At 45.7% G+C, this 172873-nt stretch carries 133 protein-coding genes and 1 tRNA gene; 63 read left to right on the forward strand and 71 right to left on the reverse strand.

The window, feature by feature from the left end; all coding sequences use genetic code 11:
* Positions 1 to 364 precede the first annotated feature (364 nt).
* The 9 genes from L0659_RS24245 to L0659_RS24285 all read right to left on the reverse strand — a co-directional run bounded on the left by L0659_RS24245 (position 365) and on the right by L0659_RS24285 (position 19335).
* A complete protein-coding gene (locus tag L0659_RS24245) occupies positions 365 to 1231 on the reverse strand; it encodes a hydroxypyruvate isomerase family protein (protein ID WP_235129176.1) in 867 nt (288 codons plus the stop codon).
* A 26-nt stretch (positions 1232 to 1257) separates the two neighbouring features.
* Positions 1258 to 2151, reverse strand: coding sequence for a hydroxypyruvate isomerase family protein (locus L0659_RS24250; RefSeq protein WP_235129177.1), 894 nt, complete (start codon positions 2149 to 2151; stop codon positions 1258 to 1260).
* Positions 2152 to 2259: 108 nt separating this feature from the next.
* Positions 2260 to 4956, reverse strand: a complete 2697-nt coding sequence (locus tag L0659_RS24255; protein ID WP_235129178.1) for a c-type cytochrome — start codon at positions 4954 to 4956, stop codon at positions 2260 to 2262.
* 274 nt (positions 4957 to 5230) lie between these two features.
* Complete coding sequence (locus tag L0659_RS24260) at positions 5231 to 6739, reverse strand: RagB/SusD family nutrient uptake outer membrane protein (protein ID WP_235129179.1); 1509 nt, start codon at positions 6737 to 6739, stop codon at positions 5231 to 5233.
* A gap of 37 nt (positions 6740 to 6776) precedes the next feature.
* Positions 6777 to 9980 carry a TonB-dependent receptor gene (locus L0659_RS24265; RefSeq protein ID WP_235129181.1) on the reverse strand — a complete coding sequence of 1068 codons (3204 nt, stop codon included), beginning with the start codon at positions 9978 to 9980 and terminating at the stop codon, positions 6777 to 6779.
* A 349-nt stretch (positions 9981 to 10329) separates the two neighbouring features.
* Entirely contained in the window at positions 10330 to 11757 is a 1428-nt protein-coding gene (locus tag L0659_RS24270; protein ID WP_235129183.1) for a DUF1501 domain-containing protein, read from the reverse strand.
* A 175-nt stretch (positions 11758 to 11932) separates the two neighbouring features.
* Entirely contained in the window at positions 11933 to 14299 is a 2367-nt protein-coding gene (locus L0659_RS24275) for a DUF1549 domain-containing protein (protein WP_235129185.1), read from the reverse strand.
* A gap of 282 nt (positions 14300 to 14581) precedes the next feature.
* Positions 14582 to 16090 (reverse strand): RagB/SusD family nutrient uptake outer membrane protein, encoded by a 1509-nt coding sequence (locus tag L0659_RS24280; RefSeq protein ID WP_235129186.1) that lies wholly within the window; start codon positions 16088 to 16090, stop codon positions 14582 to 14584.
* An 11-nt stretch (positions 16091 to 16101) separates the two neighbouring features.
* On the reverse strand, positions 16102 to 19335 hold the full coding sequence (locus L0659_RS24285; RefSeq protein ID WP_310590716.1) for a TonB-dependent receptor: 3234 nt from the start codon (positions 19333 to 19335) through the stop codon (positions 16102 to 16104).
* A gap of 361 nt (positions 19336 to 19696) precedes the next feature.
* Between L0659_RS24285 and L0659_RS24290 the strand changes: the two genes are divergently transcribed.
* Complete coding sequence (locus tag L0659_RS24290; RefSeq protein WP_235129187.1) at positions 19697 to 21610, forward strand: gliding motility-associated C-terminal domain-containing protein; 1914 nt, start codon at positions 19697 to 19699, stop codon at positions 21608 to 21610.
* Positions 21611 to 21655: 45 nt separating this feature from the next.
* Here L0659_RS24290 and L0659_RS24295 read toward each other — a convergent pair whose 3' ends face one another.
* Both L0659_RS24295 and L0659_RS24300 read right to left on the reverse strand, forming a co-directional pair.
* Positions 21656 to 22084, reverse strand: coding sequence for a helix-turn-helix transcriptional regulator (locus L0659_RS24295; protein WP_235129188.1), 429 nt, complete (start codon positions 22082 to 22084; stop codon positions 21656 to 21658).
* A 236-nt stretch (positions 22085 to 22320) separates the two neighbouring features.
* Positions 22321 to 23136 (reverse strand): 2,3,4,5-tetrahydropyridine-2,6-dicarboxylate N-succinyltransferase, encoded by an 816-nt coding sequence (locus L0659_RS24300; protein WP_235129189.1) that lies wholly within the window; start codon positions 23134 to 23136, stop codon positions 22321 to 22323.
* A 423-nt stretch (positions 23137 to 23559) separates the two neighbouring features.
* Between L0659_RS24300 and gap the strand changes: the two genes are divergently transcribed.
* Entirely contained in the window at positions 23560 to 24573 is a 1014-nt protein-coding gene (gap, locus tag L0659_RS24305; protein ID WP_235129190.1) for a type I glyceraldehyde-3-phosphate dehydrogenase, read from the forward strand.
* 59 nt (positions 24574 to 24632) lie between these two features.
* Here the strand turns inward: gap and trmB are convergent, their stop codons facing one another.
* The 7 genes from trmB to L0659_RS24340 all read right to left on the reverse strand — a co-directional run bounded on the left by trmB (position 24633) and on the right by L0659_RS24340 (position 33902).
* A complete protein-coding gene (trmB, locus tag L0659_RS24310) occupies positions 24633 to 25292 on the reverse strand; it encodes a tRNA (guanosine(46)-N7)-methyltransferase TrmB (protein WP_235129191.1) in 660 nt (219 codons plus the stop codon).
* 14 nt (positions 25293 to 25306) lie between these two features.
* The gene (locus tag L0659_RS24315; RefSeq protein ID WP_235129193.1) at positions 25307 to 26608 is read right to left on the reverse strand and encodes a folylpolyglutamate synthase/dihydrofolate synthase family protein; all 1302 of its coding nucleotides are present in this window, start codon (positions 26606 to 26608) and stop codon (positions 25307 to 25309) included.
* An 8-nt stretch (positions 26609 to 26616) separates the two neighbouring features.
* Entirely contained in the window at positions 26617 to 27543 is a 927-nt protein-coding gene (locus L0659_RS24320; protein ID WP_235129194.1) for a hypothetical protein, read from the reverse strand.
* A 103-nt stretch (positions 27544 to 27646) separates the two neighbouring features.
* Positions 27647 to 28738 (reverse strand): SPOR domain-containing protein, encoded by a 1092-nt coding sequence (locus L0659_RS24325; RefSeq protein ID WP_235129196.1) that lies wholly within the window; start codon positions 28736 to 28738, stop codon positions 27647 to 27649.
* A gap of 28 nt (positions 28739 to 28766) precedes the next feature.
* Entirely contained in the window at positions 28767 to 30437 is a 1671-nt protein-coding gene (locus L0659_RS24330) for a TonB-dependent receptor (protein ID WP_235129197.1), read from the reverse strand.
* 43 nt (positions 30438 to 30480) lie between these two features.
* Positions 30481 to 33492 carry a tetratricopeptide repeat protein gene (locus L0659_RS24335; protein WP_235129199.1) on the reverse strand — a complete coding sequence of 1004 codons (3012 nt, stop codon included), beginning with the start codon at positions 33490 to 33492 and terminating at the stop codon, positions 30481 to 30483.
* 158 nt (positions 33493 to 33650) lie between these two features.
* The gene (locus L0659_RS24340) at positions 33651 to 33902 is read right to left on the reverse strand and encodes a hypothetical protein (protein ID WP_235129200.1); all 252 of its coding nucleotides are present in this window, start codon (positions 33900 to 33902) and stop codon (positions 33651 to 33653) included.
* Between the two features lie 63 nt (positions 33903 to 33965).
* On the opposite strand from L0659_RS24340, the gene L0659_RS24345 reads away from it, so the two are divergent.
* Positions 33966 to 34958 carry a lipopolysaccharide assembly protein LapB gene (locus L0659_RS24345; RefSeq protein WP_235129202.1) on the forward strand — a complete coding sequence of 331 codons (993 nt, stop codon included), beginning with the start codon at positions 33966 to 33968 and terminating at the stop codon, positions 34956 to 34958.
* Here L0659_RS24345 and menD read toward each other — a convergent pair whose 3' ends face one another.
* From menD to L0659_RS24375, 6 genes are all read right to left on the reverse strand, one after another.
* Positions 34959 to 36698: a 2-succinyl-5-enolpyruvyl-6-hydroxy-3-cyclohexene-1-carboxylic-acid synthase gene (menD, locus tag L0659_RS24350; protein WP_235129204.1), complete on the reverse strand. Its 1740-nt coding sequence runs from the start codon at positions 36696 to 36698 to the stop codon at positions 34959 to 34961. It lies immediately after the preceding gene.
* A 63-nt stretch (positions 36699 to 36761) separates the two neighbouring features.
* Positions 36762 to 37625: an RNA polymerase sigma factor RpoD/SigA gene (locus tag L0659_RS24355; protein ID WP_015810559.1), complete on the reverse strand. Its 864-nt coding sequence runs from the start codon at positions 37623 to 37625 to the stop codon at positions 36762 to 36764.
* A gap of 64 nt (positions 37626 to 37689) precedes the next feature.
* A complete protein-coding gene (pnp, locus tag L0659_RS24360) occupies positions 37690 to 39828 on the reverse strand; it encodes a polyribonucleotide nucleotidyltransferase (protein ID WP_235129205.1) in 2139 nt (712 codons plus the stop codon).
* A gap of 110 nt (positions 39829 to 39938) precedes the next feature.
* Entirely contained in the window at positions 39939 to 40214 is a 276-nt protein-coding gene (rpsO, locus tag L0659_RS24365; protein ID WP_234613511.1) for a 30S ribosomal protein S15, read from the reverse strand.
* Between the two features lie 103 nt (positions 40215 to 40317).
* Complete coding sequence (locus L0659_RS24370; protein WP_235129206.1) at positions 40318 to 41817, reverse strand: LptF/LptG family permease; 1500 nt, start codon at positions 41815 to 41817, stop codon at positions 40318 to 40320.
* On the reverse strand, positions 41817 to 42209 hold the full coding sequence (locus L0659_RS24375) for an START-like domain-containing protein (RefSeq protein ID WP_235129207.1): 393 nt from the start codon (positions 42207 to 42209) through the stop codon (positions 41817 to 41819). Before L0659_RS24375 ends, L0659_RS24370 begins: the two co-directional genes overlap by 1 nt.
* A 202-nt stretch (positions 42210 to 42411) precedes the next feature.
* Here L0659_RS24375 and L0659_RS24380 point away from each other — a divergent pair.
* From L0659_RS24380 to L0659_RS24400, 5 genes are all read left to right on the forward strand, one after another.
* Positions 42412 to 42485 (forward strand) — tRNA-Met (locus L0659_RS24380).
* A gap of 132 nt (positions 42486 to 42617) precedes the next feature.
* A complete protein-coding gene (locus L0659_RS24385; protein ID WP_235129208.1) occupies positions 42618 to 44396 on the forward strand; it encodes an ABC transporter ATP-binding protein in 1779 nt (592 codons plus the stop codon).
* Positions 44397 to 44501: 105 nt separating this feature from the next.
* Positions 44502 to 45203, forward strand: a complete 702-nt coding sequence (locus L0659_RS24390) for a 2OG-Fe(II) oxygenase (RefSeq protein WP_235129209.1) — start codon at positions 44502 to 44504, stop codon at positions 45201 to 45203.
* A 5-nt stretch (positions 45204 to 45208) separates the two neighbouring features.
* Positions 45209 to 45484 (forward strand): Ada metal-binding domain-containing protein, encoded by a 276-nt coding sequence (locus L0659_RS24395; protein ID WP_235129210.1) that lies wholly within the window; start codon positions 45209 to 45211, stop codon positions 45482 to 45484.
* Between the two features lie 265 nt (positions 45485 to 45749).
* Complete coding sequence (locus L0659_RS24400; RefSeq protein ID WP_235129211.1) at positions 45750 to 46940, forward strand: ankyrin repeat domain-containing protein; 1191 nt, start codon at positions 45750 to 45752, stop codon at positions 46938 to 46940.
* A 72-nt stretch (positions 46941 to 47012) separates the two neighbouring features.
* On the opposite strand, the gene L0659_RS24405 is transcribed toward L0659_RS24400, so the two are convergent.
* The 3 genes from L0659_RS24405 to L0659_RS24415 are packed head-to-tail and all read right to left on the reverse strand — an operon-like array spanning position 47013 to position 49622.
* On the reverse strand, positions 47013 to 47924 hold the full coding sequence (locus tag L0659_RS24405) for a DNA-3-methyladenine glycosylase (protein ID WP_235129212.1): 912 nt from the start codon (positions 47922 to 47924) through the stop codon (positions 47013 to 47015).
* Positions 47925 to 47981: 57 nt separating this feature from the next.
* Entirely contained in the window at positions 47982 to 49001 is a 1020-nt protein-coding gene (gene holA, locus L0659_RS24410; RefSeq protein ID WP_235129214.1) for a DNA polymerase III subunit delta, read from the reverse strand.
* A gap of 24 nt (positions 49002 to 49025) precedes the next feature.
* Positions 49026 to 49622, reverse strand: a complete 597-nt coding sequence (locus L0659_RS24415) for an ACP phosphodiesterase (protein ID WP_235129215.1) — start codon at positions 49620 to 49622, stop codon at positions 49026 to 49028.
* A 97-nt stretch (positions 49623 to 49719) separates the two neighbouring features.
* Here L0659_RS24415 and L0659_RS24420 point away from each other — a divergent pair, with 97 nt between their 5' ends.
* Positions 49720 to 50235, forward strand: coding sequence for a peptidylprolyl isomerase (locus L0659_RS24420; RefSeq protein WP_235129216.1), 516 nt, complete (start codon positions 49720 to 49722; stop codon positions 50233 to 50235).
* Between the two features lie 58 nt (positions 50236 to 50293).
* Here L0659_RS24420 and L0659_RS24425 read toward each other — a convergent pair whose 3' ends face one another.
* Positions 50294 to 50773 carry a dCMP deaminase family protein gene (locus L0659_RS24425; protein WP_235129217.1) on the reverse strand — a complete coding sequence of 160 codons (480 nt, stop codon included), beginning with the start codon at positions 50771 to 50773 and terminating at the stop codon, positions 50294 to 50296.
* 69 nt (positions 50774 to 50842) lie between these two features.
* Here L0659_RS24425 and L0659_RS24430 point away from each other — a divergent pair, with 69 nt between their 5' ends.
* Positions 50843 to 51925: a hypothetical protein gene (locus L0659_RS24430; protein WP_235129218.1), complete on the forward strand. Its 1083-nt coding sequence runs from the start codon at positions 50843 to 50845 to the stop codon at positions 51923 to 51925.
* Positions 51926 to 51929: 4 nt separating this feature from the next.
* Here the strand turns inward: L0659_RS24430 and L0659_RS24435 are convergent, their stop codons facing one another.
* Genes L0659_RS24435 through L0659_RS24445 form a run of 3 tightly spaced genes read right to left on the reverse strand, consistent with a single transcriptional unit; the run spans position 51930 to position 55930 of the window.
* Entirely contained in the window at positions 51930 to 53711 is a 1782-nt protein-coding gene (locus L0659_RS24435; protein ID WP_235129219.1) for a ComEC/Rec2 family competence protein, read from the reverse strand.
* A 1-nt stretch (position 53712) separates the two neighbouring features.
* The gene (locus L0659_RS24440) at positions 53713 to 55002 is read right to left on the reverse strand and encodes a M43 family zinc metalloprotease (protein WP_235129220.1); all 1290 of its coding nucleotides are present in this window, start codon (positions 55000 to 55002) and stop codon (positions 53713 to 53715) included.
* Positions 54983 to 55930 (reverse strand): PhoH family protein, encoded by a 948-nt coding sequence (locus tag L0659_RS24445; protein ID WP_233798401.1) that lies wholly within the window; start codon positions 55928 to 55930, stop codon positions 54983 to 54985. The genes L0659_RS24440 and L0659_RS24445 overlap by 20 nt, the downstream gene beginning before the upstream one ends.
* A 246-nt stretch (positions 55931 to 56176) precedes the next feature.
* Between L0659_RS24445 and dnaB the strand changes: the two genes are divergently transcribed.
* The gene (gene dnaB / locus L0659_RS24450) at positions 56177 to 57790 is read left to right on the forward strand and encodes a replicative DNA helicase (RefSeq protein ID WP_235129222.1); all 1614 of its coding nucleotides are present in this window, start codon (positions 56177 to 56179) and stop codon (positions 57788 to 57790) included.
* Positions 57791 to 57932: 142 nt separating this feature from the next.
* On the opposite strand, the gene rlmD is transcribed toward dnaB, so the two are convergent.
* Positions 57933 to 59342 carry a 23S rRNA (uracil(1939)-C(5))-methyltransferase RlmD gene (gene rlmD, locus L0659_RS24455; RefSeq protein WP_235129223.1) on the reverse strand — a complete coding sequence of 470 codons (1410 nt, stop codon included), beginning with the start codon at positions 59340 to 59342 and terminating at the stop codon, positions 57933 to 57935.
* A gap of 62 nt (positions 59343 to 59404) precedes the next feature.
* Here rlmD and L0659_RS24460 point away from each other — a divergent pair, with 62 nt between their 5' ends.
* The 4 genes from L0659_RS24460 (at position 59405) to L0659_RS24475 (ending at position 64963) form a co-directional block, all read left to right on the forward strand.
* Positions 59405 to 61609, forward strand: coding sequence for a gliding motility-associated C-terminal domain-containing protein (locus L0659_RS24460; protein ID WP_235129225.1), 2205 nt, complete (start codon positions 59405 to 59407; stop codon positions 61607 to 61609).
* Positions 61610 to 62054: 445 nt separating this feature from the next.
* Positions 62055 to 62483, forward strand: a complete 429-nt coding sequence (locus L0659_RS24465; protein WP_235129227.1) for an Rrf2 family transcriptional regulator — start codon at positions 62055 to 62057, stop codon at positions 62481 to 62483.
* Positions 62484 to 62553: 70 nt separating this feature from the next.
* Positions 62554 to 63207 carry an NAD(P)-dependent oxidoreductase gene (locus L0659_RS24470; protein WP_235129228.1) on the forward strand — a complete coding sequence of 218 codons (654 nt, stop codon included), beginning with the start codon at positions 62554 to 62556 and terminating at the stop codon, positions 63205 to 63207.
* A gap of 433 nt (positions 63208 to 63640) precedes the next feature.
* Positions 63641 to 64963, forward strand: a complete 1323-nt coding sequence (locus tag L0659_RS24475) for a porin (protein WP_235129230.1) — start codon at positions 63641 to 63643, stop codon at positions 64961 to 64963.
* Here the strand turns inward: L0659_RS24475 and L0659_RS24480 are convergent.
* Positions 64960 to 65415, reverse strand: coding sequence for an SRPBCC family protein (locus L0659_RS24480; protein WP_235129231.1), 456 nt, complete (start codon positions 65413 to 65415; stop codon positions 64960 to 64962). The genes L0659_RS24475 and L0659_RS24480 overlap by 4 nt on opposite strands.
* Before the next feature lie 110 nt (positions 65416 to 65525).
* Between L0659_RS24480 and L0659_RS24485 the strand changes: the two genes are divergently transcribed.
* The gene (locus tag L0659_RS24485) at positions 65526 to 65972 is read left to right on the forward strand and encodes an SRPBCC domain-containing protein (RefSeq protein ID WP_235129232.1); all 447 of its coding nucleotides are present in this window, start codon (positions 65526 to 65528) and stop codon (positions 65970 to 65972) included.
* A 54-nt stretch (positions 65973 to 66026) separates the two neighbouring features.
* On the opposite strand, the gene L0659_RS24490 is transcribed toward L0659_RS24485, so the two are convergent.
* Positions 66027 to 68144, reverse strand: a complete 2118-nt coding sequence (locus L0659_RS24490) for a Tex family protein (protein ID WP_235129233.1) — start codon at positions 68142 to 68144, stop codon at positions 66027 to 66029.
* 109 nt (positions 68145 to 68253) lie between these two features.
* Here L0659_RS24490 and L0659_RS24495 point away from each other — a divergent pair, with 109 nt between their 5' ends.
* The gene (locus L0659_RS24495) at positions 68254 to 69081 is read left to right on the forward strand and encodes a ThuA domain-containing protein (protein WP_235129234.1); all 828 of its coding nucleotides are present in this window, start codon (positions 68254 to 68256) and stop codon (positions 69079 to 69081) included.
* 69 nt (positions 69082 to 69150) lie between these two features.
* Here L0659_RS24495 and L0659_RS24500 read toward each other — a convergent pair whose 3' ends face one another.
* Both L0659_RS24500 and L0659_RS24505 read right to left on the reverse strand, forming a co-directional pair.
* A complete protein-coding gene (locus L0659_RS24500) occupies positions 69151 to 69393 on the reverse strand; it encodes a hypothetical protein (protein ID WP_235129235.1) in 243 nt (80 codons plus the stop codon).
* A 57-nt stretch (positions 69394 to 69450) separates the two neighbouring features.
* Positions 69451 to 70674 carry an RsmB/NOP family class I SAM-dependent RNA methyltransferase gene (locus tag L0659_RS24505; protein WP_235129236.1) on the reverse strand — a complete coding sequence of 408 codons (1224 nt, stop codon included), beginning with the start codon at positions 70672 to 70674 and terminating at the stop codon, positions 69451 to 69453.
* A 106-nt stretch (positions 70675 to 70780) separates the two neighbouring features.
* Between L0659_RS24505 and L0659_RS24510 the strand changes: the two genes are divergently transcribed.
* Both L0659_RS24510 and L0659_RS24515 read left to right on the forward strand, forming a co-directional pair.
* A complete protein-coding gene (locus L0659_RS24510) occupies positions 70781 to 72019 on the forward strand; it encodes a sodium:proton antiporter (RefSeq protein WP_235129237.1) in 1239 nt (412 codons plus the stop codon).
* 36 nt (positions 72020 to 72055) lie between these two features.
* Positions 72056 to 72520, forward strand: coding sequence for an SRPBCC domain-containing protein (locus tag L0659_RS24515; protein WP_235129239.1), 465 nt, complete (start codon positions 72056 to 72058; stop codon positions 72518 to 72520).
* On the opposite strand, the gene L0659_RS24520 is transcribed toward L0659_RS24515, so the two are convergent.
* Complete coding sequence (locus L0659_RS24520) at positions 72517 to 73743, reverse strand: GAF domain-containing sensor histidine kinase (RefSeq protein ID WP_235129240.1); 1227 nt, start codon at positions 73741 to 73743, stop codon at positions 72517 to 72519. The two genes, L0659_RS24515 and L0659_RS24520, sit on opposite strands and share 4 nt — an antisense overlap.
* Positions 73744 to 74231: 488 nt before the next feature.
* On the opposite strand from L0659_RS24520, the gene L0659_RS24525 reads away from it, so the two are divergent.
* From L0659_RS24525 to L0659_RS24545, 5 genes are all read left to right on the forward strand, one after another.
* A complete protein-coding gene (locus tag L0659_RS24525; protein WP_235129241.1) occupies positions 74232 to 74669 on the forward strand; it encodes a DUF2147 domain-containing protein in 438 nt (145 codons plus the stop codon).
* A gap of 137 nt (positions 74670 to 74806) precedes the next feature.
* Positions 74807 to 75820 carry an LLM class flavin-dependent oxidoreductase gene (locus L0659_RS24530; protein WP_235129242.1) on the forward strand — a complete coding sequence of 338 codons (1014 nt, stop codon included), beginning with the start codon at positions 74807 to 74809 and terminating at the stop codon, positions 75818 to 75820.
* Positions 75821 to 75856: 36 nt separating this feature from the next.
* Entirely contained in the window at positions 75857 to 76804 is a 948-nt protein-coding gene (locus L0659_RS24535) for a YafY family protein (protein WP_235129243.1), read from the forward strand.
* A 3-nt stretch (positions 76805 to 76807) separates the two neighbouring features.
* The gene (locus L0659_RS24540) at positions 76808 to 77338 is read left to right on the forward strand and encodes an NADPH-dependent FMN reductase (RefSeq protein ID WP_235129244.1); all 531 of its coding nucleotides are present in this window, start codon (positions 76808 to 76810) and stop codon (positions 77336 to 77338) included.
* Positions 77339 to 77477: 139 nt separating this feature from the next.
* On the forward strand, positions 77478 to 78764 hold the full coding sequence (locus tag L0659_RS24545) for an O-acetylhomoserine aminocarboxypropyltransferase/cysteine synthase family protein (RefSeq protein ID WP_235129245.1): 1287 nt from the start codon (positions 77478 to 77480) through the stop codon (positions 78762 to 78764).
* A gap of 298 nt (positions 78765 to 79062) precedes the next feature.
* On the opposite strand, the gene L0659_RS24550 is transcribed toward L0659_RS24545, so the two are convergent.
* Entirely contained in the window at positions 79063 to 81207 is a 2145-nt protein-coding gene (locus L0659_RS24550; protein ID WP_235129246.1) for a S9 family peptidase, read from the reverse strand.
* Between the two features lie 247 nt (positions 81208 to 81454).
* On the opposite strand from L0659_RS24550, the gene polA reads away from it, so the two are divergent.
* From polA to L0659_RS24625, 15 genes are all read left to right on the forward strand, one after another.
* Positions 81455 to 84322: a DNA polymerase I gene (gene polA, locus L0659_RS24555; protein WP_235129248.1), complete on the forward strand. Its 2868-nt coding sequence runs from the start codon at positions 81455 to 81457 to the stop codon at positions 84320 to 84322.
* A 418-nt stretch (positions 84323 to 84740) separates the two neighbouring features.
* Positions 84741 to 88070, forward strand: a complete 3330-nt coding sequence (locus L0659_RS24560; RefSeq protein ID WP_235129250.1) for a SusC/RagA family TonB-linked outer membrane protein — start codon at positions 84741 to 84743, stop codon at positions 88068 to 88070.
* 21 nt (positions 88071 to 88091) lie between these two features.
* Positions 88092 to 89567 (forward strand): SusD/RagB family nutrient-binding outer membrane lipoprotein, encoded by a 1476-nt coding sequence (locus L0659_RS24565; RefSeq protein WP_235129251.1) that lies wholly within the window; start codon positions 88092 to 88094, stop codon positions 89565 to 89567.
* 122 nt (positions 89568 to 89689) lie between these two features.
* Positions 89690 to 89953, forward strand: coding sequence for a response regulator transcription factor (locus tag L0659_RS24570; RefSeq protein WP_235129252.1), 264 nt, complete (start codon positions 89690 to 89692; stop codon positions 89951 to 89953).
* 76 nt (positions 89954 to 90029) lie between these two features.
* Complete coding sequence (locus L0659_RS24575; protein WP_235129253.1) at positions 90030 to 90662, forward strand: hypothetical protein; 633 nt, start codon at positions 90030 to 90032, stop codon at positions 90660 to 90662.
* Positions 90663 to 90827: 165 nt separating this feature from the next.
* Entirely contained in the window at positions 90828 to 92555 is a 1728-nt protein-coding gene (locus tag L0659_RS24580; protein ID WP_235129254.1) for a family 16 glycoside hydrolase, read from the forward strand.
* Between the two features lie 22 nt (positions 92556 to 92577).
* On the forward strand, positions 92578 to 94569 hold the full coding sequence (locus L0659_RS24585; protein WP_235129255.1) for a plastocyanin/azurin family copper-binding protein: 1992 nt from the start codon (positions 92578 to 92580) through the stop codon (positions 94567 to 94569).
* 189 nt (positions 94570 to 94758) lie between these two features.
* Positions 94759 to 95373: an RNA polymerase sigma factor gene (locus tag L0659_RS24590; protein ID WP_235129256.1), complete on the forward strand. Its 615-nt coding sequence runs from the start codon at positions 94759 to 94761 to the stop codon at positions 95371 to 95373.
* Between the two features lie 117 nt (positions 95374 to 95490).
* Positions 95491 to 96594: a FecR family protein gene (locus tag L0659_RS24595; protein WP_235129257.1), complete on the forward strand. Its 1104-nt coding sequence runs from the start codon at positions 95491 to 95493 to the stop codon at positions 96592 to 96594.
* A gap of 96 nt (positions 96595 to 96690) precedes the next feature.
* The gene (locus tag L0659_RS24600; protein ID WP_235129259.1) at positions 96691 to 100149 is read left to right on the forward strand and encodes a SusC/RagA family TonB-linked outer membrane protein; all 3459 of its coding nucleotides are present in this window, start codon (positions 96691 to 96693) and stop codon (positions 100147 to 100149) included.
* 84 nt (positions 100150 to 100233) lie between these two features.
* Entirely contained in the window at positions 100234 to 101760 is a 1527-nt protein-coding gene (locus L0659_RS24605) for a SusD/RagB family nutrient-binding outer membrane lipoprotein (RefSeq protein WP_235129260.1), read from the forward strand.
* A gap of 26 nt (positions 101761 to 101786) precedes the next feature.
* Complete coding sequence (locus L0659_RS24610) at positions 101787 to 102719, forward strand: RraA family protein (protein WP_235129261.1); 933 nt, start codon at positions 101787 to 101789, stop codon at positions 102717 to 102719.
* A gap of 31 nt (positions 102720 to 102750) precedes the next feature.
* Complete coding sequence (locus L0659_RS24615) at positions 102751 to 104235, forward strand: mandelate racemase/muconate lactonizing enzyme family protein (protein ID WP_235129263.1); 1485 nt, start codon at positions 102751 to 102753, stop codon at positions 104233 to 104235.
* 115 nt (positions 104236 to 104350) lie between these two features.
* Positions 104351 to 106624, forward strand: a complete 2274-nt coding sequence (locus tag L0659_RS24620; RefSeq protein ID WP_235129264.1) for a cation:proton antiporter — start codon at positions 104351 to 104353, stop codon at positions 106622 to 106624.
* 39 nt (positions 106625 to 106663) lie between these two features.
* Entirely contained in the window at positions 106664 to 109909 is a 3246-nt protein-coding gene (locus tag L0659_RS24625; protein WP_235129266.1) for a cyclic nucleotide-binding domain-containing protein, read from the forward strand.
* Here the strand turns inward: L0659_RS24625 and L0659_RS24630 are convergent.
* The 6 genes from L0659_RS24630 to L0659_RS24655 all read right to left on the reverse strand — a co-directional run bounded on the left by L0659_RS24630 (position 109904) and on the right by L0659_RS24655 (position 115195).
* Positions 109904 to 110473 (reverse strand): HD domain-containing protein, encoded by a 570-nt coding sequence (locus L0659_RS24630; protein WP_235129267.1) that lies wholly within the window; start codon positions 110471 to 110473, stop codon positions 109904 to 109906. The genes L0659_RS24625 and L0659_RS24630 overlap by 6 nt on opposite strands.
* 2 nt (positions 110474 to 110475) lie before the next feature.
* A complete protein-coding gene (locus L0659_RS24635) occupies positions 110476 to 111522 on the reverse strand; it encodes an adenylate/guanylate cyclase domain-containing response regulator (protein WP_235129268.1) in 1047 nt (348 codons plus the stop codon).
* Positions 111519 to 111893 (reverse strand): response regulator, encoded by a 375-nt coding sequence (locus tag L0659_RS24640; protein WP_235129269.1) that lies wholly within the window; start codon positions 111891 to 111893, stop codon positions 111519 to 111521. Before L0659_RS24640 ends, L0659_RS24635 begins: the two co-directional genes overlap by 4 nt.
* Positions 111894 to 111919: 26 nt before the next feature.
* Complete coding sequence (locus tag L0659_RS24645; protein ID WP_235129270.1) at positions 111920 to 113284, reverse strand: ATP-binding protein; 1365 nt, start codon at positions 113282 to 113284, stop codon at positions 111920 to 111922.
* 76 nt (positions 113285 to 113360) lie between these two features.
* Positions 113361 to 114206, reverse strand: coding sequence for an oxidoreductase (locus L0659_RS24650; protein ID WP_235129271.1), 846 nt, complete (start codon positions 114204 to 114206; stop codon positions 113361 to 113363).
* Positions 114207 to 114292: 86 nt separating this feature from the next.
* Positions 114293 to 115195 carry an AraC family transcriptional regulator gene (locus L0659_RS24655; RefSeq protein WP_235129272.1) on the reverse strand — a complete coding sequence of 301 codons (903 nt, stop codon included), beginning with the start codon at positions 115193 to 115195 and terminating at the stop codon, positions 114293 to 114295.
* A 93-nt stretch (positions 115196 to 115288) separates the two neighbouring features.
* Here L0659_RS24655 and L0659_RS24660 point away from each other — a divergent pair, with 93 nt between their 5' ends.
* Positions 115289 to 117838 carry a glycosyl hydrolase family 95 catalytic domain-containing protein gene (locus L0659_RS24660; protein WP_235129273.1) on the forward strand — a complete coding sequence of 850 codons (2550 nt, stop codon included), beginning with the start codon at positions 115289 to 115291 and terminating at the stop codon, positions 117836 to 117838.
* 56 nt (positions 117839 to 117894) lie between these two features.
* Here the strand turns inward: L0659_RS24660 and L0659_RS24665 are convergent, their stop codons facing one another.
* Positions 117895 to 118554, reverse strand: coding sequence for a metal-dependent hydrolase (locus tag L0659_RS24665; RefSeq protein ID WP_235129274.1), 660 nt, complete (start codon positions 118552 to 118554; stop codon positions 117895 to 117897).
* A gap of 53 nt (positions 118555 to 118607) precedes the next feature.
* Complete coding sequence (locus tag L0659_RS24670; RefSeq protein ID WP_235129276.1) at positions 118608 to 118760, reverse strand: hypothetical protein; 153 nt, start codon at positions 118758 to 118760, stop codon at positions 118608 to 118610.
* Between the two features lie 262 nt (positions 118761 to 119022).
* On the opposite strand from L0659_RS24670, the gene L0659_RS24675 reads away from it, so the two are divergent.
* The 5 genes from L0659_RS24675 to L0659_RS24695 all read left to right on the forward strand — a co-directional run bounded on the left by L0659_RS24675 (position 119023) and on the right by L0659_RS24695 (position 124737).
* Positions 119023 to 121455, forward strand: coding sequence for an ABC transporter permease (locus tag L0659_RS24675; RefSeq protein WP_235129277.1), 2433 nt, complete (start codon positions 119023 to 119025; stop codon positions 121453 to 121455).
* 203 nt (positions 121456 to 121658) lie between these two features.
* On the forward strand, positions 121659 to 122183 hold the full coding sequence (locus L0659_RS24680; protein WP_235129329.1) for an RNA polymerase sigma factor: 525 nt from the start codon (positions 121659 to 121661) through the stop codon (positions 122181 to 122183).
* On the forward strand, positions 122170 to 123009 hold the full coding sequence (locus L0659_RS24685; protein WP_235129279.1) for a zf-HC2 domain-containing protein: 840 nt from the start codon (positions 122170 to 122172) through the stop codon (positions 123007 to 123009). Before L0659_RS24680 ends, L0659_RS24685 begins: the two co-directional genes overlap by 14 nt.
* Positions 123010 to 123034: 25 nt before the next feature.
* A complete protein-coding gene (locus L0659_RS24690; RefSeq protein WP_235129281.1) occupies positions 123035 to 123898 on the forward strand; it encodes a hypothetical protein in 864 nt (287 codons plus the stop codon).
* 5 nt (positions 123899 to 123903) lie between these two features.
* Positions 123904 to 124737 carry a DUF4097 family beta strand repeat-containing protein gene (locus L0659_RS24695; RefSeq protein WP_235129283.1) on the forward strand — a complete coding sequence of 278 codons (834 nt, stop codon included), beginning with the start codon at positions 123904 to 123906 and terminating at the stop codon, positions 124735 to 124737.
* Positions 124738 to 124840: 103 nt separating this feature from the next.
* Here L0659_RS24695 and L0659_RS24700 read toward each other — a convergent pair whose 3' ends face one another.
* The 15 genes from L0659_RS24700 to hisS all read right to left on the reverse strand — a co-directional run bounded on the left by L0659_RS24700 (position 124841) and on the right by hisS (position 144793).
* The gene (locus L0659_RS24700; protein WP_235129285.1) at positions 124841 to 125275 is read right to left on the reverse strand and encodes a MarR family winged helix-turn-helix transcriptional regulator; all 435 of its coding nucleotides are present in this window, start codon (positions 125273 to 125275) and stop codon (positions 124841 to 124843) included.
* A 255-nt stretch (positions 125276 to 125530) separates the two neighbouring features.
* Complete coding sequence (locus L0659_RS24705) at positions 125531 to 127378, reverse strand: chloride channel protein (protein WP_235129286.1); 1848 nt, start codon at positions 127376 to 127378, stop codon at positions 125531 to 125533.
* 84 nt (positions 127379 to 127462) lie between these two features.
* On the reverse strand, positions 127463 to 128227 hold the full coding sequence (locus L0659_RS24710; protein WP_235129288.1) for a hypothetical protein: 765 nt from the start codon (positions 128225 to 128227) through the stop codon (positions 127463 to 127465).
* A 146-nt stretch (positions 128228 to 128373) separates the two neighbouring features.
* The gene (locus tag L0659_RS24715) at positions 128374 to 130290 is read right to left on the reverse strand and encodes a response regulator (RefSeq protein WP_235129289.1); all 1917 of its coding nucleotides are present in this window, start codon (positions 130288 to 130290) and stop codon (positions 128374 to 128376) included.
* An 11-nt stretch (positions 130291 to 130301) separates the two neighbouring features.
* Complete coding sequence (locus tag L0659_RS24720; RefSeq protein ID WP_235129290.1) at positions 130302 to 130883, reverse strand: chemotaxis protein CheB; 582 nt, start codon at positions 130881 to 130883, stop codon at positions 130302 to 130304.
* Positions 130880 to 131695, reverse strand: coding sequence for a protein-glutamate O-methyltransferase CheR (locus tag L0659_RS24725; protein WP_235129291.1), 816 nt, complete (start codon positions 131693 to 131695; stop codon positions 130880 to 130882). Before L0659_RS24725 ends, L0659_RS24720 begins: the two co-directional genes overlap by 4 nt.
* Before the next feature lie 3 nt (positions 131696 to 131698).
* On the reverse strand, positions 131699 to 135124 hold the full coding sequence (locus tag L0659_RS24730; RefSeq protein ID WP_235129292.1) for a response regulator: 3426 nt from the start codon (positions 135122 to 135124) through the stop codon (positions 131699 to 131701).
* A gap of 155 nt (positions 135125 to 135279) precedes the next feature.
* Positions 135280 to 138606 carry a UvrD-helicase domain-containing protein gene (locus L0659_RS26440; protein ID WP_235129293.1) on the reverse strand — a complete coding sequence of 1109 codons (3327 nt, stop codon included), beginning with the start codon at positions 138604 to 138606 and terminating at the stop codon, positions 135280 to 135282.
* Position 138607: 1 nt separating this feature from the next.
* Positions 138608 to 139129 carry a hypothetical protein gene (locus tag L0659_RS24740; protein WP_235129294.1) on the reverse strand — a complete coding sequence of 174 codons (522 nt, stop codon included), beginning with the start codon at positions 139127 to 139129 and terminating at the stop codon, positions 138608 to 138610.
* A 52-nt stretch (positions 139130 to 139181) separates the two neighbouring features.
* The gene (gene hisC / locus L0659_RS24745) at positions 139182 to 140255 is read right to left on the reverse strand and encodes a histidinol-phosphate transaminase (RefSeq protein ID WP_235129295.1); all 1074 of its coding nucleotides are present in this window, start codon (positions 140253 to 140255) and stop codon (positions 139182 to 139184) included.
* A gap of 27 nt (positions 140256 to 140282) precedes the next feature.
* Positions 140283 to 140741: an RES family NAD+ phosphorylase gene (locus L0659_RS24750; protein WP_235129296.1), complete on the reverse strand. Its 459-nt coding sequence runs from the start codon at positions 140739 to 140741 to the stop codon at positions 140283 to 140285.
* Positions 140741 to 141169 carry an antitoxin Xre/MbcA/ParS toxin-binding domain-containing protein gene (locus L0659_RS24755; RefSeq protein WP_235129297.1) on the reverse strand — a complete coding sequence of 143 codons (429 nt, stop codon included), beginning with the start codon at positions 141167 to 141169 and terminating at the stop codon, positions 140741 to 140743. Before L0659_RS24755 ends, L0659_RS24750 begins: the two co-directional genes overlap by 1 nt.
* Before the next feature lie 69 nt (positions 141170 to 141238).
* Positions 141239 to 142507, reverse strand: coding sequence for a histidinol dehydrogenase (gene hisD, locus L0659_RS24760; RefSeq protein WP_235129298.1), 1269 nt, complete (start codon positions 142505 to 142507; stop codon positions 141239 to 141241).
* A gap of 4 nt (positions 142508 to 142511) precedes the next feature.
* Positions 142512 to 143375: an ATP phosphoribosyltransferase gene (gene hisG / locus L0659_RS24765; protein ID WP_235129299.1), complete on the reverse strand. Its 864-nt coding sequence runs from the start codon at positions 143373 to 143375 to the stop codon at positions 142512 to 142514.
* A gap of 47 nt (positions 143376 to 143422) precedes the next feature.
* Positions 143423 to 144793: a histidine--tRNA ligase gene (gene hisS / locus L0659_RS24770; protein ID WP_235129300.1), complete on the reverse strand. Its 1371-nt coding sequence runs from the start codon at positions 144791 to 144793 to the stop codon at positions 143423 to 143425.
* A gap of 230 nt (positions 144794 to 145023) precedes the next feature.
* On the opposite strand from hisS, the gene L0659_RS24775 reads away from it, so the two are divergent.
* Entirely contained in the window at positions 145024 to 145176 is a 153-nt protein-coding gene (locus L0659_RS24775; RefSeq protein WP_169719995.1) for a hypothetical protein, read from the forward strand.
* Between the two features lie 34 nt (positions 145177 to 145210).
* Here L0659_RS24775 and L0659_RS24780 read toward each other — a convergent pair whose 3' ends face one another.
* Positions 145211 to 145585, reverse strand: coding sequence for a hypothetical protein (locus tag L0659_RS24780; protein ID WP_235129301.1), 375 nt, complete (start codon positions 145583 to 145585; stop codon positions 145211 to 145213).
* Between the two features lie 58 nt (positions 145586 to 145643).
* On the opposite strand from L0659_RS24780, the gene L0659_RS24785 reads away from it, so the two are divergent.
* Positions 145644 to 146417 carry a class I SAM-dependent methyltransferase gene (locus L0659_RS24785; protein WP_235129302.1) on the forward strand — a complete coding sequence of 258 codons (774 nt, stop codon included), beginning with the start codon at positions 145644 to 145646 and terminating at the stop codon, positions 146415 to 146417.
* Between the two features lie 73 nt (positions 146418 to 146490).
* Here L0659_RS24785 and L0659_RS24790 read toward each other — a convergent pair whose 3' ends face one another.
* The 5 genes from L0659_RS24790 to L0659_RS24810 form a co-directional block, all read right to left on the reverse strand.
* The gene (locus L0659_RS24790) at positions 146491 to 147501 is read right to left on the reverse strand and encodes a glycosyltransferase family 2 protein (protein WP_235129303.1); all 1011 of its coding nucleotides are present in this window, start codon (positions 147499 to 147501) and stop codon (positions 146491 to 146493) included.
* Positions 147502 to 147568: 67 nt separating this feature from the next.
* Positions 147569 to 148864, reverse strand: coding sequence for a glutamate-1-semialdehyde 2,1-aminomutase (gene hemL, locus L0659_RS24795; RefSeq protein WP_235129304.1), 1296 nt, complete (start codon positions 148862 to 148864; stop codon positions 147569 to 147571).
* Positions 148865 to 148882: 18 nt separating this feature from the next.
* On the reverse strand, positions 148883 to 150595 hold the full coding sequence (locus tag L0659_RS24800) for an ABC transporter substrate-binding protein (RefSeq protein WP_235129305.1): 1713 nt from the start codon (positions 150593 to 150595) through the stop codon (positions 148883 to 148885).
* Positions 150596 to 150716: 121 nt separating this feature from the next.
* Complete coding sequence (gene yidC / locus L0659_RS24805) at positions 150717 to 152543, reverse strand: membrane protein insertase YidC (RefSeq protein WP_235129306.1); 1827 nt, start codon at positions 152541 to 152543, stop codon at positions 150717 to 150719.
* Positions 152544 to 152627: 84 nt separating this feature from the next.
* Positions 152628 to 154292, reverse strand: a complete 1665-nt coding sequence (locus L0659_RS24810) for a CTP synthase (protein WP_235129307.1) — start codon at positions 154290 to 154292, stop codon at positions 152628 to 152630.
* Between the two features lie 282 nt (positions 154293 to 154574).
* Between L0659_RS24810 and L0659_RS24815 the strand changes: the two genes are divergently transcribed.
* Positions 154575 to 155477, forward strand: a complete 903-nt coding sequence (locus L0659_RS24815) for a PIG-L deacetylase family protein (RefSeq protein WP_235129308.1) — start codon at positions 154575 to 154577, stop codon at positions 155475 to 155477.
* 130 nt (positions 155478 to 155607) lie between these two features.
* On the opposite strand, the gene nspC is transcribed toward L0659_RS24815, so the two are convergent.
* Positions 155608 to 156765 carry a carboxynorspermidine decarboxylase gene (nspC, locus tag L0659_RS24820; RefSeq protein ID WP_235129309.1) on the reverse strand — a complete coding sequence of 386 codons (1158 nt, stop codon included), beginning with the start codon at positions 156763 to 156765 and terminating at the stop codon, positions 155608 to 155610.
* A gap of 121 nt (positions 156766 to 156886) precedes the next feature.
* Here nspC and L0659_RS24825 point away from each other — a divergent pair, with 121 nt between their 5' ends.
* The 3 genes from L0659_RS24825 (at position 156887) to L0659_RS24835 (ending at position 159098) form a co-directional block, all read left to right on the forward strand.
* Positions 156887 to 157474: a PolC-type DNA polymerase III gene (locus tag L0659_RS24825; protein WP_235129310.1), complete on the forward strand. Its 588-nt coding sequence runs from the start codon at positions 156887 to 156889 to the stop codon at positions 157472 to 157474.
* The gene (locus L0659_RS24830) at positions 157471 to 158352 is read left to right on the forward strand and encodes a bestrophin family protein (protein ID WP_235129311.1); all 882 of its coding nucleotides are present in this window, start codon (positions 157471 to 157473) and stop codon (positions 158350 to 158352) included. Before L0659_RS24825 ends, L0659_RS24830 begins: the two co-directional genes overlap by 4 nt.
* 329 nt (positions 158353 to 158681) lie before the next feature.
* Positions 158682 to 159098, forward strand: coding sequence for a hypothetical protein (locus tag L0659_RS24835; protein WP_235129312.1), 417 nt, complete (start codon positions 158682 to 158684; stop codon positions 159096 to 159098).
* A gap of 52 nt (positions 159099 to 159150) precedes the next feature.
* Here the strand turns inward: L0659_RS24835 and L0659_RS24840 are convergent, their stop codons facing one another.
* Positions 159151 to 159771, reverse strand: coding sequence for a DUF6134 family protein (locus L0659_RS24840; protein ID WP_235129313.1), 621 nt, complete (start codon positions 159769 to 159771; stop codon positions 159151 to 159153).
* Positions 159772 to 160014: 243 nt separating this feature from the next.
* Positions 160015 to 161523 carry a serine hydrolase gene (locus L0659_RS24845; RefSeq protein ID WP_235129314.1) on the reverse strand — a complete coding sequence of 503 codons (1509 nt, stop codon included), beginning with the start codon at positions 161521 to 161523 and terminating at the stop codon, positions 160015 to 160017.
* Between the two features lie 309 nt (positions 161524 to 161832).
* On the opposite strand from L0659_RS24845, the gene L0659_RS24850 reads away from it, so the two are divergent.
* Positions 161833 to 162996 carry an MFS transporter gene (locus L0659_RS24850; RefSeq protein WP_235129315.1) on the forward strand — a complete coding sequence of 388 codons (1164 nt, stop codon included), beginning with the start codon at positions 161833 to 161835 and terminating at the stop codon, positions 162994 to 162996.
* 130 nt (positions 162997 to 163126) lie between these two features.
* Here the strand turns inward: L0659_RS24850 and L0659_RS24855 are convergent, their stop codons facing one another.
* Entirely contained in the window at positions 163127 to 164047 is a 921-nt protein-coding gene (locus tag L0659_RS24855; protein WP_235129316.1) for a sugar phosphate isomerase/epimerase, read from the reverse strand.
* A gap of 182 nt (positions 164048 to 164229) precedes the next feature.
* On the opposite strand from L0659_RS24855, the gene L0659_RS24860 reads away from it, so the two are divergent.
* From L0659_RS24860 to L0659_RS24910, 11 genes are all read left to right on the forward strand, one after another.
* A complete protein-coding gene (locus tag L0659_RS24860; protein WP_235129317.1) occupies positions 164230 to 164919 on the forward strand; it encodes a hypothetical protein in 690 nt (229 codons plus the stop codon).
* 19 nt (positions 164920 to 164938) lie between these two features.
* Positions 164939 to 165949, forward strand: a complete 1011-nt coding sequence (locus tag L0659_RS24865) for a hypothetical protein (protein ID WP_235129318.1) — start codon at positions 164939 to 164941, stop codon at positions 165947 to 165949.
* A gap of 48 nt (positions 165950 to 165997) precedes the next feature.
* The gene (locus L0659_RS24870; RefSeq protein WP_235129319.1) at positions 165998 to 167023 is read left to right on the forward strand and encodes a hypothetical protein; all 1026 of its coding nucleotides are present in this window, start codon (positions 165998 to 166000) and stop codon (positions 167021 to 167023) included.
* 99 nt (positions 167024 to 167122) lie between these two features.
* Positions 167123 to 167623 carry a hypothetical protein gene (locus L0659_RS24875; protein ID WP_235129320.1) on the forward strand — a complete coding sequence of 167 codons (501 nt, stop codon included), beginning with the start codon at positions 167123 to 167125 and terminating at the stop codon, positions 167621 to 167623.
* Positions 167605 to 168267: a hypothetical protein gene (locus L0659_RS24880; RefSeq protein WP_235129321.1), complete on the forward strand. Its 663-nt coding sequence runs from the start codon at positions 167605 to 167607 to the stop codon at positions 168265 to 168267. The genes L0659_RS24875 and L0659_RS24880 overlap by 19 nt, the downstream gene beginning before the upstream one ends.
* Positions 168268 to 168318: 51 nt before the next feature.
* Positions 168319 to 168600 (forward strand): DUF6364 family protein, encoded by a 282-nt coding sequence (locus L0659_RS24885; protein WP_235129322.1) that lies wholly within the window; start codon positions 168319 to 168321, stop codon positions 168598 to 168600.
* Positions 168597 to 169046 (forward strand): PIN domain-containing protein, encoded by a 450-nt coding sequence (locus tag L0659_RS24890; RefSeq protein WP_235129323.1) that lies wholly within the window; start codon positions 168597 to 168599, stop codon positions 169044 to 169046. The genes L0659_RS24885 and L0659_RS24890 overlap by 4 nt, the downstream gene beginning before the upstream one ends.
* Before the next feature lie 3 nt (positions 169047 to 169049).
* The gene (locus L0659_RS24895; protein WP_235129324.1) at positions 169050 to 170546 is read left to right on the forward strand and encodes an Eco57I restriction-modification methylase domain-containing protein; all 1497 of its coding nucleotides are present in this window, start codon (positions 169050 to 169052) and stop codon (positions 170544 to 170546) included.
* Positions 170547 to 170643: 97 nt separating this feature from the next.
* Entirely contained in the window at positions 170644 to 171231 is a 588-nt protein-coding gene (locus L0659_RS24900; protein WP_235129325.1) for a TetR/AcrR family transcriptional regulator, read from the forward strand.
* Between the two features lie 34 nt (positions 171232 to 171265).
* Positions 171266 to 171505: a hypothetical protein gene (locus L0659_RS24905; protein ID WP_235129326.1), complete on the forward strand. Its 240-nt coding sequence runs from the start codon at positions 171266 to 171268 to the stop codon at positions 171503 to 171505.
* Between the two features lie 16 nt (positions 171506 to 171521).
* Positions 171522 to 172784 carry an MFS transporter gene (locus tag L0659_RS24910; protein ID WP_235129327.1) on the forward strand — a complete coding sequence of 421 codons (1263 nt, stop codon included), beginning with the start codon at positions 171522 to 171524 and terminating at the stop codon, positions 172782 to 172784.
* Positions 172785 to 172873: the final 89 nt, after the last annotated feature.

A 172873-nucleotide genomic window follows, 5' to 3' on the forward strand; every position in this document is an offset into this window, starting at 1 on the left:
AACGGACCGATGTTAAAAAAGTGGAGACCCTCAAAAAGAAAGGTAAATGGAATATTACAAAATCGACTCGTTTACAAAATGGTGTAAATCTTAATTAAATCTGTAAGGTAAAATCAGCGTAATGCAAATGTATCTGAATTTATAATGGGCATTGACTCGATTAGGATTTAGTATTCCGGTATAAGATGCAGGATTAAACCTTACACTCAATTCTAAACGCCATTGGATTTGCATTATGATTTGCTATCCGACTGATATTGAGTTTAAAACAGATGATTTCAGACGATAAGGAAATGTCCGGACATTTTGATTTATTGAAGCAAAAGCGAGATTGTGTTCGAACAATCTCGCTTTCGATAATGTATTACGCAATGTCGCAGATCTGCACGCATTGTTTTAGCGAAGCCAGCGGTTCGCGTTTCGGAATAAATTCCTGGGCGACGAAACCTTTGAAGCCGGTGTCCACAATGGCTTTCATGATGGCCGGGTAATATAGTTCTTGTCCTTCGTCAATCTCATTTCTGCCAGGAACTCCGCCAGTGTGATAATGTCCTATGTATTTGTGATATTTTTTGATCGTTGCAATGACGTCACCTTCCATGATGGACATGTGATATATGTCATAAAGCAACTTAAAGTTTTCAGAACCAACCATTTCGCATAATCCGGCTCCCCAGGATGTGTGATCGCACATGTAATCCTTGTGGTTGACCTTGCTGTTCAGCAATTCCATGATCATAGTAACGCCGTGCTTTTCGGCTGATGGCATTAATCTTCTCAACCCGATCGCGCAGTTGCGCATGCCGTCGATATCCGACATGCCGCGCCGGTTACCTGAAAAGCAAATGACTGTGGAGTATCCGGCTTCCTTTAATTTAGGAAACAAATCTTCATAGCTTTTTACGAGTTCGTCGTGTAATTCAAGATCATTGAAACCTTTTTCAATTCCCATCCCGGCGCCATTAGGCAAGGCGCAAGTCAGGCCATATTTTTTGAGCGTCGGCCAATCCTCCGGTCCGAGAAGTTCGATGGACGTAATCCCCATTTCCTTACATTCCTTTGCGAAAGTATCCAGCGGGATTTTTCCATAACACCATTTACAAACGGAATGCTTAATCTTTCCATTCAATTTTGAACCCAGGACTCTTTCATTCGCAGCAAAAACTTCGGATAGCGAAAGCACGCCGGTGCCTGCGGCTAAACTTTTTAATACAGATCGTCTTGTGGACATATAAATAAGTATTTTTAAAATGAATATCAGGCGATGTCACAAATGGTTACACCCTGTTTCAAAGAAGCAATGTCATCTTTGCGGCTTGGTATAAACTCCTGACCCACAAAGCCTTTGTAACCCGTTTCTACGATTGCCTTCATAATCGTCGGGTAATATAATTCCTGTGTCTCGTCAATTTCGTTGCGTCCAGGCACGCCGCCCGTGTGGTAATGCGCAATGTATTTATGGTATTTTTTGATTGTCGCAATTACGTCACCTTCCTGAATTTGCATGTGGTAAATGTCGTAAAGAAGCTTGAATTTTTCAGAACCTACCATGTCGCAAAGGGCTGCCCCCCACTCCGTCCGGTCGCACTGGTAATCCCTGTGGTTCACTTTGCTATTAAGCAATTCCATGACCAACGTAACATTATGCTTTTCCGCCGTCGGAATCAATTTTTTGAGCCCGATTGCACAGTTGCGCAGTCCGTCTGCGTCGGACATGCCGCGGCGGTTTCCGGAAAAACAAATGATTTTATCGTAACCTGCCTCCCGGACTTTTGGGATCACGTCTTCAAAACCTTTGATCAATTCTTCGTGGTTGGCGGGATCATTGAACCCTTTTTCGATATTTCTGGTAAGACCTTCGCCCCAGGGCAATGCACAAGTCAGGCCGTGCTTTTTAATGATTGGCCATTCGGCAGGCCCCAAAAGCTCAATGGATGTGATGCCGATTTTCTTACAATCCTGCGCGAATGTTTCCAGCGGGATCTTTCCGTAACACCATTTACAAACCGAGTGATTGATCTTACCATTCAGTTTCGGGCCGAGGGCTTTTTCCGATGCGGCGAATGCTTCCGCCAATGACACCGGCAAAGTCATCAATCCCGCGCTGGCGGCAATATTTTTTAAAACAGAACGTCTTTCGATACGTTTCATTTGCATTCAGAAAATTGTGGAACTGTATAAAAAAAGTAGTGGCGCAGGGATTCCCTGCACCACTATATTAAGCTTAATAAAACATAATCTACTCAAAAAACCGATGATCTATTTCCCGCTTTTCGGAGCGGAAGCTTCGCTATAAATCGGGTTGTTTTTGTTACCGCCTGACATCAGGTAAGCAACCAGATCTCTCAGTTCATTCGGATTCAGACCATTGATAAGGCCTGGAAGCATCACAGAAACGGTTGACATTTTTGTTGAACCGACTTCTTTTTTGCTGAGTTTCCGGATCGTTTTCGAGTCAAACGGATTTTGAGCGATGTAATAAAAGTTTGCATCTTCATTGATCTGACGACCTACGATAGACTCGCCATTTTTCATCGTATATGCAATCGATCCGAATTGGTCAGAAATCGTTTTATTAGGATCAATGATGGATTCCAGCATGTCTTTGGCTGAAAAACGTGTTCCCAATTGTGTCAAATCTGGGCCTACGTCATTGCCTTCGCCTTGAATGACGTGACAACGGTTGCAAAGCACAGCAGAGAAAATCATTTTTCCTTTCTCAAAATCCCTGTTAGCAAGGCTGTCCTGAACAAGCGTAACCGCTTCATCCAATTTCCATCCGCGTCCAGGTCCTTTTGGCGAATACATTTTTACCAGGTCGTTACCGGTTCCGGTAAGAAGTTCAGCACCAGATAGTTTGTTATAGTAAGCAACCTTATCCTTCGGAACGTTCTTCAAAGCCAGCTGGCGCGCTTTATCAATAAATCCAATGTAGCTGCGGCCGCCCTGATAACTGAATGCTTTGTGAAACCATTTGAAATATTGCTCGCTTAATGCAGGGGTCCAGCCCGTTTTCGCGCTGCTTAGCATAATGGCATAGAATGACTGTTGCTGAGGTGGCATCTTTTCCAAAAGACCAGCCAAATCAAGACCATATTGTGGGTTTCTTAAAATAAGGTCAGCAGAAGCCGTGACCATTTCGTTGTCTTTGTCATCAAATTTTTCATTCTTCGCAATCAGCGCAAGCGTTTTTTCAACCACTTTCGGTGCTTCCAGCGTGATGAGAATTTTGCTTAAAAACCGGTTTTGCAAAGCGCTCGGCGACGGATATTTTGGATTCAAGTAAGCGATTATTGCTTGCTTGGTTTCAGCATCCGGTTGGCCTGTGCGATAAATAGTCAACTCAACAGCACGCAGAAGTGCTTGTTTTTGTAGATCATTCAGCTTCGCATAATCGATTTTTGTTAAACCTTTCAGAATAGGCCCTCCTACTTTGGTAGAATCTCCTTCCCGCGCTAATGCAATGGACGCATAGATCAATGTCTGCGGATCTTTTTCAGCATATACTTTGCTTTCCCATTCTGCAACAGGCTGATGCTCAATAGCTAAGCGAGCTGCGAAGCGTAGGAAACGATCCGGGCTTTTCAGATATGGCCAGGCAGTTTCTACTGCTTTCGGATCTTTAACCGCATGGAATTTTTCAAGATCTGTACGTTGTTTGTGTTCTGTTGTCAGTACGGGCTTTACAGTGTTTGCGCCGGCAGGAATGTTCTTGTAATCCCCATAATACACGCGGTAAAGATCCGATTCCAGACGGCGGCCGCCTGTCAGGAAATACAATGCACCGTCGGGACCAATCGCTCCGTCAGTCAGAGGAAGTGGTGCGCCGGAAAGGAATTCTTCGTGATCTGCTGAGTAAGTAGAGCCGTTAGGTTTCAAATGCAACCCGTGAACGATACCAAAACTCCAGTCAAATGCAAGCAGCGTATTTTTGTATTTCGCAGGAAATCTTGCGTCGCTCAGGTAAATCAAGTTCGTAGGCGATCCCTGGCCAATGTTCATAATGGGCGAAAGGAAATCGGCAAATGCAGGAGACGTGTTAGCCGAGCCGGTCCTCCATCCATAATCACCACCGCTGGTTGCATGACAAACACGGGTCGGGCGATACCAAGGCGTACCGAAATCCCATTCCATGTCCGAGTCATAAATGAAAAGGTCACCCGCTTCGTTGAATGCAATATCGTACGAGTTACGGTAACCGGCACTTACCAGCTCCCAAGATTTTCCATCGGGATCCGTCTTCGCGATCCAGCCGCCTGGCGCATGTCTGTCCGCTGCGTGTCCGCGAGGGTCTTTGATGAATGGAAATAAATTATCGTTTTTCCAGTTCGGCATCAGACGGTAGCTGTCCATTTTCGGAAGATCGGTGAAATTACCAGCAACTACATAAAGCGATTTTTTGTCCGGCGAAAGCACAATGCTGTGCGGCCCGTGCTCGCCTTCGCCCTGCAATGGTTTGATCAATGTGATTTTGTCATACTGATCATTACCGTCTGTATCCTGCAACCGGTAAAAACCGCTGCCTTTCGGGAATTTGGTACTTTCGCGGTTATTGATCATGACATAAAGACTATTAAACGCATAAAGCAAACCATGCGCATAACCCATCGCTACCTTCGCAGTATCGCCTTCCACTTTCAACGCTTCTACGGTTGGTTTCTCCGTAGAGCCGATTGGAGGCAGCACAAGACGGAACAAACCGCCATACTGATCAGATGTGATCATCCGTCCTTTGTCATCAAATGTCATTGAAACCCACGAGCCATTTTTTTCCTCGGAAGGACTATATAAATGTTCTGCCTTGAAGCCTTCGGGCAGCTTGATTTTGTCCACCTTGGAACCAGGCGGACGGTGTTTGGCAGTTCGGTTACTGAGCATAACCCCGCAGAAAACGCCCACTGCAAGCAGCACGGCGAATGTCATAGGAAGTTTAGACCATTGTTTTTTAGTGTACATTTTACAGCTAAGAGTTAAGTAAATATGAAAAAAGCATTCGTTCAGGGTGAAATTGGAATGTAACGATCTTAATTAAAGCAAATTAAAACTTTAAATAATCTGGTAGATACAATATTAAGAGGAAACGGCATTTTGACTATCCTGTTCTGTCGGGAAAAGTCAATGAGTCAGTCTTAAACTAAAATGAGTGAATGACTGAAACATTGAATCCATATTCAACATTCACTCATTCACTCATTCAGTCATTGACTCATTCACTCATTCCAAATTCTTTCTAAAAATGCGGCGTCAAAGCTGCTTCTACTGCTGGCAAGCCGTAGTAGTCGTCCAGAACGGTGAATGCGTTTGGTGGAGGAACGGCTCCTTTTGGGAAGTAGTAAGCTTGTGGATTGGCTTTTACTTTTGCCCCGTAAGCGCCTATGATTTCCTTTACGCGACCGGTGCGGGTCAGGTCAAACCACCGTTTGTTTTCGAATGCAAGCTCAACACGTCTTTCCTTGAAAATCGCTTCGCGCATGGTTGCTTGTGCCGTTGCTGCTGATGCCGCAAGACCAGCACGCGTGCGAACCTGGTTCAGGTAAGTGGCGGCTTCGGCTGGTTTTCCTAATTCGTTAAGCGTTTCTGCCATGAAGAGCAGCACTTCCGAGTAACGGTAAACCGGCCAGTTCTGACCTGTGTTGTTGTGCAGTGAATGCGGCTTTGCGTATTTTTTGATATAAGGGTAAACCTTATTTTCCGCTAGACTTCCGCTCAATGTTACATAACCGATGGAAATGTCTTTCCGCTTGTCTCCTGTTTCATAAGCCGCAATCAGATCTGGCGTTGGAATGTTGTTACTTTCCTGAGATGTGGCTTGCGGATTAGAAGTGCCGGTCAGCGGTGCAATCTCCGTAGCCGAAATGGGCGAAGGAATAAAACGGTAGATCTGGTTACCATTATACCCAGCCGATCCTTCCATATACTGGATCTCGAACACAGATTCTGCATTATTCTTGTTGGCAGTTGTGGTGGAGAACGCGTTGGTATAGTCCGGCATCAGAGAATAGCCATCGTTTGTGATCACATCTTTCAACACCGGTTCCGCCAAAGCCCATTTTTTCTGGGTAATGTAAAGGTTAGCGAGCAGTGTTTTCGCGGCACCTGAAGTAGCACGGCCTGCTTCCTGTTTTGCTTTGTTTAACAGCAGCGTACCCGCTTCTTTCGCATCCTTTTCAATCTGTGCGTAAAGCTCTTCGGTGCTGGCTAGTGGCGATGCAGCATCTTCACGTCCGATTACGGGAACAAGGTGAAGAGGCACTTTTCCGAAAAGACGAACGAGATCAAAGTAAGCGAATGCTCTCAGGAACAGCGCCTGACCTTTAAGATTGTTCTTTGGGATTTCGGCAAAATCCACACCGTCAATCAGCGCGAGAATCTGGTTTGCTCTTGCAATGATCTGATAGTTCAGACGATACTGAACCAATACATTATCGTTCGCAGTAACTCCCGCTGCTGTCGGAACTGCGAAGTCTGCAACGTTTTCCGTCGCATCTACCGCACCATAGAGGGTATTTCTTGCATAATATGTATTATCCGAGTGCATTTCTTCCAACACCCAGGCCCGTTCGTTGTACATCTGGCGGAATGGAACATAGGCAGCGTTGACAGCCTGCTGAAAATCTGATTCCGTTTTAAAAAATATTCCGTAACTGAGCGCCGTTTCCGGGATAACTGTTAAGAATTCTTCGCGGCATCCTGCTAATGCAAATGTGAGGAGCCAGGTCGCTATATATCGTTTTTTCATCTTCTGATAATTAATAATGAATTAAATGTTGGCTGGCTTAGAAGTTCATATTCACACCCAATGTCCATGTACGTGGCACAGGATAGTTGGAGAAATCTACACCTTGGCTAAGGTTACCACCATTACCGTTACCATCACCTTGTGCACTGGTTTCAGGGTTAGGTCCGCCCCAGTATTTCGTGAAAACATACACCTGCTGGATTGAACCGTAAACGCGGGCATTCTTGAAGAACTTATTCACTTTACCAATGTTGTAGCCGATTGTAATGTTCTTGATTGTGAAATAAGAAGCATCTGCTACGAAGTGCGAACTGTTCCAGTCACGCTCAATACCCGTGAAATTCCCGCCATTGTTAGTTGCACCATACATTCCGTTGCCCTCGCTAATCACCGTAGTAGCAACACCGATTCCATCAACTGTTGTGTTTTTAACGCGGAAACGGTCTTTCACGCCAGCAACCATATTGAACACGCCGTCGAGGTTGGCCGTGCTGTAAAGGTGACGCACCCAAAGTTCGTTACCAAAAGAGCCGGATCCTGCAATAGAGAAATCCCAGTTTCCGTATTTCAGGTCGTTAACCATTCCGTAAGTGAATTTCGGGAATGGATTACCAATAATGGTACGGTCATCGGCATCGCCACCGTATGTAATGGTTCCATCACCATTCACATCTTTTAATTTAATAGTTCCAATGGCCGAGCGTCCCGGAATGATCGGTGAGTTAGCCAAATCTTCGGCGCTCGTGTAAAATCCTTCCTTCACCATTCCATAGAACTGACCGAATGGCTGACCAACCTGCGTAATGTGGAAGGATCCGTAAACACGGTCAATGCCTGGTGCAAGTTCCACCACCTTATTTCTGTTAAAAGAAATGTTTGCGTTGGTTGTCCATTTTAATTTTCCGTCAAGATTTCTTGTTGTTACAGAGAATTCATGACCCCATAATTTGATCGCCCCGATGTTGTCATTGTAGAACGAGAAACCGGCTTCCTGAGGAACCTGTACTGCATAAAGTAAATTGGTGGTCCGCTTGGTATAGTAGTCATAAATAAACTGGATTCGGTCATTGAATAAGCCTAAATCAAGTCCGATGTCAAATTGTTTAGTCGTTTCCCAACCTAAGTTTCTGTTCGCCAAGGATGTTACAACAGCACCTGTGGCTACATTATTTCCGAAAACGGCATTGGTTGTGTTGTTGACAAGCGCATATTGTGTGTAATTACCAATGTTGTTGTTACCAATCACACCAAAACTACCACGAACCTTCGCGAAAGAAACCTGACTCACGTTTTTAAGGAATTCTTCGTCTGAAATCACCCAACCCGCAGAAGCAGATGGGAATGTTCCCCAAAGGTTGTCAGATCCAAACCTGGACGAACCATCCGCACGTACAGCCGCAGTGAAAAGATATTTTCCTTTGTAGTTATAAGAAAGACGGGATAAATAAGAGGTCAATGCCCACTCGTTTGCACCTGTCTGTGTTCCGCCGCGGTTGATGTTAATTGCTCCCTGGACTGTTGGGAGCCTGTCATCTGTGTAAGTATCCGCTGTTATGCTGGTAAAATCCTGACGATAGCGTTGTTGGGTAAATCCTGCCAGTAATTCGAAATTATGATCTCCAAAGCTGCGGTTATAAACAGCTGTATTTTCATTAAGCCAGCCCACATTTTCTAAACTTTGACGCGTAGAAACCGCTGTCGTCGGAATCGCAACGTTGATGTTACTGGTTGCCGTCGAGGGATTGAAGAAGAAAAATCTGTTATTCTCGTATTCGATGTTCAATGTAGTTCTCAGCTTGAGACCTTTGATCGGGCTAAAAACGAGGTAAGTGTTACCAAGTAATTTAGTGTTCTTGTTCTCATTGGTCAGTTCTTCTGCAGCGCGAACCCAGTTAGGATACTGGAAAATGTTACCTGTTCCTTCGGGGAAAGTGTTAACCTTGGTCAGTTCGCCGTTTGCGTCGCGAATCGGCATTACCGGCCAGGTGTGCAATGCATTGAACAGGATTCCGGTTCCCCGGTCACCATCTGTTCTGGGCGTATTATCGAAGATGTACTGCGGCGCAATGTTAAAACCGATCTGAATTTTGTCCGAAACATCGTATTCAGAGTTCATCCGAAGTGAATATCGCTTGTAGTCATTATTTACAACCACACCTTTTTGATTGAATATCCCGGCAACGACTGAGGTTTTTAGCTTATCCTTGTTGGACGTGATCGTAAGGTTGTAACTCTGGATTGGTGCATTTCGCAAAACCGCATCATACCAGTCATTATTCTGGTTTGCGTACTGTTCAGGCTTTTGGAACGCCTCCGGAACTGCTTTGTTCTCATCTTCGAAAAGCTCTTTTTTGAATTGGGCGAACTCTTGGGCGGTCAACATTTCAACACGTCCTTTTTTCGGCACATTCTGGATTCCGTAATAAGCCGTAAACCCTACATTAGTTTCGCCTGGCTTGCCGCGTTTCGTCGTAATAAGCACAACGCCGTTCGCTGCACGTGAACCGTAAAGTGACGTTGAGGCTGCATCTTTCAATACAGAAATATCTTCGATCTCATCCGGGTTCAATGCACCAATGTTACCCGTGATCGGGAAACCATCAATGACATATAGCGGATCGCTACCTGCTGACACAGACACCTGGCCACGAACACGAACAGACATTCCCTGACCTGGCTTTCCTGTGGTTTGATTAATCTGCACACCTGCAAGGCGTCCTTGTAATTTTTGGGTGACCTGGGAAACGGGCACGTCTTTAATGTCTGACGCGCTTACAGTCTGAACTGCTCCTGTAATTTCTCTTTTTAACTGGCTGCCATATCCTACCACAACCACCTCGGTCAATGCTTTGGAGTCTGTTGCCAGCGTTACATCAATATTTGAACCCGAACCAATGGCAACTTCCTGCGACAAGAAGCCTACCGAAGAAAAGATCAGCGTTCCGCCTGCATCCGGGACACTAATGGTGTAGGTTCCTTCCGCGTCGGTAACGGTACCGGTCGTAGAGCCTTTTAAAACAATGCTAACGCCTGGCACTTTTTCGCCGGCTTCGTCACTAACCTTACCTTTGATGGTTTTGTCAACGGAAATGGTCTTGTTTTTGAATACAGGGTCAGGCGTAAAAAGCGGAGTTGCAACAGCCGAAATTCCGCAAGCCGTACCAATGAGCACTTGACTCAGAGAAAGCTTGATCAGGGAATTCAACCGTGCACAATAAGATGATTGTCGAGATTGATTCATAAATTGTTGTTTTAGGATTTAGTGATTAGCATGGGCTGGACCGCTTAGTTATTTTTTACGGCGTGGAAATTCGTTCATGTTTTCATATGAATAAGGGTTAGGTGAAAATAGCTTGTTAAGGGTTCAGGAATTGGTATTGCGGGTTGAAAAGAACCAGGTTTTTGTATTTGTATAGGACAAAAATTAATTCTTATAGTAATATTATTGCAATACTAGAATGATTGATACACCGGACTATCCTGCTCTGTCTGGTTTTGATTAATATTTAATTAGCGGGACTTTTTTGGATATAACCCATAAAAAAATCGCCGGGCAGATTCCGCCCGGCGATTATGATTCAGTTTAACTATTATGACAATAACTCCATCACTGCTTTTCCTTTGCCGTCGGGTGTGGTGTAAAATGGCCGTTTTTCAACTTCATATTGGGTGTCTTCCGCAATGCCCAGGGCATGGTAAATGGTCTGGTGAACACCGTCGATCTTGATCGGGTTTTCAATGGTTTTGCATGGCCGTTCATCTGCCGTCTTTCCATACACGAAGCCTTTTTTGATCCCGCCACCGAACATTAACATGGAGCCGCCGTCTGTAAAATGGCGGTGCATTCCGTAGAATTTCAAATCAGAAAGAATGTCGGGCTGCTGCACTTGTTCCAACACTTTGGCATCCGGCTTACCTTCCACCATCATGTCCCGGCTGAATTCGCTGGCAAGCACCACCATTGTGCGGTCGAGCAGGCCCTGCTTGTCGAGGTCTTTTATCAACTGGGCAATGGGCCCGTCGATTTGCTTTTTCATTTCCTGTAATCTCGTGTGGCCGTTCTCATGCGTATCCCAGCCTTTAAATGGTTCATATTCAGTTGTTACGCTGATGAACCTTGCGCCTTGTTCGGTAAGGCGGCGGGCAAGCAGGCAGCCGAGGCCAAATTTACCGGTGTTGTAAATGTTGTAGCTTTCTTTTGGTTCGGTACTGAGGTCAAATGCCTTGGATTCAGGTGAATTCAGCAATGCGTACGCCTGCTCCATAGACCGTTTCAAGGATTCGCGCTGGTAATCGCTGCCGAATTCCCCTAGCGGGCTGTTGTTGATGAGCTCATTGTAAAGCTGGTTTCGGCGTTCAAACCGTTTTGCATCCATACCCACCGGCGGCCGCACGCTTTCGAGGCCCTGGCTCGGATCCGGGATAAAGAATGGCCCGAACTCATTGCCCAGAAATCCTGCCGTGTGAAATGCCTTTAACTCTTCCGCTTCGCCAACTGTAAACCGCTGGCCAATGTCCACAAACGCCGGGATAACCGGATTTTTCGGACCCAGTTCTTTGGCTATCCATGAGCCCATATGCGGGGCTGCAACAGTCTGCGGCGGCTCATAGCAGGTGTGCCAATGATACTGATGCCTGGAATGTAAAATGTGCCCCATATCAGCCGCCACGTAAGAGCGGATCAATGTGCCCTTGTCCATCACTTTTCCAATAGACTGTAATCCGTCGGAAAAATGAATGCCGTCCAAAATGGTTGGAACAGATTTGAAAGTGCTGAGCACCCGGTTGCCTTCCATGTCCTTTTCAAACGGCGTGTAAAGCTTTGGATCAAAGGTTTCGGTATGCGCCATGCCGCCAGCCATCCACAATAAAATGACGGTGTCGGCCGTGGAATCTGACCCGGATTTGCCTTTGCAAGATGAAAGAATGTTTGATACAGGTGCTCCCGCAGCCAGCGCGGCCATCGTCGCGGCGCTTGCTCTTTGCAAAAATTTCCTCCTATTCCATTGAATGTTCATCCTTTTAAATATTTTAATGCGTTCAATATTTATGTCTTATATTATTTACATTTAAAACCTATAATACTTTTTATAATAAAATAATGTATAAAAAGTTTTAAATGTTACTATCATATGTGACTTTTTGTGAGTATTAAATGACAGGTTCTTATTATAAATACATATCATTCTACACTTAATATATTAATTGAAATTCCGGAACGAGCGCTATCGCCCAAACCAGGTCCTGAATGCTCTCTTCATTCGGTGCCGGTCCCAGGATCCGTTTCGCTGCCGCAAGCTCTTTTTGGAGCGGTGTCCTGCCCAATGCATTCTGGTAAAGAGCAGTGACGAGCGAATCCGAAGTTGGATATTTCTCCTTCCAGATCTTGGAACCTTGTTTCAATGTGCTTGTGAATTTGTTGCCGTTTGTCAGTTCCAGCGCTTGCAATAAATTGGCTTGCGAGGTGCGCGAAGTGCTCACCGTTTCCCGGTTAGGGCGACCGAGTGAAGTCTGGAACGGGTCGTTTTTCACGAAAGCCGCGCGGGCAAATGGCAGGCGTGACTTGATGTCTTTTGGAAGGAGTTTATACACGATCGCCGAATCCGCATACATCGGATTGAATGCTGTGCTGATGGCGTCGGAGAATTGCTCGGCGGTAAGCCTTCTTCGTACCATGCCCGTAAACTTGTAATCATTGGCCATAATGTCAGCCGCCTCTTTCACCGATGAGGAAGGCAGCTGATATGTTCTGGATGTAACAATGGTGTAGATCAATTTTTTCATATCATAACCATTGGCAACAAAATCCGAGGAGAGCCAGTCGAGCAGGTCTTCGCTCCATGGCATGTTGTCCATCATGTCCACGGGTTCCACAATGCCGCGGCCCAGCAGCTGCGCCCAGATGCGGTTCACAGCCGTGCGGTAAAGCCGGCCGTCTTTGGGTTGCACCAGGAAGTCCGCCAATTCGCGGAGCTTCTTCTCTGTGCTTGCATTCACGCTGATCTCGCCGAGCTCAGGGAAAAGGATTTTTGTCCCGGCAATTTTTCCGGTGGGTTTATCGCAACGGTTAATTTCGAGCAATGTGTCTGCGAAGATGTTCGCGAATGCGTACGAGTCGGCTAGTTTCCAGTCGCTGATAAAGCTGTCGTGACAAGATGCGCATTTTAGGTTAAGCCCCAGGAAAATCTGGGACACATTCTGCGCAGCCTGCATTTCGGTGCGCTGACTGGAATTGATCGTCCCACGCCATTTGATCCCCTTAACAAAACCTTCCGAACCTTTAACAGGGCTGATCAATTCTTTTACGAACCAATTGTATGGCTTGTTCACCTGCAAGGACGAGTAAAGCCATTTGGTAATGTCGAACCTGCCGCCCGTAATGTATCCTGTTCCCGAATAATCATTCCGCAGGGCATCATTCCAAAACGACATCCAATGCTGTGCATAGTCATCCGAACGGTTCAGCAGTTCTTTGGCCAGCTGTTCTCTTTTGTCGGGCCGTTCGTCTGCTACGAATGCTTCCACTTTCTCGGGTGGCGGCAATAAGCCGATAATGTCCAGATAAATCCTGCGGATGTAAATGCGGTCATTCACGGCCGGTTTCCAGGCAATTTTATTTTTTTGAAAATATGCATTAACCAAACGGTCCACAGGAAGCACAATGTCGCCGCTGGCAGCCGGAAGCTCAGGCATCCGCGGTTCCAGTGCGGCAACGCGATAGATGCTTTTCTGCTTGCCATCAGGCCATAATGCACCTTTTTCCACCCAATATTTAAGCACTTTAATTTCCCTTTCAGTAAGTCGCTTGCCTTTTGTAGGCATTGCTTCCTTATCGCCTTTTGGCAATGAGATACGGCGGATGATTTCGCTTTTGTCCGGATGGTCAGGCACGACTACAACGCCATTTTCACCGCCTTTCATGATCGCTTCTTTGCTATCAAGCCGCAGGTCACCTTTTGATTTGGCTTCACCGTGGCAGCTGTAACAGTTGTGCGCCAGGATTGTCCGCACTTCCACATTCAGATCTTGAACCTGCTGCGGGTTAAGCGCGCCATTGTTGGTAAAGACAAAATCCGCAGGGTCTTCATTGGATTGCTCCTGCTCGGGTTCCACAGTCGATGGCATGACACTGGTAAGGTAATCGTCACCGTGGGTGATCATAGCGCCGTAATGGCCTGCGAGAGAAACGCCAAAAACGGTCACAAATAACAGTGAGCGATAAATGTTCCGGTTGGCATTGCGTAGTGAAATGGTTGCGAGGACGGCCAGCCCCAGGGTTATAAAACCAGCCCACCGGTGAATTTCAAATGTCTGACCTTCGGATTGTTCCGCGTCCGACAGTAACAAGCCGAATGTGACGGATAATGCAGCACTTGCAACGCCAATCCACGTCATAATGTTCACAGCATCACGCAGGCGGGCGGATTTGCGTTTCCAGTCTATTAATTCAAGAATAAGGGCAACAAACAGTAATCCGATGGGAAAATGGACCATCATGGGATGCAATCGTCCCAGAAATTGCCAAAGCCAGAAAGTTTCGGTTGCTTCAAGTAACACCATGTAGAAGATTAGTGGTTTTAGGAATTGTTGCGGGCATTAACCTGCAATGTGATACAATACTAGGAAAAATCGGTGTCCCGACTATCCTGTTCTGTCTTGCTTAAATTATTTAATTACCGTGACTTTTTAGAAGGTTTCCAATAATTGATTGGGCAGAAGCTTATTTTATAACGAAATAGTTACGATTTTCCTTGTAAAATTAATAAGGAGAAGCAACTGTTAACCAGCGCTTCTCCTTACTCAATGATCCTATGCTATCCAAGTGTAAACATTCAGCACACCTTAGTATCCCGGATTCTGGGTCAGCTTTGCATTGATGAGAATCTGAGGCGCGGGAATCGGCAGCAGATATTCATTTTCTGTAAAAACATAATCCGTAGAATTGAAAGGAACATTACCCCTGTCAACGGTTGGTTTTGCCCGTTCCGCAGCTCCATGCGCATTCATGAATGCAGCCCATTCGCCTGGGGTTTTGGTCCTTTTCAGATCAAACCAGCGGTGGTTTTCGAACGCAAGCTCAACCCTTCTTTCTTTTAGCACCGCAGTTCGGAAATCTGCCTTGCTGGTGGCTTTTGTTGCAGCCAGTCCCGCGCGCTTCCTTACCTGGTTCAGATAATCTGCTGCTTCCGCTGTGGGGCCGGTTTGCTCGTTGATAGACTCTGCAAGCATTAACAACACATCCGAATAGCGCAGCACAGGCCAGTTTGTATTGGTCCGCTGCACAATTGTGTGCGGATAATTGTATTTGCTTACATAAGGGACCGGATACACTTTGCCATCGAGCGTGAAACTCGTTTTGAGCGAAATATCCTTTCTTACGTCACCCGTTTCATAAGCTGCGATCATGTCATTGGTTGGCGAATTCCTGCCGCCGTTTCCACCAGCGGGAAAACCTGTAACCGCACCTTTGGAAACCCTTGGGGCAAATACATACTGAAAGCTGCTTTGCTCGCCAAGATCGTTATCTCCCTGATATTGTATCTCAAAGATTGATTCGGGGCCGTTTTTCTTGGCCGGTGCGGGATCGAAGTTATCCGCATAGTTCGCATTCAATGCATAACCTAGCTTGGTTACTTCTTTAAGCGTGGTAACGGCATCCGCATACTTTTTGGTTGTCAGATATGTTTTACCAAGAAGCGATAAGGCTGCACCCTTTGTTGCCCGGCCTTTGTCGCCCGCTGATGCATATTTTTCGGGAAGCAAAGCAATTGCTTCTTTCAGGTCCTTTTCAACTTGCGCCCAAACTTCCGTCTGAGGCGATCTTACCAAGTCAAATGTTGGCTCAGGGACCGCAAATGTACTGGTCACGATCACCACATCACCGAAATATTGGACCAGATTGAAATACAAATAGGCCCTCAGGAATTTTAACTGACCTTCGATCTCCTTTTTAGGAACATCTGCGATTTCCGCATCAACGATTTTTTCCAACGTCAGGTTGGCGCCATACAAAGCCGCGTAGTAACTGTTCCAAATCGTCGCGATCTCGCCGTTACCCGAATTGACCGTTGAAAATTCAAATGCTTCCCAGCCGCCCGCACCGCCCCGGTCAGAGGGGTTCAGGTCAATGGTGGTGTTATCCGTTTGAAATTCACCCGCCAGATATGCCGAGTTGGTTATTGATTGCACCTGGCCGTAAACACCATTCAATGCTTGCCTGGCCTGCGCTTCATTTTTATAAAACAGATCGACATTTACTTTCGTCGGATCGGTCTGGTTAAGGAAATCCTCGCCGCAGGAGGTCATGAGCAGCGGCAGAACGACTAAACCTATTGCTGTAATTTTTTTCATTTTCATCAGATTTAGAAGTTGACTTTTAGGCCCGCAGAGAATGTTCTTGGAACAGGATATGACTCATCGTCATTATTAAGCTCTGTTCCGCCTCTTACGCCGGCGTCCGGGTTGTTGCCTGGATATTTTGTTACCAGAAGCAAATTGGCCGCATTCACGAATATCCGCGCATCAGAGAGAATGCCGTTCAACTTTGGAAGCGTGTAGCCGATGGTTACGTTTTTAATCCACATGTGCGTGCCATCATATACATAACGTTCGCTGCTCTCGCGTGACCATTTGAAATAGTCCGTTCCGCCCTGTGAATTTTTAGCGCCTGGGTTTGATCCCGGGTTTTCCGCTGATCTCCATCTGTCTTTTGCTTTTTCCAAAACATTGAAAACACCGTCCATATTCATGGTTGAGGCTTCTATGTTTCTGTAAATGTCATACTTATACGCACCCATCAGCAAAACGCTTACGTCAAACCGCTTATAATCAGCACCCACAGTCCAGGCCCAGTTGAATTTCGGGTTTGGGTTACCAATTTCGGTCATGTCTTTTGTATCGTAGGAAACAATTCCGTCGGGCCCGCCATCGGCTGCGCCGTGCAAATCTGCAAATATCATCGCACCCGGCACCGCGCCTTCCTGCAATGGTGCCGCATCGATTTCCGCCTGTGTATTGAAAATACCCAGCTTACGATAGCCAAAAATCATCCCGATCGGACGGCCCACCTGCTGAATGTTATAACCGCCGTATTGGCTTCCTTGCAAGATAAAATCGTTTTGTCCCCTGATTGCCAGCACTTTGTTACGGTTGAAAGTAATGTTGGCATTCGTTCTCAAATTGATCTGACCCACTTTAATGCGGTAAGTCGCTGCAAGTTCGATGCCTTGATTCTGCACCTTACCCAGGTTTTTCAAGGTCTGCGTAAAGCCCGAAACCGCCGGAATGTTGTATCCAAGGAGCATGTCATCCGTAATCTTTTTGTAATATTCAGCGGTGAAAACCAGCCTGTTATCAAATGTAGCGAGGTCGAATCCGATGTCCAGCTGACTGGAAGTTTCCCAGCTCAGTTCAGGGTTAGCAAACCGTGTAACCGATTTTCCGGACGCCAGCGTGTTGTTGAAAATGTAGTTGTTCACGCCGAGGAAAGACAAGCTTTCGTAATTTCCGTCGTCACCTGCATTTTGCGCAACACCAAAATTGTTGTTGGCACTGACGCGATATGTGTTATTCCCGGTCAAGCCCCAGCTCGCCCTTAATTTCAGGTCGGTTAGCCAGGATGCTTTTGGAACAAATGATTCTTCCGAGATCCGCCACCCCACCGAAGCAGCCGGGAAATTACCAAATTTATGACCCTCGCTGAACCTAGAACTGCCTTCCCGGCGGAATGTGGCAGAGAACAGGTATTTGTCTTTGAATGAATAGTTTAACCTGGCAATGTAGGCGATCATGGTCCATTTTCTTTCCATAGAATTGGAAGAACGGATTGTGGCATTGCCCAGGAATGGCGCCAGATCGTCCGGGAATGTGTTACCCGAACCGTACAAGCCCTTAACTACTTCTTGCTGAGCCGAATAACCTAATGTTGCTTCCAGGGCATGGTTTTGTCCGAGAGACGGAGAATAGGTCAACACCTGGTCAGCAGCGTAGTTTTTCAACTCTTCCGAGTCGTCCCGTTCGGTTGCGATACGCGGAGGCGCACCGTTTGTTCCTGTCTGAACCGGAAGACCGATCGTGGAAGGCACATATTCCTTATAAGTGTTGTAATTGATCTTTGCATTCAGCGACGACCGGAATTTCAGGCCTTTTGCAATGTTCAACTCAACATATCCGCTCGCAAGCACATCCGCAATATTCCGGTTCCGCTTGATATTTTTGAGCATATATAAGGGGTTAGGGAAGCCAAAAATGTCGCCGACACCATTGTAATAAGGAATCAGCTCACCCTTTTCGTCATAAGCCGGATAGCGCGGATCGCTGATCAGTGTCAACCCGACCTGCGCATTACGGCCATCTGTGCTCGACAAGCTCGACCGGGAGTAACTTCCCGCAATGTTCATTCCGATGGTGATAAATTTGTTCACGTCACCGGCCAGGTTGGTCCGTAACGATGCACGGTCATAACCTGTGTATTGCAAAGCGCCGTCTTCCTTGTAGTAACCGGCAGAAACGACCGATTTGATAGGCCCTTTTCCAGACGATAATGTTAAGTTAATGTCCTTGTAAGGCGCATTGTTATGCAAAATCAGGTCAAACCAGTTGGTAGAATATTTCGTGTCTGCGGGATTTCTGAAATCAATGGGAATGTCCGCTTCTTCGGGCTGTTTGTTATTGGCTAATACATATCGTCCGATAAAAACTTCACGCTTGAACTGCGCAAAATCCTGTCCGTTCAGCACCTTTGTTTTCCTGCTGTCGGGAACATTCTGGATGCCGTAATCCACTGATATATTCAGGTTTGTCTTTCCGTCTTTGGCTGCTTTGGTTGTGATCAAGACCACACCGTTTGAACCGCGTGCACCATAAATGGCCGTTGCGGCAGCATCTTTCAAGATGGAAATGGTCTCAATGTCGTTAGGGTTCAGGTTTTGCCCTGCCGACGTGCCAACCGGAAATCCATCGATGACATATAATGGATCGCTACCAGCACCCAACGAGCTGATACCACGCACTTTAACCTCAAATTGCTGGCCTGGCGTCCCACTTTTCTGTTTGATGATCACACCCGGCGCTTGTCCCTGCAACATCCGAGTCACATTGGATTTTGGCACTTCGCCGATATCCTCCATGCTTATCACCGACACCGCCGACGTGATGTCGCGCTTGCGCTGCGTTCCGTAACCCACCACAACCACTTCTTCCAATGCCTTGGTATCCACCAGCAATTCTACGTCCACAGCAGACTGATTTCCTACTGTAACTTCTTTTGGTACGTAACCGACGAAAGAGAAAACCAAAATATTCTCCCCTGTTTCGGGAATGCTCAGGCTATAACCACCTTCGGAATCCGTTACAGTTCCGGTGCTGGAACCTTTGAGAATTACACTTACCCCGGGCAGGCCAAGCCCTTTGTCATCGGCTACCTTTCCCTTGATGGAGCGATCGGCCTTGATGTCGAAAGCGGTTATTAGGTGATTTGGCATACTTTCCGCTACTGCAACACCGGTAAGGGCTGTGCCGATCAGGATCTGGCTTAATGCTATTTTCCCAAATAGCCGAAGACAAATGCCCAGTTTTGATTGTCGAACTTCATTCATACGCTAAGGAGTTTAAGAGTGAAAAGATGAGACGACTTGCGATACAATTGTTTTGGCGTGTTTTAAACAACAATTCCTTGGGTTTAGACATAAGTAAAAGGTTAATGGAACAAGTGGATTGAAGAGATACTCAAAGCTTCATTTATTCAATTAATGCAATAAATGATTTGAATTGTATTAAATGCAATAGTATGCGTAATTGTCAACCATACTATCCTGTTCTGTCCGGTAACCGGAAAAATTGGATCAAGGAAACATTTTATTTAACATTCCCTTTGTTAACTTTTTTCAATAGGAGCTATATCATTTCCTGATCAATTGCTAAATTTAGGGGAGGTTATGTTCCAAAATAGTGAGGTTGATGACAAGATATTTACGAGGTCTGGTGTGGTTTCTTCCACTGTTAGCTTTTCTTCCAACACAAGCAAATGCCGATCACATCGTCGGAGGGGAACTTTTGATGCGTCCGCTTGCAAATGCCAATGCTTTTGAAATTACACTGATTCAATATTGGGACAGGAATAATTTGCAGGAACCATCCCCAAATGGGAATGGGAACCGGGACGAAGCTGCTGATATTTACATTTATAGAAAGCGTGACGTTCGGTTCATGCAGCAGGTTCGGGTGCGCTATTTATCTTCTGAGACCATCCAGTATCAAAATAAAGCTTGTGCAAGTTTGCGCTCATTGAGCACAGTTATCGGAACTTATAAAGGAAGTGTAACATTGCCTAACCAGGATTATAATGATCCGGAAGGTTATTACATTGTTTGGGAAAGGTGTTGCCGTAATACGGATATCAATAACATTAAAAACCCGGGTGAGATGGGAATGGTGTTTTATCTGGAATTTCCACCCGTTACCACCCGCAATGCTTCTCCGCAGTTTTCAGCGCCAAACGGACAATATATATGCAGCAACAGGGCATTTTCTATGAATATGTCGGCGTCGGACGACGATGGAGATGAACTGCGCTATTCGCTGGTTACACCTTATCGGGGTTACACCACACCCAATATGATCAATGGAGACAACTCATCAAAATCGGGTTATCCGCCCGTGACCTGGGAGAATGGGATTTCTTTGGCCAATGTGATTCCAGGCCAGCGGCCGCTGGCCATCGATAACACCGGAAAACTTACAGTCACGGCGAACAGGCTGGGTTTATATGTCTTCTCGGTTCAGGTGGAAGAATATAGAAATGGCAGGAAAATCGGCGTAATAAGAAGAGACTTTCAGCTTTTGGTGATCGACTGCAATGATGATCAGCCGGAGCAGCCAGTGATTATGATGAATGCGGCGCCGGTTACCGAGGTCTCGTTCTGCCCTGAGCGGCCCGTCACATTGCAAACCGAGAACTCAGCCGACTGGTCATATCAATGGCAGCGCAACGGTTTGAACATTCCGGGTGCAACTGATCCTTCCATCGCGGTGAGCGATACGGGTGTTTATTCGGTTATCAAGAGCTATACACAAAAATGCTCCCGCGACACATCGTCGCTGATGGTAAATGTGTCCCTAGCTCCGCCGGTTGAAGCCATTATTTCAGCGGATAAGAATATCATTTGCGATGGGGAAGTTTCCATTTTAGTGGCCAACGGAGGAACTGTGGCCAATGGGCAGGTGCTTTCATGGAGCCGGGATAATGCGGTGCTCAATGATAAGCAGCCCACTTTGGAGGCTAAGGATTCCGGATCTTATTCCTTGCTGATCTCCAATGAGGCAACCGGCTGCACAGGTTCCGACACGGTGCTCATCAGGAAAGAGTCGATTTCTGTAACACTTCCTGCCAGAAAGGGTGTTGTTGAAGGATCTAAGGTAACGCTGCGGCCAGCAATTAATCCTGCTGAACCAAATACATATAAATATCTCTGGTCTCCGCCGGACGGACTTGTATCTGCGAATGACGTGCGAGACGCAGTTGTGGGTCCGCTAACCGATACGCGATATACCATCATTGTCGAGTCTGAAAATGGATGTAAGGCAGAAGCATCTACGGATGTCTATGTGATCTCGAAAATGCATATCCCAACATCATTTACACCGAATGATGATGGGCATAATGATCGGTTTGAGATATTTAATGCCAAAGATCAGATCCTTGAAATGCGCATTTACAACCGTTGGGGTGAGATTGTTTACGCGTCACAGGGCTATCAAGAGCCTTGGAACGGCAGATACAAAGATAACACACCAGTTCCGGCCGGGAGTTATCCATATACCATCAAAACCGCTGAAATGAGCTTGAATGGCACAATTATTTTGCTAAAATAACAAATTACTTATTGACGGTAAATTATCTTACATTGTTAGATGATGTCATTTTACTTCTTCGAATGTCCCATCTGAGTAAAAAATAAGAATTTTCTCTATTTGTCTGGTACGGGAGGAGTTGGTAGCCGCAGCAGAAGGTTTCCCATTTAAAGAGTTTTTTTCGGATCTCCCCAGCTGCCTGGCGTTTGGCTCTCGATTGTTTCGTGTAGAGCTAAGGATTTCGAGCTGTCCAAGACTTTCGGCAGCGGATGATTCCGCCGTAATAAATGGGAGCTCTTCACCATCCAGAATCCAATTCGTACCAAGTTCAGGAAAGCGCCTCACAATCTTCTGTACGATATCCAGGCTTGGCTTGTTTCTTCCTGCAAGAATGTGGGACATGCTGGACCGTTGTATCCCGATCTCATCTGCGAATATAGAAGGCGAGATATTTTTGTCAGTCAGAATTTGCTTGATCTTATCGTTTAAATCCATCCGGGCATATGGTTTACAATGTTGCATGCAAGTTATTAAATGCAATTTGTATTTACAAATGTTAAGCAAATAATATTGTTACGTTTGTAAACTGTTCGTTTAGCATTGTCAATTTTGGACTGTTGACATTATTAAATAGCGCTGTCAATAACTATTAGATCCCGTATTAACCTGTAAACTCAAAGAAAAAGGGCGCTATCTGAGATAACGCCCTCCAACAATTAGAATTTATTAAACTAAACTGTCACATTGTTTTCACGCAGTGCATCATTTAATGATGTTTTAAGATCTGTGCTTGCTTTACGCTTTCCAATGATCAATGCGCAGGGAACGTGGTATGTTCCTGCTGCGAATTCTTTTGGAAGCGTTCCAGGGATCACAACAGAATCTGCGGGAACAAAACCTTTGTATTCAACGGGCTCAGAGCCTGTTACATCAATGATCTTCGAGCTGCCGGTAATGGTTACGCCAGCGCCAAGAACAGCTCTTTTACCAATGTGTGCCCCTTCAACCACAATGCATCGCGAACCGATGAATGCTCCGTCCTCAATGATCACAGGAGCAGCTTGTACAGGTTCCAGTACACCGCCAATTCCTACACCCCCACTCAGATGGACGTTCTTGCCTATCTGTGCGCAGCTTCCGACAGTTGCCCAGGTGTCAACCATTGTGCCTTCGTCGATGTACGCGCCGATGTTAACGTACGATGGCATCAGCACAACACCTTTAGATATGTATGCACCATAACGCGCAACGGCTGGCGGCACCACCCTAACGCCCAGTTTGTCGTAACCGGTCTTCAATTTCATTTTATCATGGTATTCAAAAATGCCCACTTCACTAACGGACATCTGTTGAATAGGAAAATAAAGAATAATCGCTTTCTTCAAAGCCTCATTAACCTTCCATGAACCATCTTCCTGCGGTTCGGCCACTCTTAACCGGCCTTTATCAACTTCCTCAATGACTTCTTTAATGTAATTCACCGAATCAGCATCCTTTAATAATTCCCTGTTGGACCAGTAAGACTCAATCTTTTCTGCAATAAACATGTTTAAGTAGTAGATTAGTTAAATTGTATTAAAGTACTGTATTATAGATAGTTATGGCATTACTCAACATTAAATTTCGAAAAACTGCCGTTTCGCAAAATCCTCGAATTCGCCCAGTTGGTTCTAATAGCTTACCGCATTCTCTATGAAGTAATCCTGTATTGGATATCCCACATCGTTATTTCAGCCACGACAAATATAAGGACATATATTACTTAATATAAATAGACATACAGAGAAATAAATACTATCTATATTAGTAAATTCGACAAAATACTAACTAAAATAGCTTTTCGATCATTTTGCTAATTAGAATAGTAATCATTTTGCTTTTACAATTGAATCAGTTTTTTCAATGATTCCTTTAAATAAGGGCACATTTTTGTTAATTTCGCGTCAGTAATAAACAATCACTAGAAAGACATGTCAAAAGTTAAAGTTGCTATCAATGGATTTGGCCGCATAGGCCGTCTGGTTTATCGTCAGATTTATAATATGGAAGGCATCGATATAGTTGCTATCAATGACCTTACCAGCCCAAAAGTATTGGCCCACCTGCTTAAATATGACACTGCACAAGGCCGTTTTGACGCTGATGTGAAATCAACTGACAATTCAGTTGTTGTCAACGGCGAGAATATCGTTATATATGCACAACGTGACCCTGCTCAAATTCCCTGGGGATCGCATGATGTAGATGTTGTTCTGGAATGTACAGGTTTCTTTACCAGCCAGGAGTCTGCAAGTGCCCACATTAAAGCTGGCGCGAAAAAAGTAGTTATCTCCGCTCCTGCTACCGGCGACCTGAAAACAATCGTTTTCAACGTGAACCATGACATTCTGGACGGTTCTGAAACAATCATCAGCGGCGCTTCTTGTACAACCAACTGTCTTGCGCCAATGGCTCAGGTGTTGGAAGAGAAATTCGGCATCGTTAATGGTTTGATGACAACCATCCACGCTTATACAAATGATCAGAACACACAAGATTCACCGCATCCAAAAGGTGATTTGAGAAGAGCCCGTGCAGCTGCACAGAACATCGTTCCGAACAGCACCGGCGCTGCAAAAGCGATCGGACTTGTTCTTCCTGCATTGAAAGGAAAACTGGATGGTTCTGCGCAACGTGTTCCAACATTGACTGGTTCATTGACTGAATTGACTGTTATTCTTGGAAAAGAAACTTCGGTTGAAGAGATCAACGCAGCAATGAAAGAGGCATCTAACGAAAGCTACGGATACACAGAAGATGAAATCGTGAGCAGCGACATTATTGGTATCAGCTACGGGTCACTTTTTGATGCAACGCAAACAAGAGTACAGAAAGTTGGTGATACACAGATCGTTAGAACGGTTGCTTGGTACGACAATGAAATGTCATACGTATCTCAATTGGTAAGAACAGTTTACTACTTCGCAAGTTTGATCGGCAAGTAATAAATTGATAAGCATAACGAAAACGGCCTTTTTATCACTCGATAAAAAGGCCGCTTTGTTTATAAGACAACTGCTTTAATGTACTTGATTGTGTAGCCCTTTGATACAAATATGCTTTCGTAATGTGTCCTCACGCCATAATGTTCTTCATGCAGATGCGATTCGTAAAGATCAGACGTATGTTCTATAACGTTAAATCTTTCTGATTCGTTGAGTTTCTCGAGGCTGTAATCGTATAGAAAGGTGCTGTCTGTTTTTAGGTAGAACATTCCTCCCGCTTTCAAATATCTTGCATATCGGGCCAGGAATTGAGGATTGGTGAGCCTTTTGTTTTCATCCCGGTCCCGCACTTGCGGATCCGGATGGATAAGCCAAATCTCGCTGAGCTCATTGTCCTCGAAAAATTCGTCTGCATACTGAATGCCTGCCCTTAAAAACGCAACATTCGACAGATTTTGCTCGGTCGCTATAAAACTGCCGCGGGCAATGCGGTCGCCTTTGATATCCATTCCGATGAAGTTCTTTTCCGGAAATTGTTTACCTAATCCGATGGTGTATTCACCCTTTCCGCAGGCCAGTTCTACGACGACCGGTTGATCATTTTCAAAGTATATTTTGTTCCAATGCCCTTTGATCGTGGTATATAATGGTTTTCCTGCTTCAATCACATTCGCCGCCTGGGCGCTAAACTTGTAGTGCTCTAACTTTCTCCTTGTCATTCTATCAATATCAATTACAAATCATTAATGTCTGCAACTACGAATGTGCTTCCGCCCACATATATTGTATCGTGGGAATCGGATTCACTAATTGCAGCTGCCAGTGCATCATTTACATTTAAAAAAGCCCTTCCTTCAAGACCATACGAGCTTGCTAGCGTGACCAGCTCATTCGCATCAAGGGCACGCATATTCGACGGCTGACAGAAATAAAACACGCCATCCGAGGGAAATAATTGCAGCATGGACGAAATGTCCTTATCCCCAACAAAACCGACAACAAAGCGCTGAACCTCGGTTGCAATGCTTTCAAATTGTTCCAGCGCGGATGCCAGGCCGGCCGTGTTGTGGCCTGTATCGCAATAAACATCCGGATTTTCCCCTAGCTTTTGCCAGCGGCCTTTCAGTCCCGTTATTTTGGTGACCGATGAAAGTGCCTCACGCACATGGGCATCTGGGAGCGCCCAACCCTGTTTCCTCAATGTCTCAATTGCCGCAATTACGCCCCCGATATTCTTCAACTGATAAGAACCGGTAAGGTCTAAACGCAGGCCTTCTATTGTCTTTCTAAGCGTTTCTTTTTCAACTACATCAACTTCCATCAAACCATACCTAAGCCCTTTTTTTTCTACATTATAGATCTCTGATGCATACAAAATCGGCGCATCAACCTTTTGGGCTGTACCGGAAAGCACATTACTGATGGCATCGGATTGCTTTTCACTGACTATAACAGGGATGGTAGGCTTGATTATCCCTGCTTTTTCGGATGCGATCTCCTCTAATGTCTCACCGAGATACTGCGTATGATCCAGGCTGATATTGGTGATTACGGACAATGCCGGAGTGATAATGTTGGTTGAATCCATACGGCCGCCCATTCCAACTTCAATCACTGCAACTTCCACAGACATTTTGGAAAAATAAGAAAAAGCCATGGCAACCGTCGCTTCGAAGAATGAAGGAGATAACCTTTCAATGTTAGATTTATTTTCACTGATAAAATCAATGATAAAATCCTCAGTGACAAGTTGACCATTTACCCGTATTCTCTCCCTGAAATCCTTTAAGTGAGGCGAAGTGTATAGCCCAACCTTATAACCTGCCTGCTGCAACACCGCAGCTAACATGTGAGAAGTGCTTCCTTTGCCGTTTGTTCCGGCAATGTGAAGGGTTGTATAATGAAGTTGGGGATCGCCCAAAGACTTACAAAGCTCCTGGGTAGTATGAAGGCCCGGCTTAAAAGCACGGGCCCCAATATTCTGAAAAACCGGCAGGCGGCTATACAGATAATCCAATGTTTCCTGGTAATTCATTCTAAAAACTATTGGGAACGGATTTTAAATGTGATCGTTCCAACTGACTCATCCGGCACATTTGAAGACTTTGGAATAAAAGTCAAATCCCGAACTGCACTCTTGTATTTGTTAACGACCGAATAATCAGTTACCGTCGTATTCTGCGTGATAATGCTCTTCACGCGCCCGTTCTTATCTACTGTGATCTTAAATGTAATGTCGCCCGTAGCGTCTGAATTATCGTCTACAACAGGCCTTCTCGACCAGCTCCACCCGGACAGGCTCAATCCTACCGCCGTTCCGCCACCGCCGCCTTCGCCTTTGTAAGTTTTGGCGAACAGGCTTCCCGTTTTCGAACCTTTATCTCCTACTCCTTCCGCATCGTCACCATTGTTATTGCCCCCCACGCCACTCTTGGTGCCGTTGGTGCCGTTACTTCCTGACTTGCTTCCGGAAGATTTCGTAAATAATGCATCTTTATTAACTGCCTTTTCAGGCGTTGGCTTGGCTGCCGGTGCTGATGAAGCTTCTGAACCGGTCGATTTTTTACTCTCGCTCTTTTCCGGCGCTTCCACCGGGCTCTCGGCCTTGGAGGTGATCACCGGCTTCTCTGCAACTGTTTTTGTAGGCTTAACCGGCTCAATTTTCGGAGGCGTCGGCGGTGTAGGTTTTGGTGTTGCCACCGACTTAACCTTTTTTACTTCATCCGCATCAGCACGCATGTTTTCTGCGACTTTGCTGTCGTTGGGCTTATTGAATGTCTGCACATCGCCCCTGCCGACTTTATCCGTTCCGTAATTAACCTCCACAAAGAGCTCCATAGGCGCAACTTTCGGCATAGAGCTGTTGAGCCTGATAAAGAAGAATAAGCCCAGCATTGCAATTGTAATTCCGATGGACATAGCCCAGGAAACTGCAATTCTCTGACGATCTTCTGCTTGTAATACAATCATTGTATTTGCTATATTTTACTATTCCAACAACGTAAAATTAAAAAAAATCGTGTGTTACGAAAAAAGGAAGCACTTTAATGCTTCCTTTTCTATGTTATTCTGATCATTTTTTCTTGTAAACCCAGCCTGCTTCTCCAATGACTCCTTTCAGTTTGTTGGAGGCGCGGTAAGCTTCTGTTTCAGTGCCGTATCCGTTTGCTGCAACCTTCACTTTCTTTCCGAACCGGTCGGGAGGTAAAATGCTTGCGTCTTCAAATCCTTTTTCCTTCAATTGGGCCAAAAGCACTTTCGCCTGTTTGACCCCTTTGAATGTTCCTGCTATCACATAGAACTTTGAAGATGAAGTCGGCTCGATGGTTGCAATTGCTTCGGGTTTAACCGCCGGGATCGCCAATTTTGCTTTAACTGAATCGTCCTTCGCTGGTGTAGGAACTTCAACAGGCAATGCAGTAACGGCAACAGAATCTTCGTTGGTTACCGGCTTTACGGCTGGCTCTTTGGAAACAGGTTCAACAACAGTGGTTTCCACGCTTTCCGCTTTCACAGTTTCTGTTTTAGAAAACAACTCTGTAAAAGGATTTAGTGTGCTCTGAATGTCTCCGTTTCTTGAATTAACCAAAAACACACTCAAACCGCAGATCAATGTTGCAATGGCGGCCGCAGCAGCCCATCTTACCCACTTGAACGTGTTCGTTCTTTCTTCCTCTGCTTCAATGACTTCAACCTGTTCCTCTGCAATGTAATTGTCTGCAACAGCAATTGGAACTATCTTTTTATCAGCTTGTTTAGCCCTGATTTTCTCAAAACCATACCATTCGTCTTTGAAATATTTTTCAGTGTTAGGTTCAAAAACCAGCTTACCCTCAATATTCTTGCTAAAATCGCCTATCCCTGTAATCTGCGCCTGGCCGCGTTGTTCCAGATTATGTCGCAGTCCGTCGGTATAACCTTTCACATATTCAACCGCCTCCAAATGCGAAACACTTTCGTGACGCGATATGTAGTTTGCCAAAAGTCCGTCGTCAAGTTTCAGGAACTCGTTGAAAGCTAGCTTCTTGGCAGGTGGGGAAAAAGTTTGTGACATCGCATCATAAGCAGCCGGGATCTGGTGCGAAAGCAATGCTCCGAATCCTGGAATGATTACAAATTCATATTCACCTACAAGTTTTCGGATGACTGTTTCGACTGCTATCATGAACGTTTTTTCAGTTAACTCAGCGAAGTTAAAAAGAAAACGATAATCCTCCAATAAAGTTTAGTCCCTGCTGCGGGTAATACTGGTAACGCTGATACTGCTTGCCCAACACGTTGTTGAGTGACACAAATGCAGAGAAGTTCCTGGTTAACAGATAATCAATCTTGAAATTAAGATCTGCAATAACCGGCAATTTGGTGACTTCGCCGCTCTGGAAATTTTTTGCTTTTATTCCTCTCAACATATAGAAATCCGCTGTTACAAACAACTTCTTGCTGATCGCAAGCGCGTTAAACCAGTTTAACGTAAGATCCGGACGGTGCCAGGGCTCTTCCAGCTCGGCCACCGAGTAATCAAAGAAATTTACTTTAACAGACGTTTTGAACAGATCATTGAAATTATATCCTGCCTGACCGGAAATGCTCAGCACTTTTGTTTTACCAGGATCATAAATAATCGCGAACTTGGAAGTGTCGGCAAGGGAGTTGTTGAAATAATAAAAATTCCTGTACTGCGTATACGCCACTTTCCCCTCGTAGTTGAAGCCTGCAAGTCCTTCACCCTTTACACCAGCGCTCACTTCGTAGTCCTTATCAGTGTTAAGTATTTGAACATTGGGACCCAGCCACATATTCTCGCCCAGCATACTTTTCAGTGTATTTCTCACCATATCACCATTCCAGCCTGCGAAAATGTGAAGTCCGGCAAATGGTGCGACGTCAATGTTTAAAACCGGGAATGCTTTTGTCCGGTTGATCTCCAACTCACTGTCCGTTTCGTTAGCAACATTTATCCCCGCAGTCACCGAGAATAGGTCTGATGTGTATTTGAATGTTGGTTTTACGCGGAAAAGATTTCGGTTGTAGGTAAACCTGTCAACACGCTGCGTCACGAACGCGTCGGCTTCCAGCAATGCATGGAAAGATTCCGAAAGCGGCACGGAAGCCATTAATTTAGTCCCCCAATCCAATTCGGAAGCTTCGTAACGGTCGCGCAATGTGTGCAGGCTTGTTTTTACAGAATAATCAACCAGCACAGAGGCATCTGTATTTTCGAAGCCCAGTGATACGCCAAATCTATTGATCGTCTGGCGAATGCTGTCCCGGTCCACCTGAACGGTTTCTGGCTGCGGCTGGTAACCATAGAAGTAATAATTCTTGCGGTCGTAGTCGAGCGCTGCCTCTACTTTGTATTTGCTGCGAATGTACTTTCCGCCTATTTTAAAGTTTGTGGCAGCGTTGGCGGAGTTCTTATTGTCCACCGGACCATTCGCGGCCGATAAATGTTTCAGCTGCGTTGTAAAGACCAGATCTTCGGAAGGACGGCCTCCTACAAATGCTTCGCCCAGGAAACGGCCGTAATTGCCCGCTCCAAGCTTTACATAATTGTTAAGGACATCCGGCTCGTCTTTACGCTTTTGTTCATCCGAAGAAGCAGCCACGCTTGGCGTCAGCTTGGGCGACGAAAGGTCTATTTGGGGATCAATTATCTGGTAGTCAACTTTTTTCTTGCCTGTTTCGCCTTTTATAGGATCAACTTTATCATAAACCCGGTTTGCAGGGGCGAATTCAATGCTTTTTTCTTTTACAATCTCATAAGTCTGGCTTTCGATCTCCCCCCGTTGCGCCAATGCAAACTGGGAAGAAAAGCCAAGTGTCAATAGGAATAAGGAAGAACGTATCGCGATGGATTTCGTCATGAGTCTTAATATTTTCTGTTAGTCCCGCAGGAATGAATCTTTTTTATTTACTGATCTGAGCCAATTTCTCCTTCGCAAGCTTAACTGCTTCTTTATCGTCGGAATTGTCGATAATGGAAGTTAATGTGGCCTTAGCCTGTCCCATTTCATTCAGACCGACGTACACCTCAGCAAGCAGTATAAAAGACCTTACACGCCAATAATCATATCCCTCGAAATTCTTGCCCATCTCAATGATCGCAGTCTCGGCCTCTTTGAATTTTTTATTCTTAGAAAGTATCACAGCCGACCAGTAACTCGCCTCTGCACCATATTCATCTTTCGAAGATGCCGAGATTTTCTTAAACTCTTCCGCTGCTTTTGTCAGGTCTCCACGGTCGTAAGGCACTTTACCAGCATACAACTGCGCTTTCCCAACTGCACCGGGAATCAGGTTACCGCTATTGATGACTTCTTTGGCATAATACAATGTTGAGTCGTAGCTCTTCAATGTATAATAAGTGTCCATCAGGCCCACCCATGCTTGTGCCTGCTCTTTCTTGCTTTCGGAATTGCGAAGCAGTACGCGGAAATTTGAAACTGCATTGTTATAGTTTCCACGGCCAATTTCAAGTTCAGCAGAACGCTGGGCAGATGCTGCCACGAAGGTTGATTTGTTTTGCTGAACCACTTTACCAAAATATTGAAGCGCCTCGTTCACTTTTCCGATTTTGTCATAAGAAGAAGCGATGAAATAATTCGCGTCATACTGATGCTTGCTCGCCGGGTAACTCTGAATAAAGCCCTGCAATGCATTGATCGCATTCTCATATTTCTCGGCATAATAAAGGTTACGCACGTTGTCAAACTCAACTTCTTCGAGTTTTTCATTGCCCGGATTGTTCTTCCTGACCACTCCCAGCACTTGCGTAAATTCTTCCGGACGTCCTACTGCCGTATAAGCCTCCTGAATTCCTTCCAGAGCGCTGTTCGCAGATGGTGAATCCGCATACTCGGTCAGGATCTTTCGGAAATCGACAATAGCCTGTTCGTAAACCTGTAAGTTATAGTAAGATTGCGCCCGACGAAGCAATGCTGCGGGTATCGCGTTACTTTTTGGCTTTTCGTTGATCATTCTTGTGAAACCCTTCACAGCAGCAGAGTAACTCTGTTTTTGAAAATCAATGTCGGCCAGCTGGAAGTATGCGTCATCCAGATATCTCGATTGCGGATATTGACTGATCAACAGATCGAACTGTCTGCGCGCTTCCTGCTCGCGGTTCATGTACACATACGCGCGGGCCTTCTGGAACAATGCGTAATCCTTATCCACTTTACCCTTGGACGAAACCTGCTCGTAAGTCTTAATAGCCTCATTGTAATTTTTGGCAGCCAAGTAGCAATCCGCTAACCGTGAAAAGCCATCCTCAATCATGGCCGGCTCGATGCCCTCAATGTTATTGGTAAACTCCTTAAAGTATGTTAACGCCTGGGCGTATTTTTTCTGGTTGTAATAAATGTATCCCAAAGCGTACAGACTCTTTCTTGCATAAATCCCTGCCTTGGGATTTTTCGAGATTTGGGAATAAAGGTTAGCCGCTTCGTCGATTTTGTTCAAACCATATGTAGACTCCGCTTTATAATAAGTTGCAGAGATGAAAAGTTGTTCGTCCAATGGAAACTTAATGGACTTATCAAACATCACAATCGCATTATCAAACTTCTGTGCATTGAAATCAAGCACTCCCTGGTTATAGGTAAGCCGTTGATAGGTGCCATTAATTTTAGCATTCCGCTTGGAAAGACCTTCTATGTACTTTATCGCCCCAACTGAGTTGCTAGCGCTGGCATATCCTTCTGCTACCAACTCCGTGGCTTCCTCCGTATGTTTGCTCTGGGGATACCTTGCCATGAAGTCATTAAACTCCTTAACAGCCTCATTGTTGTTACCTGACTCCAATTGCACCTTTGCATGGTTGTAAGCAGCTTCTTCCTTAATTACCGGGTTGAAGTCAAGCTTAGCGGCATTGTCAAAGGAGGTTAAAGCATAAGTTGAGTTAGAAGTCTTTAAGTAGCTGATTCCCAGTATATAAGAAGCATACTGCGAAACAGAATCTTTGCCGGGTCCGATAGGCTTTAAGTTCGTTATAGCAGCGTCATAGTTACCATTCCTGAACAACGCATGACCGTAATGTAAAGCCACAGTCGGAGGCACAACGCCCGGTTTCATACGCTTGTAACGCTCGTAGGAAGTTACCGCCGCAGCATAATCGCCCTTTTCATAATACACTTCTGCGACATACAATGCTACGTCATCCAGTTTAGTATTGCCCCGTTGCGATTTAAGGATCTTCTCACCATAGGTTAGCAGCTCGTCATAACGCTTCAATTGATATAATGAAGAGATGATCCAGTTAGGCGCTTCATTCTTATAGTAAGGATGGTCTTCTATCCTTTGGAAATCCTGGTAAGCTTCTTCAAACTTATTTTTCTGATAATTGATTACACCGGCATAAAAAGAAGCATCGCCTGCATTCGCAAAGGATGTTTCCGTTTTGACCTGATTAAACAATGGCAGTGCTGCATCCAGCTGCTGCGTGTTATAATAGGACATGGCAAGCTGATAAGTGCTTTCCAGCTTGTTCGCACCGTTTCCTGCCACATTAACGGCCTTATCCAGATAGGTAATCGCTTTTTCATATTGACCCGACTCGTAATAGTAACGGCCAAGGTCACCGTAAATCTGCTGGGCCTTGGGGTGCTCAGAATGGTTTTTCACAAAACGGTCCACTTGTACTTCCGCCTCAGGATAGTTGAGATACAAGCCCGTAACTGCCACATAATATTCCGCCGTAACCTTGTTATAATCCGTAGTACTCAGCAACTTATCATCAGTGCCCAGAAATTCATTGAACTCCTGCCTGGCGGCTACGTAATTAGACTTTTCATAATATTCCAGGCCGTTTCGAAAATGGGCTTCCGGTTCTGTAATGCTTAATGTACTCTGAGCAAAAACCGAAGATGCGCCTACATATAAAAGCATTCCGAAAGTGGAGGCGCCGTGTTTAAAAACCATAGAGACTGAGTTGGTGAATTTTTGATTTGAATTAATGTCATTAACCATATCTTTTTAAAGAGAATTTTGGTGCGCTCTTACCTCTTAAAATTGTTTGCTATCTAACGAAAACTGTACTAAAACCGTATACGTTGGAAGTAAAGGCATAATTGATAGCCTCAGAAGATCACTTCATTCCGCATCAAAGACCCCGAAAAATCGTCATGCATTGCGTCGAACCGTAAAGTTATTGCAGCGATAAATGATTCGTCCATGCAGCGTTCTATTTCTGCGGGCGTTTCGATTTCGTAGTCATCGATTTTGTAAGTTTGCTCATACATGCCGGACTCAATTTTGACAATGTATTTGTTGTTCCATTGATATAGACCGATCTTAAATTTGTCGTTGGGTATATCCTTAATATATCTCATTTCATAAATAGTTGCAACCTTATGATTATCAGTATTAAACTAAATAGAATACTAATATTTTTAGTGCTAATTCTTGCTGCTTGTTCTGGTCAGGAAAAGAAAGATGCTGCTGACTTCTTCCTGAAAGGGAACCAGGCATTGAGTCAAAAGAACTATGCCGAAGCATTACGCCTATACGACGAAGCAATTGCCAAAAATGCAGATTTTTCAGACGCCTATCTCAATAAGGGGATAACTTTATTGAAAATGGGAAGGCCGGAAGATGCGCACGAGATTTTGACAGAAGCAATTAAAATCGACCCTACGCTCACGCAGGCAAATCTCGTCAGGGCAGAATCAGGGCTTGATCTGGGACGACTCAGGGAGGCGAAACAGGATTTACAGCAAATCGAAAAAGATTATAAGGATTCGTCCAGGTTTTTTCTTGTTCGTGGAAATCTGCTAGGCGCAGAAGGCAATGCCTCGCTTGCCCTTGCGGACTATGATCGATCCATTCAATTACAGAAGTTGAATGTTGAAGCATATGTTAACCGGGGAGCTATATACTACGGACTCAAAAACTGGAAAGCGGCCAAGGAAGATTTTGAAAATGCGCTTGCATTGAATCCTGCACAACCGGAAGCTCTCAACAATCTGGGACTAATTGCGACAAAAGAACGCAACTGGAAAGCAGCACTCTCCTACTTTGATCAGGTTTTATCTGCCAAGCCGGACGATCCGTATTCACTCAACAATAAAGGTTATGTGCTTTTGCAAACCGGCTCGTCGGAGCCGGCGAAGGAATTAATCGAAAGATCGCTCGAAAAATTGCCCAAAAATGGATACGCTTTCCGAAACCTGGGAATTTATTATCAACAAGCCGGGCAGTCCGACAAAGCGATCGAATCCTTTTTAAAGGCTATTGACATTGCGGAGCCGGTGGATATGCTTTACGGACTGGCGGGACAGGCTTATTTTCGGCAAAAAAATACTGCAGAGGCATGCAAAATCTGGAAACAAGGCATAGTGCTGAATGACTCGCTTGCCATTGCAGAAGCTGCAAAAAACTGCCGGTAACTACTGCTCCCGGCCGAGTCTTCGAAGTTCCTTCCAGACCTTTTCATTTTCATAAGGGTCCGTAAATATTTCAAGCATACTGATTCCCTTATTTTCTAAAAAAGCTTTGATTGAGTCTTCAAGTGATGCTGGTTCTGTACAACTGAAATAAGCAATGCTCGAATCTTCACAAGTTCGCTTTGCCGAGAATGCATGTCTGGTTTCAAAGTAAGTCTCGATCTCCGGAAGTCCGGACGGTCCATCGATCATTCTGAAAATATTTCCTCCAGCGTTATTAATTACCACAATTTTCAGGTTTTGCGGGAGTGCGTTAATTAGTAACCCATTCCGGTCGTACATAAATGCAACGTCGCCTACAATGAGCAATGTCTCTTCCCCATTCACCAGAGCCGCACCGATAGCAGTGCTTACACATCCATCTATCCCGCTCGTTCCTCTGTTACAAAACACACTCCGAATGTTAATACCTAGATCAAGCACATTGACATAACGGACCGACATACTATTTGCAACATGTAACTGATAAACTCGATCAGTAGATCTAAATAAAAAATCTAACGATGTTAAATCAGATAACTTTGATAGATTTAGATTAACAGATGGTCTTATTTGGCCGGATAAGTCATTATTAGCTGCCCAATTCCATAGAAACGAAGAATCAGTCTCCGGATCCGCATTTTGAACAAATAGCTGATAATCAATCTTTTCAAACAGATTTCTGAAAAAATATTGCGGTGAAACGGGGATGGTTCTAGTCAATGACTGAGTTGGATCAGCTAAAAACGCATCTTCTCCAATGTGCCAATGCGCTCGCGGCGGATTTTTCCTGATGAATTGTTTAAAATCCTTGGAAATGAATGACAACCCGAATGTAATCAAGAGATCCGGAACGAGTTGACCGGCATTTTTACCAGCCACAAAAAGGTCGTGGTTTCGGATTATGCGTGCTCCAGAGACATTGGCAATGGTATCTGCCAGCACCGGAATATCCCATTCTTCGGAGATTTTGGCCAGCACTTCACTCAGTTCATGATCCGGTAAATGCTGGCCCGCTGCTATTAAAATTTTAGGATATTCTTCAAATTCATCTAGCAATGCATTCCAAACTTCCGGTGCCAGGATCTTTTGAGTTGCTTGTCTGTCAATTACTTTTAGATTAGCCGAAGGAACCATCTCATCTCCTATCGAAGGATAGAACGGCTCCCTGATCGGAACATTAATGTGGACCGGCCCCATAGGAGCGGTTGCAGCCAGGGTTACTGCCTCATTAGATATTCGGTTGATAGCCCATTTCACATCCGCATGACCGTAATCGGCAGAAAACTCGAATGAGCGCTTGATATGCTTACCGAAAATTTCGCTTTGATAGATCGTCTGCCCGTCATATTGATGCAACCATTCCTTAGGCCGGTCAGCCGAAAGAACCACCAGCGGTATTTGCTGAAAAAACGCCTCAGAAACCGCCGGAGCAAAATTATAGACTGCACTCCCGGACGTACAGATTAGCACGACTGGAACGCCCGTTTGCTGCGCTATTCCAAGTCCTATGAAGCCCGCCGAGCGCTCGTCCATGCAAACATGCATTGTGAATCGTCCGAAGCGTGTAAATGCAAGCGTGAGCGCGGCGCTGCGCGAACCTGGGGAGACTACAACATGTCTCACGCCTTGGGCATAGCAAATGGCGGCAAGATCCACCAAAGGTTGTAAAATGGCCATATCTGTAAATAAAAATAGCCTCATTACGAGGCTATTTAATTAATACTGTATTGTATCACCGGATAACTGCAACATGATCAGTTCAGATTATCCCAGGTATGTTTTTAAAGCTTTGCTTCTGGAAACGTGACGCAATCTTCTGATCGCTTTTTCTTTGATCTGACGAACGCGTTCACGGGTTAGGTTAAACTTCTCACCGATCTCTTCCAGCGTCATAGCATGCTCGCCATTTAAGCCGAAATACAATGCGATAACGTCTGCCTCACGCTGAGTCAATGTGCAAAGCGCACGCTGTACTTCCTTACGCAATGATTCGTTCACCAAACCGGAATCAGGCTTGTCTTCCAAATCATTCTCCAAAACGTCCAAAAGGCTGTTTTCTTCACCTTGAACAAAGGGAGCATCCATGGAAACGTGACGACCAGAGATTTTCATAGTGTCGACAACCTCAGATGAAGAGATTTCAAGCACTTCCGCCAATTCTTCTGGCGAAGGCTCACGTTCGAAACGCTGCTCCAGTTCTGAAAAAGTTTTTGATATTTTATTTAAAGAACCTACACGGTTGAGGGGTAAACGTACAATCCTCGACTGCTCAGCAAGTGCCTGCAGAATAGACTGGCGAATCCACCAAACCGCATATGAAATGAATTTAAAACCTCTTGTTTCATCAAAACGCTGAGCAGCTTTAATCAAACCCAAGTTACCTTCATTGATCAAGTCACCCAATGATAAGCCCTGATTTTGATATTGCTTGGCCACAGACACCACAAAGCGAAGATTTGCCTTGGTAAGTCTTTCCAATGCAAGCTGGTCACCATCCCTAATTTTCTGAGCTAACGTCACTTCCTCGTCCGGCGTCAACAAATCCACCTTCCCGATTTCTTGCAAATACTTGTCTAACGACTGACTCTCACGGTTGGTAATTTGCTTACTGATCTTTAGCTGTCTCATCTATCTTTTATTAATTTTATATATAACGACATTAAATATTGCCCCTGTTACCAAAAACACTATTTTAATCATTTTTGTTCTCTGGCTTCGGCAGCAACACTTTCCGGGACAGACGGTACTTACCAGTCTTCTTATCAATCTCAACCAATTTCACCTGAACTTCCTCTCCAACTTCAAGCACGCCGTCCATCTTTTCAAGACGTTCCCACTTGATTTCGGAAATGTGAAGCAAGCCGTCTTTTCCTGGCAAGAACTCAACGAATGCTCCAAACGGCATAATTGACTTCACTTTACCAGAATAGATCTCTCCGATCTCCGGCACCAGGATAATTCCTTTGATTCGGGCAACTGCCTTATCCATCGAAGTCTTATCAGCAGAGAATATACTTACGAATCCTGCTCCATCTTTTTCTTCAATAGAAACCGTAGCGCCAGATTCTTTCTGGATATCCTGAACAACCTTACCGCCAGGCCCGATAACTGCTCCGATCATTTCACGATCGATCTTGATTACGATAGCACGTGGTGTATGTGGTTTAAGTTCAGCGCGGCTTTCTTTCAGAGTTTTATTCATTTCGCCAAGAATGTGCAGTCTGCCCGCTTTCGCTTGCATCAGTGCCTCGGTCAAAACTTCGTATGAAAGTCCGTTTACTTTCATGTCCATCTGGCAAGCCGTAATTCCTTTTTCAGTTCCGGTTACCTTGAAGTCCATATCGCCCAGGTGATCTTCATCACCCAAAATGTCAGAAAGAACCGCGTATTTGCCTGTTTTGTCATCAGAAATAAGACCCATAGCAATTCCGGAAACCGGCGCTTTGATCTTCAAACCTGAATCCATCAATGCAAGTGATCCTGCGCAGACTGTTGCCATAGAAGACGAACCGTTTGATTCAAGGATATCAGATACAATACGGATAGTGTATGGATTGTCCTCAGCAACAGGCAATACTTTTTTCAATGCACGCAAAGCCAGGTTACCATGACCAACCTCACGACGGCCAGGACCACGGTTTGGTTTTACTTCACCGGTTGAAAATCCTGGGAAGTTATAATGTAGCATGAATTTGCTGTAACCGTATTTCATCGGCGTATCAACAATCTGCTCGTCATTTTTCGTACCCAATGTTACGGTTGTCAATGACTGCGTTTCTCCTCTTGTAAACAAAGCAGAACCGTGTGCATTTGGCAAGAAGTCGATTTCAGAAGCAATAGGACGAACTTCATCCAGTTTACGGCCGTCAAGACGGATTCTTTCATCCAGAACCAGGCGACGCGATGCTTCCCAAACCAGGTCATTGAAATAACGTTTCGCCAACGATTTGTCAAAACCTTCTTCGTCTTCCGGAATAGAAGCCGTAAATTCTTCCCAAACTGCCTTGAAACCTTCTTTTCTAACCGTTTTATTGGTAGAGCCCAATTGGGTTACTTTATATATTTTATCGTATGCAAATGTTCTCAAACGAGCTTCAAGCGCTTCGTCCGATGGATCGCCTACGTATTCTCTCTTTTCTGTTTTACCAACTGCCGCTTCGAACTCTTTCAAAGCAAGACATTGCTGCTTGATCACTTCGTGAGCCACTTTCAATGCTTCCACAACCTCTTCCTCAGAAACCTCGCTCATTTCGCCTTCAACCATGGCGATGTCATTGTAAGTTGCGCCAACCATCAATTCCAATGTAGCACGTTCCAGATCCGCTGAACCTGGGTTAACCACATACTGGCCATCAATTTTCGCAACGCGAACTTCTGAAACCGGTCCGCCAAAAGGAATATCGGATGCTGCAAGTGCAGCAGAAGCCGCCAGGGCTGCCAATGCATCAGGCAATGCAGTTGCATCAGCCGACATCAGCAAGATGTTAACCTGAACTTCTGCGTGGTAATCATCCGGGAATAATGGACGCAAAACGCGGTCCACCAGGCGGCTTGTCAAAACCTCCGGATCCGAAAGCTTGCCTTCACGACGCTGGAAGCTGCCTGGAATACGTCCGGCAGAAGCGAATTTCTCTTGATAATCAACTGATAATGGCAAGAAGTCAAGACCTTCCTTAATATCTTTATTAGCCACAACTGTCGCCAGCAACATAGTGTTGCCCAAACGAACTACAACCGAACCGTCGGCTTGCTTTGCTAATTTTCCTGTTTCAATGATGATTTCCCTTCCGTCCGGCAAGGGTATAGTCTTGGTAACTATATTAAAGAGCATAAAAAGATGTTTTTTGTAGCTGCGAAACGCCATCCTGACGTTCCAAATGTTTTGTTAATTCCGCAAAAAATCAGGGAACTTTCATGTAGATGAAGTTCCCTGATTCTAAATTACTTACGTATGTTCAGTTCGGCAATAATCGCACGATAGCGGTTAATGTCCTTTTTGAACAGATAATCCAACAATCTACGGCGCTTACCTACCATTTTAAGTAGACCAAGTCTTGTATCGTTATCTTTTTTGTGCGTTTTTAAGTGCTCGTTCAAATAATTGATACGGTACGTAAATAAAGCAATTTGTGATTCAGCAGATCCAGTGTCTCCGCCTTCTTTCTTAAAACCTTTTGATTCGAAGATCTCAGCCTTCTTTTCCGCGGTTAAATACATAATTGTAACAACAGATTAATTATTTTTGACTTTTTACCGCACCTTGCCGTAAATAAGGACGCAAAATTACGCTTTTTGAGCTGAATTAAAAAATATAATTTTACTATGATTGAATAAGCGTTCTTTTTCCAAATCTACTTGCCCATCTTTCTTTTATTCTTTTCACAAACATCATATAGACATCTTTTTCAAACAACCGGGAGTCGCTTCGGGCGCGGTCGATGAAATATAAGCCGGTTAAAAGCAGCACTGTATTCGCCATCCAGGCTCCTACGGGCACAGCGAGCATGCCTTCTTTCACCCATTTGTCACCCTGATTAGTCAATACATAAAGCAGGATAAAGAAGATAATTGACACCAGGACCGGCACTCCAAACCCTCCTTTTTTAATGATCGCCCCCAGCGGCGCACCGATCAGGAACATGATCAGGCAGGATAATGCATTGGTGTATTTATGGTGTTTTTCCAATTCATACTTCGTTGCGTCTTTGAGCTTTGTCTGCAAATAATCTTTCTGGGATTTGGTATAGCTCAGCATACTGTTCGCTGCGCTTTTGGTATTCATTAAAATTTCCTTCTTCAAACTGTCCGAAACAGGCTTATTCAGCAGTGAATCAATCCAGGCGCCTTTTTTTATTGTTTTATCCGTCCCTTCCCGATAATTGTAGGAATAATATTGCTGGCTTCCGGCCACCAGGTTTTTCCGCGTTTCGTTATAAGAATTACGAAGTGAGTCAGCCGTTGAAGTAAGGTCGCTGATGTTCTTCATGAACTCATGATATTTGAATTGCCCTTCATCCGTCCGCTTCATCCCGAACGACGACAGGCTCTCCGTCAAACGGAAGTGTTCAAACGAGTTGCGGCTGAAATTGGAATAATTCGGTACGCTGCTGCCGCCTATCGGTGAAGATATATACGCAGGCCGGGCACTACCCGAACTCACCTCATCTGTATAGCGCGTCCCGTTATAAAGCTCTATCACGAGGTAACGGTTATCATTGATCGAATACATCCGGCCCGAGTCTGCCAGAATGATTTCCGTGTTTCCTACTTCATAGGAACGGTTGCTATGTTTATAGATCACCATTCCCTTCAGCTTGCCGTTCTCTTCCTTCTTATCGACCTTAATGCTGAATCCCGGCAAATCATTATAAAAAATCCCTTCCTTGATCTTTAACGTGGCTTTCGTGGTCTTAATATCATATAAAAGGCTGTAACCCTTCAAGTTAGCCCACGGAGAGACACGGTCATTAAAATAGAACGAAAATATACTGACGGAAACAGCCACGATAAACAGCGGCGCCATGGCGCGTACAACGGAAATTCCTGCACTTTTTATGGCGGTTAATTCAAAGAATTCACCCAGGTTACCAAATGCCATCAATGATGAGAGCAACATGGCCAGCGGAAGTGCCGTAGGGACTGTTATCAGGCTGAAAAAGAAGAATAATTGCGCGTAGTCCGTTATCCCAAGGTCTTTGGAGACAAAATCATCTATATAAAAAATCATGATCCGCATCAGAAAAACGAAGACCACGACGGACATTGTTATTACAAAAGGTCCCCAAAAGGACATTAATATAAGCTTATCAAGCTTTTTCATCAACTGCCTACTATGTCTTTCAAATTATCAATAAAACCATCCCAGAGCGAAGCCAGCTCGCGCTCATCGCGGTTCGACGAATAGTCCGTCACGCGCAGGAATGTTGTCTGGGTTAACTCGCTAACTTCAAGTTTTAGTTCCACATGATTGTTGTCCAGATTATCGTCACTTGTATTTTCAAAATCAAATCTTACTGCTTTATTGATCCTCAAACCGGTCTGTCTGGCAATGTGGCTGTCGCCGTCCCACTGGAAATCGAATCGGTGGTCGGGGAGCACAGTGACCTTTTCAGCAAACCATTGTTCCAGTCCCGAGGGCGTTGATATATATGGAAAGAGTACTTTTGGAGAGGAGCGCAATTCAAATTCAGTAACAAATTTATATTTTTCCATATGAACTAAAATTAAAAAGGGTTAACCACAACAGTACCGCCTTATATGCTGATTTTAAAAGTTGTAATATAGCATAATTCAACAATAAATGTCATCAAAGTTAATTTTTGCTCTTTTTACCCTAACGGAAAATTAGCTCGAAAATTGAAAAAACGGGTTGGAGTTTAATTTTTTTTAACATACTTTTGCACCATAATAACACGGCGGGGTAGCTCAGATGGTTAGAGCGTAGGATTCATAACCCTAAGGTCGGCAGTTCGATCCTGCTCCCCGCTACGAAAGATCAGACATCCCCATGGATGTCTTTTTTATTGCCCCTGCTACATTCTTTCTGCATTCTGCGAGAATTAAATTACCGGATTTTCGGTTTCCCATTATAGTCTAACGCTGGTTCGCCTCTCATTCACCATGAAATTATTAATACAATACCTTAGCCGGTACAAAGCCCTCATTTTCCTGGCGCTTGTGCTGGCCGCAATCAACCAGGTCTTTTCGCTCCTGAACCCTTACATTCTCGGTAATTATCTGATCGACCCGTACGCCAACAAAGCGGAATATTACCGCAACAATGGCCTGGACGATGCTTTTTTCAAAGGAATCCTCATTGGCCTGCTCATGATCATCGGCGTGGCCATGGTTTCGCGGATTGCCAAAGCTTTCCAGGATTATGTGGTTAATGTTGTGATCCAGAAGTTTGGTGCAAACCTTTATACAGATGGGTTACGCCATGCATTACGCCTGCCTTTCCAGGACTTTGAAGACCAGCGCAGCGGTGAGACGCTTTCTGTATTGCAAAAGGTGAGAGCAGATTGTGAAAAATTCATTACGAGCTTCGTTAATGTGCTCTTTGCCACTTTGGTAGGAATCGTTTTCGTAGTTGTGGTTGCCTTCAAGCTCAGTCCATCGCTACCGCTTATTTACCTGGTAGGGTCGGTTGTACTCGCCATTCTGACGAGTGTTTTAAGTAAAAAAATCAAATCGATCCAGAAGAACATTGTCAAGGAGACCACAGCGCTGGCTGGGTCCACGACCGAATCTTTGCGGAACATTGAGCTGGTTAAAAGCCTTGGTCTTACGAATCAGGAAATTATGCGCCTGAACACAACAACATTTAAAATCCTTAAACTGGAACTCAGAAAAGTCAAAAGCATTCGCTCCATAAGCTTTATACAAGGCACTTTTGTAAACTTCCTGCAACAATGCATCATGTTCGCGCTGCTGTTTTTTGTCTTCCGGGACAGGATCACGGTTGGACAAATGATGATGATGCAGTTCTATTCGTTCTTTATTTTCGGGCCATTGCAGGAACTGGGCAATGTGATCCTCTCCTACCGTGAGGCCGAAGCCTCGCTGCACAACCTGCAAACATTGCTGGCGAGGCCCGTTGAGCACAAACCCGCGAATCCGGAGGTGATTACGGACATTGAAGAACTGAAATTCGATCACGTTCTTTTCCAGCACCAATCGGCGAATCGGCCAGCATTGGAGAACATTTCTTTTGATGTAAAACGTGGAGAAACCATTGCATTCGTGGGGCCGTCCGGTTCGGGAAAAACGACATTGGTTAAGCTGCTCGTTGGCCTTTATCATCCGATTTCAGGAGCCGTTTATTACAATGGCATTGATGGTAACAACATTGATTTTGATGAGATCAGGAATAAAATAGGTTTTGTAACACAGGATACCCAGCTTTTCTCGGGCACAATTAAGGAAAACCTGCTCTTCGTAAATCCGGATGCGACGGATGAAATGATCAACGACGTGTTGCTGAAAGCCGCTTGCTACAATTTATTGTCGAGAGCTGAAAGCGGAATTGATACGGTCATCGGCGAAGGAGGACTGAAACTTTCGGGTGGTGAACGTCAGCGTTTATCCATTGCCCGTGCGCTGCTTCGCGTGCCGCATCTGATCATTTTTGATGAAGCCACTTCCGCATTGGATTCGTTGACTGAGGAAGAAATTTCCAATACAATCCGCAACATTACTGACCAGCGGCAGCACATTACCGTCATGATCGCGCACAGGTTGTCCACCATTATGCATGCGGACCGCATTTATGTTCTGGAAAAGGGCCATGTTGTTGAAACAGGCAGCCATCATGCTTTGCTTGATGAAAAAGGTTTGTATTATGCCATGTGGCGCCAGCAGATCGGCGAGCGCAAGGATGAGACAGTTCTTTCTTCTTAATGTATACAATAACTATAAGCTAGCAAGATTCAGGTTTTTCAGCGGTCCTTCGGCGCCTATTTTTGTCCTGTCAATATTAGATTGGATCAAACATAAATAAGACGAATGAAAAACATTGAAACATTGGATTGGCGTTACATTACGGACGATCTGCACAGGAAAGGATACGGATTAATAGAACAGGTCCTTTCGCCTTCGGAATGTGATGAACTGGTTGCATCTTACAATGAACCAGCACATTACCGGAAGACGATCGTGATGGAGCGTTACCGGTTTGGGTTAGGAGAATATAAATATTTTCAATATCCCCTGCCAGACCTGATCCAGCATTTACGACAAAGCTTTTACCCAAAACTCGCCCCGGTCGCTAATAAATGGATGCAAGTCCTCAATATAGACCAACATTACCCTGCTGATTTCCAGGACTTTAAGGCGAAGTGTCACGAACAGCAGCAAACAAAGCCTACCGTGCTTATCCTGAAATACGGCGAAGGCGGGCATAATACGTTGCATCAGGACTTGTACGGAGACCTGTTCTTTCCTATTCAACTGGTTATTTTCCTTAGCGACCCTGAAAAGGATTATACAGGAGGAGAATTTGTGTTGACCCAACAAACGCCGCGCGCTCAGTCGAAAGCCATCGTTTTGAAACCCAAGAAAGGAGACATACTGGTCTTCACAACCAATTTCAAACCCGTGAAGGGAACCAAAGGTTATTATCGCGTCAATATGAAGCATGGCGTTTCCGAAGTAACTTCCGGCAACCGCTTCACGCTGGGAATCATTTTTCACGACGCATTAAGCTGAAAGCCATGATCAGGCACTCGGACCTCGGACCTCCGTCGTTTCAAACGAGCAGAAGGTTGAAAAAGCTGATCGATGATCATGTAATTCGCTATGGTGGAAATGCTAAGCTGAAAATATACGGAACATTGCAATGCGCTTCGGGAAGGCGTATGAAAATGAAGAATCGCGTATTCTTCAGCTCAGAAAGAGAAGCATCAGCGCAGAGTTTCCGGCCGTGCGGGCATTGTATGCGGGAAGCCTATTTGAAATGGAAATTGTCTCAAATAAATAAAGATACCTAGCTATTGAAAGATCGGCCGAGGGTCTCACTAGCTGACTGTAATCCAACGGCGGCGTAAATCAGTACAAATGCGTAGGTTAGAAATTGCAATTCATATGTGACTTATTTTAAATAGAACTCTTCGTCGTAGCCAATTTATCCAATGGCAGAAAGTAGTTAATTAATGGGTTTTTCATGAAAGCTCAGTTTACTAATTTTGAAATGCTGCCCCTCCATCCTATTGAGTCAAGCGGCATTGAAAATAATGTTTATACGGAACAACTATCATGTTACTTCAAGAAACAGCATTGGAACAACTGTCGGATAGTGGCGTCAACTTTACCATGAACGAATTCAGACGATCTATAACACAACGCTTCAAAGATCCTATATTTGATTTATTCATTCAGGCTGGAATCGTTAATGAAATCAAGAGTCCAGATGGCATTCTGCGACTTTGTATTCGAAGTGGTTCAGCTGAGAAAATGCAGATACTTCTCTCGCAACTAAATTTAGAAATCCTTTCACCAGAATTGTTTTTTGAATTGATTGACAGGGCAGCCTTTGAACAATATGATACGCCCGAAAGTGCCGCTGCTTCACAATGGAAGCATTTAGCATACAGTTCGTTGCATAAAGTGAAGGATGTGAATTTTTTAAAAGAAAAGCAAATTCGGATTCATAATCATGTCGTAACTGAAGAGCAAACACCCCTGCGACTAGCCGTATTTATGAGAGATCCCCAACTTGTTCACCTTTTGATCAAAAATGGCGCGTTGGCAGACGCCAAGTTTTCCGAAGATACTTATTTACAGGGCGGTAACTTACTTCACTTTATTGCAGCTCAAAAGGAAACATCCAAAAAAGATATTTTAATCAGTGGAATCTTAATAAGTGCCGGAGTTGAAATAAATGCAAAAAACAAGAACCTGTACACTCCGCTGGCCTTATGTGCCCAAAACGGGTCTCTCGCAATGGCAAAATTTCTCGTAAGCAAGGGAGCTTTTCTGGATGAAAAAGTAGGCTTAAATGCGGATACCACCATTTTAATGGAAGGCATCCGTCATAAAAATTATGCTATAACACAATTTCTACTTGATCATGGCGCAGATGTTCACTATCGGGACAAAAATGGATGGACAGCTGCGAGGCTCGCTTTCAATCGACGCAACAGGGAAACTGGGGAAGCTATAATATCCAAAGGCGCAGTTGTGCGGCCTTTTATTGGCCTAAATGGTTCACCTAGTAAGACCGCGGGCATTCTAGTGGAAGTTTTAGATACGACGGCCTCTGGCAGCGCCTATTCATCGGGAATCAGAATAAATGACATTATCATTGAAGTGGATTTTCAACCAATAGATTCAATGCCCAGCTTGATAAACGTTATTACTGCGAAGCGACCTTTGGATACAATCACAATGACTGTGATTCGCGAAAACACCACTTTGAATTTTATTGTCGAAATTCAGGCGATTTAACCTGATTTTTAGCTCTGAACAAATATTGATGTACTTATCATTAAGGAACGCACATTGTTTTTACCCAAGTTATTACTCCAAAACCTTAACCGTAAGACTTCGCCAGAGATAAAAAACCAGGTAACTCTCCCAGCCTGCAAACTGCTGAAATAGCGCTTCGATCTTGCCCGTTTCGCTTCTGTCCTGGATAATGTTGTGATTGGAAAGCGCATTTAGTAAACCAATATCCCCATGCGGAATGCCGCCCGGCTCCTGCAAGGATTTCATTAATACATAATTAGCCGTCCAGACACCGATTCCCTTGTGATCGGTTAATGCTTTCTTGCGTGCTTCGAAGCTGGGCAGAGCACGGATTGCTTCCTTATCAATGCTTCCATTCGCAAATGCTCTTGCAATGCCAATCACATAATCTGATTTTTGTTTTGAAAACTGCATTTCCTTCAAAAGATCGGGATCGGCCGCTGCCAGCACTTCGGGCTCGGGAAAGACGTAGTAAGACTCATTTTCATGATCGATGCGCTTACCATAATGTTCCACAAGCCTGCGCTTCACTTTATAGGCAAAGGACAAATTGATCTGCTGACCGATAATGCACCAGCAAATGGCTTCAAAGAGATTTGAAATGCCAATCATCCGCAAGCCTTTATAACTTTCTGCCATGTATGCAATGCGTCCGTCGGCTTTGAGCAAATCATAAAATGGCTGAATGTTGGTGTCCATATCAAACCATTCGCGCACATAATCAACGAGATAGGCTTTATTTTCCTGGGTTGGTTCGCCTTTCAGAATATCCAGTTCCAAAAAACCTGCATGCTCCTTAATGGCAACCAGCAGCATTTCGTCTCCCACTTCCAATGCCTTGAAAATGGTATCACCTTTAATGATATGCAGGCAGTCGTCATAGTTCCTGTTGAGAAACCACAGACATTCTTCAAAACTAAAAAGCGCCGGAACGGGAATTAAAACCTGATGCTCATTATTCATTTACCAAATATACCAGAGCTAAAAACAAGCCAAAACCCATTTCTTGCCGCATGAATGTTAATGTACAATTTTGAAAACCAATTCTTTAAGCAACTCTCCTTCGGGAATACTCACGCCGTCGAGGCCTTTCAGACGGGCGTCGCATTCTCGCAGATAATGGATAATGTTGGCCACTTTGGGAAGCGGGTAATTGCGGATGGCCAGCAGATAATCTTTTACAAAATAAGGGTTCACACCAAGTTCGGTAGCAAGTCCTTTTTCCGTTTTATCCTTGCTGGAGTGCGCAAGGAGCACTTTTGTATAAAACCCAAAAAGAATGATCAGGATGGGTGCCAGTGGATTATCTTTTGAATTTTGGGAAAAATAAGTGGCAATCTGGTTGGCCTTCATGACATCGCGCGTCATCAATGCCTTTTGGAATTCAAACACATTATATTCCTTACTGATGCCGACAAACCGTTCAATAGCCGCTGCATCTATGCCCTCATCCACACGGAGGTTAACCAGTATTTTCCGGATTTCGTTGGACAATCGTTTCAGATCATTTCCAATGTTATCAACCAGCATCTGCACAGCCTTCGGGCTTATTTTCACGCCTTCGTGCTGACAAAAAGAAGCGACCCATTCCGGTAACTTGTTGTCATACATCTTCTTAGATTGTACCACAACCCCATTCGTATTCATGGATTTGATAAAAGTCTTGCGCTCGTCCGCATTGGCATGAAAGCAAAAAACCAGCACCGTGCTGTTCAGCGGGTTCAATGCATAATCTTCCAGCCTAGCCTGCTGTTCCTTCTGCTCAATGCCGCCGAGCTTGTTGGCATCCTTCACCAGGATCAATTGCCTTTCAGCCATAAAAGGAAAGCGCCGCGCATAGCTTAGCACTCCGGCCACATCCGTATCCTTTCCATACAGAACGAATTGGTTAAAACCTTTTTCAGATTCAGGAACAACGCGTTTTTCCAATTCCTCGGCAATAGAATCGATATGATAAGGCTCATCGCCGTGCAGAAAATATATCGGCCTGAACTTTTTACTTCTGATTTCTTTGAGGACAATATCCGGTGTTTGGGCCATTGGTTGTGCCTGTAAGCAATAATGTTAATGTGTTAATATAAAGTCCGCTGACTGTTTTTGAAGTTCCGGGAAAAAGCGTAAAAATTTATCCCTGTAAAATTCCTCGTTCACACGCAGCTCCTGCATGGCGTTCCGAAGCGGCTCCAGATATGTTGCCCGCCGCGACATCCGGTGAAAAGTCAGTTCTACGCCTTCCAGCGTTGCATAGCTCGTTAGCCAGTCCTCGCGGACCATGGCCTGCACCATGCGCGTCATGTGCTCGGGAATAAAGTGCTCATTCTTCCTGATCAGGGCATATATGTTCCGGGTGTATGTAAAAAGCGGCTCTTCGTGATACCGATCAAAATGCTGCGCAAGGAAGTAATCAAAATAAATATCCATCACAATGCCAGCCAGCTTTCCCTGCGACAATGCTGCCTTATGCGTGGCTTCGCGTACAATCTCATGCTGGTCTGTGAAAAAATCGATATGCCTGTGCAGCTTCAATCCGGTGACAAAGTCAGGGTCCCATTCGGCCGTCTTTTCATCCGTCAAACGGCCCTTAATGAAATCGCCCACATAATTGCCCATCATCACGCCCTCCTTGTCTCCCGATAGCAAAATGTGTGCTAAAAAATTCATCTAAATGACATTTTGGCAAATTTGCCGTACGTTTGTTTTTCCCTGCTCTACTTGGAACAATTTTTTACAACAACCATTATTTTAATCAAACTAGCAAATGAAAGTCGAAAAAAATAACGTAATAGCGTTAACATACAGCCTTAGAATTCCTGACACAGACGGCGAAACAGATGTCGTTGAAGTGGTTACGGAAGAAGATCCAATGTACTTCATACAAGGCATCAGCGGCCTTCCCGAGGGTTTCGAAAACCAGATCGAAGGACTCGTTGCAGGTGATATATTTGAATTTACCGTTGCCCCGGAAGAAGGTTACGGCGAGTTTGATGAGGAAGCCATTGTTGAGCTGCCAAAAGCAGTGTTCCAGATGGAAGACGTTAACCAGGATGAATTATTGCAGATCGGCAATATCATTCCAATGACCAACGAGGACGGCGAAAGAATGCATGGCCAGGTTGTTGAGATCAAGGACGACCTTGTTGTGATGAACTTCAACCACCCACTGGCAGGAAAAGAAATGCATTTCAAAGGACAAATCATCTCAATCCGCCCAGCCACAGCAGAAGAAATCAGCCACGGGCATGTGCATGGTGCGGGTGGCGTGCATCATCATTAATTTTGAATGAGTGAATGACTGAATGTTTTTTTATTCACTCATTCACTCATTCACTCATTCAATCGTTAACAACATACTGCTCTACCTCCACGCCGAACCTCTTCAAAAACTCCACTCCTTCTTCAATTGCGATTCCCTTGTAAGCCGCGTAGGAATGCAGGAAAATTACTTTTTTGATTTTCATTGTATAGATCACCCTGGCGCAGGCAATGCATGGCGCTAATGTTACGAAAAGCGTTGACCCTTCGATATTCGAGCCGTTTTTTACAGCAAACAATATAGCGTTTTGCTCCGCGTGCAAAGCGAGTGAACAACTCCCCTTCGCGTCTCTCGGACATCCAACTTCCGGAAATTCCTCATCACAATTATGCGTGCCTGCGGGAGGACCATTGTAACCGATTGAAATAATACGCGTGTCTTTTGTTAATACCGCACCAACCTGTGCTTTGATGCAATGTGAACGCAGCGCCAGATTTTTTGCTAATTCCATGTAGATATCATCAAATTTCGGGCGCAAATTCGTTGTAGATAATGTCATTCGTTTCTTCAATAATTTTTATACAAACTTATAGAATTGAAAACGGGATTCAACACAAGATTTTGAAGTATGATCAGAAGTTTTTTGCTAACCCTTTTACTGGTTTTGACATTCCTGCCCGCCTTTCCGCAGGAGGAGAAAGTCGTGCTGAAACTTGCACAGGATCAGGCATCATTAGTTAAAAGTTATAAATTTTTTATTCAGGAAGTTGAAGATCAGCGCATTATGCCTGGGTCTGGATTGGGAAAAGTGATTGTTCTGGGCAAAGAAGCGCCGGTCGTGCTGCCGGGTAAGGTGGACAAGGAACTCTTCAATTACTGGTCATTTGCCGCACCCAAAAATCAGCAAACTTACCTGCCGCTTTACATCAGTATTAAAGAACTTTCATTGAACGAAAAGCGTGTGGGACCTAACAAGGTCACCGGCGAAGTGAAGCTTTCGGTGAAATTTCGTTGGTATCGAAATATGCAGCCGGTGGAGTTAACAAATTATCAGACAGCAGCAAACTACACCCGGCCGGAAAGAGACTATATGTACGAAAAGTTGGTTAAGCAATTGCTCGACCAATCCATCGCACACTTTCAAAAGTGGATGACGCTGAATGCTGGGAAAAACCCGGCGCTGGCGCGGAACATTCAGTTGGTCTTTAAAGAAATTAGTAACAGTAATTCGGATACGGTATTTTATTCGCCTAAAAGGCCGCTGATATGGGATGATTTCAAGGTGCGCAGTGCCAAGCCTGGCAGCAGATACGCGGCTGCTGTGTTTACAAGTTTTGGCTACGAAGGCCGCTCCTATCCGAAAGACGATGACCTTGTTGTCGAAATCGGCCTGAAAACTTTTATGGTGAAGAGCATGTCATGGGGTCGGCCTGAGTCCAGAAACGCAAGCACGTTGCGCCACGAACAAATTCATTTCGACATTACAAGGCTGGTTGTCGAAAAATTTAAAGCCCGGCTTCTTAAAGCAGAGCTGACCATTGATGACTACGACAGCGAGATACAATATCAGTTCCTGGAAGCATTCCGTGAAATGAACACGGATCAGGAACGCTATGACGGCGAAACCGGCCATGGCCTGAATGCAGGTGCCCAGGCGGCCTGGGACCGCAAAATTGCAGGCGAGATTTCGGCAGTTTATGCTGTTCAATAACCCGTTATGGCGCGGTGACAAACATAGTTTCTGCCACTTCCTGACTCGTCGCGTAGTTTTTGATATAAAAATCATAAGCGTCCAAATCTTTCTCAAAAGCCTTATCACTGACGATATAAAGCGATTTTCCCTGCTTAAAACTTACAACCTCATGCTTGGGCACATGATGCACAACCATTTGATCTGAGAGGCGGATCTTGATGCTTTGGGAAACTGAATAGGTTGAGAAAATGATTGCCAGCAAATAGGAACATTTCACATATTGGAAGGCTCTTGAATGATAGGCATACCAGATCGCGAACAGCATTGCATATAGTAAAACCACTTCCAGTTTATCCAGATTAAGGTCTTCCAATAAATATCCGGGTAAGGACTTGGGTACAGAAACCGCAATGTTTGTCATATAAGCCGAAAGCCAAACCACCTTATTAACAATCACTTGCAACCAAAATATATGCAATGGTGCGACCAGCAAAAGCACTAATGCAGCCGGCAGCAGGACATTGGTAAAGCCAATCACAAATGGATTGACCAGCCAGAAATAACTCGGAAATTGATGAAAATAAAATAAACTCAGCGGGAAAGTAGCCAGCTGCGCTGCAAACGACAATGCTGTGATCTGCCAGACAAACTTCAAAACCTTATTCTCAGGGTTAAAAATGCTGTTCAGAGGCTCATACAGGAGAAATATCCCGCTCATCGCCAGATAGGACAGTTGAAATCCGACATCATAAAGCGCAGCCGGGTCTAACATCAAAATCAGTAAAGCGGAAAATGCCAGCGTATTCATAGCATTCTGTTTCCGGCCAAAAACCTCCGCGATCACAAAAACAATGCACATCAGCGTCGCCCGCTGAACCGACGGCGGCAAGCCTGTTACCATTGCATAAAAGCCAAGTAACCCGATAATCAGTGATAAATAAGCAATCTTGCCAATGCGCCAGCGCTTCATCCAGCCAAATGCATAGCTGATCACCAGGAAGATAATCGCTACATGCATTCCTGAAACAGAAAGAATGTGAACAGTTCCGGACGTGGTGTAATCACTGATCTGGTCGGATTGCAGATCATCTCTTCTGCCCAGCAACATGGCTTTTATGAGTCCATAAGCTTCGTCGTCCTCCACATTTTTCCTGAACACTGCTGCCGCCCACTTTGAAATCCCGTTGCTCCATTGGCTGAGGACAAAGGAATGGTTTGCATGAGAAGCGATCTGAAACGAATGCTCCGTCAGATAATCCGTCCATACAATTCCTTTGTTTCGCAAATATTGCCGGTAATCAAACTGCATTGGATTGCCGGCTTCCATCGGGCGTTCCAACGTGCCATGAACAATGAGCGTATTTCCAGGCTCCGGAATGCTCGACACATCCTGGGCAATGTTGATCAATGCTTTTAAATTAACCTTCACCCAACCTCTATCCGTTTTAATCCGCGAAATATGCGCTTCATAGCGAAGTGTTTTCGTGCGTTTCTCTGGTAAACTCCTGATCTCCGCTTCATATGCGGAATATTTCGTGACCGTTAATGTTGCAATGTTCGCGTCGTTACTTTGCTCGAAAGTTTGCATGGTGTATGCGCCTACCACAACCATAAACAGCGGGAATGTGATCCCAAATGCTGTTTTCAGGTTTTTAAAATAAAAAACAAAGCAGAGGATAACGAGGAACCCAGCCAGCGATATAAGCAATGCTGCTGTCCAATTAAAAGCAGGAATAATTTCGCTCAACAAAATACCGGTCATGTATGACAACACAATCCCGACAAATGGCGAACGTGGCAGCATACTAGCGGACTACAAAACGTTTGGTTACCGTTTTTCCACCGGATGAAACCCGGTAATAATAGAGTCCGCTTGGGAATTTTTGAACGTCGAGATAATTAAGGTCAGTAGCGCCTGATGTGACCAGCTGGCCCCGCTGATTGAAAATTTCAACCGAGAAAAGTTGAAAATTGGGTGTAAAAATATTGGCTGTTAATGTCTCACTCACCGGATTGGGATACAATTCCACTAACATATCGTCCCCTGTAATTTTTGAATATTCAACCAATTTGGCCCGTCGCGGGCTGAGTTCGAGCACGGCGTGCATGCGCTCTTTCTGGTCGTTGGTGAATACACTCATACACCCGTCGGGGGAGTAATCCATGTAATTTTCAATCATATTCCTGGTCGTAACACCACGACATTCAGAAAACACAGGCGTGCAGGAAATATCTGTTGTTTCGTTTTTGGTAAAGGCTGTTGGTGTGTCCTCGCAATGGTCAGTCCCGCAATTCCGGTCACCCCAAATGTGGATGAGCCCGAGCCAATGTCCTACTTCATGCGTTGTAGTGCGGCCCAGATTGTAAATAGAGCTGGTAATAGCAGGTGAATTCCTTCCAAAATAACGGAAGTCGATAATGACCCCATCGGTTAATGCTTTCAATGCCTCATCTTCGGAAGTGGCAAGCCCCGTAGTAAGATCATTTACCTCGGTAACGACGGGAAATTGAGAAGTCCCCAAATAACGGTCAGCAAGCCTGCAAACCCAGATATTAAGATAACGGCTGGTTGCCCAGGCAGCCGAAATTTCGGCCAGGTCGTCCGCTTCGGTAATCGGGCTAAACTGGCTTTTTTCATTATAGGTCCGCAAAACGGTCACCAGCTTAAAACGGATGCGCGTATCGACGCCCAGGGAATCTGTATAGTAACCTTTATAACCAGATGTATTGCCATAATCCTCGTTCAAAACGTCAATCTGGCTTTGGATCTGGGCATCTGTAATGTTCTCATTGCTCTGCCCGCCAATGGTCATATCCTCTTCACTATGAACCACATGCACCACAACCGGAATTGTTACGACTTCATCAGCATGGGTCCGTAATGAAGCCCGATTGGCCTTAATCCTTTTCTGAATAGCTTCCTCCGACTTGATCCGCAAGTTTTGCAAAGCCGGAAATTTGGAGATGGTCAAAGCGTCCAGTTCAGTGCTGGCGCAGCGTTTCAGCAACGCATCGCTGTCCTGCGCCAGCACGAACGCTTTGGAGATAATCAACAGTAAAATGGTCAGCAGAAATTTACTGCTCGGCTTTATCATAAGCTGCCAGGATATCTTTTACCAAACGGTGTCTCACCACATCGGAACCATCCAGCTCAACAAAACTGATCCCTTTGATCCCTTTCAGGACTGCTAATGAATCGATTAACCCTGATTTTAAATTTTTAGGTAAATCAATCTGGGATTTATCGCCGGTAATGATCGCCTTGGAACTCGGGCCCATCCGGGTCAGGAACATTTTCATCTGCATGGGCGTGGTATTCTGCGCCTCGTCCAGCAAAATGAATGCATTGTTCAATGTCCGTCCGCGCATATAAGCCAGCGGTGCGATTTCAATCGTGCGGCTTTCCAGATACAGTTTGAGTTTTTCCGGCGCAATCATATCGTCCAGCGCGTCGTAGATCGGGCGGAGATATGGGTCAATTTTTTCTTTTAAATCACCCGGCAAAAAACCCAGGTTTTCGCCTGCCTCAACCGCGGGGCGTGTTATAATAATCTTTCTGACTTCCTTGTTCTTCAATGCCCGCACGGCAATGGCCACGGCGGTGTACGTTTTCCCGGTTCCGGCCGGCCCTACTGCAAACACGAGGTCGAACTTCTCTGCCTGCTCCACCAGCAACTTCTGGTTTGGCGTTTTGGCCTTTACAACCAGCCCCTTATTGCCGTAAATGATCACATCCGCATCATCTTCCGCACTCGCAACCGGCGATTTTACGACGCCATTTAAATAACCTTTAACATTGTCATTGGTAACCTTGCCGTATTTTTGATAATGGGCTATTAATGAATCCATTACATCGGTGATACGGATAATCTCAGGAGCAGTGCCCTGAATGCGGATCTCGTTTCCGCGTGAAATAATTTTGCTTCCAGGGAAAGCGGCTGCAACTTCCTTGATATTCGCATTGTGAATACCCAAAAAATCAACCATTGAAACGTCCTCGAGCGTGATGATTTTTTCCAGCAAATGAATTAAAGTTTAGTGTTTCGCTATTTGTTCTAAAATTTAGTAATAATAACGAACAATTGTAATACAAAAGATGAGAAATACAATTAAGATTTGATATTTAGAAACGAAAAATGAACATATTTTGACCAACTCTTTCATTATCAGAGCCGGACAAAAATGATCGTTTCCTGAAAAAAAATATTTGCCCGAACTTACCCTTTCCTGCTTTCGTACCGGTCATGCTTTCCTTAACTTTGTAGTAACATGGAAAACGACAAGGCATCCGGCAATTTCTCGAAATCAGGCTCAAAACAAAGCAATCAGGGGCGCAAGCCCATAGGCGCAAGAACACCTGCTAATGATCAAACATTCAGCAAGTTACCTCCTCAGGCGGTAGACCTGGAAGAGGCCGTTTTGGGTGCATTGATGATTGAAAAGGATGCGCTTACAGCCGTTGCCGACATTCTCCGGCCGGACAGTTTTTATAAAGAAGCGCACGTCCGGATCTACACCGCGATCATCACGCTTTTTGCTGATTCGGAGCCGATTGATATGCTTACGGTCACTTCCAAACTACGCAGTACGGGAGAGCTCGAACTGATCGGCGGGGCGCAGTACATTATGGAGCTGACTTCAAAGGTCAACTCCGCCGCCAACATTGAATTCCACGCACGCATTATCTCACAGGCTTTTATCAAACGCGAGCTGATCAAAGTCGCGTCGGAAATCCAGCGCGAAGCTTTTGAAGATACTACGGACGTTTTCAGGCTTTTGGACAAAACCGAACAAAGCCTGTTTCAGATCTCTGAATCCAACATTAAGAAAAATTATGCTGATATGGGTGCGCTGATGCGTCAGGCACTGGCAGAACTCGATCAGAAAAAGAATAATAAGGACGGCCTTACCGGTGTTCCATCCGGCTTCAGCGCGCTGGACAGACTGACGTCCGGCTGGCAGAAAACGGAACTAATGATCCTCGCGGCTCGTCCGGGTATGGGAAAAACGGCATTTGTCGTTTCTTCGCTCCGTAACGCCGCCGTGGACTTTAATATGCCTGTTGCGATCTTTTCGCTCGAGATGTCCTCGGTTCAGCTGGTTAATCGTTTGATTTCTGCTGAGGCTGAGATTGATAGTGAAAAGATCCGGAAGGGAAGTCTCGCGCCGCACGAATGGGAGCAATTGCACCACCGCATCCATCGGCTTACCAATGCGCCCATTTACATTGACGACACCCCTGCCCTATCCATTCTCGAACTGCGTGCAAAATGCCGCCGTCTGAAAGCCCAGCACGACATTCAAATGATCGTGATTGACTATCTTCAGTTAATGACCGGGGATACGGGTGGTAAAGGGGCAGGAAACCGGGAACAGGAAATTGCCATGATCTCGCGTTCGCTTAAAAACCTTGCAAAAGAGCTTGATGTGCCGGTTATCGCACTATCGCAGCTGAGCCGGGCCGTTGAAACGCGTGGCGGTGAAAAAAGACCGCAACTTTCAGATTTAAGGGAATCAGGATCGATCGAGCAGGATGCTGATATGGTTCTCTTCCTATATCGTCCTGAATACTACGGTATTACAGAAGATGAATCGGGAAATTCTGTTGCAGGAATCGGTGAAGTCATCGTTGCCAAAAACCGGGCAGGATCATTGGATACAGTTCAGTTAAGGTTTATTGGAAAATACACCAAATTCACCGACCTAGACTCGCAATTCACACCAGCACCATTCTCCGTAGACCGCCCGATCCCAACCACAAATCCGATCGCATCATTCGAAAGCCAGAGCAAGCCCGCTCCCGCAGGCGGAACGCTGAGAAGCAGGGCAAATGACCTGAGTAATTTTGATTACAAAGGCCCCGATAGCGAGCCGCCGTTCTGACCTTCGGCTCCGCTCAGTCTGACAAGGACTTCGGCTCCGCTCATCTGACAAGGACTTCGGCTCCGCTCAGGCTGACAGGGACTTCGGCTTCGCTCAGTTTGACAATAGCAGTACGCTACTGTCAGACTGAGCGGAGCCGAAGTCAGACCACAGGAACGCGCCGCACCAGCAACGCCACATTCTCCACATGGTGCGTGTTCGGGAACATATCTACCGGCTGCACCTTTGTCACTTCATAATCACCTGTCATCAAAGCAAGGTCGCGTGCTTGCGTAGCTGTGTTGCAGCTTACATACACAATGCGGTCGGGTGCTGCTTTCAGGATCGTTTCTACGACGGGCTGATCCATTCCGGCGCGTGGCGGATCGGTAATGATGACGTCCGGCCTTCCGTGCTCTTGCAGGAAACTTTCATTCATAATGCCGCGCATATCTCCTGCGAAAAAAGATGTATTCGTAATGCCGTTGAGTTCAGAGTTTTTCCTCGCGTCCTGCACAGCGGCGTCTACATATTCTACACCAACCACTTTTTTGGCCCGGCGCGCTACAAAATTGGCAATGGTTCCGGTTCCTGTGTAAAGGTCATAAACCGATTCGTTGCCTGTCAGACCAGCAAATTCCCTTGCTACGCTGAAAAGCTGGTAAGCCTGCTCGGAATTAGTCTGGTAAAAGGATTTTGGGCCAACAAGGAAAGTCAGATCTTCCATCGTCTCCCGAATCGTCGTTTCCCCTGCATAATGGATCACTTCCTGGTCCTGATAAGAATCGTTTCCCTTCAAATTCACAATGTAATTCAGCGAAGTGATTTCGCTGTGCGTTTTGTGCAAATACTGCATCACCTGCTCAATGGCTTCATCATTCTGCTCGCCAAATTGCACGATCACCATCACATCGCCCGAATTGGCCGTTCGCACAACCAGGTTCCTGAGCGTTCCCCTATTGAAGCGGACGTCGTAATAAGGAATGTTGTGCAACTCGCCGAAATGATGCAGGGAATTGCGGATCGTGTTTGAAGGATCCGGTTGGAGATGGCAATGGTCTACGGTAAAAATTTTGTCAAAACGCTTGGGAACGTGGAAACCGAGCGCGTGCTTCGTAAATGTTGCACCGGAATCCATCTGGTCTTGGGTAAGCCAGCGCCAGTTTGAGAAAGTAAATTCAAGCTTGTTCCTGTAATATTCCGTTTTTGGCGCTGCGATAATCTCGTTAATGCGCACATCCTTAATGTGCCCGATCCGCTGAAAATGATCAACAACCTGCTGTCTTTTGAATTTAAGCTGATGCTCGTAAGCAATATGTTGCCATTTGCAGCCCCCGCATACAACGTTATGCAGGCAATATGGGTCTGTCCTGAGAGGCGACTTGGAATGGATCTTCGTAACGATCGCCTCCTTTAATTTTTTCTTGGTTTTAACAACTTGCAAATCAACTATGTCACCGGGAGCCACATTTCCTTCTACAAAAATTACGCCGTCTTCTGATTTAAATATACATTTGCCTTCTGCCGCAAAATCGGTAATTTCAACGTATTCATACTTGATATTCTTAACCATATTTCTTTTTTAAATTTCTAATTCCAAATCCTATCGGATAAATTCTACTCCCTTATCAAGCCATGAAAAAACGGTATATCTTGTTCATGCTGATGCTGTTTGCCTTTTCCAAAACTTATGCAACCCATATCGTTGGCGGTCAGCTTTTTATCACTGAAAATCCGAACAATTATTATAATTATAACATCGGCCTTACGATGTATTTTGATGCCCTCAATGGCAATCCCGGCGCTGAGGATCCTTTTGTCAACATTTACGTCTTCAGAAAACGCGACAATCAACCGATCGGTTATCTTCAGGCCCCAAAAATAGAACGAAAATCGGTCACCTATGCTAATCCGCAGTGTGGAATATCGTCGCTCGAAACATATATGATCACGTACAGCCTGCCATTGCGGCTGGAACCAACCGATTTCAGCGATCCGCAGGGCTATTATATGGTTTGGGACCGCTGCTGCCGAAACGGGACTATTACAAACATTCAGGCACCTGGCGATGCAGGAAGCCTTTTTTACCTGGAATTTCCGCCGCTTTTCAAAAACAATGCAAATTTTAAAAACTCCTCCCCTGTTTTCCCTGCGATCAAAGGCGATTATGCCTGCGTAAACTCCCCGTTTTTCTTCGATTTTGGAGGAAAGGACGCTGACGGCGACAGCCTGACTTACAAGTTGATCACACCGATGCAGGGGTTTTCTGACAAAGCCAATCCGAGCGTGGAAGCCAGAGGTTCGTCCAATTATCCGCGACTCACGTGGCTGCCGGGTATATCAGAAGCTAATATTATCCCTGGCCCCAAACCATTAACTGTGAATCCTAAAACGGGAATGCTGTCCGTTACACCCGGCAATGTCGGGTTGTATGTGTTTGCTGTGCAGGTGGATGAATTTAGAAATGGTGTTAAAATCGGAAGCCTTACCCGTGATTTTCAGCTCAAAGTCGTTGATTGTCCCAAAATGGATGCGCCGAAGTTGTTGTTTAAACCAAAAGGGAAAAACACATATTATACAGAGAACGAAATCATTACCGTCAAAGAAGGCGACCCGAACTGCTTCGAAGTGATGGTCACAGATCCCACGATCAATCAGATCATCCGTATTAATGGCCGCGCTATTAACCATTCCAAAGACTATTTTACGATCCTGCCGGCGGAATTCAGGACCAAAATCGCCAACGACACATTGAAATTTGAAGTATGCCTGGACGAGTGCTTCGTAACCTACGACCAGCGCCCGATCAAGATTGAACTGATCGCAGAGGATGAAAGCTGCCCGGTCCCGCTGATAGACACGCTGAGCATCCTGATCCGCCGCGAAAGCAGCGGCAACAAATCGCCTGAGGTAACCACTTCCCTACCCGGCCAGTTTGTGCATGTCACCGCCGGCGTGCCTGTTGTTTTCACAGTGTACGGAAAAGACATCGATCGCGACAGCATTGCCCTCTCCGGCCGCGGGCAGGATTTCAATATGGTGGATATGGCAATGGATTTTAAAGCCATCAGCGGTAAAGCGCAGATTCAGCAGACATTCAAATGGACGCCGCCCTGTAATGCGAAGAAAGGCGACACACTCGCCGTGGATTTCAAAGTGGAGGACATGCGCTGTGTCGGAAATCCGCTGGCCGTTTCGAAGCCTGTATATTTTATTGTTGATGAATCGCCTAACACCCCGCCATTGGTTGAAACATCGCTCGCCACACCAGAGGTCATTTACACCATCGGAGCCAGTAACGAAATCGTTTTTGATGTGCTGGCCACAGATCCCGATACAAACACCATCAGCCTCGCCGCCGCCGGGCGCGGATTCAGCATTGCCGATGCCGGGATGAAGTTCGCCAATAAAACCGGCGTGAAAGAAGTAACTTCTCCCTACGCCTGGTCACCCGAATGCACGATGCTCGAAGGCCAGTCCGAGAGAACCTTCCTGATCGACTTCATTACCCAGGATAAGAGCTGCGCCGCTGCAACGGATACAACGACTGTGAAGGTCATCGTGAAAGACGATACTTCGGATGTCGCGCCCGAATTCCCGAATGTCATTACGCCCAATAGCGACGGCAAAAATGACTGCTTTGTTCTGGAACATTTGCCCGCCGACAATTGCGTAAATCAGTTCAAAGATGTGACAATTTTTAACCGTTGGGGCAAGCAGGTTTATTACTCTAAAATCCGCAAAAACTGGTGCCCCACCAGCATCTCACAAGGCTATTACTACTACGTCGTTCAGTACACCAAAAAATCGTATAAAGGCGGTTTGACAATTCTCAAATAAAGCTCCATAACATTCGAAAGAAGTATACATTCGATATGCTGGATACATTCCGGCATATCGATATGTATGATACATTAACTACATTACTAAATATTAAGATGTATATAATGTATAGATTTTTAAGTACTAATTTTATTTATAAAAAGTACTAAATGTATTTGTCATGATGAATTCTCAATACTAAGTCTACATACAAATCATATAATACTTTTTATAAATTCTTATATTTAAATAGTAGTTAATGTTTAGTACTTATGTAATGTTAAGTAATATTATACTTATTAAATGTATTAATTATTAAGTAATTGATTAACAGTTATTTATCTAGAATCCCGCAGCATTAACCAAGACGTCATAAACTGGATAAAATAAAAATCCATCTTTTTTCTTGCGTCTCAATTGCAAATTTTCAACCTTTATACTGTAATATTAATCATTACAGTAAATGAATAATGGACGTTTTGCGATCTCTGTTCATATCCTTTCCTTACTCGCTTTTGAGGAGGAAGAATGGATATCGTCTGAGTATTTGGCGGGCAGCATCAACATTAATCCTGTGCTTGTGCGCAAGGAGCTTGGCAACCTTCGGGCGCGTGGCCTGGTCATCAGCAAGGAAGGTAAGGCTGGCGGCAGCCAACTTGCAAAGCCCGCTGAATCGATTTTCATGTCTGAAATTTATGATGCGGTACGGCAGAATGATCTGCTTGGAAAGGGCATCAATGCACCCAATCCCAAGTGCCGTGTAGGGCGTCAAATCAATGGCTATCTGGATGAACTTTACACCGAGGCAGAGCTTGCATTACGGGGCAGTTTAAGCAAGAAATCGCTGGCAGATTTTTGCCGTAATTTCGAGACTGTACACCCGAAAACTTAACCAGTTAAATAGCTTAAACACCCCCCATTTACAATCTCAATCAATCACCATTTTAAATCAAACCCCAAGAATGAAAGTAGCATTAATCGGCGCAACAGGATTTGTAGGCGCCCCGCTTTTACAAGAATTCATTTCCCGTGGCCACGAAGTTGTAGCCATCGCCAGGAACATTGAAAAGATCCCGTCCGACAACGACTTAATCATTGCCAGACAAGCAGACGTTCTCAACACCGAAGAAGTGGCGAAAGCCGTTGCAGGCGTCGATGCCGTTGTCAGCGCTTATAATCCTGGCTGGACCAATCCGGATATTTACGACGAATATCTCAGAGGAGCTGCATCCATTCAGTCCGGTGTGAAGCAGGCAGGCGTAAAAAGATTTCTCGTAATCGGCGGTGCCGGAAGCCTTGAAGTTGCCCCCGGATTGCAACTAATCGACACACCCGAATTCCCGGAAGAATACAAAGCAGGGGCAGGAGCAGCACGCAAGTACCAGGGTGAGATCAAAGCTGAAAGTGAATTGGATTGGACGTATTTGAGTCCGGCAATCGAGATGCATCCGGGTACCTCAGGCAAGAGAACAGCCGCATACCGGACTTCGCTCGATACACCAGTGTTCAATGAAAATGGTAGAAGTATCATTTCAGTAGAAGATCTATCTGTTGCAGTTGTTGATGAGATCGAAAATCCAAAACATATTAACGAACGTTTTACAGTGGCTTACTAGCTCATTTACTGAATTTTAACACGTCAGATTTGTATAGATAGTTCTAAATGTAAAATATGAAATATTAGGCCATTTCATTTAGGCCTATCTATACGAATAAATTTATTTAAAAGTATTATACTTATCAAAAGTAATTTATATTTAATATTATTATATCCTAATGTTAGTATTAAACTTTATATTAGTTCGATATGATTAGATCTTTTACAAGGTTTTAAATGTATATAACTTATTTACAAGCTTGATGACTTCTGCTTCTTAGAAATACACAAAATGGATTATCTTTGGATTTGCATTAAAAATCTCTCTACCTTCCTATAAAAACCAAAAGAACAAAGGCCGGATCAGATGAAAAGTTATGACGCTGAGGCGGGATTATTAGCGGAAAAATAAAGTTCTTTGTAGCCCATTTGCTGACACCAACTTCGTTCCAATGAAATACCGCATTACCGGCTTACTATTTGTTCTTGCCTTATTAAGCAACTCGCAGGCCTACTCACAGCGGTTCCTGATGGACCTGGTGGACACCACCAACCAGATGGGAAAAGGAATGTTGTCCATTTACGAGCGCTACAATCGCGTACGGATCAGCGGATATATTCAGCCACAATTCCAATACATTGCAAAGAAGGGTGCGGAAACATATGGCGGTGGTAATTTTTCGGCGCAGGCCAACAATCGCTTTATGCTTCGTCGGGGTCGGCTTCGTGTAGATTATGCGCATTTAAATGAGAAAAGCGAGCCGACTTCATACTTCGTTTTCCAGTTCGACGGGACTGAGCGCGGGGTGGCCATCCGGGATTTCTGGGGCAGGTTTTATGAAAACAAATTCAAAATTTTCGCGCTGACTACCGGAATGTTCGCACGGCCATTTGGCTATGAGGTAAACCTTTCTTCGGCCAACCGGGAAACGCCGGAACGGGGAAGAATGTCTCAGATCCTCATGCGGACGGAAAGGGATATCGGCGCAATGCTGACAGTGACCAGCCGGAAATCAGTTGAATGGCGGCAAAAGCTTAAACTCGATGTGGGCGTTTTCAACGGTCAGGGAATGTCGGGACCAATGGATTATGACAGTCACAAAGACATCATCGGCCGGTTGAGTGTAAAACCTTCAAATGTGCGCGCATTGGGTGGAGCCATTGTCTCCGGGGCCATTTCCGGTTATGCCGGCGGAATAACCAGCCAGTCGCCCGTTATATATCGCACAAGGGCCGATGCAGGTGAATATGCAATGGTCCGTGACTCAGCGGCGGGAAATCTGAACAAAGTTTCGCCACGGAACTACGCCGGTGCCGATTTTCAAATCTCCTTCCCGAACAGAAAAGGCGAAACAGAATTCCGGCTGGAATACATTCGCGGCGATCAGACTGCGACATTTGCCAGCAGTGAGACACCCGGCGTTTATCCAGTAACGAACGGGACAAAAGATCCGCTGTATACCCGGAATTTCGATGGCGCCTACTTCTATTTTTTACAGCATTTGGGCAGTCTGGAACATCAGTTTGTCATGAAATACGACTGGTACGATCCGAACAAACGCGTTTCCGGCACCGAATTGACGGACGCCAGGGGTTTCAACAAGGCTGACCTGCGTTATGACACGATCGGAATGGGATATGTTTATACAGCGAATGAATCGCTCAAATTCATATTCTATTATGATTTTGTCAGAAACGAAAAATCCGCTTTAAAAGGATTTGAAACGGATGTGTCCGACGACCTTTTCACTTGCCGTGTTCAGTATAATTTCTAGCTTCCGAAGCGTTCTGTGAGGATTTTGCGGCGATATTCGAAGATTTGATTGACCTCATTTCTCACAAAAAGCGCATTGACAATGTCTCCAAGAAAACCAAAGGGAACCTTGTAATTCAGGATGTCTTCCATCATTACGCCTTCCGGGATGGATGTGAACCGGTGCTGATGGTGCCAGAATGCATAAGGCCCAAAGCGTTGCTCATCTACAAAATACTGTTTATCAGCCACATGCGTGATTTCGGTGCACCATTTTAGCGGAATGCCGAGCACGGGTTTAACGATGTAACGGATGATTTGTCCCGCATACATTTCACCGCCATGATGCCTGGAAGTCACAACAAAGCCCATTTTGGCCGGGGTAATCTCCTTTAAATTAGCTGGATTAGAGAAAAACGACCAGGCTTCATCGAGTGAAATGGGAAGATTTTGTTTGAAATATAACTCTTGCACGTGATATAGATTTTGTATAAGCTACATACGCTAAAATACGCGTACCAGACCAAATAATGCATTCTTGGCATGATTTTCTCTATGTTTTGGCATGACCTAATTGCAAAAATATGAACAGAAAACTGATTGCAACGACATCCACATCCATCTATTCCAGCCCTTCGTCCGTTTGGAAGGCGTTGATAGATCCAGAAATTGTTAAACAATATATGTACGGCGCGGAAGTGTATTCTGACTGGCAAGTTGGCAGCCCGATCACCTACAAGGGTGTTTGGGATGGCACACCTTATGAGGACAAAGGGACGATCCTGGAAATTATTCCCGAGCGCGTGCTTAGCTTCTCATATTGGAGCCCGCTTTCCGGCACCGAAGATTTTGAAGACAATTATGCGCATGTGACCTATCACATTTCAGACTATGACGATGAAACCACACTAACCATTACGCAGGACAATCTGGAAACGGATGAAGCGGTGGTGGCGGCGGAAGCGAACTGGATGAAAGTCGTGGGAGATATTAAGCGAATCCTTGAAGGAGAACGGAAACACGTCCTATAATGCATTAGCAAATGGCCAATCCGGGGGAATTCAAACCGGATTGGCTTAGCATTTCTATACTTTCATACTGAGTGCAATGCGCTTTCTTGCTAAATCGACCTCAGTCACTTTCACACTAACAATCTGCTGCAACTTCACAATTTCGTTGGGATCTTTGATAAATTTATCCGCCATTTGCGAAACGTGAACGAGTCCATCCTGTTTCACACCCACGTCAACAAATGCGCCGAATGCGGTAATGTTGGTAACAATGCCAGGCAACACCATACCTACTTTTAAATCTTCCGGTTTCCGGACAGAACTATCAAACTCAAATTTCTTCATGCCCTCCCGCGGGTCGCGCGACGGTTTTTCGAGTTCCAAAAGAATGTCTTTTAATGTTGGCAACCCAACTGAGTCCGAAATGTATTTTTCTGGTTTGATCTGTTTCCTTAACTCAGGTTTTTGAATGAGATCTTTCACATTTGAACCCAAGTCTTTGGCCATTTGAGCGACAACATCATAGCGCTCAGGATGTACAGCACTATTATCCAATGGGTTAGCCCCATTTTCAATACGCAGGAAGCCAGCTGCTTGTTCAAATGCTTTGGATCCGAGACGAGGAACTTTCAATAATTGTTGCCGTGATTTGAAGTCACCATTTTTAGCCCGAAAATCCACGATATTCTGCGCCAGGGACGTTCCCAGGCCAGAAACATAGCGCAAAAGATGCTTGCTTGCCGTGTTGAGATTTACGCCTACGGAATTTACGCAGCTTTCCACGACTGTATCCAAAGCATTTCGCAATGAATTCTGGTCCACATCGTGCTGATACTGACCAACCCCAATCGATTTCGGATCGATTTTAACCAGCTCTGCAAGCGGGTCCATCAAACGGCGGCCGATGGATACAGAGCCTCGAACGGTCACATCCTTATCCGGAAATTCTTCCCGCGCCACATCCGACGCCGAGTAAATCGAAGCGCCCTGTTCGCTAACCATGAACAAGCCAACCACCTCCGACTTCCCTGCCTGTGTCAAGAGCCTTCGTACAAAGTCCTCCGTCTCCCTTCCGGCCGTGCCATTGCCCACGGCGATCGCATCGATTTTCCATTTCTGGATCAGGTCAGAAATCTTGGCGCTTGCTTCACTGGGTTTGTCAAAGGGATAAATTACAAGATCGGCAACCAGATTTCCCTGGCTATCGAGCACCACAACCTTGCAGCCTGTCCGGTAACCTGGATCAATAGCGAGCACGTTTTTCTGCCCGAGCGGTGATGCGAGCAATAATTGCCGCAGATTTTCGGTAAATACTTGTATAGCAGCGATATCCGCCTTCTCTTTTGAAAGATTGGCAAATTCTGTTTCAATGGATGGTTTTAGAAGTCGCTTATAACTGTCGGAAATCGCAAGTTCCATTTGCGTAAGGACGGCTGGCGGACCTTTGCGGAAAAGGCGATCCAGTGCTTCAATGGCCTGATCTTCATCCGGCGAGATCGTCACATTCAGGATCCCCTCTTCTTCTCCACGGCGGATCGCAAGAAGCCTGTGTGAGGGAATGCGTGACAATGGCTCGGAGAAATCAAAATAATCACGGTATTTGACGCCTTCTTCCTCTTTTTTCTTTTTAACCTTCGAAGTAATGATGCCGCCTCGCTGGAAAAGATTGCGAATGCGCGTCCGTGAGTCCTGATTTTCATTGATCCACTCAGCGATAATGTCCCGGGCTCCTTGCAATGCATCATCCGCGGTCGGAACCTGATCATTCACAAACGACGCTGCCTTTCGCTCCGGATCCGGCTCTTTACCTGTAAAAACGAGTTGCGCCAGCGGTTCAAGTCCCCGCTCGATAGCGATCCCTGCACGCGTTTTTCGTTTTTGTTTGTAGGGAAGATAAATGTCTTCCAGTTCAACCATTGTAAAAACGCCCGCCAGCTGCTTGCGAAGTTCGGGAGTAAGTTTTCCCTGTTCTTCAATGCTTTTCAAAATGGCTTCGCGTCGTTTTTCCACTTCCAGCTGTTTTTGCCACGCGTCCCTGATTGCTCCGATCTGCACCTCATCCAGCCCGCCCGTGGCTTCTTTCCGGTATCGGGAAATGAACGGCAGCGTCGCGCCTTCCTCGAAAAGTTGAATGGTATTTCGAACCTGTTTCTCTGAAATGGACGTTTGCTGGGCTATATAGGGGAAATTCATGGCTTAGAACGGGCTATTCGTTAAATCGACTTTGTGAAATTCTTTCCGCAAATAAAGCAGATATTCGTAGATTTAGTGCCTTTAACTTTCCTAACCTATGCCCGTTTTTATGAAATTGCTGAGCAGAATTGTAGTCATTTCGCTTTTGTTGCTTCTGACATTGACACCATTCATTTCCCGGGCTCAGTCACCATTCAAAGTCATTGCATTCTTTACAGGAAAAAATGATAAAGCACATATAAGCTTTGTGGGAGAAGCTAATAGGCGCTTATCTGAAATGGCCAGGCAGAACAGCTTTACCTACGATACAACGAGCAATTGGAATAACCTGAACGCCGACTTTCTTGCTGACTATCAGGTTGTTTTATTTCTTGACACAAGGCCTGAAACGCCTGCGCAGCGTGACGCTTTTCAAAATTATATGCAAAACGGCGGCGGCTGGCTGGGATTTCATTTTTCCGCATTTGCATTAACGCCTTCCGCATACCCGCAAAACTGGGATTGGTATCACAATGATTTTCTTGGTTCAGGCCAGTATAAGAGCAATACGTGGCGGCCAACGTCGGCTATCTTGAAAGTTGAAGATTCTAAAAGTGACATTACCAAAGCGTTGCCTGCAACATTCAAAGCTTCGCCTAATGAATGGTATCGCTGGGAAAAGGATCTGAAAGCAAACTCGGACATTCAAATTCTGCTATCCATTGATCCGGCGAGTTTTCCGTTAGGAACTGGCCCTAAGCAGCACGAAATCTGGCATAGCGGCTATTATCCGGTTGTTTGGAGCAACAAAAAATACAAGATGGTGTACATGAATATGGGACACAATGACATTGACTATGAGAACAAAACAGACAAAGAGCTCTCATTCACTTTTGATAATCCCACTCAGAATCAATTGATATTGAACACCATACTGTGGTTGGGGAAGAGAAATTAAACTACAAAAATGGGAAATGTTACAACCCCATTTTTGTAGCGATCAAGAAGCTGATTAGGGCAGCTGATATCATGGATTTTCAGACTCGATATCCCCTACTTCCCGCTCATCGGTTTCCTCCGCAGGCTCGTCGGTATTGAATCGGTTTCCGGTGCTTACCTCGGGCGCATCAGCGCCTGGCACATCCGGTGTCGGGTTCATGGGACCCATTTGACCTGGTTCACCATAACTTGGCACAGGCTGCTGTCTGGGTTGTCTGTCGACAGTTTCGTCGTCGAGCCTTTCTTCCCGTTTTTCTGTCTGGGATTTCATAATGTTCAGTTTTATTTGCCTGGACTTCGCAAAAAACCGTGCCTTACAACATTACCCCTATTTCTTTTGCAATAAAGCCATATAAAATCCATCCGTGCCATCGCTGGCGACGGAAGTACGATGCGCTGAAATGAATTTCCATTCCCGTTTATTGGCCTTCATGAATCGTTTTACCTGATCCTCGGATTCGGAAGGAAGCACGCTGCATGTGGCATAAACCATCTTGCCGCCGGGTTTCACCATTTGGCTGTATTGGTTGAGAATCTGCCACTGGACTTTTTTGATCTCTTCTAAAAATTGCGGTTTAAGCTTCCATTTGGAATCGGGGTTCCTTCTTAGCACACCCAATCCAGAACACGGAACGTCGAGCAGCAGCCTGTCCGCCGTTCCCGCAAGCGTTTCAATGAGCTTGTCAGATGAAATTAGCATGGTTTCCAGGTTTTTTACACCATTTCGGTCGGCCCGCTTTTTGAGTTCAAGCAGCTTGTGATATTCAACGTCCATGGCCAGAATAGAACCTTCATTTTGCAGCAGCGACGCAATGTGCAGCGTCTTCCCGCCCGCACCCGCACAAGCGTCAATGACGCTTAATCCGGGGTGAATGTCCAGATAGGGCGCTATGAGTTGTGAACCAGCGTCCTGAACCTCAAAAAACCCCTGTTTGAAAGCATCGTGATTTAATATGTTCTGGCGCTTTTTCAAAACGAGCGCATCGGGAATGCCGGCTATTTCTGATGCGCAGTCTTGTCCAAAAACCTCCTTAACCGCATCAACATTTGATTTCAATGTATTTACCCGGATCACAACAGGCGCCTGCTGGTTCAAAGCGGCCAGCTCTGCATCCCATGCCTCGCCCAGTTCCGCAACGCCGATGGCGTCAATCCAATCGGGAACGGACTGCGCGATTTTTCGAACGGTTAATCCTTCCTCATATCTGGCCAATACACTTTCAGCATGAATGTCCTCAAATTCGGGCCATTCGGGAAGTTGGCCATCATCTTCCGTTTGAAGATGGATGGGTTTAACAATTTGCCAGACGCCCACAACTTTCCAAAACTCCTCAGGATCAGATACTTTCTCAATATCCGCGGCAAATTTGATCAGCCGCCACCAGCGCACGATCTCATAAGTGTTACCCGCGATAAAAGCGCGATCCCGTGCGCCCCACTTTTTGTTCGATTTCAAAAGCTGCTCTACAACGCGGTCAGCCTGGCGATTTTTAACAAATATGTGCTGCAATGCCTCAACCGTTGCGGCAACCAATCCTTTATATAGTTTCAAAATATCTTTTTTAAACAAACACCTCTTTGAAGCGGTAAAAATGGTAAGGTCTGGCGTACAAAACAATTTTTCAATGCAAAGGCATGGTTTTTAAGCCATTCGGTATATGGATAGCTACATCATTACGATTACGATCATTGGGATAGCGGTGCTCGGAATGGCCTGGATGCCTTCATTTACGAAAACAACCGGAATTTCTGACTCAGTGGTCTTTGTCGCCTTGGGTGTCATCGTTTATGAGTTCCTGGATGTCCTTCCCAATCCTAATCCCATCATATTCAATGTACAGACCATTCATTTGACCGAAATGGTCGTCGTGATTTCCCTGATGGGCACCGGTTTGAAGATCGATAAACCATTCTCATTCAGGGCTTGGGCTGTTCCGTTTCGGATGCTTACAATCACAATGGTGCTATGCATTGCTTCCGTTACTTTCATCGCTTATTATTTTTTGCAATTCGACCTTGCCTCTGCATTGCTGCTGGGTTCGGTTTTAGCGCCTACTGATCCTGTTTTGGCAGCCGATGTGCAAGTTGGGCCGCCTATGGAGCAAGTGAAAGACCAGGTTCGCTTTTCGCTCACTGCAGAAGCCGGAATGAATGATGGTATGGCATTCCCGTTTACCTGGCTGGCGATATTGCTGGCAGGTTCCGCCACCGGTAACTTCGACGAGTTTGCAGGCGATTGGTTTCGAATTGACTTTGTTTATAAAATTATTGCAGGAATCGGGTTAGGCCTACTGCTCGGCTGGATCCTGGCTTATCTGATTTTCAATTTTTCGGAAAAACGCAAGTCTATCGATCTTAATGATGGGTTTATTGCGGTGGCCGCGGCGCTGGCGGTATTTGGTGTAGTTGAATTGCTGGGCGGATATGGCTTTGTGGCCGTTTTTGTGGCAGCTGTAACCATGCGGAACTACGAGCTGAACCACCAGTTCCATAAGGATCTCCATAGTTTCTCAGACCAGACAGAGCGCATTCTTGTCGCCATTGTGTTGCTGATCTTCGGCGGCAGCCTGGTGCATGGCATTCTTGATTATCTGACCTGGCAGTATGCGCTGTTATCATTATTTTTCCTGCTGGTCATACGCCCGGTTTCGTCATTGATCGCTTTGATTGGTACAAAATTGCATTTCAAAGAACGGATGGGCATTGGTTTTTATGGAATCCGGGGCGTCGGATCCTTTTATTATCTAGCATTTGCATTGAGTAAGGAGACATTTTTAATGGACAAAGAGCTCTGGTCAACAGTATCATTCATTGTATTACTTTCTGTGGCGATGCACGGCCTCACGGCAACACGCGTCATGACGAGCCTTGAAAAGAAGTTTTCCAAATCGGTTTAATTGCTTTTAAATATCACATCATAAAAAATTAGCGTCATGGAATCTCAAAATGTAGTTATCTGCCCACCCGAACTAACTTCCCGTCCTTTGGGATTAAAGGTCGAGAAACGAATTGCATTGCCTGTTGCAAAGGTTTTCAAAGCCTGGACGCAGCAAATCGATCTCTGGTTTGCATCGCCAGGTTCATTTCTGGGAAAGCCCGAACCAAACACGCCATTTTATTTCGAAACCTCCTTCGAAGGCATCAGGCATCCGCACTATGGCCGGTTCTTAACCATACAGGAAGACGAAAGGATCGAATTGGCCTGGGTAACCGGCGAGGGCGGCACGGAGGGTGCGGAAACGGTGGTGACGGTTTCGCTGGCTGCGCATGAAAATGGGACATTTGTGAGCCTTACCCATGCAGGATTTCTCAATGAGGCTTCCAGAAATAAGCATCAGGAAGCCTGGCCGGTCATATTGGACCAGCTCGAAGAAAGAATGTCCAGGCCTGTGGATTAATAGATGTTCTGAGGCAGCCTGACTTCAAAGGTTGTGCCTTTTCCCAGGATTGAATGGATCTTCATTTCACCTTCCAGACTGTCAATCAAATGCTTAACCAGCGCTAAACCGAAACCAAACCCTGGCTCGCCGCTCGTTCCGCCCGTGGACGCCGCATTACCGGCAAGTATTTGCTGAATGCTATCCGCGGTCATGCCCACTCCATTATCGGTCACAGAAATGATGAGGGTGGGCATTTCCAATGTAATGGCCAATCTCAGGTCCACCGTGATCGTGCCGCCAACCGGCGTGAATTTGATGGCATTCGAAATGATGTTACCGGTAATTTGAAGCAATTTGTTTTTTGAAAAAGCTACATTTTCGGTCAGGCTGCTCGTGGTGATGCTTAGAACGACGTTTTTGTGCTTTGCCTGGGGCTCATACAATTTCAGGAGTTTTTCCTTAAACAGAACCAGATTAAACCGGTTGCTATCCAAAATCCCGTTTTGGGAAGGGGCTGACTTGTTTTCCTTATGTGAATCAAGAATTTCCTCAGCCAGATCAAGAATGGAATTGCCGCTTTTATGAATAAGGTTTACAAATTCCAGCACTTCATCCATATGATTATCTTCGCCCTGGTCTTTAATGATCTGCGCGAGTCCTACAATCCCGCCCAATGGCCCGCGAATGTCGTGTGCCACCTTTTTCTGGGTTTGCTTAGCCTCATTAAGCTTATTCCGAAGATTTTCCAGCACCTTGTGCGTTTTGAGCCTGCTGACAATTTCATCAGCAATGATCTTCATTAACTCAATTTTCTCGGGATCAAGCACCTTCCGCTCCGTATCCAGGACGCATAAGGCACCTATTTGCAGCCCTTTGCTGGTTTTCAACGGCACACCATAATAATAACGGACATTAGGGCCACCGGTCACATAAAATTTATCCTTAAAACGATCGTCCTTTGACAAGTCTGCAACCTCAAACTGCTCAGTCTCCATGATGGTGTACTGACATACCGATTCTTCGCGAAGCATCTGATCCAGGTCCAAACCATAGTTTGAAATCGTCCATTGCGTCAGGGAGTCGATCAGGTTGACGAGCGAGATGGAAGTTCCCGTCACTTTGGCGGCCAGTTTGGCTAAATCCTTGAACGTATCCTGGTGGTCAGAGTAATCGAGGTCAAAATCAGAAAGGCTGAATAACCTTTCCATTTCGTTTTCAGGGATAGGTGATAAATTTTCCAAATGTTTAAAAATTCAGGCTGGTTTGCTGCTTCGAATATACTCACAAAACATCTATCTGTTTCGTACTAGTTCGGGGTTTTCCAACAGTTAATTATCAAGCACGACTTTTGTACATACATTATCAAAGTGCATTATATACCAACATCTGACTGATAGTAATGCCGGTGAGTCAACTCGAATGGCTGTACAAAGTCTTGGAATAATTCAGTTTTAGATATCACCGAACTGTCGTATATTGTGCCTTGCAGTTCCGGACAAGAATATGAATAATTCCAGTTCGAATTTGTTAACATGGGATCTATCAGTGTTAACCATAGGATCTATCATTGTTAGATAAATTACCAAGCATAGAACTATGCTTTCTGAACGCTGAAATGACAAATTCACTGAAAATCTAGTTTTGGTTACAAAAATTCGGTTATTATTGAATTAGCATAATTTTAAGACATTAATCATCCAAGACCATCCGCTGATCTCCCTAAAATCCCATGTATCAAATTACTTTTACAATACTTTTTACACTTTTCACTACGGCCATTTTTGGACAGACAGGGCCTGGCGATAAAATTTTAGGAGAATGGGTGAATGAAGAAAAAGACACACGCATTGAAATTTATAAAGAAGGAACAACCTATTCAGGGAAACTGATATGGGGACTGAAGCTGATGGAAGCGGATGGGCAAACGCAGCGAAAAGATGTCAATAATACAAACGAAAAACTCCGGTCCAGAAGCGTCCAGAACATTGACTTGCTACACAGCTTCATTTTTAGCGAGGGAATTTGGGCCGACGGGAAAATGTATGACCCGAAGAGCGGAAAAACATATAGCTGCCTGATGAAATTGAGAGAAGAAAAGCTGGAAATCCGTGGCTACGTAGGAATTCCGCTGCTGGGCAGGTCCACTTATTGGGAGCGCGTTTTATAAGTAACAGCGGCCGGCGTGGTGGCACGATATTTACCCTTCATATGTGAGTTGCTATCCATGAGGAAAGCATTTTAAATGTGTTTTAAAGGAATACAAAAGGTAACGCCGGTGTTCTTTTTTAAATAGCCATCACGCATATGAAGCATATACAACTGGGAGTATTGGATCAATCTGTTGTAAGACAGGGCGCTACGGTCCAAGACGCCATCAACGAAACAATTGCCACGGCAAAGCTCGCCGAAGAGCTCGGATATACCCGTTTCTGGGTTTCGGAACACCATAACTCAACATTTATAGCAGGATCGACGCCGGAAGTACTAATGGTGAAACTGGCCGATTCGACGAACCATATCCGCATCGGATCGGGCGGCATTATGCTTCCCAATCACAGCGCATTGAAAGTTGCCGAAAATTTCAGAATGCTCGAAACGCTGTTTCCAGGCCGTATCGATCTTGGAATGGGCCGAGCGCCCGGCACAGACCGCATTACATCCTCTTTATTAAATCCTTCCAACGATTTCAGCGAAAGCAGTTATTTGCGCCAGTTGGAACATTTGCAGCATTTCTTCCGGGATACAGCAGGAACGGAACGTGGCTTTATTTACGCAGCTCCGCAATCGCCCACGATCCCAATGCAGTGGATCCTGAGTTCAAGCGGTGGCAGCAGTAACATTGCCGCACGGTTTGGAATGGGATTGGCCGTGGCGAAGTTTATTAATGGCTTCGTGAAGCCGGATGTAATTGAAACATACCGAAAGAATTTCCGCCCATCCGACCAATATGCCGAGCCTCACGCGCTGCTTTCCGTATTTGTGCTTTGCGGCGAAACAGAGGAAAAGGCGCTGGAAATGCGCAAAATGATGGATTACATCTTGATCGAGTTTGAGAAAGGAAAATTCGGTCCTTTCCCTGATGTAGCAACGGTCAGGAAATACAAATTTACAGAAGGGGAGCTTGAACGCATTCGATACAATAGCGGACGGATCGTTTCCGGCACAAAAGAAGACGTAAAAGAGCAGCTCACTAAGCTCGCGAACGACTTCGATGTGGATGAAATTGTGATTTCCACAATGGCTGACAGCAACGAAAACCGCATCCGGTCATTTGAATTGATTTCTGAGGCATTTAATTTGAGAGAACCAGTTCAATAAGTTTATTTTTGTGGCTAATCTGTTAGCCAGCCATAAATGAACCGTTTTGACCGCATCACTGCCATACTTATTCAGCTCCAATCCCGCAAGATTGTAAAGGCTCAGGATCTCGCAGAGCGATTTGAAATAAGTTTGCGTACCGTATACAGAGATATCAGCTCGTTGGCAGAGGCCGGCGTGCCTATTATCGGGGAGGCAGGCGTAGGCTATTCGATCATGGATGGCTATCGCCTGCCTCCCGTTATGTTTACGAAGGAGGAGGCACGTACATTCATTACCGCAGAAAAGCTGATGGAGAAATTCACGGATCTTTCGACGCAAGCGCAATATCAGTCCGCGATGTTTAAGATTAAGTCGGTGTTGCGGAGCAGTGAAAAATCGATGGTGGAAACCCTTGAAAACCACATTGAGGTCAGGCAGTCATCCAAGCCATTCTACGGGGAAGACAGCAATACGCTCGATATTTTGCTCAAAAGCATTACTGAAAGAAAAATTACCAAAATCAATTACAATTCACTTGGCTTCCAGGATCTGACAGAACGCGTGATAGAGCCGGTTGGGATCTACCATGAGAATGATTACTGGTACACCATCGCCTATTGCCATTTACGCAACAACTATCGTAATTTTCGCTCCGACCGCATCCTTAAAATTGAACTTACTGACAGAGATTTTCAACATAAGCATGCCCCATTAAAGGACTTTCTAGCACAAACCTGGGACACCCAGAACCTGCGGCTGATCCGGATCAGAATAGAAAAGGGCAAATCACACTACATCCGTAATCAGAAATACTATTACGGTTTTGTTTCCGAAACCATCACAGATGACGGCATCGAGATGAGCTTTTTATCCGCATCACTCGACGCTTTCGCACTCTGGTATCTGATGCTCGCCACATGCTCCTGCATCCTGGAACCGGAAAGCCTGAAAGACAAGGTTAGGGCACTGCTGGGTCAGATCTCAGAGAAACTCGCCCGTTGAAATATGAAAAAAGTCTCTTTATTAAGTATTTCGGGCAGTTTAAGAGCAGATTCTACAAACACGCTTATTCTCAGAAAGCTCGCAGAATTCCTCCCGGAACACGTCAGTTACGAACTGTTTGAAGGGCTGGACCAGATCCCTCATTTTAGTCCCAGTCTGCCAGACAATGCGGCTGTGACAAACTTCAAACAGGCCATTCAGCGGGCTGACGGCGTAATCATATGCACACCCGAATACGCATTTGGAGTGCCGGGAACATTGAAAAACGCATTGGATTGGACCGTTTCAACGGGCGAACTGAATGACAAACCGGTGGCTGCAATCAGCGCTTCGCCGCTTAATACCGGAGGAGATAAGGCGCTCGCCTCTCTCCTGCTAACGCTTACTGCCCTGGGAACCCGGCGGAATGAGGACAGTGCCTTATCGATCCCAAACATCAAGCTGAAAATTAATAGCTTAAACCAGATTGTGGACGAAACGACGCTGGAAGCACTTAAAGCCCAATGCGATAACCTGCTTAAAATTATCGGCTGAGCCGGTTTTATGCCGGAATGAGTTAGTATATTGGTAAAATGATAGAAATTATGCTTCAAATAAAAGACTATAATTTCTATATACTAAATGTTAATTTAATACATTTGAATTCTATCCACTTTAAAAAACGTTCAACAAAATGAAATTTGAGACCCTACAACTCCACGCCGGACAACAGCCAGATCCTGTAACCAACTCACGCGCCGTTCCGATCTATCAGACGACGTCTTATGTATTTAACAATGCGGAACACGCAGCGAATCTGTTCGCATTGAAGGAGTTTGGAAATATTTATTCCCGGATCATGAATCCCACGAATGATGTGTTCGAGAAACGAGTGGCTGCTTTGGAAGGCGGTGTAGCAGCATTGTCAACGGCTTCCGGACATTCTGCCCAGTTCATTGCCATCAATAACATTACCACGGTGGGTGACAATTTTGTGACCACATCCTTCCTATATGGCGGTTCGCACAATCAGTTTAAGAACTCTTTCAAAAACATAGGCGTCGAAGCGCGTTTCGCAGATGGTGACGATGTGAGCAGTTTCGAGAAACTCATCGACGATAACACCAAATTTATCTATCTGGAAACGATCGGAAACCCAAGTTACAGCGTTCCGGATTTCGAAGCATTCGCAGCGCTGGCCAACAAATATGATCTGCCTTTAATCGTTGACAATACATTTGGAGCTGCCGGGGCCATATTCCAGCCTATTAAACACGGGGCACACGTGGTGGTGCAGTCGGCAACAAAATGGATCGGCGGGCATGGAACCTCTATCGGAGGTGTAATTGTGGACGCGGGGACTTATAACTGGGGCAATGGTAAATTTAAACAATTCACAGAGCCTTCGCCAAGTTATCATGGGTTGGTTTTGAATGATGTGTTCGGCATCGGCGGACCATTCGGCAACATTCAATTCATCATCCGTGCCCGCGTGGAAGGCTTGCGCGACTGGGGCCCTGCCCTATCTCCATTCAACGGATTCCTATTCCTGCAAGGCCTGGAAACGCTGTCGTTACGCGTAGAAAGGATCGGCGAAAATGCATTGAAACTGGCCCAATGGCTCGAAGCGCAGCCGCAGGTAGAAAGCGTAAACTACATCGGTTTAGAAAGCAGCAAATACCATACATTGGCCAAAAAATATCTCACAAGAGGCTTCGGAGGAGTATTATCATTCTCAATCAAAGGAGACCGTTCACAAGCAGAAAAATTCGTAGATAACCTGAAACTGATCAGCAACCTCGCAAACGTAGGCGACGCCAAAACCCTGATCATCCACCCAGCATCCACAACCCACTCACAACTAAACGAAATCGAGCAAGTCTCAGCCGGCGTTCACCCGACGCAGCTAAGGATTTCCGTTGGGATTGAGCATATTGATGATATTATAGCGGATATTGAAGAGGCGTTCGGGGCGTTGTAGTTAGGTGTTAAGCTAATTTAAACTAGCCTGTCAGCCTGAGTGGACCGGGCCGCCGGGCGGTCGAAGGCGCGCTACTCCTGGGTAACGCGCCCTGTCAGCCTGAGCGGTGTTACAAGCCCTGTCAGCCTGAGCGGACCGGGCCGCCGGGCGGTCGAAGGCGCGCTACTCCTGGGTAACGCGCCCTGTCAGCCTGAGCGGTGTTACAAGCCCTGTCAGCCTGAGCGGAGTCGAAGGCGCGTTACCAAGGAGTAGCGCGCCTTCGACTCCGCTCAGGCTGACAGGGAATGTAAGCCCCCTCCTACTCCCGAATCCCTTCCAACGCGAACATAAACGCAAATTGCAGCGCTACCTCCTTCAAATATTCGAACCTGCCCGAAGCTCCTCCGTGACCGGCTTCCATATTGGTTTTTAGAAGCAGCACATTCTTATCTGTTTTATGCGTCCTTAACCTGGCGACCCACTTGGCTGGCTCGAAATACTGGACCTGGCTGTCGTGTAAGCCTGTCGTTACGAGCATGTTGGGGTAATCTTTTTTCACGACGTTGTCGTAAGGGGAATAGGTTTTCATGAAGGTGTAATATTCCTTTTCCTTCGGGTTTCCCCATTCATCGAACTCGTTGGTTGTCAGTGGGATGCTTTCGTCCAGCATGGTTGTGACCACGTCTACGAACGGCACGTCGGCGATGATGCCGCGCCACAGGTCCGGGCGGAGATTGGAAATGGCACCCATTAATAAACCTCCCGCGCTGCCGCCTTCTGCGTACAGGTGCGCAGAAGAAGTGAATTTCCCTTTGATCAGATATTCCGCGCAATCGATGAAGTCATAGAAGGTGTTTTTCTTTTTCAGCAATTTCCCGTCTTCATACCATTGCCGTCCCATTTCCTGACCGCCGCGTATGTGCGCGATCGCGTAAATGAAGCCTCTGTCGAGCAAGCTGAGCCTAGTGCTGCTGAATGCTGCGTCGATGCTGTTTCCGTACGAACCATATGCGTAAAGCAACAATGGTGTCTTTTCGCTCTTTTTAGTGCCTTTTTTGTAAACCAGTGAAATCGGGACTTTCACGCCGTCACGGGCGTCCGCGTACAAGCGTTCCGTGACATATTCCTCCGGATTATAACCCCCAATCACTTCCTGGCGCTTTTTCAGTTCCTTGGCTTTGGATTCCATGTTGTAGTCATACACAGAATTCGGCGTGGTCAGCGATGTATAAACGTAGCGCAGGTTCTTGCTGTCGAACTCCGGGTTGGAACTTGCATAAGCCATGTATGCAGGCTCACCGAAGTCAACATAATGTTCGGCATTGTCGTTAATGTTGCGGATACGCAGTTGCAATAGCCCGTTTTTACGTTCGGTAATAACCAGGTAATCTTTGAAAACATCGATTCCTTCCAAAAGAACGTCTGTTCGGGTCGGGATTACTTCTTTCCAGTTTTCAACGCCCGTCTTGTTCAGCGGCGTTTCCATCAGTTTGAAGTTCAGCGCGTCCTTATTCGTAACGATCAGGAATTTGTCGTTTTGGTGGTCAATGTCGTAAAGGACATTTTTCATTCTTGGCTGAAAAACCTCGAAATCCCCTTCCGGTTTATCCGCGTCCAGGATTCTGTATTCCGACGACATCGTAGCCGAAGAAGCGATAATGATATATTTTTCCGATTTGGTTTTGCCCACGCCAATGTAGTTGCTCTTGTCTTTCTCAGCGTAAACCACCACATCCTTTTTGCTGTCTGCCCCTAATGTATGCCGTTTAATCTTTTCACTAAGCAGCGTTTTGGGATTGGTTGCTGTGTAAAACAATGTCTTGTTATCATTCCCCCATTCCGATCCGCCACTAGCCGGGAAAATCTTGTCTTCAAACAATTCCCCCGTTTCAAGGTTCTTAACATAAATCGTATACTGCCGCCTCGACACCGTGTCAACCCCATAAGCCAGCAATTTGTTGTCGGGGCTTACATTGAAGCCAACTGCGGAATAATACGGATGTCCTTCGGCCATTTTGTCCACGTCCAAAAGCATTTCTTCCGGTGCATCCAATGTTCCTTTTTTACGACAATATTTAAAATACTGCTGTCCTTCTTCACTTCTTGTATAATACCAATATCCGTTGCTGAACACCGGCACCGACTCGTCTTTCTCTTTAATCCGGCCCTTCATTTCGGCAAAAAGATCTTCCTGGAATTTCTTTGTAGCCGCCATCATCGTGTCTGTGTAAGCATTCTCTGCTTTCAGGTAATCCACAACTTTGTTGCTGTCCGGGCCTTTGCTGAAAAAATCAGCCATCCAATAATACTCGTCATTCCGTTTATCGCCATGCATTCCGGTTTCATGGTCTTTCATTTCTGCTACGGGAGGCGTTGCTTCCGGCCATTGATATGCTTCGTTCACGTCTTTATTTTGGTTACAGGAAAAAATGATAACAGCTAAAAATAGTAAAATGATTCGCATCAGGCATGTCGATTTAGGTTTAATATAATATTTATAAAACGTTTAAAAAGTATTATACATTTGGTACAGTTAAAATGTTTGGTTTGTATTTAAAATATAAAAAGTATCAAATGGTTTAATTGTATTTGATGGTAGGAACATTCTAACCATACCTTCATTTGGCAGCCTTAAATCTACAAAAAACCGTCAGCAATCCATTTCATCGGCACAGTTACATTATATTTGAGTTTCGTAAATAAAAGACCTCATGGATAAACCCATTCATAAACTTTTCCTGCTGGACGCAATGGCATTGATCTATCGCGCGCATTTTGCATTTATCAAAGCGCCTAGGATTACGTCGAAGGGATTGAATACAAGTGCTGTGTTTGGCTTTACCAACACATTGCTTGAAGTTTTGCAAAAGGAAAAACCCACACACATCGGCGTTGCATTTGATACGTCTGCACCCACATTCAGGCACATTCAATATGAGGCTTACAAAGCGCAACGTGAAGCCCAGCCGGAGGATATCACTGTCGCTATACCGCTGGTAAAACGACTTTTGGAAGCCATGTGTATCCCGGTTCTGGTGCTGGATGGTTATGAGGCGGATGACATTATCGGGACCATTGCCAAGGAAGCGTCCACGGCAGGATTTGAGGTTTTTATGATGACTCCGGACAAAGATTACGGTCAGCTCGTAGAAGAGCACGTGTACATATATAAGCCCGCATTCCTGGGCAAAGGCGCGGAAGTGCTGGGCGTGCAGCAGATCCTGGACCGCTGGCAGATCCAGCGGATTGACCAGGTGATCGATATTCTAGGCTTAATGGGCGATGCGGTGGACAACATTCCGGGCGTGCCGGGTGTGGGTGAAAAAACCGCTCAGAAATTGATCGCCGAATACGACACCATTGAAAACCTGATCACACATGCCGACGAAATAAAAGGTAAACTGGGTGAAAAGCTTCGTGAAAATATTGATAAGGCAGTTCTCAGCAAGCAGCTGGCGACCATTGACATTAAGGTGCCGGTGCCATTTGATCCGGAAGACCTCACAGTTTGTGCAGCCAATGCGGATAAAATCATCGAACTGTTTGATGAACTGGAATTCAAAACACTGAAAACAAGGATCCTGGGCTCATCAACTCAAACAATTACCCCGGCTTCAAAGCCGAGTCAAGCAAAAGGCGGACAGCTCGATCTTTTTGGAAATCCGACAGAGGAACTGGGCAAGCAGCCCGCAATTATCAGCGAGGGCATTGCAGACGATGACGCGCCGGCGCAGGCTTACGAAGACCTGCATATCCCAACAACGAAGTCGACCATTGACAACACATTTCACCGTTACCACACCGTGGATACGCCTGAACTGATGAAAAGCCTGGCTTACTATCTGTCTTTGCAGGAATCTTTTTGCTTTGATACCGAAACCACTTCGCTGGACACCATTGATGCCGAACTGGTCGGGCTTTCATTCGCGTATCTCCCCGGAGAAGCATTCTACATCCCGGTTCCTGCCGACCGCGAAAAGGCCATTGAAATCCTTGAAAATTTCAGGGAAGTTTTTGAAAATGAGTCCATTGAAAAAATTGGTCAAAATATAAAATACGACCTGCTGGTGCTGAGAAGCTATGGATTTGAAATCCACGGTAAGCTGAGCGACACTATGCTGGCACATTACCTGCTCGAACCGGACAAACGCCATGGCATGGACATTCTGGCCGCTTCGTATCTGAATTACGAACCAGTTTCCATCACCTCGCTGATTGGCAAAAAAGGTGTGAAACAAGGCACTATGCGCGACGTTTCCATTCCTGAAATTACGCAATACGCAGGTGAGGATGCCGATATCACATTACAACTTAACACCATCTTCTCGCGTGAACTGCCGAAAGTGAATGCTTTCAAACTATTTGAACAGGTTGAAATGCCGCTTTTGAAAGTCCTTGCTGCCATGGAGAGCAAAGGCGTCCGACTGGACATTGGCGCGTTGAAGGAAATGTCTAATGTGCTCGAACTGGATTTGCGCCAAACAGAAAGCGAAATTTACGCCTCGGCGGGACAATCCTTCAATATCAGCTCGCCTAAGCAGCTTGGCGAGGTGCTTTTTGATAAAATGAAGCTGATCGAAAAGCCGAAAAAGACCAAAACCGGACAGTATGCGACGGGCGAGGATATTCTTTCGGAGCTGGAAAACAGCCATGAGATCGCCCGTAAAATATTAGATTATAGGGAGCTGCAAAAACTTAAATCTACTTATGTAGATGCTTTGCCTTTGCTGGTAAGCAGCCGCACGGGCCGCATTCATACCTCTTACAACCAGGCCGTTGCGGCCACCGGACGGTTGAGCTCGACGAACCCCAACCTGCAAAACATTCCGATCCGTACGCCACGCGGTCGCGAGATCCGGAAAGCATTTGTGCCTGATAATGAGGAATTCCAGATCCTTTCAGCGGATTATTCGCAGATCGAATTGCGCATTATGGCCGCATTCAGCGGGGACGAAAGTATGATCGAGGCCTTCAATCAAGGACGCGACATTCACGCCACTACGGCCAGTAAAGTGTTCAAAGTGCCATTGGATGAAGTGACTTCGGATATGCGCAGAAAATCCAAAATGGTCAATTTTGGTATCATTTACGGTATTTCGGCATTCGGACTCGCCCAAAGGCTGGCGATTCCCAGAGGCGAAGCCGGCGAAATTATCCGTGCCTATTTTGAGGAATTTCCTGCCGTAAAAAGTTATATGGACAAAGTGGTGAACGACGCACGTGAAAAGGAGTTTGTTGAAACCATTCTGGGCAGACGCCGCTATGTGCCGGATATCAATTCGAGAAACCAGACCAACCGGGGTTATGCCGAGCGAAACGCCATCAATGCGCCTATCCAGGGTTCGGCGGCCGATATGATCAAAGTGGCGATGATCAACATTCATGATTTTATTGCCAAAGAGAAGCTTAAATCACGCATGATCCTGCAAGTGCATGACGAATTGGTTTTCGATGCGCACCGCGACGAAATCAGTCTGCTCAAAGAAAAAGTGGATGAGCTGATGCGCGTTGCGATTCCGCTGCCTGTAAAAATGGAAACCGGGATTGGCATCGGGGCCAACTGGCTCGAAGCGCATTAAACATTAGCTTAACCAGCACTCAAAAGCTGCCTGCATCTCCGCGATACAGGCAGCTTTTTTTTGTTTAACAATTAACAATTTGTTTACATATACTTCACAACGGAAATTTCTAATATGCCGATTTTTGCAGCCGATATGGTATGCTGAGCCCGAGGTTACTATTTACAATTTACGTAAAGCTAATTCTGGAAAACTCATTAAATAAGAAAGAAAGTATCGAACAATACATATATGACCAAACTTTGCTAGCCTGAGAATCAATTTTCCTAGTATATAAAGCGAAGGATTTTGTATTTTAGTATTTCCAGACCAGCCGCCCGTTCATCACATTCTCAAACACAATTTGTTCAATCGCGTTTAACCCCGTTTTTTCCAACATTGCCAAAGTTCAGTCCAACATCCGTTAAAATTCATTCTTATGCAAAACAAAATTCTACCACTAATTAAGAGCTGCAAAATCCCCGGGCTGCGTCAGCAGGGATTAGCACTGCTGCTCGTTTTCCTGACAACCTTTGCAGCGCCAATGGCCCGTGCAGCCAAAGCCGACCGGACCATTACCGGAAAGATCACAGACGAAAACAGCCTCGGATTACCGGGCGTCAGTGTCATTCTCAAAGGAACAACTTCCGGCACGATTTCCGACTCGGAAGGACGTTACACCGTTACCGTTCCCGACAATTCAGCCACATTGATCTTCTCTTATGTAGGCTATCTGTCACAGGAGGTTGCCATCGGCAGCGGATCCGTCATCGACATCCTGATGAAACCGGATGCGAGAAACCTGAACGAAGTCGTAGTTACTGCGCTGGGTATCAAGCAGGAAACCAAAAGATTGGGTTATGCAGTCCAGGAAATCAAAGGCGGTGACCTGGATAAGGCGCGTGAAACCAACTTCGTGAGCGGACTGGCCGGAAAAGTGGCAGGCGTGCAGGTTATGAGCAGCCCAAGCGGCATCGGCGGCTCGGCGCGGATAACCATCAGAGGCGATAAATCATTGGATATCAATAAAAACCAACCCTTGTTCGTCATCGACGGGGTGCCCATTACCAATGCTCTAACCGGTTCAAGCGGCCGTGATTTCCAGGAACTGGATTACGGAAACGGCGCATCGCTGATCAACCCGGACGATGTGGAATCCATGACCGTGCTGAAAGGTGCGAATGCCTCGGCGCTTTACGGATCAAGAGGTGCAAATGGTGTGATCGTGATCACCACCAAATCAGGTAAGAACAGCAAAGGTCTGGGCGTTTCTGTTAATGCTGGGGTAACGTTTGAGAACCCGCTGATCCTGCCGAAATTTCAGCATAAATATGGCCAGGGAAATAATGGAGAGTTTTCGTTCGTTGACGGAAGCGGTGGCGGGATCCGTGATGGTGTGGACGAAAGCTGGGGCCCCGAAATGGACGGCCGCCTGATTGCCCAAGCCAACTCCCCTACTTCCAATGGTTACCGGGGCGGCGACATTTCGCTCGTTGACGACGGAATCCTGGGTTCTCCGGCGGATCTTGCAGCCCGCGGCACCATTACACCAACGCCTTTCGTACCTGGAAATAACCTCAAAGATTTTTACGAAACGGGGATCACCAACAACACCAACGTATCAGTAACCGGCTCGAACGAAAAAGGCGATTTCCGTCTTTCCTACACGCTTTTGGATCAAAAAGGCATTATCCCGAACACAGACATCAAGCGCAACACATTTGCACTGAACTCGGGATACAACCTTTCCCCTAAATTGAGCGTGCGCATTTCTGCTAACTACGTGCACAGCGAAAGCGACAACCGTCCTAACCTCACTTACGGAACAGAAAGCATCATTTACTTGCTGCATTGCTGGATGGGCCAGCACGTGGACCTGAACAGTCTGAAGGACTACTGGATTCCGGGAATGGAAAACAGACAGCAATACAACTTCAACTACAATTACCACGACAATCCGTATTTCAACCTTTACGAGAACACCAACAGCCAGAATGCGAACCGTATTTTCGGGAATATTTCTTTGAAATATGACTTCACAAGCTGGTTAAGCCTGCAATTACGCGGCGGAACGGATTTCAATAATGAGCTCAGAAAACGCCGCCGCGCATTCAGCACGCAGCGTTTCCCTTTCGGAAGTTATCGTGAAGAGCGCGTTCGCAACGGCGAATCCAACTTCGATTTTCTGTTGAGCGCCAATAAAGAGTTCAGCGAAGATTTTACCTTTGGTGCCAACCTAGGAGCTAACCGCCAGATCAGCAACACTAACAACCTGGAAGTAACTGCTCCTCAGTTGCTTATCCCTGGTATTTTTAGTTTCAACAACACCAGAATCCCATTAGTAAGCTCTATTGATGACATTAACAAGGTCATTAACAGCGTTTACGGATCGGTGCAGTTTGGGTATAAAAATTTCCTTTTCCTCGACGTGACGGCACGTAACGACTGGTCTACGGCATTGACACTTCCTGCTGCTGCGGATTCACTGGGTCAGACCATTAACTCGTATTTCTATCCATCGGCATCATTGAGCGCGGTTGTAAGTGATGTGGTTACCATGCCTGAATGGGTTTCTTTTGGTAAAATCCGCACGAGTTTGGCACAAGTTGGTAATGATACAGACCCTTATCGTTTTACATCCGGTTACAACCGCGACAATCCATGGGGCGATTACCCGATCTACAACTCCACCAGCAGGCTTGTGAATTACAATCTGAAACCGGAGATCAGCACTTCTTTTGAAATCGGGACAGAATGGCGTTTTCTGAAAGGCCGCGCCGGACTTGATTTTACTTTTTATAACATTAATACAAAGAACCAGATCCTTCCATCCGTTCCGGTTTCGATCACCTCAGGGTTCGGCGACCGGATCGTTAATGCGGGTGAGATCAGGAACTACGGTTATGAAGTAATGCTTACGGGCACACCTATCCAGACTTCCAACTTCAAGTGGGATGTTAATGTCAACTGGTCGGCGAACAGAAGCAAGGTTGTAAAATTTGATGGAGAAGTAACTGATTATCAAATGGCTGAGCGTCATGGCGTGTCTATTCGTGCGCAAGTAGGCGAACGCATGGGTGATATGTATGCAATTGGTTTCAAGAAAGTAGAAGACAAAAACAGCCCCTATTTCGGACAACAGGTCTTCAACGAATCGGGACGTTTCATGAGCACGAGCAATCTTATCAAAGTCGGAAACTACAATGCTGACTGGATGGCTGGAATCAGGAACACATTTACCTACAAAAACGTGAGCCTGAGTGGCTTGCTGGACATTCGTCACGGCGGTCAGATCTTCTCTGAAACATTTGTGGTGGGTCTGGAAGCGGGACAGTTGGAAGAAACGCTGGAAGGACGTGCCGACGGTTATGACATTACCAAGGCTGGAAACGGCGTGATCGGCAAAGGTGTAATCGAAAATGCGGACGGAAGCTATCGCGTGAATGATGTAAAGCTTACGGCGCGGGAATATCACCAGTCACGCACAGGAAACCGCGACATTCCGCAGGGCGGGATCTTCAATGCTTCTTATGCCAAATTGAGAGAGGTTCGCTTGGGATACGCTATTCCCGCGAAATATCTTTCAAGGGCAAAGATCAAAGGTTTGAATGTGTCCGTTGTGGGCAGGAACCTTGCAGTCTGGAGCAAAGTGCCGCACATTGATCCGGAAACTTCTTCACTAAGCGGCGGGACCATTGTTCCTGGTATTGAATCAGTTGGAATGCCCACCACACGCAGCTGGGGCTTCAATCTTGGATTTACTTTTTAACTGAGCCAAAAATTTAACGATATGAAAAAGATAAGACAATATACATTAATGATCCTGGCGGCCGTCTTCTTTTTACCGGCTTGTACAGACAATTTTGTTGAGAAAAACACGGACCCCAACGCGATTACCGCAGTAACACCCGACTTGTTGCTGCCCGGAATCATCCGCACGGCTGTGAATCAGATGGTTGACCAAAGCTGGTCCATAGGCAACATTGTGATCCAGCATACGGCCAAGATCCAGTTTGTTTCGGAAGATCGTTACACCTGGGGCGACCGTGACGGGCTTTGGGAAAATATGTACAACAACCTGCGCAATGTGCAGCTCCTTATTGATATCAGCGAGCGCAACAAGGCAAATAATTACAAAGGCATCTCGCTCATTATGCGCGCCTGGATGTATTCTTTGCTGACAGATGCCTACGGAGACATTCCTTATTCAGAGGCCACAAAAGGCGTTAATGGCATTTTGCAGCCTAAATACGAAACGCAGGAAGTTGTTTACGCAGGAATTCTCAACGATCTCAAAACAGCCAATGAGCTGCTCGGGCCAGGTGAAACGGTGGTTGGCGACCTGATCTATAATGGAGATGTAAGCAAATGGAAAAAGCTGGCAAACAGCCTGCGCCTGCGTTACTTAATGCGGATTTCAAATGTGAAAGATGTAAAAGCAGATATGCAGGCGATCATTGACAATCCAACCGCAAATCCAATTTTCAGCGATGCGAATAAAAATGAAGACAACGGTGTCTTGCGATATCTGACTTCTGCGCCGAACCAATTTCCGTTGTATACAGCGCGTCAGGGATCTTTTGATGAGTTTCGGTTGAGCAAAAATCTGGGCGATAAGCTTACAGCATTATCCGATCCGCGTATCGCCATTTTCGCACAGCCTACCGATGCCTCCGTTGCGGCCAATGCGCCCAAGTACGTGGGCGTTCCGAATGGATTGAACGAAGTAGCGGCACTGGATTATAATGGTGGCCCCAACAACGTTTCACGCGCCGGCTCGCTGTTTTACAAAGGCTCGATTACGGAAAGAGGCTTGAATGTTGCCAAAGGATACATTATGGGTTATCCTGAGCTGCAATTTGTTCTGGCCGAGGCAGTAAAGAAGGGTTTGGTAAAATCATCAAAAACGGCGAAGGTGCATTATGAAGAGGGAGTTAAAGCAGCATTTACATATGCAAATGTCACGATGCCAGCCAATTACCTCACTAGCCCGGGTGTCGCTTACTCCGAAGCCGATGCATTAACCTTGATCGGAACCCAGAAATGGATCGGGCTCTTCTTCACAGGTTTGGAAGCCTGGTTCGATTGGAGAAGAACCGGCATCCCTACGATCACTCCGGGCGTGGACAACGTGAACGGCGGCAAAGTCCCCGTCCGCTTCGCCTACCCAAGAAGCGAGCAAACACTAAATCCCGCCAGCCTGGCCGAAGCCGTTGCAAGACAAGGCGCCGACAATTACAACACCAAGGTTTGGTGGGATAAATGATCCTATAATTCTTTTCACTCCTGATTACCAAAAAGACCGCCCTAAAAAGCGGTCTTTTCGTTTTCCCAGAAATCGCGAGTATACTACGCAGGATAAGGCATACCAGCCGTTAAAAAATCGGAATGCTGATACCCAAGCTAAGTTTACTAGCATTCGGCGAACCATTCGTCAAACTCATGTTTACTAAAAGAGAGGTGGAAGTATTGCGACTTATCGCCCAGGGATATAGCACAGAAGCTATTGCTGCGCGTCTTTATAGAACTACTGAAACGATAAAGAGCCATCGCAAAAATATTCGTCAAAAGGCCCAGGAAAATGGCGAAGACATAACTTCTCTTCCAGTATTTGCCGTGAAATATGTCAAACTGCTTGACGGGTTGGTTTGAAAAATCCCCCAAAAAGAGGGATTTACAAACTACTTCGATTGACATAGCTTTGTGATGAACTTAAAAATAGCAAACCATGAAAAAAACTTTTCTTTTTGCCACACTATTCTTTGTTTTTGCTATAGCAGCCTTCTTCTCTTGCGAAAAATCGGACAAGGATATTTCCAAGCAAGAATTTCTTCAAGATGCTCCCAACCTAGCGATGCAAACGGGCGGCTTTTACAGCAAAGTGGGACAAGTGGATGTTGCCTCCACTAAGGAGGGAGATCAGAGGGAATTAATAATTGACCTTCACGATTCTAACATTAACCCCTATCAGATTAAAATTTATCTCGGCGATGATGACAAATCTGCTAATCTAAAATCTGGAAAGTATGAAGTGCTTTTTTTACGATCAGCACTCGTTTTAAATGACCCTGCCACAGGCAAGAAAACAGAGTTTATAGTTAAAAATGATGCTTTTCACGACATGCAGTCTAAATTACCCGCCAACTATATATCAGGAAGCGCCCGGGAGGCTGTTGGGATTGCTGTATATGGGGACCACGATAATAAAAGAACCGACTCTGATCTCGTGCCTGTCTGCGCTACATCCGGAGGCCCTGGTTCAACATCTTGCGCAAATACTTGCTGCAGTGTGACATGTTTATCTGGTTACTATGCTTCCTGCCAATCAAGCTGTACGTGCGTAAAGTCGTCCGGAAATTAGAATTATTAGCACAGACGTTCGTGAAAAGCCGCTAGCAAAGCGGCTTTTCTTCGTTATGAAGAAAACAACATTTAATTAAAAATTAATTACAATTTAACAGGATATATTAGTAGCAAAAATGCGAACTTCGCTTTTTAATTGTGAACAATACACTTAATATATCCAATGCGTCATTTGATTCAGAAAGTTTCAATGCTTTTACTGACTTGTCCCATAATGGTTATGGGCCAGACAGCGAAAGGAAATTACTCCCTGCTTCCCTTAAAAGACCTTAGCTCATTTGAAAGCGCCAGCCCTAACTGGTCCGTGCAAAGCGAAGTGGCAATTCACCCGACAGGGAACGCAAAACCTAAAACCAAATCCGGCGAAGGCATCCTGGTCGGCAGCCCAGGTAAACCCCTGACAACAAAACTGAAAGCGGGCGACATGCGCCTTTCAACCGAATTCATGGTTTCCCCCGGCGCAGAGGGCTACATCGTGCTCCCAGGCGGACAAAAAGTAAGAATCTCAGACAGCAGCCAGCAACGCGACGCAAATGCTTCCACGTCCGGTTTCGTCGGACAATTCCCAACACAAAATGCGTCGAAAGCTCCCGGGCTCTGGCAAACACTTGAACTCGTTTATGATGCGGCTGTTCCGGGCGTCGCCAATTCAGCACGATTGAATTCACTTTCACTTAACGGCGTGACGGTCCTTGAAACGGTTTATCTTCCCAACTCACAGGCCACAGCCGAAGGTAAGCCGCTGTCATTTGAAGTAAACAAAGGAACGATTGCTTTTAAAAACCTGGGTTACCAGCTGTTAGCAAGCCGTAAGACATTGACATTAAACAACCTGTCCTATAAAGTTTATTCAGACAAATGGGACGCAAAGGAATATAGCAAGCTTTCGCACGAAGGAAAATCACCCGCATTGACGCAGGAAGTAACAAACGGAATGCGTGAATTCCATTTGGTTTACGAAGGCGATATGGACGTGCAGGAAGCTGGTGAATATATTTTTACGAGCGTTTATTCCGGTCCTATGTTCGATTTCGAAGTGGATGGAAAAAGCGTGATGAACCTGGGCGAAAGCACTTCCCAGGAAACGCATACGGGCTCAGCAAACCTTACACAAGGCGTGCACAAGTTTAAAATACATTATTCTCGCTTTCCATGGAGACAGCCTGCACTAGGACTTCGCGTGGAAAAAGCCGGCATTCGTCCTTATGACCTGCACGTGCTTTCATCGCTTCCTGAGCCAGAACCGAAGCCTTATATCAGTGTGACGCCGGATAAACAACCTGAAATGGTCCGCTCCTTTATCCAGATCGATGGCGAAAAGTATAAGCGCACGCATTGCATTTCAGTAGGAAGCCCACAAGGTTGGAGCTATACGATCGACTTGAACCGTGGCGCAATGTTGCAGGCCTGGCGCGGTAATTTCGCGAATGTTACCGAAATGTGGTACGAAAGAGGCGAGCCGCAATTGCTGACCCCGGCGGGATTAGCTGTCCATGTTTCGGGCAGAAGCAGCCTGGCCGTATTGGCCGACAAAGCAGCGACCTGGCCTGATTCATCGAACATTAACTTTCTCGGCTACAAAATCAACCCCGAAGGATTTCCGGTGTTCCGCTATGCCATTGGTTCGGCAACTGTAAGCGACCAGATCATTTCCAACGACAAAGGAATGTCCCGCACATTCACAGTTGAAGGCAAGCCGACAGGCGCACTTTACTCGCTGCTCGGATCCGGAAAACAGATCACAGACCTTAAAAACGGGCTTTTCCAGATAGATAACCGCTATTACATTCAGGTTAATCAGAAAGCACAGGCGATGGTGAGGCCTGCGGGAGATAATCAGGAACTGGTGTTGCCGGTTTCTGATTCGGCTACATATACGATGTTCTGGTAACCATATTCTTAGATTCCAATCAATGAAAAATATACTATTAACGACGCTGATATCACTTGGATGTGTCTCGGCGTACGCGCAATCGAAGCAAAATAAAGAGGATGATTTTTACCGGATCATTACCATTCCCATTCCTGAAAATATCAAAATGGAAGTCGGCGGGATGCAGGTGCTTCCGGACGGTCGGTTGGCCACTTCAACGCGCCGCGGGGAAGTATGGATGATCGGTAACCCCTACTTGAAGGGTGACGGACAGCCATCTTTTCACCGTTTTGCGTCCGGCTTGCACGAGCCGCTGGGCCTGTTGTATCGCGGTAAGGACTTCCTGATCTCACAACGCGGAGAAGTGACGCGCCTTGTGGATACGGACAATGACGGCATTGCGGATGTTTATGATTCTTTCGCAAAATGGCCATTATCAGGTAATTATCACCAATATTCCTACGGCCCTGTGCCTATGCCCAATGGTGAACTGCTGGTAACATTGAACCTCGACTGGGTTGGACGCGGTGCGAGCCAGTCTAAGTGGAGAGGCTGGATGTTGAAATTGGGGGAAGATGGCAAATTGACTCCCTATGCAACGGGTCTGCGCTCCCCTTCCGGCTTCGGTTCATATAAAGGCGATATTTTTTACACTGAAAATCAGGGCGACTGGGTTGGTTCAGGCCGTATGACGCATTTGGAGAAAGGCGATTTTGCAGGAAACCCTGCTGGTTTGCGTTGGAGCAAGGAAGAAGGTTCACCCGTCAAACTGACTCCTTCCGACGTTCCGAACACGGGCGAGCCGCTTTACGATGTTGCTAAAAAGTTGCCTGGCTTGAAGGCTCCTGCCGTCTGGTTTCCGCATACGCTGGTGGGCATCTCTACTTCGGACTTTAAAGAGGATGTTACCAATGGCGCATTCGGCCCATTTTCCGGACAAATGTTCGTGGGCGATCAGGGACACAGCATTATTACGCGTGTAGACCTGGAAAAGGTGAATGGGGTTTGGCAGGGAACGGTTTTCCCTTTCCGTGAAGGTTTTATGTCCGGGATTTTGCGGATGGAATGGGGCCTGGATGGTTCTATGTTTGTAGGACAGACGAGCCGTGGCTGGTCGGCCACTGGAAAGCAGGAATTTGGAATTCAGCGATTGGTCTGGACGGGTAAAATGCCGTTTGAAATGAAAAATGTGCGTTCTATGCCTGACGGATTTGAGATTATCTTCACAAGCCCGGTTGACAAAAAAGCTGCTGCGGACCAGGACGCTTACAAGCTGAACAGCTTTACTTACAAATATCATCAAACTTACGGCAGCCCGATCGTTAACACGCAGGAAGTGCCGTTGAAAGGAATCGTGGTTTCCGAAGATGGCCTGAAAGTGCGTTTGGTGCTCGATCCGGCGCTGCTTCGCAAGGGTTATATTCATGAAATTAAAGCTGATGGCGTAAAAGGCGCAGACGGAAATCCATTGCTCCACGCCACCGGTTACTACACATTGAACGAAATTGCTTCCGGCAATCCGGTGAATGCTTCGGCTTTCACAACCACTGTTAAAGCGGCTGCAGTGGATCACAGCGCGCATACTGCCGCTGCGGAACCTGCGAACTCTGCACCGTCTGCAAAACGCGTTGTTGAAATGCCGGCAAGCTGGACCAACGGCCCGGATCAGACGATCACGATCGGAACGGTTCCAGGTTTGAAATTTGACATTTCGGAAATTCAGGTAAAAGCAGGAAGCCGTGTAAAAATTGTTTTTAACAACAACGATGATATGCTTCATAATCTGGTGATTACCAAGCCTGGAACTGCCAATGCGGTGGGTGAAGCGGGACTTAGCCTGGGTTTGAAAGGATCTGAAATGAATTATGTTCCCAAAACAAATGACGTCCTCTTCCACAGCAACATTGTGGAGCCAGAGAAATCCGAAAGCATCTATTTTGTAGCACCGAAACAGGCTGGGACTTACCAGTATGTGTGCACATTTCCCGGTCATTATACGCTGATGCAGGGCAAATTGAAGGTGACCAAATAAGAACAAAATATCCTTTAAACGGCTGTGCTACAAACGCTAATGTTCAGCACAGCCGTTCTTTCTTCCAAGTTTTTTCCTACCCGTTACACATTGATATTACCTGAAATATAACAAGGAAAATAAATCCATGTGCCGCTTTGATTAGCATAATTCGTTGAAATAATTAAATAATGTCAATAGCCCAAAGATTTGGATAACGAAGCGAACATATCAAACCTTTCTGACATTAATATCCAGCTCTGGCAGCGTTTTAAGGCTGGCGATTCCGCTGCATTAGGCCAACTGGCGCATGTACATTACCGCGCCCTATACAATTACGCTACTAAATTTTCATCCGATCCCGATTTCATTCGCGATTCCATCCAGGAGCTTTATCTCGAATTGTGGGAACGACGTGAGCATCTTTCCGAAACTGCATTCGTGAAATCCTACCTGCTTAAAGCACTCAGGCACAAGCTCATCAAAGAAAGCATTCGTCTGAAACGTTTCCAGGAAACGGGCCACGAATATTTTGATATGGAACAGGAGGATGCGCCCATTGAGTCTCAGATCATTGCGGATGAAAGCTCGCAATCCCAATCCAGTCATCTTCAACGCATCATTACGCTGCTTTCTAAGCGACAACAGGAGATCATTTACCTGCGTTTTTATCAAAATCTTGACAACGAAGACATTGCCCACATTATGGGCCTGGGCCGTCAAAGCGTTTCTAACCTTTTGCACCGCACATTGAAAGATATCCGGCAGATATGGGCCCCGGCAGAGTTTATGTGGGCGTTGATTGTCTTCACATCTCTTATATAATCGCTAATTCCAGCATTTAGCGAAGTTTTTATCATTATTTCAAAAAATACTTTCATTTTTTTGGTTATACCAATCCCAAAAACGGACATACATACTTAAAGACCTTACGCTTTATTTATGGATTACCGCCGTTACTCGGTTGACGAATTCGCAACGGACGAAATGTTCCAGAAATGGGTTATGGCACCCACGCCGGAAATCACAGCATTCTGGTTAAAATGGATAGAAGATCACCCTGAGAAATCCGGCGAAATCGGCATGGCCAGAGAGCTTTTGCTGACTGTGTCCGGCATGTACAATGACGACCTGAGTGACGAAATGTTACGCCACGAAATCGAAGAAATTTCCAGACTGGCAGAACTTCAAAAACACCGGGAAAAGCAGGGCATATATCAATTGATCCAACAACCGCTTTGGCGTGTTGCAGCTATTTTCCTGCTGGTTTCAGCTATTGGCTTGTGGCTTTATAACAAGGAAGCTGGTTCGGGTGCGCCTGCCCATATAAGCGCGAAAAGCATCCCGGCAAACGCCATGATAGTAAAGAAAAATGGCACAGCGCATGAAATGACGGTATTTCTGACCGACCATAGTGTAGCGACGCTTTCGCCGGGAAGCACAATCAGTTATCCTGAAACATTCGCTGCCGGGGAACGAAAAGTGACATTAACCGGAGAAGCATTCTTCGACGTGGCTAAAAATCCTGAAAGTCCTTTTTTGGTTTACACAAATGAAACTGTGACCAAAGTCCTCGGAACAAGCTTTCGGGTTAAGGCTTTGGACCGGGAAAATACAGTAATGGTGCTCGTCAAGACCGGACGGGTGTCTGTTTACCCGAAAACAGAATATGAGTCGCTGCAAAATAAGCCGGATAAAAAAGTGTCGGTAATTGTGCTTAATCCTAATCAACAGGCCGTATTCAACCGGAAAGACAATAAACTACTTAAAGGAATGGTAAACAACCGGCAGCTGCTATCCGAGCTGTCGGTTCAGAAAGAGCTGGTTTTCGATGATAAGCCTGTGTCGCAAGTTTTTAAAATCTTGCAGGAAATGTATGGGATCGTGATCGATTTTGATCAGGATATGCTTGCGAATTGCAGCATCAGCGCCCAATTCAATGACGAAAATCTGAAACAACGCCTCAGTGCCATTTGCCAGGCAATCGGCGCCGGTTACGAAATGGTGAACGGAAAAGTCGTCATCACAAGCAAAGGGTGCAACTAACCAAAGAATATCCAAGCTGTTAATGCCAATAGGATCGTGCTCAATCAGTGAATTTTTTGTCCTAATCTTTCAAATACCAAACAAACCATTACACGTATGAAAAAACATCGACTCTTGTCAAGGCGACTTTGCAGTGCTATGCGAATGTCACTTTACCAATTATTAATTGCCTTTATCTTCGTACACATATCCCTTGCACGCATTGTCGATGCGCAGGATATGTTAAATCAGAAGGTGACTATTCAGGTAACCAACCAGGAAATCAAGACTGTGCTAAACAGGCTGAATAAGCTGACGCAGGTTCGGTTTACATATAATTCTGCCTTAATCCGGTCGCAGCAAAAGGTTTCGATTAATGCGGTGGATAAACCACTAACCGATGTGCTCGACCAGCTGTTCAGGCCCGTTAACATTGCCTATAAGATTGAAGGTAAGCAGATTGTGCTGACCAAAGGAAATGCGGAGCCTAGCAGCGTGATTCCAGGCATCACAGACAATCGTACTTCCATTGACCGGACCATTACGGGCAAAGTGTCAGACGAAAAAGGCCAGCCGCTTCCAGGGGTGAGCGTTGTGGTAAAGTCAACGAAAGTGGGCACTGCTACTAACACAGAAGGAACCTATCAACTGAGCGTTCCGGATGCGGGCGGCGTTTTGGTGTTCTCGTATGTGGGCTACGCGCCTGAGGAAGTTACCATTGGAAATCAGACCACTTACGACCTCTCCATGAAACCCGACGAACGCAACCTGGAAATGGTTGTTGTTACGGCCTTGGGTATAAAAAGGGATGCCAAAAAGCTGGGTTACTCTACGGCAACAGTTAATACAGAGGAACTTACAACAAACCGCACGACCAACCTGGGAAACAGCTTGCAGGGAAAAGTGGCCGGATTAAATGTAACGCCGCCAGCGAGCGGACCGGGCGGATCGACCAAGATCCGTATTCGCGGCCAGTCTTCTTTCGGAGGAAATAATTCGCCGCTGATCATTGTGAATGGCATTCCCATTAACAATAGCAGTGTTTCTGCGGGTGGTTCGAACGGAAATGGAACGGGTAACCCCACAGGCGGCTCCTCCGATGGCGGCGACGGTTTGCAGAGCATAAACCAGGATGATATCGAATCGATGACCGTCTTGAAAGGTGCCGCGGCAGCTGCGCTTTATGGCTTCCGGGCTAAGGACGGAGCGATCATCATCACCACAAAAAGCGGAAGCAAAACAACAGGCATCGGTGTGGAGATCAACTCTAATTTCCAGGCACAGGAAGCCCTGGATTACACGGATTTCCAATACGAATATGGCCAGGGTGAATTTGGAAAACGCCCTACTTCTACCGCAGAGGCACAAAGTTCGGGTGTGTTTGCATTTGGCGAGCGCATGGATGGTGCGATGACGCCCCAGTTTGACGGAACCTCGAAGCCCTATTCTGCGAACAAAGACCGCATCAAAAACTTCTACCGGACCGGAACAAGCTTTACCAATTCGGTGGCGCTTTCGGGCGGGAATGAAAAAGGAAATTTCAGGTTATCCTTCGCCAACACGGACGCGGATGCCATCATGCCTAATTCTGATTACCATAAAAAGATCTTTAACCTTGGATTGAATTACAAATTCTCGGATAAGCTTTCTGCACAGCTGAATGCGAACTATTCGAACGAGCATAATAAAAACCCGCCCCAGATAGGGATCCAGGATATGAATGCGAATACGACCATTTACACGCTGGCAACAAGCATTGATACCGAATGGCTGAAAAACCGCAAGGATGCAAATGGAAATGAAATGCCACTGGCGCGTTTTACAAACCGGAATAACCCGTACTGGGTCGCATACGACCGCTTTGAGAATGTGCGCCGCGACCGGATCTTCGGAAACACATCAGTTCGTTACGACTTTACCGACTGGCTGTTTGTGCAGGGACGCGTTGGACAGGACTATTACACCCGTCCATACAACTACAACCGCCCTACCGGAACGCGCTCTATCAGTGCCGTTACGACAGGATTTAATGGTTATTATTACCAGGATGTAGCCACTTTCCGTGAGCGCAACCTGGACGTTCTGATCGGTGCAAACCGTACTTTCGGTGATTTTGGTATAGATATCACCCTCGGCGGCAACCAGATGCTACAGGTGAGCGACAACGTCTCGACGGCGGTCACCAACTTCTACGTGCGAGATCTGTATACCATAGCAAATGGTCAGGTTAAAACGCCAAATTATGGATATAGCAAAAAGAAAGTGAACTCCATTTACGGAGCTGCTGAATTCTCTTTCAAAAACTTTCTTTACGTGAATGTTACAGGGCGTAACGACTGGTTTTCAACGCTGAACCCTGAGTCAAACAGTTACTTATATCCATCTGTCAGCGCGAGTTTCGTTTTCAGCCAGGCATTTGCTAATGCACCTAACTGGCTGAATTATGGCAAGTTGCGCGCAGCTTATGCCGAAGTAGGTGGTGATACCGATCCCTATTCCAACAACTTATATTATGGAATCAATGCAAACCCGTTCAACGGGACTGCATTAGGCACTTTTCCGTCGACGGTGAGCCCGAATGCAAATTTGAGACCATTAAAAGTGAAAGAAACGGAGGTAGGTCTTGAAATGAAAACGTTTGATAACCGGCTGAACATTGATCTTTCATTGTACCGAAAAAACACGGTTGACGAAATCCTGAATGTCGACATTTCAAATACTTCCGGATTCAGCCAGACCAAAGTGAACGTGGGTAAGCTGCGTAACCAAGGAGTCGAATTTTTGTTGACGATTGTTCCTGTGAAAACCGATGCGATTACCTGGGAAACCGGCTTTAACGGAAGCTACAACATTAGCAAAGTGATTGAGCTGGCAGCTGGTCAGCAGAGATTTGATGTAGGAACCGGCGAATTTTTCGGAATTGTTTCGCATGAAGTAGGCAAGCCATTGGCTTCGCTTCGCGGATTTGACTACAAAAGGGACGCGCAAGGCAGAATTATCACATCAGGCGGCCTGCCCCAGCAAGGTAACCTCACCACATTCGGAAGCGCTATACCGACGTGGGTTGGCGCCTGGGTGAACACAATCAATGTGAAAGGACTACGGATAGGCACGCAGATCGATTTCAAGGCGGGTAATAAAATCCTTTCCAACTCCAACCTTAATTTCCTGCGTGAAGGTTTGTCCAAATCATCGCTGGCCGGACGTGAAGGCGGTGTATTGCTTGAAAGCGTAAAAGCAGATGGTGCCCCGAATGATACGAAAGTGGAAGCTGAGCAGTTTTACACGGCATACAGGAGCACCAACCTGGCATCACCATTTGTTTACAATGGCGCATTTGTACGTTGGAGGTCCATCACGATCGGCTACGACTTTTCGCGATTTGTGAAAGAAAAAACTTTCATTAAAGGATTAACGATTTCTGCCATGTGCAACAACGTGCTGATGATCAAAAAATACATTGATAACCTTGATCCTGAGGCACAAGTGTCGTCATCCGACAATTTGCAAGGCATTGAAACCCACACGCTCCCAACTACCAGAAGCTACGGTCTCAACCTAAACCTGAAATTGTAAAGGAATGCTAACAAACCGCCATTCATTGACTCATCGCCCGGCGACTCATTCACTCATTCAGTCATTCACTCATTCAAAATCAATATGAAACATCTACCCAAATATCTAATCATCCTCACCCTCCTGGCAACTTCCTGCGACAAGGGTTTTGAGGACGTTAACGTAAACCCGGTGCAGGCTACCAGCCTCGACCCGATCTATTTTTTCTCCAATGCTGAATTTTCTTCGGCAATTGCAACGCATAACTATCAAATGCAAATTGTTCAGCAGATCAATACACCCTTTACCGGTGTTGTTGAAGGCGGAAATCATAATGTCGTTTCGGATCCCAATTCGAATGCCAATTTCAATTCGTTGTACCTGCAAAATGGCCCTGTAAACCTGTTGACGACTGTTATTTCACAGACCAAAGACGATGCAGCCCGAAGTAATTTGTACAATATGTCACGAATCTGGAAGGCGTATGTATTTATGGTTTTGGTTGATACATACGGCGACGTACCTTATTTCCAAGCGGGAAAAGCATTTCTGGAAGGTATCAACCTGCCGAAATATGATGATCAAAAATTGATTTACGAAGATATTTTAAAAGAACTGACAGAGGGAACAAAAGCGCTCGACGCTACAAAACCCATCGAAAGCGGAGACCTGTTCTTCAAAGGCAACATTGCACAATGGAAAAAACTTGGCAATTCGCTATTGCTTCGTGCTGCCATGCGTTACACAAAACTGGATCCTGCCAAAGCGAAGCAATTTGTTGCAATTGCGGTTGATCCGGCCAACGGAGGCTTGCAAGATTCTAATGCAGATAATGCCTATATCGCGTTTAACAGCACATTCAATCATCCGCTTGCTGGCTATTTTCAGGGAACCGAGCGTGGAAATGTGTATATGGGCGAGGCATTTATCGATTATCTCAAAACAACTGCCGACCCGCGCCTCAAAGTGATCGCAGTTAAGTACGAAGCCCCCGGCAACCCGATCGCCACGGCTGGCGCAGAAGATACCAACCCTGCCAACCAGGAAGGAATGCCGTATGGTTACAACGAATCAACGATTACAGGAGTAGCAGGATTTCCGGGAAAAATCGGCTCTGCATTTAAATACTCACAGATTAATCGCAGAACGGTCGGGAAAATCGACGCACCGGAGTTCTTTATTACCTATTCCCAAACTTCGCTTCTCTTAGCGGAAGCTGTGCAGCGTGGCTGGGCAACCGGCAATGTAAAAGCACTTTATGAGGCTGGCGTAAAGGCACACATGGCGCAAATGACGACTTATGATGTGTCCGCAACAATTCCCGAAGCAGCCCAGACCGCGTATCTGACTGCCAACCCATTCGTTCCGGCGAAAGCTTTAGAGCAGATCAATTCGCAATATTGGGTTTCCTCGTTCCTGAATGGCTCAGAGGCCTGGGCTAATTTCCGCAGAAGCGGCTTTCCTGTGTTGCCAATTAATATGTACCCGGGCAAAGATCCTTCGGTAAAAGATTTTATCAAAAGATTGGTTTACCCCGTGCGCGAACGTTCGGTGAATGAAGCTAACTACAAAGAAGCAGTAGCAAGAATGGGCCCTGACGAGCTTGGAACGCCTATTTTTTGGGACAAATAAGATTACTAACCCTTAATTTTTTAATTATGCTAAAACAAAACCTGCTTGCGGGAGCGCTTGTGCTGTTTGGTCTTACAGCCACGGCGCAAGCTATCTCACCTACGCCCGACCAGATCAAGGCCTACACGTCGGCATGGAAGGGCGAGCGTTCCGCGGATGGCCGCCCGAGAGTGTCAGATGCGATCCTCGCGAGATTAAAAAACATTTCCATGGAAGAGGCATGGGGTGTTTTGAGAAACAAAGGCTATCACAACCAGTTTGAAGGCGAATGGCAGCTCATTTATCCGGATAGCGCCATGACCGGCCGCGTGGTAACGGCCCAATATGTTCCTTCCCGCCCCGATTTGGAGGTTTTGGTGAAAGAAACAGGCAAAAAGGAAGGCCGCGTACAAACGGGTGGCACCAATTCCTGGCCTATTGATGTGCTCAAAGACGGTGACGTTTACGTGGCGGACGGTTATGGGAAAATCGCTGACGGAACATTGATCGGTGACAATCTGGGAAATTCCATTTATGCCAAATCAAAACGCGGCGTAATATTCTATGGCTCTGTGCGCGATGTGGAAGGATTGAGTGAGATCAAAGGCTTTAATGCCTGGATGAAAGGCCAGGACCCTTCCTACATTCAGCAAATGATGCTTACCAACATCAATACGCCCATTCGGATAGGCCGTGCTATTGTTCTTCCGGGTGATGTGGTTCTGGCTAAAAAATATGGGACGATCTTCATCCCCGCACATTTGGCCGAAGAGCTTGTGCTAACCTCAGAAGTAACGGCTTTGCGCGACGAATTTGGCCATCTACGGCTCAAAGAAGGAAAATATACGCCCGGCGAAATCGACACTAAATGGTCTGCCGCGATCCAGAAGGACTTTTTGAACTGGGTTAACAACTATCCGGGCAAGCTTCCGATGACGAAGAAAGAACTGGACGATTACCTGAAAGAAAGAAATTACTAATGCCCATTTGCTAACTTCAAATCCAACGCTAATGAAAAGCATTTTAACAGACATTATTGCTTCTAACAAACAAGTTGAACAAGCTGAAAAAGCAGCAGCCGCTGCAGAGATCAATAATCCGATCACCAAGGACAGCCGTAGGAATTTTCTCAGGAAAACAGCCGTAGGAGGGATCGCACTCGGCGGGTTTATGTCTATGTCCACCGAAGACACCATTGCGCAGGCTACTTCCAAAGTGAACCGTGCCTCGAAGCCGTCCGAGCTGAAAATCACCGACTTGCGCTACTGCATTGTACAAAATGTAGGCCGCACGCCCATTATCCGCATTGATACGAACCAGGGAATTTATGGCTTGGGCGAAGTGCGCGACGGTGCTGACGAGCGTTATGCCTTGTTTTTGAAGAGCCATTTATTGGGACAAAATCCTTGTAATGTGGAGCAGCTTTTCAAATCGATCAAGCAGTTTGGTTACCACGGGCGTCAGGCCGGCGGGGTTTGCGGGGTTGAAATGGCGCTTTGGGACCTTTGTGGAAAGGCCTATAATGTGCCGTGCTGGCAGCTGTTGGGCGGTCGTTACCGGGATAAGGTGCGGCTTTACGCGGATACGCCGGAGTCCAATGATTTGAACGAGTTTAAAGATAAGATCAAGTTCCGGACGCAGGACCAGGGCTATACCTGGTTAAAAATGGATGTTTCCATAGGAATGCTGCGTAACAGTGAAAACAGTGTTGTGAACAATAAGGTCTGGGGCGGTGGATTTTCACAGTGGGCAGGTGATTATCATTCCTATGCAAATACAAAGCACCCTTTCACAGCGATTCAGATCACACCGAAAGGTCTGGACGAAATGGCAAGGGTCGTGGAAGATGTGCGCAGCGTAGTAGGCTATGAAATTCCGCTTTCCACAGACCATTATGGCCATTTTGACCTAAATAACGGCATCCGCCTGGGGCGGGCTTTGGATAAATACCGCCTCGCCTGGCTGGAAGACATGGTGCCATGGGAATACACCGACCAGTGGAAAACCATTTCAGATGCGTTGGAAACACCCACATTGACCGGCGAAGACATTTACCTGAAAGAAGGTTTCAAGGCACTGATTGAAAAACGGGCCGTGGACATTGTGCACCCCGATCTGGCGTCATCGGGCGGTTTACTTGAAACTAAACGCATCGGTGATTACGCCGAAGATAACGGGATCGCAATGGCGATGCACTTCGCCGGAACGCCTGTCAGCTTCATGGCCAATGTACATTGCGCAGCCGCCACGCAGAACTTCCTGGCTTTGGAACACCATTCCGTGGACGTGCCTTGGTGGGAAAGTCTGGTTAAAACAACTGACGGTCGCAAGCTGATTGATAAGGGCTACGCACCCGTGCCGCTGGAAGCGCCCGGACTTGGTATCGAACTGAATGAAGAAGAAGTCAAAAAACACCTGAACCCAAAGGATAAAAGCTTCTTCGCCCCTACGCCGGACTGGAATGATAAACGCTCTCACGACCGCTTGTGGAGTTGAGATTTTAGAACTTGTGCCGTTGAGATTTTAGAAAAGGGTTTCCATTCTTAACCGTTTGGAAACCCTTTTTTAGCATTTATTCGCTATTTTGCGCGCTTCCCACTTATTACTGACGATGAAGAGCATTCGCAATATACTTTTCTACACAATTACAATTGGTGCCTTTTCCGCTTTACTTTACTTTTTTATACGCCAGGGCCAAACGCTTGAAAATGCTGATTTACTGGCCAATAATCCCGCTTCGACAGCTTCATCCTGGGATCAGTTCACAGACACTTTCAGTCACAACCTAACCCATCCGCTTGCTATACTGCTTTTGCAGATCATGACGATCATTCTCGTCGCGCGGCTTTTTGGCTGGCTTTGTAAATCCATCGGACAACCGACCGTGATCGGTGAAATAGCTGCGGGAATTTTCCTAGGGCCGTCGTTGCTCGGCATGTATTTTCCTGAATTCTCGACATTTCTGTTTCCTGTGCAATCGCTGGGTAACTTGCAGTTTTTGAGCCAGGTCGGGCTGATTCTTTTCATGTTTATCATTGGGATGGAGCTGGATCTTAAAGTTCTGAAAACCAAGGCGCAGGAAGCCATTGTGATCAGCCACGCCAGTATTATCCTGCCTTTTGCACTGGGTGTGGGACTGGCATTTTATATATATCAGCAATTCGCGCCGGATGGCATCAGCTTTTTATCCTTCTCACTTTTCATTGGTATCGCGCTGAGTATCACTGCATTTCCTGTCCTTGCCAGGATTGTCCAGGAACGGGGCCTTTCCCGTACCAAGCTGGGCATGATGGTGATTACCTGCGCCGCCACCGACGACATTACCGCCTGGTGTATCCTGGCCGCGGTGATCGCCATTGTCAAAGCGGGCGATTTTATCAGCTCCGTGTACACGATCATCCTCGCGGCCGGATATGTGCTGTTCATGCTGAAAGTGCTGAAACCCGTATTGAAGCGCCTGGGAGATCATTACTCTTACCGCGAAGGATTGACCAAGCCGGTGGTCGGTATATTCTTTCTTGTGCTCATATTCTCTTCCTATTGCACCGAAATAATCGGAATTCACGCCCTGTTCGGCGCATTTATGGCGGGTGTGATCATGCCTGCAAACCAGAGCTTCCGGAATCTGTTCATAGAAAAAGTGGAAGACGTTTCCATGGTGCTGCTGTTGCCGTTATTCTTCGTTTTCACAGGTTTGAGAACGCAGATCGGCCTGCTAAACGACCCTTATCTCTGGCAGGTTACGGGACTGATCATTTTGTTAGCAACAACCGGAAAGTTCATCGGAAGTGCCGTTGCGGCGCGTTTTGTAAACCAATCCTGGCGCGACAGCCTGATTATCGGATCATTAATGAACACACGGGGACTTATGGAGCTGGTTGTGCTGAACATTGGTTACGATATTGGTGTGCTATCACCTGAAATCTTTGCTATGATGGTGATTATGGCCCTGGCAACAACCTGTATGACCGGCCCTGCGCTGGATCTCATCGACCGTTTCCTGCCTGAGAACAAGCTGGAAGCTTTGGAAAAGGCCGGTGAGGAATCCAGATTATCCATTCTCATTGCATTTGCCAGCCCGCAGGGCGGACGCAAAATGATGCGGCTTGCTTATTATTTTATTCAAAAACAGCTTCAATCACATCACATCACGGCATTGCACTTGTCGCCCAGCAGCTATTTGAACCAGGTTAATACGGAAGAATACCAGCGGGAAACGTTCCGTCCGATTACGGAGGAAGCGGCCGGTTTGGACACTGCATTTGCCACACTCTTCAAACCCTCGCAGCATATTGAGCATGACATTATTGAAACTGCCAACAGTGGGGATTACGACATGCTTATGATCGGGATCGGGCGCAGCGTTTTTGAAGGGACATTTTTAGGTAAAATCCTGGGTTTCACCTCCAAAATGATCAGTCGCGAAAGATTGTTTGACACCATTACGGGCAAGGAAAAGCTCTTTCATTCGGGTGTTTTCGACGAACGCACCACCCATATGATCAAGTCTGTGAAAATACCCGTTGGAATTCTGATTGAGAATAAGCTGGAAAAAGTGGACAATATTTTTGTGCCGATCTTCTCACCGGACGACCAGGTTTTGTTCCAGTTTGTGAGAAAGCTTGTTTTGCATGAAAATGTAAAGCTTACCATGATGGATCCAACCAATGTTGCCAGCCAATCCGCCGAAATCCAAGCTGAATTGAGTGCCATTACTGAGCTTGGAAGCGACAGGATCAAACTATTTCACGAGAATGTCCTGGAAAAGGATTTCTTGCAGGAAAAAGACCTGATGATCATCAGTTTGGAGAGCTGGAAAAAGGCCGTGGAGTCACACAGCCTTTGGTTATCGCACTGTCCGTCCGTTTTGATCGTGCGGGGATAAGTGTTTATTTTACGTCAGCGACGACAGCATTCCGAACATATGATATCCCAGATTAAGAATAGCAAGATTTTCAATGCCATTAACCCTCAGACGATCCTTTTCTTCTTTCATAATTTTTTTATCAATGTTGGAACAACGCTGGTTTATGTCTCCGCCAACGTGCTCTTGCTCGAAAACCATCCCGAATATTCACTGCCCATTGCATATGTAGCTGCTGCGGTAGCCGTCATGGCGGCGGGAAAGGTTTACGAATATTTTGAGCACCATTTACTACTGAAACGGCTGAGCCTGGGCACAATGCTGTCTTCGCTGTTGATGGTCTTGGTGGTGATGGGCTTGTTGTGGGCGGGTCACGGCATTGCCACGGCAATTGCCATCATGGTGGGTTACCGGATCATTTACCTGCTGATCAACCTGGAATTCTGGGGATTATCTGCACTGGTTTTTGATGTACGCCAAAGCAAAAGGCTTTTCAGCGTGATCGGTTCAGGGGATATGCCGGCTAAGGCGCTGGGTGCCGTTTTGGCGGTTTTGATCCATTCACCATCCGTTTTGATGATCCTGCTGGTCATTTCCTTAGTGTTTTTTGCACTGGCATTCTACACGCAGATCCTGACTTTCCGATTCACAGAAATCCCGAATCCGCATCACGCAAGGCCAAGACAGATCACCGCGTCGGAGTCGAAGATCATTGAAAAATATTTTGGCGGAAATAAACTGCTTACCTCCCTTTGTCTGGGCATGGTGGCCGTTGCCGCAGCAGCAACCTGGATTGAGTATCACTTTTTTGTCAATGTCAAATACAAATTCCATAGCCAGCACGATGTGATTGTGTTCGTAGGAACCTTGTTGACAGCCACTTACATCATTGCAACGTTTGTAAAGTTGGTTTTTTCAGGCAAAACGGTTGAGCGGTTCGGCGTCAGGCTTACCTTGTTCCTTTTGCCACTGACGACCATTGTCATATCGCTGGGATTGCTGATTTCCTCCTATTTCAGAAAAGACGAGCCTTCGTTATTGGTCTATTATTGTGCGGCTTACCTGCTATTTGAATTGGTACGAAGGACTATTTTCGATCCGGTCTTCCTGGTGTTGTTCCAGCCGCTTTCAACCAAAACACGTTTGAAAGGACATACATTGGCAAAAGGCTTTTTTGAGCCGTTGGGAATGCTGATTGCGGGTGGCCTGCTATGGATCATTTACACGCAGAAGCTCAGCAACATCAGCCTCACGTTCGATCTTTCCCTCCTGTTCGCCGTGGCGGCGCTGATCATTTTCCGTAAGGCGTATGGCCATTATATTCAGGAATTAAAAAGCGCGATCAGCAAGCGGTTTATCCGCAGCGGCGAAATGGCTTCACCGTCCGAAGCATTGCCTATTATCACCGAGAATCTGAAAAGCGAACGGAAAGAGGAAGTCCTTAATGCGATCGACTGGCTGGCACGAAACAAGGAATCCGTGTTCCGTAAAAATGTAGATTTTTTACTTAAAAATACTTTCACTGCCGTCCGGCTGAAAACATTACAAACGCTTGCCGGACTCGAAAAACCGGAACTTTCGGAAACATTCCTGAAATACATTGAGACCGAACCGGACACAGCCTGCCAGACCCTGGCCGTCAGGATCGCCGCTTCCAAATCGCAGCTGACCGAAGAACAGCTGGCGCGGTTTCTCGCGCATGAAGATCTGGACATTGTGAAAGGATCGATCCTCGGAAGCTGGGAGGCTGGAAAAGCATTGCCGCTGATTCATGGAACATTGCGCAGATTGTTTCTTTCTGAGCAGGAACAGGCGCAACTGATCGCGCTGGATTGTGTGAAAATTACCGGGTTGAAAGCCCAGGAAGAGTATGTCAAAATGTGCCTCCGCAGCGGATCTGAAAAAGTCCGGAACTATGCGCTGGAAGTGGCCGCAACCGTGGGTTCACCACAGCTTTTGCGCGAATTGAAACCACTGCTTACCGGCTCTTTGAACAGGCAAACCGTCACGTCGCTGATCAGATCCGGTGACTCGGGCATTGGCATTGTGGACGAATGGCTGCATAATGATCCCTCGCGCGAACGCTTGCAAACGCTCATTAAGGTTGCCGAAAAAACCAAACATGAATTTATACTTCAAATACTTTTTAAACTTATTAAAAATATTTACCATAACATTAATTTAGTAAATTCTGAAAGTCAAATACATTTAAATACAGTTGATACTTATATTCACCGCGATGCATTAAAAGCATTGACGAATTATTCGTTGATGGCTGATTACAAGCAAATTATCTCTGAATTTGTGGAGAAGGAGTTGTTTCACGCGTCAATGCTTTTAAACGGTATGGACGAAAATGAAGCGGATGAAAGCTGGAATAATACGTTGGATTATGAATTGGAACTGACAAGCCAGCGGCTTTTTTACCTTTTCATGATGCAGTACGATAAGGACGCCGTACAAAATGCGTGGAAAGGAATTCGCCATGCATCACGTGAGAAGCGGGCCAATTCTCTGGAAATGATCGAGAGCCTTTTGCCGCGCATGTTGTATCCGGCATTGCACGCATTATTTGAAAATATCCCCATTCAGAAAAAGCGGGAAGCATTACGGCAATACATGGGCAATCAGGAAGCGGGCGTTTCATTGGTGCCTTACATCCTGGCTCAGAAAGAAAAATTATTTACAGAATGGACCATCGCACTGGCGATTACCAAGAGCATTTCAGACACAGAAACGAGGCTCATTGAAAGTCTGACGCGCCATTCTTCCCGGCTGATCAGGGATGCCGCGAAATTGAAATTGAACCCGTCAAACGCGCGGACCACAAGCATTAACCCCACAACAAACACCATGAAGCACGCAGAAACTTCCCAGCAGATCTCGGAAATGGAACGAGTGATTATTTTGAAAAACACCCAGCTTTTCGCCCAGACTCCTGAGAATGTGCTGAGCTCCATTGCGCCGATCATGAAGGAAGTTACTTACAGCGACGGACAGCAAATCTTCGCAAAAGGTGATCCTGGTGACTCAATGTACATTATATATACGGGACAAATCGGGATTTATGATGGCAAGAAACAGCTTGCGCTATTTGACAAAGGGGAGATTTTTGGTGAGCTCGCATTACTCGATACCGAACCCCGATCTGCCACAACGGTTGCCGAAACGGACACGCTCGTTTTCCGGATTGATCAGGAGGATTTCTTTGAGCTGATGGAAGAACGTGATGAGATTTTGAAGAATGTGCTGCGCATTCTTTGCCAGCGTATCCGTGCGCAAAATGAGAAAATGCGACTGCTATAATAAGGTTTTTAAGCGCTCTTGCTTGGGAATTTCCCGCAGGCGACGCGCGGATTCCGTCCAGTAACTGTGGCAGCTGATGAATGTCTTCTGAACAGCATTCCAGGAATCAACATCGGTCACCATATCCCGGACTTTGAGTTCCCGGTATAAACTCTCAGCGATCTGCTCGAAGTCTGCGCGGCCCAGATAGTCCAGGTCTGCGTCGCAGATAATCTTTTCTAAATGTGTTTTGGGGCTTTGCGGGATTTGCGTGGCCATAATCATCCCGCAAATTATATCGATCTGGTCTGCATTGTAACCGAAGCGGGGCAAAGCTTTTCTTGCAATCCTGCATCCGACTTCTTCATGTCCGTGGTAGGTTTCCATAAATCCCGTGTCATGGTACAAAGCCGCTGTTCTGAGCAGATCGAGCGACTCAGGATCAGTTATGCCTTCGAGGTTAGCGAGATGCAATGCAGCATTGGTAACGTCCAGCGTGTGGTGCAGTCCGTGATAATAGAGCGTATCGGGCAACTTTCGCCGAAACTGGTCAACGATATAGATTTCTGCTTCCTGAACATTCATGGCTATTCCAAAACTTCGTAGATCTTAACGGGATTTGCTTTGTTTTTCAAAACAACCTCCCCTACCAGATTGCAATTAAATGCCTCTTTTACAACTAAATAAGCAGATTCCGGCAACAAAACCTGGCCTGGTTTCGCCGCATTCTGCAAGCGCTGCGCCACATTCACTGCATCGCCGATCACCGTATAATCCAGCCGCTTCAACGCCGCGGACCCAATGTTCCCGGAAACCATTTCACCTGAATTTATGCCAATGGAAACCTTTGGGAAATAACCCGTATGGCCCTCCTGTTCTTCTTTAAAGTTGTTGATCTGGTTCCTTACGGCCAGCGAAGATTCAATAGCACGGTCTAAATGATATTCCCCGCGAAAAACGGCCATAACGGCATCACCCATGAATTTATCGACCAAGCCTCCCTGCGCGATGATCTCTTTAACCATTACATCAAAATACTTATTGATAAGCTTTACGACCAGGTCGGCTGGCTCCTTTTCAGAAATTGAAGTGAATCCACACATATCCATAAAGACAACCGTCGCCTCGATGTTCTCGCTCGTCATCAATGATTTTTCAAATGCATCCTGCGTCATAAATTGCAGCACGGAAGAGTCCACATACATGCGCAAAATGTCATTTTCCCGAACCGCACGCAGCGTTTCACGAAGCTGTCCCACATACGTAAGCGTTTTTTCCATGGTGACTTCAAGGTCCTTGAAATCAATAGGTTTGGTCAGGAAGTCGAATGCGCCCCGGTTCATGGCCGTGCGGATATTATCCATGTCACCATAAGCCGATACGATGACCGATTTGAGGATCGGGCTGAGCTCACCGAGGCGGATCAGCAGCGTTAATCCGTCCATTTCGGGCATATTGATATCGCTCAGCACCATGTCAATGTCGGGATGCTCGGCAAGTGCTTCGAGGGCTTTGTAGCCGTTCTCAGCGAAGATAAATTCGTATTCCTGTTCGCGGATCTGTCTCCTGAATTTTTGTTTGATCAGTAATTGCAAATCAGTTTCATCATCCACTACCAGTATCTTGGCTTTCATAAGGATTTGAGCAATTTCTCTTTTAATTCAACAAAATTGACCGGCTTGGTCAAAAAATCGTCCGCCCCGAGCTGCATGGCCTGATCATGGTTGTTGCTATCGCCATAAGCCGTGATCATCATCACTTGCGGAGGCGCGGCCGGGAAATCCTTTCGGATGGTTTTCAGTAGTTCAATGCCGCTCATACCCGGCATGTTAATGTCAGACAAAATCATCACAACCTCAGACGGATGCTCAGCGAGGAACGCCAGGGCCTGTTCACCCGAAAAAGCAAATGAAAACTCGAATTGTGCGCTGCGGATCTCCTTCCTGAATTTTTGTTCAAAAAGGGATTTTACGTCCTCCTCGTCATCCACCACAAGTATTTTCATATCAAATCAATAAAAGGCTGAGCTTGTCAGCCGATTGGAATTGTAATTTTAAACTCTGTTTTTTCTCCCGGAACCGTTTCCACGTCCAGCATTCCATTATGGGCATTGGTAATGATATCGTAGCTCATTGAAAGGCCCAATCCCGTTCCCTGGCCCGTGGGTTTGGTAGTGAAAAAGGGCTGGAATATTTTGGCTTTCACATGATCCGGCATTCCGGTGCCATTGTCTGTCACGCGGATATAGAGCTTACCTGCAAACATTTTGGTAGATATCTTGACTTCCGGACGGTAATCATCCAGTTTGCCAGCTTCGGTAAGCATTCGTTTTTTCTCCGCTACGGCGTAAAATGCATTGGTAAAAAGATTCAGGAAAACCCTTCCCAGATCCTGCGGCATCACCAGCACTTTACCAATATTCGGGTCGAAATCGGTTACCAATGCGGCATTGAATTCCTTGTCTTTTGCGCGCAGGCCGTGATAAGCGAGGCGCATATATTCGTCTGCCAATGCATTGATTTCCACCGGTTCCTTCTCACCGGATGAAGTGCGCGAATGCTGTAACATTCCCTTCACAATGGAATCCGCGCGCTTACCATGGTGCGTGATCTTCTGCTGGTTTTGGCTTAAATCGGCTATAATGCCTTTAATATAGTCTTTGTCGTCGTCAGAAATAGAGGTTTTATCCACTTCCTCTTCCAGTTCCTGGCAAAGCTCTACGGACACTTCCGAGAAGTTGTTTACAAAATTCAATGGATTCTGGATCTCATGCGCAATGCCCGCCGTAAGCTCGCCCAACGACGCCATTTTCTCGCTCTGGATCAGCTGATTCTGCGTTGATTTCAGCTCGTCGATTGTTTTTTGCAATTGTTCCTTTTGAGCGGTAAGCTCCATGGTCCGCTCTGTAACCAGATATTCCAGGGATTCCTTTTGTGCCTTACTGGCCGCTTCCTCGCGCATCCGGTCCTCCCGTTCCTTCAACAGGATATTCTGTTGTTTCCGGGCATAGAACCAGATGACGAAGCAGAGGATGAATGCAAAAGCGACCGCAATGTCCAGCCAGTCGTGGTATTTATCATGGAACTTAGGTGCAGCAAGTTCAACGACGTCATTTAAAATAGACACTACCACAAAAGGAATTACCGACTGTGTCACAGATTTGAGAGACCGAAACTCTTCCTTAGTATAAAGGATGAAAAGGACCACGACCATGAATATATGCCAAAGCCAGGAATACCAGTCCGGACTGTCCGTTATATAATAGGTTGCCAGCAAAGCAATACTGATGTATCTGCCAATGAGCAATTTACGGTCCCATTCCGGAAGGCTTGTGGCTGTCTGCAATGAGGACCGGACGTACTGGATCAGGAAAAACGAAACTAGAAAGTAATCCATGCAGGTTTTACGGTGCTGTTTTTTCTTTTTTAGAGAATGCCAATTTCACAGCAAAGTAATTATTTTCTGCCAATTACTAGTCAGCGAAGTCAGTTGACACGGTCAGCTCTTTCCAGTCTGACAGTTCTTTCTGCACCGCGGCGATTTTACCATTCGCAATTCCGAAGGCGTCGCTGCCCAGGAAAAGGTTCATCGGCGGGTTTAGTTCGGACACGATGCGGATCATGGCATCTGCTGCTTTTTCAGGATCACCAGGTTGTTTTCCGTTGATTTCGTTCTGATGTGCGTTTTGCGTCTCGCGCACGGATTTGTAATCGTCAATTTGGATTTTAGGAAGTCCTATGGACGAATCCGTAAGGAAGTTAGTGCGGAAATAGCCCGGCTCAACAACCGTTACGTGCACGCCAAATGCCTTTACTTCTTCGGCGAGGGATTCAGAAAGCCCGTTAACAGCAAATTTTGTTGCACAATAAGCGCCGAATCCCGGGAAACCGCCCATGAACCCGCCGATAGAAGAAATGTTAAGAATGTGGCCGGAACGTTGCGCACGCAGGTAAGGCATGGCCTTGCGGATCACTGTGAAAACGCCGAACACATTGATTTCAAAGTTATCACGGACTTCCGCGTCTGTAAGTTCTTCAATGCTTCCAAGCAAGCCATAACCTGCATTATTTACCACCACATCAATGCGGCCAAAATGCGCTACGGTTTTCTCAATTGCTTCCTGAACGCTGTCCTCACTTTTAAGATTTGTTGCCAATGGTAAAAATTGCGGGCTGGCATTCCCAACTGCTTTTTGCAGATCTTCCAGATTTCTCGAAGTAGCTGCTACTTTAATGCCACTGGCGAGCAGTTTTTGAACCAATGTCAGCCCCAATCCTTTTGAAGCACCTGTTACGAACCAAATTTTGTTAGTTTCCATCTTTTTGTTTGTTTAAATTGATGAAACAAAATTAGGTTACCGGGAAAAATCCAGCATTGCGCGGTTCAAACAGATGATTGCAAAATTCAAACAATGCGATATGAAGTGGGTGTTTGGCTGGTTTGCTTTTTGAAAAAGTTGTTGAAATGCGCCGGTTCTTCAAACCCCAGACTATAACTGATCTCTGAAATATTCCAGTTGGTATGTTTTAATAGTGCAACCGCCTCACTGGCAATACGTTCGGCAATGTGCGTGGTGGTTGTTTTGCCTGTCGTTTCACGGATCGCACGGTTCAGATGATTCACGTGAACCGATAACTGTTGTGCGAAATCATTGGCAGATCGGAATGTAAAGCGTTGAGAAGGCGACTCGATCGGAAATTGCCGTTCGAGCAACTCAGTGAATACAGCTGTGATCCTCGAATTGGCATTCGGGTGCTGGTATAGCGACTCCGAAGGCTGCATTTTCATGGCATAATGCACCGTTTCGGTCACATAGTTGCGCAGCAGGTCGTATTTATATTGATAATCGGAATTGATTTCTTCCAGCATTTTTTCGAAGATCCCCTGAACATGTGCCTCCTGTGCTTCATTGAGCAGATAAGCCGGTTTTCCGCCTGGTGTGAACATGGGCAAATCGCCCAGTCCATCGCGGATCCTGCCCGAAAAGAAGCCCTCTGTGAAAATACAGAAATAGCCCGAAATGCTGTCGGGACCGCCTTCCCAGGTGTAAGGGACCTGCGGATTGAAGAAAATAAGGGTTGATCCGTCCGTTTCGAGGCTTTTATCCGCGTAGTGATAAATGTTCTTTCCGCGGATAAGGGTAATTTTGTAAAAATCCTTGCGACTATATTGGATAGGCGCCGAGTTCGGGCCCATACAATCTTCCAAACGAAATACATTGAAATGACCAATGTCCTGTTGCAGGTTATCGGGCAGCCAGTTAAACTTGTGCTGGTAGAATTCTTCGAGTGTTTCTGAGTTTGCCATAACACGAAGTTACAAAATTCAAATAGAATTAGTAGAATTCAAATGATACAACCTTGTTTATTTGTCCCAATTGAAATACTTTAAAAACCACTCATGCGATTAAACAACCTTTCCTTTTTCAATGCTAAAAGCACATTTATACTCGCTTTTTCTGCATTCACACTTCTGGTTGCCTGCCGGACTGCACTTGCCCAATCCGACCTCAAATTTTGGTATAAACAACCTGCCAGAAATTGGAATGAAGCATTGCCGATTGGAAATGGCCGCATCGGTGCCATGGTTTTCGGAAGGGTTGATGAAGAACTGATCCAGCTGAACGAAGAGACGCTATGGTCGGGCGGCCCGGTGAACACGAACCCCAACCCGAACGCCAAAAATTATCTCCCGCTTATCAGGACCGCGATTGCGAACGAAGATTATAAACTGGCCGAAGAGCTGACCCAGAAAATGCAAGGCATCTTCACTGAATCCTATGAACCACTCGGTGACCTGATCATTAAGCAGCAATTCGAAGGACAACCCACAGCCTACAAACGCGACCTGGACATTTCCAATGCATTGTCATCCACGACATTTACAGTCGCAGGCGTGGAATATAGCCGGGAGATTTTCATTTCGGCGCCCGATCAGGTAATGATGGTGAAGTTGAAAGCCAGCAAAAAAGGTGCGCTGAATTTCACGGCGGCCACGCAAAGCCCGCTATACTATAATAATGTTGTTATCGCGCAGAACCAGGTGGCCATGAAAGGACAGGCGCCTGCGCATACGGATCCGAGTTACATGCAAACCATGGAGCAGCCGGTGATCTATAACGACCCTTCCAAATGCAAAGGAATGCGGTTTGAGCTGCGCATGAAAGTGAAGGAATCGGACGGAAAAACGGTTGCAGATGCCCAGGGCTTGCACGTTTCGGGTGCAACAGAAGTTGTACTGGTTTTATCGGCGGCTACCAGTTTCAATGGTTTCGACAAATGCCCGGACAAAGAAGGAAAAGACGAATCCCAAATCGCAGAAAAATATCTGACAGCAGCACAAGCCAAGACTTACGATGCGCTAAAAGGTGACCATATCGCTGATTATCACAAGTTTTTTAACCGGGTAAGCCTGGTTATTAATGGCAATCCCAAAACGGAATTGCCCATGGACGAGCGCCTAAAAGCATATGCTGAGGGTGCGAAAGATGCGGGGCTGGAATCGTTGTATTTTCAATTTGGCCGCTATTTACTGATTTCCAGTTCGCGTCCCGGCGGCATTCCTGCGAATTTGCAAGGCATCTGGAACCGTGAAGTCCGCCCGCCTTGGAGCAGTAACTTCACAACCAACATTAACACGCAAATGAATTATTGGATGGTGGAAACGGCAAACCTGCCGGAACTGCACACTCCATTGATAGCGCTCATCGGCAACATGGCTACGACAGGCAAGGAAACCGCCAAAAATTTCTACGGTGCGAAAGGCTGGACGCTTAATCATAATTCAGACATCTGGGCGACGACCAATCCGGTGAGTGGAAGTCCGTCGTGGGCTAACTGGCCTGTGGGCGGTGCATGGTTATGCCAGCATTTGTGGGAACATTACCAGTTTAGCGGTGATAAAGAATATTTATCCAAAACAGCTTATCCATTGATGAAATCGGCGGCCGAATTCTGTGTGGATTGGCTGATTGAAGATAAAAACGGTAAGCTGATCACAGCGCCATCCACGACTCCTGAAAATATTTTCCTCACCGAAAAAGGCTTCAAAGGCTCCGTCTCTGTGGCTACAACCATGGATATGGCCATTATCTGGGACCTTTTCACCAACATGATCGAAGCATCGGAAAGGCTTGGAACGGATACGGAATTCAGGCAAATGCTGATTGAAAAACGCGCTAAATTGTTTCCCATGCAGATCGGCAAGAAAGGCAATTTGCAGGAATGGTACAAAGACTGGGAAGATGTGGAGCCGGAGCACAGGCATATCTCGCATTTGTTCGGCCTCTTTCCTGGCAGACAGATTTCTCCTTTAACAACTCCAAAGTTCGCGGAAGCATCGAGGAAGACAATGGAGCTGCGCGGAGACGGCGGAACGGGATGGAGCAAAGGCTGGAAAATCAATGTCTGGGCGCGGTTACTGGACGGAAATCATGCTTATAAACTAATCCGCGAGCAATTGAAACTGACAGGCGTGGAAGGGACCAACTACGCAAACGGCGGCGGCACCTACCCTAACCTCCTCGACGCACATCCTCCATTCCAGATCGACGGAAATTTTGGCGGCACATCCGGAATCACCGAAATGTTATTACAAAGTCATGACGGCCTCATTAACATTCTTCCCGCTATTCCCGATAACTGGACTAGTGGAGAAGTAAAAGGAATGAAAGCCAGAGGCGGTTTTGAGCTCGACATTGCATGGGCCAATGGTAAGATCACACAACTAGTCGTTCGCTCCAAGCTCGGCGGCAGCTGTCGCATAGGCGTTCCCGGCAATTTGAAGGCTGCTTCAAAAGTTACGTTGAAAGCTGCGAAAGGCGAAAATTCAAATGCATTCTATAAAAACATTCAACCCGTTCCTGGCGGCACCGCAATCGTAAAAGCCGGAAAAGTGGCATTCGATTTCCCGACCGAGGCCGGTAAGGAATATGTTTTTAAAGGGAAATAAACAGATAAATGCATAAAAGGTCAGGCACGTTGCTATGGAGCAATGTCCTGACCTTTTTATTGAACCGCCACCCTGTTCTTATCTACAAGATGTGCCAATGAAAGCACGATCAACTGCAACACAACGAAGGAAACGAATAGCATCGGAATCGAATCTTCCGGTGCCGGGCCAAACATGTTGAAGATGTCGATGATGATAAAGAACGCAACGAGCAGCCAAAAACCCCATTTACCCTTGTTACTGATTGCTTTTGTATGCTTATAATAAAGATAAGCCCCGATGGCGAAAATTATAAGTTCAAGAATTACAGTCCCTTCAAGCGAATTCCACAATCCCATTCCTACTTTGACATTGGTGAATGGCGTCAGCGGCAAGTCAGCAATGTGCACAACCAGATCCAGAAACCAGTGGCTTAGCACTGCCAGGCCTACGATCACAGCGCTTTTTGTGTCTTTTTTGAAAAACCAATAAACCAATGCTGCCAATGCACCCCACACAATTCCCATCAGCAAACTATGCGTGTAAGGATAATGTACAAAATCAAATGGCGTAACAACCGTAATGCCCGGCGTAACCTTCACCTGCTCGACATCGAATAACAGCAGGAACGGCCAGAGAATATCGACAAATTCGACGGCGACGAACAATGTCAGAAGCGAGATTTGAGGAGCCGCTTTTTTTACTCCGAATGCTAATCCATAGTGACCTAAAAACATACAAATGGCTGGTTGATTAATGACAAGTCCAGATAAACCCGCAGCAGGCCCGATTAGAGAAAGCTCAATTTATCACAACTTTTCCCGGTTTTGAGATAGTAATGACCTTTTTTGACAAACTCGGGCTTAAAAAAGGAAGCGACGATGGTCAGATCGCCCGACTCGAACTCAAAATAAGATTGCAGATAGTTTTCCAGTTCTGTCATCGGTGATTTGCTATATATCAAATGTAACAATGCTCCTCCGAACCGCCAAGCGCCTTGCCGCGAGAGCCTTCGTGATTTTGATCATTTTCGTACGAAAAGTGTCCGAATGCGGACATTTTGAAAAATTAACATGCGTGTAAACGGCTTGGTAAGAGCCGTTAAGTAAACTGGCATATATTTTATACAAAGAACTATGTTATACAATGTACCGATCTGTTAGCCATAAAAATAAAATGCAATCCGCTCTCATTCTCCTGCTGTTATGTTAAAAAACTATTTCAAAATTGCCTGGCGCAACCTGCTCCGCAACCGCGCCTTTTCTGCTATCAACATTACTGGCCTGGCCATTGGGCTGGCTTCCTGCCTGCTGATCAGCCTTTATGTGCTGGACGAGCTCAGTTTCGATCGCTTTCATGAGAACGGCGACCGGATCGTGCGGGTGGTTTTTAAAGGCGTAATGCAAGGTGGTGAAATGAAGGAAGCGCATGTAATGCCGCCCACGGCTGCGGCGCTCAAAGCCGATTATCCCGAGGTTTTGGAAGCCACCAGGTTAAGGCGCGGAGGGGCTCCGATGGTGTTACGCAACCAACAAATTTATACGGACGATGAGCTTGCATTCGTCGACTCTAATTTTCTGCAAGTCTTCACATTTCCGCTCGTAGAAGGGAATGTAAAATCGGCGCTCAGACAGCCCAATACAATTGTTATTTCAACCAAACTGGCTGAGAAGTATTTTGGAAAACAAGATGCTGTCGGTCAGATAATCACATTCAAGGACTGGAAAACGCCTTATAAGGTAACTGGCGTCATGGAAGAAATGCCTGCGCATTCGCATATTCAATTTGATATGCTGGCATCCATGTCTTCACTGGAAGATGCTAAATCGACCTCCTGGATGATCTCGGAGTTTTACACATATCTCCTTTTGCCCGAGGGCTACGATTACCGGCAGCTGGATGCGAAACTCCCGCAAACCGTGGAGAAATACATGGGTCCCCAGCTCAAAACAGCTCTGGGCCTTACTTTTGCCGAATTCAAAAAGAAGGGAAACAACCTTGGCCTTTATCTGCAACCCCTGACTGAAATCCACCTGCATTCCGATTTTCAGTATGATCTGGGCACCAGTGGGGATTTGAAATACGTGTACATTTTCGGCGCCATAGCAGTGATTATGCTGCTCATTGCATGCATCAACTTCATGAATTTATCCACGGCCGGTTCTTCCAAGCGTGCCCGGGAAGTGGGTGTCCGGAAAGTGATGGGATCGGAAAAGATTGAGCTGGTCGCCCAGTTTCTGATGGAATCCATCTTACTGACGGGGATTGCATTGGTTTTTGGAGGGCTCATTTGTCTGGCTGGCTTGCCGTTGCTGAACAGTCTTTCGGGTAAACATCTCGGTTTTAGCCTGGAAGCACTTCCCGCGCTGATTCCTGCTTTGCTGATCTTTGGTCTGTTTGTCGGCATTTTTGCAGGAAGCTATCCCGCTTTTTTCCTTTCGTCATTCAAGCCTATTGCCGTTCTTAAAGGCGGCAACGCTGCCGTTAAACTTAATTCTTCCGGTAAAAATATCGGCCTGAGAAGTGGATTAGTGATTTTTCAATTCTTCGTTTCTATCACATTGATGGTCGGTGCGACGGTCGTATATCAGCAATTGAAATTTATCCAAAACAAAAAACTGGGTTATGAAAAAGACCAGGTTTTGGTTGTTCCGGCCTGGGCGCTGGGCAAAAATATGCCGGTTTTCAAGGATGAGCTGATGCGGGATTCGCGTGTAAGCAACGTCAGCTTGTCGGGCTTTGTGCCTGCCGGGCCTTCCGATAACAACAATTATATGATCACGCCGGAAGACAATCCTTCGCAACTTCTTAAAACGCTCCGTTACGAAGTGGACTACGATTACCTGGCCACATTGGGCATGGAAATGGCACAGGGACGCAATTTCTCAAAAGCTTATGGCCTGGATTCAACCGCCGTTATCCTGAACGAAACAGCCGCAAAAGCGCTGGGATGGCAGCATAATGCGATCGGCAAAACGCTTTCGCGCCGGAACAACGAAGGCAAGGGCAGCGCTTACCACGTGATCGGCATCGTAAAAGACTTCCATTTCAAATCATTGCACGAGAAAATTTCACCGCTGGTGATGACATTGAGCCAGGACCGCGGATGGATGATCATTAAGACAAAAAACAAGGAGGTTTCCGGACTGCTTGCCAAAATGAAAAACCAGTGGGAAAGCTTTAAACCTGATATGCCTTTCACCTATTCATTCCTGGACGAAAGATTTAATGAGACTTACAAAACCGAACAGAAAACAGGTAAGATCTTAGCGATTTTTGCCGGATTAACCATACTGGTCGCTTGCATGGGACTGTTTGGGCTGGCGATTTTTACAGCGGAGCAACGGACCAAAGAGATTGGCGTCCGCAAAGTGCTGGGCGCGTCGGTGGCGGGCATTGTTGCGCTGCTGTCGAAGGATTTTCTCCAACTCGTTGTGGTGGCGATCGTGATTGCACTGCCCACTTCCTGGTGGCTGATGAGCCGCTGGCTGGAAGGTTTTGAATATAAAATTGACGTTTCATGGTTGGCCTTAGCGCTGGTAAGCCTGGTTTCGGTGGCAGTTGCACTCCTTACAGTCTCGTTTCAATCGGTCAGGGCAGCATTGATGAACCCGGTAAAATCGCTTCGGTCGGAATAAACGAAGCTGGTTGAAAAACAATAGTAATCTTGACAAGGCCGGGAAACCGGTCTTGTTTGTTTATAATACATTAGTAAAGAGATGGATACGGATTTTTAAATATATTTTTCTAAATTCCTGTAACCTTTTCCTATGCTGCAAGTTTCCACATCAGGATCACAACAAAAGACAACCGTTTGAACACGCTGACAGATAATTCGCTCATGCTGAGGGTTAAGGCCGGAGATCTGGACAAGATGGGCCTGCTCTTCGAACGGTACAACCGTCCTTTGTTTGCGTTTTTCTATCATATGACGCACAAAAGGGATTTGAGTGAAGATCTCGTGCAGAATGTGTTTTACCGGATGCTTAAATACAAGCATACGTTTACAGGAGAAGGTGAATTCCGAACCTGGATGTATCATCTGGCCAGAAATATCCTGAATGACTCGGCGAAACAGAACCGGTCGGCCGATCATTACGACGTCTCCGAAATGGCTGATAAGATCGGCGGCGGAACATTGGCTGATGAGGGTTTTCAGAAAAGGGAAGACGCAGATTTCCTGCATAAAGCCATGGCCGGACTTAGCGACGATTACCGCGAAGTCCTCGTATTAAGCCGGTTTCAGGAAATGAAATACGATGAAATTGCAAAGGTTTTAAACATCAACGAAGGAACGGTAAAAGTGCGGGTCCACAGGGCATTGGGAGAGTTGAAAAAAATGTTTTTTACAAATGAAAGACGATAAAGACATGGGTTGTGAACAGGCAAAAAATAAACTGGAAGACTGGCTTCACAATGATCTGGACAAGGCAGACAGACTGAATGTGGAGCGGCATCTTGCAGAATGTATGCATTGCCAAGAGGAATTTGCGGCCGACAAACAACTTTGGGAAAGCCTGGGCAAAATGAAACTGCCAGAGCCAAGCGGGGAGATGCGGGTTAATTTTTATGCAATGCTTGATAATTTCAAAGCCGCAGAAGAAACCAGCAAGCCATTTTCTTTACAGGCATTCATTGAAAAACTGCGCGATTTCGTGCTTCCGCAATGGACGGTCCAGGTTGCATTTAGCTTGCTCCTTGTGGGGTTAGGCTGGGCGATCGGCAACAAAACGAGTAAAAATAATTTGTCTGCGAATGCTTATCAGCAACAAATTGAAACCCTAGCGACGCAGGTGGAAAACATGAAAAGCACCATGATGCTGGCGCTCATCGAAAACCCTTCGGCAACGGAACGGCTTCGCGCAGTAAGTTACACCAGCGACATTACCCACGCCGATGAGAGGGTGATCGACGCACTTTTTACCACATTGAACAACGATGCAAATGTGAATGTGCGCCTGGTGGCTTTGGAAGCGCTTACACAATTTGCGACGGACGCGGTGGTGCGGGAAGGCCTAGTGAAATCGCTTGCGGTGCAGGATTCGCCTATGGTCCAGGTTGCGCTGGCCGATGTTATGGTGAAATTGCAGGAAAAAGGTTCGGTGAAGGAACTGCGTAAATTGCTGAATAAAGAAGGATTGAACGATCTTGTGAAGAACAAGATCGAGCAGACAATTAAGGACTTATCTTAAAACAACCATAATCCAACTATTAGCCATGAAATATTTTGCAATCCCCTTACTAGCGGGAGCGGTGCTTTGTTGTACCCCGGCGCCCGCACAAAGGCTCGAATTCAAGGAGCATGTGAGCAAAGCGTTCACCTTGTCGCAGGACGCATCGGCCAATGTCCTTGCCATATACAACATTAACGGCTCCATTAAGGTGGAAGGCTACAATGGAAAAAAGGTTTTGATTGAAATTGATAAAACGATTACGGGCAAAACCAATGCAATCCTGGAAGAAGGCAAGCGGGAGTTCAAGCTCAACTTCGATCAGCAAGCGGATAGCATCACAGCGTACATTTCCGAGCCATTTGATTCGCGGCCAAACCATGGCAGAAGAAACGATAACAGCCCAAAGATCGAATACGATTTTGATCTGGATTTCATTGTAAAAGTCCCTTATGCCATGAATCTGCACGTGTCGACAGTGAATGGCGGTGATGTGGATGTGCAGGACGTTACGGGTTCGTTGGGCGTCAGCAATGTGAATGGAGCCATTACGCTGGTGAATGCAAAAGGCGCGGCGATTGCCCGCACGATTAACGGGAATGTTGTTGCGAATTACGTTTCGCTACCGCCCGGCGAGTCGGATTTCAAGACACTGAATGGCGACATTAAGATCAGTTATCCGGCGACATTTTCTGCCGATTGCCAGTTCAAAAGTTTCAATGGTGAGTTTTATACAGACTTTCCAAACACTGAATCGCTGCCGGTAAAAGTCGTTAAAAATGAGGAAACGAAGCCGAACAAAACCGTCTATAAGCTTAGCACGGAGACACGGATCCGGATCGGAAAAGGCGGGCCGACCTACAAGTTTGAAACATTCAACGGGAATATTTACATTAAAAAACAATCATAACAAAAATGAAAACCAACCCATTAATAACCCTCGCAATTGCTGCCTTACTAGGCTGTTTTACCAGCTCTGCCAAAGCGCAAACGAGTATGAAAGAGCAGCTCACTATCCCGCTTACCGACCCGGGAAAACCCGGATCTCTGCAGGTAAATCTGATCAACGGGACCATTAAGGTCACAGGTTATTCGGGCAACCAGGTTGTCATAGATGCTGTTGTAAAAGGGGCTGAAAAGTCGGACAAACCTAAGGACGAAGCAGCAGGCGGAATGAAGCGGATCACCCGGAACGGAGGCCTCGAACTGACCGCAACCGAAGAGCATAATGTTGTCAAATTGACGACCAGAATGGTGAACACAACGATGCTTCTTGAGATCAAAGTGCCCCAGAAATTTGGCCTTAAAGTTGGCACTGTAAACAACGGCGACATTGTCATTGAGAACGTGTCCGGCGAGATGGAAATCCAAAATGTGAACGGCGATATCACGCTCACGAACATTGCCGGCTCGGCTGTTGCGAACACAATTAACGGAACATTAAAAGCCAATTTCAAGACCATCGACACCTCGTCGCCCATGGCATTTTCGACCCTGAATGGCAACGTGGATGTGACCATTCCGGCGACTGCAAAATTCGATGTAAAACTAAAATCCGACCGCGGTGAAATATTCAGCGACTTCGATGTGGACGTGGACAAAAGCGCTCCGCAGGCGACGCGCTCGGGCAAGGACGGAATGTATAAGGTTTCGATCGATGACTGGGTGAAAGGCAAGATCAATGGCGGCGGAAGCGAAATTATGATGAAAAATATGAATGGCAATATTTACGTGCGAAAAGCGAAGTAAAACCGCTCCTATCGGCTCTAAATGCGGAAACCCACCGGTGCTATAAAGCAGCCCGGTGGGTTTTCCTTTTTATGTACGAATTGATGTGCGTAATGGTCCGCGTCTACTCAATTGTGCCGCCCATTTCCAGGAGCATTTTAGAAAGCTCGTCCAGTTTTTTTGTTTTTATAGTTGCAATAATCTGATCCGACAAAACCTCCGATGTTGCAGTTGCTTCAGTGAGAATGCGCTTGCCAGCATTGGCTAGCTTTACATAAGACACCCGCGCATCGCGACTGTTTGCCTCGCGTTTCACCATTCCCAGCTTCTCCAAAGGCGACAGCATCCTGGTAATTCCGGAGGCAGTTAACCCGATTTTTTCTGCCAGATCCACACGGCGCAGCTTCTCTTCGGGAGCTTCTCCTAGGTGAAACAGGATCAAAAATTCATTCAGACTAATGCCATGACTGCTCAGTTTGGCATCGAACCGCTTGGTAATCAATGCCTGAACGGTCGTGAGGTTGAGGAACAATTTTAAAGATGGTGTTATGGTTGACATATGATTGAATTGTATTTGTTTTATTGTTGATTAATAGTTGATTATTCAAGTATTACGCAAATATATAATAACTTTAATGCATTGTCAAACAATCGATTGTAATATTCTCCATCAAAAAGTGCGTTTTTGAGGTCTGTGAGCGGGATTTCAGAAATGTTTCACGTGGATCGTTAAGCGACACCGTAAGCTCCCTCATTATGCGTTGGATTTCAATGCATAATGAGGTGGTTTATGAGGCGCTTATGCGTGTATTTTTTACCCCGAATGTGCGCGCAGCAACTGGCGGTAACTGTTCAGGATTGCAGATTTGGAAATGAAGCCGACAAACTCGCCGGACACCTTCACCACCGGCAGGTTCCAGGCACCGGTTTCATCGAACTTTTTGACAACACTGACAATGCTGTCAAAATCACTGATGACGACGGACGGCACCTTCATGAGGTTGGAAATGGTGAGCATGTCGTAGAGCTCTGGATTGAAAAGAAGGGGCCGGATGTCGTCCAGAGAAATTGTACCTACCAGCTTCTTATCTGCGTCCACCACGGATATCATGTTGCGCCTTCCGGCCCTTACCAGCTCAGCAAGTTCTTCACGCGTCGCGTGCTGGCTTACCGTCTGAATGTCCTTATCAATGAGGTCCAGAATGTGCAGCAGCGAGAGCAGGTTCCGGTCGTGTTCGCGGGTAAAAATCTTGCCTTGTTCCGCCAGTTTTTTGAGGTCAGGCGAGATGGGAGAAAACCATTTTGCAATGAGATAAGATATGACCGAAACGATCATTAATGGGATAAAAAGATCGTAGCCCGACGTGGATTCGGCGATCAGGAATATTGCGGTCAAGGGCGCATAAAGTACGCCGCTCATGACGCCCGCCATGCCTACAATAACAAGATTATTCACCGGCACATCGGCCACGCCAAGCTGCAAACACACGAGCGCAAACACGTAGCCGAGCGACCCGCCCGCGAAGAGCGACGGCGCAAAATTTCCACCGTTCCCGCCACTGAAAATAGTGATCGACGCGGAGAATGCTTTGAGTAAACAAATCAACGCAACGAAGACCACAACAACCCATTCGCGATAGCCGATGAAGCGGAACAGACTGTTCTCGATGACCGACTGCATCTGCCCGTTGGTGATGGCTTTAATGGTGTCATAACCTTCGCCAAAAAGCGGCGGATAAAGCACGCATAAAACCGACAGGATCGCGCCGCCAAGCATTGCTTTTCTGATCCGCGTAAGTTTCAGTCCGTGGAAAAACTCGTCGATGTATTTTGCGATCAAAACAAAATACCGGGCGTAAAGTCCGCAAAGAACGCCGAGGAAAAGATAGAAAGGAATGTTGTGATAATCGAACGGGTTTCGCGTCTTGAATTGAAATAAAACGTCTTCCTGCAAAAGGACTTTTGACACAAGGCTTCCGCAGACCGCCGCCACAACCAATGGAATAAAATCAGAAAACACAACGCCCACCAGCAGGATCTCAAAGGCGAACATCATTCCCGCAATGGGCGCATTAAAAGCCGACGCAATTCCTGCCGTTGCGCCTGCCGCGAGCAGCAATGTCCGCTCTCGATAATCCAGCTTGTAGGTCTGCGCAAAATTAGACCCGATTGCCGCCCCTGTAACCGCGATAGGGCTCTCTAAACCCGCCGACCCTCCTAACCCTACGGTGATGGCACTTTGGACGATCTGTGAGTACATTTTGACAGAAGAAACCACACTCGAATTTTGCGCGATTTCGTAGAGGATCACCGGGATACCTTTTTTATCCTGCCCTTTGAATATAAAAATGACAATTAGCGTTGTGATCACAATTCCCAGAAACGGGAAAAGAATGTAAAAAAAGATCTGCTGTTCGAAGTAGACCTTGTGGGTGATAATGTAGTGAATGTAATGCACGAGCGATTTAAGGATCACGCCCGCAAGGCCGCACGTTATGCCGACCAGGATACCCGACAGGATCAGAAACTGGGATCTTGTAAGTACACTTTTTAACCAGAAAAGCACGATCTCGTAACTCCGCGCTTTGTTGAGGCTATATCTGATGAAGTTTCTTCTGAACTTTAAATAACCAAATGCTCTCTTAATGTTGCTTCTGTTCACAGTTTACCATTTTAAGCCCGCCGGAACTCCGGTGCGCCGGCAGAACCGGGACGCCAGGGTGCCAGCGGGCTTCCATTTGCAATGCTAGTTGGCGCGGGCAAGCTGAACTTCAAGCTTGATGTCCACATTACGGTCGTTGCCGTTATAACGCGAGTTATAGCCACCCGATCCGATGCCGACACCCATTCCGCCGCCCATTCCGATTCCTCCCCCTAAACCTATGCCAATGCGCGGGCTGAATCCTGATTGTGACGATTGTCCGTCAACCTTGATGTTAACACCAAGCATAGCGGTTTCCCGGGCATTGACACCCATGAGGCTAAACGGAATTGCGATCTGCTCGGTCAGCTCGCCATTCTGGTCCATCAGGATCTTCGATTTGATGCTGCCGTCCTGCGCAACCAGATTGATAAAATGCTGGCCTTTCTTGTCTTTCCAGACCGCTTCTTTATTGTAAGAATCCAAAAGCAGATCCAGTCCGAGACTGTTGGGAAGATCTGTATCGACCCGTTTCAGCGCTTTCCTATCTTCTTTCATAACGACAGGAAATAGCAGTGAATACTGATCTTTCTTCTGTCCGTCGGGGCTGAAAGAGATTTTCAGGCCACTTGACAGAATGTTCTGAATGGTGGTCGGATCTTTTGTTTTCAGGGTCAGGTAAACGTAATGTTCATCATTGATGATGCCATATCTAAGCCTTGACTTCTGATCCTGCTGATCGGGTTTGATTTCATCCACATATGAGAAAGGCGCATTCCATTTTGACTCATAAGTCATGGTTTTGGAGGAACTGCATCCTGCGAGGGCAGCAAGTAACAGCAGAGACCAACTGTTTTTTATGATTTTCATTTTTATCTGTAAATAACGATTATGGTTAATTTATAAACGAAATCCTTCAATTGATCATTACTACAAACAGAAATAAATCATTGCAATATGAATAAGGCATCCCACAACTGGGAAATATTTTTCCGGCTGCCCGTCACGCCGACTTCCTATTCTCCCAGTAATGCTGCGATTTTCCTATGCAGCTTTTCCGGCTCAAATGGCTTGGATAATGTATCGTTCATGCCCGATGCCAAAGCCTGCTGAACTTCCTCCGGCAGCACCGTGGCTGAAAGCGAAAGGATAGGTGTTTGTATCATTAGCTGCTTCCTGGCAAAGCTGGCGGCCTGGAAGCCATCCATTTCCGGCATTCTCGTATCCAGGATTATCAGGTCATATTTGCGCTCCCTTAATGCATCAATGGCTTCTTTACCATTCAAAACCATGGTTGCGTCCAAAAGCCAGGTTTTCAGGTATTTTTTCAAAAGCAGCGCGTTGATCGGATTGTCCTCGGCTACCAGCACGGTTTTTCCGTTAAACGGTCTTAAATCCTGAAATGCGACCGGAGGCTTGGGCTCAATGCTTTTTTCATTGGCATCCGGCAAAATTAAAGTAAAGAAGAACTGGCTTCCCCTGTTGAATGTGCTGTTTACTTCCAGCTCGCTGCCCATCAGGCGCACGAGCTTTTGAGAAATGGTAAGTCCAAGACCAGTCCCTCCGTATTGATGCGATGTGTTTTCAGAAGCTTGTCCGTACTCAGAAAATATATTTGAAAGCTGTTCATTCGACATGCCTATGCCAGTGTCTTCCACGCTGAATTTTATCTTGTGTCCCAACTGAGTTTGTGAAACCAGCTCAACGCGGCAGATTACGCCACCTTCCTGTGTGAATTTTAATGCATTACCAACCAGGTTCAGTAATATCTGGTTCAGGCGCATGCCGTCGGCCATAACACAGTCGGGGAGATTATCTTCGATAGCCAGGGTCAGTTTCAGATTTTTCTCATCTGCCTTGAAGCGCATCAGGTCAATGATCCCTTTTCCAAGCACACGGAGGTCTGTGGACGTTGGTATGATGGAGAATTTTCCTTCATCGATTTTTGAGATATCCAGAATGTCGTTCAGAATGTTGAGGAGTGAGCCGGACGATTGACGCAGCATGTTGATCAGATCCCGTTGTGCGGTATCCAGTGTTGTTGCACTCAGCAGGTTACCAAGCCCGATAATGCCATTCAGCGGCGTCCGGATCTCGTGGCTCATGTTGGCCAGAAATGCTTCCTTCACTTTTCTGGCTTTTTCTGCCTGGCTCTGCGCGTCTATCAGGGCACGCTCGTGCGCTTTTCGCTTCTCCACATCATGCAGGTTCACAAACAGCAGCCTGTTTTTATACATAATCCTCAGTTCCAGCCAGACAGGTTGCCTTAGCCTGCCAAAAAACCGGTCTTCCACGACGATGGTTTCCCCGCCTACGTAGCTTTTTTGGACCAGGACCTGACGTAATGCTGCATTAATCGGATCAACAAGCAGATCCAGGATCGTGGTGCCGACCAGATGGCCCGGGGCAATTCCTAAAATCTTTTCAACGGAAGGGTTAACAGAGATAATGTTGCCCGTTTCCGGCTCAACAGTTGCGATGATATCAGGCGAATTGAGAATGATCGTTGCGTAATTTTCCAGCAATTTATTCTTGTCCCTGATCTCCTTCTGGCTCCTGGCCAGCCTGATCAGCGAATCAACCTTTGCATTAGTAATATACGGGTCCAGTGGTTTGTACAGATAATCGATCGCGCCCGTTTTGAGCCCGCGGACTGCATAAGTGGTTTCCTTTGAAATGGCGGTTACAAAAACGATCAGTATTTCTTTGGTTTTGGGATTAGACAGCAATGTTTCAGCAAACTCAAAGCCATCCATGCCGGGCATTTGAACGTCTACCAGCGCTACCGCAATTTCATTTTCCCAAACAATGCGCAATGCTTCGTTGGCGGAAGTTGTTGAGTAAATTTCAATGTCATCCCTGCTGAGAATTGCTTTTAACGAAATGAGGTTCTCTTCACGGTCGTCCAGCAGCAGAATTTTTGTGTTTTCCATCTTGATTTATTCTATGAAAGTAGATTGCTGATCGTTTCGTAAAATTTATCCTCCTCTAACAGCTTGTGTTTTTTGTATTTCAATAATGCTTCTTCCGGCATGCGCGGAAACTCAGCAAATTCCGGGTCTTGCACGAATGTAGGGCAGCCCATCTCAGCCAGAAGTTTCAGTCCCCCCGCCCCGTCCTGGCTCGATCCTGAAAAGAGCATGGCAGCTTTCACCGGAATGCCTGACATGGCGGCGGAAATAAACGTGGCATCAATAGAAGGCCGGGAGAAAAAGTCCGGCTCCGTATGGTCATAATAAAACCGGTGATCGTTTCCGACCAGCAAATGGTAATCCGGCAATGCAAAATAAATGCTGTTTGACATGATCGGATCAAGGTGATGCGGTTCGCTCATGTGAACGTCGGTTTTTGTTTTAAATAAATCAGGTAAAACCGATGAGCTGGATCTTCCCCTATGCAATACGAAAATGACAGCAAACGAAACCGGGTCCTTTAAAAGTTTGATAATGTCTTCCAGGATCACGAAGCTTCCTGACGAGCCGCCCATGAGTACAAGACTCAGCGATTCATCTTTCGCGCTGTTCATTTGATTTTCTGATAAATGTTCAGGGCACTATCAATAACCTTAAAATGGGCTTCGAGCCCCGAATAACGCAATGTTTCCCGCTTTCCCAAACAAAGAAACCCCAACATGCTTAAACTATCATACAGAAGCCTGAAAACCTGCTGCCTCAGTTCCAGCGTAAAATAGATCATTACATTGCGACAGCTTATAAACTGAAATTCATTGAAAACCCCGTCGCCGGTAAGGTCGTGTAATGAAAAGATAATATTCTTTCGTAATTCAGGGGATATGATGGCCTTGTTATACGCAACATGGTAATAATCTGACAATGAGTTCTTTCCGCCAGCCAAAATATAACTTTCGGAAAATGTCCTGACATTTCCCAATGTGAAAACTCCTTCCCTGGCCGATGTAAGCACCCTGTTGCTCAGATCCGTGGCGTAAATCAGTGAGCGGTTCATAAGTCCGGCTTCTTTGAGCAGGATTGCCATTGAAAACGCCTCCTCGCCAGATGCACATCCGGCCACCCAGAACCGCAATGTCGGATAGGATTCCAGGTAACCAAAAACTTCTGTCCTAACCCTTTTGAAATACTCCGGATCGCGGAACATCTCAGAATAGTTGACAGTCAGTTCCTGGATCAGGTCATATACAATGCTGCCGCCCGGCTCAATGTGCAGCAACAGCTCGTCCAGGTCCATGTCGTATTTGGCAAGATAGCGGCCTGCCCTTCTCAGCAGCGACGGTCGCGCATAACCAGAAAAGTCAAAACCCGAAATTTCACGGATGCGTACAATCAATTCTTCGAGCTGAGGATATTCTAATACAACCATATGTCAGGCGGAATGCAACCATACTTTAATCAGTGCCAGCAACTTATCCACATCCACAGGTTTGGAAATATAATCATTGGCACCGGCCGCAAGACATTGCTCCCTATCACCCTGCATTGCTTTTGCAGTAACCGCGATGATCGGCAGATTAGCCCATCTGGGAACCTCCCTGATTTTCCTGGTCGCCTCGATCCCATCCATTTCAGGCATCATAACATCCATTAAAACCAGGTCAATTTCCGGTGTATCTTCCAGTTTTTCAATCGCTTCCCGCCCATTCGCTGCGATTTCGATCTTAAAGCCGGATTCTTCGAGTACAGCGCTTAATGCGAATATATTTCGCATATCATCGTCGGCAATGAGTATTTTTTTACCTACAAAAACATTCTCGGAATGTACAACCGGGTTGCTGAATGCGTCACGGTTTTCGGGGCTTTTTGAAGTTTTGGGCTGAATATTTTTCAGGAATAATTTTACTTCATCCAGTAACCGCTCGTTCGATTTCTTGGTTTTCATCACCACCGGATGCGCGTATTTCATCACACGGGTCAGGTTAACCTGGTCCAGATCTTCGGCCGTATTGATGACAACCGGCACGGCGCTCCATTCCGGGTTTTTCTTGATCTCATCGAGGAAATCCAGTCCGTTCATATCCGAAAGCCGGATATCCAGAATAATGCCGTCGACGGTTTTTGAATTTAAAATAGATAATGCTTCCGAGCCAGAGAATGCATACAACACGAAAATGTTGTTGGCAGTAAGGAAGTCACCCAGATATTTGCTTTGGTACTGATCGTCTTCAATAAGCAGGATCTTTTGCTGTTCGGTTTTACCGGATTCCAGTTTGAGCAAAGTAAAGATACGCTCTGCCGATTTCTCATCGACGGGTTTTTGCATAAATCCGATTGCTCCTTCCTTCACCATGTCCATATCCAGGTAAGAACCCGAAGAGACCGTATGAACAGGAATGAGCTTTGTTTTGGGATCAGATTTCAGCTCTTTTAGAACTTCATCCCCGGACATATCCGGCAGATGCATATCCAGAATGATGGCCGTAGGCCGGAAACTCTGCACCAGTTCCATAGCTTTCCTGCCCGTGTCAGCGACCACAACTTCAAAACCACTGTCCTTTGCCTTCGCCGACATATCCGCTGCAAAAATCTCATCATCTTCAACCAGCAATAGGCGGTATTCCTTGCCATTATCGGCAACCGGACTTTGCTTCACCGGTTCCTCCGCTTTCGTAATTTCCACTGCGGCTGCGGTTTCGTCCGAAGCCGGTTCCTGATTCTGAACGGGAATTTTTAATGTAAATGTGGACCCTACTCCTGCTTCGCTTTGAAGAGAAATGGAGCCCTTGAATAAATTGGCCAGCTCGCGGCTTATGGAAAGTCCCAGGCCGGTGCCGCCATATTTTCGGCTTGTAGAACCGTCGGCTTGCTGAAATGCTTCAAAAATGGACTGCTGCTTCTCCGGCGCGATCCCTATTCCCGTATCCGAAACTTCAAAATACAAATACGAAGCTTCCTGCTTGATATCCAGCGAAACGGTTCCTGGCGCCGAGGTGAATTTCACTGCATTGGAAACCAGGTTCCTGATGATCTGCAACAATCTGACCTGATCCAGGAACAATGTATCCGGGCATGAAGGCGCTTTTTCAATTTTGAGCTCCAACCCTTTGTTTTCCGCTATTTTCTGGAATGTATTTCTGATTTCGGACAGTAACAGTTCGGTGGCGACAAGCTCGTGCATCAGCTCGATTTTCCCCGATTCTACTTTTGCAAGATCCAGGATGTCGTTGATCAATGTTAACAGGTCATTTCCGGAGTTGAAAATAACCGATGCATAGCGCTGCTCTTCTTCGCTCAGGCGGGCTCCTTTGTTTTCGCCCAGGATTCTGGACAGGATGAGAATGCTGTTGAGCGGTGTTCTGAGCTCGTGGCTCATATTGGCGAGGAATTCACTTTTGAACCTGCCGCTTTTTTCGAGTTCGTCAGCTTTGATCTGTATCTGGTCCCGGGCTTCCTCAATCGTGCTTTTTTGCTCTTCCAGCATGAAAGCTTTTTCTTCAAGCTCTGTATTTATCTGCTTTAATTCTTCCTGCTGCACCCGCAGTTCCTCTTCCGAAACCTGTAAAAGCTGCGTCTGGCGCATCAATTCTTCATTCGTAACGCGCAGTTCTTCCTGCTGACTTTCCAGCTCCTCTGCCTGCAACTGGGTTTTTTCAAGTAATTCATTGGTCGTCTGACGGGCGTGCGCCGCCGTGATTGCTACCGCAATGTTGTCAGAAACCATTTCCAGTAGTTTGGAAACTTTTTCTCCGGGATCATTTAAATAACCAACTTCAATGATCGCCGTAACCGTTCCTTTGAGCGCGATGGATTTGATATAAACAAATGCGGGGTCTGTATTGCCGATTGTACTCTTAATGTTTAAATAATCGGATGGAACCTGGATTTTTTTCAACCCGACGCCTTCGGCAGCCATTTGCCCCAGCATTCCATCACCCAGCTTGATATGGGCCGGCACCGTGGCCGAAGGGTCTATGCCGTGACTACTAGCCAGTTGCAGCACATCACCCGCCCGGCTTATCATATACATTGTGCCCACCGGCGAACCGGTCACTTCAACGAGTTTGCTTAACAGTTTTTTTGCCAATTCCTGCTGCGTAGGCTCTCCACGGATTGCCTCGGAAAGCTTCACGGCATTATTCAGTATCCAGTTTTTCTCATGGTCTTCAATGGATAGCTTTTCCAGCTGTTTATTTGCTTTGATCGTTTCGTTCTCAGAAGCGATTTGCGCATTATATGTTGTTCTGATAAAATAATAGAGCAGAAACACGACGAAAAGGAATGCCAATGTTCCGAAAACAATGTACTGGGTTGCCCTTAGGGAGCTTTCGGCAGCATCTTGTTCCCTTTCTGCAAGCAGGCCTTCTTCCTCATTCTCAATACGTTTGAAACCAAAGTCAATTTGAGAAGCAAGAACTTTTCCTTTCAGAATGATTGATTTAACTGTGTCCGGCCTGTAATTGCCCGATTTCAGCAACTCGTGCTGCTGCGTCATCAGGTCCAGTCTACCCTGAATCAATGTATTAAGCGTATCTAGCCTGCTAACCTGGTGCTTGTTGTCTTTCACCAACTTACGCATTGCTTCCAACTGGGCCCAGACATCATTAGAGGCCGTCCTGTAATTGTCTTCAAAAGTCACATTGCCAGTAATGGCAAAGCCGCGGACATTGGATTCGGCAGATAGCAAGCGGTTTCGCACGGAGGTCGAAACGGCCATCACTTCCCGGGTATGGTTCACCCAGCCTGCATTCTCCTGCTGTTTCCTGATGGCATTATAAGAAGTAAGACCGACGACGACAACCAGAACAATAGAGAAAATAATACCAATTAAAATCTGTTGTTGGAAAGATAAGCGCATAGACGTCGGAATAGCGGAGAAATGGACTTGCTGAGCAATTTCCGCCTAATATCCGTAAAAAAACGCAAATCACCCTTGATATGAAGCGTTTCGCCTAACTATTTTATAGAATATTCACGCATATTGATAATGAACTACTTCTACTTTGAACTATCCTATCCATTCTCTTTTGCCGTGATCCATTCGACCAGCTCATTTTCCAGCGTGATCAACACACCGAGCGACTTCTTACCTGCGCCTTCATATGTTTTGATCAGCCTGCGCAAATGCCTGCGCGGCTCGTCGGCATTGCTTCCTCCCACAAACGACATGAAAATGAATGCGCCGTCGGCTTGCTGCACAACCCGATCAATGTGTAGTAACTTTCCGCCCGGAATTAATAACTCCTTGTTTGTCTGCACATTACCCGTATCCTGGTAAAGGTTTGATAGTTCCGGATCATCTAGCAAATCCCTCGTCTGCACCTCAATCGCTGCTGATTCTGCTTTGGTAAAAATCCCTTCACCTACCAACCGGTCCAGCGCGAGCGGCAGGTCCGAAATGGTTCTAAGCCGGGTTAACAGATAACGGATCTTCTGTAAACGGTCGTGTTTCGGTTCAAATGTTTCAACATCGAAGATCCGGTCAGCCATTCTTCTGAGTCGCAACGACTCGGTTCGGTCATTACTCAGGATATGATTCAGTACAAATGGTTGTGAATCAGACTTCCGGTGCGCATGCATGGGTGCACTATGGCCATTGGAAATGGTGTATCTGGATTCGTTTTCATTCCATGCAGGCTCAAAACCTTCCTGAGCCAGATAATTTTGCAGCCAGTTGCTCACCTGCTGCCCCGATTCCCACTTCCTATCCCGTTTGGCCAGGATATACAAACGTTGCACCGGCCGGGTGAAAGCCACGTATAAAAGATTGAGATTTTCAACCAATGTCCGTGTACGCTCATCTGTATACTGCGTGGCAATAACCGTATTTTCAAGGTCCTTAACCACCGAAACCATGGAGCTCCGCAGCTTTTTATCGGGTTGTTCGGCTAGTGTAAGCTCATCATAATCCACATCATCCAGGTCAAGCCACAGGCGGTCCAGCTTGGCGTTTGGTGTCACTTTCCAATGTGCATAGGGCACAATGACGACAGGATATTCCAAGCCTTTGGATTTATGAATGGTTGTGATGCGGATGGCATTGGTTTCGTCCGGAATTGTGATGGAAAGCTTGTGCCTGGCCGACTCCCAATAGGTCAGGAAATCGCCCAGGTGATTGCTTTTTCTATTTCCAAAATCCATTACCACATCCAGAAAACGGAACAAATATTCGTTTTCAAAATGGTTTGCGAATAATCCGAAACGCTGCATCAACTGCTCGCTCAATTCGAAAACAGACAATTGCCTCATTCTGAAAGAGCTCAGGTTAATGTTCCATTTTTTGAAATATTCCAAAAACGTATCCAAACCGCTTTCCTCGCAAAGAATGCGGATCTGCTCATATTCGCTTGCGGCAGGATTTTCTCTTCTGATGACGTGATGAAACAGATATGCCGCCTCATAACGCGCCAGCCGATGGTCGGCGCTGAGGAGCACTTTCATGAAGGAAATGATGAAATGCAGAGATCTTGAATAGCCCAGGGACAGCGCATCATCCGATATTAAAGGCAATCCTGCTTCTTTCAGCGTGCTGGCCAGTGCTGTTGCCTCTCTTTTCTTCCGACATAAAATAGCCATGTCGCGCCAGTCATAACCCTGTGCCCTCAGTTCGTTGACCAGTTCCAGTGAACGTCTTACAATGCTGTCGGTGGCGCCTATCTCTTCCGTTTCGTCGTTTTCTTCATGAAGTTCAAGAAACTCAATTTCCACATGGCCGCCGTCAGGCACGCTATCCGGAATTTCCTGCTGGAAGTTCTGATCATAAACATCTTTGATAAGCACATTATCAACACCGACCGTTTCAGCAATGAATGCAAAGAACTTATTATTAAAGTCAGTAATTTCCCGACGGCTCCGCCGGTTGACTTTCAAATGATTTACATCCAGATAATTATCCAGGCTAAGTAACCGCTCTGCATTATACGAACTGTTCCCCAGCACATTGGCCAGCTCCATGACCTGGCTTGTCGCGAGATGCAAGATAAGGTCCATATCGCCACCTCGAAACCGGTAAATGGATTGTTTGGCATCGCCTACGATCAAATTGAAAAATCCTCCTGATAATGCATTCTCGATCAACGGCAATAAATTGGCAAATTGCAGCTTTGACGTGTCCTGAAACTCATCAACCAGAATGTGGTTATAACGCTCCCCCAACCGCTCAAAAATAAACGGAACAGGCTCACGCGCTACGATTTCAACGATTTTACGGTTAAAATCAGAAATGTGGACCTGATTGTTTTGCTTCAAAAGCGCATCAAATTCTTTCCTGATTTCCCCTAGCAGCGACAAATTGTAAATGTGTTTGTCCAGCTGTCCGTAAAGCGTGATTTTCTGGGTTTCGGAAGTGCGGATGTTCTCGATCTGGTGAAAATAATTTTCCAGGTCTGTCCTTACCTTCTCAATTTCATCTTTAATTAATACAGGCGTTTTGGCTCCATACCAAACGCCTTCCCCAATGGTTTTATAAACATAGGAGTTCGGTTCCGCCCATAGTTTTTTCTCTTCGCTCCTGTCGCGGAAGTAGCCATAAATGCCTCTTCCGCTCTGGTGAAAATCTTTTTCAGTAAGGAAAGTGGATTGTATTAATTGAAAAGCATTCTTTGAAAGTTTTGCAAGGTGCGCTTCGCGCTCACGTACAAAACCCCGCATCTGATTACGAATCGCAATCCAGTCCTGCATTTTGAGGTCTTCCACACGCTTCATCTGCATGTAGCTTTGCTCGCTCAGCAATGTGCCGGCGGTGCCGCGGATCTGCATGGGTAATGTGCCCCAGCTTTTCCCCTCTTCGGCATTTTCACGATAATATCGCTCCACGATTTCCGTAAGCACTTCTTCACCATCCTGACCGATGCGTGCGAGCAAACGGTCCACGGCGTCGTCCAGCAAATCGCTGTCGAGCTGTGTTTCGAAAATAAACGGAATGCCAAGTTCATCTGTAAAACTGCTGATAAGCCGCTGCGTAAACTTATCAATCGTCATCACCGAAAAGTCAGAATAACGATGCAGTATTTGCCTGAAAACGAGTTGTGCACGGCCTGCGATCAGCTGGCAAGCGCCCTGGAAAAGTTCTTGGTCTTGAAGCGTATCCGGGTACATTTCCGTTACCACATCACGCAACATGGGATGTGGATCCGCATCCGAATTGAAGGAATCTGAAAAGATCCGCAGCATAAGCAGGATGCGGTCTTTCATTTCATTAGCTGCCGCATTCGTGAATGTGACAGCTAATATATGTCTGAAATAAGTGTCAGAATTGGAATGCAGGGCAAGTTTTAGATACTCTTTTGTAAGCGTATAGGTCTTACCCGACCCTGCCGATGAACTGTAAACCTTAAACACCTTAAAGGTTGAAGCGAATGCCTCCTGAAATGTTAGGGCTCAGATAAAATGGTCTTGGTAGCAATTCAAGATACGTTCCACCTTCCATGAAAACAGAAATGCGGTTATCCGGAATGTAATATTCAATTCCGCCCAGCACCGATCCGCCCAGGGAAATGTCTTTTTCATAATTGCCGTTCAGGCGTTTTGGGTAAGATCTGCGGCTGTTAACCTGTCCTCCCAATCCATAATAAACGTGCACAGCCTCCGAATTGAAAAGCGGCGTATGCCATAAATAGTGTACTTGCAGCGAAACACCGGCGTTTTTATAAATTCCTTCGTCACCTCTGTACTTGCGGTCTTTGGACAAAATACCGCCATATGTCCCGATTGTCACGTCCAGCGCATGGATGTTGTTGAAATACTTACGGATATTGATCCCGGTTGGCTCTCCCAATTTGAAACCAACGGCCCAGTTATCATATTGGGCATGTGCAAAACCAAAGCTGAGGATAAAGGCAAACGTTAAGGCTAATTTATTCATAATGAGTTTTTGTCGGGGATATTGAATTTGTGTGCACTTATAAAAAAGCGTGCTACACCGTTACGCTTTTCAATTGATATTTTTTCAAAGAGTCGATTAATGCTTCATTTTCTTCCTGCGTGCCGACTGTGATCCTCAAACAACCGTCACAAAGATGAACACGTGACCGGTCCCTGACGATAATCTCTTCGCTGATCAGATAATCCATGATGGCCTTTGCTTCATCGAATTGCACCAGCAGAAAATTGGCATCCGTCGCATGCACTTTTATCACCAACGATAAATCCGTTAACATGTTACACAGGGAAGTCCTTTCTTTAAGAATTTCCGCGATCATTTTGTCTTTTTTCTCAATTCCTTCCAAACCTTCCAATAGTGCTTTCTGAGCAGGCAGGCTGATATTATAAGGCGGTTTGATCTTGTTCAAAATGCGGATCAGTTCCGGACTGGCGAAGCACATTCCTACCCGGATCCCTGCCAAACCCCAGGCTTTGGAGAATGTTTGCAAGACCACCAGATTGGGATATTTTTCCAAATGCTGTATCCAGGAAGGCGTATCTGTAAAATCAATGTAAGCTTCGTCCACAACCACCAGACCGTCAAAGCTTTCCAGGATCGTTTGAATGGCGTTTGCCTCCATAACATTTCCCGTAGGATTGTTCGGTGAACAGATCCAGATAATTTTTGTTTTGGGCGTGACAGCATCAAGGACAGCTTCTACATTGACCTGATAATCAGTCGTTAATGACACTTTATCAATGATCACATCGTGAATGGACGCGCTTACTTCATACATTCCGTAAGTGGGCGGCAAAATGATCACGTGATCCTGGCCCGGCGTGCAGGTTGCCCTTGTAAGCAAGTCTATCGGCTCATCGCTGCCATTTCCCAGGAAAATATGGTCGATGCCTATGTTCTTGATCGGCGCCAGCTTACGCTTGATCTCAGACTGGTAAGGATCGGGATAACGATTGTAATTTTCCTCCGTCACAGACCCGTACGGATTTTCATTGGCATCCAGGAAAATGCCTGAATATCCGGAATATTCATCCCTTGCCGAAGAATACGGCGCGAGTGAAAGAATGTGCGGACGAAGTATTTTATGAAGATCAAATGTATTTTTCATGCTGTCCGTAATATCGCTCGGATGCGGTTATTTACTTTTAGAAAAAAAGAATAGTCTTTTATCAAATTCAAATGGCTCCACCTGAACCACTTTTATTTCGCTGGCGTCTGGATGCGCTGTGTTGATCAAATAATTGTACTCCGAAGTCACCACCACAGACGGGACTCTTAATAGCAACGACTTATTGTCTTCCAGCCACTCGTCCCCTATGGACTTGCTCCATTGCGGATCCTGCTGCCAGTCTTGAACGGTGTACGCGCTCAGCGATTTAATGCTATCCGGCACAAAGAGCACCACGATAACATAGTCAGGCGGCGGCGTGCTCCGGCTGGAATGAACCAGCACTTCCAGCATCGACAGCGACCTGTGCGAGGATGCGTAGAGCATTGGCCTGCCGGGAGAGTTCCACCTTCCACCGTAATGAAAAGCGCCAATCCCGGTTAAATCGTCTTTGTAAATAGTGCGTGTAATCCTGAAAAGCTCCATTAAGCAAAAATACCGTGTTCGATGCGTCCCAACTCTGTTTTAATCAGTTCTATGCCTGCGTGTGTACGCAGAAAACTGATGGGTTTCTCCTGCGCCAATGCAGGAATTTCATTGTTGAGCCAATCCAAAAAATATTCTTTACCTAACACCCGGACCCCTATGGAAAAGAGATCCGCAAGCGAAATGAGATGATCCGAAACAACATTGCTAAGCAGATCCACATCGTCATAACGTTGCAAGTTGCGGGATGTTACGGGCAATAATGCTATGATATCTTTCACATCCATGCCTACGGAATCCGCCAAATGCTGAATAGATGCTTTGGGCACACCATTCGCTGCCAGATAGGCAAGGTCAAAATCATTTTTTACAGCATGTTTCAGGATGCCATAACCTCCGAGCCGTTCATTCACCAAGTACGCTGTCATCGCTCTGTTAGTTGATTTGAAAAATGTCCCCAAATTTAAGACATTTTTCCAGCATTAAAAATTCCCTTTTTACAAAAGACTTTTCAACCTGATACTAACAGCCCGCTTGTGCGCATCCAGCGATTCTGCTTCGGCCATTGCCTCCACAACAGGGCCAAGTTGCTGAATTCCTTCTTTGGTAATGTTCTGAATGGTAATTTTTTTTACAAAACTATCCACCGAAACGCCGCTGTATGCACGTGCGTAACCATTGGTAGGCAATGTATGGTTGGTTCCTGATGCATAATCGCCGCAGGATTCGGGCGTGTAATTGCCCAGGAATATCGAACCTGCATTCACTATTTTTTCTGAAACCGCTTCTGCATTTTCAACGCTTAAGATCAAATGTTCTGCCGCATATTGGTTTAGCAGATCAATGGCCTCTTCTTCGGTTTCGAGCAGGATTGCTTTGCTGTTTGCGATGGATTGTGCGGCCAGATCACGTCTTGGAAGCTTGTCCATTTGCGACGACAATGTTAGATTAACGGCTGACAGAAGCTTCTTGCTGGTCGAAACGAGCAACACCTGGCTATCCGGGCCGTGCTCGGCTTGTGACAAAAGGTCCGCCGCAACAAATGCGGGGACCGCGCTGTCATCCGCATAGACAGCCACTTCCGAAGGTCCGGCAGGCATATCAATGGCAATGCCTTCTTTGCTGATCAGCATTTTAGCCGTGGTAACATACTGATTTCCAGGGCCAAAAATTTTGTAAACCTTTGGAACACTCTCCGTTCCGTAAGCCATAGCAGCAATCGCCTGCGCCCCTCCTATCCGGAATGCTTTGGTTACGCCCACTAACTGAGCTGCATAGAGAATGGCCGGGTGATCGGAAGGCGTGCATAACACAACTTCTTTGCAACCCGCAATTTTTGCCGGAATCCCTAACATTAACACCGTGCTGAATAATGGTGCTGACCCGCCGGGAATGTAAATACCAACTTTTTCAATGCCGACACTCTTCCGCCAGCAAGTTACACCGGGCATTGTTTCTATCTTTTCAGGCGCTTGGAGCTGAGCTTCGTGGAATTTATAAATGTTCTGGTAAGCCTGCTTTATTGCCTGTTTTAAGGCATCGTCCAGCTTACCAGCAGCGCCAGCCAGCTCTGCTTCGGTGAAAGCAATGTTATCCAGAACCGTTTTATCAAATTGCAGCGCCAGTTCCTTAATGCCCGGATCACCTTCTTTCCGCACCTTTTCAAGGATCGGATTTACTTTTGCTTCAATATCCTGTGCTTCCTGAACGGGGCGGGCCAGCAATGCGGGCCATTGGTCTCTTCCAGGAAATGGAATAATATTCATACAATTACAAGATCATTTTTTCAATTGGAATAACCAGAATCCCCTCTGCACCAGCCTGTCTGATTTTCTCGATATTTTCCCAAAACTCATTTTCATTAATTACAGAATGCAAAGAACACCAGCCTTCTGTCGCCAATGGCAGAATAGTAGGAGCCCGCATTCCCGGCAGAAATTTGGTAATGCTCTCCACCGCACTTGTAGGGCAGTTGAGCAAAATATATTTGTTATTTTTCGCAACCTGAACCGACTTAATACGGAAAAGCAACTGATCCAAAAGATCCTTTTGAACTGCCGAAAGATGTTTGCTTGCGATCATCACCGCTTCTGAACGGAAGATCGTTTCCACTTCTTTAAGACCATTGCTCAAAAGCGTGCTTCCTGAACTCACAATGTCGCAAACCGCATCTGCCAGGCCAATGCTCGGCGCAATTTCCACGGATCCGCTGATCTCGTGAATTTGTGCTTTTACATTATTTTCGGACAAATATTTTTCGAGCAAACGCGGATAGGTCGTTGCAATGCTCTTTCCTTCCAGATCCGTAACATTATTATAATCATGTTCTCTCAGCACGCCGATCGACAGTCTGCATTTGGAGAACCCCAACTTATGAACCGTGTCCACATCGCGGTTTGACTCCTCCGAAACATTCTCACCAACGATGCCCAGATGCGCCACGCCGTCCTCAACATATCCCGGAATATCGTCGTCCCGAAGGAAAAGAATCTGCGCGGGAAAATTCGTAGCGTCCGTTTTCAATTTCCCGGCACCATTATCAAACCGAATCCCACACTCTTTGATCAATTTCAGAGAGTCTTCACTTAATCTTCCGGACTTTTGTATTGCAATTCTTAATATGTTGTCATTCATCGTGTTGTGGGCTTCTGCTAAGCAACTTTTGGTTCAGTAATTTTAGTTTAGATATTATTTTCGGCGAGTAATGCGGTGATTTCTTCCGCATTCAATTTCTGCTGCTCGCCTGTTTTCATATTTTTCAATGTAAGCTGGCCGGTTTCCATTTCATCCGAGCCTATGAGGATTACGAATGGAATGTTCTTTCTGTCGGCATAATCGAGCTGCTTTTTGAGCTTCACCGAATCCGGATATATTTCCGCATTGATGCCTGCTGCTCTCAACTTCGGCAAGACAGACAATCCTAAGCGGAAGGCTTGCTGGTCAAAGTTTGAAATCATAACCTTTGTGGCCGTCTTTTGGTTTTCAGGAAAAAGGTTAAGTTCTTCCATAACATCATAAATCCGGTCAACACCAAGCGAAATGCCCACGCCGGAAATGCCCGGAACACCAAAAGTGCCCGTCAGGTTATCGTAACGCCCGCCGCCGGAAATGCTGCCAATTTGAACATTGTTTGCTTTGACTTCAAAAATGGCCCCGGTATAATAGGAAAGGCCACGCGCTAATGTCACATCAAATTGTATTTTCGGGTTTTCAAGTCCAAGCGTTGTTACCAGGTCCCACACTTCCTCCAATTCCTGAATGCCTTTCATGGCAATTTCCGAACTTCCTAACCAGTTTTTTAATGCTGTAAATGGTTCAGCACCATCTGAAAGCGTGAAAACAGGACCGAGCTGCGTCAGGCTTTCGTTTGAAAAACCACGTTCAAGCAGTTCTTCCACGACTTTCTCTTTTCCTATCTTATCCAATTTATCAATGGCCACACAAAGAGGCCCTTCCATACCGTGCGCGCCGATCATATCCGCAATGCCGGTAAGGATTTTACGATTATTGATTTTCACTGTAAAATCATTGATCCCTAATGCAGGCAGGATTTCATGCAAAAGCAAGACAATCTCCGCTTCGCAAAGCAGCGAATCAGTTCCGACAACATCCGCATCACATTGATAAAATTCCCGGTAACGGCCCTTCTGAGGGCGATCTGCGCGCCATACGGGCTGAATCTGATATCTTTTAAATGGCATAACCAACGTTCCCCGGTTCATCACCACATAGCGGGCAAACGGAACCGTAAGATCATAGCGAAGTCCTTTTTCTGAAATTTTTGAAGTTAGTGGCTTATAACCTTCGTGCCAATCCGAGTCAGTAAGCTTTCCACTGAAATCGCCGGAATTCAATAATTTGAATAAAAGCTGGTCGCCTTCATCACCATATTTTCCCATCAAAACCGAGAGATTTTCAAAGGCTGGTGTTTCCAGAGGCAAAAATCCGTATCGTTGGAAAGAGCGGCGGATGGTGTCAAAAATAAAAGTACGTTTTGCCATTTGTTCGGGACCGAAGTCTCGGGTTCCGCGGGCAAGGGATGGTTTACTCATTGAATTCATTCGGTAAATGTACTGCGCACCGCAACCTGAAATTGATGAGCCGGCATGTAATGTTGCCGGCTATCGAATGTCAATTGGTGTCAGTATTTGTAATTAATTTGGCTTGTGGGCCAATTTAACCGTAAAGTTAGGGCAGGTTAGGCAATATTTGTGACTATTGTCTGCATTATTTACATGAAAATGATTAATTTTGCGGCTCTTTCACAAAACAATATTTTACAATGGGAGTTACGGAATTAAAACGTAAGAGTCGCAGAAACAAAGCAGTAGCAAATAACCGCACAGCGAAAATCAAAGATCTTTTACGCAAGCCAGAAGTACGCAACGTTGATGTTGAAGCAATAAAGGCTCAGTTTGAAGCTAATAAAAAATAATTTAGCATCTACGAAAGGAATCAACTAGTCCCTGTCAATCTGTTTTGGTAGGGCTTTTTGCTTTTTTACCGGGCTTGTGTTTGCTGGCAGACTTAATATTGATCTTACGGACAAGCTGACGCATGCTCCGGCGTGTTTCCCTGCGGACGTCCAGTAAAATACGAAAACGGAGGGCTTCGCCGAACATGATCAGGCCGCCATTAATCAGCGCAAGACTATACAATCCCAATACAACCCAAGCCTGCGTGGGCATCCCTGTCCGGCGCTGGTGCGCTGCCTCGCTCAGGACGGTGAGGCCAAAACTGAAAATCAACAGGCCGAACGGAGCTAATATCATCCATTTGGTGCGCGTTGACATTCGTTTGATAAGCCTCTTGCCAGGTGGTTTTGGATCGATCGATGGAATCATTTAGTACTTTTTTCCTTGTTATGATCCTAAAATTATTAATTTTTAGTTAATTGATTTAATGAAATCCATCATTAGTTTAGTATTAAGGTATATTCCCCGGCCCTATCTCCAACTGGTCGGTCACTGGGTTGCCCGTTTTCTCAGCATTTTTTATATCGGAAATAAGGTTGAATGTCCTGTGTGTGAAAGCCGTTACCGCAAATTCCTGCCTTATGGCCGTAACACATCCAGCCGGGAAAACGCCCTTTGCCCAAGTTGCCTGTCATTGGAAAGGCACAGATTAATGGGGCTATATCTCAAAAGAAAGACTAATTTTTTCACTGCAAATCACAAAGTCCTGCACGTAGCGCCGGAATACTGCTTCATTGATCGCTTTGAGCAAATGAAAAATCTGGATTATATCACCGCGGACATTGAGTCGCCGCTGGCAAAAGTCAAAATGGACATTCATTCGATTCCGTTTCCGGAAAACACATTTGATGTGGCATTTTGTAATCACGTAATGGAGCATGTGGACGATTATATTCTGGCCATGAGCGAGCTGCACCGTGTGCTGAAACCGGGTGGCTGGGCATTGATCCAATCGCCGCAGGATATGAAATATGAAGTGACTTATGAAGATGCTACGATCACAGATCCTAAGGAAAGGGAAAAGTATTTTTTACAAAACGACCATTTAAGGTTGTTTGGACGGAATTACGGCCGGGAGTTGGAGAAAGGTGGTTTTACTGTGAATGAGGATCGGTTTGTGATGGATGAGCTGAGTAAAGCGGAGGTTGCCAAATATGCATTGCCAGGAGAAGAGATTGTCTATTTCTGTCAAAAAATATAATCCAATTTAAACTTTGCCCCGGGCTTAAGCCCGGGGCAATAGATAATAATTATTTTTTCAATTCTTTTTATAATTATGAAGGATATTCAATAGTCGCGCCGGTTTCCCGGTGCGATTTTTTTTCGAAGAGCCTTTTCCAGCCTTCTTCCATGAAGCCGATTCCGTAGCCGAAAAGCTGTACAAACGCAGCCCCTATGCTGAGGAATGCAACTTCGATGCTCTTTGTTTTTCTCAATGCGTCGATAAAAAGCAGCGCAATGTATGTGCCGAGAACAATCAGACCCAGATAGAAAAACGGCTTGAAGATCAGAAACCAGAAAGGAATGCTGCAAACGGCTAATGTGAAAAGTAGCGGAAATGTATGCACCAGTTTTAGCTCATCAGGGTAGAAACGGGCAATGTTGATCCTCGCTCTCCCAAAGAATTTCAGTTGCCTGAAAAACGGAACAAACTGCGTGCGGCGTTTGTGGTAAATGAATGCTTCCGGGATCAATGCGGAGCGAAAACCCAGGCGTAACGCGGCAATGCTGAAGAGAATGTCCTCCCCCATCCGGCTGGTCAGAAACCCGCCGGTTTTCTCCCAAACCAGCCTGGAAAGGCCCATATTAAAGCTTCTTGGATGAAATGTTCCGCCCATATTATTCTTCTTTCCCCTGATCCCGCCGGTTGTGAAAACGGAGGTCATGGAATAGCTGATGGCTTTTTGTATGGGTGTAAATGATGGATGATCCGTGTCCGGGCCGCCGTATAAATCGACGTAATCTGTGTTTAATTTCTGCTCGACCACAGCCAGGTAATTCGGCTCGATTAATGCATCGGAGTCCAGCAGGATAAAATAATCGCCGTTAGCGCGCTCGAAGCCGTGGTTTCTGGCAAAGCCCTGCCCGCCGTTTTCTTTGAAGAAATATCTAATATCGAGTTTATCTTCAAAAGATTTGACGACTGCATCCGCCTTGATCTTGGAACCGTCTTCAACAATGATCACTTCAAAATGCTTTACCGTTTGCTTCACAAGACATTCCAGCAGCTCCTGCAACTCGTCGGGACGGTTGTAGACAGGGATAATGATGGAATATTGGCGCATTTTAATGAGTGAGTGACTGGGTCGCCGGTGCGATGAATGAGTGAATGAGTGAATGAGCGAATGGACTTTATAAGCTTAAAATCTCTTTTAGTGATTCTTCGTTCGCCTGTATGATTGTATCTAAATGTTTGTCTTCCAGTGCGGTTGATAGGAACATGCTTTCGAATTGGGATGGGCCCATATAGATGCCCCTGTCCAGCATGGCGTGAAAATATCTTCCGAACAGTGGCAAATCAGATGATTTTGCGGACGGGAAGTCTGTTACCGGCTGGTCTGTGAAGAACAACGTGTACATGGAGCCGATGTGGTTTAATGTATAGTTTAAACCGAGCTTCTGCATGGATGCTTTAAAACCGTTTGACAATTTTTCTCCTGATGCTTCCAGTTGAGTGTAAACCTCAGGGTGATCATTGAGATAATTCAGCATTGTAAGGCCTGCCGCCATCGCAATCGGATTACCTGACAGTGTTCCTGCCTGGTAAACCGGACCGGCTGGTGAAACCTTGTTCATAATGTCGGCCCTGCCTCCATAGGCTCCTACGGGCATTCCTCCGCCTATAATCTTTCCTAACGTTGTTAGATCCGGCGTTATTCCGAACCTTTCCTGCGCTCCGCCTTTGGCCAAACGGAAGCCCGTCATTACTTCGTCCAGGATCAGGACGATTCCCTCTTCATCACAAATTTTGCGCAACCCTTGCAAAAAACCTTCCGCCGGGAGCACACATCCCATGTTACCCACTACGGGTTCCAGGATTAATGCTGCAATAGCATTTTTGTTTGCCTTAACCAACGTTTGAACCGCTTCCAGGTCGTTGAATGGGGCGGTTAATGTATCGTTTGCAACGCCTTTCGTGACGCCCGGGCTGTCCGGTGTGCCGAATGTTACTGCGCCGCTTCCAGCTGCGATTAAAAAGCTGTCACCATGACCGTGATAGCAACCTTCAAACTTGATAATTTTATCTCTCCCGGTGAATCCCCTGGCAACCCTAATGGCAGACATTGTGGCTTCCGTGCCGGAATTTACCATTCTCACCTTTTCAATCGAAGGCACCATGCTGACGATCAGCTCAGCCATTTCAACCTCCCTGCGCGTAGGTGCGCCGAAAGAAAATGAATGCTGGATCGCATCATAAACGGCTTTCTGGATCAGCTCATTGGCATGCCCCAGGATCATTGGCCCCCACGAATTGATTAATTCTATATATTGATTATCGTCCTCATCATAGACGTAAGGCCCTTTTGCAGACTTAATGAAAACCGGAGACCCTCCTACCGCGCGGAATGCCCGGACAGGAGAATTTACACCGCCAGGAATAAAATGTTGTGCTTTTTCGAAAAGATGCTGACTCGTTTCAATATTCATTGGATACGCTAATTTGGGTTACCTGTCTACTGGCGTCCATTTGGAGCCGTTATGTTTCAAAACAGGTGTAATCTGATTCTCGTTTGCTTTCGTAAAATTAAATCCTGACAAAAGATATTCGTCTTCACCAGGTCTTGCGGATTGTAAGCCGTCCTGAAATTTGTCTTTGTGCTTAGCAAGCATGCGCACAAAAAATAGCAGTTGGTCAAATCCCTGATAGGAATAAACAGACGGGAATGTGTTCGTTTTGTTCCAGTAATTTTTCTGAAACTCCCGAATGTTCTCTTTTTCACGGTCCACATAATCCGTATCGATCAGATAGAGCCGTGATGCGTATCTGCTAAGCCTGGATTGCTGCGTGCTGAAACTGGTGGATGTGCTCAGCACTGGCGTTGCTGTCAATTTACGGCCATTCAGAACTTCCATCAACATTGAACCGGAAGCGCCATCTGTTGAGAAAAGCGCAATATGTGATGGTTTTGCAGTTTCAAATGTAGAAAGATTGTTTTCAAGCCATTCGCGGGATGATTGGATTTTAAGCATTTCCAGCACTTTCCCACTTTTGCTTTTCCATTCATTTGCATAAGAAAATGCCATTGCAGAATCCTTCGATGTGCCACCGTAATAGATCGCAGCCGATGAGCCCATGGCCTGCGTTTTCATCCATTGCGCCGCTTTCTGCATTTGAAAAGCGATGGACGGATGAGCCAGATAAATGTTTGAGCCGGATTTCAGCAGGTTACCATCGGTTGACAGCGGGTTAAGCATGATCGCATTGCTATTGGCCACATTGCCGGCAGTTACCTCAAATGTGGCGGGATACAACGGCCCGATCACCATATCAGATTGCTGAAAGTTCTTATTACCAACAATCGGCTCAACTGTTCTGGCATCTGCGCCCACGTCATATGCCCAAAGGTTCACATTAATCCCCTCAGCGGCAAGTTGCTCCTTGGCCATGATCAGGCCCTGATAGTAGTCGTAAGCAAATTGGTTTGAACGACGTTTTGCAGTGCTGAATTCATCCAATCGGAAAGGAAGGAGCACAGAAACATCGTAGTAACCTTTTGTCCACTGCCCTTCGGATTTTGGAATGCTGCGTTTTGGCGCTTCTTCGGCTACTGCAACTTTTTCCTTTTTGCTGAATTTGAATTGCTTTTGAAGCTGTTCGGCGATCTGGAAATCAGTTTGCGTTGAGCTCGGGGAAGTTTCGATAAAGTGGACCAATGTCAATGCAATGTCCCGGTCATCCGCATATTGTTTTTGCAAACCTTTCAGCGCAGCAAGATCTGTGATCGAACCGAAATAATGTTGTTTTAATGAAAATACATCTTTTGCCAGAGAAGAATCCTTGATTTTGGCCAAATGTGCCAGTCCTTCATCCGTCTTGCCTTCTTCCAATGCAATGGCACCAAGCAGATATTGCGCGTCGGCGATGCGGTTCCAGCCGGGATAGCGGCTCTGCAATTGCAGTAACATCTGCTTACTTTCTTTGAATCGCTTCAACTGGTAAGCAGAAAGCGCATAATAGTAATGTGCGTAGGCTGAAAATGTAGTTTTTGAATTGACGCTTGTCAACGGCGAAAGTTTCTCCATTGCCGCGGCATAACGGCCTTGTTTATAATCTCCAAGCGCCGATTTATATCTGCTTTCCGTTTGCGCGGTATTCTGGGCAAATGAGGCATCGCTCAAACCGGCAAGAATGAAGATGAGTACAATAATTGATTTCATCGTAACAGTGGGTGAAAATTGAGTAACGGCGGACAAATTACAAAATCCGGTTTAAGAGAAAAAAACGGGCAATATTTCCGGTTGGAAACATTGCCCTATACATTACGATATATTAAATCTTTTATTTCTTTTTCGAACGTTTTTCAAGTTCAGCTTGCTTCTTTTTAGCCTCTTCTGCTGCCTGAAGCGACTTTTCCAGATACTTCTGAAACTTCGTCTGCTTCTTCTCGCCATTCGCGTTTTTCTTTCTGTTCTCTTCCAGAATGTTCCGGATCTTGTCTTCGTTCACAAAGCGTTTGATCAAAAGCTGCTGCGCGATCGTCACTACGTTTGATACAAAATAATAGAATGTCAAACCAGCCGGAAACGAGTTCAGCACAAACATGAACATTAAAGGCATGATGTAACCCAACACTTTCATGTTCACCGGCCCAGGCTGCGTTGGCGTGATCTGGTTGTTATAATAGGCATAACCAATGCTTGACGCCGTCATAAGGACTGTGAACAAGCTAATGTGGTTTCCTACACCGAAAGGAACTGTAAACGGTAACTTGATGAATGAATCATAAGTTGAAAGGTCACTCGCCCAGAGGAAGGGCTGCTGTCGCAGCTCAATTAAATTGGGAAAGAGGAAAAAGAGTGAAAACAGGATCGGCATAGTCGCCAGCACGGGTATACAGCCGCTGAGCGGGCTTACTCCTACTTCCTGATACAGCTTCATCTGATCCTGCTGCTGCTTGGCCATATCATCCGGGTTCTGGCTGCGTATCTGTTCCAGCTCGGGTGCCAGCAACCGCATTTTTGCCATGCTGATGTATGACTTGTAAGTAAGCGGTGTCAGGATTGTTTTTACAAAAATTACCAGCAGAATGATCAGAAGACCATAATTGCTCACAAATTTTTCTAAAAAGTTAAATAGCGGAACAAGGAAGAACTTGTTGATAGGCTTTAAAAACGCATATCCGAGATACACATTCTGGTCGAAATTCTCAGCTTTAACCTTATCGACCAAGTGATAATCATTTGGTCCGAGGAAGAACTGGTAATTGGCCTCCCCTTTCTGTACGGCAGACATCGGGATCCCGGCCGAAACATGCATTGTCTTTACGATGGTCGAATCCGCAGGGTTTACGTCAGCCCGTACAGCCACATTACCAAACGGATGCTTATCCGCGATCAGACCGGCAAGAAAGTATTTATGTTTAATCGTAAACCACTTAACCGGCTCGGCCGTTTTCTCTTCTTCGGTTGCTGTCGGGCTGGTCGCAAGGCTTTGAAGATCGTCCGTATAATAGTTGATCGTGACCACCTCGCGGTTCTTGTGCATATCATTTTCCAGTTGCAGCAGATCATTGTTCCAGTCCAGCTGAACCAGTTTATCGCTTGATCCTGTGGCATTGGATTTGATGCCGTAATCGATCACATAACCACTTCCGTGCACCACATAAGTTTGTTCAACAAACTGGTTGCCTTTCAGCGGAGCCCGGTAAGTTACTATTAATGAGTCCTTTTCACCTACTTTCTGATTTTGCGCCTCAGTGGTGAAGAACATGTCCGTCAAGCGAACATCACCTGTTGCAGTAGGAAAGTTGATGCGGAAACTGTTATGATTTTCTGCAATCAGGTAAAGCGGCTTTTGATCGTAGGTTTTGTATTTTTTCAACATTACCTCTTTCATGATCCCGCCTTTGTTCGAGAACACAATGCGCGTATCATTTGTCTCGATAACCAGGTCTTTCGGAGCGACTTGCGCTACCGAGTTTGAATCAGTGGATTGAGCAGATAAGTTGGTTGAATCCGAAGCTGTCGGGGATTGAACAGAGGGTTTTGAAGTTACTGTTTTTACTTGCTCCACAGGTGCAGGTTCCACAGGTTTTGGAACCAGTATCTGGTAGCCAATCAGCATTAGCATGATTAATACTAAGCCGATGATAAAATTTTTATCCATTATTTACTTAAAATTATTGAAATAGTAAACCCGTTACGGGACGGCAAAGGTAATAAGTTTTTTCCTTATCGGCCTTTTTTGTGATCAGTGGATTGAGGTGTTCAGCGATTCAACAGATCTCTTTTCGAGCGAATAAGACAATGCGGCACTCACGAAGTTCACAAAAATCGGATGTGGGTTCATCACCGTACTTTTCAGCTCCGGGTGAAACTGAACGCCGATGTAGAACGGATGCCCTGGAAGCTCAACCATTTCAACAAGATTGTTGTCGGGGTTAATCCCGGTTGCGATAAGTCCTTTATCCTCGAAATCTTTGAGATACTTGTTGTTGAACTCGTAGCGGTGACGGTGACGCTCGCTGATGTTGGTTTTGCCATAGATCCGGCTTGCCAGCGTGTCTTTTTTGATCTTGCACGGATATGCACCTAAACGCATTGTGCCGCCTTTATTCGAAACATCTTTCTGGTCTTTCATCAGGTGGATCACAGGATGATCGGTGTTGACGTCCATTTCAACCGAATGCGCACCACCCCAGCCGATCACATTTCTGGCGTATTCAATGACAGCCATTTGCATACCCAGACAAATCCCAAAGAAAGGAATGTTGTTTTCACGCACATACTGGATCGCGGCGATCTTTCCTTCAATTCCTCTTTCACCAAAACCGGGCGCTACCAGAACACCGTCCAGGTTTTCGAGTTTTTCAACCGCATTTTCAGCAGTCAGGCTTTCGGAATGGATCCATTCAATGTTGACCTTACATTCATTGGCTGCCCCGGCGTGGATAAAGGACTCAACGATCGACTTGTAAGCATCATGCAACTCTACATATTTTCCTACCAAACCAATGCGGATGGAATCAACCGGATTTTTGTAGCGGGATAAAAACGTTTTCCAGGCATCCAGATCCACGTCCTTATCATTGTAAATATCGAGCATATACAATGCGCGCTGATCGAGTCTTTCTTTCAGCATCAGCAAAGGAACGGCGTAAATCGTATCCGCGTCCATAGCTTCAATGACAGAATTCACCTGAACATTGCAGAAAAGCGCGATTTTTTTGCGGATATCGTAAGGAAGCGGATGTTCCGTGCGGCAAACCAGAATATCAGGCTGGATCCCCGCTTCTTGCAGCATTCTCACCGAGTGTTGCGTCGGTTTGGTTTTCAGCTCCCCGGCAGAATTCAAGTAAGGGATCAGGGTCAGATGGATCACGAGCGTATTATGCTCTTCCATCTCAAACTTAACCTGACGAACCGCTTCCAGGAACGGAAGTGACTCTATATCCCCTACGCAGCCACCGATTTCCGTAATAACAATATCGTAATCGCCCGTTTGTCCGAGCAGGAGCATATTCCTTTTCAGCTCGTCCGTAATGTGCGGAACAACCTGAACGGTCTTCCCGAGGAAATCGCCACGGCGTTCAGCTGTGATGACGTTGTGGTAAATGCGGCCCGTAGTAACATTGTTGGCCTGAGACGTGCGAACATTTAAAAAACGCTCATAATGCCCCAGATCGAGATCCGTTTCAGCACCGTCGTCCGTTACATAGCACTCACCGTGCTCGTAGGGATTCATTGTACCCGGGTCAATATTAAGATATGGATCGAATTTTTGAATCGTAACAGAAAGCCCTCTGGCTTGCAGTAGTTTTGCTAATGAAGAGGCAATGATTCCTTTGCCAAGTGAAGATGTTACACCGCCCGTAACGAAAATGTACTTCGCGGTCTTTCGTGCTTTGGAAGCCATAAGACGTTGCTTTTTTTCTATGATTACGGGATGCAAAGATACAGGAATATTAGAAGAATCTAAGCGGCGGCTTTTTAAATATTACCGCAAAATCATTAAACACTTGTTACTCTGGAAGGTTAGCAGGCTGAAATTTTTCTACTCCTATTTAATCCAAACACGCTTTTGCCTGTGTATTGACTGCGATTATGACTTAATAAAATGCAGAAAGTTTCTCATAAAAAAAACTACAAATTTTAATTCCTATTTTGCATCATTCCCAACCCAAATCCATTGAACCAAATGAGAAAAATTTTATTTCTGCCATTTTTAATGTTGTGGCAATCGCCCGCATATTCCCAAAATGCGAAGGAAGCCGGCAAAACGCCGCTAAAAATAATTGTATTCGGCGCGCATCCCGACGATTGCGATCTGGGAGCAGGCGGCGTCGCGTCCATTTATTCGACAATGGGGCATAAGGTGAAATTTGTTTCCCTTACTAATGGTGATGCTGGCCACCAGGATATCGGAGGCGGAGAGCTTGCCAGGCGCCGGCTAGGTGAAACGCAAGAAGTTGCCAAGCGACTGGGCATCGAATACGACGTGCTCGACAACCATGACGGTGAGCTTTTCCCCACATTGGAAAACCGGCTGTCCGTAATCCGGAAAATCCGTGAGTGGAACGCCGATGTAGTCATCGCACCCCGAACCAATGATTACCACCCTGATCATCGCAATACAGGCGTGATTGTGCAGGACGCTTCTTACCTGGTAATCGTGCCTAATATTCTTAGCAGTGTGCCTCCACTGGTCAAAAACCCTGTTTTTCTATACTTTCGCGATCGCTTTCAACGTCCGAATCCGTTCCGCCCTGACATTGCAATTGATATCACCACAGCAATTACTAAAAAAGTAGATGGACTGGACGCACACGTCTCCCAATTCTACGAATGGTTGCCCTGGACAAATCAAGACCTTGCTAATGTTCCGAAAGGCTTGGAAGAACGAAAAAAGTGGCTCTTGACAGCAACAGAGAAACGCTCTTCCATCACCCCGGAAATCAAGCTTACTATTGAAAAATGGTATGGAAAGGAGCAGTCCGAGAAGATCAAATTTGTGGAAGTCTTTGAAATAACAGAATACGGGAAGCAGCCTTCGCCAGAGGAAATAAGAAGATTATTTCCAATGCTCCCGCAGGGTAATTGAGCCGCAGAAATAGCAAACAACTTCACATATTGCCTTATTCGAAAGCCTCGTTCTTTTTATTGTTTTATAACGATTATTCGAACGAGGCTTTTGAATATCTGACTAAAAGGTAACGGAAATGAGACGTTTACTACGATAACCTGTCTTTGAAACTTTCGTATCCGAACGATTTGATCAATTTAAAATCACCGTCAGCATCTACTATACCAATGGAAGGTAAGTTAACACCGTTAAATGTTGTCGTTTTCACCATGGTGTAGTGTATCATATCCTCAAATATGATTTTATCTCCAGCCGACAAGGGCTCATCGAACGAATAGTCTCCGATAAAGTCTCCTGCCAGGCATGTCATACCGCCCATCCGGTATGTGGGTTTTCCTGCTGTTGCTTCCATGCTGGCACCAGTAATTGTGGGCTTGTAAGGCATCTCCAAAGTGTCAGGCATATGTGCTGCAAATGATGTGTCCAGGATCGCAACGTCAATGCCCTGACTGTCCATAACGTCCAGCACAGTTGTAACCAAAACACCCGTCCGCCAAGCTATGGCTGAACCCGGCTCCAGTATCACATTCAGATCATACTTAACTCTTATATTACTAACTAATTTTATTAGTTTTTCAATGTCGTATCCGTTTCGTGTCATTAAATGACCGCCTCCCATGTTCAACCATTTGGCCTGATGCAGTAAATTTCCGAAACGAGACTCCAATGCTTCCAGTGTCCGCTCCAAGGTGTCGGAGCCATTTTCACAAAGTGTATGGAAGTGGATGCCGTCAATTCCTTCCGGCAATGTATCCGGCATTTTGTCCCGCGTGATGCCAAGCCGTGAGCCTGGCACACATGGATTGTACATATCGGTTGCAACTTCCGAATATTGCGGGTTTACACGGATTCCGCAAGAAAGCTCGCGGGAAGGGTTTGTGGCTTTGAAAGCTTCCACCCTATCTTTAAACCGTTCCCATTGACTCAGCGAATTGAATGTAATGTGGCTGCTGCGTTCCATGATCTCACTGAATTCACTATCGAGATACGCAGGCATGTATGTATGCGCCTGGTAACCCATGAAATCATTAATCAGCTTCACCTCATTGAGCGAACTTGCCGTAGCACCGCTGAGATATTCTTTCACAATCGGAAAAGCGCTGAACATGGAAAAACCTTTCAAGGCCAGGATGATTTTGCAACCGGCCGCCTGCTGCACCGAATCGATCAAGGTCAGATTCTGACGCAGAAGTGCTTCGTCCAGAACAAAACAAGGCGACGGGATTTCATTGTAATCGATGGGCATTTTATATAAATGAATAATGAATGAATCAGCTAAATGTAAGGTTTCTCTATTTTTGTACACAAAAGTATAAGTTTGAGTTTCAAAAGAGCTCCAATTTTCTGTCACCAACCAAAACCACCGCATGGCCTTCCTCGTATTAGACATTGAAATGACGGGCCCTGAGCCGGGCTGGAATGAGATTATACAAATTGGAGCAGAGTTTTTTGACGACAACTGGCGCTCGCTGGGCACATATTTACAGAATGTCTATCCGGAAAATGAAGAAGCTTTTTCTGTTAAGTCAGAAGAAGTGCATGGATTGTCAATGGCCGATCTCGAAGATGCACCCATGATTTACGACGTTTTGCCGGAGTTTGAAAAGTGGATTAAAAAATTGAATGTTGGAAAGCCTAACTTAACCAATGTCATCATTTGCGGACAAAGTGTCATTAACGACATTAATTTTCTTCGCTATGCTTACCGGAATGAGAAAATGAAATGGGGATTCTCGAACAAGCTGATTGACCTCCATACCGTGTCGTATTTATTTTTTCAAATATTAGAGAAGAATGGTAAAACCGTCCCTCGCTCGCTGAGCCTTGGTTCAGTGGCCACTTACTTTGGTTTTGAGCGGGAAGAAGAGACCCATAATGCATTGGAAGATGCCCGATTGACCGCCAAGTGCCTGAAAGAATTCTTTAAACTAATTGACAATGTTAAACTCAAATGATCGATTACAATCCCAAAGAGTGGTTTAGATACATATTTTATTTCCAAAAAGGAGATACGGTTCGCAAACTCATGCCACTGATCATGACCATTGCGGTGTATTCCTTAGCTGTTGCCTATTTATTGCTGATCCATTTTAAATTAAAGGAAAACACCGACCTGAAAAACATTTCCCTAATGCATTCGCTGTTGGGATTTGTGATCTCGATGTTGCTGGTTTTCAGGACTAATACGGCTTACGACCGCTGGTGGGAAGGTCGCAAGCAATGGGGATCTTTGATGAACATCAGCCGAAACCTGGCATTAAAAATCAATGCGTTGCTTGGAAAAGATAATGAATTGGAAAGGAAGTTCTTCATGAAAATGATTCCCAATTACGCCTTCGCATTAAAGAATCACCTGCGCAGTGGTTACAGGTCTGAGGAATTTGACGATTCTGAGTTATTCAAAAAAACGGCACTAAAAGTTCACGATCATATCCCTAATCAAATCGCCGCAGCAATTTTCGGGAAGGTGATTGAGTTGCAAAAAGCGGGCGTCTTATTGCCTGAACATACCATCCTGCTGAATCACGAACTGGAAGCTTTTACCAACATTTGCGGAGCTTGTGAGCGGATTAAGAACACGCCTATTCCATTGTCTTACAGCTCCTTTATCAAGAAGTTCATCTTTATTTATTGCCTTACCCTTCCGATTGGTTACGTTTTCAGCCTGCATTTCCTTGTTGTTCCGTTTGTGATGTTTGTGTTTTACATTCTGGCGAGCCTTGAAGTGATTGCGGAAGAGATTGAAGATCCGTTTGGAGTGGATAGTAACGATCTGCCGATGGAGCGGATTTGTAGTGGTATCCAAACTTCCACACGTGCGTTGCTGCAATAATGTCAGGAATGGCCCAATTATTAGGAAGAAATTAGAATCCGTTAAAAGTTTGATTAAATTTTTAATTTTTTTGAGGAAATCTTCATTAGTTAATTTTACCCTCTTTTTTCGATTTTGAATGAATTTTTAAATAAATGACTTTCATAGAAAACCTAATCTTGTCATACTAACAATATTTTCCTGATTTTTACTTGAAAGTTAATCCTATAATGGCTTTTTTATAGATTTCAGCCTGTTTTTAGGGCTTGGGAAGGTGGCAGGAATTTTTCTATATTCATGGAAATCCCGTACAACGGGAGGTTTTATTACTCGATTAAACGGATAATATCATGAATAAGTCATCTTTTTTAGTATCTATATTATTACTTACAGGACTAGTAACATTCAGTGCTCAGGCGCAGTCCATTGTTGATCCAGGTGTTTCGGTTCACAATTACAAACACCCGAATAAGGCTGCAAAAGCCAAGGCCAAACGCGGTAACGATGCAGTTGTTTATAATTTGAACACTGTTGAAACTTACAGCAAACATCAGCAAAGCCGCTATGTGAGCAATACGCCCAAGTATGCGCCGCGTCCGGTGACGTTGGTAATTACAAAGCGTTACTCACCAGAGGGAGTCGACATTAACCCATTAATTTCGCCAAGAAATTATAAGACGCCAACGAACATTACGAGAAGCAACAATACGCAAGTTGCCGATTACTATAATAAATCAGACAGCACAGCATATCCTACTGTCGATTAAGAATTCGAAGCTCCAAAAAAAATCCGGTCAAACTGACCGGATTTTTTTTTGGCTATAAACTGCTAACCTGTTTCTTCTCGTTGAGGACAATCCTCAGCTTAAAACCAGCCAGGTCTGTCTTGACTTCCTGGCAGAGGCCGTTTTTATAAGAATAAATTCCCTGCTTGCCATCCGGAAGCGTTACGCCATATTTGCCTTCCGAAAGCTTTTTGACACTGCACATTTTGCCATAGCGCTCGGAATAGACCTCGTTAATATTGATAGGTTCTTTGTAATACAGACCGGTTATTGTACTGCTGATCGGCATATTCAGGGAAAGCTTGGGCTTATCTTCTCCATCTTCACCTGAAAACAGAACTTCATAAGAACTTTTCGCCGCACTCTTTGTCAATGTTTTTTCCTTCAAATCCCCGTTCACATGATGCGCGCAGGTAGCCGATACCAGCTTGCCTCCGGAATAATTCGCCTGGGTTGAATATTTACCCTTGTAGAACATTACCTTGAAATCTGATTCAATACGGTGCTGCTCAGAATCATCCTTACCGAGATCGTCAAAAACCTTCAATGATCCGATAGTACGGCCCGCGACAATGACGTCGTAAAAATTTTGCGCCTGGACCAATGAAGCCGAAAGAAATAACACGCCAAAAACTAAATACCCTGAAACTCTCATTTTATATCTGTTTGCTGTCGGAATAGTGCGTTCCTTATATAACTCTAAACTATTGTTCCTATTGCCTTTCATCCATATAATCACCGATAGGACACGCTCACCGGCCGCTCAATAATTTTCCGTAGGGTAATGTGGGGACTGAATGAAGCATTATTACCCAATATCAGAAATCCTTCTCCGGAACCCTAAAACTTTCTGAATTTCAGCGTAAGGTGAGTGTTAATGTTGCTCAGTTTGGATAAACTATTTGGCAAGCGAGAAATCAAGTTGCTGGATCAATGCCGGGTTTTCGGGCGACAATGTAAAGAAAACACGAACATTGCCATTTGAGCAATTCAGGAAAAAACTGCCCCTTAATTGATTCTGCGCTGTTATTTCTGTCGATCCGGTCACATTGCCTGCTTGCGTAAGGATTGCGTCCAGCTCCTGTTTCCGATGGTTTACGGATCTGTCCGGAAAGAAATTCTCGGCAAAAATTCCGCTTTGTTCTACACCTTCCCAATGTGGCAAAAGTTTTAGCAACGCATCTTTTCTTTGTCTTAAAACACTTGAAACCTCAACCGGAAGTGGTTTCAAACCTGCTAATGTAATGATCGTATCCAGCACGGCAGTGTTAATGGTCGCCATTCCTGCGTATGTGCGGTTCGCGTGCGCAAGGATACCGATGCCATATTCTGGCAAGATCTGCCATTGACTGCCAAAGCCTGGCAAGCCTCCCGTGTGCCCTACTCCGGTCCGCCCCTCACAGTCGCGGCTCCAACGCAATCCGTAGCCATAGCCGGAAGTCATTGCACAGGGGCGCCCGCTTGGATACTTATATTGTGCATTCAAACCGCTGAAATTCCACGGCATCTGCATTTCACGCACATCGCTTCTTAGAACCGGCCCGGTTTCCGGATCATTGCCGGCCGGCCACGCCGACAGGTGGAAGGAAACATATTTGCTAAAATCATCAATAGAAGTGATCAAGCCTCCCATTGCGCCATAAGTCCCGTCGTGTTCCAAATCTTCTTCCTTCCACAATTCGTCTTCAAAGCGATATCCGTGCGCCAAAAGGTTTGCAGGCGCGTTAGTATATTCCCAAATGGTGCTGTTCATGCCCAATGGTTTGAAAATCACCTCATCAATGTATTGCTGATAAGGCTTCCCGGACACATTACTAATAATTTTGCCCAGCATAGCAAATCCCAGGTTGCTGTATTCATAAGTCACGCCGGGGACATTGGAAAAAGAAATTCCTTTTTTGATCAATTCAATGAGCTGCTCATCTTTGGTATCCAACTGCCTGTCGCCCCAGGGATTGTCTTCCGGGAAGCCTGCCTGATGCGTTAGCAGATGTCTGATCGTGATAGCAGGCGCGTCCGTTGTTAATCCGGGCATTTCTTTCAATTCGGGAATGTATAAATAGGCAGGATCGTCCAGTTTCAGTTTTCCTTCTTTTCTGAGCGCCAGGATTCCCATCGCCGTCACACTTTTTGACATGGACGCAATCCTGAACAAGGAACCCGGCGATGCTTTCGTCTCCGTCGCGATGTCTGAAAAACCCGTTGCGCCAGACAAAACAAGCTGGCCATCAGCCACAATCCCAAATGCTAGCCCGGGAAAATGATTTTTCTCCGCGTAGTCATTGTACATTTTCTCAATGACAGGCAATGTCGCTTTGATCCGCGCAGCGCGATCTCCGCTACTTTCCTGCGCAAACGTGCTTGTTATGAGTAAAAAACTAATGAGTAAAGTAAAGGCAAATTTCATTAATCCAATGATTTTTATGATGGCTGAAAAGTGAATTTACAAAATGCGCGACGCTAGTTTGAAGATGCACTGTTTAAAAAACCAATTTCTTACTTTTGTACAACACATACTTTTTAATATTATTTAAAAAGTACAACAATGATGAATTATAATGTTCTATAATCCGTTAATTTTGCATCAGAGATGCTGTAAGCAAAAAATGCAATCTTTGTTTTTCACTATTTCTAAAAATCTGTATCTTAAAAAAATTATAACAAATAAACTCGAATTGATAGTTGTACACACATCCGTCATAAAATTTTCACTCCTATGAATTATTCAATATTTGCCCCCTCCGACTCCCGAAAGTATTTACGCCTCGCCGTCGCTGCTTTTTTCTTTGTCCAGGGACTTAGCTTCGCCGCCTGGGCAAGCCGGATTCCGGATATCAAAAATATGCTGCACCTGACCGAAGGCGGTTTGGGAACTGTACTTTTAGCATTGCCCATCGGCTTAATGGCCAGCTTACCCATCTCGGGCTGGATGGTGACACATTATGGAAGTAAAAAAATGGTTTTGATCGGCGCGATCCTGTATGCGGTCACATTATCATTTATAGGTTTTGTAACCAGGACCGAGCATCTGGTCATTGCACTGTTCGCGTTCGGACTTTGGGGAAACCTGACCAACATTGCTGTCAATACGCAAGCTGTTGCGGTGGAGCAAGTCTACGGAAAATCCATAATGGCCTCATTTCACGGTTTGTGGAGTCTGGCAGGATTTGTGAGCGCAATGATCGGCTCTTTTTTCATTTCGGTTAGTATCCCTCCTCATATTCATTTTAGCATTATCGCACTGGCTGCATTCATCATCATTTTCACTGCCTACAAGCACACGATGCCTGATAGCGAGAAAAACGAAGGCGAAGCGCAACCGATGTTTGTAAAACCTGATCGTGATTTGCTAATGCTCGGCCTGATCGGTTTCTGTGCAATGGTCTGCGAAGGCGCCATGTTCGATTGGAGCGGCGTTTACTTCCAGGAAGCAGTTCATGTGCCTGCATCATTAACAACGCTTGGTTATGTGGCATTTATGGGCACCATGACAGGCGGACGGTTTGCCGGCGACTGGCTTGCTAACCGCATCGGACGCAAGAAAATGTTGCAGATCAGCGGCTCGCTCATGGGCTTGGGGCTTGCCATTGCGGTGTTGTTTCCATTCCTGGTTCCGGCAACATTCGGCTTTCTGCTCGTAGGATTCGGCGTTTCTTCGGTTGTTCCTTTGGTTTACAGCGCAGCAGGAAAATCAACCACTATGTCAGCCGGAATGGCATTGGCAGCAGTTTCGAGCATTAGTTTCATCGGATTCCTGATCGGGCCGCCGTTGATCGGGATCGTAGCGCAGTTCGCTGATTTGAGATGGTCATTCGGCATCGTTGGCATACTGGCATCATTAACCGCATTCTTATCAGCAAAAGCCAAATTGATCCAATAAGCCAACGTTGGTTATATTATTTTCAGTACTAAAAGGATAATCGTGAGGTTATCCTTTTTTACATTAAATGCAATGCTAAAATGTTAAATCTGCCTGCTAATAAGCAGATTTAACAATGCTATCAGGATTTTTAGCCAAGAAACTGGCGGAGATAGTTTCTGCTTGTCAGGATTGCGCTTTGCACATCGGTAATGCTGCCTTCGTAAGCCTTATCTTCCACCTCAATCACAACCGGGCCCCGGTAACGCACGTCCGTAAGAGCCGCGAAGAATGCGCGCCAGTTCACATCTCCTAATCCCGGAAGTTTTGGTGAATGATATTCCAGCGGATTGGCCATAATGCCTACCCTATCCAGTTTGTCTTTATAGACTTTGGCGTCCTTTAAATGAATGTGGTGCAGGCGATCTTTGTAATCATAAATCGGCCTGGTTTCGCTCATCATCTGCCAGATCATGTGCGAAGGATCGTAATTCAAACCGAATATAGGACTTGGAATAATCTCGAACATTCTATCCCAAACCGCCGGACTGATCGCCAGGTTTTTACCGCCCGGCCATTCGTCGTCCGTGAAGAACATCGGGCAATTCTCAATGCCGATCTTGATATTTTCCTCTTCAGCAACTTTCACGATCGCAGGCCAGACATTCGCAAATTTGGCCAGGTTCTCCTTAATGCTCTTAGCGGGATTGCGCCCGATGAATGTGGTCACAACAGGAATGTTCAGCTTCGCTGCTCCGCGGATCACTTGTTTGATATGCTCGATATAGTAACCGGAACGCTCCTCGTCCGGATCCAGCGGATTGGGATAATAACCCAGCGCAGAGATCGTAACATTGGCTTCCTTCAATGTATGCTTAATAACGGAAATGCGCTCCGGCGTCAGGTCGTTCACGTCAATGTGCGTGACGCCCGCATATCTTCGGCTATCCGCATTATCCGACGGCCAGCACATCATTTCAACACAAGAAAACCCATGATTACCTGCGAACTGAACCACGTGTTCGAAGCCAAAATCGCCCAGAATGGCGCTGTTAAAACCTAGTTTAAGCATAAGGATTTAGTTTTTGAGGCAAACTTCATTAAAAAACCGGCGGCATTCAAGAATCACCTGCAATTCTATCCAAATTTTACGAGGCTTCATCAATTCAGGGCACCATTGGTAATTATCGTACGGTACGAAATCCTTTTAATTTTAGTAATATTGATCTAACAAAATCAACACTTTATACGCATATGGCAGATTCAGAACCGGGTATTGGAAAGAAGATACTCAGCTTTTTTATCAAGGAAGGTGAGGAACCGATCAGGCAGGCAACTCCTACAACGGCAGCCGCTAATCAAGCATCGGAAGCCCCCAAACCAGTCATCGCGAACACCGCCCCTAACGCTGCGGGCACGGGCAACATCGACAAGAAATTCACCGAACACTTTGTGAGCCTGCTCGAAAAAGCCAACCTTCCGGGACCTGATTATTTTGAATACAAACAGGCACTGCAAAGCATGGAAGGGCTCGGATTAGGAGAAGAAAAGCAGTTCCAGGCTGCCTGGGCAAGCTTCAAAGCTATGGGCGGCGTGAAGGAAACCATGGTTTTGAATACTTCGGCCAACCAATATCTGGGAATTCTGGACAAGGACAGGGCTTCATTTTTGAAAGACGTCGAAAAGGCGATCAAGGATCGCGTCGGGGCGTTGCAGGACGAAGAAAAACGGCTGGAAGATTCCAACAAAGCCATTGCCCAGCAAATTGCTGACCTTCAAAAGAAAGTCGACGAGAATAAAAACCGTCTTGGACAGATTTCCGGAGAAGTGGCTGAACAGAGCGCGAAGATCAATGCGAACAAGGATAGTTTTGAAATTACTTACCTGAGTTTCGTGGATCAGATCAAGTCGGATTTAAACAAAATCAATCAATATCTTAAATAACCTAACATTTCGATCAACAATGGCTACACCAGATTTTACACAAATCGGAGGCTCTCAGGAAGACGCCAAGCGATCTTATTGGAGCAAGCCCGAAGGCATAACCTCACTCCTTTTTCTCGGAGGAGCCGGGGCGATAACCCTTTATTTTTGGAATAAAATCGCAGCTTTCCTGATAGAAGTGACCAAAAACACGCTCTATCTGGGCTTTTTAATGGCTGCGCTCGCATTACTGATCTTTTTGTTTACCAGCAAAGATGTCAGGACGGCGGTTTTCTTCCTTTTCAAAACACTCATGCGTAACATTACCGGGCTGATTATCAAGCTGGACCCGATTGCGATCATGAAAATCTACATTGATGACCTGAAAGAGAAAAGAGAGAAAATGCAGGGTCAGATCAATACATTGGCTGGTCAGCTTGTGAAATTGAATAAGAACATTAATGAGAATAACGAGCAGATCAAGCAGAAATTTGCGGAGGCAAACAAAGCGAGCACGATGCTGGACCGTCCGGGCATGAAGGAAACGGCTTCTTTGGCAACGATTGAAGGAGCCGGTTTGCAGGAAATGAACGAAAAGCTTTTCCCGCTCCAACGTAACATGAAAACGGTGCTTGAATTCATGGAAAAAGTGAACAAAAGCGCAGATTACATTATTAAAGAGACGGAAATTAAGGTTAAACTTAAAGAAGCAGAATATAGAATTGTAAAGGAAAGCTCCAATGCATTGCGTACGGCAGTCAGCATTTTCAAAGGAAATCCCGACAAGAAGTTCTATTTCGACGAGTCGATGGAATACATTCAGGATGATATGAGCCAGAAATTGGGTGAGATGAAACGCGCGATGGATCTCTCACTGGACTTTATTAATGGCGTGGATGTGCAAAACGGTTTGCTTTCAGACAAAGGACAAGCGATGCTTGAAGCTTATAACTCGGGGCAGTTCAAACTTATTCAACTCGATAATCCGCAACCCACTAACCGTTCGGTAGAAACTCCGAAAGATTCCAGTTACAAAGGTTTGCTGGATTAACATTCTTCCTTACTTCGATTTACATTATTCATTTTACAAATAATATCAATGAAAAGACTAACAGTTGCAGGCAGGTTAATCATCACCGCTATCATTATTGGAGCCATCTTTCTAGGATATAAATACCTGGGTGGTGAAAAAGCCCTGAACCAAATGGCCGAGGACCGGGCGCAAAGTCCGCAGACCGAAGCAAGTAATACCGATCCTGATATGCCTTCATCAGAAACGGAGACGCCGACGGAAAATTCAGAAGCAACATCAACAGAAGTTTCAGCATTCAGTTACACTCCTCCTGCGCCGGTTGACGGCAAATTGCGCGGCGTAGTTGAGCTTGGTGCGAGCGGTTTCAATTCATTCATTATTAAGGTTGATAAAGAAAAACGCTGGTCGTTGGAAAAATCTGAGTTCGGAAATAGCCTGGTAACAGAAAATATGGCCACTGACGAAGATGTCAGAATTGGTCTGAAGAAATACATTGGCGGCATGCTGGATTACGGTGTGGGCAGCAAAGACATTCACTTCGTTGTAAGTTCAGGCGCTGCGAAAGCTGATGTTACGGTGAAAATTACGCGAGTTTTGAAATCTTTGGGGTATGTTGTAAACCAGGTTACTGCTGAACAGGAAGGTCAATTAGCATTGAAATCGGTGTTGCCAGCTGACTATGCAGACAAAGCATTTGTAGTTGACATTGGTTCCGGGAATACTAAGATTTCGTGGATGAAGAATGGCAAAGTTTCAGCGCTTGAATCTTATGGAGCCAAATATTTCCAGGAAGGAACGGACGATTCAAAAGTCTACCAGGAAGTGAGCGCGAAGGCAAAACAAATTCCGGAAGACCTGAGAAAAACCTGCTTCATCATCGGCGGTGTTCCTTTTGAAATGGCCAAGGAAGTACGCAAAGGAAAAGAGCGTTACACTACTCTGAGCGCACCATTGGCTTATTCCAAATTAACAAATGCCAAATCGAAAGCTGGTGTTAACATTTATAAGGCAGTTACGGATGCCACTGGCTGCCAGCAATTTGTCTTCGACTGGGACGCAAACTTTACAATCGGTTTCTTGTTAGGTTTATAAGCTGACAGAAGACAGTGAAATTTTTGGAGGAGAGGAAATTTACAAATGTAAAATTCCCCTCCTCTTTTATTATCTTTCCTTTTTATTGCAAATGACCACATGACACTATCCCAACTCTTTAATTCCATTTCGGAAAACCCCTGGCCGCTGGCGATCTATTTTATTTTGCTACCCATTTTTGCCTGGATCATTGGACTGGCAGCAGACGGCAGCAAGGATGTTAAATTATGGAGTTACGTTTATGCCGTGCTTGTCTACGCAGTTTGCATTCCCGGAATTTTCGCAGTCACCCTCAACATTTACCTTTTCTTGTTCGAAAGACAAAGTGTTTGGCAGGCAAACATTATCATGCAGTTTTTGCCGATCATTTCAATGGGATTAACATTGATGCTGATCAAAAGCAAAATCCCATTTTCACTTATTCCGGGTTTTGGCAAGATTTCCGGATTTCTGACATTAATTTTTGCACTCATCGGAGTTATGTGGTTTGTCGACAGAATCCACTTAGTAGCATGGACTTACGTTCCGTTTAGTGCCATTTTGATCGGTTTCGTGCTCACTTTACTAGCGATTAGATTTGCATGGAGCAAACTGTTCTGACCAAGGGCTCGTATATTCAAATCTCAATCGCCGAAAATCAGCGGATTTTTGCGCGCGAGCTGGTTGAGCATTCACTTCGTCATCATCACGTCGCCAACGTTTGGGACAAGCACAACGACAAACTTTCGCAAACAAGAATGATGCGTTTCACCGGAAGCTTGGGAGAAGTCATTTTTGCAGACTGCTATCACTTGCCCCGACCGACCAAATCTTTCGGCGCAACGGACGGTCAGGACTGGGGTCAGGATTTTTTAATCAAATCCGAAGAACATTCATTTTCCGTCGACATCAAATCCATGAAGCGTCGAACCGGTATGCTAGGGTCCGATTACGTTTTGAACATTCCATCTTCGCAACTCCACAAAGCCAATTCCAAAACTTCACATTACTTCTGCATTTCCTTCCACCAATGCCCCACCGAAGGAACCGTCGCCTCCCTACTCGGCTTCATTGACAAAGTCGCTTTGGAAAAAGGAGAAATCGGAACCCTTTACAAAAGCGGCACAAAACGTACCCGCTCCGACGGAACTTCATTCACTTTTTACGAAAATACGTATGAAGTCTTGTTTCGGGACATCGACCCGCCAGTCGTGACGAATCATATCAGGAAGCTGCCGGGCTTTCGGATTTGTGCGTTGAAATAATAAATTTTGTACGTATATTTAAATGCTATTATTCAATAACACACGTGTAAAATGAAATCTACAAAAGAACCCAAGGTGAAATTGACGCTGACGGTGAAAAAATCGGCTATTGAAAATGCTAAAAAGTATGCACAATTAGATGGATCCTCTCTTTCGAGTATTGTAGAGGATTACCTGGTAGAGTATTCTAAAACGAGCAAAGCCGAAAGTCAATCTGATTTTAAAAATTCGTTGGCGTTTGAGCTTATGGGATGCGCAAAAGGCGGGCCGCTGGACAACCTGACTGACGATGAAATCCAGGACATGCGAATTAAGGAGCGTTACGGGTTATGAGGATTTTTTTTGATACGAATGTGCTGATTGATCATGCATTAATGCGTCAAACGGGGCAGCCGATTGAAATTTCCTATTTGATTTATTGGGCATCGAAAAATGATGTTACCATTGTAATTTCATCCGGCTGCATCTACACATTCACCTATGTTTTACATAAACAGGGGGTTAGAGGAGAAAGGTTAAAGGTGCAAATAGAGCAATATCTTTCGATGTTCCACATTTGCAAAACGGATAAAAAAGTGTTCATGGATGGCTTAGACTCACCTTTTAAAGACTTGGAAGATTCGTATCAATATATGAATGCGATAAAAGATGAGTGTGACTATCTTATTACGTCCAATATTTCTGACTTTAAGCCTTTCGCAAAAGACAAGATCCAAATCTTTGCACCGAGAGATTTTATAATTAATGTTCTGGGTGCTAAAGAAGGTATTGACTTTTAATTAATGGCTTCACAGACACGCACTTACGAGAAAAAGAAGCTCCTTGGCCAGGTATATACGCCCCCTCATATTGTTGAAAAAATCCTTGGCGATTCGGGATTTTATCATGCTGATTTAACCAATAAAAAAATACTTGATCCGGCCTGTGGAGATGGACGCTTTCTGGTTCCTATCGTTGAACACATCATTAAAACAACTGATAACGATCAGCGTGTTAGTGTTTTAAACCAAATATATGGCTGGGACATTGATCGTCATGCACTCGAAATTTGCCGGAAAAATCTGGACGCCTTAGTCGAACCGCAAGGCATAAGTATGAAGTGGAATCTGAAATTTTGCGACGCGCTGAAACAGGTTCGGAGGCGTGAGAAGTTTGATTATATCATTGGTAATCCGCCTTACATTCGCATTCAACATCTGCCCATAACGCAGAGAACATTTATTCAATCCCATTATATTTTTTGCAAAAAGGGCTCAACAGATGCTTATATCGCTTTTTTTGAGCTTGCTTCGAAATTGCTTTCTCCCGGGGGAACTTGCGGATTTGTGACACCCAATGGCTTCTTAACTTCCGAAACAGGCAAGCCGCTTCGCTCCTATTTTCAGCAGAATCAAAACCTGAAACAGATCACAAACTACGGTTCTGTGCCCATTTTTGGAAATACAGCCACTTACTCAGCCATCACAATTTTTGAAAATTCGGAACAAGAAGGATCAGAGCAGGATAATTTCACCTATGAGCAATGTGAAAGTGTCGATCTGCAATACAAAAAGCGGCAAATTCAGTTCTCCGAACTTCCTGCTTCGAGACCCTGGCAACTATCTATAAAGACTTCGGAGCATATTGAAGGATATAAACTTGGCGATATTTGCCAGATTTCAGTGGGTATAACCACATTGGCCGACGCCTGTTATCTGTTTTCCATCATTAGTGAGGATGAAAACACGGTTTATGCCAAAAATAAGGATGGTATGCACGTCCATCTCGAAAAAGCCATCCTGAAACCGATCATTAAGGCGTCAAAATTAAAATCCTCCTCTGACCCGGTTACCGAATATATTTTGTTTCCCTATCATAAGGATACTGCTGGAAAACAGCGCATTATCCCTGAAAATATCCTTCAAGAACAGTTTCCTCTCACTTTTTCCTATTTGCTTAAAGTAAAACCTGCCCTCAATCGTCGTGATAATGGGAAGCCTAATGCGGTTGCCTGGTATGCTTTCGGCCGTGCGCAAGGGCTCGACAGCACATATGGGAAAAAGATCGTGTTTTCTCCCATGAACCGTACACCGAATTTTGTTCTTTACGAGAACCCTGACGTAACCGTTTATTCAGGATATTTTATAAAATATGATGGCGACTATGAAACATTATTGGCACAACTCAATTCTCAAAGAATGGCAGAATTCATCGCTGTTGCCGGTCGGGATTTTCAAGGGGGGTATAAGGGTTACAATAAAAAGATCATTGAAAATTTTATCATAACATTGCCTCAGTAGCTGGAATGCTGGTTTCGACATCAAATTATTAATATAAAAAGCCAATAAATAAACGAACGTTCATTTATATTTGTGATGAAATTTTATTGATTATGCATTGAGAACCAGAGACATTAACAAAGAAACCGTCATTCGTGAAAAGGCGATTGAAATGATTGTAAATCATGGATTTGAGGGTTTGAGTATGCATAAGCTGGCAAAAGCGGCGGGCGTTTCGGTGGCAACTATTTACATTTATTTCAAGGACCGCGAAGATCTGATCCAACAGCTGTACGCCGAGGAAATGCAAAAAATGGTGGAGGCAACATTGCGCGATTTTGATCCTGAATCCCATTTTGACGAAGGCTTGAAAGTGCAATGGCTCAACCGGATGAATTACTGTTTTGAGAACCCGTACAGCATGTTTTTCACCGAGCAAGTCAAGCATTCACCTTTGGTAGACCGCTCGAATATCGACACGCGCTTCCTGAATGCGATGCACCGGTTCGTGCATAGGGCCATTGAGCGCAACGAGATTATCCCGCTGCCGGTTGAGATTTACTGGTCGATTGCATTTGCCCCGCTTTATCAACTAGTGAAATTTCACATTGCGAAATCAAGCATGCCCGGACGACCGCCATTTATTTTGGACGAGGAGAAGATAAACCTGACATTAAGCCTGGTAATCAAAGCTTTAAAACCATGAAGCGGTGGTTTTTGGCTGTTTTAAATTAGCTCACATGAAAAATAATCTCAACAAACCAGCATTTATTTTGGTATTCCGCACCAACATAAATCGCAAAAAACATGTTAAATCCGTGACTCCGCTCCTCGACGGCTGCTCAGAAATCATCAAATGGAACATTGATCTGACGGACTGCGACAATGTCCTGCGCATTGAAGCGACGCATCCGCATCATGAACCTGTGATTCATATGGTGACCAATGCGGGGTTCAACTGCGAAGAATTAACAGACTAAAAACCAACCACACCTGATGACAGAATCTAAACCAAGCACATTTTCCGGCTATGAAAAATTTATCATAGCCATTTTAGCCACATTACAATTCACGATTGTACTCGATTTCATGGTGCTTTCGCCATTGGGATACATTTTACTTGACAAGTTGGATATCACCACCAGCCAGTTTGGGCTTGTGGTATCAGCTTATGCGTTCAGTGCGGGCGCGGCTGGGTTGCTCACTGCGGGGTTTGCCGACAAATTTGACCGCAAAAAGATGCTCCTGTTCTTCTACACGGGCTTCATGATCGGGACTTTCCTGTGCGGGATCGCTCCTACTTATCATTTTCTACTGATGGCCCGGGTATTCACCGGACTTTTTGGCGGCGTGATCGGCTCCATCAGTTTCGCCATTATCACCGATTTGTTCCCTATTAATGCGCGTGGTCGAGTGATGGGTTTTGTGCAGATGGCATTTGCAAGCAGCCAGGTTTTGGGAATCCCGATCGGGCTTTATCTTGCCAAAGAGTTCAGCTGGCATGCGCCGTTTTTAATGATCGTCGGATTGAGTGTGATCGTAGGGTTTCTTATCGTGACTTACATGAAACCGATTAACGCACATTTGAAAATCCAGACCCAGCGCAATGCATTTCAGCATTTGGGAAAAACATTATCGCGCCCGGATTATCTTCAAGCTTTTGCCGCAACTACATTACTGGCAACCGGAGGGTTCATGCTGATGCCATTCGGGACAGCTTATGGTGTTAATAACTTAGGCATCCTGGAAGCACAACTTCCTACCTTATATATGATCACCGGACTCTGCATGCTGGTGTTCAGTCCGTTCATCGGAAAGCTAAGCGATAAGATCGGAAAGTACAAAGTTTTCCTGGCCGGTTCGGCAATCACCTGTGCGATGACGCTCATTTATTGCAACCTGAGCGTGACGCCACTTTGGATTATTATCATTTTGAACGTGCTGCTTTTCGTAGGCATAACCGCCAGAATGATCTCCGCATCGGCGCTGATGACCGCTGTTCCGGAGCCCCAGGACCGCGGCGCATTCATGGGAATTAACTCGTCAATCCAGCAAATCGCGGGAGGACTCGCATCGCTTCTAGCCGGTTTCATCGTCTCCGAAACCAGCACAGGTTTCATTGAACATTATCCTACATTAGGGAATGTTGTTGTAGTGGCAGTGGTTGTGACTGCATTTTTAATGTACAGGATCCATAAGTATGTTACTGCAAAGGTGCTGGCAAGCACGCCGGAAGCTGCGGCGAAGCCTACGGTTTAAGCTTGTAGCGGATAGTTAATAATAAGTTAACCGAGCCCTGTCAGCCTGAGCGGAGTCGAAGGCGCGTTACCAAGGAGTAACGCGCCTTC

Source organism: Dyadobacter sp. CY347 (genome assembly GCF_021502655.1).
Taxonomy (GTDB): domain Bacteria; phylum Bacteroidota; class Bacteroidia; order Cytophagales; family Spirosomataceae; genus Dyadobacter.

Bases quoted from the DNA above. Each gene is read 5' to 3' on its own strand.
- L0659_RS24245 (WP_235129176.1), bottom strand. From the start codon at position 1,231: ATGTCCACAAGACGATCTGTATTAAAAAGTTTAGCCGCAGGCACCGGC.
- L0659_RS24250 (WP_235129177.1), bottom strand. From the start codon at position 2,151: ATGAAACGTATCGAAAGACGTTCTGTTTTAAAAAATATTGCCGCCAGC.
- L0659_RS24255 (WP_235129178.1), bottom strand. From the start codon at position 4,956: ATGTACACTAAAAAACAATGGTCTAAACTTCCTATGACATTCGCCGTG.
- L0659_RS24260 (WP_235129179.1), bottom strand. From the start codon at position 6,739: ATGAAAAAACGATATATAGCGACCTGGCTCCTCACATTTGCATTAGCA.
- L0659_RS24265 (WP_235129181.1), bottom strand. From the start codon at position 9,980: ATGAATCAATCTCGACAATCATCTTATTGTGCACGGTTGAATTCCCTG.
- L0659_RS24270 (WP_235129183.1), bottom strand. From the start codon at position 11,757: ATGAACATTCAATGGAATAGGAGGAAATTTTTGCAAAGAGCAAGCGCC.
- L0659_RS24275 (WP_235129185.1), bottom strand. From the start codon at position 14,299: ATGGTGTTACTTGAAGCAACCGAAACTTTCTGGCTTTGGCAATTTCTG.
- L0659_RS24280 (WP_235129186.1), bottom strand. From the start codon at position 16,090: ATGAAAAAAATTACAGCAATAGGTTTAGTCGTTCTGCCGCTGCTCATG.
- L0659_RS24285 (WP_310590716.1), bottom strand. From the start codon at position 19,335: ATGAATGAAGTTCGACAATCAAAACTGGGCATTTGTCTTCGGCTATTT.
- L0659_RS24290 (WP_235129187.1), top strand. From the start codon at position 19,697: ATGACAAGATATTTACGAGGTCTGGTGTGGTTTCTTCCACTGTTAGCT.
- L0659_RS24295 (WP_235129188.1), bottom strand. From the start codon at position 22,084: ATGGATTTAAACGATAAGATCAAGCAAATTCTGACTGACAAAAATATC.
- L0659_RS24300 (WP_235129189.1), bottom strand. From the start codon at position 23,136: ATGTTTATTGCAGAAAAGATTGAGTCTTACTGGTCCAACAGGGAATTA.
- gap (WP_235129190.1), top strand. From the start codon at position 23,560: ATGTCAAAAGTTAAAGTTGCTATCAATGGATTTGGCCGCATAGGCCGT.
- trmB (WP_235129191.1), bottom strand. From the start codon at position 25,292: ATGACAAGGAGAAAGTTAGAGCACTACAAGTTTAGCGCCCAGGCGGCG.
- L0659_RS24315 (WP_235129193.1), bottom strand. From the start codon at position 26,608: ATGAATTACCAGGAAACATTGGATTATCTGTATAGCCGCCTGCCGGTT.
- L0659_RS24320 (WP_235129194.1), bottom strand. From the start codon at position 27,543: ATGATTGTATTACAAGCAGAAGATCGTCAGAGAATTGCAGTTTCCTGG.
- L0659_RS24325 (WP_235129196.1), bottom strand. From the start codon at position 28,738: ATGATAGCAGTCGAAACAGTCATCCGAAAACTTGTAGGTGAATATGAA.
- L0659_RS24330 (WP_235129197.1), bottom strand. From the start codon at position 30,437: ATGACGAAATCCATCGCGATACGTTCTTCCTTATTCCTATTGACACTT.
- L0659_RS24335 (WP_235129199.1), bottom strand. From the start codon at position 33,492: ATGGTTTTTAAACACGGCGCCTCCACTTTCGGAATGCTTTTATATGTA.
- L0659_RS24340 (WP_235129200.1), bottom strand. From the start codon at position 33,902: ATGAGATATATTAAGGATATACCCAACGACAAATTTAAGATCGGTCTA.
- menD (WP_235129204.1), bottom strand. From the start codon at position 36,698: ATGAGGCTATTTTTATTTACAGATATGGCCATTTTACAACCTTTGGTG.
- L0659_RS24355 (WP_015810559.1), bottom strand. From the start codon at position 37,625: ATGAGACAGCTAAAGATCAGTAAGCAAATTACCAACCGTGAGAGTCAG.
- pnp (WP_235129205.1), bottom strand. From the start codon at position 39,828: ATGCTCTTTAATATAGTTACCAAGACTATACCCTTGCCGGACGGAAGG.
- rpsO (WP_234613511.1), bottom strand. From the start codon at position 40,214: ATGTATTTAACCGCGGAAAAGAAGGCTGAGATCTTCGAATCAAAAGGT.
- L0659_RS24370 (WP_235129206.1), bottom strand. From the start codon at position 41,817: ATGAAAAAGCTTGATAAGCTTATATTAATGTCCTTTTGGGGACCTTTT.
- L0659_RS24375 (WP_235129207.1), bottom strand. From the start codon at position 42,209: ATGGAAAAATATAAATTTGTTACTGAATTTGAATTGCGCTCCTCTCCA.
- L0659_RS24385 (WP_235129208.1), top strand. From the start codon at position 42,618: ATGAAATTATTAATACAATACCTTAGCCGGTACAAAGCCCTCATTTTC.
- L0659_RS24390 (WP_235129209.1), top strand. From the start codon at position 44,502: ATGAAAAACATTGAAACATTGGATTGGCGTTACATTACGGACGATCTG.
- L0659_RS24395 (WP_235129210.1), top strand. From the start codon at position 45,209: ATGATCAGGCACTCGGACCTCGGACCTCCGTCGTTTCAAACGAGCAGA.
- L0659_RS24400 (WP_235129211.1), top strand. From the start codon at position 45,750: ATGTTACTTCAAGAAACAGCATTGGAACAACTGTCGGATAGTGGCGTC.
- L0659_RS24405 (WP_235129212.1), bottom strand. From the start codon at position 47,924: ATGAATAATGAGCATCAGGTTTTAATTCCCGTTCCGGCGCTTTTTAGT.
- holA (WP_235129214.1), bottom strand. From the start codon at position 49,001: ATGGCCCAAACACCGGATATTGTCCTCAAAGAAATCAGAAGTAAAAAG.
- L0659_RS24415 (WP_235129215.1), bottom strand. From the start codon at position 49,622: ATGAATTTTTTAGCACACATTTTGCTATCGGGAGACAAGGAGGGCGTG.
- L0659_RS24420 (WP_235129216.1), top strand. From the start codon at position 49,720: ATGAAAGTCGAAAAAAATAACGTAATAGCGTTAACATACAGCCTTAGA.
- L0659_RS24425 (WP_235129217.1), bottom strand. From the start codon at position 50,773: ATGACATTATCTACAACGAATTTGCGCCCGAAATTTGATGATATCTAC.
- L0659_RS24430 (WP_235129218.1), top strand. From the start codon at position 50,843: ATGATCAGAAGTTTTTTGCTAACCCTTTTACTGGTTTTGACATTCCTG.
- L0659_RS24435 (WP_235129219.1), bottom strand. From the start codon at position 53,711: ATGCTGCCACGTTCGCCATTTGTCGGGATTGTGTTGTCATACATGACC.
- L0659_RS24440 (WP_235129220.1), bottom strand. From the start codon at position 55,002: ATGATAAAGCCGAGCAGTAAATTTCTGCTGACCATTTTACTGTTGATT.
- dnaB (WP_235129222.1), top strand. From the start codon at position 56,177: ATGGAAAACGACAAGGCATCCGGCAATTTCTCGAAATCAGGCTCAAAA.
- rlmD (WP_235129223.1), bottom strand. From the start codon at position 59,342: ATGGTTAAGAATATCAAGTATGAATACGTTGAAATTACCGATTTTGCG.
- L0659_RS24460 (WP_235129225.1), top strand. From the start codon at position 59,405: ATGAAAAAACGGTATATCTTGTTCATGCTGATGCTGTTTGCCTTTTCC.
- L0659_RS24465 (WP_235129227.1), top strand. From the start codon at position 62,055: ATGAATAATGGACGTTTTGCGATCTCTGTTCATATCCTTTCCTTACTC.
- L0659_RS24470 (WP_235129228.1), top strand. From the start codon at position 62,554: ATGAAAGTAGCATTAATCGGCGCAACAGGATTTGTAGGCGCCCCGCTT.
- L0659_RS24475 (WP_235129230.1), top strand. From the start codon at position 63,641: ATGAAATACCGCATTACCGGCTTACTATTTGTTCTTGCCTTATTAAGC.
- L0659_RS24485 (WP_235129232.1), top strand. From the start codon at position 65,526: ATGAACAGAAAACTGATTGCAACGACATCCACATCCATCTATTCCAGC.
- L0659_RS24490 (WP_235129233.1), bottom strand. From the start codon at position 68,144: ATGAATTTCCCCTATATAGCCCAGCAAACGTCCATTTCAGAGAAACAG.
- L0659_RS24495 (WP_235129234.1), top strand. From the start codon at position 68,254: ATGAAATTGCTGAGCAGAATTGTAGTCATTTCGCTTTTGTTGCTTCTG.
- L0659_RS24500 (WP_235129235.1), bottom strand. From the start codon at position 69,393: ATGAAATCCCAGACAGAAAAACGGGAAGAAAGGCTCGACGACGAAACT.
- L0659_RS24510 (WP_235129237.1), top strand. From the start codon at position 70,781: ATGGATAGCTACATCATTACGATTACGATCATTGGGATAGCGGTGCTC.
- L0659_RS24515 (WP_235129239.1), top strand. From the start codon at position 72,056: ATGGAATCTCAAAATGTAGTTATCTGCCCACCCGAACTAACTTCCCGT.
- L0659_RS24525 (WP_235129241.1), top strand. From the start codon at position 74,232: ATGTATCAAATTACTTTTACAATACTTTTTACACTTTTCACTACGGCC.
- L0659_RS24530 (WP_235129242.1), top strand. From the start codon at position 74,807: ATGAAGCATATACAACTGGGAGTATTGGATCAATCTGTTGTAAGACAG.
- L0659_RS24535 (WP_235129243.1), top strand. From the start codon at position 75,857: ATGAACCGTTTTGACCGCATCACTGCCATACTTATTCAGCTCCAATCC.
- L0659_RS24540 (WP_235129244.1), top strand. From the start codon at position 76,808: ATGAAAAAAGTCTCTTTATTAAGTATTTCGGGCAGTTTAAGAGCAGAT.
- L0659_RS24545 (WP_235129245.1), top strand. From the start codon at position 77,478: ATGAAATTTGAGACCCTACAACTCCACGCCGGACAACAGCCAGATCCT.
- L0659_RS24550 (WP_235129246.1), bottom strand. From the start codon at position 81,207: ATGCGAATCATTTTACTATTTTTAGCTGTTATCATTTTTTCCTGTAAC.
- polA (WP_235129248.1), top strand. From the start codon at position 81,455: ATGGATAAACCCATTCATAAACTTTTCCTGCTGGACGCAATGGCATTG.
- L0659_RS24560 (WP_235129250.1), top strand. From the start codon at position 84,741: ATGCAAAACAAAATTCTACCACTAATTAAGAGCTGCAAAATCCCCGGG.
- L0659_RS24565 (WP_235129251.1), top strand. From the start codon at position 88,092: ATGAAAAAGATAAGACAATATACATTAATGATCCTGGCGGCCGTCTTC.
- L0659_RS24570 (WP_235129252.1), top strand. From the start codon at position 89,690: ATGCTGATACCCAAGCTAAGTTTACTAGCATTCGGCGAACCATTCGTC.
- L0659_RS24575 (WP_235129253.1), top strand. From the start codon at position 90,030: ATGAAAAAAACTTTTCTTTTTGCCACACTATTCTTTGTTTTTGCTATA.
- L0659_RS24580 (WP_235129254.1), top strand. From the start codon at position 90,828: ATGCGTCATTTGATTCAGAAAGTTTCAATGCTTTTACTGACTTGTCCC.
- L0659_RS24585 (WP_235129255.1), top strand. From the start codon at position 92,578: ATGAAAAATATACTATTAACGACGCTGATATCACTTGGATGTGTCTCG.
- L0659_RS24595 (WP_235129257.1), top strand. From the start codon at position 95,491: ATGGATTACCGCCGTTACTCGGTTGACGAATTCGCAACGGACGAAATG.
- L0659_RS24600 (WP_235129259.1), top strand. From the start codon at position 96,691: ATGAAAAAACATCGACTCTTGTCAAGGCGACTTTGCAGTGCTATGCGA.
- L0659_RS24605 (WP_235129260.1), top strand. From the start codon at position 100,234: ATGAAACATCTACCCAAATATCTAATCATCCTCACCCTCCTGGCAACT.
- L0659_RS24610 (WP_235129261.1), top strand. From the start codon at position 101,787: ATGCTAAAACAAAACCTGCTTGCGGGAGCGCTTGTGCTGTTTGGTCTT.
- L0659_RS24615 (WP_235129263.1), top strand. From the start codon at position 102,751: ATGAAAAGCATTTTAACAGACATTATTGCTTCTAACAAACAAGTTGAA.
- L0659_RS24620 (WP_235129264.1), top strand. From the start codon at position 104,351: ATGAAGAGCATTCGCAATATACTTTTCTACACAATTACAATTGGTGCC.
- L0659_RS24625 (WP_235129266.1), top strand. From the start codon at position 106,664: ATGATATCCCAGATTAAGAATAGCAAGATTTTCAATGCCATTAACCCT.
- L0659_RS24630 (WP_235129267.1), bottom strand. From the start codon at position 110,473: ATGAATGTTCAGGAAGCAGAAATCTATATCGTTGACCAGTTTCGGCGA.
- L0659_RS24635 (WP_235129268.1), bottom strand. From the start codon at position 111,522: ATGAAAGCCAAGATACTGGTAGTGGATGATGAAACTGATTTGCAATTA.
- L0659_RS24640 (WP_235129269.1), bottom strand. From the start codon at position 111,893: ATGAAAATACTTGTGGTGGATGACGAGGAGGACGTAAAATCCCTTTTT.
- L0659_RS24645 (WP_235129270.1), bottom strand. From the start codon at position 113,284: ATGGATTACTTTCTAGTTTCGTTTTTCCTGATCCAGTACGTCCGGTCC.
- L0659_RS24650 (WP_235129271.1), bottom strand. From the start codon at position 114,206: ATGGAAACTAACAAAATTTGGTTCGTAACAGGTGCTTCAAAAGGATTG.
- L0659_RS24655 (WP_235129272.1), bottom strand. From the start codon at position 115,195: ATGGCAAACTCAGAAACACTCGAAGAATTCTACCAGCACAAGTTTAAC.
- L0659_RS24660 (WP_235129273.1), top strand. From the start codon at position 115,289: ATGCGATTAAACAACCTTTCCTTTTTCAATGCTAAAAGCACATTTATA.
- L0659_RS24665 (WP_235129274.1), bottom strand. From the start codon at position 118,554: ATGTTTTTAGGTCACTATGGATTAGCATTCGGAGTAAAAAAAGCGGCT.
- L0659_RS24670 (WP_235129276.1), bottom strand. From the start codon at position 118,760: ATGACAGAACTGGAAAACTATCTGCAATCTTATTTTGAGTTCGAGTCG.
- L0659_RS24675 (WP_235129277.1), top strand. From the start codon at position 119,023: ATGTTAAAAAACTATTTCAAAATTGCCTGGCGCAACCTGCTCCGCAAC.
- L0659_RS24680 (WP_235129329.1), top strand. From the start codon at position 121,659: ATGCTGAGGGTTAAGGCCGGAGATCTGGACAAGATGGGCCTGCTCTTC.
- L0659_RS24685 (WP_235129279.1), top strand. From the start codon at position 122,170: ATGAAAGACGATAAAGACATGGGTTGTGAACAGGCAAAAAATAAACTG.
- L0659_RS24690 (WP_235129281.1), top strand. From the start codon at position 123,035: ATGAAATATTTTGCAATCCCCTTACTAGCGGGAGCGGTGCTTTGTTGT.
- L0659_RS24695 (WP_235129283.1), top strand. From the start codon at position 123,904: ATGAAAACCAACCCATTAATAACCCTCGCAATTGCTGCCTTACTAGGC.
- L0659_RS24700 (WP_235129285.1), bottom strand. From the start codon at position 125,275: ATGTCAACCATAACACCATCTTTAAAATTGTTCCTCAACCTCACGACC.
- L0659_RS24710 (WP_235129288.1), bottom strand. From the start codon at position 128,227: ATGAAAATCATAAAAAACAGTTGGTCTCTGCTGTTACTTGCTGCCCTC.
- L0659_RS24715 (WP_235129289.1), bottom strand. From the start codon at position 130,290: ATGGAAAACACAAAAATTCTGCTGCTGGACGACCGTGAAGAGAACCTC.
- L0659_RS24720 (WP_235129290.1), bottom strand. From the start codon at position 130,883: ATGAACAGCGCGAAAGATGAATCGCTGAGTCTTGTACTCATGGGCGGC.
- L0659_RS24725 (WP_235129291.1), bottom strand. From the start codon at position 131,695: ATGGTTGTATTAGAATATCCTCAGCTCGAAGAATTGATTGTACGCATC.
- L0659_RS24730 (WP_235129292.1), bottom strand. From the start codon at position 135,124: ATGCGCTTATCTTTCCAACAACAGATTTTAATTGGTATTATTTTCTCT.
- L0659_RS24740 (WP_235129294.1), bottom strand. From the start codon at position 139,129: ATGAATAAATTAGCCTTAACGTTTGCCTTTATCCTCAGCTTTGGTTTT.
- hisC (WP_235129295.1), bottom strand. From the start codon at position 140,255: ATGAAAAATACATTTGATCTTCATAAAATACTTCGTCCGCACATTCTT.
- L0659_RS24750 (WP_235129296.1), bottom strand. From the start codon at position 140,741: ATGGAGCTTTTCAGGATTACACGCACTATTTACAAAGACGATTTAACC.
- L0659_RS24755 (WP_235129297.1), bottom strand. From the start codon at position 141,169: ATGACAGCGTACTTGGTGAATGAACGGCTCGGAGGTTATGGCATCCTG.
- hisD (WP_235129298.1), bottom strand. From the start codon at position 142,507: ATGAATATTATTCCATTTCCTGGAAGAGACCAATGGCCCGCATTGCTG.
- hisG (WP_235129299.1), bottom strand. From the start codon at position 143,375: ATGAATGACAACATATTAAGAATTGCAATACAAAAGTCCGGAAGATTA.
- hisS (WP_235129300.1), bottom strand. From the start codon at position 144,793: ATGAGTAAACCATCCCTTGCCCGCGGAACCCGAGACTTCGGTCCCGAA.
- L0659_RS24775 (WP_169719995.1), top strand. From the start codon at position 145,024: ATGGGAGTTACGGAATTAAAACGTAAGAGTCGCAGAAACAAAGCAGTA.
- L0659_RS24780 (WP_235129301.1), bottom strand. From the start codon at position 145,585: ATGATTCCATCGATCGATCCAAAACCACCTGGCAAGAGGCTTATCAAA.
- L0659_RS24785 (WP_235129302.1), top strand. From the start codon at position 145,644: ATGAAATCCATCATTAGTTTAGTATTAAGGTATATTCCCCGGCCCTAT.
- L0659_RS24790 (WP_235129303.1), bottom strand. From the start codon at position 147,501: ATGCGCCAATATTCCATCATTATCCCTGTCTACAACCGTCCCGACGAG.
- hemL (WP_235129304.1), bottom strand. From the start codon at position 148,864: ATGAATATTGAAACGAGTCAGCATCTTTTCGAAAAAGCACAACATTTT.
- L0659_RS24800 (WP_235129305.1), bottom strand. From the start codon at position 150,595: ATGAAATCAATTATTGTACTCATCTTCATTCTTGCCGGTTTGAGCGAT.
- yidC (WP_235129306.1), bottom strand. From the start codon at position 152,543: ATGGATAAAAATTTTATCATCGGCTTAGTATTAATCATGCTAATGCTG.
- L0659_RS24810 (WP_235129307.1), bottom strand. From the start codon at position 154,292: ATGGCTTCCAAAGCACGAAAGACCGCGAAGTACATTTTCGTTACGGGC.
- L0659_RS24815 (WP_235129308.1), top strand. From the start codon at position 154,575: ATGAGAAAAATTTTATTTCTGCCATTTTTAATGTTGTGGCAATCGCCC.
- nspC (WP_235129309.1), bottom strand. From the start codon at position 156,765: ATGCCCATCGATTACAATGAAATCCCGTCGCCTTGTTTTGTTCTGGAC.
- L0659_RS24825 (WP_235129310.1), top strand. From the start codon at position 156,887: ATGGCCTTCCTCGTATTAGACATTGAAATGACGGGCCCTGAGCCGGGC.
- L0659_RS24830 (WP_235129311.1), top strand. From the start codon at position 157,471: ATGATCGATTACAATCCCAAAGAGTGGTTTAGATACATATTTTATTTC.
- L0659_RS24835 (WP_235129312.1), top strand. From the start codon at position 158,682: ATGAATAAGTCATCTTTTTTAGTATCTATATTATTACTTACAGGACTA.
- L0659_RS24840 (WP_235129313.1), bottom strand. From the start codon at position 159,771: ATGAGAGTTTCAGGGTATTTAGTTTTTGGCGTGTTATTTCTTTCGGCT.
- L0659_RS24845 (WP_235129314.1), bottom strand. From the start codon at position 161,523: ATGAAATTTGCCTTTACTTTACTCATTAGTTTTTTACTCATAACAAGC.
- L0659_RS24850 (WP_235129315.1), top strand. From the start codon at position 161,833: ATGAATTATTCAATATTTGCCCCCTCCGACTCCCGAAAGTATTTACGC.
- L0659_RS24855 (WP_235129316.1), bottom strand. From the start codon at position 164,047: ATGCTTAAACTAGGTTTTAACAGCGCCATTCTGGGCGATTTTGGCTTC.
- L0659_RS24860 (WP_235129317.1), top strand. From the start codon at position 164,230: ATGGCAGATTCAGAACCGGGTATTGGAAAGAAGATACTCAGCTTTTTT.
- L0659_RS24865 (WP_235129318.1), top strand. From the start codon at position 164,939: ATGGCTACACCAGATTTTACACAAATCGGAGGCTCTCAGGAAGACGCC.
- L0659_RS24870 (WP_235129319.1), top strand. From the start codon at position 165,998: ATGAAAAGACTAACAGTTGCAGGCAGGTTAATCATCACCGCTATCATT.
- L0659_RS24875 (WP_235129320.1), top strand. From the start codon at position 167,123: ATGACACTATCCCAACTCTTTAATTCCATTTCGGAAAACCCCTGGCCG.
- L0659_RS24880 (WP_235129321.1), top strand. From the start codon at position 167,605: ATGGAGCAAACTGTTCTGACCAAGGGCTCGTATATTCAAATCTCAATC.
- L0659_RS24885 (WP_235129322.1), top strand. From the start codon at position 168,319: ATGAAATCTACAAAAGAACCCAAGGTGAAATTGACGCTGACGGTGAAA.
- L0659_RS24890 (WP_235129323.1), top strand. From the start codon at position 168,597: ATGAGGATTTTTTTTGATACGAATGTGCTGATTGATCATGCATTAATG.
- L0659_RS24895 (WP_235129324.1), top strand. From the start codon at position 169,050: ATGGCTTCACAGACACGCACTTACGAGAAAAAGAAGCTCCTTGGCCAG.
- L0659_RS24905 (WP_235129326.1), top strand. From the start codon at position 171,266: ATGAAAAATAATCTCAACAAACCAGCATTTATTTTGGTATTCCGCACC.
- L0659_RS24910 (WP_235129327.1), top strand. From the start codon at position 171,522: ATGACAGAATCTAAACCAAGCACATTTTCCGGCTATGAAAAATTTATC.